This window comes from Olivibacter domesticus (assembly GCF_900109575.1).
Classification (GTDB): Bacteria; Bacteroidota; Bacteroidia; order Sphingobacteriales; family Sphingobacteriaceae; genus Olivibacter; species Olivibacter domesticus.
The window spans coordinates 173014-403699 of the sequence record NZ_FOAF01000002.1; the positions used below are offsets into that span (position 1 = coordinate 173014).

Annotated in this window: 174 protein-coding genes and 2 tRNA genes (2 of these 176 running past the window's edge); 58 read left to right on the forward strand and 118 right to left on the reverse strand. The window is 38.0% G+C overall.

Annotated features, from left to right (window positions below):
* From tpiA to BMY50_RS11490, 10 genes are all read right to left on the reverse strand, one after another.
* Positions 1-492: the 5' portion of a triose-phosphate isomerase gene (gene tpiA / locus BMY50_RS11445; protein WP_093324239.1), read on the reverse strand. Its footprint begins 273 nt before the window's first position; only the first 492 of its 765 coding nucleotides appear in the window; its start codon is at positions 490-492; its stop codon lies beyond the left edge, outside the window.
* A 15-nt stretch (positions 493-507) separates the two neighbouring features.
* Positions 508-1695, reverse strand: a complete 1188-nt coding sequence (locus tag BMY50_RS11450; RefSeq protein WP_093324242.1) for a putative sugar nucleotidyl transferase — start codon at positions 1693-1695, stop codon at positions 508-510.
* Positions 1696-1873: 178 nt separating this feature from the next.
* Positions 1874-2122, reverse strand: a complete 249-nt coding sequence (locus BMY50_RS11455; RefSeq protein WP_093324245.1) for a type B 50S ribosomal protein L31 — start codon at positions 2120-2122, stop codon at positions 1874-1876.
* A 173-nt stretch (positions 2123-2295) separates the two neighbouring features.
* On the reverse strand, positions 2296-3375 hold the full coding sequence (locus BMY50_RS11460; RefSeq protein ID WP_093324248.1) for a DUF3810 domain-containing protein: 1080 nt from the start codon (positions 3373-3375) through the stop codon (positions 2296-2298).
* Between the two features lie 18 nt (positions 3376-3393).
* Entirely contained in the window at positions 3394-4449 is a 1056-nt protein-coding gene (locus tag BMY50_RS11465) for a nucleoid-associated protein (RefSeq protein ID WP_093324251.1), read from the reverse strand.
* A 33-nt stretch (positions 4450-4482) separates the two neighbouring features.
* The gene (locus BMY50_RS11470; protein WP_093324254.1) at positions 4483-5295 is read right to left on the reverse strand and encodes an alpha/beta hydrolase; all 813 of its coding nucleotides are present in this window, start codon (positions 5293-5295) and stop codon (positions 4483-4485) included.
* Between the two features lie 11 nt (positions 5296-5306).
* Positions 5307-6209 carry a histone deacetylase family protein gene (locus tag BMY50_RS11475; protein WP_093324257.1) on the reverse strand — a complete coding sequence of 301 codons (903 nt, stop codon included), beginning with the start codon at positions 6207-6209 and terminating at the stop codon, positions 5307-5309.
* 67 nt (positions 6210-6276) lie between these two features.
* Positions 6277-7089: a hypothetical protein gene (locus BMY50_RS11480; RefSeq protein ID WP_093324260.1), complete on the reverse strand. Its 813-nt coding sequence runs from the start codon at positions 7087-7089 to the stop codon at positions 6277-6279.
* A 50-nt stretch (positions 7090-7139) separates the two neighbouring features.
* Entirely contained in the window at positions 7140-7610 is a 471-nt protein-coding gene (locus tag BMY50_RS11485) for a GAF domain-containing protein (protein WP_093324263.1), read from the reverse strand.
* Between the two features lie 56 nt (positions 7611-7666).
* On the reverse strand, positions 7667-8251 hold the full coding sequence (locus BMY50_RS11490) for a DUF4230 domain-containing protein (RefSeq protein WP_093324266.1): 585 nt from the start codon (positions 8249-8251) through the stop codon (positions 7667-7669).
* 210 nt (positions 8252-8461) lie between these two features.
* On the opposite strand from BMY50_RS11490, the gene BMY50_RS11495 reads away from it, so the two are divergent.
* From BMY50_RS11495 to BMY50_RS11505, 3 genes are all read left to right on the forward strand, one after another.
* A complete protein-coding gene (locus tag BMY50_RS11495) occupies positions 8462-9007 on the forward strand; it encodes a gluconate 2-dehydrogenase subunit 3 family protein (protein WP_093324269.1) in 546 nt (181 codons plus the stop codon).
* 16 nt (positions 9008-9023) lie between these two features.
* Positions 9024-10739, forward strand: coding sequence for a GMC oxidoreductase (locus tag BMY50_RS11500; protein WP_093324272.1), 1716 nt, complete (start codon positions 9024-9026; stop codon positions 10737-10739).
* Positions 10740-10890: 151 nt separating this feature from the next.
* Positions 10891-12135, forward strand: coding sequence for a DUF6600 domain-containing protein (locus BMY50_RS11505; protein WP_093324275.1), 1245 nt, complete (start codon positions 10891-10893; stop codon positions 12133-12135).
* Positions 12136-12188: 53 nt separating this feature from the next.
* On the opposite strand, the gene BMY50_RS11510 is transcribed toward BMY50_RS11505, so the two are convergent.
* From BMY50_RS11510 to BMY50_RS11560, 11 genes are all read right to left on the reverse strand, one after another.
* Positions 12189-12779, reverse strand: a complete 591-nt coding sequence (locus BMY50_RS11510) for a DUF4833 domain-containing protein (protein WP_093324278.1) — start codon at positions 12777-12779, stop codon at positions 12189-12191.
* Between the two features lie 55 nt (positions 12780-12834).
* The gene (locus BMY50_RS11515; protein ID WP_093324280.1) at positions 12835-13251 is read right to left on the reverse strand and encodes a GtrA family protein; all 417 of its coding nucleotides are present in this window, start codon (positions 13249-13251) and stop codon (positions 12835-12837) included.
* Positions 13235-13981, reverse strand: coding sequence for a CDP-alcohol phosphatidyltransferase family protein (locus BMY50_RS11520; RefSeq protein WP_238383735.1), 747 nt, complete (start codon positions 13979-13981; stop codon positions 13235-13237). The genes BMY50_RS11515 and BMY50_RS11520 overlap by 17 nt, the downstream gene beginning before the upstream one ends.
* Positions 13982-14083: 102 nt before the next feature.
* The gene (locus BMY50_RS11525; RefSeq protein WP_093324283.1) at positions 14084-14716 is read right to left on the reverse strand and encodes a sterol desaturase family protein; all 633 of its coding nucleotides are present in this window, start codon (positions 14714-14716) and stop codon (positions 14084-14086) included.
* 88 nt (positions 14717-14804) lie between these two features.
* On the reverse strand, positions 14805-17384 hold the full coding sequence (locus BMY50_RS11530) for a DUF5686 and carboxypeptidase-like regulatory domain-containing protein (protein WP_093324286.1): 2580 nt from the start codon (positions 17382-17384) through the stop codon (positions 14805-14807).
* A 208-nt stretch (positions 17385-17592) separates the two neighbouring features.
* The gene (locus tag BMY50_RS11535) at positions 17593-18711 is read right to left on the reverse strand and encodes a hypothetical protein (protein WP_093324288.1); all 1119 of its coding nucleotides are present in this window, start codon (positions 18709-18711) and stop codon (positions 17593-17595) included.
* Between the two features lie 59 nt (positions 18712-18770).
* Entirely contained in the window at positions 18771-19976 is a 1206-nt protein-coding gene (spt, locus tag BMY50_RS11540) for a serine palmitoyltransferase (protein WP_093324291.1), read from the reverse strand.
* A gap of 45 nt (positions 19977-20021) precedes the next feature.
* Positions 20022-20471: a MarR family winged helix-turn-helix transcriptional regulator gene (locus BMY50_RS11545; RefSeq protein ID WP_093324294.1), complete on the reverse strand. Its 450-nt coding sequence runs from the start codon at positions 20469-20471 to the stop codon at positions 20022-20024.
* A gap of 496 nt (positions 20472-20967) precedes the next feature.
* Positions 20968-21861 (reverse strand): helix-turn-helix domain-containing protein, encoded by an 894-nt coding sequence (locus BMY50_RS11550; RefSeq protein WP_093324297.1) that lies wholly within the window; start codon positions 21859-21861, stop codon positions 20968-20970.
* Positions 21862-21887: 26 nt separating this feature from the next.
* Complete coding sequence (locus tag BMY50_RS11555; protein WP_093324300.1) at positions 21888-22478, reverse strand: hypothetical protein; 591 nt, start codon at positions 22476-22478, stop codon at positions 21888-21890.
* Between the two features lie 193 nt (positions 22479-22671).
* The gene (locus BMY50_RS11560; RefSeq protein WP_093324303.1) at positions 22672-24456 is read right to left on the reverse strand and encodes a chloride channel protein; all 1785 of its coding nucleotides are present in this window, start codon (positions 24454-24456) and stop codon (positions 22672-22674) included.
* Between the two features lie 383 nt (positions 24457-24839).
* On the opposite strand from BMY50_RS11560, the gene BMY50_RS11565 reads away from it, so the two are divergent.
* A complete protein-coding gene (locus BMY50_RS11565) occupies positions 24840-26036 on the forward strand; it encodes a cysteine desulfurase family protein (RefSeq protein WP_202907822.1) in 1197 nt (398 codons plus the stop codon).
* Positions 26037-26052: 16 nt separating this feature from the next.
* Here the strand turns inward: BMY50_RS11565 and BMY50_RS11570 are convergent, their stop codons facing one another.
* Complete coding sequence (locus BMY50_RS11570) at positions 26053-26379, reverse strand: HesB/IscA family protein (RefSeq protein WP_093324307.1); 327 nt, start codon at positions 26377-26379, stop codon at positions 26053-26055.
* A 207-nt stretch (positions 26380-26586) separates the two neighbouring features.
* Here BMY50_RS11570 and BMY50_RS11575 point away from each other — a divergent pair, with 207 nt between their 5' ends.
* The gene (locus tag BMY50_RS11575; protein WP_238383736.1) at positions 26587-29406 is read left to right on the forward strand and encodes an alpha/beta hydrolase family protein; all 2820 of its coding nucleotides are present in this window, start codon (positions 26587-26589) and stop codon (positions 29404-29406) included.
* Between the two features lie 176 nt (positions 29407-29582).
* Here the strand turns inward: BMY50_RS11575 and pckA are convergent, their stop codons facing one another.
* Positions 29583-31205, reverse strand: a complete 1623-nt coding sequence (pckA, locus tag BMY50_RS11580; protein ID WP_093324314.1) for a phosphoenolpyruvate carboxykinase (ATP) — start codon at positions 31203-31205, stop codon at positions 29583-29585.
* A gap of 345 nt (positions 31206-31550) precedes the next feature.
* Between pckA and BMY50_RS11585 the strand changes: the two genes are divergently transcribed.
* Positions 31551-32387, forward strand: coding sequence for an MBL fold metallo-hydrolase (locus tag BMY50_RS11585; RefSeq protein ID WP_093324316.1), 837 nt, complete (start codon positions 31551-31553; stop codon positions 32385-32387).
* A 10-nt stretch (positions 32388-32397) separates the two neighbouring features.
* Here the strand turns inward: BMY50_RS11585 and mnhG are convergent, their stop codons facing one another.
* The 8 genes from mnhG to argS form a co-directional block, all read right to left on the reverse strand.
* Positions 32398-32763 carry a monovalent cation/H(+) antiporter subunit G gene (mnhG, locus tag BMY50_RS11590; protein ID WP_093324320.1) on the reverse strand — a complete coding sequence of 122 codons (366 nt, stop codon included), beginning with the start codon at positions 32761-32763 and terminating at the stop codon, positions 32398-32400.
* Positions 32760-33032, reverse strand: coding sequence for a monovalent cation/H+ antiporter complex subunit F (locus tag BMY50_RS11595; protein ID WP_093324323.1), 273 nt, complete (start codon positions 33030-33032; stop codon positions 32760-32762). Before BMY50_RS11595 ends, mnhG begins: the two co-directional genes overlap by 4 nt.
* Positions 33029-33610, reverse strand: a complete 582-nt coding sequence (locus tag BMY50_RS11600) for a Na+/H+ antiporter subunit E (RefSeq protein WP_093324326.1) — start codon at positions 33608-33610, stop codon at positions 33029-33031. Before BMY50_RS11600 ends, BMY50_RS11595 begins: the two co-directional genes overlap by 4 nt.
* On the reverse strand, positions 33607-35121 hold the full coding sequence (locus BMY50_RS11605; RefSeq protein WP_093324329.1) for a proton-conducting transporter transmembrane domain-containing protein: 1515 nt from the start codon (positions 35119-35121) through the stop codon (positions 33607-33609). The genes BMY50_RS11600 and BMY50_RS11605 overlap by 4 nt, the downstream gene beginning before the upstream one ends.
* A 1-nt stretch (position 35122) precedes the next feature.
* Positions 35123-35476, reverse strand: coding sequence for an NADH-quinone oxidoreductase subunit K (locus BMY50_RS11610; protein ID WP_093324333.1), 354 nt, complete (start codon positions 35474-35476; stop codon positions 35123-35125).
* A gap of 3 nt (positions 35477-35479) precedes the next feature.
* Positions 35480-35947 carry an MnhB domain-containing protein gene (locus BMY50_RS11615; protein ID WP_093324336.1) on the reverse strand — a complete coding sequence of 156 codons (468 nt, stop codon included), beginning with the start codon at positions 35945-35947 and terminating at the stop codon, positions 35480-35482.
* Positions 35884-38184, reverse strand: a complete 2301-nt coding sequence (mbhE, locus tag BMY50_RS11620; RefSeq protein WP_093324339.1) for a hydrogen gas-evolving membrane-bound hydrogenase subunit E — start codon at positions 38182-38184, stop codon at positions 35884-35886. Before mbhE ends, BMY50_RS11615 begins: the two co-directional genes overlap by 64 nt.
* Before the next feature lie 69 nt (positions 38185-38253).
* The gene (gene argS, locus BMY50_RS11625; RefSeq protein ID WP_093324342.1) at positions 38254-40023 is read right to left on the reverse strand and encodes an arginine--tRNA ligase; all 1770 of its coding nucleotides are present in this window, start codon (positions 40021-40023) and stop codon (positions 38254-38256) included.
* A gap of 174 nt (positions 40024-40197) precedes the next feature.
* On the opposite strand from argS, the gene BMY50_RS11630 reads away from it, so the two are divergent.
* The 3 genes from BMY50_RS11630 (at position 40198) to BMY50_RS11640 (ending at position 44046) form a co-directional block, all read left to right on the forward strand.
* Positions 40198-41616 (forward strand): arginine deiminase family protein, encoded by a 1419-nt coding sequence (locus BMY50_RS11630; RefSeq protein ID WP_093324346.1) that lies wholly within the window; start codon positions 40198-40200, stop codon positions 41614-41616.
* A 34-nt stretch (positions 41617-41650) separates the two neighbouring features.
* A complete protein-coding gene (gene ctlX / locus BMY50_RS11635; protein ID WP_317040838.1) occupies positions 41651-42568 on the forward strand; it encodes a citrulline utilization hydrolase CtlX in 918 nt (305 codons plus the stop codon).
* 89 nt (positions 42569-42657) lie between these two features.
* Entirely contained in the window at positions 42658-44046 is a 1389-nt protein-coding gene (locus tag BMY50_RS11640) for an arginine decarboxylase (RefSeq protein ID WP_093324353.1), read from the forward strand.
* A gap of 77 nt (positions 44047-44123) precedes the next feature.
* Here BMY50_RS11640 and BMY50_RS11645 read toward each other — a convergent pair whose 3' ends face one another.
* Positions 44124-44912 (reverse strand): C40 family peptidase, encoded by a 789-nt coding sequence (locus BMY50_RS11645; RefSeq protein ID WP_093324356.1) that lies wholly within the window; start codon positions 44910-44912, stop codon positions 44124-44126.
* Between the two features lie 163 nt (positions 44913-45075).
* On the opposite strand from BMY50_RS11645, the gene BMY50_RS11650 reads away from it, so the two are divergent.
* Positions 45076-45570 carry a universal stress protein gene (locus BMY50_RS11650; RefSeq protein ID WP_093324359.1) on the forward strand — a complete coding sequence of 165 codons (495 nt, stop codon included), beginning with the start codon at positions 45076-45078 and terminating at the stop codon, positions 45568-45570.
* 48 nt (positions 45571-45618) lie between these two features.
* Here BMY50_RS11650 and BMY50_RS11655 read toward each other — a convergent pair whose 3' ends face one another.
* Complete coding sequence (locus BMY50_RS11655) at positions 45619-45969, reverse strand: 4Fe-4S dicluster domain-containing protein (RefSeq protein WP_093324362.1); 351 nt, start codon at positions 45967-45969, stop codon at positions 45619-45621.
* Positions 45970-46100: 131 nt separating this feature from the next.
* Here BMY50_RS11655 and BMY50_RS11660 point away from each other — a divergent pair, with 131 nt between their 5' ends.
* The gene (locus BMY50_RS11660; RefSeq protein WP_238383737.1) at positions 46101-47138 is read left to right on the forward strand and encodes an acyl-CoA reductase; all 1038 of its coding nucleotides are present in this window, start codon (positions 46101-46103) and stop codon (positions 47136-47138) included.
* An 81-nt stretch (positions 47139-47219) separates the two neighbouring features.
* Here BMY50_RS11660 and BMY50_RS11665 read toward each other — a convergent pair whose 3' ends face one another.
* From BMY50_RS11665 to BMY50_RS11675, 3 genes are all read right to left on the reverse strand, one after another.
* On the reverse strand, positions 47220-48578 hold the full coding sequence (locus BMY50_RS11665; protein ID WP_093324365.1) for an acyl-CoA dehydrogenase family protein: 1359 nt from the start codon (positions 48576-48578) through the stop codon (positions 47220-47222).
* A 116-nt stretch (positions 48579-48694) separates the two neighbouring features.
* On the reverse strand, positions 48695-50380 hold the full coding sequence (locus BMY50_RS11670; RefSeq protein WP_093324369.1) for an amino acid permease: 1686 nt from the start codon (positions 50378-50380) through the stop codon (positions 48695-48697).
* A 187-nt stretch (positions 50381-50567) separates the two neighbouring features.
* Positions 50568-51254 carry an ACP phosphodiesterase gene (locus tag BMY50_RS11675; RefSeq protein ID WP_093324372.1) on the reverse strand — a complete coding sequence of 229 codons (687 nt, stop codon included), beginning with the start codon at positions 51252-51254 and terminating at the stop codon, positions 50568-50570.
* 175 nt (positions 51255-51429) lie between these two features.
* Here BMY50_RS11675 and tyrS point away from each other — a divergent pair, with 175 nt between their 5' ends.
* The gene (gene tyrS / locus BMY50_RS11680; protein WP_093324375.1) at positions 51430-52716 is read left to right on the forward strand and encodes a tyrosine--tRNA ligase; all 1287 of its coding nucleotides are present in this window, start codon (positions 51430-51432) and stop codon (positions 52714-52716) included.
* A gap of 79 nt (positions 52717-52795) precedes the next feature.
* Here tyrS and BMY50_RS11685 read toward each other — a convergent pair whose 3' ends face one another.
* Complete coding sequence (locus BMY50_RS11685) at positions 52796-54742, reverse strand: KUP/HAK/KT family potassium transporter (RefSeq protein WP_093324378.1); 1947 nt, start codon at positions 54740-54742, stop codon at positions 52796-52798.
* A 292-nt stretch (positions 54743-55034) separates the two neighbouring features.
* Here BMY50_RS11685 and BMY50_RS11690 point away from each other — a divergent pair, with 292 nt between their 5' ends.
* The 10 genes from BMY50_RS11690 (at position 55035) to BMY50_RS11735 (ending at position 63745) form a co-directional block, all read left to right on the forward strand.
* Positions 55035-55550, forward strand: a complete 516-nt coding sequence (locus BMY50_RS11690) for a T9SS type A sorting domain-containing protein (RefSeq protein ID WP_093324381.1) — start codon at positions 55035-55037, stop codon at positions 55548-55550.
* A 93-nt stretch (positions 55551-55643) separates the two neighbouring features.
* Positions 55644-56255, forward strand: a complete 612-nt coding sequence (locus tag BMY50_RS11695) for a fumarylacetoacetate hydrolase family protein (protein WP_093324384.1) — start codon at positions 55644-55646, stop codon at positions 56253-56255.
* 15 nt (positions 56256-56270) lie between these two features.
* Positions 56271-57995: a M23 family metallopeptidase gene (locus tag BMY50_RS11700; RefSeq protein ID WP_093324386.1), complete on the forward strand. Its 1725-nt coding sequence runs from the start codon at positions 56271-56273 to the stop codon at positions 57993-57995.
* Positions 57996-58053: 58 nt separating this feature from the next.
* The gene (gene bcp, locus BMY50_RS11705) at positions 58054-58515 is read left to right on the forward strand and encodes a thioredoxin-dependent thiol peroxidase (RefSeq protein ID WP_093324389.1); all 462 of its coding nucleotides are present in this window, start codon (positions 58054-58056) and stop codon (positions 58513-58515) included.
* 189 nt (positions 58516-58704) lie between these two features.
* Entirely contained in the window at positions 58705-59550 is an 846-nt protein-coding gene (locus BMY50_RS11710; protein WP_093324391.1) for a transketolase, read from the forward strand.
* A 131-nt stretch (positions 59551-59681) separates the two neighbouring features.
* A complete protein-coding gene (locus BMY50_RS11715; protein ID WP_093324393.1) occupies positions 59682-60635 on the forward strand; it encodes a transketolase family protein in 954 nt (317 codons plus the stop codon).
* Positions 60636-60696: 61 nt separating this feature from the next.
* On the forward strand, positions 60697-61242 hold the full coding sequence (locus BMY50_RS11720; RefSeq protein WP_093324395.1) for an RNA polymerase sigma factor: 546 nt from the start codon (positions 60697-60699) through the stop codon (positions 61240-61242).
* 33 nt (positions 61243-61275) lie between these two features.
* The gene (locus BMY50_RS11725; RefSeq protein WP_093324398.1) at positions 61276-62010 is read left to right on the forward strand and encodes a hypothetical protein; all 735 of its coding nucleotides are present in this window, start codon (positions 61276-61278) and stop codon (positions 62008-62010) included.
* A gap of 8 nt (positions 62011-62018) precedes the next feature.
* Complete coding sequence (locus BMY50_RS11730) at positions 62019-62420, forward strand: hypothetical protein (RefSeq protein WP_093324401.1); 402 nt, start codon at positions 62019-62021, stop codon at positions 62418-62420.
* A gap of 143 nt (positions 62421-62563) precedes the next feature.
* Entirely contained in the window at positions 62564-63745 is a 1182-nt protein-coding gene (locus BMY50_RS11735) for an aspartate aminotransferase family protein (RefSeq protein WP_093324404.1), read from the forward strand.
* A gap of 72 nt (positions 63746-63817) precedes the next feature.
* Here BMY50_RS11735 and trxA read toward each other — a convergent pair whose 3' ends face one another.
* Both trxA and dnaE read right to left on the reverse strand, forming a co-directional pair.
* Positions 63818-64138 (reverse strand): thioredoxin, encoded by a 321-nt coding sequence (trxA, locus tag BMY50_RS11740; protein ID WP_093324407.1) that lies wholly within the window; start codon positions 64136-64138, stop codon positions 63818-63820.
* 110 nt (positions 64139-64248) lie between these two features.
* Positions 64249-68733 (reverse strand): DNA polymerase III subunit alpha, encoded by a 4485-nt coding sequence (gene dnaE / locus BMY50_RS11745; protein WP_093324410.1) that lies wholly within the window; start codon positions 68731-68733, stop codon positions 64249-64251.
* A gap of 379 nt (positions 68734-69112) precedes the next feature.
* On the opposite strand from dnaE, the gene BMY50_RS11750 reads away from it, so the two are divergent.
* The 5 genes from BMY50_RS11750 (at position 69113) to BMY50_RS11770 (ending at position 81824) form a co-directional block, all read left to right on the forward strand.
* Positions 69113-73129 carry a hybrid sensor histidine kinase/response regulator transcription factor gene (locus BMY50_RS11750; RefSeq protein WP_093324413.1) on the forward strand — a complete coding sequence of 1339 codons (4017 nt, stop codon included), beginning with the start codon at positions 69113-69115 and terminating at the stop codon, positions 73127-73129.
* A gap of 204 nt (positions 73130-73333) precedes the next feature.
* On the forward strand, positions 73334-76192 hold the full coding sequence (locus BMY50_RS11755) for a glycoside hydrolase family 31 protein (protein ID WP_093324416.1): 2859 nt from the start codon (positions 73334-73336) through the stop codon (positions 76190-76192).
* A 39-nt stretch (positions 76193-76231) separates the two neighbouring features.
* The gene (locus BMY50_RS11760) at positions 76232-79327 is read left to right on the forward strand and encodes a SusC/RagA family TonB-linked outer membrane protein (protein WP_093325741.1); all 3096 of its coding nucleotides are present in this window, start codon (positions 76232-76234) and stop codon (positions 79325-79327) included.
* Positions 79328-79347: 20 nt separating this feature from the next.
* Positions 79348-80937, forward strand: coding sequence for a RagB/SusD family nutrient uptake outer membrane protein (locus BMY50_RS11765; RefSeq protein WP_093324419.1), 1590 nt, complete (start codon positions 79348-79350; stop codon positions 80935-80937).
* Between the two features lie 17 nt (positions 80938-80954).
* Positions 80955-81824: a hypothetical protein gene (locus BMY50_RS11770; RefSeq protein WP_093324422.1), complete on the forward strand. Its 870-nt coding sequence runs from the start codon at positions 80955-80957 to the stop codon at positions 81822-81824.
* Between the two features lie 44 nt (positions 81825-81868).
* Here the strand turns inward: BMY50_RS11770 and BMY50_RS11775 are convergent, their stop codons facing one another.
* Together BMY50_RS11775 and BMY50_RS11780 are read right to left on the reverse strand one after the other, a co-directional pair.
* Entirely contained in the window at positions 81869-82948 is a 1080-nt protein-coding gene (locus tag BMY50_RS11775; protein ID WP_093324425.1) for a Gfo/Idh/MocA family protein, read from the reverse strand.
* Positions 82949-83017: 69 nt separating this feature from the next.
* Positions 83018-83239: a hypothetical protein gene (locus BMY50_RS11780; RefSeq protein WP_093324427.1), complete on the reverse strand. Its 222-nt coding sequence runs from the start codon at positions 83237-83239 to the stop codon at positions 83018-83020.
* A 329-nt stretch (positions 83240-83568) separates the two neighbouring features.
* On the opposite strand from BMY50_RS11780, the gene BMY50_RS11785 reads away from it, so the two are divergent.
* The 8 genes from BMY50_RS11785 to BMY50_RS11820 all read left to right on the forward strand — a co-directional run bounded on the left by BMY50_RS11785 (position 83569) and on the right by BMY50_RS11820 (position 96860).
* Entirely contained in the window at positions 83569-83772 is a 204-nt protein-coding gene (locus BMY50_RS11785; protein WP_093324430.1) for a hypothetical protein, read from the forward strand.
* Positions 83773-83958: 186 nt separating this feature from the next.
* Complete coding sequence (locus tag BMY50_RS11790; protein ID WP_093324432.1) at positions 83959-89250, forward strand: translocation/assembly module TamB domain-containing protein; 5292 nt, start codon at positions 83959-83961, stop codon at positions 89248-89250.
* Positions 89198-91540 (forward strand): translocation and assembly module lipoprotein TamL, encoded by a 2343-nt coding sequence (tamL, locus tag BMY50_RS11795; protein WP_093324435.1) that lies wholly within the window; start codon positions 89198-89200, stop codon positions 91538-91540. The genes BMY50_RS11790 and tamL overlap by 53 nt, the downstream gene beginning before the upstream one ends.
* A 201-nt stretch (positions 91541-91741) precedes the next feature.
* Complete coding sequence (locus tag BMY50_RS11800) at positions 91742-92680, forward strand: malate dehydrogenase (RefSeq protein ID WP_093324437.1); 939 nt, start codon at positions 91742-91744, stop codon at positions 92678-92680.
* Positions 92681-92688: 8 nt separating this feature from the next.
* On the forward strand, positions 92689-93123 hold the full coding sequence (locus BMY50_RS11805) for a retropepsin-like aspartic protease (protein WP_093324439.1): 435 nt from the start codon (positions 92689-92691) through the stop codon (positions 93121-93123).
* Positions 93124-93376: 253 nt separating this feature from the next.
* Positions 93377-94552, forward strand: coding sequence for a glycosyltransferase family 4 protein (locus BMY50_RS11810; protein ID WP_093324441.1), 1176 nt, complete (start codon positions 93377-93379; stop codon positions 94550-94552).
* Between the two features lie 142 nt (positions 94553-94694).
* Positions 94695-95675: a lysylphosphatidylglycerol synthase domain-containing protein gene (locus tag BMY50_RS11815; protein ID WP_093324444.1), complete on the forward strand. Its 981-nt coding sequence runs from the start codon at positions 94695-94697 to the stop codon at positions 95673-95675.
* A 6-nt stretch (positions 95676-95681) separates the two neighbouring features.
* Complete coding sequence (locus tag BMY50_RS11820; protein WP_093324447.1) at positions 95682-96860, forward strand: glycosyltransferase family 4 protein; 1179 nt, start codon at positions 95682-95684, stop codon at positions 96858-96860.
* Here BMY50_RS11820 and BMY50_RS11825 read toward each other — a convergent pair.
* Positions 96857-97831, reverse strand: a complete 975-nt coding sequence (locus BMY50_RS11825; RefSeq protein ID WP_093324449.1) for an endonuclease/exonuclease/phosphatase family protein — start codon at positions 97829-97831, stop codon at positions 96857-96859. The genes BMY50_RS11820 and BMY50_RS11825 overlap by 4 nt on opposite strands.
* Before the next feature lie 171 nt (positions 97832-98002).
* Here BMY50_RS11825 and BMY50_RS11830 point away from each other — a divergent pair, with 171 nt between their 5' ends.
* The gene (locus BMY50_RS11830; RefSeq protein WP_093324452.1) at positions 98003-98743 is read left to right on the forward strand and encodes an MBL fold metallo-hydrolase; all 741 of its coding nucleotides are present in this window, start codon (positions 98003-98005) and stop codon (positions 98741-98743) included.
* Between the two features lie 195 nt (positions 98744-98938).
* Here BMY50_RS11830 and BMY50_RS11835 read toward each other — a convergent pair whose 3' ends face one another.
* The gene (locus BMY50_RS11835; RefSeq protein WP_093324455.1) at positions 98939-99163 is read right to left on the reverse strand and encodes a hypothetical protein; all 225 of its coding nucleotides are present in this window, start codon (positions 99161-99163) and stop codon (positions 98939-98941) included.
* A 209-nt stretch (positions 99164-99372) separates the two neighbouring features.
* On the opposite strand from BMY50_RS11835, the gene BMY50_RS11840 reads away from it, so the two are divergent.
* Positions 99373-99852 (forward strand): DUF4168 domain-containing protein, encoded by a 480-nt coding sequence (locus BMY50_RS11840; RefSeq protein WP_093324457.1) that lies wholly within the window; start codon positions 99373-99375, stop codon positions 99850-99852.
* 184 nt (positions 99853-100036) lie between these two features.
* Positions 100037-101170 carry an acyltransferase family protein gene (locus tag BMY50_RS11845; protein ID WP_238383738.1) on the forward strand — a complete coding sequence of 378 codons (1134 nt, stop codon included), beginning with the start codon at positions 100037-100039 and terminating at the stop codon, positions 101168-101170.
* Positions 101171-101370: 200 nt separating this feature from the next.
* Here the strand turns inward: BMY50_RS11845 and BMY50_RS11850 are convergent, their stop codons facing one another.
* The 4 genes from BMY50_RS11850 to BMY50_RS11865 all read right to left on the reverse strand — a co-directional run bounded on the left by BMY50_RS11850 (position 101371) and on the right by BMY50_RS11865 (position 105821).
* Positions 101371-102312, reverse strand: coding sequence for a dihydrodipicolinate synthase family protein (locus BMY50_RS11850; RefSeq protein ID WP_093324460.1), 942 nt, complete (start codon positions 102310-102312; stop codon positions 101371-101373).
* Positions 102313-102387: 75 nt separating this feature from the next.
* Positions 102388-103311, reverse strand: a complete 924-nt coding sequence (locus BMY50_RS11855; RefSeq protein WP_238383739.1) for a dihydrodipicolinate synthase family protein — start codon at positions 103309-103311, stop codon at positions 102388-102390.
* A 51-nt stretch (positions 103312-103362) separates the two neighbouring features.
* Positions 103363-104988 (reverse strand): sialidase family protein, encoded by a 1626-nt coding sequence (locus tag BMY50_RS11860; RefSeq protein ID WP_093324462.1) that lies wholly within the window; start codon positions 104986-104988, stop codon positions 103363-103365.
* Positions 104989-105095: 107 nt separating this feature from the next.
* Positions 105096-105821: a FadR/GntR family transcriptional regulator gene (locus tag BMY50_RS11865; RefSeq protein ID WP_093324465.1), complete on the reverse strand. Its 726-nt coding sequence runs from the start codon at positions 105819-105821 to the stop codon at positions 105096-105098.
* 550 nt (positions 105822-106371) lie between these two features.
* On the opposite strand from BMY50_RS11865, the gene BMY50_RS11870 reads away from it, so the two are divergent.
* The gene (locus BMY50_RS11870) at positions 106372-106650 is read left to right on the forward strand and encodes a hypothetical protein (protein ID WP_093324468.1); all 279 of its coding nucleotides are present in this window, start codon (positions 106372-106374) and stop codon (positions 106648-106650) included.
* Positions 106651-106695: 45 nt separating this feature from the next.
* Entirely contained in the window at positions 106696-107088 is a 393-nt protein-coding gene (locus BMY50_RS11875; RefSeq protein WP_093324471.1) for an NUDIX hydrolase, read from the forward strand.
* Between the two features lie 276 nt (positions 107089-107364).
* On the opposite strand, the gene BMY50_RS11880 is transcribed toward BMY50_RS11875, so the two are convergent.
* A complete protein-coding gene (locus BMY50_RS11880; RefSeq protein ID WP_093324474.1) occupies positions 107365-107757 on the reverse strand; it encodes a (deoxy)nucleoside triphosphate pyrophosphohydrolase in 393 nt (130 codons plus the stop codon).
* 572 nt (positions 107758-108329) lie between these two features.
* Here BMY50_RS11880 and BMY50_RS11885 point away from each other — a divergent pair.
* Complete coding sequence (locus BMY50_RS11885; RefSeq protein ID WP_093324477.1) at positions 108330-109010, forward strand: lipid-binding SYLF domain-containing protein; 681 nt, start codon at positions 108330-108332, stop codon at positions 109008-109010.
* Between the two features lie 127 nt (positions 109011-109137).
* On the opposite strand, the gene BMY50_RS11890 is transcribed toward BMY50_RS11885, so the two are convergent.
* The 5 genes from BMY50_RS11890 to BMY50_RS11910 form a co-directional block, all read right to left on the reverse strand.
* On the reverse strand, positions 109138-110436 hold the full coding sequence (locus tag BMY50_RS11890) for a YdcF family protein (RefSeq protein WP_093324480.1): 1299 nt from the start codon (positions 110434-110436) through the stop codon (positions 109138-109140).
* A gap of 8 nt (positions 110437-110444) precedes the next feature.
* Complete coding sequence (locus BMY50_RS11895) at positions 110445-111965, reverse strand: RagB/SusD family nutrient uptake outer membrane protein (RefSeq protein WP_093324484.1); 1521 nt, start codon at positions 111963-111965, stop codon at positions 110445-110447.
* A 13-nt stretch (positions 111966-111978) separates the two neighbouring features.
* Entirely contained in the window at positions 111979-115278 is a 3300-nt protein-coding gene (locus tag BMY50_RS11900; RefSeq protein ID WP_093324487.1) for a SusC/RagA family TonB-linked outer membrane protein, read from the reverse strand.
* Positions 115279-115813: 535 nt separating this feature from the next.
* Positions 115814-116944 (reverse strand): hypothetical protein, encoded by a 1131-nt coding sequence (locus BMY50_RS11905; RefSeq protein WP_093324489.1) that lies wholly within the window; start codon positions 116942-116944, stop codon positions 115814-115816.
* Positions 116945-116993: 49 nt separating this feature from the next.
* Positions 116994-119738, reverse strand: a complete 2745-nt coding sequence (locus BMY50_RS11910) for a TonB-dependent receptor (protein ID WP_093324491.1) — start codon at positions 119736-119738, stop codon at positions 116994-116996.
* 247 nt (positions 119739-119985) lie between these two features.
* On the opposite strand from BMY50_RS11910, the gene BMY50_RS11915 reads away from it, so the two are divergent.
* Both BMY50_RS11915 and BMY50_RS11925 read left to right on the forward strand, forming a co-directional pair.
* The gene (locus BMY50_RS11915; protein WP_093324492.1) at positions 119986-121635 is read left to right on the forward strand and encodes a hypothetical protein; all 1650 of its coding nucleotides are present in this window, start codon (positions 119986-119988) and stop codon (positions 121633-121635) included.
* Between the two features lie 784 nt (positions 121636-122419).
* Positions 122420-122827: a hypothetical protein gene (locus BMY50_RS11925; protein ID WP_093324496.1), complete on the forward strand. Its 408-nt coding sequence runs from the start codon at positions 122420-122422 to the stop codon at positions 122825-122827.
* Positions 122828-122895: 68 nt separating this feature from the next.
* On the opposite strand, the gene BMY50_RS11930 is transcribed toward BMY50_RS11925, so the two are convergent.
* The 12 genes from BMY50_RS11930 to radC all read right to left on the reverse strand — a co-directional run bounded on the left by BMY50_RS11930 (position 122896) and on the right by radC (position 135041).
* The gene (locus tag BMY50_RS11930; protein ID WP_093324499.1) at positions 122896-123144 is read right to left on the reverse strand and encodes a hypothetical protein; all 249 of its coding nucleotides are present in this window, start codon (positions 123142-123144) and stop codon (positions 122896-122898) included.
* A gap of 237 nt (positions 123145-123381) precedes the next feature.
* Positions 123382-124239, reverse strand: coding sequence for a sugar phosphate isomerase/epimerase family protein (locus BMY50_RS11935; RefSeq protein WP_093325750.1), 858 nt, complete (start codon positions 124237-124239; stop codon positions 123382-123384).
* 28 nt (positions 124240-124267) lie between these two features.
* The gene (locus tag BMY50_RS11940; RefSeq protein WP_093324501.1) at positions 124268-125164 is read right to left on the reverse strand and encodes an aldo/keto reductase; all 897 of its coding nucleotides are present in this window, start codon (positions 125162-125164) and stop codon (positions 124268-124270) included.
* Positions 125165-125175: 11 nt separating this feature from the next.
* Positions 125176-125889: an FKBP-type peptidyl-prolyl cis-trans isomerase gene (locus BMY50_RS11945; protein ID WP_238383740.1), complete on the reverse strand. Its 714-nt coding sequence runs from the start codon at positions 125887-125889 to the stop codon at positions 125176-125178.
* 170 nt (positions 125890-126059) lie between these two features.
* Positions 126060-127391: a GH1 family beta-glucosidase gene (locus tag BMY50_RS11950; RefSeq protein ID WP_093324503.1), complete on the reverse strand. Its 1332-nt coding sequence runs from the start codon at positions 127389-127391 to the stop codon at positions 126060-126062.
* Positions 127392-127395: 4 nt separating this feature from the next.
* The gene (locus BMY50_RS11955; RefSeq protein ID WP_093324505.1) at positions 127396-128382 is read right to left on the reverse strand and encodes a glycosyltransferase family protein; all 987 of its coding nucleotides are present in this window, start codon (positions 128380-128382) and stop codon (positions 127396-127398) included.
* A 225-nt stretch (positions 128383-128607) separates the two neighbouring features.
* A complete protein-coding gene (locus BMY50_RS11960) occupies positions 128608-129129 on the reverse strand; it encodes an Mpo1 family 2-hydroxy fatty acid dioxygenase (protein ID WP_093324507.1) in 522 nt (173 codons plus the stop codon).
* Between the two features lie 64 nt (positions 129130-129193).
* Positions 129194-130747, reverse strand: a complete 1554-nt coding sequence (rny, locus tag BMY50_RS11965; protein WP_093324510.1) for a ribonuclease Y — start codon at positions 130745-130747, stop codon at positions 129194-129196.
* A 363-nt stretch (positions 130748-131110) separates the two neighbouring features.
* Positions 131111-131401 carry a cell division protein ZapA gene (locus tag BMY50_RS11970; RefSeq protein ID WP_093324512.1) on the reverse strand — a complete coding sequence of 97 codons (291 nt, stop codon included), beginning with the start codon at positions 131399-131401 and terminating at the stop codon, positions 131111-131113.
* A 36-nt stretch (positions 131402-131437) separates the two neighbouring features.
* A complete protein-coding gene (locus BMY50_RS11975; protein ID WP_093324514.1) occupies positions 131438-131746 on the reverse strand; it encodes a hypothetical protein in 309 nt (102 codons plus the stop codon).
* A 20-nt stretch (positions 131747-131766) separates the two neighbouring features.
* Positions 131767-134172 (reverse strand): phenylalanine--tRNA ligase subunit beta, encoded by a 2406-nt coding sequence (gene pheT / locus BMY50_RS11980; RefSeq protein ID WP_093324517.1) that lies wholly within the window; start codon positions 134170-134172, stop codon positions 131767-131769.
* A 167-nt stretch (positions 134173-134339) separates the two neighbouring features.
* On the reverse strand, positions 134340-135041 hold the full coding sequence (gene radC, locus BMY50_RS11985; RefSeq protein ID WP_093324520.1) for a RadC family protein: 702 nt from the start codon (positions 135039-135041) through the stop codon (positions 134340-134342).
* 418 nt (positions 135042-135459) lie between these two features.
* Here radC and BMY50_RS11990 point away from each other — a divergent pair, with 418 nt between their 5' ends.
* Positions 135460-136326 (forward strand): 3-keto-disaccharide hydrolase, encoded by an 867-nt coding sequence (locus BMY50_RS11990; protein ID WP_093325756.1) that lies wholly within the window; start codon positions 135460-135462, stop codon positions 136324-136326.
* 54 nt (positions 136327-136380) lie between these two features.
* On the opposite strand, the gene rpsT is transcribed toward BMY50_RS11990, so the two are convergent.
* Positions 136381-136635 (reverse strand): 30S ribosomal protein S20, encoded by a 255-nt coding sequence (rpsT, locus tag BMY50_RS11995; protein WP_093324524.1) that lies wholly within the window; start codon positions 136633-136635, stop codon positions 136381-136383.
* Positions 136636-136832: 197 nt separating this feature from the next.
* Between rpsT and BMY50_RS12000 the strand changes: the two genes are divergently transcribed.
* Complete coding sequence (locus BMY50_RS12000) at positions 136833-137786, forward strand: zinc dependent phospholipase C family protein (RefSeq protein ID WP_093324527.1); 954 nt, start codon at positions 136833-136835, stop codon at positions 137784-137786.
* Between the two features lie 78 nt (positions 137787-137864).
* Positions 137865-139748 carry a TonB-dependent receptor plug domain-containing protein gene (locus BMY50_RS12005; protein WP_093324530.1) on the forward strand — a complete coding sequence of 628 codons (1884 nt, stop codon included), beginning with the start codon at positions 137865-137867 and terminating at the stop codon, positions 139746-139748.
* A gap of 53 nt (positions 139749-139801) precedes the next feature.
* Here BMY50_RS12005 and BMY50_RS12010 read toward each other — a convergent pair whose 3' ends face one another.
* The 26 genes from BMY50_RS12010 to BMY50_RS12135 form a co-directional block, all read right to left on the reverse strand.
* The gene (locus BMY50_RS12010; RefSeq protein ID WP_093324532.1) at positions 139802-140854 is read right to left on the reverse strand and encodes a sugar phosphate isomerase/epimerase family protein; all 1053 of its coding nucleotides are present in this window, start codon (positions 140852-140854) and stop codon (positions 139802-139804) included.
* 256 nt (positions 140855-141110) lie between these two features.
* Positions 141111-141869 carry a 3-keto-disaccharide hydrolase gene (locus BMY50_RS12015; protein ID WP_093324535.1) on the reverse strand — a complete coding sequence of 253 codons (759 nt, stop codon included), beginning with the start codon at positions 141867-141869 and terminating at the stop codon, positions 141111-141113.
* Positions 141870-141982: 113 nt separating this feature from the next.
* Complete coding sequence (locus tag BMY50_RS12020) at positions 141983-145375, reverse strand: DUF1080 domain-containing protein (RefSeq protein ID WP_093324538.1); 3393 nt, start codon at positions 145373-145375, stop codon at positions 141983-141985.
* 44 nt (positions 145376-145419) lie between these two features.
* Complete coding sequence (locus tag BMY50_RS12025) at positions 145420-146691, reverse strand: Gfo/Idh/MocA family oxidoreductase (protein ID WP_093324539.1); 1272 nt, start codon at positions 146689-146691, stop codon at positions 145420-145422.
* A gap of 282 nt (positions 146692-146973) precedes the next feature.
* Positions 146974-147915, reverse strand: a complete 942-nt coding sequence (locus BMY50_RS12030; RefSeq protein ID WP_202907824.1) for a sugar phosphate isomerase/epimerase family protein — start codon at positions 147913-147915, stop codon at positions 146974-146976.
* An 81-nt stretch (positions 147916-147996) separates the two neighbouring features.
* Complete coding sequence (locus BMY50_RS12035) at positions 147997-149658, reverse strand: RagB/SusD family nutrient uptake outer membrane protein (protein ID WP_093324540.1); 1662 nt, start codon at positions 149656-149658, stop codon at positions 147997-147999.
* Positions 149659-149677: 19 nt separating this feature from the next.
* Positions 149678-152950 (reverse strand): SusC/RagA family TonB-linked outer membrane protein, encoded by a 3273-nt coding sequence (locus BMY50_RS12040; RefSeq protein ID WP_238383741.1) that lies wholly within the window; start codon positions 152948-152950, stop codon positions 149678-149680.
* Positions 152951-153610: 660 nt separating this feature from the next.
* A complete protein-coding gene (locus BMY50_RS12045; protein ID WP_093324541.1) occupies positions 153611-155269 on the reverse strand; it encodes a RagB/SusD family nutrient uptake outer membrane protein in 1659 nt (552 codons plus the stop codon).
* A 22-nt stretch (positions 155270-155291) separates the two neighbouring features.
* A complete protein-coding gene (locus tag BMY50_RS12050; RefSeq protein WP_238383742.1) occupies positions 155292-158666 on the reverse strand; it encodes a TonB-dependent receptor in 3375 nt (1124 codons plus the stop codon).
* Between the two features lie 154 nt (positions 158667-158820).
* Entirely contained in the window at positions 158821-159954 is a 1134-nt protein-coding gene (locus tag BMY50_RS12055) for a FecR family protein (RefSeq protein WP_093324543.1), read from the reverse strand.
* Positions 159955-160034: 80 nt separating this feature from the next.
* Positions 160035-160631, reverse strand: coding sequence for an RNA polymerase sigma factor (locus BMY50_RS12060; protein ID WP_093324544.1), 597 nt, complete (start codon positions 160629-160631; stop codon positions 160035-160037).
* Between the two features lie 244 nt (positions 160632-160875).
* Entirely contained in the window at positions 160876-161778 is a 903-nt protein-coding gene (locus tag BMY50_RS12065) for a sugar phosphate isomerase/epimerase family protein (protein ID WP_093324545.1), read from the reverse strand.
* A 195-nt stretch (positions 161779-161973) separates the two neighbouring features.
* Positions 161974-162702 carry a (Fe-S)-binding protein gene (locus BMY50_RS12070; protein ID WP_093324546.1) on the reverse strand — a complete coding sequence of 243 codons (729 nt, stop codon included), beginning with the start codon at positions 162700-162702 and terminating at the stop codon, positions 161974-161976.
* 64 nt (positions 162703-162766) lie between these two features.
* Positions 162767-164080: an MFS transporter gene (locus tag BMY50_RS12075; protein WP_093324547.1), complete on the reverse strand. Its 1314-nt coding sequence runs from the start codon at positions 164078-164080 to the stop codon at positions 162767-162769.
* Positions 164077-164544, reverse strand: coding sequence for an RES family NAD+ phosphorylase (locus BMY50_RS12080; protein ID WP_093324548.1), 468 nt, complete (start codon positions 164542-164544; stop codon positions 164077-164079). The genes BMY50_RS12075 and BMY50_RS12080 overlap by 4 nt, the downstream gene beginning before the upstream one ends.
* On the reverse strand, positions 164541-164972 hold the full coding sequence (gene parS, locus BMY50_RS12085) for a type II RES/Xre toxin-antitoxin system antitoxin (protein WP_093324549.1): 432 nt from the start codon (positions 164970-164972) through the stop codon (positions 164541-164543). Before parS ends, BMY50_RS12080 begins: the two co-directional genes overlap by 4 nt.
* 149 nt (positions 164973-165121) lie before the next feature.
* Positions 165122-166840 carry a RagB/SusD family nutrient uptake outer membrane protein gene (locus BMY50_RS12090; RefSeq protein ID WP_093325765.1) on the reverse strand — a complete coding sequence of 573 codons (1719 nt, stop codon included), beginning with the start codon at positions 166838-166840 and terminating at the stop codon, positions 165122-165124.
* A 10-nt stretch (positions 166841-166850) separates the two neighbouring features.
* Positions 166851-170366, reverse strand: coding sequence for a SusC/RagA family TonB-linked outer membrane protein (locus tag BMY50_RS12095; RefSeq protein WP_093324550.1), 3516 nt, complete (start codon positions 170364-170366; stop codon positions 166851-166853).
* 166 nt (positions 170367-170532) lie between these two features.
* Positions 170533-171558 (reverse strand): FecR family protein, encoded by a 1026-nt coding sequence (locus BMY50_RS12100; protein WP_093324551.1) that lies wholly within the window; start codon positions 171556-171558, stop codon positions 170533-170535.
* Positions 171559-171860: 302 nt separating this feature from the next.
* The gene (locus BMY50_RS12105; protein WP_093324552.1) at positions 171861-172442 is read right to left on the reverse strand and encodes an RNA polymerase sigma factor; all 582 of its coding nucleotides are present in this window, start codon (positions 172440-172442) and stop codon (positions 171861-171863) included.
* A 115-nt stretch (positions 172443-172557) separates the two neighbouring features.
* Entirely contained in the window at positions 172558-174465 is a 1908-nt protein-coding gene (locus tag BMY50_RS12110) for a RecQ family ATP-dependent DNA helicase (protein WP_093324553.1), read from the reverse strand.
* Between the two features lie 11 nt (positions 174466-174476).
* Entirely contained in the window at positions 174477-176582 is a 2106-nt protein-coding gene (locus tag BMY50_RS12115) for a ComEC/Rec2 family competence protein (protein WP_093324554.1), read from the reverse strand.
* The gene (locus BMY50_RS12120) at positions 176582-178615 is read right to left on the reverse strand and encodes a ComEA family DNA-binding protein (RefSeq protein ID WP_093324555.1); all 2034 of its coding nucleotides are present in this window, start codon (positions 178613-178615) and stop codon (positions 176582-176584) included. Before BMY50_RS12120 ends, BMY50_RS12115 begins: the two co-directional genes overlap by 1 nt.
* A complete protein-coding gene (locus BMY50_RS12125) occupies positions 178605-179408 on the reverse strand; it encodes a PorV/PorQ family protein (RefSeq protein ID WP_093324556.1) in 804 nt (267 codons plus the stop codon). Before BMY50_RS12125 ends, BMY50_RS12120 begins: the two co-directional genes overlap by 11 nt.
* Positions 179409-179507: 99 nt before the next feature.
* Positions 179508-179981: an NUDIX domain-containing protein gene (locus BMY50_RS12130; RefSeq protein WP_093324557.1), complete on the reverse strand. Its 474-nt coding sequence runs from the start codon at positions 179979-179981 to the stop codon at positions 179508-179510.
* A gap of 7 nt (positions 179982-179988) precedes the next feature.
* The gene (locus tag BMY50_RS12135; protein WP_093324558.1) at positions 179989-180807 is read right to left on the reverse strand and encodes a 3-keto-disaccharide hydrolase; all 819 of its coding nucleotides are present in this window, start codon (positions 180805-180807) and stop codon (positions 179989-179991) included.
* A gap of 358 nt (positions 180808-181165) precedes the next feature.
* On the opposite strand from BMY50_RS12135, the gene BMY50_RS12140 reads away from it, so the two are divergent.
* The 3 genes from BMY50_RS12140 to murA all read left to right on the forward strand — a co-directional run bounded on the left by BMY50_RS12140 (position 181166) and on the right by murA (position 185652).
* Positions 181166-183445, forward strand: coding sequence for an ATP-dependent helicase (locus BMY50_RS12140; protein WP_093324559.1), 2280 nt, complete (start codon positions 181166-181168; stop codon positions 183443-183445).
* A gap of 89 nt (positions 183446-183534) precedes the next feature.
* Positions 183535-184227, forward strand: coding sequence for a DUF4290 domain-containing protein (locus BMY50_RS12145; protein WP_093324560.1), 693 nt, complete (start codon positions 183535-183537; stop codon positions 184225-184227).
* Positions 184228-184329: 102 nt separating this feature from the next.
* Entirely contained in the window at positions 184330-185652 is a 1323-nt protein-coding gene (gene murA, locus BMY50_RS12150; RefSeq protein WP_093324561.1) for a UDP-N-acetylglucosamine 1-carboxyvinyltransferase, read from the forward strand.
* Between the two features lie 97 nt (positions 185653-185749).
* On the opposite strand, the gene BMY50_RS12155 is transcribed toward murA, so the two are convergent.
* The 7 genes from BMY50_RS12155 to BMY50_RS12185 form a co-directional block, all read right to left on the reverse strand.
* Positions 185750-187111, reverse strand: a complete 1362-nt coding sequence (locus BMY50_RS12155) for a pyridoxal-phosphate dependent enzyme (protein WP_093324562.1) — start codon at positions 187109-187111, stop codon at positions 185750-185752.
* Positions 187112-187190: 79 nt separating this feature from the next.
* Positions 187191-188009 carry an AMP nucleosidase gene (locus BMY50_RS12160; RefSeq protein ID WP_093324568.1) on the reverse strand — a complete coding sequence of 273 codons (819 nt, stop codon included), beginning with the start codon at positions 188007-188009 and terminating at the stop codon, positions 187191-187193.
* Between the two features lie 90 nt (positions 188010-188099).
* Entirely contained in the window at positions 188100-189344 is a 1245-nt protein-coding gene (gene clpX / locus BMY50_RS12165; RefSeq protein ID WP_093324572.1) for an ATP-dependent Clp protease ATP-binding subunit ClpX, read from the reverse strand.
* Between the two features lies 1 nt (position 189345).
* Positions 189346-190041, reverse strand: coding sequence for an ATP-dependent Clp endopeptidase proteolytic subunit ClpP (gene clpP, locus BMY50_RS12170; RefSeq protein ID WP_093325768.1), 696 nt, complete (start codon positions 190039-190041; stop codon positions 189346-189348).
* Positions 190042-190275: 234 nt separating this feature from the next.
* Complete coding sequence (gene tig / locus BMY50_RS12175) at positions 190276-191619, reverse strand: trigger factor (RefSeq protein ID WP_093324575.1); 1344 nt, start codon at positions 191617-191619, stop codon at positions 190276-190278.
* A 61-nt stretch (positions 191620-191680) separates the two neighbouring features.
* A tRNA-Leu gene (locus tag BMY50_RS12180) sits at positions 191681-191762 on the reverse strand.
* Between the two features lie 121 nt (positions 191763-191883).
* Positions 191884-192459 (reverse strand): chemotaxis protein CheB, encoded by a 576-nt coding sequence (locus tag BMY50_RS12185; RefSeq protein ID WP_093324578.1) that lies wholly within the window; start codon positions 192457-192459, stop codon positions 191884-191886.
* Positions 192460-193252: 793 nt separating this feature from the next.
* On the opposite strand from BMY50_RS12185, the gene BMY50_RS12190 reads away from it, so the two are divergent.
* From BMY50_RS12190 to BMY50_RS12210, 5 genes are read left to right on the forward strand one after another with little or no spacing between them, the layout of a single operon-like run.
* A complete protein-coding gene (locus BMY50_RS12190; RefSeq protein WP_162276580.1) occupies positions 193253-196342 on the forward strand; it encodes a SusC/RagA family TonB-linked outer membrane protein in 3090 nt (1029 codons plus the stop codon).
* 32 nt (positions 196343-196374) lie between these two features.
* Positions 196375-197973, forward strand: coding sequence for a RagB/SusD family nutrient uptake outer membrane protein (locus tag BMY50_RS12195; protein ID WP_162276581.1), 1599 nt, complete (start codon positions 196375-196377; stop codon positions 197971-197973).
* A 23-nt stretch (positions 197974-197996) separates the two neighbouring features.
* Complete coding sequence (locus BMY50_RS12200) at positions 197997-200036, forward strand: alpha-amylase family protein (RefSeq protein ID WP_238383743.1); 2040 nt, start codon at positions 197997-197999, stop codon at positions 200034-200036.
* Between the two features lie 16 nt (positions 200037-200052).
* The gene (locus BMY50_RS12205) at positions 200053-201090 is read left to right on the forward strand and encodes a GntR family transcriptional regulator (protein WP_093324590.1); all 1038 of its coding nucleotides are present in this window, start codon (positions 200053-200055) and stop codon (positions 201088-201090) included.
* Between the two features lie 2 nt (positions 201091-201092).
* Entirely contained in the window at positions 201093-202688 is a 1596-nt protein-coding gene (locus tag BMY50_RS12210) for a solute:sodium symporter family transporter (protein WP_093324593.1), read from the forward strand.
* Between the two features lie 68 nt (positions 202689-202756).
* Here BMY50_RS12210 and BMY50_RS12215 read toward each other — a convergent pair whose 3' ends face one another.
* From BMY50_RS12215 to BMY50_RS12255, 9 genes are all read right to left on the reverse strand, one after another.
* Positions 202757-203974, reverse strand: coding sequence for an aminotransferase class V-fold PLP-dependent enzyme (locus BMY50_RS12215; RefSeq protein ID WP_093324597.1), 1218 nt, complete (start codon positions 203972-203974; stop codon positions 202757-202759).
* A 12-nt stretch (positions 203975-203986) separates the two neighbouring features.
* The gene (locus tag BMY50_RS12220; RefSeq protein WP_202907825.1) at positions 203987-205105 is read right to left on the reverse strand and encodes a bile acid:sodium symporter family protein; all 1119 of its coding nucleotides are present in this window, start codon (positions 205103-205105) and stop codon (positions 203987-203989) included.
* A gap of 27 nt (positions 205106-205132) precedes the next feature.
* The gene (locus BMY50_RS12225) at positions 205133-206065 is read right to left on the reverse strand and encodes an RraA family protein (RefSeq protein ID WP_093325775.1); all 933 of its coding nucleotides are present in this window, start codon (positions 206063-206065) and stop codon (positions 205133-205135) included.
* Positions 206066-206081: 16 nt separating this feature from the next.
* Positions 206082-206543, reverse strand: a complete 462-nt coding sequence (locus BMY50_RS12230) for a RidA family protein (RefSeq protein WP_093324600.1) — start codon at positions 206541-206543, stop codon at positions 206082-206084.
* A gap of 39 nt (positions 206544-206582) precedes the next feature.
* Positions 206583-207842 carry an amidohydrolase/deacetylase family metallohydrolase gene (locus tag BMY50_RS12235; RefSeq protein WP_093324603.1) on the reverse strand — a complete coding sequence of 420 codons (1260 nt, stop codon included), beginning with the start codon at positions 207840-207842 and terminating at the stop codon, positions 206583-206585.
* 24 nt (positions 207843-207866) lie between these two features.
* Positions 207867-209414, reverse strand: coding sequence for a SusD/RagB family nutrient-binding outer membrane lipoprotein (locus tag BMY50_RS12240; protein WP_093324605.1), 1548 nt, complete (start codon positions 209412-209414; stop codon positions 207867-207869).
* 20 nt (positions 209415-209434) lie between these two features.
* Positions 209435-212824 carry a SusC/RagA family TonB-linked outer membrane protein gene (locus tag BMY50_RS12245; protein WP_093324608.1) on the reverse strand — a complete coding sequence of 1130 codons (3390 nt, stop codon included), beginning with the start codon at positions 212822-212824 and terminating at the stop codon, positions 209435-209437.
* A gap of 192 nt (positions 212825-213016) precedes the next feature.
* Entirely contained in the window at positions 213017-214057 is a 1041-nt protein-coding gene (locus tag BMY50_RS12250) for a FecR family protein (RefSeq protein WP_093324611.1), read from the reverse strand.
* 115 nt (positions 214058-214172) lie between these two features.
* On the reverse strand, positions 214173-214751 hold the full coding sequence (locus tag BMY50_RS12255; protein WP_093324613.1) for an RNA polymerase sigma-70 factor: 579 nt from the start codon (positions 214749-214751) through the stop codon (positions 214173-214175).
* A 779-nt stretch (positions 214752-215530) separates the two neighbouring features.
* Here BMY50_RS12255 and BMY50_RS12260 point away from each other — a divergent pair.
* Together BMY50_RS12260 and BMY50_RS12265 are read left to right on the forward strand one after the other, a co-directional pair.
* Positions 215531-216799 carry a hemolysin family protein gene (locus BMY50_RS12260; RefSeq protein ID WP_093324615.1) on the forward strand — a complete coding sequence of 423 codons (1269 nt, stop codon included), beginning with the start codon at positions 215531-215533 and terminating at the stop codon, positions 216797-216799.
* A 238-nt stretch (positions 216800-217037) separates the two neighbouring features.
* A complete protein-coding gene (locus BMY50_RS12265) occupies positions 217038-217946 on the forward strand; it encodes a hypothetical protein (RefSeq protein WP_093324617.1) in 909 nt (302 codons plus the stop codon).
* A gap of 21 nt (positions 217947-217967) precedes the next feature.
* On the opposite strand, the gene BMY50_RS12270 is transcribed toward BMY50_RS12265, so the two are convergent.
* Positions 217968-219023, reverse strand: coding sequence for an SDR family oxidoreductase (locus tag BMY50_RS12270; RefSeq protein ID WP_093324619.1), 1056 nt, complete (start codon positions 219021-219023; stop codon positions 217968-217970).
* Positions 219024-219103: 80 nt separating this feature from the next.
* Here BMY50_RS12270 and BMY50_RS12275 point away from each other — a divergent pair, with 80 nt between their 5' ends.
* Entirely contained in the window at positions 219104-219913 is an 810-nt protein-coding gene (locus BMY50_RS12275) for an AraC family transcriptional regulator (RefSeq protein WP_093324621.1), read from the forward strand.
* 112 nt (positions 219914-220025) lie between these two features.
* On the opposite strand, the gene BMY50_RS12280 is transcribed toward BMY50_RS12275, so the two are convergent.
* The 5 genes from BMY50_RS12280 to BMY50_RS12300 all read right to left on the reverse strand — a co-directional run bounded on the left by BMY50_RS12280 (position 220026) and on the right by BMY50_RS12300 (position 225444).
* Positions 220026-222641, reverse strand: a complete 2616-nt coding sequence (locus tag BMY50_RS12280) for an alpha-L-arabinofuranosidase C-terminal domain-containing protein (protein ID WP_238383744.1) — start codon at positions 222639-222641, stop codon at positions 220026-220028.
* 382 nt (positions 222642-223023) lie between these two features.
* Positions 223024-223656 carry a hypothetical protein gene (locus tag BMY50_RS12285; protein ID WP_093324623.1) on the reverse strand — a complete coding sequence of 211 codons (633 nt, stop codon included), beginning with the start codon at positions 223654-223656 and terminating at the stop codon, positions 223024-223026.
* 57 nt (positions 223657-223713) lie between these two features.
* Positions 223714-224268, reverse strand: a complete 555-nt coding sequence (locus tag BMY50_RS12290; protein ID WP_093324625.1) for a hypothetical protein — start codon at positions 224266-224268, stop codon at positions 223714-223716.
* 1 nt (position 224269) lies between these two features.
* Positions 224270-224956, reverse strand: coding sequence for a hypothetical protein (locus BMY50_RS12295; RefSeq protein ID WP_093324627.1), 687 nt, complete (start codon positions 224954-224956; stop codon positions 224270-224272).
* Positions 224957-225117: 161 nt separating this feature from the next.
* A complete protein-coding gene (locus BMY50_RS12300; protein WP_093324629.1) occupies positions 225118-225444 on the reverse strand; it encodes an import component protein in 327 nt (108 codons plus the stop codon).
* Between the two features lie 237 nt (positions 225445-225681).
* On the opposite strand from BMY50_RS12300, the gene BMY50_RS12305 reads away from it, so the two are divergent.
* The gene (locus tag BMY50_RS12305) at positions 225682-227484 is read left to right on the forward strand and encodes a helix-turn-helix transcriptional regulator (RefSeq protein WP_093324631.1); all 1803 of its coding nucleotides are present in this window, start codon (positions 225682-225684) and stop codon (positions 227482-227484) included.
* Positions 227485-227810: 326 nt separating this feature from the next.
* On the opposite strand, the gene BMY50_RS12310 is transcribed toward BMY50_RS12305, so the two are convergent.
* From BMY50_RS12310 to BMY50_RS12325, 4 genes are all read right to left on the reverse strand, one after another.
* Positions 227811-227890, reverse strand: a tRNA-Leu gene (locus BMY50_RS12310).
* An 87-nt stretch (positions 227891-227977) separates the two neighbouring features.
* On the reverse strand, positions 227978-229318 hold the full coding sequence (rseP, locus tag BMY50_RS12315; protein WP_093324633.1) for an RIP metalloprotease RseP: 1341 nt from the start codon (positions 229316-229318) through the stop codon (positions 227978-227980).
* Positions 229319-229322: 4 nt separating this feature from the next.
* Positions 229323-230504, reverse strand: a complete 1182-nt coding sequence (locus BMY50_RS12320; protein WP_093325782.1) for a 1-deoxy-D-xylulose-5-phosphate reductoisomerase — start codon at positions 230502-230504, stop codon at positions 229323-229325.
* Positions 230500-230686, reverse strand: partial view of a GH3 auxin-responsive promoter family protein gene (locus tag BMY50_RS12325; protein WP_093324635.1) — the 3' end only. 1316 nt of this gene lie beyond the right edge of the window; 187 of the gene's 1503 nt are visible here — the last part of the coding sequence; its start codon lies beyond the right edge, outside the window — the gene reads right to left on this strand; its stop codon occupies positions 230500-230502. Before BMY50_RS12325 ends, BMY50_RS12320 begins: the two co-directional genes overlap by 5 nt.

The window sequence follows — 230686 nt, forward strand, 5'->3', positions numbered from 1 at the left end:
TTTAGAAAAATCTTCAGAAGACAGATGAAAAACACCCTTTTGCAGTTGGCTTTTGATGATATTAAAATAGTCACCAGCCTCTCGTTCTTCTTTTGTTTCTCCTATACAGAAAATTGGCGTTAAATTGTTCTTTAAAGAAACGTCTACTTTCTTTGCAAGTAATTCATCAGATTCGCCAAAATAAGCTCTTCTTTCAGAATGTCCTAGTATGACATATTTAGCACCGGTTGACAAGATTTGTTTAGCCGATATTTCGCCTGTATAAGCTCCCGATTCTTCTTGATAAATGTTTTGAGCTCCAATAGATACATTGTCAACTTCCTTAGCTAAAGAAGCAATAGCATGTAGATGAATAAATGGGCTACAAATAATAACTTGTTGATTTCCTATTACCTCATCCTTAACCATATTCACTATCTCAGAAAGAAGACTTAACCCTTCCTGATAATCAAGGTTCATTTTCCAATTACCTGCTACAATTTTTTTTCGCATGATTTACTTAATTTATTATGTTCGTTGTTTCCCTACTATTCGAAAGACTTCTTTTAAAATTGATTTCTCGATCTCGTCAAATTTACGATTACGTCTATCAAAAACCAACTCAGTAGTCTCAAACATTTTATTTAACTCATAAATTTCGGCACTTTCACCTACACCCCATGAAAAATCAGGGACAAAGGTCGGGGGCACTATATTTCCGAATATGCTTGCACCAACACCAACTATCGTACCTGTATTAAAGGCGGTGTTAATTGCGCATTTTGCATGATCCCCCATTATCAACCCACAAAACTGTAAGCCTGTATCTCTATACTGTTTTAGCCCATAATGGTACAGTTTTACATTTTTATAATTGTTCTTAAGATTAGAATTATTTGTGTCTGCACCCCAATTACACCATTCACCCATTACGCCACTTCCAAAATAACCATCGTGCCCTTTGGAAGAATTACCCCAAATAACACATGTATTTAACTCTCCTCCAACACGGCTTGAAGGTCCAACGGTAACGTTACTGTATATTTTCGCACCCATTTTAACTTGTGAATTTTCACCTAATGCAAATGCGCCACGAATAAGACATCCCTCCCATATCTCGCTGTTTTTACCTAGGTAAATAGGCCCCTTTAAGGAATTAAAAGTTGAACATTCTGCAGATACACCTTCTTCGGCAAAAATATGATCGCCTATAATCGTGTTAGTGCTACTCAATGCTGCAGACACTCTACCAGCTGTTAGTAAACTAAAGTCTTTTCTTATCTCTTCACCATTTTGCCTGAAGATATCTTCAGGATAATTTATGCAAGCAATGGCGTGATCATAATTTATACGTCTATATCCGTCAAAATTAAATTCTTCCCGTTGCCGTAGTTCCGTTACAGTAGTATGAGCAGCTATAAATCCTTTCCCGTTAGAAAGTTTTTCAGAATATTTTAAAGATATAATCTGATCGCACAACGCTTCGTCAGGACATATATTTGCTTTGATTAAGAGTATGTCTTCCTCCGAGTCTGCTAAGGGATACTTTGGTTGTAAGTATGCAGCGGTCAAATAAGATACAGGCAATTTCAACCATTTTGACCACTTTTCAGCTATGGTTAATATTCCTACGCGCAGATCAGCAACTGGTCTGGTAAGGCTTAGGGGGTAAAAATTTATTCGTAACTCGTTATCATCGAAAAGTACTATTTGCATACTAGCTATTTCTTTATTTATGAGAAGCTATTGATTTGTTCAATCAGTAATGAAAATTTTATAATTCCTTAAGAGCGTTACATCGCAAAACGCGTTAAATATTAACGATGCAATTCCATCCAAAAATAAAAAAGTCTCGATAAAACATCGAGACTTTATATTTAAAAATCGTATAATCCTATTTTTTGTTATAACGGGTACGAAATTTATCAATACGCCCCGCGGTATCTACTAACTTCATTTTACCAGTATAGAACGGGTGTGAAGTATGAGAAATTTCTAACTTAACTAAAGGGTATTCTTGACCGTCTTCCCATTGGATAGTTTCTTTAGTGTCAATGCAAGATTTAGTGATAAAAGCATATTCATTTGACATGTCCTTAAACACCACTAATCTGTAATTTGATGGATGCAAATCTTTCTTCATTATGATAACCAGTTTACTAACACCATATTCATTTGATAATTTTAATAGCTGTAACGAATAATATCAAAGGTCAATGATGTGTATATTTTTTTAATTGTTAATTTCTTTTAAGGCTGCAAAGATAGTGATTAAAACAAATCAATCAAAATATATTAACTAATTTTTCCACATTGTTAACGCTTCAAAGTTGAGCTTTTTTTCCAAGCTATAAGTAATTTGGTCATTCTACTGTAACGCATTAATCCTTCCGGTTGGTTATTAAGTTGTAGATATTCATTATAGAAACGGGAACTAGCATGATTTAAAATACCATCAAACTTTTTCCAGTATGCATTTTCTGTTTCAGCGTCGTTCAGTACATCCCGACTGATAAGTTTTAATACATTAAAATAGGCATTTTTATCTTCCACCGCCAACTGAGCTAAAAGCATAAACAAAGCATTATAATAGGCGGAGTAACGAAAAAGTAAATCATCACTTTCTATACATAAAATAAATCCAACCAGGTTTGCCTCATCTTCAAAGCCAATGCCAGCCTGATGTCCTAATTCATGGCATGCGGTAAATGGTTTTGAGAACACAGGCATAGCTGTGTTAACTTGAGCCTCTTGCGTAAATGGATTAAAATACCCGGCAACCATTGTATAATTAACATGAAGATTAGTGATGGGACTTTTAATCATTGGAAGGTAGCTGAATAAATAGGGACGTAAAGAGGAACTGTTTGCTAATAGATTTTGCGCTTGCAAGAAAATTTGCTGATTGCTCCGCTGAAAATCCTGCTGCCTTAAAAGTCTTCGGAGCTCATTCGCTTTATCAATGCATAAAACGGTAGTTTCCAATAATTCACATGATTGGTTTATATTCATATCCAAGCCCATTCGCTTTTCCAATGGGATTCGAAAATAATTTAAGCCCCAAAAAAGATAGAAACAGATAATAAGAGTCAAGAGAAAAATGAGGGATTGGACGAAATGGGTAATCGCTTTCAAATAATTTTTCTGAAAGAAGCACCTAATGATGTTGACAATAAAAAGTATAAAAACGAATAGGAAGAGACAATACAAATAATCGCCGAGACTAAAAGGTACCCGGCTAACAAGCGTTTGCCCTATGATAGCAAAAACAGGGAAAAGTTTACCGCTATAAAATCTTTCGACCAAAGCAGCATCTTGGCCAAACCACCATATAGCGATTAACAAGAAAAGTAAAAATGCAACTATTTTGAGCTGTTTATATAGCTTTTCCTTCATTTTAACGATCTTGTCAGGTTAACTTTCTTGCTCAAAATATAATTGATAGAAGTTCATTCCTTTCTCCTCATCAAAACCTTTCACTATGAATTCACGTTTACCATGGATATATACATGAAAATTCTTATCTAATTTCAGGATAGATTTAAAGATCTTAGCTCCTTTTTTTACAGCTTGTTCAGAAATTTCAAAAGTATCTCCTATTGCAAGGTCATGCATTTCTTCAAAATTTGTTTTATACTCCTTAAACATGGAGATAGCTTGAGGATTACCTAAAATTTCTTCTGTGAACTCATCTACTTCAAAGACCTCTTTCTCTTTAAAATAAGCTACGGAACGATTTAAAAGATCAATTTTATCTGCTCGCTCCATTTCAAAAGCTCCATCTAATTTTTCATTCACAAAATTTTTACACACCTCCATTAGGTTGCCCGTTTGATGAAAATTATCATTCCTAATTTTTATCTGCATAAAATCGTCTTTCCAATAAATGGCTTCGTTTTGTTTATTCGTTTGGTCTATGGCAAGTACTTTGTACCCTTCTTCCTGCTCGCATTTCAAGATTAAACACCCTTTATCAAGTTTATGAATATTAATCGCTTCTTCTTCATATCCTACTTTGAAAGCGCCATGCTCTGGATAGATTTTTAAATAGGTTTCTTTTGTTTCTGATTTAAAAATCCCTATTGCAGCTAAGGTCTCTCCTTCCAGCTGTACCTGTTCAAAATTCACCACATATACCTCCCCAGCCTTTATTTTAGGGTGGCTTGACGACTCATATAAGTGTTTGGTGATCTGCTGACTCATAGAATGAAAATCAATTTCCTCTTCAAAAAAAAGTCGAACGAAATGGTAAAGTTCGTTTAACTCCAAGTCGCCACTACTATGTGTGAAGCGATAAACATCGTTTATCTTTTCAAATGGAGTTAAAAAATACTGCATTAAAAGCTTAGGCAAAGTTTCGTCTTGAAGATTTAACGGTTTGTCAGACAAAATATAATGTTCATCCAACATTTTATTTCCTACACGATGAATAGAGAGTTGAGCTAAAGAAGCTTCAAAAAATGACAACATATTACTTTTTTAAGAAGGGCTAAATTAATATTATTATTCCGCTACAAAAAAACGGTGCATAAATAATAGCTGATATTGTATGCTATTCGCCCAGTAATCCCAATTGTGAACACCAGCCCGTGTTATATAATCATGCGGAATATTTCGATCTAATAACTTGTGATGCAATTGTTCATTGACGTTATAAAAAAAATCTCCCGTACCACAATCGATTATAATAGATAGTCTATTGGGTATTAGTAGATAAAGCATATTTGTAACGGTATATTTTTCCCACAAATCTGCATGTTCGGCTTGCATACCTAATCGCTTGGCTAAATCCCAATTGGAAGGAAATGGACGAATATCAACACCTCCCGACATACTACCAGCTGCTCCAAATAGGTCTTGATGTCTAAATGACAAATACAAGGCGCCATGCCCCCCCATGCTTAGGCCTGTTATTGCTCTCCCTTCCCTCGATTTTACGGTTTTATACTTTTGGTCAATAAACGGAATCAATTCATCCACTATATATGTCTCGTATTTGAAGTTATCATCAATTGGACTGTCAAAATACCAACTGCTAAATCCGCCATCAGGACATACAATTATAAATTGATATTGATCTGCTAATCGCTTAATGGCAGGAACTTTTTTAATCCAATCAGCATAGTTCCCGCTGTAACCGTGCAACAGATACACAACCGGCATCTCCTTTTTTTCATCATCATTAGTGGGCCTAATAACCACCGCTTTTATAGCTTTGTTCATCGACTTGCTAGTGGTAAGCACAGTATCTACTTCAGCTCCCTGTACGAGGACTGTAGTCAAATAAAAACCTATAAAAAATATAATTTTATGCATAATATATATGATTAAAGTAGTTTGTCTATTGCGGTCTTGAAAGTATTGCAATGAGCATCAACGATATCTCTAATTAAAGAGGAATAACCTCCCCCCATGCTAACCTGTATGGGAAGCCCAAACTGCTTACAGTATTCAAAAACAACTTCATCCCTTAATTTACAACCCATTTTCGTCAGCGATAACCATCCAAGTTTATCTGTGGCTAACACATCCACTCCGGCCAGGTAAAAAACAAAATCGGGTTTTATATGATTTATTATCGAAAACATATGCTCTTGCAAGAGCTCTAAATACTCATCATCTTTCGTGTTATCCGGCAAACCTATATCCAGATCTGACTGCTCTTTCCTGAATGGAAAATTTCGTTGGCTATGCATTGAAAAGGTAAAGACATTATCTTCGTTTTCAAATATTTCTGCAGTGCCATTTCCTTGATGTACATCTAGATCTATCATCAATATTTTTTTCGCTTTTTTTTGTTGAAGAAGATAATGGGCTCCGATAGCCTGGTCATTTAATAAGCAAAAACCCTCTCCCCAATCACTGCCAGCATGGTGCGTACCTCCCGCCACATTAAATGCAACTCCATTTCGCAAAGCGAAATCACAAGCTTCCATCGTTCCCTGTACAATGCTAAGCTCTCTTTTTATCAATTGCTCGGTTAATGAAAATCCTGTTCTTCTAATTTCCTTAGATGACAAGCTCAAGGTTTTCAATTTTAACCAATAAGATGGTTTATGCGCTAAAGTTATATATTGTTCTTCTATTGGTTGTGGTTTAAAAAAATTTTTTGGCTCAACAATTCCTTCGTATATAAGTTGTTCAGGAATTAACTCATATTTCAACATTGGAAAACGGTGCCCTGTAGGTAAAGGATGGACATATACTGGATCGAATGCAATCTTTAACAATTTTTTACTCCTTAGTCAAAACGCTCTAAATTACTAACTATCGATTGAATTTATTATATTTTATCTGTCATTTATTCTTCAAGTACGGTTTTTCCTTTATGTCGGCGTAATTTAATACCGTTTTGATAATGGCTAATAACACTATTATAATACCAAAAGCCCCTAAATAAACAAGTGAATAAAAAAATTCGTTGCCTACCTCAAAACGTTTCATGATAACGCCGTAAATTGCCCAAATAATCACTAGGCCAAAGAAAATATTATGTTTAAAATAAACTACTACCGATCCCACAACGATTGCAGTAGAAAGTAACGCGTAACTTAGGTAAAGATCCATATCACCAGCCAACCAACCTAAACTTACTAGCCATGCTGCAAAATTAGCCAGGGTAGCAATGGTAATCCAACCGAAATAAATACTTAATGACAACTGCGTAATGAAAAGCGAAATTTTACCTTTTTTCGGGTTTAACATCTGCAAACGTCTGTCTATCACATAAAGTGTAAAGAGTTGAATTAGCAATAATGCAAACGAGATACCCGACATATCATTTAGCCAAGTGTATACCCATAAACTAATCGCAAGCTGATTAACAGCAAAAACAACACCTAATAAGGGTATTTCTTTATTGGTAATGTAATTTTCGTTTTTCCTGAAGGCCTGAATCAGATGAAAAACAACCATGATGAACAAACTTAGATAAACGATAGACCATATCGAAAAGGTAAAGCTTGCTGGTGTAATGCCGGATTCATATTTCGCTGAAATTTCGGCCATAGTATAATTGCCAATCGCCCCTGTTTGGCCCAACATTGATATTACGAAAGCAAAAATATAAGTGCTAGCATTTAATATTGCCAATTGTTTAATATACTGCATAATATTCTTTTATGCTTAAACAAATTGGCGCGGGTAAAGTTCAAATTGATTTAGTTGAGATAAGCGAGAAGCTGAGTAAGGTATTCTTTGTCGACACTATCAAAACTATTTAAGGTATCACTATCGATGTCTAGTACACCTACTATAGTTCCATTACGATAAAAGGGTAAGACAATTTCTGACTTTGCATCTAGGCTGCAAGCTATATGACCAGGAAATTTTTCTACGTCTGGTACAATCAGGACTTTACTTTCTGCCCAAGCACTACCGCAAACACCTTTTCCTTTTTTTATTCTTGTGCAAGCTATAGGGCCTTGAAAAGGCCCAAGTATAAGCTCCTCATTTTTTACAACATAAAAACCTACCCAAAAGAAATTGAATTGAGCCTTTAAAGCGGCCGAAATATTAGCCAAATTTGCTATTAAGTCATCTTCTCCCTCTATTAATGCTTTAATTTGAGGTAGTAGCGATTTATATTGACTTTCTTTAGTTCCCGTTTGTATCGTTAAATTTTCGGCCATATTTTTAACACTTAATTTACGAAGACAAAATAAAGAACTTTTCAGAATAGATATTGCTATCTAAAAGCAATATTTACCCTCACTCCGGTGATATTTTCCAACATGGGTTTAAATATCACGCTGGCATTTTCTTTTGTTTTGCCCAAAACATCCATCTCCTGGGCATTTTTCAATAATCTCTGCTCCGCAAATTTATAGATCCCTTCTACAAGATCTTGCGTGTCGCCAGGTAACCATGCGCCAGATATATCATAAACCTTGGATTTTTTATGATCTAAACGAACATAACATATCTCTGGCTGAGGCAGATAAATGGTTACCGAATCTATTCCGTGTTTAACTATATCCTTTTCTGAAACTTGTCTTAAATCAATACACCCGGCAACTTCACCTACCGCTATAAATAAAACACGCTGATCGGGAAAAAAATATCGTAGTTCTTTTCTCTCTATAACATCCTTCATTGAATATTTCACCAACTCAAGCTTTCCAATATCGGTAATCCGCTCTATCATGAGGTCTTCTTTTACCTCAACCTTAGAAGCCCCTAGATCGAATTTATAATATATCAACCAACCAGCAACTAATAGAGTTGCGATAAATACTAATGTACCGATTACGTAAATAAATCTCTTAAACATTTAGCGTTTTCTGTTTGAACAATAGTTTACAAAAAAAGTTTAATCTCTGCTACGAGCTTTTTAAAAAATTTATGGAATTTTATGTTAGACACAAAAAATAAAGAGTTTCGGACTAATTTCTTTCTTAAAATATTTATCATTAATATTGAATCTTATAATAGTATTTTTTAAAGAATTTTAAAAGGCTAAACTAAACATTATAACAATCAGATGAAAAGGCGATCAGCGATCAAAAATCTTTTGATAATAGCGGGGGGCATTGCTATTTTACCTTCATGTTCACAAGAATCCGGAAAAGCATCTATTCAGTTAAACAATTTAGATATTAATCAAAATCAAGAAGACTTATTAGCTGAAATTACGGAAACTATTATTCCTAAAACCGATTCACCAGGTGCAAAAGCATTAAATTTACATTTATTTGTGTTAAAGATGGTAGACGACTGCCACGACAAAGACGATCAAAAAAGTTTTATTAATGGATTAAGCGAGCTAGATAAGTTATCAAAAAAGCAGTTTTCCAAATCATTTAATGAGGCTTCACAAGCGCAACGAACACAGCTGTTACAGCTTTTAGAATCAGACAAAGAAACGAATGACGATATGTACCGTTTCTATGCAATCACCAAGAGAAGAACTATTCAAGGTTTTTTAAATTCAAAATATGTTATGAAGGATTTAAAACGATATGAATTGATTCCGGGTAGATATGACGGTTATGCATCAGCCAATGAAATAACTAAAAGTGCAAGCTAAAAACGAATTAGTATAAATGTCAAACTTAAATATTGATAGCATTAAAGAACGTACTTTCGATGCAATCGTAATTGGATCAGGAATAAGTGGCGGCTGGGCAGCTAAAGAACTTACCGAAAAGGGGTTAAAAACACTTGTATTAGAACGAGGGAGAGACGTTAAACATGTGGTAGACTATCCCACTACCAATATGTATCCTTACGAATTTGAACACCGTGGAGAAGTTCCTTTAGCGACACAGGAAGCAGCTCCAATTGTTAATAGGTGCTACGCTTTTCGGGAAGACGCTATGCATTTTTTTGTAAAAGATAATGAGCATCCCTATATACAGAAAAAGCCATTTGACTGGATAAGAGGATATCAAGTGGGCGGAAAATCTTTATTATGGGCCAGGCAAACACAGCGATGGTCTGATTACGATTTTGAAGGGCCAGCACGCGATGGGTTTGCGGTGGACTGGCCAATACGTTATAAAGATATTGCTCCTTGGTACAGTTATGTCGAGAAATTTGCAGGCATCTCAGGCAATAAGGATCGGTTAAACGAATTACCTGATGGTGATTTTCTACCTGGCTATCCGTTAAATGCTGTAGAAGACTATTTTAAGGGCGTTTTGAAAACAAAATACCCGAATAGGCATGTAATAAGCGCACGCTGCGCCCACCTGTCGAAACCTAATCCCATCCATATAGAACAAGGGCGTGTACAATGCCAAAACCGAGTACTTTGCCAAAGAGGCTGTCCTTTTGGCGGCTATTTCAGCAGCAACTCCTCCACCTTGCCCTGGGCCGAAAAAACAGGAAACCTGACACTACGCCCCTTTTCTGTAGCTCATTCTATTATTTATGATGAACAAAAAGGGAAAGCTATTGGGGTTAAGATTATTGATACAAATACAAAAGAAGAGATTGATTACTTCGCTCGAATAATTTTTGTAAACGCAGCGGCTTTAAATACGAATTTAATTCTATTGAATTCGAAATCAAATCGCTTTCCAAACGGTTTAGGTAATGATGCGGGCGTATTGGGAAAATATGTAGCCTTTCATAACTATAGCGCTCGTATCAGTGCTGAGTATGACGGATTAAAAGAGTTTAAAACAACTGGTCGGAATCCTGCTGGTGGCGGTTATATCCCCCGATTTAGAAATGTTCTAAAACAAGAAACTGATTTTCTTAGAGGTTATGCAGCCGGATTCTCTGCTCATAGAGGTTTTGACAACGATGTTTCAAAAGTAGGTGAAAGTCTTAAAAATGGCCTTTTAAACCCTGTACTAGGGCCATGGCGCGTCGGGTCACACATGATGGCCGAAACGCTTCCCAAAGAAGAAAGCTATGTATCTCTAGCAGACAATGAAAAGGATGCTTGGGGCATTCCCTTATTAAACATATCGATCGATTATGATGATAATGATGCAAAGATGAAAGCTGATTATATAGAGCAGTTAACGGAAATGTTTACGGTGGCAGGTTTTAAGAATATTCAAGCGAATACAGCAGGGCAAGCTCCCGGATTAGACATACATGAAATGGGTGGCGCTCGAATGGGAAATGACCCTAAAACATCGATACTTAACAAGTGGAACCAGCTGCACCACTGCAGTAACGTATTTGTTACCGATGGTGCATGCATGACATCTACTTCTACTCAAAATCCCTCCCTTACTTACATGGCTTTTGCAGCAAGATCGGTAGATTACGCAATTAATGAAATGAAAAAGAACAATCTATAGTTCTTTTTGTTCCTTACCGAGGATCATTAATTGGCTAACAATTTCTATCCTCGGTAATCGATAACTACCCATAAAGGGTTTCTATTAAACCTTCCTTCTAAGTTTCTGTCTTAACTATAAGAAAGCAAATTGTAAAATTAAACTTTGCGCTATGAAAACGTTAAACAACATACATATTTTACTTTTCTCTTTCATATTCCTTTTTTTCTTTGGAATGTCAGAGAAAGTAAATGCACAGCCTGGAATAACAGTGTCATTCCAGCAATTCTATGATGAATTATCCCCATACGGAGAATGGGTAGACGACCCCGAGTATGGCTATATATGGGTTCCAAATGTCGCATCTGATTTTCAACCTTATGCTACGAATGGACGCTGGGTAATGACCGACTATGGTAATACCTGGGTTTCTAATTATGACTGGGGTTGGGCACCTTTTCACTATGGTAGGTGGAATCATCATAGAAGGTTTGGATGGACATGGGTACCTGGTTACGAGTGGGGACCCGCATGGGTAAATTGGAGAAGTGGTGGCGGCTATTACGGATGGGCTCCTTTAGGTCCGGGAATGAGTTTTGGTGTAAGCATCAATATTCCTTCTAGTTACTGGGTGTTCGTGCCGCAACGTTATATACTAAGTCCGAGAATTCACAGCTATTACGCTCCAAGGAGAAATGTAGTTAACGTCTATAACAGAACAACCATCATCAATAATACGTATGTACATAACAACCGTACCTACATTACAGGTCCGCGCAGAAACGAGATACAACGTGTTACTCGTTCGTCAATTCCTGTACATCGTATAACAAACGCGAGCAGGCCTGGTTCTGGAAGAGTAACGGGCAGATCTGTAGAAATATACAGACCGAACGTAACTAGAAGTAATGAGGCAAGGCCCGGCAGAGTTGCATCTACAAATAATATAAGATCAAATAGGCCAAGTAACGGTAGAACAGATAATCGCACTAATACGCAGACATCCCGTCCATCCAGTAGAAATGGATCAATTAGCAGCAGACGGATTGAACGCGAAAGTACACCAAACAATGCTGGCGAAAGAAGAGGTAGAGAACAGCGTAGTGTTGAACCTAAAATCAATGAGACAAGAACAAGGGAAAGCAATAACATCAATAGATCTACTCCAAATAATTCTGGCAGAACACAAAGAGATAATAGTACAGGCAGATCGTCATCCGTAAGGTCAAACAGAAATACTCCTGAAAGAGTTCAGGGTAATCGCTCGTCGAATGGATCTCGACCTAATGTACAACCGAGAGTTCAAAGGAGTGAACAGTCGAGACCAAGTTCTCCAAGACAACCTTCGAGGACGAATGAAAGACAAAATAGAGGAAATGAACGATCCGAAAGGGCCTCAAGAAGTACTAGAGGATAAAGCTATAAGATAGATAGGCTGTAGATTTTACTACAGCCTATCTTAAATGTTTATTAAGGTTTAAATCTCTCGAGAACACGTTTACCCGTTTTTACTTCTACCCCCTTAAGTTCTATATATTTAACATCCGGATTCCAAAAAGTACCGCCATCCCCTATTCTGATAAAGATCCGCTCCAATACAGATTCCCTTTTGTTAATGTCAGCATATACGCGATATACTCCTTTCTCATCTTTTCGTAAATGTAATGGCAATTTATTATAAGCTACAGACCGTACATCATAACTACCATCTGCCAACTTTTTCGAATTGATACCATAAGCAAATTTACGCTGAATAAAATTAAGGTCCTTACGGATTCCCCCTTCTGGATAACGAATCCAAAATGCATGAATAGGTGTTGAAATGTTCAATTTTCCATTCTTATCAATATTCAACGTGTAACAAATGGTATTGGTGTTAGGATCTCGCTGAATGTAAAACAGTAAATTATCAACATTTTTTGGTGTGGGAAAGGAGTCTATATAAGCAATTTTATGGATCTTATTTACTAATATAGGCGTAGCCCCGGACTTAAAAGCTAATGATCCACACCCCAATATCATGCAGAGAGCTATTAACGATCGAATTGTATTTATTTTCATATAAAATTATGATTCTAATCAGTAGACCATCCATTAAATGAGGAGACTATGTTCCTCATTTTAATGGACTCTTTCTAAAAATCCAATATTTCTGCAAGGTGTAATTGAAACCAAGAGATACAAAAACGTCTATTAGCACCCTACTTATTCTATAATCAATGCGGCTGATTTCAGTTACAAGATAAGTTCCAGAAGATTTTAACAAAATGCTCCCACCAACCATCCAAGTAAATTTCACCAATTGTAAGGTTATATTATTTTTATCTTGGCCGCCATTTGCTTCGAAGGTCCAATTACGGTTTATAGTGAAATTCACGAACGCCCCTAATACTCCTCCGATAACAATCGAAATCGTATAATGTATCTGCAACAATTCAGTGCAAGCAACCATTATTATAAAATCAGCTACACCGCCTAAAAATGCAGACAACTGCGCTTTTATAAATATGTATACACTATTTTTCTTCAACATTTGGCAAACCATTCTTCACGGTTCTTTCTGCTATATCTCGAGCATCTCCAAGTTTCAACAACTTTTTAGTATCTACAATGTTGACTACAAACAATGTAATCACTACTAACGCAGAAAATATATTAACTGTTCCAGGAAATAAAATCTCTAATACAAATATAGCGCTTATAATCACTCTAATTTCTGTCGGTCCGACCGATCCAGCATCAATAGTATATTTATCGGTTATTTTGTATCGCAATTGTGAAATAATCATCGCCCATCCATACAATGCAACAAAGAAATAAGATAAAAGCTCATAACCGTTTCCAAGATAGACTATAAAACCAACGCCCATAATCACTGTATTGATCCAATCAATTATAATATCAAGAGAGAAACCATACCACTTTCTCGGAATATTTCTGTAGTAAGCGATCCTCCCATCAAGCGAATCACCAAACCAATTAATTAACAGGCCTAAAACACCTAGTAAAAGGTAGGTACGATGCAAATAACTAGCCATCATAAATCCAACCAGCACTATTATCCCACCCAAAAGACCTATTATAGTAAGTATATTAGGTGTAATAAAGCTAGGTATCTTGGTAACCAAATAAGAAATAGTAGATTGTTCTACGCTTTTAAGTAAATTAGTGCGTTTTCTGTCCGTAAATATACTTTTACTATTCTTTTCGCCTTCTCGCGGCTTCCCTTCAGCCATTTTAAATGCAGAATTATGTTCCTTCATTATTTCTTAAAAACACCGTCAATAAGGCAAATTGAACCATCAACGTATAGTTGCATTGTTTTGTTGACGAGCGACTTCAATTAAGCAACAAGATCTGATCTATTATTTCGCTTTTTTCTTCTTTTCGAAATCAGAGCCAAAAATCAAATCCCAAAAGGGAGAGCTTACACCGTATCCTTTGTCAGCATCTTGGTAATGGTGCAGCATATGATGCTGTTTAATTTTCTTCATGATGCCGCTTTTGAAATTATAATGATGCATAGCATAATGTCCAATATCATAAAATAAATACCCTAAGATAAACCCCGGAAAAAAGGCCGACATCTGTATGTCATTAAAAATTAATTTAAATAAAAAATACAAGGCAGTTGCTAATGGAATGCTTACAGATGGTGGCAATACTAAGCGCAATTTATCCATCGGGTAATCATGATGGACACCATGAAATATAAAATGAAGTCGCTCCATTATCTTTCCATTAGGGGGTAAATGAAAAACAAAGCGATGCATCACATATTCGGTAAAAGACCAAACGAATAAACCTATCAAGAAATATCCCAAGTAAAATAAAAAAGACACTTCAAATGTGACGAAGGCCCGCCAAGTAAAAAAAATAATTACTGGCACAAATAATATCAAAGGTACCGAAAAATGTACTTTTGTTAATGGTTCCAGTAAGTTGCTCTTAAACATCCTTACCGACTCCTGCGAGTTAGAAACATAATTCTTTGCCATAACTATAACTATATCAACTAAAATAAAATCTTATTTGTGCTTCTAATAATTTATACACAAAAATAAACAAAAAGCAGTGGTTAGCCTATTAAAAATCAAATTTAACACGCGCCCGCACACCCCATTTCGAAACATTTGGATTCTCCAGATAAGTAAATCTTCTTATTAAATCCACCCTCACTAATTTAAAGATGTTTGCAATCCCGACACTACCCTCCATATAAGGCTTACTTCCCAGTGTATAAGTTATAGGCAAACCATTTTCGTCAGCAGAGAACTTATATACTGAGCTGTTGTAGTTTGGATTGTTTTCATCTCTTAAACCTCCCCACAAACCTTTGAAACTAATCACCTCCCGCCATTTTAAGCGTTTAAGTAATGGAATTTTATTAAAGATAAAACCGTTTAGATAATATTGTACGTTAACCGCTGCATAATGATCACTTACAAATTCCAAGAAATTCATCAAATTGTATGAGTTTAGTTGGTATGCATATGTTTGGTTGGCTCGGTGAATACTTAATAATGGAAAGGGAATATTCTCTCCCATTATATATCCCCCTTCTAATGTTATATCGGAATAGCCAAATTGCGACAAATAAACCCGCTTGAATATATTTGCTGAAAAATTGTGATAATCATTTGTACTATTGAAGACATTTTTTAAGCCCAAATTGTAACGAAACGTGAATATAGGATATTTATTAAATATAGGGATTCTGTACACTTTTCCTTGATAAAATTGTTCATGCGGAGCATAACGGAGTTCAACGTTCACTTCAGAAGAAGTTAATTCATTTATATTTATGAGGTTTCCATTAAGATCTTCCCTTTGATAAAGTAAGACGCCTGCCGGACGTTGACGCCAATGTGTAAATCCTATTTTATAGGAAAATCGGCTTGGAAGCTCATGCATATATTCAAACTTAGCTATATCATTATATAGCCATCTATTATTATCACCTCTCTTAAAGGACAACAAGAAATTATCTTCCTGAACGAATTGTAACTCTTGTCCAGGTATTTTAGTATCATGCTGATAACTCGCTTTAAAATAATGTAACGGAAAAGAATAAACAGACTTATTATTCAATGAGTAAGTAGCACTTCCAAAATATTTCCATTTTTTATCTTTGAAACCATAAGCGCCATATCCCTCAAAAAACATTCTCTTGCTAAGATCAGTTGTCGTCCTTCCACCTAAACGCAACCTGAAGCCTTCCACTGGGTTAAAGCTATAAAAAGTACTTGCAGGTCCCATTTCAAACTTACCAAACGATTTATAGCCAGCTAAAAGAACTGTTCCCCAGTCCATTATTCTTCTAAACGATTTTATAGTCTGCAAGGTATCTACATTCTTATAAATTCCAACTTCACGAATTTCCAATGGTATGTGACGAACACTTTTCCAATACTCGTCGGAAACAGGTGGCTTTTCGATATTATATGCAATTTCCTCAGCTGGCCCTTTATAGATACTATCTGGGTGCTCCTCACCAATTTTATATTTCTGAAAAGATGCCGTTCGCTCACCTAATATCCCCCCCCCTTTATCTCCTAAGGCAAACTCCATTGTTAACGTACTTTTGCTTAAATGATAACGACCATCAGGATTTTTACTATACTCTAACTTGGCCTGCAAGTCCCGCATAAAATTCAGATTAACGTCCTTATTAACTGTCAGGTAAGCATTTTGGACAGCATAATTACCATCTAACGTAATATATATTTTCCCTTCAAATAAAAGATCTGCCTTATTACGTGGCACAAAACTTAGTTCAACTAGCCAAGGCTTTTCTGTTTTTACCGTATCGCTGATAAAGAATTTGTAAAACGTTGGTGAGTTATTCGCTATAGGACTTAAAAATAAATTGGTAGTAATGGATATATCATTATCATAGATATTGATATCTTCATACAGCCGATGAAGATAGTTACTTACACCGTCATTGTCTATGAAATGTGGGTCAAACTCAGCTTTTTTGTCTGCTAGTATGTATCGCTTTGTTTTATAGGGATTCTTGCGAAAATAAATATTGGATAACTTCTCTTCCATATAGGCAGGTAATACATTTTTACCGCCTATAGCATTAGAATCCTGTTCTGCGAATAGAAATTGATAATTTCTAAATATTCTTTTCTCTTTAAACTTATTAGATAAATTACTTAATGCCATCGATAGTTTACTATATTCCTCGTATTCAACGAAATCATAGTTTTCCATCTGATTTTCTTTCTTATGTGCAATTACTTGCCTAATAAGCTCAACAGCAGGGTTATTTTTATTTCTGTATCTTCCTTTTTTACTCGTAACGACCACCTCATTAAGCATCTTGGCGTCCACATTCATTTTAATATTGACAACCTGATCTTCACCTGGCACCACATCCTTTTCTACGGTCACATATCCAATGTAAGCAAATTTCAATTTAGTATAGTTACCTTCGATTTTAATGCTATAATGGCCTTCATCATCTGCTGACGTTCCAATAGTAGTTCCAGGAATTATTACACTCACATAAGGCAATGTTTCTTTGCTTGCAGCATCTGTTATAACTCCACGAACAATAGTAGTTTGGGCAACAACATGTTGGCCAACTAACATAAAAAAAAGAAATAAATAAGAATAGGTATATTTTTTATAAATCTGTGCGATAATTACTTTCACTTTTTAAACTAATTAGTAAGATGTACAACATCAAAAATTATCCTGCAAATTAAAGGATTTCACTTAAGACTATTGTGGTCAAAAAGTCAAAAATTAAAACCTTGAAGCCAGATTTCTACTCAATTAACTCAAAAACACTTTAGTGTAATCGTTCCGTTAATCCCTTAAAACAGAAGGAATTTAACTTATTACTATCAAATATCTTTATCTAAATGGATTTTTCAAACAAACGATAGCGCTTGTACTGTTTGCCGTTTATTTGCTCTATGGCATGGTTCATTAAATAGTTATCTTCGAGCATCCACGAGCATTCTGCATATTTAATTTTCGAGCCCTCAGCATTCTTGATAAGGTTTCCGTACAAACACGCTTCAATACCTAATTTTCTGTAACCGTCTATAACACCTAATAATAAAACCCTTAGTCCAGTAACATGTTTAATCCCGAATAAAAGCTTCAATATTCCGGTAGGTAAAAGTCTTCCTCTTTTTATCTTAATCAAGATTTGATTTATATCTGGTATTCCCAAAGCAAACCCTACCATCTTTTCTCCTTGTTCTGCAATAATGCAATATTTAGGATCAAGAATCATAGATAAATCCTTTGCCAAAAAATCAAACTCCTCATCTGTCATGGGCACAAAACCTAAGTTTTTGTCCCAAGCACTATTGTAAAGTTCTTTTATCTTAGGTATATCTTTTTTCAAATTTTTCTTATCGATTTTACGCAGTTTAATGTCACTTCGTTTTAATCGATTCTCTAAAGCATCCAAAAGTCTAACAGACCTATTATTTATATTTGATCTATCTACAAGATAAGCTAATAAATCAGTTTGTTTTTTTAATCCGGTATTTAATAACAACCCTTCGTAATACGATTTGTTATAAGGCATCATAGCGACAGGAGGTAGCTCAAAACCTTTCACCAATAAACCACAAGTATCATTAGTGGAAAGGTTTATAGGCCCAACCATTTTATCAGCTCCTTTTCTTTTTAGCCAATCAATCGCTTTTTCCATTAAAGCGTTTACTACATCCTGATCGTCGATTGTATCAAAAAAGCCAAAGAATCCGTCTTTGGCATTTATAAACGCGTTGTGATTTGTATTGTAAATAGCAGCGATACGGCCAACCAGCTTGCTCCCCTCATAAGCTAAAAAGAGTTGAATATAAGAGTGATTATGAAACGGATGTTTACCCGGAGTTAACATGTCTCGTTGTGCTATAAACAGTTCAGGCACATAGTTTTTATCATCCTTGTATAAGTCATGAGGAAAATCTATAAAAGTTTTTAACTGACTTTTGGAGGATACTTCAACTACCTTCATCGTAAAATATATGCTATATGCGTCTTTTATTTACCTTAATTTGATCCCGTTTATGTTAATCAAGCAATCTTCACAAATTCAGTTGCCACTGTTTTACGATAAGCCTTTGTTAATTTGCTTACAGCTTCGTCAATCTGATCGAAAGTATGAGTGGCCATAAGTGAAAAACGAATTAAAGATTCTTGTGAAGCCACTGCTGGCGAAACTACCGGATTAACAAAAACACCTTCTTCTTGCAATTGCTTTGTAATTAGAAAAGTTGCGTCATTATCTCGTATATAAACTGGCAAAATAGGGCTCTCTGTTTTACCTAAATCGAAACCACTATCGAGCAACTGTCTTTTTGCATATTCAGTATTTCTCCATAAGTTTTCAATATGTTCCGGCTCAGATTTTATGATCTCTAAAGCAGCTAACACACTAGCGGCAGAACCCGGCGTCATACTTGCACTAAACATAAGCGAGCGTGCGCGGTGCTTTAAATACTCTATCGTATTGGCATCACTTGCTAAAAAGCCACCCAATGAAGCCAATGATTTACTAAACGTACCCATGATAACGTCTACATCGTCCGTTAAGCCAAAATGAGATGCCGTACCTGCACCTGAGACACCTATAACTCCTAGTCCATGCGCGTCGTCAACCATAACTGCTGCGTCAAATTCTTTGGCTATTTCGATCAATTCGGGAAGTTTTACAAAATCACCTTCCATGCTAAACACACCATCAACTGCTATTAATTTAACAGCATCTTCGGGCAACTGGCTGAGTTTATTTCTAAGATCAGCCATATTATTATGCTTATACTTAACTACTTTTGAAAAAGATAAGCGGCTACCATCAATAATGGAAGCATGATTACAATCATCCAAGATCAAATAGTCATTCCTTCCTGTAAGACAAGAAAGTGCTCCTAAGTTAGCCTGAAATCCAGTACTGAATAAAACGGCACCCTCTTTACCTACATAATCTGCTAACTTGGCTTCTAACTCTTCATGAATGTCTAAGGTTCCGTTTAGGAATCTGGACCCTGCACAACCAGTTCCATATTTTGCTGTAGCGTTTTGAGCAGCTTCAATAATTTTGGGATGATTAGTTAGCCCTAAATATGAGTTTGAACCAAACATAAGGACCTTCTTCCCATTAATGATAACTTCTGTATCTTGTCCAGATTCAATGGGTCTGAAATAAGGATAAAGACCTTTTTCTTTTATCACCGCCGCATCTTTAAAATCTGCTATACGCTTGTCAAAATTTCTACTCATCTAATTAAAATTTAAAACCCGCTGGTTCTTTTCTTTCTAATATGGTTATATTATATGTATATTTTGCAGATTATTACCAATTGATTTGATAACCTGCATAAAACGATCATGCTCTGGGCTTTTTAGGCTATTAAATAAAACCTTTTCAAGATTTACTATTTTATCTTTAATAAGTCTCGCCAGGACTCTCCCTTTTGGGGTAAGCATGACACAGTTTTTCCTTTTATCAGCTATATCTGTAGTTACTCGTACCAAGTCTTCTTTTTCTAAATTAGAAATGGTTCTTAATACCGAAGATTTATCTCTACCAATTTCATCAGCTATTTGTTGTTGCGGAAGCCCTTCTTCTGGAATACTAAATAAAACAGGTAGCTGTTCAATTCTTACATCAATACCCTGAGCCGACAAATATTGGTTTGCTTTATTGCGCAACAGTTTGCTCAGATTATCGAGGTGGAATATTGCTAACTCATCATTATTATTTACCTGATTCATCTATTTTAAAAAATCGTTTGCATATCAACTAATAACGCCACAAATATCACCCCAATATTAAATTTAAAAAAGGTAAATATTTCGCCAAAATTGGTCAGTTTTTCGGTTAAAATTATTTTTATCGCTGCTAAGAAAAAGATAAAAAAATCAAAAAAAAGCCTTATAAATCAATAAAAAGCCTTATTTTACTCTAAATTACACAAAAAAAACACGTCTAAAATTCTGTAATTTCATAATAAATCTAAATAAAATATTTTCAAAAACATTTTATATAAAATTAACAAAAAAGACATAATATATTTGAATATTTTCAGCAATCGTATCTTCAAAGGAGGTTAGTACTTTTAATCGAGTATTATCATCTATCAATCAAATCTATAGAAAGAATTTTACTATTTAATAACTAAGATAAAAAGTAAATTTTCAAGTCAAACTTATCAACCGAAATAATAGTTGCATCTCCAACAAATTTTACATTAAAATGAGTATTCTAATTTTAGGAAATCTGTTTTCGAAAGGTGGTGGGACTTGTTCCTGTATACCTTTTAAAGTATTTGCCGAAGAAGGACATATCACTAAAATTCAGTAGATCAGAGATTTCAATAACGCTTAATGAGGATATATTTAGCAAGCTTTTTGCTTCCATAATCACCATTTCTGCGATAATAGAACTTGCCGTTTTACCCGACACATCCTTGGTTACTTCCGAAAGGTATTTAGGTGTTATAAAGAGCTTTTTAGCATAGTAATCTACACTTCTCTCCTCTTTGAAGTTATTGGCAACTAAATTTATGAAGCGTAACATTAGATCCTCTTTTCTAGAAGTTTTTCGATCACCATCCTTTCTATATTTTCTGTGCAAAAACGTATACGCGTATAAAAATGAAAGGAATCCGTGCTTTACTACTGGATCATTGGAGAAATTTAATTCATTTCCGTGGTTTCTCAACCACATTACTTCTATCAAATTACCTAGAATCTTCGCTTCATTTCCAGCTAAATTAAACAAGGGCATGCCCGAAACCAATGAATCGTAAACATTCTGATGAAACTCTCTTATATTAGCATTAATAAGAAAAGAAGACTTATACAAAATTGCATAGAACTTACAATCATCACTAATAGAAACCAGATGTTTAATCGTATTTGGTGCAAAAGCCAACAGATCATTTTTTTTTAATCGAAAATTTTGGAGGTTTACATTAACTTCTATAGCTCCCTCATGTACCATAATGATGGCAAAAAAATCTGATCTGAATGGATTGAATATATTATATGGTTTGAACTCTTTCGAGTTCAATAAACGCTTATTGATATGGAACACCATAAACTCTCTTGAGTCATCTTCAGAGAGATGGTGAGAATTTACCTGTGCAGATTTTTTCTTCATACCATGGCAAACTAAATAACCTATTGTTATAGCAACATATCTCGAGTTACTTTTCTATTAAAAGTAATCCATCCTGGATAATTTATTGTTTTATTCCCAATGGCGATTGTTGGTTTTAATTTGATAGTCAACAAGCTTTCTTGCTTTGGGTTATTACCAGAGACGAAGTCTACTACCTCCTGCAAAACTGAACCATTTGAAAGTAAACCATAAATATTAGCATCTATCAACACCGGAACTTCAATAGACTCTCCTGGATTAACCTTTACCTCTTGATTTACCAAGCCTGTTGCAAGTTGTCGATCTTTCATTAAAAGCTGATATTGAAACTGATTAATTCCAGCCATATTACTTGTAGGATTTGTAATCTTCAAATGCAGGATACCTTTTAGAGGCACTTCTTTCCTCAGCATTCCCATCGCTACACCACCCATGTTACTTACGTTAACACTTCCAGATCTGACCATATTCATCACATTAGCACCTGCTAAAAATATGCTATCTACTCGTTTGACCTCAAATTTACATTGCTCTAAGGCTTTAATTTGTTTAGCTTGTTGATTAATTCCACATGCAGCTAGCACGGTTAAGAATAGAGCCATCAAAAATTTATTCATTTCGACACGTTTATTTCAAAAACACAAAAGTAACACTATTTGAACCAATACAAAGGTTAATAATTGTTAAAGGACGTAATTTCAAATAATGCTGTATATTTCGTGATAACAAATAAATCTTCAATACATCAAAACAGCCTCCTAAAGCTAACTGTCAATCGAAAACCCATTTCATTAGCACCTGCGAATATTATCAGTCTAAATAAGATCCTTGTCTGACCAGCAGCGCCCTGTACTTGTTAAATATAGCAGATTTAGAAACAAATCCCATGTATCTATCATTAGCATCCAACACTGGTAAGATCCAAATATCTTCCCGATCCATTTTTCTCATAACGTCATACATGTTGGCATCCATACGTACAACATCCAGGGGTGCCTGTGCTAATTCTTTCATAGTTTTGTCGGCAATTTCTTCTCCCATCAAAATACTAAAGAGGCGCTCGCTATATATTAGCCCCAATAATTTGAGTTCTTTGTCTACAACTGGAAAAATATTCCGTTTAGTATGTATGATGTCTGATCTACGGTCATTTGGTTTTTCATCCGGTCCGAGTATAGTAAAATTGGTTTCCAGTACGTACCGCAACTTCATCATTCGTAAAACGGTCTTATCTTTATCCTCATGTGAAAGCCAATCACCATGAGCAGCAAGATTTTTGGTATAGATTGAATATTTAACTGTTGCACGATTTATAAAATAAGAGATCGCTGAAACAATCATAAGCGGTACCATTAATGTGTAACCACCGGTAATTTCTGCAATAAGAAATATGGCTGTTAACGGAGCATGCATAATACCGCTTAGCGCTGCAGCCATTCCTGCTACGATAAAGTTGGCTTCTGCAAGATAGGTTATACCAGTCAAATTAATGCCATGAGCAAACACAAAACCCAATAGCCCACCCATAACTAAGCTAGGACCAAAAGTTCCACCATTCCCCCCACTGTTAAGCGTAATAAGCGTTGCGAAGGACTTCGCAAATATTGTTATAACCCCATAAATAACAACAATAAAGCCTACATGTTTATAGTCGGAGAAAATACTATTTGCCAATAAAGAATTTGACTTGCCCAGCAATAACTGTTGAATGGCAATATAGCCTTCTCCGTATAGTGCTGGAAAAACAAATATAAGAACCCCTAAACTTAAACCGCCTAGCCAGATTTTGTGATAAGGGTTTTTTACTTTTGAAAACCAGCTTTTCACCCAACCATCTACTTTGGTAAAGTAAATGGAAAAAAGTCCCACCAATCCGCCCAGAATTATATAAAAGAATAATGCCGATAAAACCCACTCGTCCGAAACCAAATAAAAAAGTGGTTCACTATACAATACTTTAGATACCACAGAAGCGGTAGCTGCGGCCATCAGCAGGGGTATAAAGGCCGGTATCGAAAACTCAGGCAACAGTATCTCGATAGCGAAAACCATACCTGCCACCGGACTATTGAAGGCTCCAGCAATACCAGCTGCTGCACCACAAGCTAATAACATGGTTACCTCCCTATAGTTAAGCCCAAAAAAACGTGCGATATTCGAACCAATGGCCGAACCACTATAAGCAATTGGTGCCTCGAGTCCCGCTGAACCGCCAAATCCTACAGTAAGAGCAGATGTAATAATCTGCGAATAGACATTATGAGATTCTATTCTGCTTGACTTTCTCGAAATAGCATATAATATAGGTGTAATTCCGTGCTCAAATTTCCCTTTACGAATAAATCGGCGCACATAAATGACGGTTAGTAATATACCTACCAATGGGAAAAAAAAATACAAAAAATATTTGTACTCAGATTGCACATCATTTTGCAAAAAAGCAGCGATTCCGTGCGTTAGTGCCTTTAAACCAGCAGCTGCCAGACCACCTATTAACCCTACCACTACCGCTAGAATCACCAAAAAATTCCTATTCGAAATCTTTTGTATACGCCATTGGTTTATCTTATAGATAATGCCTTTTTTTTTCTCCAAAACTTTCCTATTTTAACGTTATTATTCGAAGGTATGATCTTAAATAAATACTCTAAAAAAACAATTACAAGATACATAAATCCCTCATACCCTTCAAACTAATCTTGGTTAAACAAAGGAAATATCCAACAAAAGCATAAAATTATATTAGCATGAGGAGTTTAAATTTCGTGCAAACCTACCATAAAAATCAATGACAAACAAACGTTTCAAATTGTTTAACTTTGTAATATAACAAGATATATGTACCGGTTAAATGGCCGATTTTTAAAGCATATGGCTGTAGTCAACGTGTCGTTTAATTTACGATCAGTAAATACTTATATACTTTCGAGCGATATTAAATCTCGATTAAGTGCATATACTTTTAGTTATTAAATCTTATGCAAAATACAGATCAAAGCATTATATATCTCGACCATTGCGCTACTACCCCTGTAGACTCGATGGTGTTAGACACTATGTTACCTTATTTTAAAGATTATTATGGCAATGCTTCAAGTATACACCATAAATTGGGCCGTAAGGCGGCAGAAGCCATTGAGATTGCCCGTAATCAAGTAGCTAAACTTTTGCATGCTTCTACAAAAGAAATCATATTCACGTCCGGAGCAACTGAAGCCATTAACCAAGCGTTAAGCGGTATTTTCTTGCACTATCAACAGATTGGCAAACACATTATAACCTGCGAGACAGAACATCCAGCAGTTTTAGATACTTGTAATTATTTAAGTAGAAAAGGAGCAGATATACAAAAATTGCCGGTTGACCAAAAAGGAAATATTTCTTTGAATGATTTGCAACAGGCTATTAGACAGGATACCATTTTGATTTGTTTTATGTTTGCAAACAATGAAACGGGTGTAATACATCCTATAGACCAAATTGGTGAAATAGCGAAAGAACATAATGTATTATTCTTTTGCGACGCCACTCAGGCAGTTGGAAAAATCCCTGTTAATGTAAAAACTCAGCATATTGATGTTTTAGCCCTAAGTGCTCACAAAATATACGGTCCAAAGGGTGTAGGTGCTTTATTTATTAAACGACGAAGTGCTCCTATACAGATTGGAAGCTTACTACAGGGGGGAAAACAGGAAAATAATTTACGGGCAGGGACATTAAATGTTCCTGGTATTGTAGGTTTAGGAGCTGCAGCCTCTCTTGCAATGGAAATGGAAAACCAAGAAATTTCGAGGGTCAGTAAATTGCGAGATTATCTTGAAAATTCTCTACTACAAATACCTGAAACTTTTTTGAATGGAGATGCATTAAATCGCCTACCGCATGTGTCAAATATTTGCTTTCAATATGTAAAAAGTACTGAAATAATGGCAAATCTTCCGCAATTAGCTTTGTCTGCCGGCTCAGCCTGCGCAAGTGGCAGTCTAGAGCCTTCACATGTATTAACCGCTATGGGATTGAATAAAGAAAAAGCTGAAAGTTCCATTAGATTTAGTCTCGGGTATTCAACAACTGAAGACCAAATCAATCAAACAATCGAACTTATTATAAACGCCATTGGAGATATTAGAAATAATTCACCGTTATGGCAATTACATAAGGCAGGGGTACATTAATACCTTATGCTTAATTCTATACAGAAAAACTTTCGCCGCAAGCACAGGTGCGTGAAGCATTGGGATTAATAAAATTAAAACCCTTTCCTGTTAAGCCATCACTATAATCCAACTTAGTACCTGCCAAATAAAGGAAAGATTTGATATCCAACACAACCTTGACACCATTATCTTCAAAAGCCTGATCGCCTGATCTTTCTTGATTATCAAAATCAAGTTTGTAGGTTAAACCAGAGCATCCGCCGCTTTCAACAGCAACACGCACAAAATAAGTAGCATCATATTTTTCCGACTGTAGAATCTCGGTAATTCTGCCTTTTGCTTTTTCAGTAACCGTTATCATAATATACACAAAATTATTTCATCAAATATCGTTAATCCAAACATAAAAAGAAAATATTCGGTTGAAACGGCTCAAGAATATGACAAGGGTTAGACTTATATGGACAACTAGTAAACACTACGAAAGTCTTTATTTTTGTAAAATAATGGTGATTAACCAACAAAGCTTTTATATTTTTCAGATATTTAGCGGCTAAATCAATCCAATATGATGTGTAGAATATCCGTCGTAATAATTTTCAATCTACTCTTGATCGAGGTATTTGCTCAAAAAAAACCATTGGACCATAGTGTCTACGATAATTGGCAAAGTATAAAATTTGCCAAGGTAAGTGATGACGCGCAATTTGTATTGTACAGCGTTACACCGCAAGAGGGTGATGCATTATTTACTATTAATACTGCCAACGGAGAAACAATTTGCAGTATACCACGTGGTGAGAATGGTGTGTTTACGAACAACGCTCAGTATGCCATAGTAACTATTAAACCACCATTTGCAGCTGTGCGGCAGGCCAAAATAAAAAAGAAGAAAGTAGATGAAATGCCTAAGGATTCCCTCGCAATAATTTCTTTAACTACTAAAAATATTCAAAAATTTGCAAATATTAAATCCTTTAAGCTAGCCGATGAGTCATCAGACTATCTTGCCTTTTTAGAAGAAAAACTTCCTTTAAAAACAGATAGCACTGACAAAAACAGTAAAAATAAAGGTGAAAAAATTGAACATCCCGGGACACTGCACTTACGTAATCTAACTACAGGCACTGAGGATGTATTTGAAAATGTAAATGACTATTACTTTGATAACTCGGGTAATCTATTAGCCCTTGTTCGTAATGGCAAAAACCAAAAAGAAAACAAGTTAGAGAATGCAGGCCTTTTTTTATATTCAATTAAAGACAAGCAGCTTAAAAAAATAAGTAATGGTCGCGGAAGTTATAGTAAAGTAGCTTTTGACGTTTTAGGACATCAACTTGCCTTCACTGCAGAAAAAAATGCAGAGAAGGCATTACAAAAGCCTTATAGCCTTTATTATTATACTCCGCAACAGGATAGTGCTAAAATTATAGCCAACGTAAGTAGTGCAGGTATGCCAAACAATTGGAATGTTAGCGGAGATGGAGATTTACGCTTCAGTAGAAATGGCGATAAACTTTTTTTTGGCATAGCGCCAATTCCCCCTGTGCAAGACACTACAATCGTTGATTTTGAAGTAGCTAATGTAGATATATGGAATTGGAAAGATGATTACCTACAACCTCAACAGTTAGTAAATCTTAAAAAGGATCTAGCTAAAAGCTATCTAAGTGTAATCTATCCAAAAAGAAATCATACGATTATCCCATTAGCTTCTCAAGAAGTTCCTGATGTTGAGTTAACTGATGAGGCAGATAATGTATATACGCTAGGTAGCTCTAACGTAGGAAAGAGGATTTCGTCCCAATGGGAGGGCGGAACGCGACAAGATTTCTATTTAATATCCACTGTAGATGGAAGTAAAAAGAAAATAGCTGAAAACGTTTATGCCCGTGCATCAATTTCGCCCTTAGGAAATTTCGTGATATGGTATGATATGGCAACCCAACAATGGAATTGCTATGATGTCAACCTGAGTAGGTCAAAAATATTGAATATCGACTTGCCTGTGAGTTTTGCCGATGAAGATAATGACTCGCCTACATTCCCTTCTGCATACGGTATTGCAGGATGGACAGATGATGACATGGAAGTCCTTATCTATGACAAATATGATATCTGGAGTTTTGACACCAAGAACGATGACAGGCGTCTTTTAACGAATGGGGCTGGTAGAAGCAGTAAAATAACATTCAGATATGAAGATATTATACCAAAAATAGATGCCAAGAAAAACTATAAATCAGTTATCATCAATATAAAGGAATCATTTTTGGTAAGTGCTTTCAATCATATTAATAAAGAAAATGGTTGGTATCAAACGAATCCGCGTAACAAAAAAGATCCGAAGGAAATTGTCATGGGACCTTATACTTATAAAGATGTAAAGGCAAGTGCAAATGATAAACTAAAAATTTATACTAAAGAAAATTACAAGGAATCTCCAGATTTATACATGTCAGACGGATTCGACAAAGAGACAAAATTAAGTGCTATTAATCCACAACAACAACAATATAATTGGGGTACGGCAGAATTGGTCAAATGGACAACCCCTGCTGGTTATGAAGCTACAGGCATTCTCTATAAACCAGAAGATTTTAGCGAATCTAAAAAATATCCAATGATCACTTATTTTTACGAAAAGTTGTCGGATGGCTTAAACACTTACATCCCTCCTGCTCCTACTCCTTCTCGTTTAAACATAAGTTATTTCGTCAGTAATGGTTATTTGGTATTTGCTCCCGACATTAGCTATGAGATTGGTCATCCAGGAAAATCTGCAGAAGAATACATTAACTCGGGAGTAAAAGAACTCGCCAAATTCTCATGGGTAGACGAAAAGCACCTTGGAATACAAGGACAAAGTTGGGGAGGTTATCAAGTGGCCCATTTAATTACGCGTACGGATATGTATGCAGCCGCTTGGGCTGGTGCTCCCGTTGTGAATATGACATCTGCTTACGGGGGAATCCGTTGGGCAACTGGACTTAATAGACAATTTCAATACGAAAAGACGCAAAGTCGTATAGGTAAAGATCTATGGGAGGGATATGATCTTTACATTGAAAACTCACCGCTGTTTCATTTAAAAACGGTTAAAACCCCAGTAGTAATCATGGCTAATGATAATGATGGCGCAGTACCTTGGTACCAAGGGATTGAAATGTTTACAGCTCTACGTAGACTCGGTAAGCCAGCATGGATGCTAAATTATAACGGAGAAGAACATAATCTTGTAAAGAGGCAGAACAGAAAAGACATACAAATCAGGGAACAACAATTCTTTGACCATTTTTTAAAAAATAAACCGGCACCAGTTTGGCTTGAAAAAGGAGTACCAGCCACTTTAAAGGGAATTAACTGGGGATTTGATCTTGTAAATTAAAAAGGGCTGTATCAATAATTAAATCATAATTCGTAAACAGAATTTACCTTCAAACAGCCTCTTGAAATAGTAAAACAGCAACAAAAAACGGCAATTTTCAATTTGAGAATTGCCGTTTTTTATTAGGCTGAATACCGCCATAAAATATTATTTGACGACGTTGAGCTTAGACTGAATTATGATACAACACCTTTTCTATAATCTATTTTCTTCGGAGCTGCTGCCATAACTTCAGCACTCACGCCTTTTTCATATTGTTTGAAATTCGCTACGAAAGCTTCCGCTAACTTGTTCGCTTGGATAAAATACGCGTCTTTATCTTCCCAACTATCCCGTGGACTTAATACTTCGCTTGGAACTCCGGGACAGATAGTAGGATACGACAATCCAAATATTAAATGTTTTTGGTACATTACCTGATCAAGATCGCCTTCGAGTGCTGCTTTAATCAAGTTACGCGTATAATGAAGGCTTATACGTTTTCCCACACCGTATGCACCCCCAATCCACCCTGTATTTACCAGCCAAACCTTTGCAGCGTGGTCCTGTAGCTTTTCTCCCAGTATTGCAGCATACTTGCCTGGACGTAAGGGCAAAAAGGCTTTACCAAAGCAGGCTGAAAATGTAGCTACCGGTTCATTTACACCGGCTTCCGTACCGGCAACTTTAGCCGTATACCCAGATATAAAATGATACATCGCTTGCTCTACTGTCAATTTAGATATAGGTGGCAAAACACCAAATGCATCGGCTGTTAGAAAAAAAATATGCTGCGGATGCAATGCTACTGCTGGCTCTAAAGCGCCTTCGATAAAACTAGCCGGGTAGGCCGCTCGAGTATTTTCGGTCTTACTAATATTATTGTAATCAGGTATACGAGTTCCTTCCAGCAAACAGATATTTTCCAACAATGTTCCGAACTTAATAGCATTGAAAATTTGAGGTTCTTGCTTAGCTTCTAAACCAACACACTTTGCATAACACCCTCCTTCGAAGTTAAAAATTCCATTATGGTCCCATCCATGTTCGTCATCACCAACCAACATTCGTTGTTCGTCCGCTGAAAGCGTTGTTTTGCCTGTGCCCGATAAACCAAAAAACAAGGCCGTATCTCCTCTCTTTTTACCTACATTAGCTGAGCAATGCATAGATAAAACTCCTTTTTCTTTTGGCAAAATATAATTTAACACGGAAAAAATGCTTTTTTTTATCTCACCGGTATATCCTGTTCCACCGATCAAAACCGTTTTTTCTACAAAGTTGATGATTACAAAATTTGGATTGTTAACACCATCAGTAGTTGGATTCGCCTCAAAACTCGGAATTGCTATTATGGTCCAATCAATTGATAAAAACCTTTCATTATTATTTGGTCTTAGAAAGAGGTTATTAGCAAAAATATTCTGATAAGCAGATTCGGTAATTACTTTTAGTGTTAAACGATGTCTTTCATCGGCACAAACGTATCCATCGCGGATATAGAGATTAATCTTCTCCATATACTGACACATCTTATCTAATAGCATCTTATAATATTTTACATCTAATGCTTGATTGATATCTCCCCACCAAATGGTGTTCTTTGTCTCATCATCGTAAACAATATATCGATCACGGGGTGACCTACCCGTAAATTTACCTGTATCAGCCGCTAATGCTCCATTTATTGTCAAAGAGCCTTCTCTATTGATTAAAGCATGTTCTATTAGCTCGGGAACCGACAATTGATAATACACTTTTCCCTTAGGAGAAAATTTTTGATTCCCTAGATCCAGTAGATTAGAAATAGTAGAGTTCATAGATTTTATTTGTTGAATTTGGCTCAAAACTAAGCATTAAAGAAGGGTAAAAGCAAATAAAACTCACTAATAATCAACATGTTGTACAAGATACACCACTTAAAAAACCATTATATCTAGCTAATTCATAAGCACTTATATAATATTCAAAATGGAAATATTTTTTTTATTAATCAACTAAAAAAGAAGGTATAAATCAATATAAAAATGGAAAAATAAAAAAATAAAACATAATTTATTGCTAAAAAAATAACCACAGCACAGAAATCACTTAATATACGCCAGCTATTTTATAGCCTGAAAAGTTTTATTATCTTAAGCCTCGAAGAAATACATTTTTTGCTCATGAAATTATACACGATAGAGGCAGGGTTTTTTAAATTAGACGGAGGAGCCATGTTTGGCGTTGTTCCGAAGAGCATATGGCAACGTACAAATCCTGCAGACGAAAACAATCTTTGCACCTGGGCAACCCGGCTATTGTTAATCGAATCTGGTAGACGATTAATACTAATTGATACCGGGCTTGGAAATAAACAAGACACCAAATTCTTTGATCACTATCACGTCCATGGAGATAATATAGACGATTCTCTTGCAAGACATGGTTTTAGCAAAAATGACATTACTGATGTGCTTTTAACCCACCTCCATTTTGATCATGTTGGCGGAGCAGTTGAAAGAAAAGGAAATCATCTTGTTCCAGCATTCGAAAATGCAATTTTTTGGAGTAATCAAAAACATTGGGAATGGGCCACACACCCAAATGATAGAGAAAAAGCTTCCTTTTTGAAAGAGAATATATTCCCTCTCCAGGAAAGTGAAAAATTAAAATTTATTGAGGAAGGGACTCAAGTAACGTTTGCCGATGGGATAGCTATTCGATATGTTAATGGTCACACTAAAGCAATGATGTTACCTCAAATAACCTATAAAGGTAAAACGATATTATATATGGCTGACTTATTGCCATCTGTTGGCCATATTCCCCTTCCATATGTGATGTCTTATGATATGTTTCCTTTAGAAACGCTAAAAGAAAAAAAGACATATCTGGAAGAGGCGCTGAACAAACAGTACATTTTATTTCTAGAACACGATCCTATTCACGAATGCTGTACGCTCAAACAAACAGAAAAAGGAATTCGACTTGACAAAACATTCAGGCTGCAGGATATTTGATAGCAACTTTTTATTTTCTTGGTTTTATTTCTTCTTCTTCTTCGGTATCTGAGTTATCGAAATCTGTGAGGTCTGTTTTGTTCCAAAACGGTACTTTTATATGGATAGCTGCTTTCGCAATAATATAAGCGGATGTTGGCGACGTTAAAGCAATAAAGAACATAATACCCAGGCCCTTTAACATTACTTCAATATTATTGAAATATAAAACGGCAGCCATTATTATTAGTAACACTCCGAGTGTGGAATTCTTTGTAACCGCAGATAACCTACTATAAAAGTCGGGCAACCTTAATATACCAATTGCTGAAATAAGCATGGTAAAAGATCCCAACAGTACAAGAATCGCAGTTAAAATCAATGTTAGATTGTTCATTTCTTTGGTTGATTTACAAGATAGTATGCAAAGGATATCGCTCCTAGAAAAGCTATTAAAGAAAATACAAGAGCAACATCGAAGAAAATGAGTTTATCAGTAATCATCACATAAATGATCAACAGCCCTATTAAATAGGCTGAAATTAAGTCCAATGCAGACAAGCGATCAGCTAAACTTGGCCCAACAATGAATCTATAAAGTGCCAATACTATTGATAGGCCTAAAAGACAAACTGAAAAGATTAAGATGATTGAAAAAACAGTCATTTTTTATTTGAATTTTTAATTTTCGTAATGGAATCACTATCCCCACCACCCGATGTTTGAATCTCTACCCCACTTAATGAAAGGGATGAAATATTCAGTAAGCGTTTTTCAAGACCATCACGCATATATTTTTTAAATGTTTCTAACGTCCCCCCTTCTAAATAAATGGTATGCACAAAAAGGTGCTTCCTATCATCCGAAATACCAACAACCAACGTACCCGGGGTTAGATTAGAAATATTGGTCAGCACCATAACACCAACATCTGTACGGAGTTGTAATGGTACTTTTACAACTGCTGGATGCAAATTAATTTTAGGGGTTATGATTTCTTTCGTCAATCTGATGTTTGAGCGTATAAATTCCTTAACAAAATACTTACACAAATACATGATCTGAACCACTAGTTTAAAGTAACGTTTACTAAATAGGTAGCATATTAACCACAGCAGTGTAATACTAAAAAAAAATGCGATGATAGCACCTCCGGCAGTTTCCGGTACAAAAGGAACTAACTCCAATATCCAATAACACAAGCAAATGCTTGCTAATAAATGTATGCTAAATAAGATAATCATTTCTTTAAAACTGCATTAATATAATTAGCTGGTTGGAGCACCTGCTCCGCCGCTTTTCTTGTATAGTCGATAAGCCATGTAGGGCTGAAGCTAATCCATAGCGTAATTAGTAGTAAAAAAACGCTTGCAAGATACATATGGTAATGCTTTTTTACATAAACACGTTCCAAGGGCAATTGTTGCTTTTCCTTTGCATATTCTGATAAAAAACATTTTTTCCATATTAACATCATCGAATATAAGGTTAACAAACTGGTAACTAACATAATAGAAATGGGCAGATATTCTTTAACCTTAAGTCCAGCATCTACAAGCATAAATTTGCCCCAAAACCCCGAAAAAGGTGGAATACCAACTAGCGTCAATGAAAGGATCATGAAAAGAAAAGACAAAAGCGAAAAATGATCATACAGACCTTTAATTTTCTTTACCTCATAACTGCCTGCAATTTTTCCAATAATACCAGCAACAAAAAAAAGATTTGTTTTAACCAGTATATGATGTAACATATAAAAAATAGCACCACAAATTGCAATAGGTGTATAAACAGCCAGTCCAAACACCATAAAACCAATTTTACTAATCAGATTAAATGCTAAAATTTTTCTAATATCCTGTTGATTTATAGCCCCTAATACACCGATAATCATGGTAATACAGGACAAAACGAGTATAAGCTGCTGAATCAAATGATGTTGTTGTAAAGGAAACAACAATGTAAAAGTTCGAATAAGTGTATAAACGCCAACTTTTGTTAATAATCCTGCAATAATGGCTGTTATTGCTATTGGAGGTGTGTGATAAGAAGAAGGTAACCAAAAATAAAACGGAAATAGTGCTGACTTTATTCCAAAGCTAACCAATAGTAGCACTGCTGCAAGTTGTGTAATGGCTTTTAACGAAGGATCTCTTAAACTTTCTGACAATGCCGCTAGATTAGTATTGCCAGTGGTACCATAAAGTATGCCAATGGCCAACAGTAAAAATGAAGATGCTACAAAATTAATAACGACATATTTAATTCCTCCCTGTAGTTGATCTTTTTTACTTCCCAGGGTAATTAATACAAATGAAGAAATAAGCATAACCTCGAACCATACATAGAGGTTAAACAAATCACCCGTTAAAAAAGCACCCGAAATTCCGGCTAACATAAACAAGAATGCTGGGTAAAAGCCTATTCTTTTCTTTCTAGAACTCAAAACATCTTCCGCAAAAGAAAATACAGACACTGCTAAAGCCAATAAGGCAGTTATACAGAGCAGCAGAGCCGCCAAGCGATCTACAAAGAGCGTAATACCAAATGGAGCCTCCCAGCCGCCTAATTGCATTACAACGGTATCTAAACGATCTATAACAGACACCAACATCACAGCAAAAACAAATGCTAAAAGGCTTCCAGCAACCGCGATAAATCGCTGTACTTTAACATATTTATTGAACAAAAGACATAACATGCCAGACAACATAAAAATTAGAAGAGGTCCTATCACGTAATAAGTAACTTGCATATTATACCCGATCTGTGCTCGTTAGTTCATCCAAATTATTTGTACGACTTGTTTGGTATATGCGCTTCAATAGCACAATTACAAACGCCTGTACGCCCAATCCGATAACAATCGCTGTTAAGATAAAAGCTTGCGGAACAGGGTCTGCCATACTATCTACAGCAACGGCATCCGCAGACTTTGACACAAAAGCAGGATGGTTTCTAGTAAGCCCACCCGCTATTAATAAAAACATATTGCATGCATTGCCGAACAGAATGACTCCCGCAATAAGCTTCATGAAACTTTTATGTAACAATAGATATAAACCCGTGGCAAACAAAAAGCCTGTTAAAATTGAAATCATTAATTCCATAAATTACTCTTTAAAAACGGCGAAAGCAATTTTTAAAATTGCACCAATAACCGCGAAATAAACGCCTATATCAAACACCAATACAGAACTAATTGTACCTATACCTACTATCTCTACATCTGTCCATAAGGCATGAAAGAAACCATCGCCAACTAACATGGGTACTGTTGCTGCCATAAAGCTCAACAACAATCCTATACTAGCCAGCTTTATAGCGTCAATTTTATATACACGCTGTGTTTCTGAAACACCAAAGGCTATCATATGGAAAATTAAACCGATAGATATTACCAGCGCAGCAATAAATCCTCCACCTGGATGATCGTGTCCACGGAATAAAAGATAAAGGGAATACAATAAGAAAACTGGAATTAGCACTTTAATCGTAACCTGCAATATGGTCGTCCTCATAGCTTGTCCTCCTTCTGTTTTAGATGGATAAGGGCCACCACGCCAATAGCGGTCATACATAATACAACTATCTCTCCAAAGGTATCGAAGGCTCTAAAATCAACTAACATCACATTCACTACATTCTCCCCATGACCATTCGGCGCACTGTTTCGCAGAAAAAAATTCTTTAAAGCAGGGTCGGGGGTATATTGCTGCAAACTAAAAAGCACTAAAGTCATCATGATCCCGAATAACACCGAAACAGCTGCGATCAGCAGTTTCCTTGCCTCAAGAGGGAACGTTGCATTCTTAGGCATCCTGTTTAAAATGATAGTGAAAATTACGAGTGTAATCGTTTCAACTAAAAATTGGGTCATGGAAACATCTGGTGCACTAAAAATAGCGTAGAAAAAAGCAATACCATAACCTACCAAACTCAAACAGACTAGTATCCTCAAACGAGAGGAACTCTTTATAATGAACACAGTCCCTATAAAAATTAAAAGCATCGGAAAAAAGTCATAAACTTCTAATAAAGGAATTTCCTTATCAAACGCAAGGGCATCGGGCAAGAGTGATCCTTCCAAATAAACCCAAAATAAAAGAATGATTAATACGCAGAATATTACTTTTAAGTATCTTGTTAAAAAACCATTTTGAAAAAACAAGGTAACAGACGAGGCTATAGTGCCCACCTTCTGTAAAGTAAACATATATCCTTTTTCAAATGAAAGGAAATTAAATAGATTAGCAACTTTTTTCAACCTATTGCGATATATATAAACTAACACACCAATTAACCAGGTTAAAATACTCATTAAAAACTGTTTATTGAACCCATGCCATAAAGAAAGATCAACTTTAACATTATCTTTAGTACCAATAATAGCATTACATACCTCATAAAAAAATGGTTCAACATACACTCCTAATAGACCAAATAATATTCCGAGCAAGCCTAATATAAGTGGTGGGAACCACATAAAAAAAGCGCTTTCTTTTATTTTACTTAACGATTTTGCCTTGCCAAAAAACACGTCATAGGATAACCTTACAGATAGCATAAAATATATAGCGCTGCAAAAGAGAAAAACTGTCAGGAATAAATAGTCCTTCCAATCACCTTCCAATAATGCCAAGTATAATTTTTCCTTTCCTATAAACCCTAATAAGGGGGGCAATCCGGCCATTGATAGACATGCTAAGATAGCGGCTATACCTGTATAAGGCATAGATCTGAACAATCCAGATAAGCTATTCAAATCCCTTGTTTTCGCTTGACTATCAATGTTGCCAACAACAAGAAACAGTCCTCCTTTGTATAAAGCGTGTACAAATAAATAGATAAGTGCTCCTTGTAAAGCGATTACACTACCCACACCAATTGAAGCCATAAGTAATCCTAAGGTGCTGATGGTAATGGCAGCTAGAATAGCTTTCAGATCATTTTCCTGAAGAGCTTTCCATGCGCCAATTATCATGGTTATCCCGCCTGCCAAAAGCAGGCTATAATGCCATAATCCAACCCCATTTAATAACGGGTTTAATCGCATCGCTAAGAAAATGCCCGCCTTCACCATGGTTGCGGAGTGCAGAAAGGCACTAACAGGTGTTGGCGCTGCCATAGCATTAGGTAGCCAAAAGTGAAATGGGAACTGAGCCGACTTTGCAAAACATCCCAATAGTATTAAAAGTATAATAGGTTCTGTGTAGCTTCCCAAAAAACTGATGTCACTTTGAAGAATAACGGATAAGTTAAAAGATCCTGCAGTGTTTCCCAATAAAAACAATCCCGCAAATAAAGCTAGCCCACCAGCATTTGTAACCAGCAGTGCCTGCATCCCCGCATCTCTAGATTTCTTTTTATTATTATCAAAACTAATTAACAGATAAGAACTTACACTTGTTAACTCCCAAAATACATAAAGTAAAAAGACGTTATCTGATAGCACCACCCCTAACATAGAGGCCGTAAAAAGCAAGAGGTAAAAAAGAAAGCGATTAACCTTTGCCTTCCCATGCATATATACCGTTGAATACAACAATATAAGTGAACCGAAAAGACTAATCAGTAATGCAAAAAAAAGACTTAAACCGTCCAAATGAAACCGAAGATTAATTTTCAGGGAAGGTACCCATTCAGTTTCTTGCACAATATTCTTACCTTCTAGTATTGGATGCATGAAAGCTGTAAAGAAAAGAAAAACGCCAAATAAGATGAGCGCACTAACGAAACCTACAACTTTAGGTTGAAAGTGATAGAAAAATAAAGGAAAAAAACTTAAAAGAAAGGTTATTAATAAAATTATTGTCATAGAATATATTAAGGACTAAACTTACAACAGCTAAAGTACGTTTTTGTTAGTCCTTAATATAAAATAACCCTACATACGTTCGGGTACGTCTATACCTAGTAGCTTCATTCCCCTTGCTATTACCTGAGCTGTCGCAGCAGATAAATTAAGTCTAAAGTTTTTCAGTTGAATATCTTCTACCTTAATAATAGAGACCTCATGGTAAAATTTATTATAAAGCTTTGAGAGCTCATATACGTAATTGGCAATTAACGAAGGACTATAGTTCTCTGCTGCGCTTGCTACCATATCGTCGAACTTAACTATTTCCTTAATAAGATCGCGCTCTGTATTTTCCAAAATAGCTGGTTTCGCTTTAATTATTTCGGCTTTATACCCACCTTTTGTCAGAACTGATTTTATACGGGCGTGTGTATACTGAATAAATGGCCCGGTGTGACCCTGAAAATCAATAGACTCGTTAGGATCAAAAAGCAAACGTTTTTTTGGTTCTACTTTTAAGAGAAAGTATTTTAATGCTCCTAAACCTATCATTTCATATAAAGCCTCTTTTTCAGGACCCGAAAAGCCTTCTACTTTTCCCAGTTCCTCTGTCCGATTTCTGGCTGTATCTATCATATCAGCCATTAAATCATCTGCGTCAACAACAGTACCCTCTCTAGATTTCATTTTTCCTGAAGGTAAATCTACCATCCCATATGATAAGTGATACAATCCTTCAGCCCACGATTTTCCGAGCTTCTTTAAAATTAAAAACAGTACTTTAAAATGGTAATCTTGCTCGTTCCCTACCACATAAATAGAATTATCCATGTGATAATCATTATATTTTAACTGAGCAGTACCTAAATCTTGTGTTATATAAACAGAAGTTCCATCTCCGCGTAACACTAATTTCTCGTCAAGCCCTTCTCCTGTCAAATCAATCCAAACCGAATTATCGTCCTTCTTAAAAAATACCCCTTTCGATATTCCTTCCTCGATAATATCTTTGCCAAGTAAATAGGTATTAGACTCGTAATAGATTTTATCAAAGTTAACACCCATTTTTTTATAGGTCTTCTCAAATCCATCGTACACCCACTCATTCATCATCTCCCAAAGTTTGATAACATCGGTATCTCCCGCTTCCCACTTCCGAAGCATCGTTTGTGCCTCCATCATTAATGGTGCCTCTCTTTTCGCCTCCTCCTCCGACCTACCTTTCTCCATTAAGGATGCTATCTCCTTTTTATATTCCTGATCAAAGCGTACGTAGTAATTGCCTACGAGTTTATCCCCTTTCAGACCACTAGAACTTGGAGTTTCCCCATTGCCAAATTTCTGCCAAGCCAGCATTGATTTGCAAATATGTATTCCCCTGTCATTAACTAAGTTAGTTTTAACAACATCATAACCCGCTGCGTTTAATAGCTCGGCAACTGCATATCCCAAGAGATTATTTCGAACATGTCCTAAATGTAAGGGTTTGTTTGTATTTGGAGATGAATACTCTACCATTACTTTCCGTCCGTTTCTCCGAAGAACGCCAACATCCTTTTTAAGGATTTGCTTATCTAGTTGATCTAGCCAAAAAACATCCGTTAAACTAATATTTAAGAAGCCCTTTATTACATTATAGGCTTCTATATCGACTGAATTTGCAACTAAGTATTCGCCAATGTCGGCACCCGTTTGTTCTGGCGACTTTTTAGAAAATCTAGTAAAAGGAAATGTTACTATAGTGACCTGTCCATCAAACTCTTTTCGTGTTTCTTGTAAGGTTACTGTACTTTCGGGAATTTCTTCTCCATATATTTTTTTTATTGCTTGTAGCGTTAGCGTTACGATAAAATTCATGGGGTCAAACTTAGATAAAATATTGGAATTTTTTTTTCTGAAAATAAAACCTAATTTGCAAGACAACTAGATTATCAGGCCCATTAACGTAAAAAACCACCATAAACTTCTGTTATATGGATCAAAGCAGTCTGGTTAATATTAAAGATAAACCTTATTAGCATAAAATTCACCATGAACGTCAATTCAGAAATTGGAACACTCCGAAAAGTACTGATACATAGTCCAGATAGCGGGCTCGGACAAGTAGTACCATCTAAGGCACAGGATTGGCTCTTTGAAGACATAGTACATCTAAGCACCTTACGAAAAGATGAATATGATTATTATATTAAATTACTAATGTATTTTTTAGATCCGGTAAAAATTAAAGGTAAATTATCTGATATAGAAGCAGAGAAGAACAATCGTTGCTTTTTTAAGCCAGATCACGTCCAATTTCATCACTCAGATAATGTTATTGAAATCCAATCACTTCTAGCTAACATTTTAGAAAATTCCATCATAAAGAACAACCTTGTAGCAGCTGTTTGCGCAATTGAAGGATGCAATTACCGATTACAGCAGCAATTAACTGAAAAGGAACCTATTAAATTAGCAAAGATAATTCTTTCTGGCTCGTTTGACGACGAACACATGATTTTTGCTCCTATTCCGAACCTAATTTTTACACGTGATTTAGGTGTTGTTATAAATAATCATCTCTTGCTGAACAAACCTGCGAAAAAGGCCAGAAGCCGTGAAAGCCTTATTATGCGTTATATTTTCTTTAATCATCCTCTTTTTACAACATATCAACAGAATATATTAGAGATCCCCGATCCCATTCAGCATTTTCTACGCCCAGGTGAAGACGAAGAGCAACGTGCTACACTAGAAGGCGGTGATATCATGATCGTAAATAACAACCACGTATTGATAGGATGTAGCGAACGAACCTCTCCTTATGGTGCAAATGAAGCAATCAAATTACTATTCAAATATAAAGTGGTAGAAAAGGTAAGCGTTATAAAAATACCGAGTAAACGGGATTTCATGCATATAGATACAATCTTTACACAGGTAAAACGGAACGTATGGGTCATTTTATCTTCTGTTGCAAAACAACTACAAACAGATGTGCATGAGCCTGTTAGTTTTTTCACACCACCCGAGCAGCAAACAACAGAAATCATACAATTCTATCGCGACCAACAACGCACGCCAAAACGTTTCTCCTCATTAGAAGAACTCCTCAATGATGTGAGCAAAAATGATTTGCAGAGTAAGGAGGAAACACAGTTTATTTACAGTGGCAACAATGTTTTTCCATATGATTCGCGCGAACAATGGACTGATTCATGCAATCTTTTGGCATTAAAAGAAGGTGTAGTGTTAGGATACGACAGAAACGACAAAACCATTAAAGCATTTTTAGACAAAGGTTTTGAAGTAAAGAAAGTTGCAGAGATCCTGGAGGCAATTGAAACAGATCAGTTGAATGTTCAAGAAATAAAAGATACACTTATATTACTTCCTTCTGCAGAGTTGTCTAGGGCCCGTGGTGGTTTTCACTGTATGAGCTTACCCTTACTGAGGGATAATATCGATTAATACGATCAATGTGATGATTCCTACAAATAATATAATGATGATAAGGCCTGTAGGCTTCAGGTATAATGAGGAAACGGCCGTTAACAATAAATTTCAGCAAATTTCATCGACAACGGAAGTGCAAAACCAAGCGCTTAAACAGTTCAATGATTTTATCGATTTATTAAGAGAAAATGAGGTAGAGGTTAACCTATTTGAGGATACACAACAACCTTCTACCCCAGACGCATTGTTTCCCAACAACTGGATTTCTTTTCATGAAGATGGGACAGTCATACTTTATCCAATGTTTGCAGAAAATAGACGAACAGAAAGACGTTCTGACATTTTAGAAGTATTATCTAGAAAATATCATATACAGCGAACAGTCGATTTAAGTTACTACGAGAAGTCGAACCTCTTTTTGGAAGGTACCGGCAGCATGGTGCTTGATAGAGAAAACAAAATTGCTTATATGTGTTTATCACCGAGAAGCGATAGGGAACCTCTTTACGCATTCTGCAAAGAGATGAATTATTTACCGATAATTTTTGAGGCAGTAGATGCTTCCGATCATGCTATATATCATACAAATGTAATGATGTGCATGGCAGATAAATTTGTTGTAATATGCAGTGAGGCTATAAAAAGCAAAAACGAACGCCTTGAAATCATAAAGTCATTTAAAAAAAACAAGAAAGAGATTGTAGAGATCTCTTTACAGCAAATGCTACATTTTGCTGGTAACATGATAGAAATCACAAACAAATCGAATGAAAATCTGTTAGTTATGTCTGAACAAGCATATTTATCACTCAATAAGGCACAAATATCATGCTTATCAAAACAAGCAAAAATTATTTATACCCCTTTAGATATTATAGAAAAAAATGGAGGCGGAAGCGCTCGTTGCATGATTGCAGAAATTTTTCTTTCTCTCAACAATACCCCAGGAAGTACACATACCCAATAAATTCAATTTCTTTACATCATTTTTATAAAACTCTAGTATCATATATCGATTTAAAATCACATTTTTGCAAAAATTTTTAATTAAGATAAATGCAAAGCTATCAGGAATTTCTTGACTTAAGTGTTGGCTTTCCGCAAGACGGATTTGACATCATAGATGACGAATTATATTTTCATGATTTAAATTTGATGGAGATGATAGAGACTTATGGCACTCCCTTAAGATTTACCTATCTCCCAATTATCAGTAAGAAAATTCAGCAAGCTAAAATATTGTTCCAAACTGCTATTTTAAAAAATAATTATAGAGGTTCATATAAATATTGCTACTGTACAAAGAGCTCCCATTTCAGACATATAGTTGAAGAAGCTTTAAAAAATGACATTCATTTAGAAACTTCATCAGCTTTCGATATGCCTATGATAGATGCGCTAGAGAAAAAAGGAGTAGTTTCAAAAGATATAACGGTAATATGCAATGGATTCAAAACTTTTCAATACAAGCAGTACATCATAGACATGCTACATGATGGGTTTCAGAATATCATTCCCGTTTTAGATAATAAGGAAGAATTTAATTTGTACGATGATGAGGTGGAACTAGATACTCCTTGCAACTTAGGTATCCGCATAGCTGCAGAAGAGCAACCCGACTCACAATTCTATACATCACGACTTGGCGTAAGAATGGAAGATGTGATAGACTTCTATAACACGAAAATTGTACATAATCCTAATTTTAAAGTTAAACTACTTCATTTCTTCATTAATTCTGGTATTTCCGATACACCTTATTACTGGAATGAGCTGGAAAAATATGTGACGCTATATTGCAAGTTCAAGAAGATCAATCCAGATTTAGACACACTTGATATTGGTGGCGGAATGCCGTTCAAAGACTCATTGGTGCACGACTTCGACTATGAGTATATGGTGAATGAAATTGTCAACCGTATTAAACAAATTTGTGCTCAACATGAGGTAATGGAACCCGATATTATTACAGAATTCGGTAAATATACGGTTGCTGAAGCCTCAGGCATCCTTTACAAGGTTTTGGGGAGGAAACAGCAAAACGATCGCGAAAAATGGTTAATGCTAGACGGTTCATTCATAACAAATTTACCCGATGTATGGGCATTGAATCAAAAGTATATACTATTACCAATTAATAATTGGGATTCAGAATATGAAAGGGTGAATCTTGGAGGCATAACATGTGATGGGCAAGATTATTATAATCAAGAAGCACATATGAATAATGTTTTTATGCCGAAAACGAGAAAAGTGCAATACCTTGGTTTTTTTCATACAGGTGCTTATCAAGAAGTATTGAGTGGCTACGGCGGCATACACCATTGCTTATTACCCTCACCGAAACATGTAATCATCAGAAGAAACAGAGATGAGACCTTCAATTTTGAGGTTTTTGGAGAGGAACAGAATTCTAAGCAGGTACTAAAGATATTAGGTTATTAATAATTTTGTATATTCTTACAGGTTATTCAACTGCTATAAATAACCTGTAAGACCCACCATAAGGAGTTTGGATTTCGTTACGTGGTAATAAATCGCTTTATAATGCGTAATTTATGTGTGTATTTTCCCGCCTCCTTCGAGTAAATCCCAGTACTATCAATCTGATCAATCTTTACTCTTCCAGAAGCATGTATGATTTCTTCATGGTTTATTATAATACCTACATGAGTTATGCGCCCTTCTTCATCATCAAAAAAAGCGACATCCCCAGGTTGAGCCTCTTGTAGAAAATCGATAGCTTTACCTTGTTCTGCCTGTTGCCATGCGTCCCGTTTTATAGGGTATCCGAAATGTTTGAAAACAATTTGTACAAGTCCCGAACAATCAATACCAAATACCGATCGGCCACCCCAAAGATAAGGAGCATTTAAATAAAATCGTGTAACTTCTTCTACATCTAACAAAAAACTATCTTTATCAGGCTCCCTAGATAGACCAAGAAAAAGGTAATCGGTAGAATTGATACTAAAGCTGTCATCTTCCAAAAAGGGTAAAGTACTTCCTGGAAGCAAATGTAAACTTTCTTCCTTGCCTAACTTTAACAGCATTGCGTGAGTAGATAAATCGGCAATATGTTGTATTTCTGTTTTAAGTAAATTGAAAGACTCAGCGTCGATCTCTATTTGCTGTCGTGCATCTATCCAGCCTTCATAGTCATCGTAGGCTATCTTTATATATAAATATTCTCCATCTTTTCTTAATACTTCAAAAGTTTCTCCAAAAAGCAATTGAGTTAACATTTCACTTTTATGACCAATACCAGCCCTTACCGGAATAACTGGTAGATTACAAATTCCGTACACCATGATAAACTAAATGTAAACCTTTCACAAAGATAACTTATTTATAGGCTATTTTAATAGTGTCGACTGATTGTATTAATTGAACGACTGAAATATATCTACTTTGTCAGGTATTCAAACTAAATTGTATAACAATTGTTATCATTACAATCTAATTACATTGACCATGACAGATTCAACATTAACTATAAAAACTCAACGAATTCTAATAGCTGTTGAAGACAGTAAATATTCGGAGAAAGCTGTAAGGTATGGCTATCACCTGGCGCAAGCCCTAGGGTGCCAAGTAGCGCTTGTGCATGTCATAGATCCCCCTACTACAAGCGCTTATGGAGCAGTCGATCCAATCATGGGAGTTAATCCTGTTTATATACCAGAAATAAACGAAGTTCAGGAACAAGCTTCTGAAGACCTATTGAATAGACTTTCTTCTATGTGGACTGGGACAGGAGACGGTGTCACAACTATTAGTAAACTGGGACAACCAAGGCAGGAAATAATAAATGCTGCCAGCGAATGGCAAGCAGATTTAATTGTTCTTGGAACACACGGCAGAACCGGTTTTGATCATTTTATTTCGGGAAGTGTATCAGAAGGCGTAGCCCGCCATGCTATTTGCCCTGTAATTATTGTTCCATATAAAGATGAGGAACATCAATAAATTAAAGGGAGTTAAACGTTTGATACCAAACGTTTAACTCCCTTTAATTTACTCAGCATGTAGCCATGCCTTTTTAGCAAGAAGTTCTTCCTGAGTTTCTCTCACATCCTCATCATCCACACAACAGTCTACAGGACATACCGCTGCACATTGAGGTTCATCGTGAAATCCCACGCACTCTGTACATTTATCAGAAACAATATAATATATTTCGTCAGATATAGCTTCTTGAGCTTCATCTGCGTTTAACGTCGCTCCGTCGCCAAAATCAATTACGCCGCTAAGCTCCGTTCCATCAGAAAAACGCCACGCCATACCCGCATCATAAATAGCGTTGTTTGGGCATTCAGGTTCACATGCTCCACAATTAATGCACTCGTCTGTAATTTTAATTGCCATTATCTTCTTAAAAATCCGTTTATACCTTATTTTTGCAAATAATTCTTTCTGTATTATCTACAAATTTAGTAGTTTTTCAGCAAAAATTATAGTAAATCGATGCAAATATAACATTTTAATATCTTTCTGGTTTGAGCAAAAATAATTTGACAAGCGATCAACGCATAATCGCCTTTAGCGCCCTCGGAGCCTATATAAGAAATGATTCTCAAGATATTGAACAACTTATTCAGGTAGCAAGCAACTATAACAGTTGGTTTACTCCCACTTATATTAAGGCAGCCCTTAAAGCAATTGCTCATAATATGACATTCGAAGGACTTTCCAGTTGGATTGAACCCTTTCTCCCGGCAATTAATCCACCGACGGATAAAGTGTTAGGGTTGGTGCTAGCAGGCAATATTCCTTTAGTTGGATTTCATGACATTCTTTCTGCACTTATTTCCGGCTATAAGGTACAAATTAAGTTATCATCGGACGATAAAATTATTATCCCCCATTTATTAACCGAGCTAGTTAAAATTGAACCAGCTTTTGCTGCCTATATAAGTTACACCGAAAGAATAAAAAACTTTGACAGCATTATAGCTACTGGAAGCAATAATACCTCACGTTATTTCGAATATTATTTTAAAAATGTTCCCCATGTTATCAGAAAAAACAGAAACAGCGTGGCGGTCATTCATGGAGATGAAAGTCAACTTGAATTAGCGCAATTAGGACATGACCTCTTTGATTATTTTGGATTAGGTTGTAGGAATGTCTCTAAAATATATTTTCCGAAAGATTATCCGTATAGCAGTTTTTTTGAAGCCATTGAGCCCTTTAAGTACATAATCGATCACCATAAATACAACAATAATTACGACTATAATAAGTCTATATATTTAGTAAATGGCGAAAAACACTTGGATAACGGTTTTCTACTGCTGAAGGAAGATGAGCGCATTGCTTCCCCTCTCGCGGTAGCTTATTACGAAAACTATCAGAATCTGAGTACATTGATAGATCATTTGAACGAACAAGAGGAGCAAATCCAATGCATTGTAAGCAATAAACAAATAGCTACCTCAGCTCCATGCTTCCCCCTGGGTCAAAGTCAACAACCGGCATTAGATGACTATGCTGATCGTGTAAATACCTTGGAATTTTTGGTGAGAAATAAATAGGTACATAAGCGCTAATCATTTAACGATTAAGGGCGAAAGCACAATACTACCTAAGCATGATTCCGCGTTATACAGCAGGCATTACACAAAAGCGCTCATGCCAGTTATTGCTCTACCTACAATTAAGGAGTTGATTTCTTTTGTCCCTTCATATGAATAAATTGCCTCTGCATCTGCAACAAAACGGGCGACATCATGTTCCAGTAATATGCCATTCCCCCCCATTACTTCTCTTGCTTGGCTCACAATATCCCTTGTCCTTAGTGAACAGAAAACTTTCGCTAATGAGGCATGTTCATCCTTAAGCTCACCAGCATCCTGTATTTCAGATAGACGGAAAACTAAGGTTTGCATCGCTGTTAAATTAGAAAGCATTTCCACTAAATGATTTTGAATCAACTGAAATGAAGCAATAGGCTTTCCGAATTGTTTTCTTTTACGTGTATAATCTAATGCACTTTCGTAGGCGCCTCTAGCACAACCAACGGCCATCCAAGCAACACCAGCCCGTGTCATCCGTAAAACATTCGCGGTATCTTTAAATGAATTAGCCAAAGGCATCCGATCTTTTTCGTCAATAACACAATCCTTTAAGGTAATTAACCCATTCTGAACAATCCTTAAGGCCATTTTACCCTTTATCTTTTCCACTTCAAATCCTGGAGTACCTTTTCGCAAAATAAACCCTTTTACTTCACCATCGTCGATATCTCTTGCCCAAATAATAATTAAATCTGCAAAAGTTGCATTACCAATCCATTTCTTTTGTCCGTTGAGCACCCAACCAGTTTCAGTTTTTTTGCATGTAGTGGTTAATCCGCCGGCTGCTCCAGACCCAACTTCAGGTTCAGTTAAGCCAAAGGCTCCAATCTTTTCCATTTTATTCATTTGGGGCAACCACTCTTGCTTCTGCTCCTCAGATCCGCACAGATATATCGACCCCATAGATAGGCCACTTTGTACACCAAAAAAGGTCGCGATCGACGCATCTACCCTAGCCATTTCCATAGCTAATATCCCTTCCATTAAAAAGGATCTATTTGGACATCCGTATCCTTCATAGGTAATTCCTGCTAAACCGAGCTCTCCAAATTTCGGAATTAATTCAAATGGAAATTCATCATGCAGCCAATACCTGTTTACCAAAGGTTTCACCTCTTTCTCCATAAATTCTCTGACCTTCAACTGTAAGGCTCTGTCTTCAGTATTTAAGCGTTCACTTAACTCATAAAAATCTGCGTTTATTGGCGGCAATTCTCGTTTCTTCCCCTTGCCCTCCATCATCTTCATCAGTCCCTTAAGCTGGTTATCATCAAGTTTTGAAAACCCATCCATTATTTTTGCAAGGTCAACCTTTTGAGAAATTTTTGTCAATTGGTCAAAATCAATATGTTTTAACAGCCCTATGACTTGTTTTATTTTTGTGAATGTGTTTGGCATATTTTGTTTATTCTAACGTACTAACAATAAACTGGCAAAAGGGTTTGCCTATATATGTTTTCCTTAATTAACGTAGGTCTTCAAATCACCACTAGGTGTCGAATTAGACTTCTAGTTTATTTCATATTTAATCGCGATTTTTTATATCCATAGAGGAAATAGATAATTAATCCAACGATTAGCCAAATCGCAAAAATAATCCAATTGCTTGCACCTAGCTCGGTCATTAAATATAAATTTACAAGAATACCTGCTATAGGTAGTGTAGAAAAATTAAATTTATAACTGGCAATAGCCAAAACGATCCAAGTAAGCCAAAAAATGATTGTCAGTGATTTATGTTTGACGATATCTGCGAAGGAAAGAGACGTCCATTCATTCAAAACTGCATCGCCATAAACGTATAGACCTAACAAAGTTATTATTAAAGCAATGCCAACAAGAAATTTACCATTTACATATGGTACGCGAAATTTAGATTGCTTGGAAATACCTTTGTGATCTAGGTATAGAACGCCTCCACATACTAATATAAACGCAAAAAATGTTCCTACACTTGTTAAATCCACAAAAAAATCCATTTTAAAAAAAAGAGCGGGAATTGTAACTACTACTCCAGCGATGATAGTAGCAAAAGCAGGTGTTTTATATTTTGGATGTATTTTGGAAAATTTCGGCCATAATAATCCATCTCTACTCATCGTCATCCAAATACGTGGCTGCCCAAGTTGAAAAACTAATAAAGCGCTTGTTATGGCAATAACAGAGCTAACAGATATAACACCTGCCATAAAGTCCAATCCCGTAGATTGGAAAACGAAAGCCAAAGGATCATTTACATTTAGTTCTTTATAGTTAACCATTCCCGTAAGTACGAGTGTGATGGCAACATATAGTATTGTGCATATTAGTAAACAATAAATCATTGCCCGCGGCAAATCTCTTTGCGGGTTCTTACACTCTTCTGCTGTAGTAGATATTGAATCGAAGCCTATAAAAGCAAAAAAAACAGCCGCTACCCCACTTAAAACACCTTTCATACCATTTGGAGCAAAAGGAGTCCAATTGTCTGGCTTTACATAAAAAGCACCGCCTATAATTACTAGTAATACAACGCTTACTTTTAAAATAACCATAATATTACTTGCCGTTCTCGATTCCTTGATACCTATATAAACGAGCCAGGTTACTAAAAAAGTTATTAACCCCGCAGGTAGATTGCAGATTAAGGCAAAATCGCCGATATGAGGAGCATGCTGATAAGTCATAGCAGCAGCTCTTTCCGAGGTACTTAACACCTCCATACCACCTTTATTTAATTTATTAAAGGCTTCATAGGCAGCTTCTGAAGAGGTCGTTAACCATGAGGGAATAGTAATACCAAACCCTTTAAGCATACTGACAAAATACTCCGACCAAGAGATAGCAACCACCATATTAGAAACGGCATATTCAAGGATTAATGCCCAACCAATTACCCACGCAAATATTTCTCCGAAAGCAACATAAGCATAAGTGTAGGCACTTCCCGAAACAGGTACTGTGCTTGCAAATTGTGCATATGACAAGGCCGTAAAAACACATGCAATAGCAGTAAAAACAAATAAAAGGGAAACTGCGGGACCACCATTATAGCTCGCCAAACCGATGGTACTAAAAATACCTGCACCAACAATAGCCGCTATGCCAAGAGAGACCAAATCTTTTACTCCAAGTACTTTTGCTAGGCCTCCGCCACCTACATGAAGAGAATCATGTTGAATCTGTTCAACAGTTTTTTTGCGGAAAAGTTTATTTGACATAAAGTATGGAGTTAATAAATTTCATTCTTTATTAAATTTAGTTATTTATGAAGTTCAAAACCGTTTAACTCGACCAATCTTGAAGAGAGTGCCATTGTATTTACATTAAACAGGTCTAGTGACTAAATAAGGCCCAAACATAAAAAAATTATTTTATTACTTGGAAGAGGATATATGTATTTTGATTTTAAGCGTGTTTTTTAGTGAGGTAATCTGAAATTTCATTAAAAATCGACTTGTAATTGTGCGCTAATTCTATTTCATAATCATTCAATGCTTCGGTTAGTTGTGTTTTTTTATGCTCCCCAAGCCCTTTAGGCCAAAATCTTCTGCATATTTGATCAAGGGCATAAGCCACTTGCGTCATATTTCTGTATGATCCCAAATATTTATCAGTTATAAAGCTGTTAAAAAAGATTATGAATGAAGACGGATCTTCAATACCAGTAAGATTTAAAAAAAGCTTCAGACTCTCCTTGTCAATCTGGCTCAACTGGTTATAAAAATCATCTTCATGTAGCCAGCTGTCTTTAAGCAACTGTCGGTCTAACAAAAGTTCGAGGGCAATATGTGATAAAAAAGAACCACGCACCTGTGTGTTGGCAACAACCGGCATAAGATGTGCTTTTAATTGTTGCGTTTTATCTATAAAAAAAACACTGTTATGAAAAATTCTGTCAGTTTCTATGTGGCGAATCCAGCCCTTATAAATTTTGGCCAGCTTTTCATCTTTTAGGTATTTTTCCGGTTCTTTTTCGGGAAAAACACGAATATCCCGGTCCATATTTCTCAAAAGATCCGGTAGCACCGAACCTAAGGTACGCTGCGCGTCATTGGCTTTTCTTTCAAAATAGAAATGTGAAAGGAAATTCATACCGTTATTTTTTTACAAGCGCTAATATTAAGTCTTTACTTTATATGTAATCGTAGGTGAATATACATTTATTATGCCAATTTTACAACAATTGACTTACCTGGCAACCGCTCATAAATAGAAAAATAATGCTAAGTTTGCACGTTAAAATATATAGTATCGTAAAAATAAGGAAATGAATTTTGTAGAAGAATTAGGTTGGAGAGGCATGCTACAGGACATAATGCCGGGCACAGAAGAACAGTTAAGTAAAGAAATGACTTCCGGATATATAGGCTTCGATCCAACAGGAGATTCACTGCATGTTGGTCACTTAACCCAAATCATGACGCTCATTCACTTTCAAAGAGCGGGTCATAAACCCGTTGCTTTGGTAGGAGGAGCTACAGGGATGATCGGAGACCCCTCTTTCAAGTCGGCAGAACGTAATTTATTAGACGAAGAAACCCTTAGGTATAACGTGTCTTGCCTGGAAAAGCAACTACGGAAGTTTATAGATTTTGACGCTACGGAGAAGAATGGGGCAATTTTAGTTAACAATTATGATTGGTTTAAAGATTTTAAATTTCTAGACTTCATACGAGACGTCGGAAAACTTATTACCGTTAACTATATGATGGCTAAAGATTCCGTAAAAAAACGTCTAGAAGGTGAAAATGGTCTTTCTTTTACTGAATTTTCTTATCAACTTATCCAAGGTTATGATTTTTATTATCTCTGGAAACATAAGGGGTGTAAGATTCAAATGGGCGGATCAGACCAGTGGGGAAATATTGTTACAGGCACAGAATTTATTCGCAGGCAAGAAGGTGGCACCGCCTATGGTATCACAACACAACTTATAAAAAAGACCGATGGAACAAAATTCGGAAAAACTGAAAGTGGCGCCGTCTGGTTGGATCCGAAAAAAACTTCACCCTATAAATATTACCAATTTTGGTTAAACACAAGTGACGAAGACGCTAAAAATTGGATCAAAATTTTCACCTTAAAACCAAAAGAAGAAATTGATACTATAATAACAGAGCATAATCTTGCTCCCCATTTACGTATTGTCCAAAAGTCCTTAGCTCAAGATATTACTATCAGAACGCATTCGGAAAGCGCTTTTCAAACAGCGATCAAGACCTCAGACTTTTTATTTGGAGGTGGTTCTTTAGAATTTCTGAATGATTTAGATGATGCAGAAGTATTAGATGTATTTGATGGTGTGCCCCAATTTGTAGTTAAAAAAGATGCTTTGCGCGAAGGGATCAATGTAGTAGATTTACTATCCATACATGCAGCTGTATTTCCATCAAAAGGAGAATCACGAAAAATGATTCAAGGTGGAGGCGTTTCAATAAATAAGCTTAAAGTAAATAATCTTGAACATATCTTAACTTCGCAAGATCTTGTAAACAATAAGTATATCATTGCACAAAAAGGAAAGAAAAATTATTTTTTACTAATCGCGCAATAAGAAGAAATTTATAACAAATACGCCGATAGTTTTCAATTTACTATCGGCGTATTCATTTTTTATTTAATCGTTTTCTCCTTTATTTTTTCCAATATACTCGTTTAATTTCGATCTCTTTCGTACCAGAGACAACTAAGGGAACTCTTTCTATTGTAACGAAACTTGAGTCTAACCCAAATCCCCGCTCTTCAGATAAGCTTAATCTATGAAGCATATTATAGACATCCATAACCATTCGCTCAAAAAATTTGAGGTTGTTAGATCTTGAAACAACCTTTTCAAGTACCACAAACCTAAAATCACCCACCATATTATATTTTTGCAATGTTTTATATCTGCTCGTGATTTCTACTTCATTATTCTTTACAAGCTCTTCCACCACCTTACGAAAAAGCAAGCTTATTCGCTGTTCAACACGGAATCCCAACCTAAAATCAATTCTTATTAATTTCCCATCAATTAAATGATCTACTTTATATTCGTTGGTATAGGGTTCATCCGTAACATCAACATGTACCAACCAATACACATCAGCTCGTTTAGGCTTTTTCTGAAGAATAGAATAAACAATTTTTGACTCAATTTCTGATCTAAAGTTAGCACTTGTAAGATATACTAATTGAGAAGCAAATCTAGGTACCGACTCATCTTCACTCAACTCACTTAAAACTGGATAGTATCCCTCAATATCCACATACCGAACAAAATTATTCTTGATTTTTCGCGCCCACCACCAGCATAGCATCACCGCAAATATAAAGCTTGCCAATAATAAGGTAAGCCATCCACCATGTGCTATTTTTGCCACGTTTCCCACTAAAAAAGCAAATTCAATAACTAGATAAACTATCGCGAATATAATAATGAGATATTTTGGTGTATGTATTTTATACAAGTATGCTATTATCAAAATGGTTGTCGCTAAAAACGTCGTATTAATTGCTAAACCGTACGCCGCCTCCATATTACGCGATTCTTGAAAGATCAGAATAACGATCATGCAACCGATCCAAAGTAGTAAATTAATTGACGGGACATATAGTTGTCCTTTTTGGTTGCTTGGGTAATTTATTTTCACCTTCGGCCATATATTTAAACGTACTCCCTCAGAAATAAGTGTAAAAGAGCCCGATATCATTGCTTGCGATGCAATAATTGCGGCGATGGTTGCAATGGTTATTCCCGTTGTTAAAAACCATTCAGGCATTAGCAAATAAAATGGGTTCTGATCATTTAAGTAGGCTCCCTGATGTTGAAATAACCAAACCCCCTGACCGAAATAGTTCAAGAGCAAGCAGATTTTTACATATATCCAGCTAATCCGCACATTGGATCGTCCGCAATGCCCTAAATCAGAATATAAGGCCTCAGCTCCGGTAGTACATAAAAATACGGCACCTAGAATAAACCAGGCATTGGGATAGTTTATAAGTATCTGAATGGCATAATAAGGATTGATGGCTTTAACAATTTCTGGTAGTTCCACTAAATAGTTAAATCCGAATACCCCCATCATCGTAAACCATATGAACATGAGCGGTCCAAACACTCTTCCAACAACAGAGGTTCCAAATCGCTGAATAATAAACAATAGCGAAATAATACCTATCACAATAGGCACCGTAGGTAGATCCTTATTATAAATTTTCAAGCCTTCTATGGCCGAGGAAACGGTAATAGGCGGTGTTATCATACCATCGGCCAATAACGCTGCGGCTCCAATCATGGCTGGAAATATAAGCCATTTCGCCCTTCTTTTAACAAGTGAAAAGAGCGATAAAATTCCACCCTCACCTTTGTTATCAGCCTTCAATGTTATAAGAACATACTTTACGGTTGTTTGAAGCGTTAATGTCCAAAAAATGCATGAAAGGCCGCCGTAAATCAAATCAGTTGTTATAATATTATCACCTATAATTGCTTTGAATACATATAAAGGTGATGTACCTATATCGCCAAATATTACTCCTAAACTAATGAGCAGTCCTGCACCACTTAGTTTATGAAAATCTTTAGTTTTTTCCACTATTTAATTTCATTTTTACCGGGCAAATGTAGCTATAATCTTTCTATTTAAAATAGTACATTCTAGTATCTATACTGTATGGTTATATAACCTGATAAGTGTATCGTGACAAAGGCAACGAAAATAGTTGTTAAAAATTGTTAAAATCACACCTTTTTTTGTCTATTATTCAAAATAAAAGTAAATTTATTATATTTTTGTAGTCAAGCTAACAGTTGGGATAGTTCGACGTCCTATTAAATGTGGAACAACTTCTTAGCCTTTTGAAACGGTTATTTTAAATGAAAAGCATATGGTATATAAATACTCTTCTTATATATATTCTTCCATTGTAGGTATTGGCTTGTTACTTTGCTCTATGAGTGATGTACAGGCTACTTATACTTCCAAAATGGATAGTACAACAAATAAGCAACAGCAGTCTCCCCCTAAAAAAAGCCGGATAACGGATAACGGATTTAATAAATTTGATAATCTTCACTTTGGCTTTAAACCATTTTCGCCGGTAGCAGGATCACAGAAAATAGCTGGCAGTGAAAATGAAAAGCTTTTAAGTAATGTGAAGGTTTTTCCAAACCAAATTTCTGATCAAATCAATTTGTCCTTTAAGTTAAATAAAGACAGCAATGTTTCCATTAAAGTTATGGACGCTCTTGGCAATGAGGTAACTACCCTATTAGCTCAAAGGCTCTCTGCCGGAGAACAAACAAATTCTTTCACTATTGGCAATAAATTGAACCAAGGATTTTATTTCATAAGGGTTGTTGCCGGAACGGAAACAATTGTTAAGCGTATTGAAGTTCTTTAATAAAATTTTTAATCTTTTCTGATAAAATCCACCTTTGATAGGGTGGATTTTTTTATTAGGTTTGATGCATAGAGAATAAATTTAATCCAGAAAATGAAGATTATAGCAATTGGCAGAAATTATGCCGCACATGCTCAAGAGCTAAACAATCCAGTTCCAGAAAATCCTGTAATTTTTTTAAAGCCCGACACCGCAATACTTAAAGATAATAAAGATTTCTATTATCCTGACTTTTCTAAAGATGTACATTACGAAATAGAAATAGTATTAAGAATCTGCAAAGAGGGCAGGCATGTAAGCCCTAAGTTTGCATCGTCTTATTATGATGCTGTTGGATTAGGTATAGATTTCACAGCACGCGACATCCAATCTCAACATAAGCTGAAAGGTTTACCTTGGGAACTCGCTAAGGCTTTTGATCACTCCGCCCCCATCAGTAACTTAATTGCTAAAACTGAATTCCCTGATCTTTATAATATCGACTTTAGTTTAAAAAAGAATCAGGTAATCGTTCAAAAAGGAAATACTAAAAACCTACTTTTCTCTTTTGAATCAATTATAACGTTTGCTAGTCAGTATATCACTTTACGTAAAGGAGATTTAATTTTTACAGGTACGCCTGAAGGAGTTGGACCTGTGAAGGTTGGCGATCATTTAGAGGGTTTTATTGAAGATAAAAAGTTATTGGATTTTAAGATCAAATAATAGCTTTATTACAAGATGATAAATTATAGAAAAATTATAACATCCTTCTTGATTTTGCAACAATTTCTGGTAGTCTTTGGTCAAGAAATTAATACACAAAATAGGCAATACCCCTTAAATTACTTTACGCCTCCCTTAGACATTCCTCCTCAAGCCTCTGGTTCATTTGGCGAGTTGCGGACCAATCATTTTCATTCGGGTACAGACTATCGAACAAATCAACGAGAAGGGTATCCAGTTTATGCTTCAGCTGATGGTTATATTTCCAGAGCTCGCGTCCAAATAGGCGGAGGTGGAAATGCTTTATATATTAACCACCCAAACGGATATACCAGTGTTTACATGCATTTACAACGGTTTAATGACAAAATCATTTCTTTTGTGAAAAATAAACAGTATGCTGAAAAACACTTTAGCGTAGATTTTCCACTAACAGCAAATTTAATTCCGATTAAAAAAGGAGAAATAATTGCTTACTCAGGAAATACCGGAGGATCAGCAGGCCCGCATTTGCACTTTGAGCTACGTGATACTAAATCTGAGCATACTATTAATGCACAACTTTTTGGCTTAACCATCCCTGATCGGATCCCTCCATTAATCAGTGGAATTACGGTTTATCGTCTTGGCAATAATAGCTATGATGAAAACACACCAAGAGAGCATTTACAGGTCGTGGGAAATAATGGTCACTACAAGATAAGTCCCGCAAAAACAATAACGATAAATGGCGGCACAGGATTTGGAATTGTTAGTACTGATCAAAATTCCGCATCGTCAAATAGAAATGGTGTTTATTCAATTGAACTACTTTTAGATGGCAAATCAATTTATACTGCTGTTTTTGAAAGCTTCTCGTTCGACAATAGCAGGGCTATTAATTCACATATCGATTATGCTACTTATATACTACACCGACGACGGATTCAAAAAAGTTTTGTCGAACCAGGTAATAAGCTTGAAATTTACCAAAAACTAGTTAACAATGGTATTATCGATCTTAAAGATCAACTTGTGCATGAAATAACCTACAAAGTAAAAGACATAAAAGGTAATACTAGTACGCTTTCATTTAACATTAAAAACGTTTCAAGCAATTCTGTAGAAAAAAAGCCAAGCTTAGAGACAACGCTTTTCCATTATGATCAAGATAATTATTTTGAAAATGATGCGACGAAAGTAAATATTCCAAAAGGAAATCTTTATAGCAATCTTTATTATAGATATAGCCAAAGTCCTCAACCTAAAAACGGCTATTCTTCCATTCAACATATTCATAACAGAATGGTTCCTATACATCAAGGTTATTCACTTGCAATAAAATCCATAAATTTGCCTTCTTACTTACAAAGCAAAGCCTTAATTGTTAATACACAAGGAGAATCGCAAGGTGGTTCCTATAAAAATGGTTATGTGAGCGCGACCATGCGAACGTTTGGAAGTTTTTATATCGTAGTAGATACGATTGCTCCTGTCATCCGCGCTATTAATTTATCTGCTGGTCGTAACATGGCCAATATTAAGCGAATCAATTTTAAAATTTCAGATAATCTATCAGGCATTCAATCTTTTGACGGATATATAGATAATCAATGGGTACTGATGGAATATGACTCCAAAAGTGCATCTTTATGGCATGTATTTGAAGAGCATTTACCAAAAGGGAACCATCGCTTTAAATTAATTGTAAAGGACTGGAAAGATAATGAGAAAATCTTTGAGGCGGAATTTGTTAAATAGATTAGTAATTAGAAACAAGGGTTGTTTGATACCCGGCAACAACATAAATAAATAATAAATGAAAGAACTAAAAGAAGGTGATAAAGCACCTGCTATTAAAGCAAAAAATCAAAACGGCGAGGTTATTCAATTGAAAGACTTTACAGGGAAGAAAGTTATACTATATTTTTATCCCAAAGATAATACCCCTGGATGTACTACAGAAGCTTGCAATTTTAGAGACAATTATCAATCTCTTCTAAAAGACGGGTATGAAATACTGGGGGTGAGTATTGACAATGAACAATCACATCAAAAATTTATCAGCAAATTTGAGTTACCTTTTAATTTATTAGCGGATGAAGACAAAAAAATTGTCGAAGATTATGGTGTTTGGGTAGAAAAAAACATGTACGGCAAAAAATATATGGGAACGGCCCGAACAACCTTTATAATTGACGAAAAAGGCATAATAAAATATATCATTAAAAAGGTGGATAATCAAAATGCGTCACAACAAATCAGAGATCTAGCTAAATAACAGCGCTATTTATTACAAATGAGCTACAATAAATAGATATGCTACCGATTAACATTAACCACTTCTTATTTAAATGTTAAAGTAGCTACCTAATATTGATCATTTTGATATTATCATAAAACGAACAACCAACAAGTAATAACTAATTTTATTATCTTAGCAGCTTTAATTCCATAACAAAAATTCATAATGAGTGCAGATATAGCAAAACTAGAAAGCATTGCAAAACAAGTGCGTAGAGATATTGTACGAATGGTACACAGTTGTCAATCGGGTCATCCAGGAGGCTCTTTGGGATGCGCTGATTTTTTTGTCGCCCTTTACTTTCATCAGTTAAATCACCGTCCGAGTTTCAGTCTCGATGGCATCGGAGAAGACCTCTTTTTTCTATCAAATGGTCATATTTCACCGGTATTTTATAGTACATTAGCACGTTCGGGATATTTTGATGCAAGTGAATTAGCTACATTTAGAAAAATCGAATCCAGATTACAAGGTCATCCAACTACACATGAACATCTACCAGGAATACGTGTTGCCTCTGGTTCTCTTGGTCAAGGTCTTTCAGTAGCTATTGGGGCTGCCCGCGCAAAAAAATTGAATGGAGATGATAAACTCGTTTATGTTCTAATGGGTGATGGTGAACTCCAAGAAGGTCAGGTATGGGAGGCAGCGATGTATGCTCCTCATAATAAAGTTGATAATTTAATTGCGACCATAGACCGTAACGGTCAACAAATAGATGGCGCTACGGATCAGGTTCTTTCTTTAGGAAATTTAAAAGCCAAATGGGAAGCCTTTGGATGGGATGTTTTGGAAACAAATGGTAATAATATGCAAATGTTATCAGACACATTGGCCGAAGCTAAAAGTCGGACAGGTAACGGTAAGCCAATTATGATCTTGATGAAAACAGAAATGGGAAATGGTGTAGATTTCATGATGGGTTCTCATAAATGGCACGGAGTAGCGCCAAATGATGAGCAATTAGCAGCAGCCCTCTCGCAATTGGAAGAAACTTTAGGAGATTATTAATTGCGATTACTAAGTGGAGCAACTATAGCCACCAATTAAAATGAAGCTGATAGTAACGCTTAAATTACCGCTTTCGGCTTGGGTTAAAGGCCTATTAAAAATAAACAATTACCAAGAAACAGATTATTCTGATGAAAAAATATACATATACTGAAAAAAAAGATACGCGTTCGGGTTTTGGGGCTGGTTTACATGAAGTCGGACAAAAGAATGGAAATGTAGTAGCATTATGTGCCGACCTTGTAGGATCATTGAAAATGGATGCCTTTATTAAAGAATTCCCGGAACGTTTCTTTCAAATAGGAATCGCTGAAGCCAATATGATGGGTATTGCAGCTGGTTTAACCATCGGTGGTAAAATTCCTTATACAGGCACCTTTGCAAATTTTTCCACCGGAAGAGTATATGATCAAATCCGCCAGTCGATTGCCTATTCAGGTAAAAATGTAAAAATATGTGCTTCGCATGCTGGTTTAACGCTAGGAGAAGATGGCGCCACTCATCAAATATTAGAAGATATTGGCTTAATGAAAATGTTGCCGGGAATGACCGTCATCAATCCTTGCGATTACAATCAAACAAAAGCAGCTACCATTGCTATCGCTGACTATGAAGGCCCTGTATATCTGCGCTTTGGACGTCCCGTTGTACCAATTTTCACTTCTCCCGATCAGAAATTTGAAATTGGAAAAGCTTGGCTGGTCAACGAAGGTGCCGACGTAAGTATTTTTGCCACCGGGCATTTAGTTTGGGAAGCAATACAGGCAGGCGAAAAACTGGCTGAGCTTGGAATAGATGCGGAGATTATCAATATTCATACCATAAAACCACTGGATGAAGAGGCGATATTAAAATCGGTAGCTAAAACAGGATGTGTTGTAACAGCCGAAGAACATAATCGGATTGGCGGCTTAGGAGACAGCGTTGCACAGGTCTTGGCAAAAAACAATCCTGCTCCGCAGGAATACGTGGCTGTTAATGACAGTTTTGGAGAAAGCGGTACACCTGCTCAATTAATGACAAAATATGGCTTAGACGCCGAACATATCGTCGGTGCTGTACAAAAAGTAATAAAACGTAAATAAAAGGTTTAACATTACAAGGGAACATTAAAGTTCCTTTGTTTTTATAACCGCAATACGCTGAATGGAAGATTCAATTATAATTGAAAAATTCTCAAACGAAAAGACACGTAACGAAGCTTTTAATCTTTTGCTAAAGAAATATCAACAAAGGATTTATTGGCATGTGCGAAGATTAGTGGTTGACCATGATGATGCCGATGATTTAATTCAGGATATATTTGTAAAGGTTTGGAAGAATCTTAGTAATTTTAGAGCTGATGCGCAATTATATACCTGGTTATATCGTATTGCTACCAATGAGTGTATTACCTTTTTGAACAAAAAAAAACAATATCAAAATATTTCTTTAAATGATGATTCATCTTCTTATTTGGCAGAAACATTAACTACCTCTAGCTACTTTAATGGGAATCAAGCACAGTTGAAATTACAACAGGCTTTGCTCACTTTACCAGAAAAACAGCGCTTAGTTTTCAACATGAAATATTTTGATGATTTGAAGTATGAGGAGATTTCGGATATATTGGGTACAAGTGTAGGAGCGCTAAAGGCTTCCTACCATCTTGCCGTTAAAAAAATTGAACAATTTTTTAACGAACATGATTAAACCTTTTTTAGATAATTTCATCTAACAGTTACTATGAACAGAAAGGACAATAAAAGCAATCACAATGACGATTTAAAAGGTATCCATGATGTATCTATAAATCTCATGGATACGCCATTTATTGTACCGGAGAGTTACTTTGATACGCTGCCCGCAAGAATCCAAAGACGAATCAACATAATTGAGGATACCGCATCTTCCTTCGCCTTGCCTGAGGGGTATTTTGATTCCTTATCTGAACGTATACAAACAAGAGTTACGGAAAGTGAGCTTGAAAATGCAGAAGAACAAAACGAGGATCTAGCTGTTAATGACTATAGTTTTATTAAAGAAATTTCGTTTATAAATGAACTAAAAGACAAAGTTCCTACGACTGGCTTCGAAACCCCTTCAAACTATTTTGAAAACTTAACAGAAAAGATAGAAGAATCGGTAAAAGAACAAAGAAATGACAATGAAAGCGCTGTATCGATAAATTTGCATAAAGAAAGAAAATTAAAAAAGCTAACTTGGATGGGATATGCAGCTGCAGCATGTATAGCCATTTCTATTGGCGCTTATGCGTTCTTTCAATTAAACTCGGTTAACAGTTTTCAAAAAAAGTTACACAACATTTCAGAAAATGAAATTGTAAGCTATCTGGAATATTACACCGAGCCTGGAGACGCTACTACTATATTAGAAACAGAATTTGAAGGAGCCGTTCAGACGAATAAAGCAAATTTCTCTGAAGAAGATATAGAAGCTTACTTGGACTATAGTATCTAAATTAAAAAATGAAGAAATTTATATTTACTTGCTTAATCCTTTCTTTCACTATACTTTATCTAGGGGCCCAAGATTTAGTTAATCAAAATCGATTTAAGCAGATAGAAGCAGCAAAAATAGCCTACGTTACTAAGGAGCTTGCTTTGAGTCCAGCAGATGCAGAACGATTTTTTCCTTTATACAATCAATACCAAAAGGAATTGCGTGAGCTCATTCACCAAAGAAAAAACAAGACTGGAAAAAAAAGAGGTGAATTAGAATATGACTCAGAGGTTTTGGCGCTTAAATTAAGATACAGGGATGCCTTTATCCCCATTATAAACGCACAAAGAACTGCTAGGTTTTTTGAAACAGAAAGGGAATTTCGCGAACAGCTATTAAAAGAACTTCGAGATAGAAGAAATGATTAGGTAGAACGCTCTTATCACTTACAGCAATAACCAACAATCGGAAACAACGAAAATAATTTCTTTTTATTGGATTATTGTTACTAAGCTATTATAGTCTCATTTTTATTAGATTCGCACAATCTTTCTTCATTTAAGAGGTAATTATGTTAAGTAATCGTCAGCTTTTTTTATTAAATACAGCACAAACATCTACCACACCACGACTTATTGAAATAGAACGGGCCGAAGGCCTTTATCTGTATGGGCCGAATGGTAAAAAGTATATGGATTTGGTATCGGGATTTGCCGTAAGTAATATAGGGCATAGACATCCCAAAGTGCTTGAAGCAATAAAAGCTCAAACAGAAAAATATTTACACATAACGGTCTATGGGGAGTTTATACAAGCTCCTCAGGTATTATTGGCAACTGAACTTGTTTCATTTCTTCCAAAAAATCTCAATAATGTATACTTTGTAAATTCTGGAACGGAGGCTACTGAAGGCGCAATGAAAATCGCTAAAAAATTTACTGGCCGAACAAACTTTATAGCTGCAAAAAAAGCCTATCATGGAAGCACGCAAGGCGCATTAAGTTTAATGGGTGATGAGAAATTCAAAATACCTTTTGCGCCACTCCTTCCAAATATTCATTATGTAGATTACAATGACGTCAATCAACTAAGCACCGTTGATCAAAACACTGCCGCTATAGTATTAGAATCGGTACAAGGTGAAGCAGGAATACGCGTACCAGATATAAAATATATGCAAGCAGTGAGAAAACGTTGTGATGAAACAGGAACATTATTAATTTTAGATGAAATACAGACAGGCTTGGGACGTACCGGTAAACTTTTCGCTTTCGAGCACTATGGTATCGTACCTGATATATTGTTAACGGCTAAAGCTTTAGGAGGGGGAATGCCTTTGGGTGCATTTATCGCTTCACAGGAAATTATGGCGGTAGTTAAAGAAAATCCAATTCTCGGACATATCACTACTTTTGGTGGTCATCCCGTTAGTTGTGCTGCGGCCTTAGCCTCGCTCCGTGTAATCACTACAGATGGGCTAATGGATACTGTTGAAGAAAAGCATCAATTATTTTTACAACATCTTCAGCATCCTGAAATTAAAGAAGTGCGGGGCATCGGTTTAATGATGGCAATAGAATTGGACTCATTTGAACGGGTTGAACGAGCAAGTAAGTATTGTGCTACCAATGGGGTTATGATCGATTGGTTTTTACATCATGAAACGGCTTTACGTCTAGCGCCACCATTAACCATAACCAATGAAGAAATCATAGCGGCTTGCAATATTATAAAAGCCGGAATCAACAACTAACATAAAGCTTCAAAATGGAAAGAGCCATTGATGTATACATCAATGGCTCTTTCCTCGAAACATCTTATTATATTAAGAAAGTTGTGCTTCTAATTTATTGGCAAGCACCGATTTTGGAACTGCTCCTATTTGTTTATCAACAATTTCTCCATTTTTAAAGAAAAGTAGCGCCGGAATGTTTCGTATTCCATATTTAGTAGAGATGTCAGAATTATGATCCACATTCACTTTACCCACTACAACTTTTCCGTCATATTCTTTTGCTAACTCTTCTACTACTGGCCCTACCATGCGACATGGTCCGCACCATTCTGCCCAAAAATCAACCAATACTGGTTTGTCTGATTTTAATACAACTTCATCGAAGTTGCTATCTGTAATTTCTAATGCCATTATAGTTTATTTTATGATTTACTACTCTGTTGCTTTTAAGCTTTACCTTAATTTATACAAATATAGCTTTTCAAAAGTATTGCCAAAGCATAGGTACTGACAATCTGACATTAATTTAACTTATACCCCCGATCTCCAGTTAACACCTTTAGTTCATTTAAAAATTCGTTACTCAAATGGACCCTAACACCTTTTGCAGGCATCTCTAAGCTCACTTTATCCTCATAGTCGAGCAATACAAGCTTTAGTTGGCAGTTCCTTACTTCCTGCTCTTGTTGATTTTTATTTATTATATGTTGCAAATTATTTACAAATTCATGATTTAATTCATGCAATGGAATCTGTATACTGATCGACTTAGCCATTTTATCCCGAAGTTCAGACAGCAGTTGAATAGATGAAATTTTGAATTCCCAATTATCTTGCTGTCTAAATCTTTCACTTACCATCCCTCTTATTTGCAAGAAATAACTTTCGTTTAAAAAACCCTTGAATTTCACATAATCTTCGCCAAATAAAGCCATTTCATAAGAATCCGAATAGTCTTCAAACGTCATCCGCCCATAAGGCTTACCCGTTTTTGTCATTCCATGATATACAGCGGTCACCATCCCCCCTAACACCATCTCTTTATTTTTTATTTTTGCAAATTCGGCTTTTATGTCTTCCACACCTTCATCGCTTACTACTCCCTCTATCCCGCCATTATCATTTTCTTTATCCTTTGCCGCACCTGCTTTTATTTTATCTATTAAATGGAGCTGACTAACTTTATGCTGGCAAAAGTAATCGAGCTCTAATCTATAGTCATCCATTGGATGACCGGTAATATACATACTTACAACGTTTTTTTCATGTCGAAGCTTTTCCATCAAGCCCCACTCAGCACAGGAAGGCAAATTAGGTTCAGGGATGTCAGCATCGCTTGTCCCCCCAAATAGCGACATAGCAGCATTGTTCTTATTATATTGATAATCATTGGTAAATTTAATAAGACGCTCGATACCATTCTGCGTCATACCCTCTGGAATATAAAAAAACTGTGCCCTCACTAATCCAAAGCAATCAAACGCACCACTGTACACTAAACTCTCATATACTTTTTTGTTAATAGTTCTCGGGTTGCTTCTCTTCGCAAAATCGCTAATTGACAAATACTTCCCCTCATCACGATTGCTTACAATCGTATCAACGGCTCCTGCTCCTACTCCTTTTACAGCACCGATTCCAAATCGAATGGCTCCTCGCTCATTCACTGTAAATTTATAGAACGACTCATTAACATCTGGCCCCAATACAGTTAATCCCATACGTTTACATTCTTCCATAAAGAAAGATATCTGCTTGATGTCATTCATATTATTGGAAAGCACAGCAGCCATATATTCGGCAGGGTAATGTGCCTTTAAATAAGCTGTTTGATAGGCTACCCAAGCATAACAAGTTGAGTGTGATTTATTAAAGGCATAACTCGCAAAAGCTTCCCAATCCTTCCAGATCTTTTCAAGTATTTTGGCATCATGTCCCTTCTCTGCAGCTTGCTGCACAAATTTAGGCTTCATTTTATCCAAAACATCCCGCTGTTTCTTACCCATTGCCTTTCGTAATACGTCAGCCTCACCTTTCGTAAAACCTGCTAACTTTTGCGATAAAAGCATCACTTGTTCCTGATAAACCGTTATACCATAAGTTTCCTTCAAGTACTCTTCACAAGCATCTAAATCATAAGCAATCGGCTCTTCCCCATTTTTTCTCCGAACAAAACTTGGAATATACTCCAATGGACCAGGTCGATATAATGCATTCATCGCTATTAGGTCTCCAAATACCGTCGGTTTAAGCTCTTTCATGTATTTCTGCATCCCTGGCGATTCATACTGAAAAATACCTACTGTTTCCCCACGTTGAAAGAGCTCATAGGTCTTACTATCATCTATAGGAAAGAAATCCGGATCAAGCTCAATACCTTTGGTATGTTTCACTAAACTTACAGTATCTTTAATAAGCGTAAGTGTCTTAAGCCCCAAAAAGTCCATCTTCAAAAGACCAGCACTTTCAACAACCGAGTTGTCAAATTGGGTTACATAAAGCTCAGAATCCTTTGCAGTAGAGACAGGCACGAAATTGGTAATATCATCTGGCGTAATAATAACTCCACAAGCATGGATACCCGTATTTCGTACAGATCCTTCTAAAGCTTTCGCTTGCTTAATTGTCTCTGCGCCTAAATCATTCCCATTAGCTAAATTTATAAGTTCCCGAACACTTTCTAGCTCATCTGTACGTAAGGCGCTTTTAAGCGCTTGCGCATCCATATTAAACAATTTGTTTAATTTCAGGTTCGGAACCAGCTTGGCTATCTTATCCGCTTCAAATAAAGGTAAGTCGAGCACACGGGCGGTATCTCTTATAGATGATTTCGCGGCCATTGTACCATAGGTAATAATCTGTGCAACCTGACTAGCCCCATATTTATTAATTACGTAATCCATCACCCTTCCTCTTCCTTCATCATCGAAATCGATATCTATATCAGGCATGGATACACGATCAGGATTTAAGAAACGCTCGAAAAGTAGATCATACGCAATCGGATCAATATTTGTAATTCCTAGACAATAGGCAACAGCAGATCCCGCAGCAGATCCTCTACCTGGTCCTACCGACACACCTATATCTCGTGCAGCCGCAATAAAATCCTGGACAATTAAAAAATATCCTGGATACCCTGTTTTTTCTATCGTTTGGAGCTCAAAATCGAGTCGTTCGGTGATTTCAGGAGTAATATCATTATAACGCTTAGCAGCTCCTACATACGTTAAGTGCCTTAGATATTTATTCTCTCCCCGTTTACCTCCATCCGCTTCGTCTTGCTCTACCTGGAATTCTCCGGGTATATCAAATTTAGGCAGTAATACGTTTCGATAAAGAGAGTAAACCTCCACCTTATCAATGACCTCCTGAATATTGGCGATAGCCTCAGGAATGTCAGTGAAAAGCTTTTTCATCTCCTCACCCGACTTAAAATAATATTCATCATTCGGCAATCCATACCTAAAACCTCGGCCCCTTCCTTTTGGGGTAGCTATTTTTTCAGCATCGCGCACGCATAATAAGATATCATGCGAATGTGCATCTTCCTTATCAATATAGTATGTATTATTCGTAGCAATAAGTTTAACATCATGCTTTCTGGCCATTTCAATCAAACTAGCATTCACCCGATTCTCATCCTCTTGATTGTGCCGCATTAATTCTACGTAAAAATCATCTCGAAAGGTTTCCTTCCACCATAACAGTGCTTCTTCTGCTTGGTTTTCGCCCATATTAAGCAGCTTATTCGGCACTTCTCCGTATAGATTTCCAGATAGAACAATTATATTTTCTTTATATTTTTCGATTACCTCGCGATCAATGCGGGGCACGTAGTAGAAGCCCTCCGTGTAAGCAAGCGATGACATTTTTGCCAAATTATGATAGCCTGCTTTATTTTTTGCTATCAGCACAACCTGATAACCATTGTCTTTTCGTGTTTTATCTTTATAATTTTCACAAACAAAAAACTCGCAACCAACAATAGGTTTAATAATGACCTCAGTTGGCTCCTCGCCATTTTCAACTGCTGTTTTGTTTTTTGCTTCGGCAACTTTATTATGATTCAGCACATTACTTACAAAATGAAAAGCACCCATCATGTTGGCATGATCGGTAATAGCTACAGCGGGCATTTTGTGTTTTGCCGCAGCCTTAACTAAATCAGAAACAGAAATAGTAGACTGTAAAATCGAGAACTGAGTATGATTATGTAGATGAACAAAGTCAACCTCTTTTAGTTCCTCTTTATTTGCTTCTAGTTCTTTCTGAGATATACTGTCTTCCTGTGCTTTTTGACGTTTTCTAATTTCATCAGAAGCCGCCTTTAAGTTCACATGCTGTAAACCAATAGCCTTTATCGACTCTGGGTTATTCGTTCTAAAGATTTCAAAATAATCCTCTTGAACCTGCAGTTCAGCAGCTGTGAATACATTACGCTTAACAAGCTCTAAAAAACAACGAGTAGTTGCTTCCACATCAGCAGTGGCATTATGTGCTTCTGCAAAAGGTAATCCAAATAGATACTGGTGAAGTTCAGTAAGATTGGGCAACTTAAACTTACCTCCCCTACCACCCGGTAGCTGCAATAAATTTGCCGTAATTTCAGTACAGGTATCCAAAACAGCTTTTTCTCCCATCGTTGTGGCTATGCCTGTACGATGAAATTCACATCCCATAATATTGATATCAAAGCCAATATTTTGTCCGACAACAAATTTGGCCTTACTCAATGCAATATTAAACTTCTCCAGTACCTCGGTCAAGTCAACACCCTGTTCTATCGCCAACTCAGTAGAAATACCATGAATACGCTCAGCATCATACGGAATATTAAAACCGTCAGGCTTAACAAGATAGTCTTGGTTTTCCACCAAGTTCCCCATGTCGTCGTGTAATTGCCAGGCAATCTGAATGCAACGGGGCCAATTATCAGTATCTGTAATCGGTGCATCCCAACGTTTCGGTAACCCTGTTGTTTCGGTATCAAAAATTAAGTACATAGCTATTATTCTGGATTGAGCAATAAGATAGACAAAACTACAGAATTTTGGACGGATCCACTCATCGCCTTACCACAAAAGTATCCACATATGTCAGAAATTATGCTCATATCATGAGCTCCGTTTCGTCTTTTAAGTTTTACCGTTGCAGGTAATAAGTTATACGTATAAACTGGTGCTTTTTTATGCTCACAACTCAACTGACAACTCGTAACTAAAATTGGAAATCATGCCGATTTTACATAAGTTTGATGAAGTAAAAAGCTAACAATAACCAAACAGTTTTGATATATAATCTACTGTCGATTTCACTGAATAAATTGCTTTAACCGTGCTACGAATTGCCCTATATACCTTAGTTCTGACGTTTTGCTACGCAATGACAACGTTGGCACTACCATTGGATAACATACGATTCTATCAACTCAACGAGCAGCATGGTTTGTCTAACAACCATATCAGTGCCATTATCAAAGACTCACTGGGCTTTCTATGGTTCGGTACCTCTGCGGGGTTAAATCGATACGATGGGCAGCAGATTAAGGTATACCGTCATTCCAACACCAACCCTCGCAGCATAAACGACAATAACGTCAACAGCTTATTTATCGGACCTGATCACAAACTATGGGTAAAAACAAAAAAAGGCATTAACATATATGAGGATAGGCAGGAGAATTTCATCCGGAACATTGACAGTGCATTAAATACATATGGACTGCCGGCAGATGATATCCTGCAAATGACGCAAGATAGGCAAGGATTCTTTTGGTTCTTGACTGCTGAAAATGGGCTATTCCGTTACGACACTGTAAAAAAGCAAAGCGTCCGTTTCACTACCAAACAAACTAAGCGTATAACAGGCATGGCGCTTTCTAAAGAAAATAAAGCCCTACATCTGATATATGCCAATGGCTTAATAGAAACGATTGACGGTCGATCTTTAAAATCCCTACGGCATAATACGTCTGTCATAAAAGCAATTAAAAATCAACGGGATGCCACTTTTAAGCTATTTTGTGATCGGGATGATGACTTGTGGGCTTACGCTGCGGATATGCCCCTGGGTATCTATTATATAAAAAAAGGAACGGTAGATGCGCTGCATATACATCATGCAAGCAAACCCGCATCTCTCAACACGGATGTCGTCACCCATATTACCGAAGATGAAAACAATAATATTTGGTTAGCAACCGACCATGGAGGAATCAACCTGCTGCACAAGAAGGATTTTACAATTTCTTACATCCTGCATCACGATGCTAATAGTTCAACCATCGCACAAAATAGCACCATTTCACTCTATAAAGACAATCAACAAATTATATGGATCGGCACATACAAACAGGGGCTTAGCTATTACCACAAGCAGCTGTTTTTGTTTCCCCTGGTAAATAAACAAAGTGGCTTGCCATTCGAAGATGTCAACCGATTTGTAGAGGATCGTCATGGTAATTTGTGGATTGGCACAAACGGCGGAGGGCTTCTGTACTTCGATCGTGCAAAAAATCATTTTGAGTCTTATAAGCAAACTAGTTCACCCCATAGCCTAAGCAGTAACATCATCGTAAGTATGTTACTCGACACAAATCATAATCTTTGGTTGGGCACCTATTATGGGGGCCTAAATGTTTTTGATGGCAAAACCTTTAAGCGATACCCTGTAGGTTTGGCAAAGGGTCAGCGCCCTCAAGACAACAGCATTTGGGAGCTGTACCAAGATAGCAGAAAGCGGATCTGGGTCGGAACACTTTCCGATGGCCTGTATTACTATAATGCTAGCGAAGATCGGTTCGTTGCCCTAAATGACGAGCGCATACCGAAATATATATCTGCCATTACTGAAGACAGAAACGGCAATCTCTGGGTTGGAGGCGCTCAAGGTATTGTTGTGCTAAATCAGTCTAACAAAATAATCCACACCTTTATAGCCGGAACCAAAAAAAATAGTCTCAGCAATAATTATATCTCCGATCTATTAGAAGATAAACAGGGAAGAATGTGGGTGGCTACACAAGATGGACTAAACTTATATAAACCAAGTATAAAGGGTTTTCAAACACTTCGAAGTTCAGATGGCCTACCCGATAATTTCACCTTGAATTTATTAGAAGACAAACAAGGCAAGCTTTGGATAAGTACGTTAAAGGGTCTATCATGCATAAACTACAGCGGTACCGATCACGAGCTGCTGGATATTAAAAACTACCATACACAAGATGGTTTACAAGGTCTTTCTTTTAATGAAAATGCAGCATTTAAAACCAAAGCAAATGAGCTCATTTTTGGTGGCGCCGCCGGCTTTAATATCATTGTGCCCGAAAATATTCCGAGCTTACAGAAAGTCTTTAACCCTGTCATCACAGAATTTTCGCTCTTTAACAAAGCCTTAGAGATTGATAAAGAATATCAGGGCCGCTTCATTCTAACCAATTCTCCTACCTACACCAAAAGTATTTCATTAAATTATGATCAAAATATTTTTACGATCACCTTCTCTCCCCTCGACTATATCGCGAAAGAACATCGACGTTTTATTTATCAGTTAAAAGGATTTAATAACAATTGGTTACCGGATGAAGGGGATCACAAAATAACCTTTACCAACTTAGATCCTGGCGTATATGAATTTAAGGTAAAAGCATCGCTTGACAATGGGCAATGGAGCGCGCCTTATACACTGTTACATATAGAGATAGCGCCACCTTTTTGGAAGACACCACTAGCTTACCTAGCCTATATTTTGCTAATCATTACCGTGCTCCTCTTAATCAGGCATATAGAGAAACAACGTCAAAAAAGTAGATTTAAATTGCAACAAGAGCGTGAAGAATATAAACGAACCATTGAAATGGATCGTTCTAAAACACAGTTTTTCACCAATATAAGTCATGAATTCCGCACCCCATTAAGCTTGGTAATAGCACCGATTGACAAGCTGTTGGAAGAAAACCCGAGTGATAGCCAAAAGGTTCACTTGCAAACCATGAAGCGCAATGCCAAGCGTTTATTAAATCTGATAAATCAACTCCTTGACTTAAAAAAGGTCGATAGCAATAAATTAAAGTTAGACTTAAGTTTAGGTGACATCGTTTCTCTCATCAAAGAGCATGTTGACTCTTTTACGGACTTGGCCGTTACAAAACACATTGAGCTATTATTCCATTCCAATAAAAGTAGTTTATACACCTATTTTGATTATGAAAAATTAGAACGCATCACCTTCAATTTACTGAGTAATGCGCTAAAATTCACCGACAAGAATGGCAAGGTGGAAGTATCATTGGTGGTGAGCGATACCGAACCTCCCCATGAGTTGCAGATAAAAGTAACGGATACCGGAATAGGTATACCGGCTTTTCAGCAAGAAAAGATATTCGAACGCTATTTCCAACATATACCGAGTCACAAGTTGTATAACCAGGGTAATGGTATTGGTTTATCCATAACGCATGATTATGTACAACTATTGGGCGGCACTATAAAGCTCCACAGCGAAGAACATATTGGTAGCACATTTACCATCATCTTACCCTTATCTTCTTCTACAGAGAAAGTCTTTGCTTTACCAATACCCTCATCGGAAGATTCACTGGAGCCTATACCACAAGAGAGTGGCGAGAAAGAAAACAGCAGAAAACTTCCATCTATATTATTAGTTGATAATGATAAGGATTTGATTTTTTATCTGTCTGAAAACTTAAAGTATAAATTTCATTTAGATTATTCCTTCGACGCACAAACAGCTTGGACAAAAGCCTTGGCGCAACATCCAGACCTGATCATTTCAGACATTCAAATGCCTGGAGATTCCGGCATTGAGTTATGCCGAAAGATAAAAGGTGACACCCGCACCCGCCATATCCCAGTGATTTTATTAACAGCCTACAGCGACGCCGACATTCAAATCAGCGCTACAAATGCCGGCGCATCCGATTACATTATCAAGCCATTCCATTTTCAGCTTTTAATTTCAAAAATAGACAATCACTTAAAGCAAAAATCGCTACTAGAAAAGACTTACAAGAAACAACTTGAAGTAATACCTTCTGTAACTGCCATTGAATCTGCCGATGAAAAGTTCTTACGCCATGCGGCGAAGATTACAGAAGATAATGTCTCCAATTCGGCCTTTTCAGTTGAAGATCTGGCGGCGGCTTTGAATATAAGTCGTGTAGGTTTGTATAAGCGTCTATTAGCACTAAATGGTCACACCCCTTCCGAATTTATCCGTAACATCCGATTGCGCAAAGCGGCTCAGCTCCTTACAAAATCTAATTTAAGCGTGGCGGAAATAGCCTACCAAGTAGGCTTTAATAACCCAAAGCAATTCAGTAAGTATTTCAAAGCCATGTATGCTGTATTACCCTCAGTTTACAAGCTCAATCAGTAAAACAAACACCCTACTCCATTGTAAGCCTTTCTCGTTCGTACTTACGGACGAATGGGTTAACTAAAACACCCCCATTTATAAACATTTACATCCCCTCATGTATTGCAGGTACACGTAGTTTTGCCTCATCAGTTTTACTAGACTAACCAAAACTAGCCGACGCTCGTAAAACAGGACAAAAATTTTATAATAAACCATAAAAGCATGCCAAAACTACGTACTCTTTTTGCTCTATTTTGCTGTAGTATACCTTTTGCGGTAAGCGCACAAAAAGCCAGCTACAAAAAAACGGAACAGGGTATTTCCCTTACATTCAAAAATGCCATAGGAACGATTGATCAACACATGGCCATCGACTTTATACGTGATGGTATTGTACATGTACGATCTATCCCTTTGCTTCATTCTGTAAAAGCATCCGAACAACTGGCTATCACAGATACGCTTAGGAGTAAACCGGGTGAACTATTAGTTGAAGAAACCAATGATCATGTTTATGTAAAAAGCAAGGCTATCAACTTAGCCGTTTCACTATATACGGGCCAAATAAATTTTTTAAACCCTAGCGGCGACACCATCTTATGTGAAACACCTCGAAATACACAAACATTTGCTCCCTCGGCTGCGAATGGTGATGCGTTTTACCGTATTAAACAAGCCTTTCAGGTTTCTGAGCAGGAAGGCCTCTATGGGTTAGGGCAGCACCAAAATGGTATCATGAATTATCAGGGCAAGCAGGTCACGCTGTTGCAATACAATACAGATGTAGCCGTTCCGATGTTGTTATCCACAAAAAATTATGGTCTTTTATGGAATAATTATTCGATTACCAAAGCAGGTGATACACGTGCTTTACTGCCGCTGTCGGGACTTACATTATATGCTAAAGACGACCAAGAAGGTTGGCTAAGCGCGAGCTATTTGAATAAAGCGGACGAAAAAGAAGTCTTCGCGATTCGGGCCGAATCGGATATTGCCTACAATGATTTAACAGACATACCTAAGTTTCCACAGGGAGTTGATTTATCCAAAAGTTTAGTTCGCTATGAGGGTCGTTTTAGCTCGCCTTTCTCTGGCCTGCACCGCCTGCATTTTAAATATGCGGGTTATATAAAAGTCTGGATTGATGGCAAATTGCTGCAAGATAGGTGGCGCGAATCGTGGAATGCCGGAAGCTTTGAGCTTGAATTAACCACTGAAGCTAACAAAAAACATGCTATACGCATTGATTGGAAACCTGAAGGGGCGCAATCCTACTTGGAAATAAATTGGCAGCGCCCTATTCTAAAATCAGATCAACGAATTTTTGGTTTCGATTCAGAAGCAGGCGACGGGGTAGACTATTATTTCATACAGGGAAGTAACATGGACCAGGTCATCAGCGGCTATCGTACCCTAACAGGTAAAGCTCCCATCATGCCTAAATGGGTATTTGGTTACTGGCAAAGCCGCGAGCGCTATAAAACACAAGCAGAAATTTTGGATGTAGCTAAGGAATTCCGTAAACGCCGCATCCCGATAGACAACCTAGTACTCGATTGGTCATACTGGCCCGAGAAGGATTGGGGCGGACAAAATTTTGATACCGCACGCTTTCCCCATGCAGCAGAAATGATTTCACAATTGCATCAAGATCATTTTAAGCTCATGATATCTACTTGGCCAAAGGTGAATGAAGAGTCGACCGTATTTAATCAATTCATGAAAAATGGCTGGTTGTATCGCCGGAATATTGCTGATGGCAGAAAAGATTGGATTGGTAAAGGATATACCTCTACTTTTTACGATCCTTTCAATGCCGATGCAAGACGCGGATTCTGGGAGTTACTGAATGAAAAGCTCTATAAAAAAGGTGTCGATGCCTTTTGGATGGATGCCAGCGAGCCTGATATCCATTCCAATATAAGTGTCCAGGAACGAAAAGATGTGTTTCAACCGTCTATCGGATCTTCAACACGCTACTATAATGCCTTTCCATTGCAAAATGCCAAGGGAATTTACGAAGGTCAACGAGCGGAAGACCCTAATAAGCGGATCTTCATGCTTACACGTTCGGGTTTTACCGGTCAACAACGCTATGCAGCAGCAACCTGGAGTGGCGATATCTCGTCAACCTGGAATGACATGAAAGACCAGATTGCTGCAGGAATTAATTTTTCTATGTCGGGTCTACCCTACTGGACCATGGATGTCGGTGGCTTCTTAGTAGAAAAAAGATATTATAATCCCAATACCGCCAATCAGGAGGAATGGCGCGAACTGAATAGCAGATGGTATCAATTTGGAGCATTCGTGCCTATATTTCGGGCACATGGACAATTTCCATTCCGCGAGCCTTTTAATATTGCACCTGAAGGACATCCGGCCTATAATAGCATGGTATACTATATTCAGCTCCGCTATCGTCTTCTCCCCTATTTATATAGCTTAGCGGGTAAGACCTACCACGACGATTATAGCATGCTGAGGGGCTTAGCAATGGACTTTACCAACGACCCAAAAACCTATGAAATAAACGATCAGTTTATGTTGGGTTCTTCCCTGTTAGTAAACCCTGTCACTAAAAAAGGTGCTAGCAGTCGCCCAGTATACTTACCTAGTGGCTTCACCTGGTATGACCTTTATACAGGAGAGTCCTACAAAGGGGGACAGCAAATCGAGGCCGAAGCACCTTTCGAGCGCATCCCCGTATTTGTAAAGAGTGGGTCTATTTTACCTATTGACCCACTAAGGCAATATACCGATGAGAAGATTAAGGGAGCCACCACACTCTATATTTTTGAAGGAAAAAATGCCGATTTAACCCTATATGAAGACGACGGGCTAAGCTATAACTATGAAAAAGGAATCTTTAATCGAATTCAAATCAAATACGATAATCAGACAAAAACGCTCACCCTATCAGAAAGAAAGGGAAAATATGAGGCGGCACCCAAGACACGGAAATTCAACATAATTCTGGTCGATCAACAGCAGCCAAGTGGTATAGACCGTCAGGTTAAACCGGATGCGAGTGTTACCTATACGGGTAAAAACATGAACATAAAACTAACGAACAATTAAATCAATAAACCAACAGCTATAAGACCTAAAAACATGAGTATGCTAACATTAAAAAAAACCGTTCAACAATTTGGGACATGGCTATTGCTACTACTGGTTTCACTACAAGTAGCCGTTGCACAACAAGTAGTTAAAGGGAAAGTAGTATCCGCGGAGGACCAACTTCCCATTCCCGGCGTAAGTGTAAAGGTAAAAGGAACCGCACAAGGCATTTCGACGGATGAAAATGGAAATTTCTCTATTAATGCCAACGTTGGTGAATCACTTGTTTTCTCCTACGTCGGAATGGAAGTAAAAGAGGTAAAATTGACTTCCGCCAACTCCCTTAACGTAACATTAACCCCCACTACCGGGAATTTAGATGAGGTGGTCGTGGTAGGTTATGGCGTGCAACAGAAAAAATTAATTACGGGTGCATCGGTTCAAGTAAAAGGCGATGACATTCAAAAACAAAGTACCACCAATGCCTTACAGGCGTTACAGGGGCAAACACCAGGTGTTCAGATTAGTTCAACATCCGGACAACCGGGAGAAAGCATGCGTGTCATTATTCGTGGTGTCGGAACGATCGCCAATGCCAGTCCACTCTATGTAGTAGACGGCGTTTTAACAAACGATATCAGTTACCTGAATCCAAACGATATAGCGTCTATTGATGTGCTAAAAGATGCCGCTTCTGCAGCTATTTATGGTTCACAAGCAGCTAATGGAGTGATACTCGTTACCACCAAAACCGGTAAATCGGATCAGCCTGCGCAAATTTCCCTGGACACTTATACGGGCGTACAAAAGTTGGCAAGGAAAATTGATATGCTCAATGCCAAAGAATACGCCATTATAATGAACGAAGGGGCTGTCAATGGAGGAAAGACACCTTATTTTACGAATGAACAAATGGCGAATCTCGGAGAAGGCACCATGTGGATGAACGAAATGTTCAAGGATAACGCATTAACACAAAATTATTCCTTGAGTGCACAAGGAGGAAGCACAAAATCTACCTATTCTACTTCCTTCGGTTATACCACACAGGAAGGAATTGTAGGAGGTAAGGATTTGTCTAATTATGAGCGTTTCAATTACCGCATCAATTCAGAACATAACTTGTATAATGACATTATACGTTTAGGAGAACATCTTACATTTACCTACTTGAATAGCAATGGAATTGGGGTAGGCAATCAATACAACAATTCATTAAGAGGAGCCTTCAATACCAGTCCATTTGTACCAATGTACGATGAAGAAGGAAATTTCTACGATAATACAAATTCTTCTTGGAACACCGGTGAGGCAAATCCTTATGCGACCATGTATTATAGCAACCAAAATGATCGTAATAGTCAGCGTCTGTTTGGCGATATTTATTTGGTAGTGGAACCCTTTAAGGGCCTACGATTCCGGACCAGTCTGGGCTTGGATTACAATGTAAATGAAAGTAGATCTTACACTCCCATATATAGACTTTCCGCTTATTCCTTCAATGATTTTTCTAGAATTAACCAAAATATGGGAAAGAATAAATCACTTTTATGGGATAATTTACTTAGCTATACGTTCGATGTAAAAGATGATCACCACTTTGAGGCGATGATTGGATCGTCAGCCTTTCAATACGATGGATCGAGTATATGGGGAGCGAATATAAATGCTGTATTCAATGATTTAGAGCACGCCTGGCTATCCAACGCCACCAATGCTAATGACGCTGCACAGATGACTTTAAGAGGCGCGCCGGATGATGCAGATAAACGCATGTCATATTTTGGACGACTCAACTATAACTATAAGGGCACTTACTTATTAAACGCAACCTTTAGAGCAGATGGTTCATCAAGATTTGCGCGCGGTAATCGTTGGGGTTATTTCCCTTCTATTTCAGCTGGTTGGGTTATCTCCAATGAAACTTTTGCAGAAAACACCAAAAGCTGGTTGGATTTCTTTAAACTAAGGGCGAGCTGGGGGCAGGTCGGAAATCAAAGAATAGACGCTTTTCAATTTATGTCGCCCGTAACATTTCTTAACACAAATTACATCTTTGGAAATCAAGAGGGTGTACTTACCCCAGGAGCCTACCCAAGTCGCCTAAGCAATATTAACCTACAGTGGGAAACTTCACAGCAGACAAACATCGGCTTTGATGCCCGATTGTTACAAAATCGTTTAGATATTGCATTCGATTGGTACGATAAAATCACAAAAGACTGGTTAATCCAAGTACCTGTATTAGCAACGGCTGGCGCAGATGCTCCTTTTATAAATGGTGGTGATGTAAAAAATACGGGAGTAGAACTTGCTTTAAATTACCATGATCGTATTGGAGAATTTAATTATAGCATAGGTCTCAATGGTACTTATAATAAAAATAAAGTAGGAAATATACCCACCGCAGATGGAATTATCCACGGTGCCAATAATTTACTGTTTGCTAACTCAGGCGAATTTTACCGTGCACAAGACGGCTTCCCCATTGGATATTTCTGGGGATATAAAACAAATGGAATTTTCCAGAGTGAAGAAGAGGTCGACAACTACCGAAATACCAATGGCGCGCTTATACAACCCAGTGCACAACCGGGAGATGTTCGTTATGTTGATGTAAATGGCGACGGACAGATTGGCGAAACAGATAAAACCATGATTGGCAATCCAAACCCCGACTTCACCTATGGTTTCAATATAACGGCTAATTATAAGGGCTTTGATTTGGCGATTCAGGCTACGGGTGTGGCGGGGAACCAATTAGTACAATCGTACCGCAATCAAACGGATCCATATTCTAATTACACGACAGCCATATTTGATCGTTGGCATGGTCCGGGCTCGTCGAATACCATGCCTCGTATTACTGAAGACGCACGTAACTGGACTAATTTCTCCGATCTATATATTCATGACGGCAATTTCCTTCGTATTAGCACCATTACATTAGGTTACGATTTTGGAAAAATTATTAAAAAGAATTACTTAAGAAAAGTACGTTTATATGCCTCCATATTAAATGCTTTTACTTTCACAAAATACGATGGCATGGATCCGGAAATAGGCTATGCCGAGGGTTTTGCCAGCGGAGTCGATCTTGGTTATTATCCAAGACCAAGAACCTTCATGATTGGAACCAATATTACTTTTTAAGAACCTAAATAGCACATAAAATGAAAAAGATCATTATATCGATATTTACCTTAGCAAGCATGTGTCTAGGGTCATGCACGAAAGGATTTTTAGATACGGAACCGATTACCGAATTAACGGATGAAAACTTTTATCGTACCACTGATGATGCTTATAAAGCCTTGGTTGGTTGTTACGATGGCTTACAAATAGTTTGGGCGGGCGGTGTTAGCTTACCTGTTGCCGCAGAGGTGCTATCTGACAATTGTTTTGGCGGTACAGGCAACTCGGATGGCTTTGGCTATCAAATGCTGGACGAGTTTGATCGTTTACGTTCACCTGCCGACCAAAATTTATTCGTTGATAACTGGATCGCCTATTACAAGGCAATCTATCGCTGTAATATGCTCTTAGGAAAGTTGGACGGTATAGAATGGGGAAATAAAGCAGATCTACGCCCTGTCTATGAAGCGGAAACCCGCTTTATCAGAGCCTATTTGTATTTTGATATGATAAGGTTATGGGGACATGTTCCTTTATTAACGGAACCGAGTAGTGAAAATATACCGCAAGCAGATCCTAGCGAAGTATATGCCGTTATAGCCAATGACCTTAAGTTTGCCATAGAAAATTTACCGGCGACATCTTATGCCAGCCAGCCAACCGCCACCTATGGACGGGTAAGCAAATGGGCTGCTGAAAGTTTAATGGGTAGAGTGTTCCTTTATTATACAGGTTACTACAAGCAAACTGATTTAGCAGGAGTAGTTGACCGTGCTACCGCACTCAACTACCTGGAAGACGTTATCAGTAATGGAGGTTTTTCATTAGTGGAGAATTTTGCACACCTATGGCCAGCCTCCTTAGAAAACTATGTCGGCGAAGATAATAAAGAAACCGTTTTTGCTATCAAATATACCTTTACAAGCGACTATGACGGAAATACGGATGGTAATCATTGGATGGTTATGTTCGGCATGCGTGAACAATGGAGTTTTCCTTATGGCAATGGTTGGGGTGGTGCAACTGTCAATCCAAAATTATGGAATGCTTATAATAGAAATGATAGTCGCAGAACAGCTTCCATTATCGCCATCGCTGAAGAAAGCATCAACTTCACCAATCAAAGTAAGCAACGAGAGTATACCGGCTATTACAATAAAAAGTACAGCCCATTAGTAGATGAAGACGGGAACAGCATTGCAGTAAACAAGGGAGCTGTAAACTTTCAAATCGGCCAATTTCAAGATTATGTATCCATCCGCTATGCGGATGTATTATTGATGGCAGCAGAATTGGGAAGTGCTAATGCCCAAACGTACTTTGATTTGGTACGTAGACGTGCTTTCGGTACTAGTTTTATCGCTCAAACAGTAAGCCAGCAAGCTATTATGAATGAGCGCAGGTTCGAATTTGCTTTAGAAGGAATCCGCTACTGGGATTTATTACGCCAAGGTGTAGACGTAGCGGCCTCAACAATCGCTGAAAGCACAACAGCTTTAAACGGAGGCCAAGAAGTCCGCAAAACTATCAGTGCCGCTAAAATCAATGAAACAAGCGGATTGCAACAAATTCCGAATAATCAAATAACGCTATCTAATGGCGTGCTCGTTCAAAATACTGGGTGGTAACATAAAAAGCTATTAAAATGAAAGCGAAAAGAATAAATGTAGCACTGATTGTAATCTGTATCGCTATGCTGATAAGCTCCTGTCAGAAAAAAGACTATCAACTGGATGCACCTTTGGATAGATCTCAAATCCAGTTCGAAATTGTTCAAGATTTCAATACTGATGCGGGGGGGAATACCGTTATATTGAAAAACAATACAGCCAGTACGGTATCCATATGGGATTATCAAACCGGGAAATCGACCCGACAGCAAGACACTATACATTATGCTTTTAAAGGTGATTATACGATCAAATTTTCGGCTATGACAGGTGGTGGTATTGTTGAGGTTGATTCTGTAAAGATCTCTGTTACCGAAAATAATCTCGATTATGTTAGCGATCCCATGTGGACCAATATCTCTGGTGGCGCTGGTCATGAAAAAACTTGGGTACTCGACACCGATGGTCTCTTTTTCGAGGGGCCAATGACCTTTGTTGATCCTGCCAATTTTGCCAATGTTTGGTGGGATGCGGGTCAAGGTATTTATCCGGACAACATGGCTCGAGGAGATTATGGCGAAATGACCTTCTCGCTTATTGCAGGTCCAGACTTCCGCAACATCAAGAGAATGGAAAACAATGTGCAGGAAAAGGGTACGTATATGCTAAATTTAATTGATAAAACCTTAACAGTGAATGGTGGCACTATACTTCGTGGTTACAAACCAGCTAAAAATGGTATAACCGGTATATCTAATTGGACAACCTACGAAATTTTAGCATTGGATGAAAACACGCTGCGACTAGGTGTCTACCGAGACAAGGATGTAGATGGTGAAGGCTCAGCACTATTGGTATACAACTTTATATCCAAGAGTTTCGCAGAAAGTCAGCCTGCAGAATAAAGAACAATATTTGCAATTTTTTTAAAGAAGGAAAACAGGTTATCTTACAAGACAATCCGTTTTCCTTCTTTAGCCGATTTCTTTGCCGCTTCTAAGATTTCAACTACTATTATATTGTTGCTCAGCGATGATAAATCGTGATCAGGTTGAATCTTTTTGGCCAAAACATCCGTTAAATATTCCAGTTGATCTTCATAGTAGGGATTGGTTAATGGTATTTGTTTCGAATCCGTTGGCGACTGATATTTTAACAAAGTTTTGCCATTGACGGCATGTAACTGATCCTTTTTCCCAAATACCTGTAAATCTTTTACACTGTAAGGCCAACACCACGAAGCTTGGATAATTCCTATCGCTCCATCTTCATATTCTAATGTGATGGTGGCATCATCATCAACTTTAGGATAAATTTCCGGTTTTCGATTTTTAGTGATTGCCGTAACAGCTATAGGTTTTTTTCCATCTTTCAACCACGTCATAAGATTTGCACCGTAACAACCGAAATCCATTAATGCCCCTCCCCCATTTTTTACGGGATCTGTTAGCCAGTTAAGAAAATCATCGCTGCAGCCAATTTCTTTTGGACCTTCATGGCCATCTTTTACCATCATCTTGGTAATAGGCCCTATTTCATTTTTTTTCACCAATGATTTTACATATTGATTACTCTTATACCAGGTCGTCTCATAATTTGTTAAAAATAAGGTTCCATTTTCCTTAGCCAACTGATTAATTCGTTTTGCTTGTTGCATATTAATTGCCAATGGTTTCTCAACCATCACCGGTATTTTTAAGGGCATGCATATTTCGGCCACATTTATATGTTCTGCCGTAGAGTTATAGGCAAGGACAGCCATAGGCTTTACCTGTTTCAGTAATTCGGGTAAACTCTTGTAAAATAAATTATCAGGCAAGTTGTACCGATCTTTCATTCGTTTAATCAGCTTTTCATTAGGCTCTGCGATGCCTAATATTTCAACCTTCTTCTGCTTGTATAGATTAAAAAGCAAATGGACATGATCATGATTTAGCCCCGCTACCGCCACTTTTAATGTTTCCTGGCCGAATACACCATTAATTGCGAAAAAAAATACTACTAAAAACAACCTTAATTTTACGTTCATAAATAATAATTGCAATGATTATCATCGAAGTTAATCATTCCCCTACACACCTTATCAATTGTATCGGTATTATTGCAATTGTTCTGGCCGCACAATATTTCGGACAACCCATTCATTTTCTTCCGCTATGCCCGAAAATTCCATAAAAACGGTGTAAGGATGTTTTTCGCCCTCCTCATCCGGTATTTCTATAACCGCGCTGAATTCTTTCTTTTCGCCTTGCACATATTCATGTATTAGCTCATCAATATGTCGGCAAACCCAATTTTTTATTTCCTGGTCAGTATGCATCTTCTATATATTTACAAGTATAAATACAAATGAAGGCCAACTTTGTTGTCGAGCTATTTGTCAGGTGTAAAACTTATTCCAGTATATGACACGAACCTGCCAGATTGATTTTATTCACGTATCATGTACCCTTCACCTACCTTTCACCTAGATGTTATCTACCTTTTTTAGTACATCTTCCATAGCTAAAAGATACATATTGGCTATATGCCCTGTACTGATTAAAGCATTTTAGGAGCTATTAGATACTTGTTGTGATGATGGATTTTTGTTCTTTGGGTAATTTTTATATAGTCATTAAAATTATCTAAACTTTTTTCGCGTAAAAAATGTTAATCACGAAAGAAATGATTGAAAACGACAAGAATAGCAGCAAAACAAAAGTGGAGGAAGATTACTCCGCCCACAAGGAAAATCCTGGACCCTCACCGCAAGCATTAGATGAAAAAAGTGATAAAGGTTCCGGGAAGCTTCTGTTCTGGACTTTATTTGTTATCGTAATAATTCTCACGGTTGCTTGGTTGTTCTTTTGATATGTGCCATTATCTTATCTGCACCTGTTCCTTTTCCATTATAAAATTGTACGTGTTAAAATGCTATAAAAGCAAGCTTTTTATTAAAGTTTAATAACTTTGCCTGTCTATTTTTTATAGATTTCCAAAAACATTGAATGCACGTTTTTAGTTAAAGATGTATAACAATTTAAATAGCATACCATTTTGAATAAAGTCGGGAGAATTGCTTTTAAGACTATTTTGTGGATCATCGGCACTATTATAGGTTTAATATTGCTGATTTTTATTTTAATCCGTATTCCAGCAGTCCAAAATTTTGCAGTACAGCAAGTGGTATCTTTTCTCGAAAAAAAGATTAAAACCCCTGTTAAAATAGAAAAAGTATCGCTCGATCTACCTAAATTACTCGTATTGGAGGGCGTTTATTTTGAAGATCAAAAACAAGACACCTTATTGGCGGGAGATCAATTAAAAGTTGATATCAGTCTACTCAAACTACTAAAAAACAAAGTAGAAATAAATGAAATAGATCTCAAGGGAATAACCACCAAAATTGATCGCACACTCCCAGATAGCAGTTTCAATTTTGACTATATAATACGTGCCTTTGTTAGTGAAGAAAAAGAAGAACCCAAACCGGAAGATACTACTTCAACAATGGAATTCTCGATCGATAAGATCAATCTAGATCGCATTCGTTTTGTATATAAAGATGATGTTATAGGAACAAGCGCTGATTTCAATTTAGGGCATTTAGATACTAGAATAAAAACTTTTGACTTGAACAATATGCGTTTTGAGATTCCAAAAGTAAATGTAAAAGGAATTAATACCACGATTAAACAGTGGGCGGTGGTCGACACTTCCGACCTTCCATCTACAAAGGATATTGGTATCGAAGAGGCTACGGGTGCTGAGTCAGCTATGCCAGATTTGCAACTGGGCGGCTTACATATAGAAGATGTTAAAGCTCAATATATAGATGAAATAAGCGCGCTTAATGCAAGCATTCTATTCAAAAGACTCCTTGTTGATTTTAACAACATCAATCTAAAAGGAGAAACAATAGATATTAAACGTATCCTTTTGGATGAAAATGACACAGAAGTTGCCTTCGGAAAAGTAAAACAACCTAGCATTACCAAAGAGCCAAAATCCGTAGATAGCGCGGACTCACAACCAATCAATTGGAAAGTAAATATTGGCGATGTACAGCTCAATAAAAGTCAGGTCTCTTATTTTGACGCCAATCAGCCACGCATTGCAAAGGGTATGGATTATGGAAATCTCGATATGACCACCGTAGACGCCAAAATGTCTGATTTCTTTTTCTCAATCGATTCCATCAGCGGTACATTGAAACAATTAAATTTTAAGGATAGAAGTGGCTTTATTATCAATAAAGCGGAAGCAGATTTTGTTTACACGGAAAAAGGAGCCAGCGCTCAGAATCTGTATATCGAAACGCCAAATACATTGATTCGAAATTATGCAAAAGTAAGTTACCCTTCACTTGAACAAATTACCGAACGTATCGGAGAGATTCAGGTGGACGCCAATATTGAAAAGAGTAAGTTGGGAATGAAGGATGTACTCCTATTGGTTCCGGACCTCGATACAATGGAAGTGATGAAACCTTTAATTACGCATACTTTCTTTATCGACGGTCAGGTAAAAGGCCGCGTGGATGATCTCCGAATATCCAACATAGTGTTTAGCACGTTAGACCGAACCCGCCTACAAGCTAGCGCTCATCTAAAGGGACTTCCCGATGTTGATAAGTTTTACATGGATCTACAATTGAAAAATTTAGAAACAGGAAAGCGCGATCTCGATCGTTTAATAGCAAAGAGTATGCTTCCCGATAGCATCGAATTACCTCAGCAGCTGAAGTTAAACGGGCTATTTAAAGGAGGCCTTAATCAATTTACCACCAATATGCATCTACGGTCCTCCATAGGTAGCGCCGATCTTCGGGCAAATTACGCTGCAGGACGAGATACCACCTATGATGCCGATATGGCGATACGAGATATAAATGTAGGGCATCTCATGAAAATGGATTCAACCCTTGGGAAGATATCCTTTGCCGCGCAAATCAAAGGAAAGGGGCTGGACCCTTCTAAATTAGTAGCTGATGCAAAAGCTAAACTAATCAGTGCTGAAGCGATGGGTTATACCTATACCAACATCAATTTAGCAGCGAAAGCCAATAGTGGTGATGTAGAAGCCTCGCTAACCAGCGAGGATCCAAACATAAGTCTAAACGGGCAAATTGCCGCCAAACTCAGCGAACGACACCCAAAATTTACGCTTAATTTATTAGTTGATAGTATTAACACGAAGAATCTCAAACTTACCAATGATAATATACGTTTCCACGGCAATTTCGTTGCAGATTTTGATTCCGCCGATCCTGATTACCTAAATGGAAAACTTGATCTAACCAAAGCTATTATTGCGTACAATAATGATCGTTATGTTTTAGACACCATTAGTGTCATCGCCCAAGCTGACACTAATCAGAATCTCATACAATTACGCTCTGAGTTTCTCACGGCCCATATGATAGGTAACTATAAATTAAGTACACTCTCTTATGCCTTTCAGGATGTGTTGAACACCTATTATAACCCCAATCCTACAATCGATAAAAAAACAGGGCTACCAGACACTATTCCAGCCTATAGTCCGACCCAAATCGAGTTTGGAGCAACATTTCGACGATCACCACTGATTATCCGTGTAATGCCGGAATTAACGGAAATGCAACCGATAACTTTAGACGGTAATTTTAATAGCGAAACGAAATCGATTAATGTCAAAGGTGTGGCTCCAAAAGCAGTATATGCAGGAACTGATATACAAAATGTAAGTTTTGATATCAATACGTTGGATAGTACCCTCTACTACGCTGCACTCGTGAACAGCATCAAGGTATCGAGCATAGAAATTATAAATACACTTTTAAGCGGTACCGTAAAGAACAGTTCAATTGATGCCGGTTTGTGGATTAAAGATAAAAAGGGTAAGGAGCAATATCATTTAGGTGCTAACTTACTGGCCCGTGCTGAAGATTTCCGCTTCTCCTTAAAAGAAGACGGGCTCATGTTAAATTATGACAAATGGTCGGTAAATCCACAAAATGTTATCAGCTTTGGCTCAAAAGGGTTGTTGGCTTCTCATTTCGACTTAAACCAAAGTGGGCAGGAAATGAGCATTGCCTCGCAAGACTCTGTACCTAATTCACCTTTAGCCGTTGATTTTAAGAATTTCCGCATTGAAACTTTTGCCAATATGGTAGAAAGCGCCAGTTTAGACGTCGGTGGTGGGATTAATGGTAACGCCTTGGTTGATCGTCTCGATGGATATCCGGTTTTTACTTCCGATATAACTATCAACGACTTTTACTTTGGTCAAGACACCATTGGAAATATTGGTCTTCAGGTCAATAACGCAAAAGAAAACACATACAATGCCAATATTACCGTACAAGGGCAAGGAAATGATATTCAGCTAAGTGGCGATTATATTACACCCTTGGACGCAGAATCAACAATGGATTTTGATCTGCTCGTCAATAATCTTAATATGAGTACCCTAGAAACCTTTAGTTTCGGAAACCTAAGGCGTACTTCGGGGGGTATTTCCGGAAAGCTTGACTTAACCGGAAGTTTGGATGCACCGGTAATCAATGGTGATTTAATCTTCAATCAGGCCAAAATGAATATCTCTATGCTGAATGCGACATTTACCATGGATCAGCAGCGCATTAATTTTAATAACCGCGGTATTGGTTTTAAACAGTTTACCTTAACTGATAGTATTGGTAATAAGGCAATTATTAATGGCAATATTCGAACCAAGACCTATACTGAATTTGTTTTAGGTATGGATGTAAAAGCCAATGATTTCCAAGTGCTGAATTCAACGGAGGTTGATAACAATTTGTTCTATGGAAAACTGAACATCGACACTGATCTTCGCATCCGTGGTGCTGCTATGAGTCCATCACTAAATGGTACATTAAGAGTGAATGAGAATACGGATATGACCTTAACGATGCCGGAAACGGATCCAGGTTTAGTAGAACGCGAGGGCATTGTGGAATTCACCAGCTTAAGTCCGAGAGACAGTGCCGAAATCCTTGCAGTATACGATACAACGGAAACAAAAGCTAATACCATTATGGGGATGAATATCTCCCTGAATATCGATGTAGATAAAGATGCCGCTTTTACAGTGATTGTTGACCCCGGAACGGGTGATAAGTTATTTGTCAAGGGGCAGGCCTTGTTGAATTTTGGCATCAATCCCGGAGGTGATATGACGCTTGCCGGAACTTATGAAGTGGAAGAAGGCAACTATTCGCTTTCCTTTAATATGATCAAAAGGAGATTTGACTTCAAGAAAGGCAGTACGATTACTTGGGGTGGCGATGTGATGGATGCTGATCTCAACATGACGGCCATTTATACTTTGCAGGCACAACCGATTGATTTGGTGCAGGTTTCGGGCACCGAGGCAAATTACTATCGACAGCGTCTCCCCTTCAATGTCAATCTGCATATTGGTGGAAAAATGTTGAAACCGGAGATTTCGTTCGGTATTGATCTGGGAACCGGTGGCAATGCGAATACTGTTTCACAGACTGTTACTCAAACAGTAGAAGCAAAACTGGCACAATTACGAGACAATCCATCAGAGATGAACAAGCAAACTTTCGCCTTGATTGTTTTAGGCAGGTTTATTGCGGAAAATCCTTTTTCAAGTGCCGGCGGATCTAGTACCGAAACCATGGTCCGTTCCAGTGTAAGTAGCTTATTGACCAGCCAGTTGAACAAATTAGCGGGCGACTTGATTGCGGGCGTGGAACTGAACTTCGATTTACAGTCTACGGCCGATGATTACAGTACCGGTCAAGCGCAAACACGGACTGATCTGAATGTTGGCGTATCTAAACGGATGCTAGATGATCGATTAAAGGTAACCGTTGGTTCCAACTTTGAACTGGAAGGCGGTGGACAGCCCGGGCAAAAGGCCACGAATATTGCCGGCGATATTTCGATCGAATACCAATTATCCAGAGATGGGCGATACATTGCACGCGTTTACCGCAAAAACCAATATCAGGTAACCTTACAAGGACAGTTTATCGAAACAGGTTTAGGTTTTATTATCAATATGAATTACGATGAATTCAAGGAGTTATTCATGAACGCTAAACGGCGTCAAGAGCTCAATGATAAAAGAGCTGAAGAGATGAAAGAGCATTTGGAACAAAATGGTGAGGAAGAAGAGGACGAGGAGGGGCTAGATAGTTTAGAACGTCGTAAAGATCAACAGAATAGAGGTAACAGGCAGTTTAAAGAAACACCCGGGGAGAAAAAGCAAAACCCATCCCCTGCAGAGCGGTCGGAAAATGTAAACAAAGCCTACCGAAATGAAGATGAAGTCACCGAGCAAAAACCAGAAAAGAGCAACGATGAGGGTTAGGATTTACATATATATAGCAATTTTAATATTTTTCACTTCCTGCAGTAATATCAAATACCTAAAGGAAGGAGAAAACCTATACGTCAAGGGTGAGGTTGAACTAAATAACGATTCGATTCCCGATCGATATCGGGCACCCCTAACCGAACGGCTGGAAGAAGTGCTGCGGCCTCGACCGAATAAGAAGTTCTTAGGTTTACGTACAAAATTATATTTCTACAATATTGCCGGTCAGCCAAAGAAAAACAAGGGCTTTAAACATTGGTTAAAAAACAAAGCTGGCGAAGCACCCGTGTTATTGCAAGATGTGAATGTACCCTATAATGAAAATTTGGTCCGAAATAGGCTAGAAAATATCGGTTTCTTTAATGCCTATGTTACCACGGACACAACCATTAAAAAACAAAAAGCGATGCTTAATTATATCGCTACCACAAACAAGATATACCGTATCAATAAAGTCACCTACGAATTGGATACGACTACTCAAATCGGAAAGGAGATCAAGTTAGCACAGCCAGGCTCCCTACTAATACCCGGCAGACCCTATAATTTGGACCGGATCATTGCAGAACGTGAACGAATCGAAAATCTCCTCAAAGACAAGGGCTACTATTTTTTCAGTCCAGATCATATTTTGGTACAGGTGGATAGTATGATTGGTAAGCACATGGTTGACATGAATGTCAAACTAAAGGACGAAACACCTAAAAATGCAAAGCAACCTTACACCATCAATAATATTTTCATTTACCCAGAATACTCTTTAGTTCAAGGAAATTACGAAATAGCAACACCCGCCGACGCGGAGGAATACAAAGGTTTCTATTTCATAGACCCGCACCGTACCTTCCGAAAATTTGCACTTGCACGTACTATGTTTTTTCATAAGGGGGATCTTTACAATCGCGATCGACAAAATCAAACCATCAGTCAGCTTGTTGGTATGGGTACGTTCCGTTTTGTGAAAAATAATTTCATGTTGGTCGACCGAGGAAAGACCAATAAACTGGATGTTCATTATTATCTTACGCCACAGCAGAAAAAGGCCGTCCGTGTTGAATTGCTCGGTAAAACGGCTGCCGTTTATAATGGATCCGAAGTGAATGTTAGCTGGAGCCATCGAAATGCCTTTAAGGGTGCTGAACTTTTACGTTTAACAGCCTATGGTGGTTACGAAGTACAATCTGGCGGCGGTGTCAATATCAATTCCAATTTTTATCGTTATGGCTTGGAGGCGTCTTTAACCTGGCCACGCATTATTGCGCCTTTCGGGTGGGAACCTACGCGTCGTTTTGTGCCGCATACCACCACTTTAGTGGGTTATGAATTTTTAAACAGAAGACAGGCCTATCGCTTAAACTCATTGCGTTTTGCTTGGGGCTATAATTGGCAGGAATCCGCAAAAAAGACGCATCAACTCAATCTATTGGACATTGCCTATGTACAGCCAGTAAATGTCACGCCGTTTTATGATAGTCTGGCTACCGAATTCCCTTATTTACAAAGGGCTATCGACCGGCAATTCACCTTTGGCCCAACTTACAAATTCACCTATACCAATACCATGGAAACCGACAAGAAGCATACTTTCTATTTTTCCGGAGGCTTAGATCTGTCAGCAAATACAACGGGGTTAATACTAGGATCTAATGTAAAAAAGGGGAAGCAAGACAGTATTTTCAAAGCCGCCTTTTCACAGTATATAAAAACGGAGATTGAATATCGTCATTATATGAAGTTGGGTACAAATAGGCAGTTGGCAGCGCGAGCGCTATTCGGTTATGGCTATTCTTATGGAAACTCTACTCGTCTCCCCTATGTGAAACAATTCTTTGCCGGCGGTCCGAATAGCTTGCGTGCTTTTAGAGCCAGAGCAATTGGTCCGGGTTCCTATAATCCGGAACGTTTTGGCAATGACAATTTTGTACCGGATATGACCGGTGATATCCGTATGGAATTCAATCTGGAATATCGATCAAAGATCGTTAGTATATTAGATTGGGCCGCCTTCGTTGACGTTGGAAACATTTGGTTACAAAATGCAGATACAGTATTTCAAGGAGGTAAATTCTCCAAAGATTTCTTTAAAGAACTGGCCGTGGGGGGTGGTTTAGGTTTACGTTTTGATTTAACATTCCTCATCTTAAGAACAGATCTTGCTATTCCATTCCGGATCCCATATTTACCTGATGGTCAACGTTGGGTATTCAATAAGATTAACTTCAGGGATCCAGATTGGCGACGCGATAACCTAGTCTTTAACTTAGCAATAGGTTATCCTTTTTAGTTATACGTTATAAGTTTTACGTTTTTTGATTTGTTATTGGCAACGGTAACACGATTTACCCCATACAAGTGATAGCTTAAAATTTATGACTTATAACTTACGACTTGTTTTGTCATTCCCATTCCTTTTTACTATTTTACCATCGTGCGGGATTGAGGTAAAAAACAATAATTTTAAAGAATCATTTAATCCTATAAATTTATGAAAATAACCGTTATTGGCGCCGGTGCCGTCGGCGCAACTGCAGCAGACAATATTACAAGGCGAGAACTCGCGGAAGAGGTCATTCTTCTTGACATTAAAGAAGGTGTTGCCGAAGGAAAGGCTCAAGATATTGCTCAAACAGCCGCATTATTAGGTTTCGACACAAAAATCACAGGAGTAACAAACGATTATGAGAAAACAGCTGGATCAAGTGTGGCTGTTATAACTTCTGGCATACCTCGTAAACCTGGTATGACACGTGAGGAACTCATCGGCACCAATGCAAATATAGTTAAATCAGTAGCTAAGAATTTACTAAGCTATTCACCTGACATAATTATTCTAGTTGTTTCCAACCCCATGGATACCATGACCTATTTAACCTTAAAGGCAACTGGTTTACCAAAAAATCGTGTTATAGGCATGGGAGGAGCATTAGATTCTTCACGTTTCAAATACCAAATTAGTCAACATACCGGCGCTTCTCCTGCTGATCTAAATGCCATTGTCATTGGTGGGCATGGAGATACTACGATGATTCCATTGATAAAACATGCTACTTGGAATAGTTTGCCTGTTAGTCAGTTTTTGTCGGCATCACAACAAGAAAAGGTTATTGCCGACACAATGGTTGGCGGCGCCACGCTAACTAAATTAATAGGTACTTCCGCGTGGTATGCACCTGGAGCAGCCATAGCGGCTATGGTAGAAAGTATTGTCCGCAATCAGCAAAAACTATTTACTGCATCTGTTTATCTGGACGGCGAATATGAGCAAAACGACATTACCTTAGGAGTACCTATCATCATCGGAAAAAATGGTGTTGAAAAGATTTTGACACTCAAGTTGGATGAAGAAGACAAGGCCAAATTTTCTCAAAGTGCGGAAGCGGTTCGAAGTATGAACAACGTACTTACCGAAAGCAATATCATATAACAATATTCATGATTAAAATACCTCTTGCCTTATTAAATTTACAAGACGATGGCTTCCACTTATTGGTGGAAGTTGTTGTTTTTGACAAAACCTTTAAAGCTGTACTCGATACAGGTGCATCTAAAACAGTCTTCGATAAAACAACCATCGAAAAACACATCGGTAACGATGAACTTAGAACAAGCGACAGAGTTTCTACCGGCTTAGGGACTACTAATATGGAAAGTTTCACATGGCTTTTGCCCGACTTTCAAGTAGGCGACTTTCACCTTAAAAATTTTGAAGTAGCTGTTCTAGACCTTTCATCAATAAATTTCGCATATGAAAACCTATCAGTGGATCCCGTAATAGGTGTTATTGGTGGCGATATACTTACGCAATATGACGGTATAATAGATTACGGAAAAAAGACACTTACACTTAAAAAGAGTAAAAAGAAATAAGAAAGCAAAAAGGCACGCTTCCCAGCGGGCCTTTCCCAATTTTAACCAAACCTAATTTACATGAATCAATTACTATTTAACTCTGATACAAATATAGTGCTGCCACATTAAGCCTATTTTAATCTAGCATTATGTGTTCATGAAAAATGACCAGTATTTTTTTTAGTTTTCAATAATTTATGATAAAATCATAACAATTGGTTAACGATACAGTTAAACATTCCGTCTAGTTTTATGATCAAACCATATAGCTATGCGGAAAGTTAAAGTAGCGTTCTTTGCCGAAATATTATTTGAAGACAAAGATGGTGCCTCTAGGACCATGTTTCAATTGATTAAAAGAATATCTTCCGATCGATTCGAGTTCATGTTTATATATGGTGAAGGTCCGGATCAATTACTAAATTTCCGTTCTCTAAAGATACCCACCCTCACTATTCCATCCAACAAAAACTACACACTTTGCTTACCAAGCTTGGTACAACAAAAACTTATTAGGCAACTAACGCAGTTTAATCCAGATATTATCCATATAGCAACCCCTTCACTGTTAGGTCATTTTGCGGCCAAATTTGCGCAAAAACATCATATACCTATTATTACTATTTATCATACTCATTTTATATCCTATATTGCTTATTATTTTAAGAAGCTTCCTTTTCTTATTGAACCCATAAAGAAACTCATATCCGTCAAGAAAAAATCTTTTTACAATCGCTGCGATTATATATATGTGCCATCAAACACTATTAGAAAAGAGCTTATTAATTATGGCATACAAGCCTCCAAAATGCAACTATGGGAAAGAGGGATCGATAGCAAGATCTTTAATCCAAAGAAAAACGATCCGGAACTACTTAAACAGATTACAGGCAACAGCTTACCCACCTTATTGTTTGCAAGTAGACTTGTTTGGGAAAAAAATCTACAAACACTCTTTAGAATATATCACCGTATTCAAAGTAGGAATATTGCCTGTAACTTCATTGTAGCCGGTGACGGTCAAGCACGGGCAGAATGTGAGAAGGAGATGAAAGGAGCTATATTTATGGGGCAATTGAGCCATGAAACATTAGCGATCATTTATGCTTCTTCTTCCCTCTTTATATTTCCTTCTATTAGCGAAACATACGGTAATGTAGTTTTGGAAGCGATGGCTTCTGGATTGCCTTGCGTTATCGCAAGTGGTGGTGGTTCTCAGGACCTCATACAAAACGGAGTAAATGGATATTCCTGCGAGCCAGATAATGAAGAAGAATACGCTGATCGGATAGAAACGCTCTTAACTAATAAAACGCTGTATCAACAATTTAGAGAGGCGGGCTTGCATAAAAGTGAAAAGCTCAACTGGGATCATTTAGCGGCTATCTATTTCGATGATCTCGAACATCTTGGAAAACTTCCATATATCTATAAATTAACTTCTTAAATTGTCTGAATTTGATGAAACCATCATAAGCAAACGCTCTTAAACAGCAATGAACAAGCGAACGAACTCTTGAACATAAAAATCAAACCGCGAAGCATTCATTAATACCGAAGAAAGCAGACAAATATTAATAATTATTTGAATGAAAATCATCAAGATTATCTTTGTTTTATCTATCATTATTTCATTAATATTCTACATCGTAAATACAGATCTTCATTTAGTTAAACTGTCTTTAAAACATGTTGGATGGAATTTCTGCTGGCTACTGTTGGTTACTATTATAGCTTATCTCTTTGGTACCCTGGCATGGAGATATTGTTTGGGACCTAATAAAAATTCAGTCAATATCATAAAGTTATTTTGGATAAGATCTATTGGTGAAACTGTAAGTTTATTTAACCCAAGCAGTATTATTGGAGGCGATATGTTAAAGGTAGAACTGTTGAAATCTTCCATTGAAAGGAAAACAGTTATCAATTCAGTCGTCATTTCTCGCTTTTTAATGATTATTTCGCAGGTATCTATGTTTTTACTTGCCTCATTCATTCTTTTTTCTCAGATAGGTGACGCTTTCAAAAACATCATTTGGACAACATTAACAATACTTATTTTATTCTTTGTGCTCTTATATCTAGCATTTTGTATTTATAAGATGAAAAGCATAAGCCGTTTGCAATTGTTTGCTAATCGAAACGATTCATCATTAGGCAAGATTATTAGCGGAATTAAAAATACCTTTAAACAAACTGTCCATTTTTATCATACCGAAAAAACAGCATTACTACTCTCCTTCTTTTTCTTCTGTCTTCACTGGCTAATAGGTTCGATGGAATTTTTTTTAATATTAAAGTTCCTAAATGTAAATGCAAATATCATTCATGGCTTATTAATTGATATGGGAGTGATTTTTTTTAAATCTGCCGGAGCTTTTATCCCTGCACAAATAGGAATTGAGGAATATGGCAATCAATTTATGTTAAATCTCGTTGGCATGAGTGGAGCGAGCTTATGGTTAAGTGCATCGATTCTTCGTAGAATGCGTCAACTCCTGTGGTTTGCTTTAAGCGGCCTAAGTTATTTTATACTGTACAGAAAAACTCTTCAGGTACAAACAGCTTAGTAGTTCATGGAAATTTTATTTGTTAGTCATAAGCATCCACCTACAACCGGTGGTATGGAAAAACAAAGTTTCGAATTGGTAAATGGAATGAAGCAGCTATGTCAGGTACGTGAATTGATATATAAAGGTGTTGGCACTAAAATAAAGTTTTTCTTAACACTCAACAGCCAAATTAAGGATATGCTAACTAACCACCCGCAAATAACTATTATGCATTTTAACGATGCATTAATAGCTTCTTTTTATCTGTTATTTTGCCATAAACATGTTGTTAAGCATGCTGTCACACTTCATGGTTTAGATGTAGTATTTCCGAGTTGGGTATTCAGGAAATTCATTATTAAGAGGTTAAATAACTTCGATCTTATTTTTGCCGTTAGCCAGGCTACTGCCCAGGCCGCCGTAAATTTAGGTTTGAATCACGCTAAAATGCATGTGATCCCTAATGGAGTTGATGAAAATATAAATCAATTCAAATTTTCGCCTAACTTTTACGATGATTTCCAACAAAAATACCATCTGGATATTCGAGACAAGCAGTTATTAGTTGCCATGGGCAGGCCAGTTAAACGAAAAGGATTCTCTTGGTTTGTTGAACAGGTAATGCCCAAGCTTCAACATGATTTTCTTATCTTATTTATTGGCCCCTTTCATTGGAAAAAAACAAAAATCGAAAATATTTTGAGGTTTTTTCCTTCTCCTTTAAGGAATAAAATGGAATTATTTCTAGGAGCGCCAAGCGATGAACCAAAACTAAGATTATTATTAAATCAGCCTACAATCAGAAAAAGAGCGAAACATCTCGGGCGACTACCGTTTGACGATGTATTAAACATATTGCATCATGCAAAGGCCTTTATTATGCCTAATATCGAAGTTCCAGGAGATATGGAAGGCTTTGGACTAGTTTGCCTAGAAGCATCTTTATGTGGTACACTTGTTTATGCGTCTGACGTGGGAGGTATTCCAGATGCTGTAAAAAATGAGTCAAATGGTTATTTAATCACATCACAAAATGCTAATGAATGGGCAGAAAAATTAAATAACCTAATGCAAATGCAAAATAGCGATATTAAAGACATAACCATAAATTTCAGCGAATACACCATTCAGCATTACAGTTGGAAAAAGATGGTGAAGAGGTACTATGATAAACTTAATTCATTAGTTACTAAACATAGTTAGTAAACGATTTGCCAGTTAAAAGATAGGCTTACGGGGCAGTGATCGGATAAAGGCAAACCCAATCTATTATTAAATTTTACATTTTCGAATCTGTAGTTTTTTGGACGTAATAAGACTCTATCGCTATTACGGTACAAAATTTTATCTATGGACTCACAATCATCATTTAAGGCGAGGATATCTTCTTTAAGATAATCACTAATCGACGGCATAATATTATTCCCTTTTAACGTTACCCAAGCATCCTTCAAGCCATTTTCAACTAATAGTTTTTGTACATTATCATGGCTATAACGATAATGTGCGTTCAAATCTCCCATGATAATGACCGACTGATTTTTAGAATGTTGACCTATATAATCCGACAACTGTTCCATATTTTTCCTTCTCGCAGCGGCTGCATCATAATCATCCTCAGCATTTGCGTGCACATTATAAAAATCAATGTAAACACCCTTTGCTATTTCTATTTTACTGTAACTAAACCCTTTAGGAGTTAAACAATCCGCTCCTGTACAATGATTCCAGGGAATTCGTTGCATTTCTATAATAGGAAATCTAGAAAGCGTATTTAAACCATCACCAAAAGGAACACCTCCTTTTGACTTCGTTTTATAAGGATGTTCGTTTTCTTTATACAAATAACTATTGTAATTAAAATCCTCTTGTACATGCACTATATCAAAGGGATTAACTCTCCTACCAATCTCCTTAATACTACTTGATCTTTCGGTTATGGCACTAGATATAACTTCAGGTAAACCGGCTATGTTATAAGTTATCACAGAAAATTCACCTTCATTAAGCAAAGGCAAATCATTGTTATTAGGAGGCGAAAAATTAATAAATGTTGTCGCTTTCGTGGGTACTCGACATGATTGAAAATAACGATTAAAAAGAAAAGCTACACTACATATAAGAAAGAAAAGGTTTATCCATTTCCTGTTTTGTTTCTGAAGTACAAGTTGCATACAGATCTCTTTTTAATGGCAAAGTTAGGTGCTTGATATAAGCTTAACTTCGCTAAATTGTTAACCTATCGTTATCATTAAAAGTCTAATTACTCCTGTATTAAACTTTTGTCTGTTTTTATCGATTTATCGGTTAGGTTTCTTAACTTTAAAAATAACTTCGCTACAAAAATGAAAAAATCTATCTTCACCTTTATTGTTTGTTTATTATTCACAGTAGCTCAGGGCCAGTCTGTAGACAAGATTGACGAGATAGCCGTTCAAGTGATTGAACACGCAACCTTTGCTATCACTTGGAATGGAAAAACTATTCTATTTGACCCCAGTGTTGAAAAAGGCAAACTACATAACGTTCAATCCCCCGATCTAATATTAATTACAGATATTCATGGGGATCATTTTAATATTGCTACATTAGAAAATTTAGATCTTTCCAAAGCAACATTAATTGTTCCGCAAGCAGTTGCTGATCAACTACCTGAAAAATTCCGTCGAAATATCCACGTTTTAAAGAACGGAGAAGAAACTGATCTTACAGGAATAAAAATAGAGGCCGTTCCCATGTATAATTTACCGGCGGCGGAAGAATCTTTTCATACGAAAGGCAGAGGTAACGGTTACGTACTTACTTTAGGAACAAAACGTGTTTACATTAGCGGCGATACTGAAGATATACCCGAAATGCGTACACTTAAAGATATTTATCTTGCCTTTGTTTGTATGAATTTACCGTACACAATGACTATTAATCAAGCTGCTGATGCTGTACTATCTTTCAAGCCTAAAATTGTTTATCCATATCATTATCGCGGGCAAAATGGAAAAAGTGATATCTCCACATTTAAACAATTGGTAAATAGTAAGGATAAATCCATCCGAGTACTTATCAGAGATTGGTATCTTTCAAAATAATATCGAACTCATAATAAAAATAATTGCGTTTAAACTCAAACCAAAGAACAAAAAAACAACAATTAAAAAAGCCTTCAACCGGGGAGATTGAAGGCTTTAACTAACCAATTATAAACCTAAATTATGATGACACAAAGATAAGTCTTAAAAAACAGACCAAAAAATCCTTAACATTTTTTAACGTTCACTTAGGCCTTACTTGTCAACTTGTTTTCTAAGTGCTTCAATAACAGCTTCTGCTACTTCTATATTGATCACATTGTTATCTGTCACGGTCCACTTATTATGTTGCTTTACCATCAAAAATGGTTCAAGCCCTGGATATTGTATACGCCATGCTGTTGATCGGTTATGATCCTCTGGATACGCGTTAATATTCATAAAAGTTTTGGTACCCGGTTCTCGAACTGTAATAATCATAATTTCCCTCCTTAACAATTAAGTTTAACCTTATAGAATATAACAATTATTATCCAAAATTGATTTTGCCCATACGAAAAGTATTTGCCTCGTAAGCATTTTCAAATCAACCATTCCGATTTATTAAACAGCGGAAACCCATATCAAAACACAATATTTCACTATAAAAACGTTTTATTTGTATAGATAATACAAAGATAACCCTTGATATGAATACGTTAAAAAGCAGAGCTATCTTAATATTTGTGGCATTTTCACTCTCGATCTTTAATAATGTTGCGTTTACACAAGTAAATTCTTCACAAATACCCATCAAAGAAAATTTTAAACCAGAAGAAATACAATGTTTTGTAAAAGCCAATCAGAAAATAATATATTTGGAAAAAACCAGTGAGGACGAAATGATCAAAGTAGTAAAAGAAGAAGGTTTTACTTTAGCGCGTTTTAATGAAATTGCAGCATCACAACAAAATCCAGAAAAGGAGATCAGCATTGAACAGGAAGAGTTACAATCGTTCAATGATGCAGCACAAAAAGTAGCTGGAATTAGTAAAACTACTGAAAATAAAATGAATGCCAGCATAGAAGAAGAAGGTTTAGACATTATCACTTATCAGCAGATTGTGTTAGCCTATCAAAATAGCTCAAAAGTAAAACATGAGGTAGATTCTTTACTGCCTAAAAAGTAGCTATCTCACCATCCCTAATTCGAGATAGCTGCAGCACTAATGATTACACGAACATGGCAGTACTTGTTTTTGCCTACAGCTCCCCTGCTGAGAGCTTATGATTTTATCAAAATACTGCTATATTTGGTAACACGTAAGTCTATTAATACCAGAAAAAATATATAAAATTTAACTAAACCTTCTAATGATAAAAGAAAACAAAATCAGGTACACGGCATTAGACGTATTCCGCGGAATGACTATCTGTTTTATGATCATCGTAAATAGTCCGGGTTCAGGAGCAGTCCCTTACTGGCCACTAAACCATGCAGTATGGCATGGGTTTACACCTACTGATTTAGTTTTTCCGTCTTTTCTGTTTGCTGTAGGTAATGCATTAAGTTTTTCGGAAAAAAAATTTCATCAATTATCGTCAGGACAAGTACTATTCAGTATCTTCAAGCGCTTTGCTATCATTTTTTTACTGGGGTTCCTAATGTACTGGTTTCCCTTTTTTAAAATAAATGCAGAAGGAAGTATAACCTCCTTTCCAATCAGTGAAACACGTATTTTTGGAGTTTTACAGCGTATAGCGCTCTGTTATTTATTTGCAGCGCTAGCGGTACGCTATATGAAACAACAGTACTTATTATGGTTAGGCGTCCTCCTACTATTAATCTATTGGGCTATACTTGTATTCTTTGGTTCGGGTGATCCTTTTTCTTTAGAAGGAAACGCCATTTTTAAGGTAGATTTATGGCTGCTCGGTGAATCACATCTATATCACAGCCACGGCGTTATTTTCGACCCAGAGGGCCTGTTAAGCACCTTGCCAGCTATTGTAAATGTCCTGGCCGGATACCTTACAGGAAAGTACCTACAAGAGAAAGGCTCCTCCTTTAATGTGCTGAGTCGACTACTATTTATTGGTATGATAGGCATTTTGATAGCTGTCTGTTGGGACAAGATGTTTCCTATTAACAAAAAGATCTGGTCAAGCTCCTTTGCACTGTTAACCATCAGTATAGATCTCCTTATCCTGCCTCTGCTAGTATTAATTACTGAAGATAAACGTCAGCAACCTCAAAAGTGGACAACTTTTTTTACTATTTTCGGAAAAAACCCGCTGTTTATTTATCTATTATCTGAAATTGTATTGATCACGTTATTTACCATACCCATAGGATCAGTTTCCCTATTTGAAAAAATAAATGACGCTATCTTTCAACCACTGCTTCCAGGACCAGCTGGCTCTTTATTGTTTGCCGTACTCTACATGCTCTTCTGCTGGAGTATAGGCTGGTTATTGGATAAAAAGAGGATATATATTAAAGTTTAGTCTTAAGAACAAATATGAATAGATATAAAAAGAGAAGGTCCGACATTTTGGGAATGCCGGGCCTTCATTTTTAATCAACCTAAACCTATACAGTAGTCAACAAGATCTGTGCCAAAAAATTATTGGTTTATTAAAATAGATCAGGTGTTATAACTATGTCTATTTATAAAAAACAGCTAGCAAAAAACCTGATATTCTATTTAAATAGCTAATAAAAATTTAGGCAAAATGCGCTCAGCGATTTTTCTAGCTTCATTTACTTCGGACATTTCGATACTGCTGTATGGCCCGCGCAGACGAGTCTCCACAGATGCCCATCCTCCTATAGCCGCCAAAAATTTATCTAATGCGGGGTTACTAAAGCCCTTTTTCTGAAAAGGAACAACCACTGTCGTCATAAATTCGACAATTAATCGCTCGATGTGTAAAGCCCCTTCTAGATCATCCTTCATCATTTCCCACCATTTCTGTGCTCCTCGGGGATTTAAGCAAGCCACATTCGAATAAGCACCTGCTGCTACCTTCATTTTTACACCCGTAGCAAGATGATGGCCCGGCACAAATACAGCCAATTTCGCTGCCACCGGGATCATAGATTGATACCAAGTGGCATCGCCGTCGGCCACTTTTATACCTATAAGAGTTTCTACAAGGGTTTCTAATCTCAAAAAATCGCTAACATCTAATTTACTCTTAGCATGTGGTGGGTTATAAAGTATTAATGGTGTATCTTTTGCTAATGATTGCACATGCAACATAAATTCGTCCTGCTCTTGTCTATTGAGCGGTATCCAGTCAGGTAAAATGAGCTGAAAAGCATTCGCTTTCAATGTCACACTTCGCTGTAGTCTTCCCGCAGTTATAATAGGACTCATATGAGATACACCTAACTGAAAGAGCCTATTTTCTTGCCGGCATTTTATGGCCACTAACTCACTTATTTTATCATATTCATCTTCTGTGATGTTATAAAACTCACCAGCAGTGCCATTCGTATAAATCCCGTCGGTACCCGCCGCTATTAAGTAATCGATTTCGTCGTTTAGCTTGCTGAAATCGATTGATCCGTCTTTATTGATCGGAAGCAATATGGTTCCCCAATTTCCGCCTAAACTTTTGGATGTTAATTTAGTTGCTGTCATTTACGATATTTTTAATAACCCATTTACAGAAAAGCGCTTTAGTCTGATTCGAAAAAGATGAATGCCCTACTTTCTTTATTCGATATAACGATTGAGAAGATGAAAAAAGTTTTCTTCTTTTAATTCATGCTCCAACATATCTCGCTGATTTTCAGAAAGCACTTCAAGGGGTAAACGGCAAGGTCCTAGGTCTATACCAAGCATCTGCATAATAGCCTTTTGCGCGGGTATTGGAGGATATTTAACAAAAGTGCGTACCATTTTCACCAAATGATATTGGAGTGCCCGCGCTTCCTCTTGTTTATTATTCGCATAAAAATCCATCACTTTTAAGTAGAGCGGACCTGCAAAGTTGTAAGTACTTCCAACAGCTCCTTTTGCACCTAAAGCCAGGGCCGATAAGAGCATCTCGTCATAACCGAACAGAATATCATATTTTCCACTTTTATAGTTCAGGCAGGCTTGGTATTCGTGCAAAGTAGAAGCGGTGTATTTTATGCCAGCTAAATTTGGGATTTGCTCTTCTGCTAGCTCAAGAAATTTCACCATGTCCATCCCCACCCCTGTAAGCGCAGGAATATGATAATAATAAAACGGTAAATCAGGTGCTGCTGCCGCGATCTTTGCTATACTGCTTACTAAATTTTCTGTATGTAGCGGTTTAAAATAAAAGGCCGCTACCGCAGAAATGGCATCCGCTCCAATTTGGGCGGCATGAATAGCTAAAGTCTGCGCGTCTACAATACTGCTATGCCCAACATGTACAAAAACCTTTAGCTTACCCTTCGCTGCCAAAACATAGGCTTCTGCTACTTGCATACGCTCATTAAGTGTTAAATTGGGCCCTTCTCCGTTGGTACCACAAACAAAAACACCTTTTAATCCATCCTTATATAACTTATCAACCAAGTAAGGAATATGCTTAAGATCCAAATTCCCCTCCTTGTCAAACGTTGAAAAAGTAGCTGCAATTAGGCCCTCAATTTTTTGTATGTTCATCTTTATTTTAATGTTTCTTTTTTTGTCTATTAGTAAACAAGTGCTATTTGTTTACTGGCGATCCATTAGGTCGGCAAGGGCGATCCGTTGAAAAACCAAGTCGGCTTGACTGCTTTCATATAGCACGCCTATATGACCGTCATCAATTTCAGTAATACATGAATAACCTCGACCATTCCATTCGTCCAACAACACCCAATATTTTTCGGGCCAGGTAAGTCCTTCGTCCAGACTAACCTTTAAGGTTATTTGTTCACGTTTTGTTTTATTGTTCGGATTGGTGAAAAATAATTTACCTTGCTGTGCATGTAAGCTTGCCATACAAGTTGGTTCGGGCAAGGCCTGATGACTCGAGGGATGCTCTTGCCATGTATCGCCCATATCGCTAGTGATAGCAACGGCTCTTCCATTGCTGCTAGAAGTGTCATTTCGATTGCTGTTAGCACGCATATTCAGCATTAATGAGCCATCTTTTAATTCTACCACTGCACATTCCGTCGTACTTTCCTGTAATGCGGGTTTGGAGCTCAGCCAAGTCTTTCCGCCATCTTTGCTATAGGTAATATTAGAGAAAGCAAGCCCTTCCTTATTTCTTCCTTGTGTAGGTATTACCAAGGTACCATTTCGCATAGTAATCCCTTTGCCCGGCGCAGGCGCCCACAACCACCACTCCTTTTTTTTACACATAGTGGTAAGATTGACGGGTTCGCTCCATGTCTTCCCGTCATCAGTACTTTTAACCAGTAAAAATTGTGCCGTTTGCTTTATATTGAAGCCAGGCTGCGAACCTCGATCACGCCATTGATGATTCCACACGGTACTCGTGTCTGTTAATCCCTCTATCCACTTACCTTGCTTGTCCAGTACGCCATACATCCAAGTTCCCGCCAAATAAATTGTACCTGATTGCTTATCTACTAAAATGCAGGCGTCCGAAATACCGTTGAATTTTTCTGGTAAGCCCTCCCATTCTCCCCTATCCATGGCTATACTAGTTGGTTCCCATGTTTTACCACCATCCGTGCTTCGTCTTAAACCAATATCAAGATTACCCTGTAAATCACGCGCTAAATCATGCCTGACATCAAAGACCGCCAATAAAGTCCCTTTATTGCTGGTCGTTAAACCTGGTATGCGATAGGCAGCTGCCCGATCTGTTTCATCCTTCATGAGCACACCTACCCGGTGTTGCTTTATATTATTGGTATTTTCAACTTTTATATTTTCATCTGCAATCAACGCTTTTGAACAAACGACCGAAAGTGAGGTGGAGAGCGAAAGCTCACTATTCAACTCTACCGCCAGCCAACAAATGATACTATCAGTTACTACAGGAAATTTACCTTCCAAGACAAATGTATCAGTAGGTTCCTTCGATTCACTTATCAATACTAATTGGTTACTATCTGATAGATTATTGCGAAGAGATTTATTTTTATCAATAAACAAACGTGCTGCCTTTATTCCTTTTACAGCATCTCCGTCGTTTTTCCGAATCGTTAAACGAAAGCTCGTCCCTTCCTTTGAATTACCGGTGAATTTCAAACGTAGTATTGGGTTGTTCTTTTTATACAAGAGAATCGGTACTTCAAAATGCGTTTGACTAAGTGTAAGCTCTTTCGCAACTACGGTTCCAAAAAGTAAAGCACTGAATAGCAAGGAGCAGATAAACTTCATTGGCAATTATTTCCGTTTAGTAAGTAATTTATTGTATTTATGTTCTACATAATAAAGGTAGAGACAATTTTTGGAAATCCAAGTAATTCAACATCTTTTTGAGAAAATTATGCTTCTTTATTTTTAATATGTTCTAACCAGGCAAAATGAGGTTCCAGATGTATACGCATGCCATTCCTAAATTCTTCTATCGATCCTGTTTTTAAAATTTGCACGAGATCGCTATGTGATATACCCCCTGGTTTATAATGATCTTTTTCAAAAGCTACTACATAATCGAACAAAGGTAAAAGCATATTTTGAAATCTTTTAAGTGTGTCATTGTTCGTCATGGAGTAGAGTTTACCATGAAAAGCTATTTCATTTTTTATTCTGAATTTCTCGCTATCTGGCTTTTCTTTGGCTACTATTTTCTCAAGCTCTCGAAGATCTTTCTCCGTTTTATACATAAACAAAACATCAGCTAAACCCATTTCCAATACAAGGCGTAGCCCAAAAATATCGTAAAGAATGCTATCTGGCATAATTAGCGGGTCGAGCACTTTTTCAAATGACCCCAAAATATCCGGTTCGGCTAGCACCATTCCCCTTTTCTTCTTGGTTTCGATCAATCCGAGTGCTTTCAATCTACTGAGTGCCTCTCTTACAATATTGCGACTGACACCTAAAGAGGCGGCTATTTCCAATTCCTTAGGTAATAGATCTCCTGGCTTAAATGCTTTTTTCTTAAAATATTCCCGCAGCTTGAGTTCCACCTGATCGGCCATAGTAAGACTGTTAAGCTTCGGCAAGTCAAACTCAAGGTGTTTTACAGTTGTTTTTGAATCATCCATTGCGCAAGATGCAAATTTTAATCAAAAATATGTAGTACAAAAAAAACAATACCAACAAAAATACTAAGTGTTTTATTAAAATCCATGTATAATACATTCTATCATTGCTATTGCTTTCTTCATTACGATTAAATCCTTATATTTAAAAGATGATAACCGAAAATAATAATCGAATTCAGGTTAATAACAAAAGAAGCAACAGCGTATATTAACTGCATCTCCCTAAAATCACTATCGTCATGACTATCAAGCAAATTTTCCGAAACATTTTTTTATTATTGCTAGTGTTGGCAAATGTAAGTTGTGATCAGATTTCTAAACACATCGCCCGAACAAATCTTTCTTACTATGAAGAGGTTAAAGTAATAAGCAATCAAGACGGGGATATTTAATATGGCCGACGTTTCTATTATGATAGGGATGGGACTTATCTTAATAAATCTTATATCCAAGAAAAACAAAGACTTGACGCCAGATTCTTTAGCTGAATAAACCTTACAGGTAAACTTGAGTCTTAACTATATAAGTAAAAACAAATATAGATTAGCATATGACTCAAGCGACTCCAACGAATAGACTAAAACAGGTAATTATACTGGTAACGTTTATATTGCTGCTCTCAGCATGTGAAGTAAACAATTACAACCCTGAAAACTATTGGCCACAAACAGGTGATAGAATCGATATGGTAGAAAATTTCTGGGGACTTCCAGATGATAGCGAATCATTTTATGAAGGAAACTTATACATTGTCACTTACTACTACTATGATCAAGGAGTATATATTGATTTTATTGGAGATGAAGTAGATCTCGTCGGCAATTTATAAAGCGGACTAAATTTTTTATACTAAATTCTTCAATTAGCACTATTTATGATTGACAAATTAGCTTTTATCGAAATTCAAAATAATAAAATTTTATCTACACGAAGCAGAGGAAAAGATGTTTACTATATACCTGGAGGGAAAAGAGAAAAAGGAGAAACAGATCTGCAAGCTTTAATGCGAGAGATTGAAGAAGAACTAACGATCATATTAGATCCTTCATCGCTTTCCTTCTATGGAGAATTTATGGCTCAAGCACATAGTCATCCAGCGGGTGTTATGGTAAACATGCGGTGTTATACTGCTTCTTACGAGGGAACAATTCACCCCGCTGCAGAAATTGAAGAAGTGGCCTGGTTAACTTATAATGATAGAGATCGTGTATCTGAAGTGGATACGCTGATTTTTGATGATTTAAAATCAAGGGGCTTATTATTTTAATCCACTATGGGATAAATTAGCCGAAGAAGTCATGGCAAATGATGTTTATGGTCGAAGGAAAAACTGATCTTTCGCTTGAAATTGGCCTAAAAATATTCTGGTAGCACTATCTAAGTAATGGCAGGACTTTTGTCAGAAGATTTTAAGCCAGAGTTTTTGGATACTTTTTGCGGAAAAAAGTATCACAGAATGAATAAAGAGATTGTAGTCATAATAACCGATATACTCATTATTTTAATCCATATACTTAATAAATTATTCAAAGTCAGAAAGATATTATAGGTGTTGTAAACGCTCTACGATTGGCTGGTCTGCTCCTACCCAATTGAGTGTTTTAAGATGTTCTTTCGGTAACCAGTTAGCATTAATATGTTCTGTAAGCTTAAGTTCACGGGTGGAGGTTAAGCATAAAAAGGCTGTTAATGTAACCATAAAATCCGGATACTGGTGATTTACAACGGCAATTTTATGCGTCACTGTTATTTGAAGATCAAGCTCCTCCTCAATTTCTCTTAAAAGCGCATCCTGCTCCAGTTCACCCGGCTCTATCTTGCCGCCCGGAAATTCATATTTATAACGCAGATAATCAAATTTACTTTCTCCTTTTTGCACACATAGCACTTCTCCATTGTGCTCTATAACCGCAGCGACTACTTTATAATGATTCATTTACGACTCTTTTGCTTTCAAAATAACAAACAAATTTCATATAAAATATTGTTACGGCAAAAAAGGTTTTTCGATACAAACACTTTCATCATGACCATAATTCGCTAGTTGGAGGGATTCTACGGGTAGGCTTAGGGGTACAGCGGAGGCAAGGCGGCCTTGGAGGATACGGCAGCAGCGAGCAGCAAAGCATTGGCAGCACAGTTGGATCTGCATCTATCAAGCGGATTGAGGAAGCGCAGCGACTGCAATCCGCGCCATGGGAGCTTCGCAATCAGGTGCGACGTAGCGTTCACAAGCCTTGATTCTTTGCTCCTTTCTTATCAAGAAGAAAGGAGATGAAAAGAAGAATAAAATAAAAATTCTTTGTTAAAAACGATTACCGTGTATAGGAACCATTTATTATAAGTTCTTTAAGAGAAAATCGTTTTATGGGAACTGTCAGGTATTTTTAAGTTCGGGAAAATTTAACATTTTTTTATGTTTAATATACCGAAATTTACCTGCTAGATCTAATATACTATTTCAATAAAAAAACGTTATTAGGTTATTACATATAAAAAACACAGAACATGAAATTAGTAGGGAAATTATTATTTGTACCCATTCTCTTAGGAGCCTTTTTTGTCTTAACCTCAGCAAATTCAGACAACAAAGAAACAGAAAGAATTAAGAAGTCCATCGCCGTGGTAAAGGATTTCAGTGAGATGAAGGAAAGCATACCGTCTACATTATTAGAACAAGCCCAGGGCATTGTAATCATTCCGAAGATGATAAACGCGGGGTTGGGCATAGGTGGAAAAAGAGGAAGAGGAATCGCTATGGTTAAATTATCATCAGGCGAATGGAGTAATCCGGTTTTTATGACCATCACAGGTGGCAGCATTGGTTTTCAAGCTGGTGTGCAAGCAGTTGATTTAGTGTTACTGTTCAAACACAAGGAATCGCTTACCGATGCTAAAAAAAGTGAATTCACAATTGGGGGGGATTTATCTGTGGCAGCGGGACCTGTAGGCAGGAACACCAGCGCAAATACCGATTATAAATTGGAAGCAGAAGTTTATTCGTATTCACGTAGCAAGGGCCTATTTGCTGGTGTAAGTGTTAACGGCTCTAATTTAGCTTTTGATAAAACGGCTATTGCAAATTTTTATGGAAGCGATGTAAGCACTTCTTATTTATTTAAAAGTGCCAGCGAAACTTCTACAGATATTAAATCACTTCGTTCCATTCTAGCCGAAATGGAAAAATAACAATCTGTAAAAAGATTATTAATGCTATTTATACGGCTTGTAAAACCGAGCAAAAACAGCAACTCATTTTAAAAGTAAAAAGGCCCGGACTTAAGTAAACAGATTAAGCCGGGCAATTTTTGAATTTTTAAGGATCAAGCGGTTCAGTAGCGTCGATCTGCAAGGCTTGTGGTAAAGGCCAAAACTCCTGTTCAGTGTCTGATAGTCTTTTACCAAGACGGTAAGGCACATAACCTAATTCTTTTTGGCATCTTGCGTCCATATTGGTAATAAAGTAGCTCTGATACTTATCCGTGGAAGTTATGGCAGGTTTATCGCTTGGAATGCCGTAACGATAGATGATCCGGGCACAATTGCGCATATTTGTTGTCGTATGCCGTGCGTGGGGCTCAATCAAAATCGCTTCCTCAGGAACCTGCATGACTTCGATCAGGTATTTTTTCATTTCAACGGCTTCGATATATTTAGTCTTGTATGGGTGCACTGCACCGCCAGAAACCATAATAAACGGCGCTAACCCAGCTTTATAACGATTCGCCGCCACCCTGCAACGTAACATACCCGCAGCACTCAATGCCACGTTCGGATCTTCAGGTCCTGCACCAGGCACCAAAATCAAACTGTAAGGATATCGTTCCCATTGCATTATCTTAATCCGGTCGAATGCGGCTTTATTTTCAGTTAGGGTCATCGGTTCATTATTTGCTGCATCAAAACGTTCATTGATCTCCAGTAAACGCAGAGCGGCCTCTAAACTACTTCCAAAAAATAAATCCAGCTTGGAAGGATTATCAGCGATGGCTGCTACAACGTCACATAAGAGATTGAAATAGGAACGTGCGTGTACATCAAAGGCAATTGAATCAATTTTTGGGTAATGGGGAGCTTTTCCTCCTCCATATACGGAAATGGCATAGTTTACACCATCGATGTCCTTTTTCCATGCAGCTATGAACTCTTCTTCCGGAGGTAACCGGTTAAATTGATAGTAAGTACCGGATGGCTTCAATTGCTCTTTCACCAAATTGGATAATATAGGCGAGGTGCGGAACAACTGCCGTAACGCCGCATTAGCTGTTTCGATATCCTGTTTGGGATAAGCAAGTGCATCCAACAAACAACCCGTATCCTCGCAATCTTTAAGTGCTTGCTGCAATTGTTTTTGATGTTTTTTAGCTAAAGCATTTAGTGAAGGATCAGCCAACAGTATTTTTTTTAGCTCCTTTTGCTGCATGAACGACAATAAGTAATAGTTTTTCACTTTCACCGTTTCCTCGGGAGAAAGTTGTTCAAGAGGTATCCGAAAATGGACATCTACGCCATTCAGATCTTGGGCTTTAGCAGCAAAAAAACAAATCAATATAAACGCAGAAAACAGGCTGGGGAGATACTCCCTTAGCCTGTTTATATTTACTATTTTTCTCATTGAATATATTAATATCCTGGATTTTGGTACATTTTCTCGGGATCTAACTGATATTCATCATACGGAATCGGGAAATACCGATCTTTCGTACTAATGTTATTCAAATTAGCCAAACCATAGTTGCTTTGGCTCTTTGCCTTAAAATAGGCAACCAATTCTGCGGCGGTATAATTTCGGACCAGGTCGAACCAGCGATGGTTTTCAAAAGCCAGCTCTACACGTCGTTCGTGAAGAATAGCTTCCTTTAATGTGGGGTACTTTGTAGCATAAGTGGCATTTTGCATAGTTTCCTGGTAAGCAGGCATGCCAGCGCGAGCCCTTACCTGATTCAATAAAGCAATTGCTTCATTATCTTTACCTAATTTCATCTTGGTCTCGGCTAATAACAACATGATGTCTGCATAACGAATCACAATCCAATCGTTTCCACCCCACCCCTGCTCACCAGCTGCCGGACTGGTGTCTCTAAATTTAGTGATAAACCAATCACTCACTTGCGGATCCGCAGCAAACTTCACCGAAAAATCCTTTCGGAGATCCCCCTGTTCATAGTCGTTCACTAAATCACGTTTGGCCATACCTCCTGATCCTGTGGACGGTTTTAGGGAATTGATCGTTTCTCCCTTTGCTTGATTATTACGCGCGATAGCAGAGGAATAATTCTGATCGCCTTGCAGGTATTGGATCTGGAAAACCAACTCTTTACATGTGTTTTTCTTGTTTACATCAAATACATCAGTGTAAGGAATTTCTTTTAATTCGCCAAAACTCCGCATATCATAGGCAGCAGAAAGATAGGTCTCTGCTTGTTGAAGATTGGTTTGGGTATCTTCACTTAAAGTGGAGCTCATGGTCAGATATACCTGTCCAAGTAAGGCATTGATGGCTGCCTTGGAAACTCTTCCAACAGCATAATCCCATTGTTCATTGGGTAAATTGCTGTCTAGGGCCTCCGTTAGATCCTTTACAATCTGAGCATATACCACAGGTTCATCTTGTCGATAGGCTATCGCCGATATCTCATCTGTCGTTGTGGGCGGAACTGTTGTTAAAGGAATCGCGCCCCATTTTCGCACCATATGAAAATACAGAAGTGCCCGGATGAATTTAGTCTCCGCCATATACCTTTTTTTAGTGTCTTCATTCGAAAAGGCCACTTCATCAACATGGGCCAATAAGGTATTACATCGGGCTATCCCGTCATACATGTTTACCCAATGCGTTTTCAGGTAAGAATTACTGGGAAGTAAAGAGAAATCATTAAACTGAAAGGGTTCTCCCGAGTTTGATTGATTATCGTTCGTGCCGGTATTATCCGATCGTTGTTCGCTATACAGGCTACTCGTTTCACCAAGGGTGTTTCCATTGCGAAGTGCTTGATATAAACCGTTGACAGCTAATAAGACGTCATTCTCTGTTTTAAAATAGTCGTCTATTTGGGTTGCATTCGGATCCGTTTGATCCAAAAAATCTTTACTACAGGAGCCTAATGTCATGATAGCAAGAGGCAAAATATATTTCCATTTCATCTTATATACTATTTTAGAAAGTTACTTTTAAACCTAAGTTATAGGAGCGAACCAATGGATATAGTCCGTAATCTACACCCGGCGTGAGGTTTTCGGCATTGTTTCCGTTATTATAATCCGGTTCGGGGTTATGGCCTTTATAGTTGCTAATCGTAAAGGGATTATCCACACTAGCAAAAATGCGGGCTCCCGATATTTTTAAGGAGGAGATCCATCTCTCCGGGAAGGTAAAGCCCACCATAATGTTGGTCATCCTCAAATAAGAACCATCTTGCAAATAGAAATCAGATAAACGCGTGCTATTACTCTGAGTACCTGCTCTGGATGCTCTATATACCTTACCATTGCCGGGACTTGCCGCCGAACGCCAGCGTTGATCGACGTCAGCGTACTGATTACCAGACCCTTCCATATTATAGAGATAGTAGTCATAACCGTCAAGAATCTTATTTCCTTGTGAGCCATTAAAGGAAGTACGAATATCAAAATTTTTATAACGTGCACTGATGGCAAAGCCATAGGTAAAGTCAGGATAAGGACTTCCGATGATCTGTTTATCACTATCATTAACAATACCATCGCCATTTATGTCTTCAAAATAAAGATCACCGGGATGCATCGGATTTGATTGGGCCGCAGAAGGGGCTACCGTTTGGTAATTTTCTTCTGTTGCTACGCCTAATACTTTAAATCCCCAAAACATACCAACAGGCTGCCCCTCTTGGGTAACGTGGGTAATATACGAGCGTTCGGCCCCGTTTACATAGATGGTAGACGCCCCGCCCAGATCCAGCACTTTGTTCCGGTTCACATTGATATTTCCGCTGAAGGAAAGATTAAAATCCTGCTTTTGAATAAGCGCTGCATCGATTTGAAGATCAAAACCTTTGTTTTGCACTTTGCTATCTTTCAAATTGGTCAGGATTGAAGAAGTCCCGGAGATGGCCGAAATCGGTTGATTAAATAACAGGTTATACGAACGGCTCAGGTAAAGGTTTACCATGAAATTCACGCGGCCGTTCCAGATGCCTACATCCAAACCGGTATTGTATTGAGAAGTCGATTCCCAACTCAAGTTAGGATCCTTTAAATCGTCGGGCCAATAAGCGGTAGCAACCTGACCGCCGATAATCGTTCCCCCGGGTGCATTATAGGTGGTCAAGGCTTTGTAATCGCCAATGTTATTGTTCCCACTCAATCCCCAGCTTGCCCGTACTTTTACCGAAGAACCTGTACCTAACCAATCGTTATAGAAATCTTCGTTCGAGAGGGTCCAACCTCCTGATACGGAGGGGAAATAACCCCATTTATTGTTCGGGCCGAAGCGGGAGGAAGCATCTGCACGGAAGGTCGCCTGTAAGAAGTATTTCGATTTGTAGTTATAACTAACCCGGCTGAAATAAGACTGTAAAGTAGTCCGTCGTTTATAAGCATCGTCTAACCAGAAGTTGGTCGCATCTGCCCCCTTGTCGGTGATTTCACCAATAGCATCACTTTGAAAGCCATTGGCTCTAACAGAAATAAAATCTATATCTGTTTGCTGTGCAGAATATCCAATCAAAGCGTCCAGATTATGGTCACCGAATGATCTTTTATAGTTTAAAGTAACCTCTCCGAGTATATCCAAGTCTCCTCGGTTATCGGCTTGTGCATAGGCTGCATTTATAGCCTGTGGGGAGTAAGGGGCGTAATTACCATCGCTTAGGCTGGTCGGTTTATAGAAGTCATACTTTTCATTATAGGTTGTTACCCCGCCGTTTACTCTTAACCTTAAGCCCTCGATAATGTCAAAATTAGCGTATGCATTATACAGGGCGCGACGCTCCTTACGATTATCTTTCACCATAGAAACATAGGCTAGCGGATTTTCTGGATTTTGTATACCATAATTTTGTGCAGAAAGCTCAGCCATTTGGTATTGGATCGCATTGCCACTTTGATCTCGCGCAGGAAGATAAGGCAGGTAGAGCAGGGCTGCCATCGATGGACTTCCGTTATAACGACCTGTCCCCACTTCGTTATTGTCATTGTATGTAAAGGCAATATTAGCGCCGACTTGTAATCTTTTGCTGATTTGTGCATCGATATTACTACGGAAGTTGAAAAGCGTCTGGTCGGTACCGAGCATAATACCATCCTGATTTTGATAAGATCCGCTGATATAATAATGAACTTTTTCGCTGCCGCCATAAAATGACAAGTTATGGCGTTGGAAAGGTGCGTTGCGATACAATTCATCCTGCCAATCGGTTTCATACTGAGGGGCTTTCGCTCGTCCGGTTGAGAAATCATAAACATCGGTTGGGATTTGCACAGACCCGGCATTTCCGACAAGCTTAACACGTGTTTCATTGTCGTCCATGAACATATTATCCGACCAAGTTTTTCCCGAATTAACTACCAAATCTTTGTATGCATTGTTTCGCCCATCAATGAATAAGTCAATGAACTGCGAGGCATTGAGAAGATCGACTTTCTTTGAAAGTTGACCAAAGCCCGCTTGTACATCGTAGTCAACATGACTCGTACCTTCTTTCCCTCTTTTCGTTGTGATCAATATAACCCCACCTGCACCACGAGAACCGTAAATAGCAGCAGATGCGGCATCTTTAAGCACGTCGATGGATTCGATGTCATTCGAATTAATATTGACATTGTTTCCAGCGGGATAACCATCAATCACGTACAAGGGCTCGGAGCTTGCATTGATAGATCCAATCCCCCTTACTCTAATCTTTGTGCTGTTATAGGGAGCACCGCTGGTTTGGGAAACCTGTACACCGGCCAACTTTCCAACGAGCGCTTGCCCTAGCTTAGGGGCACTTAGGTTTAGTTCATCACTTTTTACACTCGAGATAGCGCCCGTTACATCCGATTTTCTTACCCGTTGATAACCGATTGAAACCGTCACCTCCTCTAGTTCATTGGCACTGGCATTCAAGCTTACTATCAGCGGTGTATTCCCTTCTTCTACAAGAACCTCTTTCGATTCGTAGCCAATATAGGTGAATACCAATGTTGTACCTGCCGAAGCATTTAGCGAAAAATTACCGCTACCATCAGTGGTTGTACCATTCGAAGGCCTGTTCTTTTCCCTCACGCTTACACCTGGAATAGCCACTTGCTGGGCATCCGTTACGGTACCTTTTACAGTCTGCTGTAAGGCCACAATCTGGTGTTTTACCTTCGATGGCCTTTTAATAGCTGCCATAGAGGGAGCTGCAGCGAGACTGCATAGTAGTAAAAGACCCACCTTCGACAATAAGGGCGACTCCTTTTCTAACTGGTTCTTAAATTTTTGTTGTAAATACATATCTAATCGCTTTGCACATTAAGTTAAGTATAGTGTATTCTTTACACTCACTATTCGGCAAAACTGAAGAATAGATGTTACATCAATGTTACGGGGAGATGAAGTTAAGGTTGATCGTTGTAAATTTTTTCTATTCTTACTTAAGGAGATATTATATGTAAAAATCAATGAGCATTTTGGGAGTTTAATAAAACGGGGTCGAACTGTTGCAGAACCTTAGCCCTTCTTTAGTACTAGGAAAAAATGCAGGCTTCATTGGTCCATTTTTCGGTTTTTCGTGAGCACTCAAATGCTTTTGTTCTGTGCGTTTTGGCTCAGGCAATTGACATTTCAGAACAGATATCTATAAGGGTGAATGCCATCAGTAGCACGCTCAAGCTTTCCAATAACAGTCGATACCATTGACCTCTAATCAATTGATTGGAGTAAAAGGAAACAGCATCGAATCTAGCTAAAAGATAAATTAGCCCTAAAATGAAAGCGAGCACCTTTTTCAAGGCACTCGCTTGGTATAAAATTCTAATGTGTCTTTTAATTAATCAAGGAAGCTATCTGCCCAAGTTGACCAATCCGGACGTTCAGCACCATTACCAGCACCTGTCGCAGCATCGTCCTCTGTAAATGTTCCAGCAACTTTAGCTTGGGTTGGAACGTTGTCGAAACGAACACCCTGTACAGGATTAGCTGTAAAATGAGCAATAGATTCAGCATCAGCTACTTCAACACCTGGACCAGCAATAAAATCTTTTAGATATACATTACTAAGTTTTCCAAGGGTGCCACGACGTAACATAATGCCCGCCTCTTTCGTTACTGAAGCACTATTTCTTCCAACAAGTGTTATATTTGATAAAGTAGGATTAGAAATTGGTGCCAAAGTAAAACCATCTTCATTGTTATCCGCTTCTATACCACGACTATCACTCGAAAAAGCAGCAGCAACCGATTGATCAGCGTACAAAAAGCTTCCGGTTCCATTCCATCCTTCCGCCCAGTCAAAAGAATCGTCCTGCGATCCCAAAACAGTGATATGATCAACATTAACCGAACCACCAAAAAATTCTACACCATCATCAGAAACTTGGTTAATAAAAATATTATTGACTGTTGTTCCAGAACCCACACCATAGAAGGTTAAGGCATTGAATTCGGATGTTTCAGTAATTAAATTGCCTGAATATTCAATAATAATATATGATAGCGTACCTGAGTTATCAGTAGCTTCATTTCCACCATAAGTTAAACCACCAACTTCAGCTTGCGCATTAGCACCTTTGTTTGTAGCGGCCTTTCCGCAAATTACTAATCCGCCCCAATCCGCTGGTTCTGGAGTTGCTCTGTTGGAGGTGAAAATAATAGGATTATCAGACGTTCCAGTTGCATTTATCTTTGCGCCTCTCTCAACAGCCAAAAATGCAACATCCGATGTTTCTGAGTACTCTGCTTCAATACGAGTTCCTGCGGGGATGGTTAAAGTAGCTCCCTCTTTAACGTAGGTAGCTCCGCTAAGAGTGTATATTGTATCTGCAGATAACGTACGATTTCCTGTAATATCCCCCGACAATACACCCTCACCGGTTGGATTCTGAGGAGTAGGATTATCGCTATCACTACAGCTTGCTAAAAGCAAACCCACTACCGTCATACTTAGAAATAACTTTTTCATAATTTTAATTTTGAATGAATAAAATTGTTGTTTTGTTTTATGTGAATTTTTATTTGAAGAAATTATATTTAAGACCTACGCTAAAATCAAGACCGCTTTTATAGGAATAAACTTCCACATGCGCATCATCATTTTCCTGTTCCATACGAATACGGTTGTTTAATATGTTATTTACTTTCAGTCCTAGATCCCATCTAGCACCGATATTGACACTAGAAACAAAATTGATAGTTGGGTATCCTCTTTCTATGATATTTCCTTTTCCATAAGCTCCTAGTGAAAAAATACGATCATAAAAATAATTTCCGATCAAGGAAAAAGTAGGTCTCAAATTTCCCTTGGTTGCCTTATAAGTCAAATCCGCATTGACCAATAATGGTGATGCACCTTGTAAAGCATCGTGATTGGTATTGAAGTTTACAGAATGATTCCCACCTGTCTCTACTTCGACCTTATTCATATCAAGTTCCTGCCTTGAATACATATAAGTAAGATTTACACCTCCTGAAAGATAATCAGTTATTTTTTTCCTTGCCTCAAACTCTGCACCTATTACGTATGCATAATCTCCAGCATTATAAAAAGAAAAAAGGCTTGGCTCGGCAGCAGCCGTTCGTGATAAACTAATCGGGTCTTTGATATATTTACCAAAGATTCCAAAAGAGAAAAGTTCATCACTACTTGGAAATTTTTCCCATTTTATATCTAAATTGTAATTATCTGCTGGCTTTAAATAAGGATTTCCAATAGTAGCATAAGTAATATCATCGTAGCGAAACGGAGCCTTTTCTAAAAACTGGGGTAGTGTATAAGACTTACTTGCAGCTACTCGCAGATTCTCATCTTCCTTTAAAGCATATTTTAATGTTGCTTCGGGTAGGATAAACAATTTGTCTATCTTCGCATCATCAAAGTCAAGAGAAGGAAGTCGGATATTAGTATCCCACGTCATTTTTTGAAGCACCTTGTCTACTCTTACTCCTAAAGTATAAGTGATTCTATCATTCGGAGTATGTTCATAATTAACATACCCACCATGATTCTGCAAGTCAACATTATAAGTAAAAGGCGTTAAATTGCTAGATCTTGCAGTTCTCAAAGTAAAAGTGTTCGGGTCGGCTGAGCTTGAAAGATTTCCTGCATTTAAAAAGGCATCAATATCATTTGGGTCGCCTTTGATACCAGTATTCCCTCCATTCATTCTTAAACTAAACTGAGTTGCTTCAAAATCACGTTTTTTCTGACGCCCATTATAGCCTACACTTATTTTTCCATTATAGGTATTATCGGCATTTTTAAACAATTTGTAATTTAAAGCAGCTCTTGCGGCCCATTCCTTTTCAGTGATATATTGAAAATAACGATTATTTGCATTAACATCTCCTGTGCTAAAAATATAGCCAGATGCATTATCTTCCGAAAGAGTATTTGTAATACGATCAGGCATGTCAGCATTCACAATCCCATATGAACCCGCCCAATCTAAATTTAGTCGCTCATTTAGCTGATGTTCACCCAATAATTGATTTAGAAACAATTTATTTTGTTCCGTAAGAGTTTGTCGTTTAAATTGCACTGGTTCATTTTGTTTTACTAAATTGTATTCACCTACCGTACTAGATGATCCATTTATGAAAATACTATTGAGTTTTATCAAGTTTTTTGAGTCAATTCGATACGCTAGATTCAACATTCCCGTGGTATTCGTTTTATAACCAAATTTTTGGATATTAAAGAAGTCGGTATTAACTATATCTTGCCTATTACCCACTATTTTTTCCGAACCACTTCTATAAGTGTAATCCGTAGTGTGTGAGGCAGTGGCAAAGAGGTTAATTCTCCCCTCTTCTCCAACGTTAAAACTTTTTCCACCAGAAATTGCAAAATTATAATTGAAAGGGTTATTTACTGTTTTTGGCGACCAGCGACTCCCAAAGGTATACTGTTGTAGGGTCGTAGGCGTCTTGATATTATAGAATCCAAAACGGTTCCAATTATCAGCTTTTTTAAAATCCGAACGAAAAGCATTGGTGTTCAAGCCACCACCTATTTCAATACTTAAGTCTGGACTACCAACATGTTCTTTAGATACAATATTTACAGTAGCTCCGCCCACATCTCCGTAACCATCGGCTGTATAGATTTTACTAATACCAATTGACTGGATAACATCCGTACCGAAAAGATCCAGCGAGATATTCTTGCTTGTAGGTTCATTAGACGGTAATGGTAAGCCATTTAATAATGTATTATTGTAACGATCGCCTAAACCACGTACAAATACACCGCTGGTGCCTTCTTGCTTGGCAATACCGGTGACTTTCGTGATAGCAACGGCTGCATTACTGATTCCTTTCCGGCCCATTTCCTGTGCGCCGATACTCTGGGTAATAACAGCAGATTTCATCTGTTGTCTCAATAAAGAAGATTCAGTGTCTTTCCGCACTTCTCCAGTAATAACCACGTCATTCAACATCTGCGCATCAGAAGCCATGGCGACATTTAAATTAATAGTGTTTCCTGCCTTTACGCTGATGGTATCTCTTAAAGTTTGGTAACCTACATAGCTAAATACTAAGATATGAGCACCGGGGTTGAGTTCTAATTTAAATTTTCCATTAATATCTGTATTAGCACCCTGTTTGGTTCCTTGTACTGAAACAGAAACCGCGGGCATGGTTTCATTATTCAAAGAGGCGTCAGTTACTACGCCTTCAACAGTTCCCTTTTGCTGGCCATATGCCATAAAGCTGCCTAATAAAAGAGTTAAAAAGATTAGGGGTTTGAGTTTCATGTAATTCTAAATATTCCGCTACAAAGGACGCAAGAATAGGTAAACATAGTGTTAACTCTACATTATGCTTATGTTGAAATAATGTTATAATAATGTTAAGTACCGAATAAGAGAGATCATATTAAGATTGTTTGCAGGAAGATATTGCAAAGCGCAATATCGCTTTAATTAATGACCAATATGTTTGTTTCATATTAATATTAAGTTAATAGTAGAAACTTAGTATTGTAAGAAATATAAATTAGTTATGATAAAACTTATACCTGTATTAAGTTTAATAGTGCCCCTCTTCTTTTCATGTAAGAAAGAACATAACGTTCAAGAACATTCTGAGCCAACAGTTCCTATAGAAACAAAATCAGCTATCTACGATCCAAATGATATCAACCTAAATATCGACTGGAAATGGTATGATCCAAATGAAAAGGAGGTTAATGTATATTTTAGAAATATAATAAATGGACAACCCTCCGAACCAGAGAGAGTTTATTTACCTTGGTATTTTACAGATAATCCTATAAATCAAACCAATAGAGATTACCTGCCAGAATTAGGATGGACATTATACATGAAAGATTTTGGCACTCCAGATCGCCCTGCACAGACGCCTTTTTTTGCACTTTATAATAAGTATTCGGGTATTTTGCGCTTCTTCGTTTATAATTACAGAGTAATTCATAACAAAAATGAGGGATCAAAAGTCTATTACGTAGGAGAATTAGGTTTTAACAACACTCCAAATTATAACGAACTATTGTCATTCTTAGCACCACCAGCATTGTCTAATGTTCAAACTATTGATCCTAATTTACAACAGTATTGTATCACGCATAGAGGCCTTTCTGAAATATGGATAAATCTAGATTTTATTTTAAACATCAGCCCTCACAATTATTTCAAACAGGATGAAATCGAATCCCAACAGAAATCATTACTTTTCAATTTATATGGAATTAGACAGATGGATATACCTTTTCTCAATGATGCAAAAGCAAAAAAAGCTAATTCCGCCATCGGGATTCTAGTAAACGGAAACAAAAGGGTTTCCAATCGGAAAAAGAACGAAATCTTTGATTACCAGAAATCATTCTTTATTAAGAATTTGAATAGCAGCACTAAACATCTTAATTATTCTACCATTAATGCTTTTTCAGGAACTACCAATTCCTCCGCTACTACAACAGAAGTGATTCAAAGCTTACACGTCTCAGACGCTAGTACTCCAACTTATACCTATGCTAACTTATATAGTATTCAATTCAATCCAAATTATACTGCGGCCTTATCGCCTTCTTACTATGTGCCAATATACAAACATCCTATAGGAGTTTTTATGTTTCCTAGGAATAATTTTATGGAAATTGAACAACAAATGTATTTAGGTTGTAATAGCCAAAAATACACATCGTATGGAGGTGCCTTCACAACGGTTCGTTTTACAATGGCCGATGACTTATATGATGATTTACGAACTAGTTTAAATGGAAAGGAAATCAGGTTAGATAGTGTTAAAGCAGTGCTTATGAACAATTGGAATGTTGATAGCTCAGCTAACTCCTTTGCAAATCTGCCTCAAAATTTTGCAACTTTTAATCATAATACGGATAGTGAGAGCGACTATTTTAATAAATTTGAAACAATCTATCCAGTACAAACAGGTGAAAATCTGGGTTTGGGATATTTATACTTTCCAGCTTTGACAAGACCATATACTGACAAAGCGGATCCCAAATTACCTCAATATGTTGGCATAGAAATGAAATATTCAATAATTGCGCCTAATTATCCAGATAATTCTTCTCGACAACGAATGATCTATAAAGTATTCAAAGTTCCCAAAACATTCTGGTCGTATGACAAAATTGGCGGTTGTCCATTACCTCCTTCAGGTATTTAAAACAAACAGAAAGGAATTGTTCAAAAGGATGGTTGCTTTTTAGTTTCAGACTCGGGGCTTTGACTGTTTTTACACTGATGGATACAAATATAGCGACCCTATTTCATAACCTTACAGCCATAATACGGCTGTCCAGCAGAACTTTTCTTTTGTTGGATAAGTATCTGCTAAGTATCCTGCTGTATTTTCGAGATGGCTTCGCCACTTGGTGCATACAGGTAATCAGCTCAAAGCAGGCTCGATCAGTATCCAGGCGTTCGAGGTCCATTCGAGATAGCATCGAGTTCCGAGGTCGACTAGAAGCCGTCCCGAAGCTGGTTACTTCCCTGGGTAGTAACAGCGGCAACGCTCTATGTCTCTCTTACAAAATTGGCGTTTGCGGCATAGTTATCTATTGGCAGACTCCCTTGCGCCGTAAGACATGAGCATCATTACGAAAGAAGGTTTGGAAATGTATTTTCTCGCTAAGTATATTTCACAAAAAAAATCTTAATTATTGCCGTTACTGGCAAAATAAACATAAAACAAGGCTTAATTTGCTGTATTTTGCCGATAATGGCAGGTAATGGAGAATCATGCCAGATTTCATGCTAGTGATTACGATAACAATCAATTTAAACCCATGTTGGTCGGCATGATCGTAATGCTGTACTACTTTACTCCATTATCAATCAACTCCATTCTAAAGACAGTCGACTTCAAATCAATTTTAATCGGAATAAATGTAAAGCTTGTTGACTTTATCGTTAAACTATACTAGTTTGTTGCAAAGTCGTTTGTACTTATGTTAAAGTCATATGGGTTTACAACCAAGTCAGTCGACTTTATTATAAAGACCGTTGACTTCAAGCTAACGCTGATTAAAAGTAATGCAAAGCTGTTTGGCTTTATAGTTAAGCTATACAAGTTTGTAGTAAAGTCGTTTGTGCCTATGTTAAAGTCGTCTGAGTTTATCACTAAGTCGGTGTACTTTATTATAAAAACAACTAGCTTCAACTCAAGTATGATCGGAACCAACTTAATGCCGTATTCCTTTGAAGTAAAGTCGATCAACATTGTCCTTATTTCGACCGACATAAAACCAATGACATTCTACTTGGTGTTAAATGCAGTCGCTCTTGTTACCACGTTGTTTGGCTCTATACTCATGTCAATGAGAAATGCCTTTAATCTGATCGTCTTTAGCGTATGATGGGATATAAAAATGTTATTTGTAGGCTAATGTGCTCTATAAACTATAAGGATATAACAACTATTTATCTATTTTCCAATATCCTCCTGTTTTAGAACCCTCGTGAATTCGATCTTACCCTCGCACTGCAATTGATTTAACCATCTTTGCAGGCTTCTTTGAGAGGCTTTTGTTTTTTCTTCAAAAAAGGGTCTTCTTTGTCCTGGATATTGCGTTATTAGTTCAAGCAACTCATTTGCTGTGCCACTTGTCTTGGTTGCATACACCAATACCCTAAATTCTAATGTCTCGGTAGTATCTTCTGTAGACAGTTTCATCGGGAATATGATGGGCCACCGGGCTTCGGGTAAAACGGTATAACTAGCTGTTGTCTTCTCCGCTCCATTGCAACCAGCTATATATAGATTTGGAATAAATCTATTCTATTCCTTCAATTTTTCTCTTTGCAGATCTTTTCTACAATGATTTACAATCAGTCTGTAAAGAAACCACAAGAATAAAAAAGAGCCTGATCATCGTCTTTATGATGCAGGCTCTTCATCTTAGATTTTTTTCTACTTCAACTCCTTCACGTAAGTTCTAAAGTTTTCTACGCTCGCAGCTATATCAGCAGAGTTTGCTAGCCAATTATATTCATATTCGGCAGACATCATGCCTTTAAATTTCTGATTTTTAAGCTCTTGCATTACCCCTTTGATGTTACCTACACCTGTTCCCCAATGTACATCATGTGCATCACGTGATTTTTCGCTTAAGTCTTTAAAGTGCAAATGGTTAATATGTCCTTTATATTTCTGTAAACAAGCTATTGGATCTAAACCTGAACGAACCCAATGGCCGATATCAGCACATGCACCTACATATTCACTGTTTGCCAATTGTATTGCATTTAATACAATTTCTGGGCTCCAATAATGAGTAGGGTTAGGATGGTTATGTATAGAAACTTTGATTTTAAACTCACTCGCTAACTTACCAATTAATGGTAAATCTTCTTGCTTGGGTTCTGTATTAATATTTTTTATTCCCATTGCTTTAGCGAACTCGAAAAGCTGACGCCATCCCTCAGGTGAATCTGCATTGACTACACCAAAGGCTACTAAGGTAATACCTTTATCTTTCAATAGCTTAAGCACCTGTGCTCTTTTTTCAGCTGGCATGGTGAAATCCATTTTTCCTTCTACCCCGCCTCCAATCGTTTGCCCAGGGTAGGCTTCGATAAACTTCAATTTGCAGCTATCAGTTTTTGCTACTGCCTCTGCAAAGGTAAAACGATTAAAGCTATAAGCTTGCGTTCCAAGTTTCCAACCTAATTTTTCCTCAGGCCTGTCTTGTGCCTTTGAAATACTTGGAGCCAACATTACGGCTAATAAAACCAAAAGGCTTCCAATTATACGTCTGCTATAATTCATATTATGTTTGTTTATATAGTGATAGTAATTATCTGTGTGCATCGTAGGTAAATGTTCTTACCTGCTGCCGCAATTCCACCAACTGATCTTCCGTTAATTGTGGCCATTCTTTTAGTGCTTTTGTCGCCTCATCCAATTGCTCAGCCGTCCTTATTCCGGTAACGGCAGAAGCTACTGCGGGCTGACTTAGCACATAGGCTAAAGCTACATCTATTTTTTGTTTATTCAAATCATCCGCTAACTTACCGATGTTTTTTGCTGCTTTTGTAACCTCACTTGAGGTAAATTGCAAATAAGCGCCTTCTTTTTTACCCAGTAAGCGCCCTTGTGCCACAGCTCCTCTTGTAATTACACTGATTTGATGTTCATTTAAAAGGGCCAATATTTCCTCTTCCGGCCTATTATCTAACAAACTATATTGCATCATTACCGAAACAATATTAGAATTCTTAACATATTCTCTAATAACATTCGGCCTAATAGAAGAAATACCATACCATCTAATTTTTCCTTGCTCCTTCAGCTGTTCGAAGGCCGCTATTGTTTCCTCTATAGGGTCGTCTATTGTTCCGCCGTGTAATTGATAAAGGTCTATATAATCGGTCTGTAAACGACGGAGGCTCTGTTCAACCGATTTCAGTATATATTCTTTGCTAGGGTTCCAATCCCAACCACTTCCATCTGGTCGCCATTGATTGCCTACCTTTGTGGCGATAACGACTTTTTGACGCATCGATTTCAGCGCCGTTCCGACGTGAAGCTCGTTCATCCCCTTATCATAAAGGTCGGCTGTATCAAAAAAATTTATTCCTCGATCGTACGCTTTATGCAGCAAGGCATCTGCTTGGGCTTGATTTTCGCTCAATGACATGCAGCCAAAGCTTATTTCACTAACGTTTAGATCCGACTTACCTAATGTGTTCATTCTTTTGGAAATTAACCCCCGATTTTCAATAGCTCTACATCAAAAATCAATACGCTGAAAGGAGGAATATCATTACCCGCACCTCTCTCTCCATACCCTAACTGATAAGGAATATAGAATCGATAGTGGGAGCCTACGGGCATCAACAACAGCCCCTCTTGCCAACCTTGGATCACTCTATTTAATTGAAATGAGATAGGTTCTCCACGGTCGTAAGAGCTATCAAACACTTTACCGTCTAACAAAGCACCTTTGTAATTGACCGTTACCGAATCAGTTGCAGCGGGTTTTGGACCAGTTGCCTCGCGTATCACTTCATATTGCAAACCACTTGCAGTAGTATGTATGCCTTGTTTTACTTTATTTTCGGCCAGAAATTTATCCCCTGCAGCACTTTGCTCCTTTTTCTGTTCTTCAGCCGCTGCTGTTAATACGTCACTAATGGCCTTATACTCATCTTCTTCTTTAATCGGACTAGGTTTTCCTGCAAAAAAATCCTCAATGGCGCTCGCCACAAGCTTAGCATTTAGCTCTTTCAGTCCTCTTTTTTTAAGATCTCTCGCCATACTTAAGCCAAATGCATAAGAAGCAGAATCAATTTTACTTTCAAACATGGGGGTTACTTTAATTTGTTTTTGTATTGTTTTTGGTTTGCTCTTCTGTTGAGCTAATGAAGGAAATGTACTTAAAGCCAACAGGCCAATAATAGTTATCGGTTTGATCATGATAGGCAAACATAAAAAAATTAGTCGAGTAGGAAAATAGTTAGGTAGGGAATTTTTAGTCGTGAGTTGTGAGTCTCCCTATTCAACAACTCAACTACTTAACAATTCAACTACTCAAAACTACTTAACGATTTAACTACTCTTCTATTTAACTACTCTACTACTCATCATTAACTTAGCCATTCACCATACCACCTGCCACTATCTTTTATAATGCGTTCCTGTGTATCAAAATCTACATGTATTAATCCAAAACGTGGATTATACCCTTCCGCCCATTCAAAATTATCCATAAGGGTCCATACAAAATAACCTCTTATGTCCATTCCATCTTTTTTTGCCCGTAATACCTGCTCAATATGCGCTTCAAGATAACGAACCCGCTCTTCATCATTGACCCGATCATCTGCCACATGATCTTCAAATGCTGCCCCATTCTCAGTGATATAGATAGGAGGCATATTTGTGTAGTTGTGAAATCTCTTAAGCGTGGCATGCATCGATGGTGGATGAACTTCCCAATCCATCGTAGTTGTCTTCTTCACTCCCCTCCGCTTTGGTTCTACTATATTCGCCCATACATAAGGCATTAAAAGCGAAAACTGAATAAATTCCCGGGTATAGGTCTGGACACCAATAAAATCGAAATCAAATGCCAAGGCCTCCTCATCCCCTGGTAGCATATATTTTTTCAGTCCTTCAAGGGCTTTAACAGCTTCTGTTGGGTACCCCAGTCCTAAGATAGGCTCAATAAATAGGCGGTTCATAATAGCATCCGCCCTTCGCAAGGCATTTATATGTCTTCGCTTAAGCGATATCGGCTCCATAGGAGAATGTGAAAAGGTTGAACCTACTTTTGCTTCCGGAAGCAGTTCTTTGATCAGCCTTCCGATTCTTCCCATACTAAGTGTTGCATGGTGTACTGCGGGAAGAAAATACCTTAGTCCCCACTTTCCGGGTGCATGTTTCCCAAAAAAATAACCTGCTCCTGTAAAAGCTACCGGTTCATTTAGTACCATCCAATGTTTTACCCGATCACCAAAGTTATTGATACACACGCTTGCGAATTCTTCAAACCAATCTAAAATGGCACGATTTGTCCACCCGCCAGCGTTTTCTAATACCTGCGGTAAATCCCAATGATAAAGGGTTATCCATGGAGTGATTCCCTGCTCTAGGCATTCGTTGATGACATTGTTATAAAACGCTATTCCCGCTTCATTAATAGCGCCTATGCCATTTGGTAAGACCCGAGGCCATGATATTGAAAAACGGTAATTTTTGATATGCATGCTTTTCATTAACTGGATATCTTCTTTATATCTGTAATAAAAATTGCATGCTATATCGGCATGGTGATCATTTCTTATTTTCCCTTTCTTCTTAGTGAATTCATCCCAAATGGATTTACCTTTCCCATCTATATCACTGGCGCCCTCAATTTGATAGGCAGCCGTTGCCACCCCCCAAACAAAATCATCACCAAAATCCAATCTATTCATGCTATCAACTATGAGCCGCTAAGATCTTATCTACGATCTCTTGTGTACAATCCGGATAATTAACTTTTACCACTTCATCTGAACTAATCCACGTATTGATTGCCTCGTCATTTTTTGATTTTAAATTTTTAATAACAGGAATACCCATCTGCTTAAGTGCAGCAGCGTTGAGATGCTGCTCATATTGATTTTTCATTGGGATCACCATCAGCTTCTTGTTGAGGTATAAGGCTTCTGCTGGCGTCTCAAATCCTGCACCACATAGAATGCCATGGCAAGTGGCCATACTCCGCACAAACTTTTCGTTGTTTATGGGTTGTACGTTCACATTTTTGAGCGAAAAGGGTACCTTATTATGCTTTGAAAAAACATCCCATTGTACATGTTCAAAACGCAGCAGGCTTTTAAATAAACGTGCGTCATCATAGGCCGGCAAATAAACCGTATAATGTCCATTATCAATCACTTCTTGCTGCCTGATTTGCTGTCTTATCACGGGGGTAAAGATGGATTTACTGTAGGGCTGAAAATGAAATCCATAACTAACATTGGTAGGGGCGTAATGCTTCAGAATAAATTTCCCCATCATATCCACTTCATCAGGTTTAGGGGAATTTGTATCTAATACGGCAGCTTGATGACTCATCCCTATGCAGGGGTGCTCTCGCAGGTAACAAGCCCAGGCGCTAACTGGTTCGAAGTCATTGATCACCAGATCATATTGTTCAATGGGAACTTCATTCACTTCTTTTACAATCTCCCGCACTTTATTGCTCATGAAAGTCTTCCAAAGATCTACACCACCAGCCTTTCCAAATATAAAACTAAGTCCATGTTTTCGGTATTTTACTTCGAAAGGTAAATGCAGATCAGCTTGGATACCGCTCACCAGAATATCAACCTCTGCACGCTGTTTCAAACATGGGATGACATCCATCGCCCGACTTAAATGGCCATTACCTGTTCCTTGAACTGCATATAGTATCTTCATTCAATAATGATAAGTACGCAATTTTATTTTATAGTTATGGTAAAGTTAATTATTTATGAAGAAAAATCTATTTTAATTAGACAACGTGACAATTAGCCAATATGATAATGGGACAGCAGAAAGCGTAGAGCAAAAAGTGTGGAGCAGAAAGCTTAAAGCATTCCTTCTACTAACAACTAGCAACTAATAACCAATAACTAGCAACTAATAACTGGCAACTAACAACTAATAGGGTATCCCTACTTTTTTAAAGATAAAATGCCATAACCAGATGGGCCCTATCAACAGAAACTTAATATCAGTTAAAAAAGATGGTTTTTTCCCTTCAATCTTATGTCCAATAAATTGCCCAATCCATCCTAACGCAAACAGTATAATGCAAATTATCCAAGGTGCCGGCCCGCCAGCTTTTTCCCAATACTCCAACTGAACAATGATAAAACTGAAAACACCAAAAGAAAAGAGCATGGCGTAGGACAAGGTAGGTGCTAAACGCAGATAATAATATACTACAACTGCCATAATAATGGTGAACCAATTGATAAAACCATTGTACTGCCCCAAGAAGTTCAGATAAGGAAACGGTATGAACCAGATTAATCCCGAAATGCTAAAGGTTATGAGTGGAACGCAAATCCAATGAAACAGCTTGTTAGTGGGATTTTGATGATGCTCAGCGTACTGTTCAAAGTAAATATCTATTGGACGTTTATTTACTTGCTTTGTCGATTGATTCTTCTTAGCCATAAGAGAACACATTAGGAGATAAAAAAACGCACGTATGGCCTAAAACACCATACGTGCGCAAATATTATTTAGCGAAAGAAACCGATCTAGTTTCCCTGATAACCGTCACTTTAATCTGACCAGGATAGGTCATTTCCGTTTGAATACGATTGGAAATATCTGCTGCCAGTATTTCCGCCTGAGAATCCGTAACTTTTTCACTTTCTACCACAACCCTCAGTTCTCTACCTGCTTGTATGGCAAATGTCTTTTCTACCCCTGGGTAAGAAAGAGCTAGCTCCTCCAATTCTTTCAGGCGTTTAATATAGCTTTCCACCACTTCACGACGCGCTCCCGGTCTTGCACCAGAAATAGCATCACAGGCCTGAACTACAGGAGATATAAGAGAAGTCATTTCGATTTCATCGTGATGGGCTCCAATAGCATTACAAACTTCAGGATGTTCCTTATATTTCTCGGCAAGCTGCATACCCAAAATAGCGTGTGGCAATTCGGGGTTATCGTCTGGCACTTTACCTATATCATGTAATAAGCCTGCTCGTTTAGCTAGTTTAACATTCAAGCCTAACTCAGCTGCCATCGTTGCACAGAAATTGGCTACTTCGCGTGAGTGTTGTAATAAATTCTGACCATATGACGAACGATAGCGCATACGACCAACCATACGGATCAATTCTGGATGCAGGCCATGAATTCCTAAATCAATCACAGTACGCTCACCAATCTCTACAATTTCATCATCGATCTGCTTTTTCGTTTTAGCCACAACCTCTTCTATACGAGCAGGGTGTATACGGCCATCCGTTACTAAGCGGTGAAGTGCTAAACGAGCGATTTCCCTCCTCACTGGGTCGAATCCTGAAAGAATAATTGCTTCCGGTGTGTCATCTACAATTATCTCAACACCCGTAGCGGCTTCCAACGCTCTAATATTGCGTCCTTCCCTACCAATTACACGACCTTTGATCTCATCGTTTTCAATATTAAAGATGGACACGGTGTTTTCAATAGCGCTTTCAGTTGCCGTACGCTGAATTGTCTGTATAACAACTTTTTTCGCCTCTTTACTTGCTGTGAGTTTTGCCTCGTCAACGATATCTTTAATCTGTATCATCGCTTTTGAACGGGCTTCCTCGCGTAAATTGTTCACTAATTGTTCTTTGGCTTCATCCGCAGAAAGGCCCGCAATTGTTTCCAATTGCTTGATGTGCTGTATTTTCAGATGATCTACTTCTTCTTGCTTTTTGCTGTTAATCTCTACCTGACGTTCTAAATTTTTACGCGAATTATCAAGTTCCTGTTTTTCTCGGTTAACCTGTTCTAGCTTTGTGTTTAATGATTGCTCTTTTTGGCGAATACCGTTTTCCCGTTGATTAAGCGTATTGTTCTTTTGATTTACCTCACGTTCATGCTCTGCTTTCAAATGAAGGAATTTCTCCTTGGCTTCCAACAATCGATTTTTCTTAAGCATTTCGGCTTCCTGCTCTGCCTCCTTTAATATTCGTTTTGCTTTATTCTGTGCTGCAATTTCCTGCTTCTTAAGTAAGCTACGTAATAGAAAGCGTCCTATCACTACGCCAATAGCTATACCTAATAACACATAAATTATTATTTCCATGTTGTTTATTTATATTTAGTTATTGTTTAGAAACGGAAGATGTCAACATCTCCACTTCTATAACCTATCATCTCTTTATCCTTCAATTGCTTCACAATACCTGTTATGAAGCTCACTATGCTATTTACAAGGATTAAAAAATAATCCACCAACAGTACACAAAAAAACCGCAGCTAAAAATAGGTTCCAATTATTTTAAACTTCATATATACAGGATTAGCGTACTAACTATCTTCAGGTGGCAAATGCAAAATGAAGTATGTCTATTTACGCTTCGTTATATTGAAGTGTTAAGTTTAAAAATAGTGAAACCCGAATTAACTGCGGTTAAATCTTTATTAGCTCTATATATTAAAAGAACGATTAATCTTTAAAAAACTCAGTTAGCAGCTGATCTAGTTTATAGACCTTCTCTGACACACTCGTATCTTCCTCACGTACCTGCTTCTCTGCCTTCAATGTTGCTGTTGCATAATGCAAAACAGCCATTGAAAGCAAGTCCTGTTTATCTCTAACCGCATAATTTTCTTGCAAATCTTTTATACGGTCATTAATCAATTTCGCTGCATGACGAATGATTTCTTCCTCCTCCATTTCAATCCGTAGAGGATACAATCTGTCTGCAATATTTATTTTTATGGAAATATCTCCCATACTATGAGCTTATTCACTATATAATTATGAGCCGTTTTATTTCAACAACTCAATACATTTATCTATTTCTCTCACAAAATCGTTAATTTTTTGCTTGATGTCAAGAGTTTTTTCATTTAAGCCTTCACTCTTCACTTCAGCACCTTCTAACGAACGGGCAACAGTCAGCGCCTTTAACTTTTCTTCTAAATCCTTATTTTTACCTTTACATGCCTCAAAAGCAACCTTAATAGATTGATTTTCTAATTTAAGCATGTCATTTTCTTCTTGTAAAGATAAACATAATTCAATCAGTTTTGCTGTTTTCTCTACTATATTATCTAATTGAGCTGAAACTGTTGACATAGACTTTTAACCATAATACCTTATCCTTTTCTTACTTCCGCACCAACTTCTTTTTCAAAGTTAAGTATTAATTTTTGCATCACCGAATCAATTTGTTTATCCGTTAAAGTTTTTTCCTCGTCCTGCAACTCGAAACTTAGTGCATATGACTTCTTACCTGCCGGTAATTTATCGCCCACATACACATCAAACACATTTACTGACTTCAAAAGTTTTCGATCTGTTTTCTCTGCAATATTTTTCAGTTTCTCGAAAGCCACATCGGTATTGATTAATAATGATAGGTCTCGGCGAACGACAGGGAATTTGGATACTTCTTTATACGTAATTTTATTTTTACGGATCGTTTTTAACAGCAGCTCCCAATCAATAACGGCATAAAAAACATCTCCATTAACATCCGTTTGTTTCAGTGCATGCGCTGCTACCGCGCCAAAGCTTACCAAAGGCTTCTGTCCTTTTAAATATTGCAAGCCATAAGCTAAATGATTATGCTGTAAATCATTTACCTGAAGGTCTCTCATATTAAAGCGTGTTACAAGTGCGTCAACCGCGGCTTTTATATGATAAAAAGACACCGGTTTCGATTGTTGGTTCCACTGCTGCCCTTGCTGTGCACCTGTTATTGCCAAACTTAAATATTGCTTCTCCTCATATCCACTCTCTAGTAAATGATAGGTCTTTCCGAATTCAAACAGTTTTAGATCTCCATTACGACGTTTTTGGTTATATGTCACTGCTTCCAATGCGGAGAAGAGTAGATTTTGACGCATCGTATCTAAATCACTACTCAAAGGATTTAAAATTTTCACCGCAGTATCTTCATTATCTGCGTAAGAAAGCTTTGTTAAGGAATTAGAAAGTATTTCAAAATATCCATTGCCAATTAATAAATCCGAAACAATATTTTGAATGAGTTCTTTATCCGGTTTGGGTACCGTATTCAATGAAGCTTTAATTTGTTGCTTCATCTCAATGTTATTATATCCGTATATTCTTAAAACTTCCTCTATAATATCTACTTCACGCGTCACATCTACTCTATATGGAGGGACTTTTACATGCAATACCTCAGCGGTGGACTGATCCGTTATCTCAATCTCCAAAGCTTTGATAATAGAAATAATCTGTTCGTTATCGATATCCTTACCAATTAAACGTCGTACCTTGTCGAAACTTACTTCAAAGGCAAAAGGAGTTGCTACTGTAGGATAAAAATCGGAGATATCAGAACTTATCTCACCTCCCGCAAGCTCTTGTATAAGCAGTGCCGCTCTTTTTAACGCATAAACGGTTATATTAGGGTCGGTACCCCGCTCAAATCGAAATGACGCATCTGTTTTTAGTCCGTGTCTTTTAGAAGACTTTCTGATACTTACAGATTGAAAATAGGCACTTTCTAAAAATACATTAGTGGTTTGCGCTACAACGCCTGATTTGATTCCTCCAAATACACCCGCAATACATAAGGGCTTTTCCTGATCGCATATCATAAGATCTTCTGCCGAAAGTTTCCGTTCTACCTCGTCTAAGGTGACGAACCGTTCTCCCTCCTGAGCATTTCTCACAATGATTTCCTTGCCAGCAATCTGATCGGCATCAAAAGCATGTAGTGGCTGCCCTAAATCATGCAGCACATAATTGGTTACGTCTACCACATTGTTTATAGGGCGTATACCGATTACTTTCAATTGCTCGATTAACCAGGCTGGTGATTCACCAACCTTTACCCCACTGATACTGACTCCCGTATATCGCTTACAAGCTTCTTGATTAAGTACCTGTACTTTTATTGGATTATTGGTACGCGATATCTTAAACGATGTAACATCAGGAAGCGTATAACCGCCTCTTAAATAAGCTGCAATGTCTCGCGCTACTCCGAGATGAGAAGCAGCATCCGCTCTGTTAGGCGTTAATCCTATTTCAAAGCAATAATCATCTTGAATATCAAAGTAATCTTTCGCTAATGTTCCAATAGGTGCTGTTTCATCCAGTACCATGATCCCATCATGCGATTTACCGAGACCTATTTCATCTTCCGCACAGATCATACCTTCCGATACTTCCCCTCTGATCTTAGATTTGTTGATTTTAAAAGGTTCACCTTCCAATGGGTATACCGTCGTTCCGACCGTTGCAACAACTACTTTCTGGTCTTTAGCTACATTTGGTGCTCCACACACGATTTGCAATACTGATTCAGCACCTACATCCACTGTTGTAATACGTAATCTATCGGCATTTGGATGTTGTACGCAAGTAAGCACCCGGCCTATCACCAGCCCCTCTAAACCGCCAGGGAGACTTTGAACAACATCAAGGCTCTCTACTTCTAAACCTATGTCGGTTAAGATCAATGAAAGCTCTTGCGGAGTTTTATCTGTAGATATAAATTGTTTAAGCCAGTTGTATGATATTTTCATTAATTTTTATTTTTTGGTATGGAAGCTAAAATACTCATATAAGTGACCGCCATTTCAGTATGCAATAAAAAATTTGATGCAAACTTAGCATAATTTTTATTTATTAATCGAAGGGCTACACTAAATTTTATCTGATAAATCTTTAATAATATCAGTTTAAACTACTTTTAAGGCATCTGCCCGTTATCTATAAAACTATAATATCCCTCATCCGACACAATCACATGATCCAGCACCCTTATATCCAAACATTTAGCCCCCGATACTATTTTATCAGTCAGGCTCTTATCTGCTAAACTGGGAGTTAGCGCCCCGGATGGATGATTATGACTTAATATAATACCTGTTGCTTTAGCCTGCAAAACAGCTTGAAAAACTGTTTTGGCGTCTACCGCAACGACGCCCATACCTCCTTTACTGATCAACTCTTTACCAATTACTCTATTCCTGGTATTGAGCAGTAGAATCCAAAATTCTTCATGCGACAAATCGGCAAAAACAGATTTCAAAATGCGATAAACATCTTCGCTGCTTGTTATTTGTGGCTTTTCTTCTGCCGTATATTCCTTTCTTCTCCTGCCCAATTCAAGCGCTGCAATAATAGCAATTCCTTTAGCTTCTCCTATACCTTTATAGGCGCATAAATCAGCGAGAGAAAGCCGTGCGAGATCTCCCAAATTATTACCTACATCTCTTAATATACGTTTGCTAAGTTCAACTGCAGTTTCATCTTTTGAACCGCTTCCAATTAAAATAGCCATCAATTCAGCATCACTTAAGGATCTACGACCGTTCAACAGGAGCTTCTCCCTTGGCCTGTCTTGCTCCGCCCATTGTTTTAACTTCATTCTGGTAAAATCATTCTCCATTGACCTGTAATTTATATTATATAGACATGGGGTATGCTATCATATGATGAACCAACACCTCCTATGCATATCTATAATTTTTATCAAAAGATGATAGATTTTTTGCGATGAATGGGTTTAGTATTGGTTAGAAATATGAGTATTTCCCTATTCTTCAAATATAAAGAAATAAGTTTTCATCTGTAAATATTTTTTTATCCATCGGTCAGATGGAGCTTACCATGTTGAAAATTTACATTTCTCTGTGTGATGAATCCGCCAGCTGGCGGATAAACATGGACGGTTCATATGCAATTCGCCTCAGCTGTATATAAAGATATTTTATAGAGATACGACATATTTTAGTATTTTTAGCTCCCATATACGATTATAAACAATGAAACCACAGCATTTAATGATAAAAATAATTAACAAAAGAATGAACAAACTATTACAATTGGGGATGTTTGCAATGATTAGCGGAGCACTGATATCATGCCAGAACATCCAATCTAAAGAAGAAAGGGAACAAAAGCCAGAGTGGGTTGATTTATTTAACGGAAAAGATTTGAAAGATTGGACGGTGAAAATAGCCAAACACGAGGTTGGTGAGAATTACGCAAACACATTTAGAGTTGAAAACGGTGTGATTAAAGTAGGTTACGAAGGTTACAAAGAGTTTGATCAACAATATGGTCATATTTTTTACAATAAGCCTTTTTCACATTACCTCTTAAGAGTAGAATATCGATTTGTAGGAGAGCAAGCAAAAGGAGGTGAAGGATGGGCATGGAGAAATAGTGGTATTATGCTTCATGGGCAGGCGCCTAAGACCATGTTAAAGGATCAGGATTTTCCTATTTCTCTGGAAGCCCAGCTTTTGGGAGGAAATGGAAAAGAAGAAAGGAGCACCGGAAATTTATGTACTCCCGGAACGGAAGTAGTTTATAAAAATGAGCTCTTCACCCCTCATTGTCTTAATTCGAATTCACAAACATACGCAGGAGATCAATGGGTAACAGCCGATGTGCTAGTTTTGGGCGATTCTATTATCAGACATATTATCAATCAAGATACCGTAATGGTATATACGAAACCAACCATTAATGGGGGCGGCGTTTCTAATTATGATCCAAAAGTTAAAAAGGATGGTCAAGCATTAAGTAGCGGATATTTTTCTCTCCAAAGCGAAAGTCACCCTATAGAGTTCAGAAAGGTAGCCATTATTGATCTGCAACCTTATGCCGATGACAGCGAAAAGCTAAACAGTGTGCTAGCAGAACTACGTAAAAATGAAGGAAAATAGAAAAAGGGTTGTGGCAATGCCGCAACCCCAACATATTTTTTTATAATATTACAATTAAGCTAAACCGTTAACAAATTTCGTCAACTTAGACTTATTGTTTGAAGCTTTTTTCTTGTGGATAACGTTTTTCTTAGCTAATCTATCTAACATTGAAATTACACGAGGTAATAAAGTAGACGCTTCTTCTTTCGAAGTTGTAGTACGTAATTTTTTAATAGCGTTACGAGTTGTCTTAGCTTGGTAACGGTTTCTTAAACGCTTCGTAGCGTTAGCTCTAATTCTTTTAATTGAAGATTTATGATTTGCCATTTTTTAGCCTTTTATCCTTAATATTTTTCGGACTGCAAATATAGGATTAAGAATTGTATAATACAAAAAAATTAAAAAAGAATTAACCAACGAACCATTTAGTCGTTTTTTTTAAAGCTAAACACACCTAATCAAACACCTACAGAGGTACTAAACAATGCAAAAAAATTTTAATAAACACTAATAATCAGACATATATGAAATATTTTTTACGAAACTTCGTCTTGATCTTTTTTGCCTGCATATTGTCTTCTTGGGGATTCTTTGCGCATAAACAAATAAATAAAATGGCTGTCTTTACCCTACCCCCACCCCTCGCTCCACTTTACAAAAAACACATCGAACATCTGTCAGAACATGCGGTGGATCCAGACAAAAGAAGATATGCCAATGAATATGAAGCTGCCAGACATTATATGGATGTTGATGCCTATGGTATAGTACCCTTCGACAGCATTCCTAAACATTGGAGAGATGCTGTAAGTAAATACTCAGAAGACACATTGAATAGTAGAGGTATTGTTCCTTGGCAGATTGAGCGTAGTTATAAACAGTTAATTAAGGCTTTTGAATTATTAGATATTCAAAAAATATTGAGATATTCGGCAGATCTTGGGCATTATATTGCTGATGCAAATGTACCGCTACATACTACCCACAACTATAACGGGCAACTTACAAATCAGGTAGGGATACATGCCTTTTGGGAAAGCAGACTACCGGAACTTTTTTCTATTAATTATGACTTTATAGTCGGAAGAGCCACTTACATTTCCGATCCCTTAGAGGAGGCTTGGAATATGGTAAAAAACAGTTTCAGTCAAGTCGATACGCTGTTAAAAATTGAGGCCGCTCTTAGTAATCAATATCCTAAAGAAAAAAAATACACCTACGAGTATCGTTTACAGACTATTGACAGGGTCTATTCAAAAAATTACTCAGCAGTATATCACCAACAATTAAATGGTATGGTAGAGCAGCAAATGAAAAAATCCATAAAAGATGTAGGCAATTTTTGGTACTCCGCTTGGGTAGATGCCGGGCAGCCTGACGTCACTAAGCTCCTGGGTAATAAAAGTTTTATTCAAGAAACCTTACCCGATAGCATACCGATAAAAAGCAGGGCTTTAGGAAGAGAAGAATGGCAGTAAATACCGGACTACCTGAAATATCAAAACCGGAACCTACCCGGTACCCTAGTAACGCTTATTTTTGCGAAAATTTAATTCATGATAAAAATTTTTACCATTAGTGCATGTATACTCTATACCGGCTTTCAGAGTGTCGGACAAACAATATCTGCTGATCAGTCAACAGCTATTGACACCACGTATAAACCTTTAAATGAGGTAATTATTAACGAAAACAGACTGCAAACGCCTTTTACCGAGCAAAACAGAAATATCAATATTATTTCCCGTGAGCAGATCAATGCGCTACCTGCTCGTTCAGTAAACGAACTGCTCACCTACGTTGCTGGTGTTGACGTACGTCAACGTGGCCCTTGGGGAGCCCAGGCAGACATTAGCATTGATGGGGGTACTTTCGAGCAAACAACTATCTTGGTGAATGGTATCAAAGTAAATGATCCTCAAACTGCTCATCATTCTATGAATATTCCTGTGCCGCTGGGTGCAATTGAGCGTATTGAAATAATCAAGGGTCCTGCTGCCCGTATTTATGGTGTGAATAGCTTAACAGGCGCTATTAACATTATTACGCGCACACCTGCCAATGATAATTTTCAGGTATCTGTGAATGCGGCGTCTAGCCTCAAATCAAAGGAAAATGGAAAAGGTATCTACAATGCGCGCGGCATTCAAATTGGAAAGGGCTTTGCCAATGCCCATTCCAACCATCTACTATATGGTGGCCATGAATCTGGCAATGGTTACAGATATAACACCCCTTTTAACAACAACAAACTATTCTACCAAGGCAATATAGTAACAGATAAAACAGGCTTATGGAGTTTTATGGCCGGTTATACGTTCAATGATTTTGGAGCAAATGGATATTATGCAGCGCCGAACGATAAGGAGTCTAAAGAAATTGTCCAAACGGGTATCTTTTCCGTTGGGTACAAAAAGCAGTTATCGAAATGGAGCATCAGTCCACGTATCAGTTACCGCTACAACCATGACGATTATCGCTACAACCAATATGATTTAAGCTTATTTCGTAATCTTCATCATTCGCATGTTATCAATACCGAAGTTAACTCAACCTATAAAAGCGCCTACGGATCGATTGGCCTTGGGCTGGAAATGCGCAATGAATTTCTCCTAAGTACTAATATGGGGGATAGGGATAGAAGTAATTATGGCTTCTATGCAGAATATAAAACAGATCTTATCAAAAGGTTGTCACTTAATATGGGTGCTTATTTAAACTATAATAGCCGTTTTGGTTGGCAGGTTTATCCAGGTTTAGATATAGGTTATAACGTATTGGGTAACTGGAAAATATATGTAAACACAGGGTCTGGGCAACGCATACCTTCTTTTACTGATCTGTATACTACGGGTGGAGGAAATGTTGGCAATCCCAATTTAAAAGCCGAGAACGCCTGGTATGCCGAAGGCGGAATAAAATATAACGACGAAAAATGGTTTTTGAACGCCAGTTATTTCTATCGGAGAATAAATGATTTTATTGATTGGACAAGGCCGTCCACCAATGAAAGCTGGCAGGCAAATAATTTCATGCGCAATCAAGTTCAAGGGCTTAGTCTCACAACACAGTATAAAATAAATACAGAACAGGAATACCATTGGTTGGCTGGCGTTTCGTATACTTATTTAAATCCAAAAGTAACGAATGCTTCGTCGGAAAGTATGTTGTCTAAATATGCCATCGAGAGCTTAAAACATCAACTTATAGGACATCTAATATTCCGTACTGATAACTTCTCGATCAGTGCAGCTCAACGCTTCGTAGAGCGAATAAGCTACAAAAATTATTTTTTAACGGATTTAAAGTTCGGCTATAAATGGAAAAATTATGGTGTGAATTTAGATGCAAACAATCTTTTTGATGTTACATACATTGAAGCAGCTGCTATACCCCTACCTGGAAGGTGGTTTAATGTAGGCATTAACTGTTCCATATAAATAAAAACGGCAGCAATTGATTGATTTAATTGCTGCCGTTTTTATTATTAAGTTTACAACCCTAATATTGCTTTATTTAATTGCTCATCAACACCCGATGAAGCAAAATCATCAAAGGTCTTATCCGTTACCCGTATGATATGATCTTTAATAAAAATTGCTCCTTCTTTCGCACCATCCTCCGGATGTTTTAAGGCACATTCCCATTCCATTACGGCCCATCCTTTAAAATCATAAGCAGTTAACTTACTGAATACAGATTTAAAATCTACCTGTCCATCACCTAAAGATCGAAACCTACCAGCTCGCTCTACCCAACCTTGATAACCTCCATATACTCCTTGCTTTCCTGATGGGTTAAATTCAGCATCCTTCACATGAAACATTCTTATTCGCTCATGATAATGGTCAATATATGCTAGGTAATCCAAGCATTGTAACACAAAATGAGAGGGATCATAAAGCAAACAAGCTCTTTGATGATTATTTACCTTTTCAAGGAACATTTCATAGCTAATACCATCATGTAAATCCTCACCTGGATGAATCTCATAACATACATCTACCCCTACTTCATCGAAAGCATCTAAAATTGGGAGCCACCTGTTTGCCAGTTCTTTAAAACCATCGTCAACCAGTCCTGCGGGGCGTTGTGGCCACGGGTATACGGTGTGCCAAAGTAAGGAGCCGCTGAAAGTAGCATGCGCATCTAAGCCCAAATGCTGGGACGCCCTAGCAGCATATTTTAATTGTTGTACAGCCCATTCCGTTCTTGCCTTTGGATTGTTATGATAGGCTTCTGGTGCAAAACCATCAAACAATTTATCATAGGCAGGGTTAACAGCAATTAACTGGCCTTGTAAATGTGTAGAAAGTTCCGTTATTTCCAGTCCGTGACTATTCACGATGCCTTTTATTTCGTCGGCATACGTTTTACTTTCAGCTGCTTTTTGCAAATCAAAATAAGATGTCGCCCATGTAGGTATCTGTACCCCTTTAAAGCCTAATCCTTTAGCCCATCCACAGATGGCATCCAAGCTGTTAAAGGGTGCCGTATCACCCAAGAATTGTGCAAGAAATATTCCTGGTCCTTTTAGTGTTCTCATTTGTATAATAATTTATTTAAGTTTTAACATCTTATCTCTTCTAGCCGTTTAAGATATCATTTATTTTAAAAAACTCAAAACACAATGTTAATGGACCTAAAAAAATAAACCCGGCATTTGGGGATGCCGGGGAAAAACTTATGTTTTTTTAATCAACCTAAACCTGACACTATAACAAGTGTTTTAGTACATTGTTTTAAGTTTTTTATTTTTTTTCAAATTTTTAGAAAATGTTTCTACCCATTTATAAATGGTGTTACAATGCCTTGACCCGTATATTTCTAAACCAAACACCATCGCCATGATCTTGAAGGGCAATTTTACCACTATTGTTTTTTTTGTAATCTGGATAGTCTTTCCATTTACCTTCCGACTTTTCCTTCTTCCACTCCTCCGTACCTTCCTGGAAATCTACCACCTTTTTACCATTTAGCCAATGTTCAACATGTCCATTGTTGTAAACAATTCTACTTGTATTCCATTCACCAACTGGTTTTAACTCTTTCTGACTATCATCGGCAGGAGTCATGGCATAATTGGCACCAGTTTTCTGCCAATCTTCAATTTTCCCAGGAAAACCTATGTCGTCCAGCATTTGATATTCAGGCCCTGTTTCATAGGGTGCTTTGTATTTAGCATCTTCTACCACATGATACATCAACCCCGAATTTCCGGCCTTGGCAATTTTCCATTCCCACTCCAATTCAAAATTGCCAAATTCTTTATCACTTACTAAATCACCGCCAAAATCTTCTTTATTTCCTTTGCCTGTACAGGCCAGCGCTCCGTCCTGCACCTCCCAATTCTTAACCGGCTCTTTTTTATTGTATCCATGCCAGCCCGCTAATGACTTTCCATCAAATAATTCTACCCATTCTCCTGCAGTAGTATCAGTAGCCATTGCTGTGGTTTCAGTACTATCACTAGCGCCCTCACTTTTACTAGAATTTGAATTACAAGCGGTTAAGCTCACGGCTAATGCTGCCGCGGCAGCTACTTTTAGTGTGTTTTTCATTTTAATAATTGGTTGTTTGTTATTGGTTATTAGTATCAAGACATAAGTAGCAAGTACTAAGACTTTACATACTGCCTAATATACTATACATACATCTTGATACTTATAGTTAATTACAACCTCTTCACCCTTATATTTTTAAAATGCACCTCAGAGCCGTGTCCCAAAAAGGCTAGATAGCCACTTTTACGTTTAATGCCTGGATGTTCTTTGCCATCCAGTGTTCCATTTTTTGAAGCTTCGGCAAGATCTCCATCTAAAATGACGGTTCCATTTAGGGTAACTTTTATTTTATTTCCCTTTACAAATATTTCTTCTTCATTCCATTCACCCAATGGTTTAAGGTACCCTCGTTTTGCGGGTATTGTACCATAGACAGATCCATGATATTGATATTTTTTTAAATCTTTATATACAGCTGCATCATTGTCCAGCACTTGAATTTCCATGCCTGAATAAGCAACATCCCCAGCCATTGGTGCCCGTATTCCGATACCGTTATTAGCGCCTGGTGTTAAGCGGAAGCTGAAACGATAAATAAAATCACCATATTCTTCTTTAGAATATAAGTTACCACCTGACCCTTTATCTGGATAGATTGCCAAAGTGCCTTCATCGCTAACGGTGTATGCTGTCGTATTTCCTGTCCACGAATCGAGATTAGTGCCATCAAATAATACTTGGAATCCTTCATTTTTCTCCTGCGTACTTAACTGAAAAACCTCTTTTCTTGGTAGCTCTTTGATATAAATATCTCGATAGGCTACTTCCGTACCATGCGCCTGTAATTCAATCTGCTCGACAGGAAATATGGACTGATTTTTATCCCAATAATTTTCAAGCGTTACATTATCGGTAACCAATTGTCCATTGAGATATACCGTCACTTTATCGCCCTTCATAAGAATTCTAAAAGTATTCCATTCTCCAAGCGCATTATCAGCAACTTTTATAGGTTTGCTTTCATTCTTCTGATTGTTATATAGACCGCCAGATCCCACCTGAGCACCTACATTCACACGGGAAGTATCCCAAATTTGTACTTGCGGTGTTCCACGTAAATAAATCCCTGCATCACCTTCTTTACTAATAGGACTCAACTTCCAATCAACAAGCATTTCAAAATCACCATATTGCTTTGTAGTAGCAATATTATCCCCTTTACCGTTGAAATACAATACACCGTCCTTTACATACCAACCGGCCCGCATCTGCTCATCAGCTTTTGCTTGTGCCGTAGTTAGCTCCTTTGCGCTCATTTTAGATCGTTTGATCGGATTTTCTACCAAGCCCTTCCACCCAGCTAAATCTTTGCCATTAAAAAGGGAAACGAAGCCTTGTCCGGTAGGAAGCTCTGCTATATGTTTTAAAAGCGCTTGTTTTAAATAATCGCTGTCCTGACCACTTAAAGCCTCCACTGTTTTATCCAATATAGCCCTTACATCCGGACCATATAAAGTGGGGTTAGAAAGTGCAATGTTCAATACCGCCATCGCAGCAGCCGATTTAAGTGCAGGATTATCAAGAAACTGGCCTGCAAAAATCAGCGCATTATATGTTTTATTTGCCTCAAGTGCTCCGAGTATACCCTTCTGTTGGGGAACTGTTTTAGCAACGGTCATGACATCTCTTAACAGCAATACTTTCTGTTCAGCAGGAAACTCCGATTGAGCTGTTAATCGAACAATACCTTTAATTACAGCGTCTAACTCATCAGCATCTGTAGTTGTCCGACTCAACTTAATCAGTTCAGGTAACGCTTCGGTATCATTCCAATTTGCTAGCGCCAATACGGCGGCTCCCTTCAAGGGCTGATCTGTCCCTGAAAGTGCCTTAACTACTGGCTGAAGTACCTCTTGCCCTCCTATACCTGAAAAAACATTTAGGTATAATGCCTTTTGCTCGGGAGATACGGTTTCATATTTACTTAGCAGCGATGCAATTACCTGCTCCTTTTGCGTACTACCGCTAACAGCGGTTACAATAGCTTGTTGAGTGGCTTCCCTTTCGTCCGCATTTTTTGCTTCTGCTAATATAGTGGTCAATGCCATTAAATTTTCTTCCTTCGCAATAGCGGGCAACGTCTGGTATGCAGCATTACTAACATCAGCATTTTCACTCTTTAGCAAAGAACTTACTGCAGCAAAACTCTCATTAGCTCCCCTATTCGCTAAAATCTCCATAATGGTAATTTGATCAGCAGCCGAAGCTTTTGGAAGTACCCCCACTAGCTGACTCAAGAATCCTTCACCGTGCATAGTGAAAAAAGCTTCTTTAATGGCTTTCCTTTCGGTCTGATTGGATGGCGCTAATAAAGCTAATAATTCAGGGGTAGCTTTTACACCATTTAATTTTGAATAGGCTTTAATAGCCGTGGCTTTAACCAAGGTATCGTTGCTTTCTAACGCTTTTTCAACGTAGACTGTAGCCGATGGATCTTTGGTATTAGCAAGGGCATTTAAAATGGCTGCTTGTGTTGCTGGCTCAGCCTTCTTTAAACCTTTTCCCCAATTACTAATGCCTTGCCCTTTCAGATAGGGAATGCCTAATTTTACTGCAGCAATACTGTAGGCTGGATTCTCATCTCTTGCAGCTTTCACTAATTTAGGCACATATTCTTCACCATAGATATGGGATAAAATGTTTAATCCGGCTATACGTGTAGGGGTATGTTCGTCGCCTACTTTAAGTAACGATTTGGCTATTTTCTCTGCCAAATCCTTTTCTCCTTTTAGCACGAGCTTATTTGCATAATTGATATAAGAAGCGGTAGCATTTGATTCATCATATCCAAAGGATACCTCTTCAGCAGCCTTTTTTAACACTTCTTCAGACGAAGGAACCGCCAATCTTGCTAATGTATAATAAGCAGTTTTCCTTACCGGCAACTCACTGGAAGTAGCGAACGGAATCACCGCTTTCTCTCCCTCCGCATAGTCTGCATCTCCAATGGCTTCCAAGATGTAAACGATATTACGTCCTTTGGCATTCGGTAAAGCATCGGCTAAGGCTTTTCCGGCTGGTTGGCTCTTTATCCTGGCTAATGTACGTGCTGCCCTATCACCTAAATAATCGTCTTGTAAATAACCCGCTAATGCCGGTACGGCCTCATCTTTTCCAGCGTTTATTAAAAGATTCAACACATAGCCCTTATTATCTTTATCCGTAAGCTTGGTCAACGCCTGTAAAGCACCTTGAACAAATTTGGCTCTCTGAGTCTCTTTTCCAGGCTGCATTACATAGTAAGCATAGCTATTTGTCGCATATTCTATTTTCGCGTTGTCGCCACCCTGAGGCTTTAATTGCTGTAAAAGATTACTGATATCTTCAGCAGTAAAACCTTCCAGTTGCATCATTGCAGCAGACAACTTATCCGCATTTTGGGCAGGTTGTGTAGCAAGTAAATCAGCAATTTTAGTAGTAGTGGTACGCTTGTCATCCTGCTGGGCCATCATTGGGTTTGACAGCATAAACGCCAGGACAGAAGCATATATATAATTCTTCATATTGGTTTTATAGTTCGTGATGGTTTAATTTATAGCGTTAATAATTAAATGGTCCAAGGTCCTCTCATTGGCTGATCTATTAACCTATTTGCAGCTTCGTCATTCATAAAAAACTGCTTATCTGGATCAAATTTCAACGATCGCCCTAGACGTACAGCTGCTAAGCCCATATTCACCAACGTGCAGGAGCGGTAACCGTTTTCCTCATTTAACGCAAATTTCTGCCTCTTTTTTACCGCTTCTACAAAATCCGTCACCTGCTCATCTGGTTCAGGGAATGCCGCAAGCTTACGTTCCATGTCTGGTATGTCCGACTTAAATCCAGGATATAATTTTCCTTTTGGCCCATCAATATACGGTACATCTTTATCTCTTCCTTCGCCATCCAGAATAATCTTACAGCCATCAGCATAAGTGTATTCTATTCGACGCCATGTACCTACCGCATCACTATGCTGTTGTGGGGCATCCACCTCAACCGAAACCGGGCTTTCGTTATCTTTCCCTAAAAAGTATTGAATAGGATCTAAATAATGCTGTCCCATATCACCTAAACCACCGCCATCATAATCCCAATACCCTCTAAAAGTTTGATGTACGCGATGTGCATTATAAGGTTTGTATTGCGCAGGCCCCAACCACATATCATAATCTAATTCGGCAGGTGCTTGCTCTGGAACGAGATTTTCTTTACCAACCCAATAAAACTTCCAGTCAAAGCCTGTATGACGACTCACGGTTACCTTTAAAGGCCAGCCCAACATACCCGTATCCACCAGTTTCTTGATCTTTTTCACGGGCACTGCCATGCCATAAAAGTTATCTTTAAACCTAAACCAGGTGTTCAATCTAAAAATACGACCGTGTTGTTGAACAGCCTCTTTTACACGTTTTCCCTCTCCGATGGTTCTTGTCATTGGTTTTTCACACCAAATATCTTTCCCCGCACGCGCCGCTTCTGCCGCCATAATACCATGCCAGTGGGGAGGTGTGGCAATATGCACAATATCTACCTCAGGTAACTGTATCAAATCTCGGTAATCAGACAATTGTTTAACGCCTGTATCACCCAAGGTTTTTATCGCAACGGCAAGATGGCGTTTATCTACATCACAGATCGCCACCGTTTTAGTACCGGCATATTCAAAGTGTCCACGCCCCATTGCTCCTACACCAATAATGCCCTTGGTAAGATGATCACTTGGTGCGAGGTATCCTTGGCCACCCAAAACAAATCGGGGTACAATGCTAAATGCAGCTGCTGCAAACGCTGATTTTTTGATAAAATCACGTCTGGAGGTTGTTTTTTCTTTCATTAGTAACTGTTTGTTTTTATTTGAGTATATTTTTCCTTCTGCTCAACCTTTCGCTTAAACGAATATAGAAGAGTTAAATCAAATCGCTCCTTTGCATCCCTTTCACTATCTCTCTTCTATGGGACGATTTGATCTAGGAATAATTGTTTTAGTATTGACTAGTTTACAAAAATTGGAGATAATGCTATTGTATGTGAACGTTTATCTCCAAAAAGTGGAGGTCAATTTAATAATAATTTAATGGTATTACCAAATTTACCTCTACGCAAACGGTTGCGTTAATTAGAAAGCTTCTTTTAAAACCTGGAAGCTTTTTGGAACGGCCGTTAGTGGGTCTTCTTTACCCTCCATCTCCAATGAAACGTAACCCTTAAAGTTTGCCTTTTTCAATATATTGGCGATTCTTACATAATCAAGATCCAATGTATACCATTCGCCACCTCCATAATAAGTTTTTGCCTGCACAATTGTAGCAAATGGCGCAAGTTGTTCAAATTGGTCATAAGGGTCTCCCGCGAAATTTCCAGTATCTAAATTCAATCCCATAGCGGGCGAACTTTTCAGTGCATTATAGATGCGTAGTAGTCCTTCCACTTGAGTGGTTAAACCCCAGTGATTTTCTATTGCCAAGATAACCCCTGCCTGCTCCGCTTTTACCAAACATTCTCCCGTTGCATCAATCACCCAATTGAAGGCATCGTCGTCGGTATAACCTTTTATCGGCTCCTCTTTACCTTTTACTGCCATCAGTTCATCAAAGGTACCTGCAGTATTCCACCTTCCAGAATTAAGCCGAACACAGGGAATTCCCATCTGAACAGCCAGATCTATGCAGTGTTTAGTATGCTCAATATTTTTCTTCCTATCTGCTTTATCTGGCGACACAAAGTCTTGGTGAATAGACAACATTGGTAATGCTAAGCCATTTTCAAAGGCCAGCCTTTTTAGCTTATTCATATATGGAATCGTCTCATTGTCCATCTGCCTATGTAGGATTTCTACCCCATCAAAACCGATACTAGCTGCGTGTAAGATTACTTTTTCTATCGGAAATTTTAACTTCTTAAAATGCCAGTAAGAATAGGTTGAAACGCTGATTGGCGTTTTTTTTCCTTGGCCTTCTTCTATCTTATTGACCTTTGCCTCTAAACTTGGAGCAATTAATGCCCCCATTCCTGCTAAGGAGGCTTTTTTCAAAAAAGTTCTTCTATTGTTATCCATCATAATTAAGATCTATTAATGTTTAAATTGTATTTTCTAATAAATAAAGGGGCCGTTCCTACGAGCGGCTCCCTTTGGATATTACTAATTTTGTTTTAACACATCTGCTCCCATGATATCAATTTGAGCCTGTGGAATTGGGAAATATTCATTTTTCCCTTTTGTGAAAGTGGCTCCTTGTAAATATGTCCTTTTTACTTGTTCCTTCGTAAGATAGGTATTTAAGGTTTCCGCAGCCACATCCCAGCGCACGAGGTCAAAAAAGCGATGCCCTTCAAGCGCAAGTTCTAATCTCCTTTCAAAGCGAACGGCTCTTCGGGCATAATCTTGACTAGGAAATGACGCATATTCCTTTACAACATATGTTGCAGCGGGGGTGCCATCCTCTTTCGTTACCACCTCATTTGCAGCTCTCCTTCTTATCTGATTTACAATATCCAAAGCCATCGCCAAATCACCCTCTTCCACCGCAACTTCCGCACGCATAAGTAAAACGTCAGCATAACGAAGTGCCCGGTAATTATTGGAATTAGCTCTTGGAGATTCTGCTCCTGCATTGTCACCATCAGCGGCAAAAAACTTCTTAAATGTATAAGGGCCAGCAAAACTTTGATCTCTTATCCAGTTCCTTCCTGGATGATCACCCCAATTAAGAAAAGGAATACCGCGTCTACCTACAGTCCAATCTAAACGGGGATCAAGATTTCCGGTATAGGGCTCAAAGGGGTCGGAGGATGCTAAACCTTCATCATTTTTAACATCTTCATCATTGAAATTATCTAACAATGGTAAGCCATCGGCGTCGGTTTTAAAAGCATTCACTAAATTTTGCGAAGGTTGAAAAAAACCGCAGCAACCGCCCGGGCCAGAACCATAAGGAAAGTTTAAATTATCTCCCCAAAAACCGTTCTGGCCACTGCCGCCATCGCCTACCGACATTTGAACCTCTAGAATGGATTCAATATTATTTTCTGTAGCTACTTTGAAGTTATCGTGGAAATTGTCGACTAAAGCAAAGGGCCCATTATTAATAATATCGTCTAGCAACGGTTTGGCTGACTGGTAATCACGCTGAAACATATGTACTTTTGCAAGTACTGCTTTGGCCGTCCATTGGCTTGCTCTACCCACATCGGCTTTTGTTGGCGAAAGGTTATCTACAGCAAACTGCAGATCTGCTTCAATCATAGGCCAGATATCTTGATCATTAGGCAAGTTAAGGAAATCTGTTACATTATCGTCTACATAAGGTACCATATTCCATATTTTCTTTGCCTCAAAATGGTACCATGCACGTAAAAACCGTGCTTCTGCTGTTGCTTGTGCAACCTCGGCTTCCGACATGTCTGTGGTCTTTTTAATTAATTTCAGCACATCATTTGCGCGCGATACACCGTCATAAACAGTGACCCATTTTTCATTGAACACGGCGATATCAGGCTGATTCACATAGCGCTCAATAGTTGTTATTTGCGCTTGATCTCCCACATCGCTTCCTTTGTAGGCATCGTCGGAAGCAACGGATCCATAAATCCAATTGCTGGCCGATGAAGAAAATGTAAAACCAGATCCTACACCGTCTAACAAACTATATGCACCAATTAGTACAGCATCTACGCCAGATTTTGTAGCTAGCAACTCTTCGTTACCCAGTCCTAATGGTTTCTTTTCCAAAAAGCTTTTACCACAACCTTGTAGTGTTAATAGCACTATTATTATATATTGAATTAGATTTAACCGCTTCATAATAAATATCTTTAAATTTTTACAGCCCTATGTTTATTCCTAATTGATAGGTTTTTGCCAATGGATAATTTCCCTGATCAACGCCTAAAGTGGTAGTTCCCGGCGTAGAACCTACTGATGTAATTTCTGGGTCAATACCACTGTAATCCGTTACAGTGAATAGATTTTGTCCCTGAATATATATCCTGGCGCTCTGCAAACCAATCTTTTCTAACAAATTAGCTGGCAAGGTATAACCGATCGTCAAATTCTTAAGTCTGAAATAAGATCCGTTCTCAATAAAATAAGAAGAGGGTTGCTGACTGCGGCTATCATTTGCATCCAATATAGGTAACACGGCATCAGGATTGTCTGGTGTCCAAGAATCATTCAGCATAGTTAAACTTCTATTCCCTGCTTGATTATTAAAATCTGTCCAACGTTTTACCATATTTAAGATTTCATTTCCTTGTACACCCTGGAAGAATGCGGAGAGATCAAAATTCTTATAACCTAAATTAATATTAAGACCGTAGGTAAAATCTGGATGAGGGTTTCCAATAAATGTACGATCGTTATCGGTTATTACGCCGTCATTATCTAAGTCCTTATATTTATATTTACCAACCGCGGCATAACCCGGATATTGGGGTCCGTCCGCAAGATCTGCTTCATTCTGGTAGATACCATCGATTACATGTCCATAAAAGGAATACAAGGGCATACCTACTGTAGAACGGGTCCAGGTATAACTTCTAATATTAGGTCCTAATAAAATAGTTGTTTCTTCGCCACTCAACTTTACTACCTTGTTTTTGTAAGCAGATATATTTGCGCTGATTCCATAAGTAAAATCTTTGCCTTTGTTATTTTGAAAATTCACAGCAAAGTCAATCCCCTTGTTGTTCATTTCACCAACATTTACAAAAGGTACAGTCGCTGTTCCCTGAGTAGCTGGTAATGTTAGTTGATAAAGCATATCCGAAGTAGTACGGTTATAGACATCGAGATTAAACCCTAACATTCCCTTCAGTATGGTCATATCTAAACCTATGTTCGTTTGCGTAGTAGTTTCCCATTTAGCATCAGGGTTACCAAAGGCATCTGTATCAAATCCTGGTTTAACCGCATTGTTCGAACCATCTATGGCATATGACGACTGATTAAGTGTAGAACGATAGGTATTGAACCCATTGTAATTTCCAATCTCCTGATTTCCGGTTTGCCCCCATCCGGCACGGATCATCAGGTTGTCCAACCATTTCAAGTTAGACATAAAGCTTTCTTGCGATATTCTCCAGCCACCGCTGAAAGCAGGAAATGTGCCATAGCGATTATTGCTACCAAATCTACTTGAGCCATCCCTTCTTACTGTTGCTTCTAATAGATATTTGTCTTTTAGGCTGTAATTAACTTTTCCAAAAATGGAGAATAAGGCCCATTCATATCGACTACCGGTATTGTTAATGCCTGCAGTTCCAGAGTTAAGGTCCATAAAATCCGGGTCTTCAGAGAAATAAGTGGTGCGGACGGCAGAGAAATCTTCTCCAAAACCTTTAATAGCTTCAGTACCGGCTAACACACTAATACTATGTATTTCATTGAACACCTTTTTATAGTTCAAGGTATTCGTCCACGTGAGATTGATATCATTAACATTTGCTTTGGTCATGGAGTTAGCAGCTTCAATTTCTGCTTCTTCTCTATCCATCAACACATAGTTAACGCGATTTGTATTTGTATAGTCAAAACCAACACTCGAACGCCCGGTAAGCCCTTCAATGATATCTACTTCCGCAAAGACGTTACCGAAGGCTCTTAACGTTTTTGCCTGATTATCTTTGGTACGATATAGCTGGGCAACTGGATTAGTTGCGGGCCCAAGTCCGGCAGCGCGTGTTGCGGCAAAGTTACCCATGATATCATATACTGGAATAATAGAAGGTATCCGATACCCATTACCTATTGGATTTCCATCCTGGTTATTGGTGCTACTTACTGTTCCATTATTGTAGTAATAGCCCTTATTCTGTGTATAACTCAATTCCATATTCTCGCCCAGTCGTATTCGTTTTTTTATATTAAATTCTGTATTCGACCTTATTGAATAACGATCAAAAGAGGTGTGTTCTAAGACACCTTCCTGATTTAAATAGTTTAAAGACAATGCATATCTACCTTTATCAGAGCCTCCTGTTGCACCCAAATTATATTCTTGAACTAATCCAGGTCTCAATATCTCATCGTACCAATCGGTTCCTTCTTTGTTTGCACGAACAATCTGGTAAAAGGCATTAGGATCTCTATTGTATAGCGAAGGATCCACTCTTGGATCTCCTTCAAAAAGCCCATAACTAGAACCCGCCAAAATATAATCAGGCACCACCGGATTAGGACCATTTCCAAATTGTTGATGAGAAGGATTTCCGTTTGTTAAAATACCAGCATTACGACGTTGTGTCCAAAGAAGTTGGCCAAATTGAAGTGGATCTTTAATTAAACCCAAATTCACATGCCCCGTTTGAACACCTACCCTTGTATCGAAAGTAATACGCGAATCGCCTGCGCTTCCTTTCTTTGTTGTTATAATGATAACACCATTCGCGGCACGCGACCCATAGATAGAAGTCGACGAGGCATCTTTTAGCACTTGCATTGATTCTATATTGTTGGGGTTTATACTATTTAAACCGCCCTTTGTAGGCACACCGTCAATAATGTATAGCGGGTCATTATTATTAATGGTGCTGAAGCCTCTCACGCGCACGGTGGCTTCTCCCCCGGGTGTGTTATTTGAGGTTACCGTTACCCCTGCAGCTCTACCCTGTAATTGTTGTGCAACGTTAGGCGCCTGTACTTTGGTAAGTTCTTTTACATCAACTACCGATACTGCTCCCGTAATATCTTTCTTTACCTGTGTGGAATAACCTGTTAACACCACTTCTTCCAAGGTATTGAGATCTTGATTGAGTGTTACATTGAGCGTTGTTTGCGCGGCTATTACCACCTCTCTTGCAACATATCCTATCGAGGTAAACACGAGCACATCACCTTTTTTAACGGGCAGGCTAAAGAGGCCATTCGCATCCGTTGAAGTAGCCTTGCTACTTCCTTTAATTCGGATGCTAACACCCGGTATCGGGTTTGGCGTTTCTGCATTATCTTTAACAGTTCCTTTAATTGTAACATCTTGAATTGTCTTTATAGGAGTACCTTTTGCATAACTTAAACTAAAATTTAATAGGCAGCAAAAGAAGAAAGCTCTCGTTATTCCAAGCAAGAGCTTATGTAAGCATAATGGAATTTTGTTCATGAAGTTTTAGCTTATAAGTGATAAAATGTTTGATTATCTTGTTTTGGTGTACGTATATTGCTTATGGATTAATTAAAGCAGACCTCCTTTCTTTTTGTTATATTATTGTTAATAAAAATTAATCTATTACGATTATTGTTAACATTTTTACACAAAACACGCGAACAAGTTTTTCCCACTTCGAAGCTTAGGGCTTCAAGAAATAATACACATGGCGATTATTTCAAACTTGCAATTCTCACAAAATTCTTGTTAACCGCTACATTAAAGTCCCTTGGATTCAACACAGCACATTCCCGAAGTTTATTAAGGAGATAATTGGTTATATCAGTTAGAATCTGACGACGGAGGCAAACTTAGATAAATTTCCTTTTTTTCACAAGTGTTTATTTTTGGTGTTCAAGCTTCCGCCATTTTATGGCGGAGGTATATGCAATATAATAGCGTCGCATATAAAAGGAAATTTGTCGGTCTCTCCTCTGCCATTTGGAGCTTATTTTATAAAGGAAATATAATAATTTTATCAATTTGGCCAAGAACTAAAACATTTTAACCTAGCTAACCTTTCTATTCGTTTATTAGGCAATGATTTCAAATGTTGTTTTATAATGATTGGTTTTATTAAGCCTGAACCGTAATCCAGGCCTAATAAACCAAGGTTTACCATCCAGGATTTTGCCCTAGATTTGGATTTCTATCTATCTGAGGTTGCGGAACCGGCCATAGATAATTCTTTGGATCTTCAAAACGCCGATTCCATTGTGCCTGTAAATATCCTTCAGGACTAATCCTAAACGAGGAGCCCTCCAACTCTGGAAACCAAGACGCTTTTACACCTTCTATCGGTTTGCCCAAACGTTCCCCCTCCTTCCAACGCCTTACATCAAAATACCGCTGCCCTTCTAAAACCAGTTCAACCCTGCGTTCGCGTCTTATTTCGGCACGCACATCCATATGATGTAGGGCTAAAAAATTCAGATCCATGCGCACCATACCCACTCTGTCACGCAGTAAATTGATGGAGATATCCAAGTCTTGCTGCGTGAGTTTACCCTGTTCCAAACGCGCCTCCGCATATGTTAAAAGCACTTCCGCATAACGAATCAGGTGAATATCATTATCGTCTCTGTTATACGTTGGAACAGCACCAGGATCGACATATTTTTTATAATAATAGCCAGTCGTCGTAACACTGCCTCTTCCATCCTGACTAAATTTAGGTTTTATAAAAACCGTTGGATCTGGGTTTTGACTCACAGGTCTACCATCATACCTTCCTCCCCAGGTATCTCCGGGTACCACTACCGTTTGTGTTAATCTCGGATCTCGATTCTCAAAAATAGCTTCGTAAGTAGCTTCACTATAGAGCGGCGATTTTTCCACAGGTAAACCATCGGCACATAGATAAGAATCCATAAGGGATTTCGTTGGGACAAAACGTGCAAATTGATCTGGTACCTGAATTTCCCTACTAAGGTTATGCATGATGATGTCTAACTTGTGCATACGGGCTAAAATAGTTTCCTGATTTCTACCGGTAGCAAGCTTACCGGCATCAGTAAACAATTCCCAATAGCTGGTTTTAGGGTTTCCACTCGAATATAATTTATAAACACCTAAGTCCATTACAGCCTTTGCCGCCTCTTCCGCTAGCTCGTAACGCCCTTCTGCCAAAGCTATCCTAGCTTTTAATGCCAAGGCAGCTCCTTTACTGATCCTACCAAGGTTCTCTCCAGTAGGTATTGCTTCGGGAAGACTACTTGCAGCCTGGTCCAGTTCCGCCAGCATAAAATCAACGATCTCGCTTCTTGGCGTACGTGGCCCATAAATTTGTTCATCATCCGTTTCTAGCGGCTCTGTTATTAAGGGTACATCTCCGTAAAAAGATACCAGAAAACTGTAAGCTAAGGCACGGAGCGTTCGCACTTCTGCTGCTAGCCGTTCTTTAGCACCTGGCTCATTCTCCGTAGCATTATGATAGTTTTTTAAGAAAGTATTCGCCTCTCTCACGTCACGGTACATATTACGCCACTCGTCATCTACTGTAGGTTGCGTAACCGGAAACACACCCGATCCAATATCTTTATATTGATTCGATGTCGGCCACATCGTATTTTCCGCTAAATTTTCCATATCTACGGTATTTTTAGCTTTTACGCGCGAATAGATAGCCGTTGCAGCCATTTCCAGTTGTTCTTGATTCTTCCAAAAGGTTTCATCTGCAATAGCATCTATAGGCACCCTATCCAGATAGTCCTTACACCTGTTGAAAGTAAGCGATATAATCAGTGCCGTAATAAAAAGCAGTCTCTGTTTCATTATCGATATTTCTTATTGTTGATTATTTAAAAGTTACTTGTACCCCAACTGAAAAAGTTTTCATTTGTGGATAATAATTGGCCGTCTGTCCTACAGGCGCTTCTGGATCATATCCATAAAAGAAATCGGTCAATGTAAATAAATTTTCTGCTGACGCGTATATCCGAAGATTACTTGCTCTGAATTTTTCTATTATTCGGCTCGGAAAGGTATATCCCAATTGGACGTTTTTAAGACGGAGATACGCCGCATTTTCTATCCAAAAGGAAGAAAGGCGCGTATTATGGGTACGTAAATAAACAAATCTAGGATAAGTCGCATCGGTATTTTCCGGCGTCCATCGATCGAGATGCACCTCCTGTGGCATAGCGCTATTATCAATAAATGGATGCCGTGCGGAACCTTTTAACCAACCATCAGCCTTTCCTACTCCTTGTAAAAAGAAGTTAAAATCTATTCCCTTCCAAGCGATATCTCCCCGGAAGCCAAAGGTGTAACGTGGTATATCGCTTCCTAAAATATGCCTATCTTTACCTACTGTAATTGCTTCATCATCTGGATTTGCAGGCTGATAAATTAAATCACCAGGGCCTACTAAATCTCCTGCCTGATAAGGAAACTTCGGAATATATTCACCGTCTACTAAATCAAAATCACTATATTGAGCAATGCCGGTGGCAATAAACCCATATAATGCATCGATCGGATAGCCCTCTAAGCGAACTCTATCACTCAAATTAGTGGCAAAATTCTCCAATTTCGTTATCTTATTCCTAACGTCTGATACGTTTACATTTATTCCATATTTCACTTCCCCTATTTTATCCTGCCAAGCCAGATTAAGCTCCCATCCCTTATTCTGTACCGAACCTGAATTCTGAGGAGGGTAACCTGTACCCACTCCGATTACGTCGGGAAGTGGAGGAGTTAAGAGGATATCGTTGGTATTATTTATATAATAGTCCGCCGTAACGCCCAAACGATTATTTAATAGACTAAGATCTACCCCCACATTAAATTTTTCTGCCGTTTCCCAGGTCAATCCTTTATTGGGTATAAGTGTTTGACGAAAACCGACCTGCGGCATATCTCCAATAGGGTTATTGCTTCCTATTTGAACTGGATTTAAGATCGCCTGATAAGCATAATATATTGGGATAGGATTGTTAGGATCGGATGTGTTCACAATTCTGTCGTTTCCTTGTGTACCATACGATACCCTTAATTTTGCAGAGGGTATCACGTCTCTCAGTCCTGCGAAGAAATCCTCTTCTGAAAACACCCAGCCTAAAGAAGCCGATCCAAACCAATTCCAACGTACATCTGGTGCAAAACGGGAAGATCCATCGTACCTAAAATTTGCTTCGGCCAAATATTTATTTTTAAAACCGTAATTAACTCTACCAAAAAATGATTGTAAAGCAAATTGACGGCCACCGCTATTATTTAGCGGATTCTCGGTTCCTAAGTTTAGGGAGGGTACGTCCTCAGTTGGCAAATTTTGACGGGTTGCACTGAAGTCAGATGCCACATCTTCTTCTTGTGAAACACCTAGTAAGGCTGTCAACTCATGCTTCTCCTGAAAGGTCTTGTGGTAATTAACGGTCCCGATGAATGTTTGATATAGTCCAGTATAGTCCGTTACACCTATCCTGTTAGGGAAATTTGTCTGATAAATTAATTGGTTGTCATCAGGACTGTAATAATTGATAGTTTTATCTAATACGGTACGTTTAGAGTTATAACGAACCAACCCATATTGCCCTTTGATATCTAAACCGTCAATGATATTTAAGGTTGCACCAATATTAGCCGTTACTTCCTGCGAGCCAAAGTCATTGAAACCACCATCATTTGCAATCGCTACTGGATTACTTTGTCCACCATGGTATCCCCAACTACCATTCGTGAAACGAATAGGCACTAACGGTCTAATACTAGTTGCAGATGATAAAAGATCCCTTCCACCATTCCCTCCCGAATTACTGTTCACATCTCGATCTACGTATCCTACAATTGCGTCGAGCTTTAAACGGTCAATCAGCGTAGTATTTAAGCGCATTCTTACATTATGCCGACCAGCTTTAAAATTATCGCCTACCACTAAACCACCTTCACCCAAATAACCATATGAGAGATAATAATTCATATTGTCGCCACCTCCATTTATACTCAGATTATGGCCATGTTGTGGAGCAAAATCTTTATACACTTCTTTCACCCAATTGGTGTTTGCAAAATAATTGGGATCTGAACCATTACGCGCTATTTCTATCTGTTCGGGTGTGTATACCGGTGTCTGACCAGCATTGATGGAAGCCTCATTCTGCAAGGCCATAAAGTCTGTTGAACCAAGAAATTTAGGTAAGGCAGTGGGTGTTTGCCTTCCATAATAACTATTCAAGGTTATCGTGGGCTGGGTTCCTTTTTTTCCTTGTTTCGTAGTTACCAAAATAACACCATTCGCACCGCGCACACCATAAATAGAAGAAGAAGCCGCATCTTTTAACACCGATATACTCTCCACATCATCTGGGTTCAAGATGTTTAAATCCCCCCCGGGAATACCATCTATCACAATGAGCGGATTGGCATCACCCCATGTTCCGACTCCACGTATCCTTATCGAGGGAGCGTTACCACCCGGAACATTGTTATTATTTTTTACCGTTACGCCTGGCATTAACCCTTGAAGCCCCCTTCCCAGATTAGTGATGGGTCTTGAAGCAAGATCTTTTTGCGTGATCACACTAACGGCGCCGGTTAGATTGATTTTTTTCTGTGCACCATAGCCCACAACCACTACTTCATCCAAAGAGGCAACATCCTCCTCTAAAAAAACGTTAAAGCTTTCATTAAGACTATTGACTCTCCGTTCTACAGGAATATATCCGACAGATGAAAACATTAATAAATCACCCTTTTTTACGCGAAGGGAAAAGCTACCATCTTCCTTTGTTGAAGTGCCCGACGATGCCGCTTTTACACGAACATAAGCTCCCGGCAATGGCTTGGCAGGTTCGTGTGTATCATAAACGATGCCTCTTATTGTGATCAAAGAATCTTGTTTCGCTACCAATAAATCCTGCTGTTTCCTAGACCTAGTCTTTTTTATGGTAATCTGATTACCCGAAATACTATAGTCGAGGAAATTATTAGGCAACACTTCATCTAATATTAAGGAGAAATCTTTATCCTTAGCGGTAATCGTTACTTGTTTACCAGCCACCAGTTTGTCACTATAAAAAACAGAAAACTTAGTTTGTTGCTGAATCTCTTGAAAAAGATCTTTTAATTCTCTATTTTTTAGTTGAATACTGATTTTACTTTGGGAGTAAGTATTAGCGTACACACCAACCATGTTGATGCACACTATAAATACTGTTAACTTCAACATCCGAAAAATTTTTGAGATGAAACCTGCGCATATAACAGGGCATTGGCAGGTGTAAAAAAAATTCATACTTTAGTACATAATTAATTAATTATTCCAGTTAATTAGTTTCATTGAGGAAGGTGTTGCAGCACCTTTCCTCTTTTATTTTACTGTTTTAGTTGGTTTGTTTTCTTTGTATATACAGCCTCCTTTCTGCCTGTTTTATGGAATATGTTGATGTATCATAGATATTTCTTAATACTTGCGGTAGGGTTTGTGTCAAATCTAAGCTACCTGAAAAAGTTTCGCTTGATAATAATCCGGAAGCGTCCTCAATTTTTGTATTATAAAACCGCTCTAACTTCTTAATTATTTCGTTTAAATGCGTTTCATCTAATAACAATCGGCGTTTGGTCCAGGAAATAGAGCCATCTCCTAAGGTTCGGTTCACCGTTAATGTTTTTCGTTTTTTATCAATTTTTGCTTCCATCCCCTCTTTCAATACCTTTCTTTCAAAATTCGCGTCTCCATTGGCTTGAACAGCAATGCTTCCCGTTAAAAGTATGGCTGAGACATAATCATCATCCGAATAAGTGCTTATATTGAAACTTGTACCCAAAACCTCAATATTTAGATATTCCGATACAACCGAAAAAGGACTATTTGCATTAGGTGCTACTTCAAAGTATCCTTCTCCTTCTAAATAAACTGTACGGTGATCCTCATCAAACTTTTCGGGGAATGTTAATATGGATCCTGCATTTAGCCAAACTTTAGTGCCATCTTCTAATACAATTTCGCTCCGTTTGCCATAAGGCACACCTATCGAACTATAATGCATCCCCTGTAACCCCGAGCCCAACATTATGCCTTTTTTCTGTCTTAAATCTTGATAGTTGAATGCCGTATCTGTCGGAAGACTGAATGATTGTTTAGCAGCATTTAAAAGCTGTACTTCTTTTGATTTTGCCAGGTATGTTTTATTGATTTTTGCCGCCTGCTCAAGAGGTATTTCCCGATGCCAAGCGTTAAAAATAAGTATAAGAGAGCTAATGAATAAGATACATATCCCAGCTGCTAATGAGCGCCACCAAGCAGTGTTAGATTTATTGGCTTTGCTGACAGAAGAGGTTCGATCAATAATAGCCGCCCACAAAGCTTCTCTTTCGGCTACCGTTAACGAACTTTTTTTACTTTCTAAGAGTGTTTGTTTAATAGCTATTGCTAATTTTTCCTGATCATTTAATTGATCATACGGCTTATTAATAGCTATTTCATCACATAGAATATCTTCTACCTTCTTTTTCATTAAAAAGTAATTAGTGCTTTTATAGGTAAGAGTACATTACACTATTTTTATAGACTCGTTTTCACTTTTTTTTAAAAAAATTAGAGCGAGGGTCTCTTAAAGACCAGGTACAGGAGATGGGCTAGCGGAACATGCTCAATATTTTCTCTTAATTGTTTAATGGCGCGGTATATTAATGTACGACAGGTAGGTATAGAAATATTCAATATTTCAGCAATCTCCTCATAACGCAGCTCTTCATTAAATTTCAGGTAAATAATCTCTTGCTGGCGTGCGGGTAGACGTCTAATTAACTGTTGAAGTTTGTTAATAAGCAGTTTATCTTCTTCTTTTTTAATCCATGTGGTTTCGGAGCTCCACTCTAGCATAAATAAGGGATCAATCTCATATGCCAATCCTTGTTCCCTGTTTTCCTTTCGTACTTTAGCCAAGATGTTATTTCTTAATGCAGCAAACAGGTAAAAAAGTGGATTGGCGTCCGGATTTAAGTTAGTCCGGTAGGAATAAACATTAACGAAAACATCCTGTAAACAATCTTGTATGAGATCTCTATTGGTATTATATTTTAAACCAAAAGAAAAAAGTCGGTCTATATAAAGGCGATAAATCTCTTCAAAAGCAGCATCGTTGCCATTGACGAATGCTCTCCAACATGTACGTCCCTGTAGATTATCCATTAATAAATTACCTAAAGTTATTGGCACGAATTTTTACATAAGCACGTGCGAAAATAGCTAACAAATGTCCTCAGAATATTACGTTAAGGTTATGTTTATATTAATTGGTTTATTAAACCATAGTCTATTCCCAAATAAAACCCCTAGCTGTACAACTAGGGGTTTTATCCAAAACTATAGATACTTACTGGATTTATCAAGAAAAAGATAATGCACAGTAAAATTTTAACACATCCGAGGGCAATTAACCTAATGCTGCGCCTACTTTTTCTAATAAAAGTTTCGTCTTTTTTATTCCTTCTTCTTCGCTCAATTTCTCTCCTTCATATTCTATCCCTACATAACCTTTATAACCCGCATCTTTCACAATCGTCATCATTTTTAAATAATCTACTTGGGTTTCATTTCCACTCCCATCAAAATCATGGGTTTTTGCACTTACTCCTTTTGCATAGGGCATTAAGTCAGTTACTCCTTGATAACGGTCATATTCATAAAAGTTACCAAAATCTGGTAAGCTACCGCAATTTTTCATGCCTACTTGCTTCAATACACTGCTTAACCATTGACCGTCTGACGAAATACCGCCATGATTTTCAACTATTACACCAATTTTATGCTTAGCAGCAAACTCACTCAGCTTACCTAATCCTTGAACGGCAGCATTCTTTACTTCTTCTTTCGTGCCCTCACCCCTTGCATTTACCCTAATAGAATGACAACCTAAAAATTTGGCTGCCTCCACCCATTTATAATGGTTTTCAACTGCTTTATTTCGTACTGTATCATTCAAATCACCTAAATCCCCTTCTCCATCAATCATAACCAATACATTTTTAACGCCATTGTCTTTTGCACGTTTATTCATTTCCTGAAGATAGGTCTTATCATTTGCTTTGTCTTTAAAGAACTGATTAACATATTCCACTGCGTAAATTCCATACTTTTTGGCGGCTGTTTCAGCGAAATCGAGGTTATCTAATTGTTTCGCAAACAGCGTCTTGTGTAGCGACCATTGTGCTAAAGATATGTCAAAGAAAAATTTTTTGTTGGTGGATGCAAATGCATCTAAAGGCAAATTTGGTAATGCGGAAAGACCCACAGCTCCCACCCCCAATTGCTTTAAGAATTCTCTTCTATTGTTCATGATTTTATGGTTTGTATTAGCTTGCAATTTAGAAAAAAAATTGGGAATGAAAATAGCAAGAAACAAGATTTAGGTAACAAGATCAGCGCAAAAAGAAGAACAAATGACGAAGAATTTATTTACAAAGTTTTATATTGTTATCTTGCTTTGCACGAATAGCTAATAACGAATAACTAACAACAAATAACCAAAGATTTACACGTTCCCCCATCCATGAGCCAAAACGTCTGCTAAGTGCATCGTTTTTATGGGGAGATTTTGCTTATCGATATATGCCTGTAAATGGAGTAAACAGGACGCATCAGTAGAGATAATATATTCTGCACCTACAGCAAGCGCATTATTAACTTTTTGCTCGGCCATTGCACTCGATATGCCACTGAATTTAACGGCAAATGTACCTCCAAAACCACAGCAGACATCGGTATCACGCATCTCCAATAATTCCAAACCATCTACATTTGCCAACAACTGCCTTGGTTCATCCTTTATCCGGCACTCCCTAAGCGCAGAACAAGAATCATGGTAAACAGCTTTACCTTCTAACTCTGCACCGAAGTAGTCTTTCTTAAGGATATTTACCAAAAACTCAGAAAGTTCATGAATATTAGATTGTATCGTACGACATTGGTTGTGCACCATTGAGTTGGTAAACAAATCATTGTAAGCATTTTTCACCATGCCGGTACAAGAAGCAGAAGGAGAAACAATATATTTAGCTTGAGAAAAATCATCCAAAAATTTACTGCCAATGATTTTTGCTTCATCCCAAAACCCCGCATTATAGGCGGGTTGACCGCAACAGGTTTGTTCAGGATTATAACTTACCTTACACCCTGCTTTCTCCAATACTTTTATCGTATTAAAAGCTGTACTAGGATATAGTTGATCAATGAAACAAGGTATGAATAAGTCTACTTGCATTAAATTTCCTCTCTATTTCTTCTTTACAAAATTGGATACTTTATTCCAGGAAGTACAACATAAATTATACCACATGTTTTAACGAATCTTTTTCTTTATTATGCTGCATCCATATCCGTCCCAAGAAAAATAAACCTAAAATAAAAAACAAAGCTAAACATAAAGCTGAATATCTAATATTTCCTGTAAGTTCTTCTATAAAAGCAAATGAAAACAATCCTATTACAATGGCTAACTTTTCGGTAACGTCATAAAAACTAAAAAAGGCAGTCGTATCTTTTTCATGAGTTGGAATGAGCTTAGAATACGTAGAACGGGATAAGGATTGTATACCTCCCATAACAAGTCCAACTACAGCGGCCAAGACATAAAACTGACTTGCTGTGCTGATATAATAGGCACTTACGCAGACACCAATCCAAACAATAACCACCATAAATAACACCTGAATATTCCCCATGCGCTTTGCCAATGACGACATCAGGAAGGCTCCTAATATAGCAACCAATTGAATAATCAATATGGTAATAATTAGTTTTGGAGCACCTAAATGCAAAATTTTCTCACCAAAGGCCGCTGCTACCAACATAGTGGTTTGCACCCCCATGGCATAAAAAAAATAAGCTCCTAAAAATCTTTTTAAGTTTCTCAACTGCTTAATTTTCTCCCAAACAGACTTTAGCTCGTTGAAACCACTTCTTAATATTTGTTTATCTATTTTTTTGCCATTTGCTTTTCCGGCAGGAAGTTTAGAAAAAGGAATTTGCGAAAAACCGATCCACCACAAGCCTACTAGCAGGAAGGATAAACGTGGAGCAAAGGAAGGATCAATAATACCAAACCATTCTGGTTTCAACACAAAAACGAAGCAAATAATCTGGAGTAGCACACTACCAATGTATCCATAAGCGAAGCCTTGGGCACTTACACGATCTTGCTCTTCAATGGTGGCAATTTCCGGCAAATAAGAATTATTAAACAACACTCCTCCGATATATCCCATTGCGGCTAGCGTACTGCAGATGATACCCCATTCTAATGTACTTAATTTAAAAAAGAACAAACCCATACAGGCGATGGCCCCTAGATAAGTAAAAGCCTTCATGAAGGCTTTTTTATTACCTCTGTTATCAGCTATTGCTGAAAGTACGGGTAATATAAGTGCCATTATCAAATAAGCAACGGCCAGCGAATAATTTGCCAAAGCCGTATTGATAAACTGGAGCCCAAAAAAACTTACTTGGTCACCTCCTTGATCACTTGTTGTAATCGCTGTATAATAAGCGGGAAATATGGTGGAAGTAATAACAAGGTTATAAGCCGAATTAGACCAATCGAACATGGCCCAGGCGCGTATGGTTGATTTATCGTTTTTCATGACGAATGTTGAAATAAGCGTTTATCAAAAATAAAAGGGTTGCTTTCTAATATTTTGATATCATGAAAAGCAGTATGATTAGGATTAATAAGTACTATAAAATCTTCGCGGACTACCGCAGAAGGTACTTGCAGTACTAAGTATGCTGCTTCTTTGATAAATTCATCACCTATTCGTTGTGTAGTACTCATAGGAGGGTAGTGATACCATGCGGATGGTAATTTCGAAGGCGGAATTACCTTCATTCCTGCTTCATCTGGCACATATAGTGTTAATAAAACATAATCATCAGGTAAAATACCTAAAGGAATATGTACAGCAACTTCCGTCATTGCTAAAGCCCTGGATTGACAGGCATACAACATCGGTGTTCCAATACTATTCCAACGACCGCCACAAAGCTCAGCTCCTTTGCCCGAGATGTCATGGCTATAACGCGCCTTTACTAAGCGATATACAATCATGCAGGGATACCATTTTCGATCCGCATTAGGGTATTTCGCAACATGGTAATGCCAAAAGTACTATCTAAAAGGGTTTTAGGTATTACTCCACCAAGACCTACATTTGGGGTTTCCAGCCAAAGATTAAAATTCGTTGCGTTACCTAATGTATCTATACCTTTATCATAGAGTAAAGCAATCTCTAGAATTTTTTCAGTATGAATGGGATCAAACGGTTTATTTTCCTTTTTATAACGTTGTATTGTTCTTTCTGAAAGGTGAAGAAATGACGACCAATCATCAATTGAGAAAGGTGTTTGCGCCGCTATCTTCATAAACTCTACGTACAGCAAGCCCTTTCTGGCTGTATTAACCAGGTATACCATATCCCGTTCTTTGGCAATACCAGGGATAATGCTCCCTCCTGTTTGGTAAGTCTTTGTTTTCATTTTATGAGTTATTGCTTTACACAAATGTAATATTTCTTTTTTAAAACGACAAATGTCTTAAATTGATTTTAGTATTAAACCAAACAGGCTGGAGTAAATTACTCCAGCCTGTTTGGTTTAATGATTCCTACGATGTATTAAGCTAAAATTTAGTAGCCTGAATTTTGCTTCAATGCACCTCCGCTCCTATCAATTTCATCTTGAGGAATCGGATAATATTCATTCTGTGGCTGGAAGACAACATTCCTCGATATACTTAAGTACGTTCCTTCGAAACCGGAATAACTTTCCAATACTTGTTTAGCAGTCCCCCATCTAACCAAATCATAAAAGCGGTGTCCTTCTAAGGCTAATTCCAATCGCCGTTCAAAACGAACAGCATTCCTGGCATATTCCGCATTCGGAAATGCTGCATAAGGTTTTACATTGTAGGCCGCGACGGCTTCACCGCTCACTTGTTTAGGTGCTAATAATGCTGCCCGTTCTCTAATAGCGTTTACTAACTCAAGTGCAGCACCTAAATTACCCGTTTCAACCTGACATTCCGCCGCCATTAAATAAACATCTGCTAAGCGAATGATATTCACATTTAACCCCGTAATCTGCTGAGCACCTGCAACTGTATTAGAAGCAAATTGAGATTGTTCGATCGTATGTTTCATACCCACGAAAGGACCTGCAAAACCAGGATCACGTATCCACGCATCTCCCTGCATGTTGCCCCAATCACGGAAAGGCACTCCTCGTCGTCCAACGGTATAATCTAAGCGAGGATCGATAGCCAAAGTTTTATCGACCGCATAATTCGTCTTGGCCGTACCGGTTAAACCGAAATCCGATAAATAAGGGTCATCGCGATAAGAACCGTCCAGCATTGGCAATCCATCAGCCGTCACTCTAAAAGAATTTACTAAGTCAAAGGAAGGTTGAAAAAATCCGCAACATGATATCGGCGCACTACCATAGAAAAAGTTAAGCATATCACCAACGTTTCCGTTATCACCTGTGCCATCTGGACTGATAGCGTGCTGCGCCGCAAAAATACTTTCCGGACCGTTCTCTTCTGCTATATCAAAGTTATCTGTAAAAGGTAGAGACGTGATATTAGGCTTACTATCTATCACAGCTTGAAGCAAAGGCAATGCTTCGGCATAACGATCTTGATACAAGAGAAATTTCCCTAAATAAGCTTGCGCGGCAGCTTTATCCGCCCTTCCTTCTTCACCATTGTATTTATCACTTAAATTCTCTACCGCAAATTTCAAGTCCTCCTCAATTTTTGGATTAACATCGGCATCATTCGGAAGTGTTGTTGCATCTGCTGGTGCAATAGTTTCATCCACATAGGGAACATTTACAAAAGCTCGCTTCAGTAAAAAATAATAGTGTGCGCGTAAAAAGCGAGCTTCTCCTTGAATTTGAACCGCCCTTGCATCGTCAAATTTATCTCCACTTCCTGCTTGCAACTGCGCCAGTACCCTCAAGGTATTATTACATCTGATGATACCATCGTAAGAGCGGTCCCATAGCACTTGCAAATTATCATTTGTACTGGTTGGCTTATGCTGCTCAATTAAGTTCATGTTCGGCTGGTCACCATTATTACTTCCTTTATGCGCATTGTCAGCCGCTACTTCTCCCAACAACCATTGACTGGGAGCTGATGCATAATTACCCCAAGTACCGTCTACATTTCCATTGAGCAAAGCGTATGCTCCTACCAGTAGACCATCTACACCTTCTTTACTCTCAATTTGTGGGTAAGTAAGCTCGGCCTGTGGATTACGTTCCAAAAAGCTTTTACTACAAGAGATCACCGAAAGTACGAGCACCCCATATACTATATATATTAATCTTCTTTTCTTCATGATCATAAAATTAAAAGCCAACATTTAAACCAATAATAAATTGTCTTGACACCGGATAAATTCCTCGATCTACTCCTAGCACTGGAAAGGTACTATCCTCTTGACTTATTTCTGGATCCAACCCCGTATAGTCGGTTATGGTAAATAGATTTGTAGCGCCTAAATAAACACGCATCTTGGATATTGCTTTGCCAAATAACTGTTCTGTAGGAAAACTATAACCAATCTGAAGATTTTTCATTCTGAAGAAACTACCATCCTGTACATAATAACTGGAAGAAGCATATTCAAAATCAGATGCACCACGGTAAAGGGAAGGAATCATACTACCGGTATTGGTTGGACTCCAAGCATCCAACAATCTCGTGCTTAATGCACCATCAAAAGTGGTAAAATCAGTAAAATAACGAGTAGCTTCATATAGGTCGTTTCCTTGCGAACCATTAAAGAACATCGCTATATCAAAATTCTTGTACGAAGCATTTAGGCTTAGTGAATAAATGAAGTCTGGATGTGGATTTCCGATGACCGTTCTGTCTTCGGGTCCGATTGATCCGTTACCATCTATATCAGCATATTTAAGTCCACCAACACGTGCATTGGTATAAGTTGGCGAATTGGCTAGATCTTCTTCGCTTTGATAAATACCAGCTACCTGATAACCATAGAACGAACCAAACGGTTCACCGGCTTTCAGTACCGTAGTGCTTATACTTCTGAAATTACCATAAATTTGCTGTGCAACTCCTGGAGCTAGGCGGACTACTTTATTCACATTTCGCGAAATGTTTACACCGACGTCAAACTTAAATGGCTTGTTGTCTTCTCTTCCATAATGATAACCAAGCGTTAGCTCGATACCTTTATTCTGCATATCACCAATATTCACAAAAGGCGAGGCGCCTCTCCCTACAGAAACCGACGGCAAAGGCACCGGATAAAGCATATCGCTTGTTTTCTTGTTATACCAATCAAAAGTACCATCGAATTTACCATTTAACAAGGTAAAATCCAGACCAATGTTTAGTGAATTTACCTCTTCCCATTTTACCGCTTCGTTCTTGAATGCATTCTGCCGAACACCTGTTACCAATCCGCTTCCATCAACTATTGGATAGGATGACGACGCTAAAGATGACTGTAAACGATCTAGGTATTGAAAAGCAGGAATTCGCTGGTTACCGGTGATACCATATCCTGCTCTAATTTTTAAGTCGGTTAGCCACTCAGTGCCTTGCATGAACTCTTCTTGGGATAACCGCCAAGCTACACTTCCAGCGGGGAACACACCATATTGATTTTCTGATCCAAAATTGGAAGAACCATCACGGCGAACGGTTGCGCTTAATAGGTAACGATCTTTAAAGGAATAGTCAGCTTTTCCAAAGATGGAAAATAAAGATCCTACAACTCCCGTACTAGCATTTGTGATATTGCTCGTTCCTGGATTCAAATAATAATAATCTAGATTACCAAGGATAAAATAACCGTTTCTTCCACCATCTAATTGCCTCTCCCTACTACGTATGGCTTCAGTACCCACTAATACATTTAAATTATGTTCTTCATTAAAGTTTTTCTTGTAATTCAAGGTATTGGTCCATGTCCACTCTGTTCTATAACCCTGATTTTCTCTTATTCCATTCGCATTACTTCCTTCTGAGAATTCTAGGTTAGGATAGATAATTTCGATGCCATTATAATTTTCATAGCGTATACCGAAGCTGGTACGCGCAGTCAAACCTTCAATCACATCCACTTCTCCGAAGATATTACCAAGGAAAAAGTTGCTTTTATTCTTATTGTCCTTCGCACGATAGAGCATTGCTAACGGGTTCTGAGCATTTCCTAAAGCGCCTCCTTTTGATCCTGCAAAATTGCCCATGATATCATATACCGGGATGATAGTGGGTATACGGTAAGCAAATCCCAAAGCACTACCCTCATCCTGATAGGTTCCGGGTGTATTTACGTTACTTCCAAAACCATAATTTTCGGAATAGCTGTATTGCGCATTCTCGCCAAAACGAAACTTGTTATTGAAAGCTGAAATCTGTGTGTTTGACCGGAAGTTGAACCGATCAAAACCAGTATGCTTAATAGTACCTTTTTGACCGAAATAACCTGCAGACATGGCGTAGGTAGCATTTTCACCTCCACCAGTTGCTCCTAATTGATACGATTGCAGGGGTGCGTTTTCGGTGATCTCATCAAACCAATTGGTTCCTGCTTGATTGGCCTTTGTAATTTGATAAAAGGTGCTATTATCCCGTGTATAGTTATAAAGACTAGGATCTGCATCCGCAGCGGTTACATCCAATCCAACTTTCGATCCCGCCAACAAGTATTCAGGTAACACAGGAGTTGCCCCGCTTCCATATAACCTGGTAAAGGAAGAACCCGGATCAGCGCCCGCATTTTGAAAAGACCGCAATAAATTCTCCGCATATTGCGCCGGATTCATCATTTCTGGAAAAGCTCCGTTTCGCGGACGTTGTGAACCATAGTATGCATCCAATGTTATATTCGGTTTTCCAACGGTTCCTTTTTTAGTTGTCACAATAACAACACCATTATTTGCCCGCGATCCATATATAGACGCTGCAGAAGCATCTTTTAGGACTTGCATACTCTCAATATCAGCCTGATTCAGCCAACTTAATTTTCCTTCATAAGGCACTCCGTCAATCACATATAGAGGGTCATTATTATTAATCGTACTATAACCTCTGATACGGATCTGAGGGGTTGAAGCAGGAGCACCATCGCTGATGATCTGCACACCAGTTGCCTTTCCCTGCAAGGCCTCAACAGCACTAGCAGCTGGCTGGCTTTTTAACTGTCCAATATCGACTACCGCCACAGCTCCTGTTAAATCCTTTTTCCGTTGAGAGGAATAGCCTGTTACTACTACTTCTTCCAAATCACTCGTGGTTGCATTCAGACTTACGTTGTAAGTTGTTTGCCCACTTGATACCCGTACCTCCTGAGTTGTATAGCCAATATAGGAAATTACCAAAATGTCGTTTGTCTTTACATTTAGGGTAAACTGACCTTGGTTATCTGTTAAAATACCATTGCTACTTCCTTTCACTAATACGCTTACGCCTGGCAAGGGTGAATTATCTGTAGCATCCGTAATTTTACCAACTATCTTCAATTCCTGACGGTTCTGGATAAGTAAAATTTTATCATTTTCAACCTTATAGCTAATATCAATAGGCGCTAACACTTCATCTAAAACATTTTCTAGATTACTTTCTAAAACCCCTACTTCTACCATCCTATGGGTTTTTAATAAAGAAGGACTATAAACAAACTTCGCCTGAGCTTGCGTTTCTAGACTCTCAAGGAAATTTCTTAAGGTCATTTTCTTCTTTGTGATGCTTATCGTTTTTTTCAGTGCTCCCTGCGCCTCTGCAGTATGTGCGTACGTAGTTAAGGTACCTACTGAGATGAGTAAAGCATGAATAAAAGTTATTCTCATCGCTGTTTTTGTTAGAGCAATAATTCGTTCTTTTTTCATAAATTCGAAAAATTTTGGTTGGTGAAAGGTCAGCTAATCGGCTGACCTCTAATCATGATTTAATCTCCGACCGGCAATACCCCCATATTGTCGGTCTTTTTGTTGGTGAGTTTAAGTTGTATTCATAAGCATGTAAATTAAATTTGGTTAAATAATTGGTTAAAATTTATTGGATAATAATACCTTTTCCTTCTATTTTATATTTAGTATCTGTTACATTACAGATCATTCCTAATTGATTAAACAGTTCCAGATTACTGAGATCACCGGTGAAGGTGGTGTGTTTAACTTTAGGATCAACTTTGATAGGAATTCCATAGATTTCACTTAGTTTTTCTGCTAGCTGAGGCAAACTGATTTCATTAAAACTTACATCATTTAGCAAGGTGCGTTTCGTTTCAATGGGTATAGGTTTTTCTGCTAATGTTTCGCTAAACGTATTTTGACGTTCATCTAAGACGACACGTTGATTAACGGTAAGATTTACCATCGCTGGATTTTCAACAATACGCTCCACAAGATTTTTCTTTTTGCCTGAACGGATTACCTGCACTTTCCCAGAATATACTGTCACCTGATCAGTACCTGAACTACTCCCTGCAGTGATCTTAAAACAGGTCCCCAATACTTTCGTAATCATCTCATCATGAAATACCATAAATGGATTTTCCGGATTCGCTCTTACGTTAAACAATGCATCGCCACGTAAAGCAACCTCTCTTTTATTAAACCTTGTCGCATAGCTTACTTCTGCACCTTTAAATAATTTCACGTTAGACGAATCCGGTAAGGTAATTTCTAATGGTTCATCAGAAGAATTGCTTACAATTGTTATTTTTTGGGCACTGGCTCTGGTAAACTCAGGGTCAATAAGATAGGCGTCTAACCGCCATTTTACCCATATTGTGCCAATTAATAGAAAGATGATTGCCGCAGCGATGGATAGGTATCTGCTTCTCCTGGTGTTAATGCGATTTGCCAGGTCTTTTTTTTTGCCATCCTCATAATTGGTTTCTTCATTGATTTTATCCCATAAACGGACTTCTAGCTCTTCAAAATCCGCATCCTTTAATGCAAGATCTTGTTCGCTATCAAGCAGATCATACCATCGACGCACTATTTCTTGTTCTTCTGGAGAACATTTACCTTTTAAATATCGCTCTAATAGATTGTGAAATGCCTTGCGACTCATAAAAATGGTTTTACAATTAGTGAAAGGTCTTTCGAATGCCTTTCATAATTAATAGTAAAACAACTAGCCCCAATCCCTAAGATTTTTTTTATTTTTTTTTGAAAGTAATTAAAGGAAAGCGCTGTTTAGTAATGAGTGATGATCTATGAGTAATGAATTTTAGCGCAGAGCGAAGTAGAAACCTTCATTCTGATTGTCATCGACCTCAATGAAATGGAGAGATCTCAAGCTTTGCTGAACGAATAACTAACAACGAATAACTAACAACGAATAACTAGCAACTAACAACAAATAACTAGCAACTAGTAACCAATCGCCAATAACATCACAACAACAATCATATAATCTTTTAAGGCTATTCGCATAGCTTTTAATGATTGTGTAATATGGTATTCAACTGCTTTTTCGGATATTTTAAGAACTTGCGAAATTTCTTTAACAGAACGGTATTCCATCCGGCTTAAAACAAATACTTCCCGTGTTTTACGTGGCAGCATTTCAATACCTTTTTCTATAGAAATCGATAAATCTCGTGCTGCTAATTGTTCTTCTAGGTTATTACAACCAATATCAATACGTTGCTGTTGGTAATCGATATAATGATCAAATTGCAGCAAGGTTTTAAGGTGGTTAATGAAAGAATATCGAACAGCGGAAAGTAGATAAGAAGATAAATGAGTAATCTGTACAACAGCTCTTCTCTCCCATAATGATACAAATACGCGCTGGGTCAGCTCCTCTGCTAACTCTTTACTTCCTGACTTACGGAATAATTGTAAATAACACACTTTCCAATACCTTTTATAAATCTCTTTGAAAGCTTCGTGGTTATTTTCTTTTATTTTAATTAATAATTCAGCATCAGTAAAGTCACAATAGGCCATAGTGTTTATACGTGGTTATCGCAAATATAAACACTACATTCAATTAAGCAAATAGTGCACTATATATTGTAGCTTTTTGCACGTTTTTCACGCTTTATTTGTAACAAAAAAATTGCTAAACCCCATACTTCTCATTAATAAATTTTATTTTCCCAGTGTCTACAAGGTTTCGGATAAGTGTTATCCGCTCTTTTTCATTACCATTCTGTAATCTTTCTACCAATTCGTCCAGTCTGAGTGGTTCAATGGCTAAAAGATTATTAATCTCTATAATTAACTTATCTTCAAGCTCCTCTTGTTTTGTCTTTTTATTGCTCCGTAAACAATAATCACATATTTCACAGTGTTTACTATTCTTTTCTCCAAAATAATAAAGCAGCTTTTGCGATCGACAGCCATCTCCCTTTAAATAGTTCAAAACAGCCTTTAACTGTTCTTCACCAATTGCTTTTCTACTTTCGATATGCTGTCTATTGATGTTCAAGTGCTGGGAGTCACTCCGAGCTTGCAAAAATTGCAATTGTGGTTTATCCGTTTGGGGCAAATAGGTGATTATTTGATAACGTTGCAATTCTTCCAAACGCTTAGTCACTTCACTGATTGGAAGGTTGGCTTTTTTTGCTAGATCTGATTCTCTAAAAGGCACAAAATAGTCAAATGCACCACCATACGCTCTCAAAATAGTCTTAATAAATCCGTCAAGATTTGCATGTGCTACTTGAAAACTATATAAATCCTGTGAGTTAACGTCAAATCTAAGTCGGGAAGGAATGTATACATTCTCGCTAACGACCAGCCATTCATCTCTTTCCAAAAACTTTAAGGCACTTATCGTTTTCAAAGGCTCTAATTGATAACGATTGCAAAAATCACCTAGATCAAAATCAAAGCTGAGGTATTGACCTGCACCGTACGCTAATTGAAAATAGTTTCCCAGATGATAATAAATCTGCACAATCTCTTTTACTGTTGGGAAACTCAACTCAAAGTTCTTTTGCAAGCGAGATTTATCTGCCTCATTATAAAGTAAAACAGCGTAAGATTTCTTTTCGTCGCGTCCCGCTCTACCGGCTTCCTGATAGTAGGCTTCCAACGTATCTGGTATATCTAAATGAACCACAAATCGCACATCTGCTTTATCGATTCCCATACCAAAAGCATTCGTGGCAACCATCACTTGCAATTCATTTTTCTTCCAGGCCTCTTGTTTTTTTGCTCTTTCGGGTGTTGAAAGTCCAGCATGATAAAAATTTGCACTTATACCTGCTGCTATTAAAAACCTTGCAATCTCCTGCGTTTCCTTCCTATTCCTCACGTACACAATACCACTTCCACCGGTATTACGTATGATGTTGACTAACCGTCTCGTTTTATGCTCCTCTTCCAAGGCCATATAAGCTAGATTATCTCTTACAAAGCTCTTTACAAAGACAGCCCTGCTTCCATCAGGTTTAGCTTTAAAGAGTAGTTTTTCCTGGATATCTAAGATAACTTTTTCAGTCGCCGTAGCAGTAAGCGCTAAAAAGGGTACCTCTGCGTGAAGGTCGCGTAGCTCAGCCAAATGTAGGTATGGAGGTCTAAAATCATAACCCCACTGCGAAATACAATGCGCCTCGTCGACCGCAAAAAGATTAACCTTCATATAGCGAATACGCTCCCGCACCAGCTCGCTCATTAGTCTTTCCGGTGAAAGATAAAGGAATTTTATCTTGCCATAAACACAATTGTCTAAACAGATATCAACCTCTCGCTTGCTCATCCCTGCAAATATCGCTACTGCTTCAATGCCTTTTGAACGCAAATTTTCTACCTGATCTTTCATCAATGCGATCAATGGTGTAACCACAATACAGATGCCTTCTTTTGCAAGTGCCGGAACTTGAAAACAAATGGACTTTCCTCCACCCGTTGGCATTAAAGCGAGCGTATCATTTCCTTCGAGCACGTGATTGATCACCTCCTCTTGTAAAGGCCTGAAATGTGGATAACGCCAATATTGTTGGAGTATTTCGTGAATAGACATTAGATTAACCCTTAATAAGCATTCCAAACATAAGCAAAATTATCTTTTAGGATGTAAACTTGTATTCCTATTCGCTGAGCTTCTTCACAAAACCTTTCGATGGTTTTTTCATGATTAGAGCCATCTAAAATCAATAACATCTCTTTCTTTATATTTCCGATCATTTCGGTTATCCTTCCTTGCGGATTATTTCTTATTAGAAGCCATTGAGGTGCATTGAATCGGTACGGATTCGCTTTCTTTCCATCTGCTATTAGGAGATTGTGTTTTTTAAATTCAATAGTGCTCTCATGAATATGAATATCTTTATAACGGAAGATTTTATCGCTTTTTATCTCCTTCAGTTTGCTGATATCTGTATTCGCCTCAACGCTTGGAATCACCGAATATTGAATGGACTTATCCGAAATATCCAAATCACTATAAATAAACGCTTTGTACTGATGAATAAGCCCTATAGCCAGGTTCTTTCGCATATTGAAAATAATTAGTTGATCTGTTCTTTGTTTTGTAAAGAAACGGCAGTTATAAAGAACGCATAATATAAAGAACGAAATTATTGACAGGTAGAGGACCTTTTTATGAGCGTATCGGCAGGCTATTATAAAAAAGAACATGAATAGGTAAATCAACAAACACTGGTAAAGAGTGATCCAAACACGGTTTATGGTCGATCCGGGCAAACGCTCAACGGCAAGCAGTCCCTTATTTACCAACAGGATAAACTGTTCCAGGTAATGGGCTATCTTTTCGCTTATCGGATGAATTGGAAGCATCAGCAAAAAAAAACCCACATATATGATAATACTAACGGGAATCATAATAAACAGATTAGCAGGGAGGAAATAAACGGGAAAAAGATGAAAATAATACAGCACCAGCGGGAACGTCGTTAATTGTGCAGAACAGGACAATATGATACTATTATATATTTTGTTTAACATCGAATTAGAAAACTTCCATAATTTATTCAACATGGGCATGATCCATATAATGCCTATCACGGCTAAATAGGATAATTGAAAACCGATTTCAGCTAGGTATTTTGGATTGTATAAAAGCAAAAAAAATGCCGATGCAGCGATGTTGTTGGCTGTATTACGCTGTCTACTGAAGGTGTTGGCAATCATCACAAAGCTTATCATAATTGCTGCTCGTAAAACAGAGGCAGAAAAACCCGTAAGTAACGCAAAAATCCATATCGAAACGAAGAGAATCATGAAACGTAACATGCGTAGGTTCTTTGTATTCATCCAGCTTAAACCAATAGAAAGAAAGAGAAACACGATGCCTACATGCATTCCGGATACGGCTAGCACATGAATAGTGCCTGTTGTTGAAAATGCCTTTATAAGGGTTTGATCAAGATCAGCCCTGTAGCCTAATACAAGCGCAGAAACAATCGCTTTTGCATCTTTATTCTTAAAATATCTATTAAATTTATTGACCATCCGCTCTCTTGCAAGAAACGCATAGCGTACGAGGTAATTTCCCCTAGTTCTCCCTGTTTTTTTCCACTCATGGTTATGCAAATACTGCTGATGCCATATATTTTTATTCGCTAAGTAAGCCTGGTAGTCAAATTCATGTGGATTGTAGGGAGCTGAAATCTTTTCAACGGCACTTTTCAACACCAACTCGTCTCCATAGCTTATATGCAAATTCGTCGTATTTTTTATCCTTAATAGTAATTTCCCATTTGCCGCTATTACCTTCCCACTGTTTTCTTTGGCGCCGGTAACGCGAAATTCAGCCAACAAAAAGGAAGAAGTAACTTTTGGCTGATTTGCAATGAAACCATATAAGTAGGTTGTTGAATACCGACTAAAATGTCTATTGTTTACGGATGGATGACTTTCCCAGGTTAATACCCAAGCAACAAGCGACAGCATATAAATAAACAGCAAACCAAAAATTGGAAATATACGATGATTTTTCTGCCTGCTGATTACGGATAAACCTATGAAGAAAAATACGCCGAGAAAGAGCAAAATAGAGAGAACACGATAGAGAAGAAGTGATATAGGAATAACATAGGCAAGTGTTATTCCTATAAGTAAAGCAATAACAAAATAAACAAATGGAATTCTTCCAAAATGCAAAGGGGAATCATTCATTAGAACTGGCACCTCATTTGTAATTTCAGTTCAGATTTATACTTTCCGTCAATTCGCTCCAGTCCGGTGCCGATCTGATTAAGGTCTGGATAGATGAAGGATGCATATCGACACCATAAATCTACCCCGCGTTTAAGCTTGTAACGTATATTGGCATAATAGCGAGCCCCTTTATTGCTATAAAAGGGAAAGGATGAAGCATATAACACATCGTTTTCATAAGCATAAATTCTGGTATTGAATCCTGAGGTATTAAATAAAGCTAAACGGAAGTTTCCCGAAACTTTTCCCTTTAAAGGTTTATATATTATATCTTGGTATAACATTACCCCTCTTTCTTTTTTATCGTGCTTGGCATAATGCGTAAATTCAGCACGATGGCGTAGCGCCAATGACGCATGAATTTTATGCTGCAGTTCTATCCTAATTTGCTGGCGCTTCACTTCTTGCAATACATGAGAAGTTATTATACTATCATCATTTTCAGATTTTTTACGATAACGGTATCGAGCCAGGACCTTGGTATGGCGATTAGGTGAAAAAGTGAACTGAGAGAATAAGTCTAAACCATCTGATGGTGCATCTACACGATATTTTAGCCAGGGGAACTTAAAATAGTCACCATAGGTCACAATCTGTAGCTTTCTATTTGGCTGAAAGATTAAGCCGCTATAAAAACCATGTTCATTTTCAACATTACTACCTTCGGCCAGGGCCTGGTTAAAAAAGGAATGATAATCTTTTTGATAATTTCGCTGGTGAAGAACCAATGATAACTCATGAGATAGGGTAGCGATCATTCCATTTGTATAGGCAATACCACTTCCAATGCTATGTGCCAATTCACCGAATAAGTACATATTTGCCAGATTATAATTATAATAAACGGTCGTATTCTGTAAATAATCACCACTAAATTTATACTTGTTGTATAGCAAAGGTCTTGGCAATAACAAACCATCAAATTGAGTTTGATAGTAAGATCCGCCAAGTGTTAAACCATTTCTTTGGGATTGTATATTGGCTCCCCATACAAGCTGACCTAAGCTATGTCTGTTAGCAATTTCAGTAGGTGTTCTATGCAAGCCGCTTTCGAGTAACGAACCATATATATGTTTGCCTTCTTCGTCACCCTGAAGAGAAGCACTTAGTTTACGATAAGAAAAAAAAGGAGTGACAGCAATATTTTTTATCATATAGGTGGCAGCTACCCCCCTAAAAAATAAAAACTCATTTGTGGAAGTATAAGGCCTTAAACCTATCCCCTGCCGAGCTACATGTTGAACCAATGCACCTTTTCCGAAACTTAGGCCAGTCCATAAGGCCAAACCCTGACCAAACTGAAGGGAATAATCGCCGATTACCAATTGTTTCAAACGCTTTTGGTCTTTTACGTAAAGACTTCCGGAATAGAAGTCAAATCCGTAGCGTTGAGCACCGGAAAAGAAGGGTTCACCGGCGTCTTTTTCCATATTGAAAGAAAACTGTACATGCTGTTTTAACTGATAGCGATAACGTACGAACAAACGATCAGGGCCGCCCAAGTACCTCGACCTTGTTGTGTCTGTAATACGATAGCCTTGCTGACGTTGAAGGATGCGAGCGTGCCGCAAGAGTAAATCATGTTTGCCTTCATTTAAGCTTAAGCCCTTCAAGGAAGATTTTTCATCAACTTTCACAAAGTGCAACAACAAGCGAGCAATCTCCAAATCCAAGCCTTCAACAGCTTGTAGCTCATTAACCGCCAAATAATCGCCACTTGTTTTTCGATGCTGAATGATACTGGCAATCTGAAGGGGTGAAAGAAATTGCAATTCACGTAGGTCTCTTCCGTCAGTTTTATTCAGATTGATTGGATGCTGCTGATAGAAGCTGAGTTTTTCCATTAGTTCCGTGTAATCCGTATCCTCCGCTAATTCGTCAATCATCGATTCCACCAATTGCTCAATAAGTTGATCATTCACTTCCTGTGCGGAAATGCAGAATCTTAGTAATAGAAAAAAGACAACTAATAAAATAAATCTAAAAGGCATAGGCGAGAAACATTTGTGGCGACAATCCTAATCTTGGATGTATAACAGTGGCCATATCGAGTAGCAGGTTATTATAGAAAACGCCGAAACCACAAAACCTTTTTAAATCACGTATAGACAAACCTCCCCGAAAACTGAGCCAAGTGATCGGCCTGTATTCTAGCCCTGATCTTGCATCTACTCCCTTTGTGTTCCAGATTTGTTCGAAATCTGCTGTTACAAGCAAGTTTGTATGAACATTGTAACTCGTTCCAACCCTCAAATGCGTGGGGATGATCGCATTAACGGTACGATCATAGGCGGTACGACCTAGATTAGCCCAGTGTGCCCCTATAAGCCAATAGGTTGTTATCAAATACTGTATACCTATATCTACAGAATAAGCTTCGCTTCCGCCATACTTATCAATACGCAATTGATGATAATTAAGGGTTAAGGAGGTAGAAAAACACCTTCCAAATGGGCGGGCATAGGTCGCCCCCAATTTAAGGTCTCCGTAAGTTCCCGTAATGCCGTAACTTGATAAGTGCATGCCAAAAACGCCATATCTAGTAGGCAACGCAAAGAGGCCACCCTGCGTACTAATGTCTGTATTTAATAGATGTTCTTGATAATAAAGGCCCGCTTGCGGCTTTTCTAAAGTTGTTATTCCCGCAGGATTACTGCTAAGTGCCGCTGCCCCCCGTAGCGCTGTTCCTGTATTACCCATACCACTAAATCGGGCAACTGGGTTTACCTGAGCGAATAAGGATGAGGAAAAAAATAATAATAAGGTTATAAGTTTAAGTAGCATTTCACCTTAAAATTACTTTTTATAGGTGTGGGATACTACTTGTTCAGCACAATGAACAAAATGAACAGAACTACCTGTATTTAAATACGTTATGTAATTCTATTTTTTAGTCGATGCTAAATCGTTTTGTTTCAAAAATTCTTCAAGGGCGATTCGATCCGTTTTAAATGTTAGATCGTCTAGTTGTAGGTCGCTTAATTTAACCAGTCTAAATGATTGAAATATTTCTCCTTCCATTTCATCAAAATCAAACGCAATTGTTTTGAAGGGTAGATTTAAAGGCGTGATATTTCTTACTCTGTAATATACGGAAATGATCTGGCTGTTGTTAAAATAAGAATGCTCGTAAAAATCAGTTGTATAAATATGTTCTAATACGTCAACCTCTACAGAACATTCCTCCATATATTCTCGTTTTAAACCATCCCGTAAACCCTCACCATGTTCCAATCCTCCCCCCGGGAATTTACTGAATTGTTTACCATATTCCTGTTCATCACTGATCAGTATTTCGTTCTGCTCATTAACAAGTAAACCGTATACACGTACGTTAAAAGGATATAATATCTGCATATAATATTTATTGTGAGTCTATCGACGAGAGATCTTTAATTTTAATATTGCGAAAATCTACAGGTTGCCCCTCACTTTGTAAGGCAATATATCCGTTTTTTAACAATTTACCGTCGATTTTGATCTTAGGGTCATAACCGTTTGCTACATCTCCGCCAATCTGTGGTTTGGCATACTGTAAAACGGTATCACCTTCAATGATATGTGTAACGAGGGAATCACCTAACACAATTAGTTCAGCACTGACCCAACGGTCTCCATCATAAGTTTTTGAAGTGGAATTAAGACAGTGGGAATCAGCAATTTTCCCTTTATATACTACATTTGTTCCAGGCGAACACATATTTCCCGTTGGGCGAGGTTTCCCATCTCCTAAACCTCCCAGAAACTGCATTTCTACAGAAATAGGCCAATCTTGTTCTTTTGGCATTGTACGTGGGTCTTGTGAATGGAACATTACACCACTGTTACGTAAAGTATAGGACGGAGCACCTTTTTGTAGCTCGCCGACAAAGCGATATTCTAGTTTAAGATGATAATAGGAATAAGGAACTTTATAGTATAAATGCCCGAATTGATCATTAAAATCGTCGTATTGGTCGTACCTCACTTGTATGGCGCTGTCTTTTACGCGAAAAGTATTCCCATAATTATCTCCAAATTCATGATGATGAATTTTCACCATCCAATCGTTCATATCTTTTCCGTTAAAAAGAGATACCCATTCTTTTTCCGAATTACTTCGGGACTTAGTATTCGAATTCCATGTACATCCCACCATCAGGAAAAGACCTAAAAATAGCAAGGGGAATATGATTTTTCTCATAGTTCAGCAAAATTGATGGGCTGAAAATACAAAATCTAAATATATTAGTGGTTATTATCATCGCAATTTCACCATTTTAAGCAGCCTAAATTATTTTCATATAAAATCCCTCACGGCCTCATAAACCTCTCGCATCTATTTCGTATCTTTGCCTTTTATACTTCATGGGGATTTCAAGATCTTTTTTTGAAAGACTTCTTCATGAATGGGTTTGTCATCAAGAACTTTTCCGCATGGAGCTTAACCAATGCCTGTGGTTGCAGATGACGCTAGTAATATGTTTTTTATAAACAAAAAGCATTTTAAAGCAAAAAAATTGAAGTAGCACATTATCCAATAAAAAAATAGCGAGGAAATTTTGGATTATTTACAAGGACTTAACCTATCACAAAGGGCAGCAGTAGAACAAACAGAGGGACCTGTAATGATTGTTGCAGGTGCTGGATCAGGAAAAACAAGGGTAATTACTTACAGGGTAGCCCATCTCATACAAAAGGGGATTGACCCTTTCAATATATTAGTGTTAACATTTACCAACAAAGCCGCCAAAGAGATGCGCGAACGTATCACGAAAGTTGTTGGAAATGAAGCTAAAAATATTTGGATGGGAACTTTTCACTCCGTTTTCGCCAAAATTCTACGGGTAGAAGCACATCATATTGGTTATCCTAGTAATTTCACTATTTATGATACCGATGATAGCAAGAGTTTGATTCGCTCCATTCTGAAAGAAATGCAGCTGGATGATAAACTTTATAATGCAAACTTTGTTTACAATCGCATCTCTTCTGCCAAAAATAATCTTATTTCTCCAGCTGAATATCAGAAAAATGCACAAATACAAGCGGAAGATCAATCTGGAGGTCGTGGTAATATGGCACAAATTTATCAAACCTATGCCCAACGATGCTATAAAGCAGGAGCAATGGATTTTGATGACCTCCTTTTTAAAACAAATGTTTTGTTAAAAGACCATCCGGAGGTACTTTATAAATATCAGACCAAATTTAAATACCTGATGGTGGATGAGTATCAGGACACTAACTTTTCTCAATACCTGATTGTGAAGAGATTAGCCGCCGTAAACGAAAACATCTGTGTGGTAGGAGATGATGCACAAAGTATCTATGCCTTTAGAGGAGCTAATATTCAGAACATTCTAAATTTCGAAAAAGATTACCCGGATTTGAATGTCTTTAAGTTAGAGCAGAACTATCGGTCTACCCAAAACATCGTTAATGCGGCTAACAGCATCATTTCGAACAATAAAAATCAGCTCAAGAAGGAGGTTTTTTCAGAGAACGAAATAGGCGACAAAATAAATGTTGTACGCGCATTTAGTGACAATGAAGAAGGTAAGATGGTGGCTGAAAGCATCCTGCAGGATCGCTCACTTCATGCACTGAATTTTAAAGACTTTGCAATTCTCTATCGTACCAACGCGCAATCTAGAGCGATGGAAGAAGCACTCAGAAAGTTAAACGTCCCTTATAAAATTTACGGTGGCACCTCTTTTTATCAAAGAAAGGAAATAAAAGATCTAATCGCTTATTTTAGATTAACTTTTAACCCCAACGATGAAGAGGCCCTGAAGCGGGTAATCAATTATCCCAGACGTGGTATTGGGGATACCTCCGTTGAGCGTATCTTTATTGCCGCCGACCAACAGCAAACAAGCACTTGGAATGTCATTATCAATCCACAAAGCTTTTTAGATGGCCGGACAGCGGCTGTTGTTTATCCTTTTGGATCACTTATTCAGAGCTTTCAGGTTTTAGCCAAAAACAACAATGCTTATGATGTGGCGCTACACATTGCACAGCATTCAGGCCTTTTAAAGGATCTATATGAAGATAAGTCTGTAGAAGGGTTGAACAGGTATGAAAACATTCAAGAACTATTAAACGGTATCAAAGAATTTAGTGAAAGGGAAGATATAGAAGAAAAAGGATTAGATGTTTTTATGCAAGACATCGCTCTTTTAACCAATGATGATAATGATAAAAACCCCAACGCGGATACGGTGTCACTAATGACAATCCACTCATCAAAAGGATTAGAGTTTTCGCAAGTTTATATTGTTGGTCTTGAAGAAAATTTATTCCCTTCTCAACTGTCGTTAAATTCGCGTACCGACTTGGAAGAAGAAAGAAGATTGTTTTATGTAGCAACTACCAGAGCAGAAAAAAAACTGACTTTATCCTATGCAACATCTAGATATCGTTGGGGCACACTCAATAATTGCGAACCCAGCAGGTTCATTGATGAAATAGATCCACGATACTTAGCCCTTGATTTTAAAGCACCATCGGTAAAAACAAGTGCAAATGATCCATTTGCAAAAGAACGTAGCAATTGGTCGCAATCACAAGATGTGTTCACAAAGCCCAAACCAAAAGTAATACCGAAAACTACTTCTATCCTTCCCAAAGCACACCAGCCAAGTCCTGGCTTTGCTCCCTCCGACACTAGCAACTTACAAGTTGGCATGGAAGTGGAACATGAAAGGTTCGGTTTTGGCAAGGTAATTAACTTAGAAGGAACAAAACCAGAAATAAAAGCAACTATTTTCTTCAAAGAATTAGGACAGAAGCAATTGTTGCTTAAATTTGCAAAACTTAGAATTGTTAACAATTAAGTTGTGAGTTATGCGTTACGAGTTATCAGTGATATCTAATTCGATACCTTTTCACTTCTCGCAACTAACAACTAGTAAAAAAGAAAAATATGGAATTCGACTATAATAGTACCCGAAAAAAACTGATCCTAGCAGAGTACGGTCGTAATGTACAAAATATGGTTGCATATATTTGTACCCTCCCTACGCGTGAGGAACGTAACCGACATGCACAGGTTGTGATAGACCTAATGGGATTTTTAAATCCGCATTTAAGAGATGTGACCGACTTCAAACATAAGTTATGGGATCATCTTCACATTATTTCAGACTTTCAGATTGATGTGGATTCTCCTTATCCTAAACCAACCCCCGGAGCAATACATGCTAAGCCGGAAACATTAAATTATCCTCAGCATCGCATAAAGTATAAACATTATGGATACATTATCGAGTTGATGATTGAAAGAGCCAAGAAAATAGAAGATACCGACCGTAAAAAAACCATGGTACAATCGATGGCTAATTTTATGAAGATGGCTTACGTTACTTGGAATAAGGATTCAGTGACCGACGATCATATTATTGATGATTTGAAAGAACTGTCTCACGGACATCTTGAGTTGGATGAGGATATAAATCTAACTAAACTTGATTTCAAAACACCTCCTCCGGGAAATCGACCAAAGAGTAACACAAATACTGGCCAACAACATAACAATGGTGGTGGTCAAAAACGTCAATACAAAAGCAATAATAATAACAACAATAAAGGCGGTCAAAAACGTCAAAAACGTTATTAAGTCCCTCAAGAAATAATATTATCAGCCGGCCCTTATCATTTAATGTTCCTTTAGAACGTTACACGATAAAGGCCGGTTTAATTTTTAAGCAAATAGATTTAAATGAACGCATTTGAAATTTACGGTGGTAAAAAATTAAAGGGAGAGATTGTTCCACAAGGAGCAAAAAATGAGGCCTTACAAATACTTTCTGCAGTTTTATTGACCTCAGAAAAAATGACTATCAGTAATATTCCTGATATTAAAGATGTTAATAAATTAATTGAACTGTTAGTCGAACTTGGTGTAAACGTAGCGCGTTTGAATAAGGATACCTATACTTTTCAAGCGAAAGATATTAATATCGACTATTTTCAATCGGCCGAATTCAAAACGAAAGGGGGCGGTCTACGCGGTTCAATTATGATTGTTGGTCCGCTACTTGCTCGATTCGGTAAAGCAGCTATTCCAAAACCAGGAGGTGATAAAATTGGTCGAAGGCGTTTAGATACGCACTTTATAGGCTTTGAGAAATTAGGTGCTAAATTTAATTATGATGCAGACAACCATTTTTTCCAAGTAGATGCTACCAACTTAAAGGGAAGCTATATTTTATTGGATGAAGCGTCTGTCACCGGAACCGCTAATATTGTAATGGCAGCCGTTTTAGCGAAGGGAACAACAACTATCTATAATGCTGCTTGCGAACCTTATTTACAACAGTTGTGTAAGATGCTTAACCGAATGGGCGCCAATATTTCAGGTATCGGCTCTAACCTACTAACAATAGAGGGAGTTGACAGCTTAAGTGGTACAACACATCGTATGCTTCCAGACATGATTGAGATCGGCTCCTTTATAGGACTTGCGGCTATGACGGGCTCTGAAATTACGATAAAGGATGTTCATTTTGAAGAGTTAGGTATTATCCCAACAGTTTTTTCCAGGTTAGGTATCAAGCTGGAACGTAGAGGGGATGATATTTATATCCCAGCCCAAGATTCTTACGAGATTGAAACCTTTATCGATGGCTCTATTTTAACGATATCTGATGCGCCTTGGCCAGGCTTTACACCCGATTTGCTTAGCATAGTATTAGTAGTAGCTACACAAGCCAAAGGAAATGTATTAATTCATCAAAAAATGTTCGAAAGCAGACTCTTTTTTGTCGATAAATTGATAGATATGGGAGCGCAAATAATCTTATGTGACCCGCACCGTGCGACAGTGATAGGCCTCAACAATGCCTTTAAATTAAAAGGTATAGAGATGACCTCTCCAGACATACGCGCGGGCGTCTCCTTATTAATTGCTGCATTATCAGCCCAGGGAAGATCCGTTATTTATAATATCGAACAAATAGAACGAGGATATCAACATATTGACGAACGTTTATTAGCTTTAGGAGCACAGATAAGAAGAATTGAGGGTAAGCCTTTGCATTAGTTAATTTGAAAGACAAGTCCGATTTCAATAAAGTTTAGCTTTTTACGCCATCATTAGGTAAAAGTTTTTTTTATTACCTTTTACCTAATGATGGCTTTTAACCTGATATAGCATTGATAATATCATATTGGGTTATTATTTCTAATTTCCCTCCTTCATCTTCTACCAATACGGCATTATTATCTTTGTTAATTAGTGATGAGAGCCGATCAATTGATGTATTAAGATCAACAAAAGGAAAGGGCGCCGTCATGATATTTAATACTTTACCAGACTTCACACTTGGGCTTTCTAGCAATGCGTTCAATATATCCGCTTCGGTGACCTTGCCTACCACTTTACCTTGTTGTGTAATCGGGATCTGTGAAATATTAAGCGTCTTCATTGTATTGAACGTTTCTATAACAGATTGCTCACAATCTACCGTCACAATATCTTGCCGACCTCGTAAACTTAAGATGCGTTCTGCATTTAACTTGTTATCTTTTAAGAAACCGCGCTCACGTAACCAATCTTCATTAAACATTTTACCCATATAACGAGAACCATGGTCATGAAAAATGATGACTACAAGGTCTTCTCGCCTTAATTTATCTTTCAACTGCAACAGCCCAGCTACAGCCGCACCGGCAGAATTACCGACAAATATTCCCTCTTTTCTTGCAATTTCGCGCGTCATGAGCGCAGCATCTTTGTCGGTTACTTTTTCAAAGTGATCAATTACATCAAAATCTACATTCTTTGGTAAAAAGTCTTCCCCTATTCCTTCCGTTATATAAGGATAGATTTCATTTTTATCAAATTCACCGGTCTCTTTATATTTTTTAAAAACCGATCCATAAGAGTCTATACCCCATACTTTAATAGCCGGATTTTTTTCCTTCAAATATTTACCCGCACCACTTATCGTACCTCCCGTGCCCACTCCTACTAGTAAATGCGTAATCTTACCCTCCGTCTGCTCCCAGATTTCGGGTCCTGTTTGCTCATAATGTGCCTGGCTATTTGATAAATTATCATATTGATTGGGCTTCCAAGCATTGGGAACTTCTCTCTCCAAGCGGCTTGACACTGAATAATAAGATCTCGGATCCTCAGGTTCTACATTTGTGGGGCAAACGATTACTTCTGCTCCAAAGGCTCTTAATGCATCAATTTTTTCTTTTGATTGTTTGTCGGTGGTAGTAAAAATACATTTATAACCTTTTATTACAGCTGCCATGGCTAAGCCCATACCGGTATTACCGGATGTTCCTTCTATAATCGTTCCACCTGGCTTTAATAAACCCGATTGCTCAGCATCCTCAATCATTTTTATTGCCATCCTATCTTTGATGGAATTACCCGGATTGGTCGTTTCTATTTTCGCGAGTACAGTAGCCTCAATACCCTTAGTCAGATTATTTAATTTAACCAAAGGGGTGTTTCCAATCGTCTCTAATATATTGTTATACCACATTCTCGACAAATTTTATAGATTAAATACAAACATATGTAAATTGCTTTTATAATGCAATTCTTCCATTTGATATCAACTTTTAAAATTTCAGGTGCTTAACAGTCAAACCATTATTAATCAGCTGTTTCAATGAATCGATACCAATTTTTAAATGTGTTTCCACAAAATTGGTTGTTACGGAAGAGTCGCTCTCCTGTGTTTTCACACCTTCTGGGATCATGGGTTGATCAGATATAAGCAACAGTGCTCCAGTCGGAATTTTGTTTGCAAAGCCCACTGTAAAAATGGTGGCTGTTTCCATATCAATAGCCATTGCACGTAAAGACTTAATATATTTTTTAAATTCTTTATCATGTTCCCAAACCCTTCTGTTAGTAGTATAAACAGTACCCGTCCAATAGTCCAAACTATAGTCTCTTATAGTGGTTGAAATTGCCTTTTGAAGGGCAAAGGCCGGTAAAGCTGGAACCTCCGGATGAAGGTAATCGTTAGAAGTCCCTTCCCCTCTGATAGCAGCAATTGGCAATACTAAATCACCAATATTATTCTTCTTTTTTAATCCTCCTGCCTTCCCTAAGAACAAAGCTGCCTTCGGTTGGATTGCTGACAAGAGGTCCATAATTGTTGCCGCAACAGGACTTCCCATACCAAAATTAATAATAGTTATACCTGCGGCAGTAACACTTTGCATCGGTTTATCTAAACCATATATCGGCGCATTATCATGCCATTCAGAGAATAACTTTAAATAGTGTGAAAAATTTGTTAGTAATATGTAGTCACCAAATTCTTCCAAAGGCCTACCGGTATATCTGGGCAACCAATTTTTAACGATATCTTCTTTATTTTTAAGTCCCGCCTTAACAGGCGATTCAACTTCTTTTATTCTTTTTGTCATAGTTCTATTTTTAGGTGATATAGTTGAGTAGATGATTTAACAACTCAACAATATACAAAAAATCCCCCGTTTTTTGCGGGGGATTTTTCTTTAAGCTGCATGAAGCTTTTTGAGATCTGACTTTTCGAATTTTTGTTTCGCATAATCTAAATTGATGTATAACTCTCCTCCATCGTCTTTTTCATGCGATGGGATCTCAAACATCGCGTCTAGCATTATTGCCTCGCAAATCGCTCTTAAACCCCTTGCCCCCAATTTAAACTCAGTAGCCTTGTCAACAATGAATTCAAAAACTTCTGGATGAAACTGAAGTTTAATATGTTCATAATCAAATAATTTCTGATACTGTTTAACAAGTGCATTCTTTGGCTCCGTCAAAATATTCAATAGCGCTTGTCTATCTAACGGATTTAAATAAGTAATAACAGGCAAACGACCAATTAATTCCGGAATTAGCCCGAAAGCTTTTAGATCTTGCGGAGTAATATACTTATATAAATTATTTAAATCGATATCTGCATGATCTTGCTTCATTTTATATCCAACCGTTTGCGCCCGCATCCGATTAGCTATCTTTTTCTGTATTCCGTCAAAAGCACCGCCACAAATAAACAAGATATTACTCGTATTTACTGCTATCATTTTTTGGTCAGGATGTTTACGACCACCTTGTGGTGGAACGTTTACTACCGTTCCTTCTAAAATTTTCAACAATGCCTGTTGCACACCCTCTCCTGAAACATCTCTTGTGATAGATGGATTATCACTTTTACGTGCAATTTTGTCAATCTCATCAATGTAAATAATCCCTCTTTCAGCAGAAGTTACATCGTAGTCGGCAGCTTGCAACAGCCTGGTAAGGATACTTTCAACATCCTCCCCCACATAACCAGCTTCTGTTAATACAGTAGCATCACAAATACAAAAAGGTACATTAAGTACTTTCGCAATAGTCTTTGCCAGCAAGGTCTTTCCTGTTCCTGTTTCTCCAACCATTATAATATTAGACTTCTCTATTTCTATCTCGTCTTTCTCAACTTTCTGGTTAAGTCTTTTATAATGATTATAAACGGCTACGGACAATACTTTTTTAGCATCATCCTGACCAATTACATATTGATCAAGATGTGTTTTTATCTCTGCCGGTTTTAATAATTTGAGGGCTGCCTGTACACTTTTATTTTTACGAAGTGTTAACTCTTCCGCTAAGATCTCATTTGCTTGAGCCACACATCGATCGCAAATATGCGCATCATTTCCAGCAATGAGCATAAGTGTTTCCGATTTTCGTAAACCACAGAACGAGCAAGTTACTTCTCTTGGGTTCTTTGCCATTTTATTTATCTTTCTTTCCTGTTAGCACTTCATCGATCATGCCATTTTCTTTGGCTTCTGATGAAGACATCCAAAAATCGCGATCCGATGCTTTCTCAACCCACTCGTACGACTGACCTGAGTGATCAGCGATTATTTGGTATAATTCTTTCTTTAATTTCAGCATTTCCCGAAGGTTGATCTCCATGTCAGCTGCTACCCCTTGTGCACCTCCTGAAGGCTGATGAATCATGACACGCGAATGTTTTAATGCTGCGCGCTTACCTTTTGCTCCTGCAACCAAAAGCACAGCGCCCATCGATGCTGCCATTCCGGTACAGATCGTAGCAACATCTGGTGTTATATATTGCATCGTGTCATAAATGCCTAAACCTGCATAAACACTTCCACCTGGCGAATTGATGTAGATCTGAATATCGCGATGAGCATCAGCAGATTGCAAAAACAACAACTGTGCTTGAATAATGTTTGCTACCTGATCTGTCACGGCATCACCTAAAAAGATAATCCGATCCATCATTAGACGGGAGAACACGTCCATTTGTGCAACATTCAACTGACGTTCTTCAATAATATAAGGCGTAAGCGATACGGGGGTTTGATTTTCAACCCTATTAATAAAGCTATCTACATGTTGGCTTCCAATACCGTGATGTTTAACAGCGTATTTTCTAAATTCATTTTTATCTATATTCATATTCATTCCTTTTTTTCATAGCTAATATATAAGATTAATTCTAGAATCTATAATGATAGCTTTTGCCGACAAAATTTTATATAGACTTCTCAAAGAATACGCCAAGGTATAATTTCACCCCATTATAGATAATTAACTGACAGAATGCCTCAATTTCACAAAAATAGCTGACATCTTTTACAAACAAAAAGGCCATGCTCAGAAAGCACGGCCTTTGTATTGTTAAAGCTTAGACTATTTAAGCTCAAGAAATTTATTATAATCGATCTCCTTTTTTGTCAGTTTCACAATACCTTTCAGGTAGTCAAAAACTTTTAGCGCCTTTACTTCCTCAAAAAGTCTATTTGCCTGTTCCTTATCTTGTAAAAATTGAACGGTGTATTGAGCTAACTGCTCCTCTCCTATCGGCTCCGGGCTGTACATCTTAAATTGGGCAGCAATGCGTTCTTTTGCTAACTTGAAAACTTCCTCGTATTTAATCTCAAGTTTATTCGCTGTAATAATCTTGTTTTCAATAAGCGTCCACTTTAGATTTTTCACAAAATCCTCATACCCTTCTACAAGTTCCTCATCTGTTAGTTTTTCATTGGTTGCTTTTAACCAACGCTTCAGGAATTCATCTGGAAATGCAACATTTACTTTCTCCATTCCTAAATTGTAAAGATCATTTTGCAAACGTTGATCCGAATTTTGCACAAGCATCGCTTCTACTTCAGAACTAACACGTGCTCTAAATTCTTCTTCCGTTTTAACTTCTCCCTCACCAAATAACTTATTGAATAATTCTTCATTTAAATCGGCTTCCTCCAAACGATTCACGTTTTTCACAACCAGCTTAAAATTAGGCTCTGCTAGTGCATCCACTTCTTCCTGGGTAATATTTAATATTCTGGCGGCAGCCTCATTATCAAAAGCCTTTTTAAGATCAAACTTTACTTCGTCTTCTTTTTTAAGCCCTATCAGTGATTTCTTAATTTTCTTATCATTCACTAGATCGGTGCGTACAGAAGCAGTATTTTCAATTCCTCCCGCTAGCACATTTCCATCTTTATCTAATTGTGTAAGTGTACTGTATAATACATCCCCATCTTCAGATACATCAGGATTAGTCATTTTACCATAACTCTTGCGAAGATTTTTGATTCTCGAAGCTAAGGTTTCTTCATCCACTTTAATATCGTATTGAGTCACTTTATCTTTCTCAGTGAAGGGCACTTCAAAAGCCGGTGCTAAACCAACTTCATATTGAAATTTAAATTCGTCACTAAAATCCCACTTGTAATCGTCAGCCGTTCCTTCTTTTGGTAAAGGCTGCCCTAGTACCTCAATTTTATTCTCTGTTAGATAGGTATTTAAACTATCGCTAACCAAGCGGTTTACTTCATCAAAAAGGATAGCTTTACCATAGGTCTTCTTAATATGCGAAGTTGGCACCATTCCAGGACGGAAACCAGGAAGCTTTGCTTTTTTTGCTTGTTCCTTTATTGCTTTATTTACACTTTCTGTGTAGTCTGCAGGGGTAATATCTACATTGATAACTGCGTTCAGGTCGTTTACTTTCTCCTGTGAAATGTTCATTCGTTGCGTTTTAATATGCTTAATACAAAAATTCCCCCCGATGTTGTCGGGAGGAATCAAGTGCGGAAGAAGGGACTCGAACCCCCACGCCTCTCGGCGCCAGATCCTAAGTCTGGTGCGGCTACCAATTACGCCACTTCCGCAGTACTTAGTGTTATTTTGGACTGCAAAACTAATACATTATGCTATTCCATCCAAATATTTTTTAAACAAATTAACCAAAAAATCATAATCTGCTGATTATAGGAAGATTAATTTTTAATTTCATGACAATCGCGAGCAATATGCTTTTAATTCATCATTGGAAAGTATTGAAACCACTGCGTCGGTAGCTATTGCCGCGCGTGGCATAATATCAACTTCTGCGTAGGATGGGTGTTGTACCAAAGTAATACCCCCGGATTTATATACAGCCCTTACACCTTCCGCTCCGTCTTTATTGGCTCCCGATAGTAATATGGCCACCAGATGATGTTGGTATATTTCAGCTGCACTCTGCATGGTTACATCGATTGATGGACGACAGTAATTAACAGGTTCCGAAACATCTAAAGAAATAGTTTTGTCTTTTTCTATCAGTACATGATATCCTCCAGGCGCAAAGTATACCGTTCCCTGCTTGATACACTCCTTTTCTTCAGCCTGTTTTACATGCAATTTGCATCTTTGCTGGGCCATTTCTTCCAATGAACTGTGAAACCTGTCATTTCTATGTACTACTACTAGTACGGCAAATGTGGCATCCTCTTTTAACGACGCTAACAAATCTATTAAGACGACCATCCCTCCTGCCGAACAAGCTATAATCAATAAATCAACGCTTACCTCATTCTTGCTCATTATTTATTAGTTAAAGGTATCATATTAACCTTAAAGTTATGATTATTATTTTTTAGAACCCATTAAGCTTCGTTTCAAATGCACTGACGAATTGCCAACGTTTCAATCAAAAAGAGACCAACGCGCCATAGCAATAACAAGACACGATGAAATAAAGAATTTTATGAAAGAGAAAAAAGCAGGAAGACAGCGCCTGAGAAGCACCGATTTCAATCATTCGAAATAAAATTACGGTATAAACACTTAACTATAATTTAACTAAAACCAACCTAATTTCCCTCAAAAACATAGTTTTGTGTAAGAAAAACACCATTCGGTGTAAATTTCTCTTTTATTTTATTTAAAAGCCTTTAATTCGTATTAAGTTTTTATATCCATTAGGCATTTAGCACATTAGGTTAGGTTGATTAAAAAAACAGTAGTTTTACCTCACTTCCCCAAAGTGAGGTTTTTTTTTGCCTTTTCTGAAGCAAATGCTGATTTAACATACAATTTCTCATCTATCTAAATCCCACACCCTTAACCGCTGTATGGATAGTATCCATTTCTGCAATCTCTTAAATTTACAGTTCATCCAACTAATCAACAGAAGTCTTAAAAATTTCTTTTTATCATTTTTATTTATTTATTTTGCTAAACTAGCATAGACTAGTACAGAATAGAATACCCTAACCAATGATTATTTAAACATTAAAAACATTTTATATGTATAGTTCATCTTGACTTGGCTTTCACCTAACCGTGAATGCTTACTGATTATAACATATTCATCAAATTATTAAACCTGTTAAACATGATTTTTATTAAAAAAAGAGTGTATTGGCTTCCAAACATTCATTTTCTAAAATTGAAGACAGTTATTGCCTTCTTATTAATGTTTTATTCCACTTCTTCCATCGCGCAAGAGACAATGGTTACCGGAATAATAAGTGATAGTCTGACAAATGAAAACTTGCCAGGTGTATCAATAAAAGTGAAAAACACAAACATAGGAACCGTGTCAGATGCCAATGGAAAATATGCTATCGCTGTTTCCAATGAAGGTACTTTAGTCATTTCTTATCTAGGCTACAAAACAATTGAATTACCTGTAAATGGCAGCACATTGAATGTCCGTCTCCAATCGCAAGGTTTTGAATTGGAAGATGTAGTTGTAGTAGGCACACGTATAAAGAAGAGCGATCTAACTGGTGCCATTGGCAACATTTCATCTAAACAACTACAAGAGGTCCCCACTACCGACCTCACTACAGCTATGCAAGGAAAGGTTCCTGGCTTATATATTGCACGGTCTAATGCTAGTCCCGGCGAAGATGTAACGATCAAAGTACGTGGAACCAATTCGATTTCTTATGGCACCAATCCTGTTTATGTAATTGATGGTATTGTAGCCGAAGAAGGTATTCGGATGATTAACCCAGATGATATCGCTTCTATTGACGTCTTGAAAGATGCCTCTTCAACGGCACTGTATGGTTCGAAAGCTTCTAACGGCGTCATTGTGATTACTACTAAAAAGGGACAACAGGGAGAAGGAAAAATAAGTTACAGTGGTTTTACAACCTTCAGCAATTATCAAAATCGTTTAAAAATGCTCGATGCCCGCCAATTGTATGATTTGAGGATCGATGCTTATGCAAACGCTTATTTAGATGAAAACCCCGGTGCAGATCGGCAGTCTTATATAGATAACTTCTTAACAAAAACGGATATATCTGGAGCGATATTTTCTCCAGAGGAGTTATATAATGGCCAACATAATATTACTAATAACTGGTTGGACGAAATCACCCGGGCGGGGTTGGAACAAAACCATTCCTTAAATTTTTCGGGGGCAGATGATAAGTCTAACTATTTCCTGGGATTTTCTTACTCCAGCAATAAAGGGGTATTGGATATCTCGAAGTACGATCGAATTAGTGGCCGATTTAATTATGAACGACAAATAAAACCTTGGTTAAAAGTGGGAACCAATACCAGCGTATCCCGTGGAAATAAAAATCGCTTGGATGGGAATGCCTATTCCACCGCTTTAACAGCGAATCCTTTACAAAACATTGATACAGATAGATTGTACATGGAGTTTCAAGGAGTTCCGCAAATGGGTAATTACAATCCTATTCTAACCAAGCAGCTTCGTAGCCAAGAAATTCACAATAGAGTATTAACCACTAATTATGTGGAAGCAAAACCTATTGAGAATTTAAATATCCGAACGTCAATTTCCGCAGACATTTATAACAAACAAGATAATAGTTATATCCCAAGCAGTATTGGGCAGTCCATGCGTGACAGCTATAATGGAAAGGGCTGGTCATGGCGTGGGATAACCGAATATTGGCAATGGGATAATTCGATCAGTTATGAAAAAAACTTCGGGAAGAATCGCCTCTTCGGTTTATTGAGTACCAGCATGTCCAAAACCAGAAGTAATTCAATAGATATGAATGGATACAACTTTCCTACTGACATACTAGGATATAAAGGAATGGGATTGGCAAGTAATCGGGATATGAATACTATTAATTCAGATTATGTTACCAATACGTTAGCTTCTGTCATTGCTCGTATCAATTACTCTTACGATGGCAGATATCTTTTAACTGCTACTGTCCGCCGTGACGGGAGTTCTAAATTCGGCAATGATAACAAATGGGGAACTTTTCCTTCTTTCTCGGCTGCATGGAACATGAACCAGGAATCTTTCTTAAAGGATGTAAACTGGTTAGATCAATTAAAATTAAGAGCTGGATTTGGCTTATTAGGCAATCAGAATATTCCAAATTATGCCTATATGACTATCTACCAACCAGCGTATTCCAATGGAATCGTGGGCTTTACACCAGAGGACAGTCGTTACGGAAATCCCGATTTAAGATGGGAAAAACAAAAACAATATAATATTGGCTTTGATGCGAGTCTCTTAAACAACCGCCTTTCCTTTACGGGTGATGTGTTTTATATGCGTAACACAGATCTTTTGATGAGAATGGCTTTATGGCCTTCTTTTGGATATAATTATCAGATAGCGAACGTAGGTGAGCTGGAAAATAAGGGCATTGAATTTAGTTTGAATGCATTGGTAGTTGACACCAGAGATTTCAAGTGGCGTATATCGGGCAATATCGCCCATGATAAAAACACCATCAAAAAATTAGCAAACGGTGTAGATGTGCTATGGAATGGTGGTAACATTATGTCGCGTGATGGCAATTTGTTTGTTGGGCAGTCACTTAACTCATTCTACACATTCCAAGCAGAGAAAATTGCACAAGAATCGGATATGAACCGTATCAATGGCATGACATTCTATAATGGTTACATCGTAAAACCTGGTGATATTTTACCTCGGGATCTTGATGGTGATGGAAAAATTACGCCTGAAAATGATATGGCTATTGTTGGCAAATCCGATCCAAAATTTTACGGCGGATTTACCACTAATTTCGCCTACAAAAATTTTTCGCTCAACGCCGTATTTACCTATTCATATGGAGCCAAGAAATTCAATGGGCAATATGACATGTTAATGGATGGCACAGGATCTTTTGGGCCAGCGAGCATTGATCAATTGGATCGCTGGACGCCAGAAAATACCAATACGGATGTACCGCGTGCATATCGCGGAAACAAATTTAACAGGTTTGGTTATGGCGCAACAGATTGGGCGATGCTGGATGCTTCATTTATTCGCTTATCAGCGTTAAATTTAACCTACAACTTTCCGAGTAAAAAAATCAATCCGATTTTAAGCAATCTAAGTATTTACGCATCCGGCAATAACCTCTTTTTAATCACGCCATATAAGGGCTACGATCCTGAAGCAGGTGAGGGTTATCCGTTAACCAAAAGCTTCACGCTCGGCGTAAACCTATCTTTCTAATCAGTGATATGCACCCTTTAAATACAAAAGTGATGAACAAAAATAAAATATTCGTAGGCATTTTAATAGCAGGATTGAGCTTGTTTAATGCTTCCTGCAATAAATTTTTAGAAGTGGATCCAGAATCAAAGATTCAAGATGATGCCATTTTTGACAATGAGGAGAATTTAAATGCCTACATGCTGGGTTTATATAAAGATTGGCGTGACGCACATAAAAACCGCATAGAAATGTATATAGGTACGGATGAAGCGAATGTTGGTGGTATTCAATGGCGCGATAATAACAACCGTAAAGGTTTGGATACCTACCTTGATGGAATGAATAGCACAAATGGTGGTATACTTGACGTCTGGAAAAACCGTTTTCAAGTCGTTTCGCGTGCTTCTACCGCCATTTCGGCCATAGAACCGAATGAAAGCACGAATGATGCGCTATTTAATTTACGACTAGGTGAAGCTTGTTTCTTGCGTGCTGTTAATAATTTTGAATTGGTACAAATGTTTGGTCCAATTCCGCTTACCGGCGCAAATCTTGGAGGCAAAAGACAGCCCTTAGACGTCGTTTATGGATTCATCGAGCGTGACTTATTGAAAGCTATTCAATATTTACCTGATCCTGCAGATCCAAACTATACCGATCTGCGAAGAGCCACTCGAGCGATAGCGCAAGCCATGCTAGGTAAACTATACCTCTACGCACCTGAATCTTCGGGTTTTCGTGATTATACCAAAGCAGCAGTCCAATTTAAAACGGTATATAAAAATCCTTTCTTTGGGGGTACCGGGGCTTCTAATTACAGCACCATATATGATGCCCATCAGCAAAATTCAGCGGATTATAAAAAGGAAATGATTTATGCTTTCCAATTTAGTAACGTAAGCGGTGATCAAAGTAGTATTGAGTGGGATATGGGCTCTAGACCAGTAGCCAGCATGACGCCGATAGAAGCAACAGCTTTATTTGCAGGATTTGATGGCTTATTGCCCAGCGAATATTGTTATAAGACGCAAGAGGAAGGGGGCCTATGGGAAGACGGCGATGTGCGTAAAAACGAAAGTATCCGCTATGATTTTACCTGGGAAGGAAAGCAACCCTCCATGACGGGTTTCGTATGGGGAGATGAGGTTGATCCTCACGTTAAAAAATATGAAGATGTCAGAACAGTTGAACAAGGATTGAGTTCTTATTATAGTGGAAAAAACCTACCCTTTATCCGTTTCAGTGACGTAATACTTTGTTATGCTGAATGTCTGTATAAAACTGGCAGACAACCTGAGGCGATTGACATGATTAATAACACAGTTCGTACACGCGCCTTCGGCGGATTTTTACCTAGCGATAAAAGATGGTCTGCCGGAATGGGCGAGCAGGAATTTATGAAGAACCTAATGGATGAACGCATGCGTGAACTATGTTTTGAGGGCTGGCGTAAATTAGATCTTCTAAGAACTGGCTTCTTAAAGGAATACGTACAAGACAGAAACCGTTGGGTTTCGGGTTTGTATAAAAACGATCGGATTAATGCGCCTGTAACCATTGAAGATTTTCGCTTAACTTGGCCCATCCCATTAGATGAGCTTAGGCAAAATCCGGATTTATCGGATGCCGACCAAAACCCTGGATATTAAAGAATTTAATGAAATCAAAGAATATGAAGTACTTAAAAATCGTTTCTCTTGCATCTTTGTTTATGTGTTGCACACTCAATTTGATAGCAAAAGAACCCAACCAACAAGTCATTAAATTCGGCAGGCAAAATGAGCTTGTGATTAACCTTGATAATGGGTTATTTACGATAAAAAACAAAGGCACTGAAGTAGTGGTCGACGCATCGGCCTCCTATTCATCTAATGGAAGAAAGTATGGCAGCAAAGATTATCACAGCCGTAAATTAATAACAAATAAAAAGCAAGATAATCTTGGCCTCAGCACCCTGTATACACTCATTTCTGACGGCAAAGATATGCCAACAATGCACCAGCACTTTATTTGCTATCCTGATCAGGAATTTATTTTAATTCAGCTGGAAATAGTAGGTCATGATTTATCATCAAATTATATGGCTCCTTTAATTTCAAACAAAGCGGCCTTAGGTGAAGGCCACGATGTACGTACCCTATTCGTGCCTTTTGATAATGACACCTTTATTAAATACAATGCAAAACCCTTAAGTACGCAACTAAATAAGAGTGCTGAAGTAGGAGCAATTTATGATAATGATTCTAGAAACGGGCTTCTATTAGGTTCGATCGATCACATGGATTGGAAAACAGGTATAGAAAGTGCAGGCGTTGGCAAAAGCATTCAACAACTAGCAATATTCGGTGGCTTCTCGGATGTTTCCATCACCAGAGATTCGATGGCGCATGGTTCACTTAAAGGCGATAAAATTGCTTCACCGCGGATGTTTATCGGTTATTTTTCTGATTGGCGGGATGGAATGGAGCAATATGCTAAAATAACGCGAAAATTATCACCTCCATATCATAGCGCGTGGAAGGGCGCTACTCCTGTTGGCTGGAATAGCTGGGGTGTGATAAAGGAACATCTCACTTATGATAAAGCAATAAGTGTTGTAGATTTTTTCGACAAACAGCTTCCAGCATTCCGCAATGACGATGGAACGGCTTACATAGATCTGGATTCTTTTTGGGACAACATGGTTCCTGGTGGTTTTTCAGGCGATTTTTCGAAACTTAAAGATTTTGTTAACTATTGTAAAGAAAGAAACTTGGAGCCCGGAGTTTATTGGGCCCCCTTCACAGATTGGGGATTCAAAGACACGAACGAACGGAAAGCAGAGGGAAGCGACTACAAATTCTCTGAAATGTGGACACGAACGAAAAATGGATACCACGATTTAGATGGTGGTAGAGCATTAGATCCCACTCACCCCGGAACACAGAAAAGAATCGCCTACATTATTGAAAAGCTTAAAAACTGCGGCTTTAAAATGATTAAAATTGATTTTCTAAGTCATGCAGCTATTGAATCTACACGTTTTTATGATAGTACTATTACCACCGGCATGCAAGCCTACAAGCTTGGCATGGAGTGTTTAAGCGATCATTTGGCAAATACGATGTTGGTATATGCTGCTATATCACCTTCAATGGCCACAGCACCGTATGCACATATGAGGCGAATTGCTTGCGATGCTTGGAAATCTATTGAAGACACCGAATATACGCTCAATAGCGTTAACTATGGCTGGTGGCAGACCTATTTATATGATTATATAGATGCTGATCACCTCGTTTTTGAAAACGAGAACCAAGGAACCAATCGTGCCCGATTGATATCGGGATTGATCACCGGCCCAGTTGTTTTGGGAGATGACTATTCAATACAGGCATCATGGCAAGAAGAAGTGAAGAAGTGGCTGCAACTTGATGCTGTTAAAGCACTTATCAAATCGGGTAAAGCATTCCAACCTATTGAAGGTAATACAGGTGAAAAAACCACGCAGATTTTTGTCCGCCAAGATGAAGATTGTACTTACTTAGCCGTTTTTAATTATCAAAAGGGGGCTGCTAAAATAACCCTTGATGCCAATAGAATTGGCCTATCTGTTAAGAAAAAACATTTACTTACAGAATTATTAAGCAATGAACAGTTAACATTACAGCACAAGTTAACAGTAGCATTTAAACAAGAAGGTGCTTATATTTACCGCATCAGTAATAAGTAATCAATTATAGGTTCCAATGAATAACAAACCACACGATCAGTCTCTCATTTTTGAAAAAATCCGTTCACTGGAACATGTCCAATCACTTTCTAAACATGAACAGCTTGTGCAAGGAGTTTTGGATGCAATTGATGCAGGAAATCTTAATGCGAACGATGTTTTACCCTCTGTAAATAACATGGTAAAAGAACTCGGATATGCAAGGGAAACCATCGTAAAAGCTTATAAGGAACTTATAGAGCGTGGTGTGATCGCATCAAAAAATCGAAAAGCCTATTTTGTAATCAGTGAAAACACCAAGCAACAACAGAAAGTGGCTTTGCTTATGTATGCCTTCGACACCTTTCAGGAAACACTGTATCAACATTTAAAGGAAAACCTGGGTAGCGATACACAGGTTGACCTTTACTTTCATCATAATAATCCTGAAGTATTCGAAGCGATATTTAACCGAATAGTGGGGCACTATGGGTTATATATTGTTGCACCAATTCCTTCCGAAAGAATAAAAGAACTATTAATAAGTATCCCGCCATTTAAATTGTTGATTATAGATCGATATATTAATTTGGGTACGGATTATTCTTACATCGTTCAGGAATTTGAGGATTCCTCTTATCAGATTTTTAACGAATTAAAAAACAAGCTTTCTAACTATAAAGAGATTATTTTTTTCTTTAGAAAGAATACGGCAGAACCACAGGAAATTGTCAAATCATTCAGAAAGTTCTTAAAGAAAACTGGTTTAAATGGAAAAATCGAAACAAATTACAAACCCGGCACCATCAAAAAACATATTGTGTACTTTACCATACATAACCCTGAACTATATGCGATACTTAAAGACGTAATGGACAAAAATTGGGAACTGGGAAAAGATCTAGCTGTTTTGGCCCATAATGATGATGTGATTAAGGAAATTTTGGCAGGCGGTATTACCACCTTTTCAACCGATTTTAAAAGAATGGGTCAGCTCGCAGCTACTTTTATAAAGAAAAGAGAAAAAGTACAAGTTATAATACCCACTGTATTATATCCACGCAAATCATTGTAAAAGTGGTTACCTTTTTAAGCTTCGTTGTTTGCACACTTTTAGTTGCTGTAATTTCCTGGTATAAAACAAAGTCCACTAATTTAAAGACTATTAAGGGTCTCTTTTTTGCAGGAAAAAACAATAATTACCTAATCGTTGCAAGCTCTCTTCTACTCACTAATCTGAGTGCCAATCAATTTATTGGGGAGAATGAATCTGTCTATATCAACAACATGTCTGTAATGGCTTGGGGTGTTACCTCTGTTTTTGCCATGCTAATTGTTTCGGAGTATTTTTTACCTGTTTACTTAAGAGGGGGAATGATTACCACCGCAGATTTCCTCTCTCTCCGATACGATTCGGGAACCAAACAGATGGTTTCCATTATTTTTTTACTCAGTTACGCTGTTAATCTCCTTCCTCCCGTACTTTATGGAGGTGCTGTCGCCCTCACAGGAATGTTTAACTTTCAGGAAATATGGGGACTTTCCTACTGGCAATGCATTTGGGTCATGGTCTGGATATTAGGGCTCATTGGAGGAGGTTATACTATTTTAGGTGGATTGAGGGCCATCAGTATATCTGATACCTTGCTAAGTCTTGGTTTACTTCTACTAGCGATCCTACTTCCGGTATTTTCGCTACATCACCTGGGGCATGGCAACATATTAAGTGGCATTAAACAACTATTAAGCACTCACACCGACCATTTAAATGCAATAGGTTCCGCTAATGATGCCATTCCATTTGGCACTATCTTCACAGGGATGCTCCTCGTTAATCTCTATTATTGGGGCGTTGAACAATATATAATTCAGCAAACACTGGCTGCCAAGAGTTTAAAAGAGGCACAAAAGGGGATGGCTTTAGCAGCCCTTGCTAAATTATTCACGCCTCTTCTAATTAATCTGCCGGGACTGATTGCTGTTCACTTGTACACCAATGTAGACAATACTGCGGCTATTTTTCCTTTACTTGCCTCGGATGTATTGCCTAATATATTACAGGGAGTAACGGTAGCGCTCTTGTTTGGTGCAGCCATTACTACTTATAATGCCGGATTACATAGTAGCAGCACTTTATTTGTAATGAATATATACCTACCATTCTCTAAAAGAAAAGGTGTCAATCTGAGCGATCTAAAGCTTATACGCATTAGTAGGCGATTTGAAATGCTATTATCTTTGATTGCCATGTTCTCTGCTCCTTTTATTTTGTTTGTAGACAGTGGCTTTTATACCTATTTACAACGCGTTGCCGGTTTATTTAGCTTACCTATTTTTACCATCATCGTAGTGGGTTTTTTCACCAAAAAGGTACCACCAATAGCTGCTAAAATTGGATTATTATTTTTTATGCTCGTGTATTTTCTTTGTGAATATGTCATACAATTACAGCTCCACTACCTACATGTTTTGGCGATACTTTTCACCCTTACTGTCTTACTAATGCTACTGATAGGAAAAATCTATCCTCTTAAACAAGAACGCAAAAAATATCAATTTGAAAACACCGCTAACCTGGTTGCTTGGCAAAACAGGCATTGGGCCTCCCTTATCTTACTTTTAATGATGGTGGGAATTTATTTGCTTTTCTCTCCTTGGGGTATAGCTAAATGAATTCTATTTAAAAGGAAAATAGCACGAATAGGCTATTTTCCTTTTAAATAGATGGCACCAATACATTGCTAAACAGCCGCACTTAAAACTTCTCTCACTTTTTTAGCAACAATCTCCTCTTGCCCTGGCTTCAACATCCAGGCAGTTAAAACAATCTTATTTTCCTCACTGCCACCAATCTCAATGGAGGGTTGTCCTCCTCTTAATTTTTGTTGCAATTCCTTGCCACTTGTCTTAACAAGATTTTTATCCCATGAGATATGTAAAGTAGGTGTAACATTTCCTAGCGGGGGAACTTTAATTTCAGTCGACACACCTTTAACGGTTTTAGCTGCAGTGGCAATTAAGTCTACCTGAGCCCTTTGCATAGCAAATTCCTTATCATGATCAAGGCTCATAAATTTCTCCAATGCTACATACATCCCCACAATCTCTTCCTTATTAATCTTCATCCCTCTACCAATATTGAATCCGCGAGGAGGCATATGCACTCTTGCAGCTTGTATATAAGCTTTCTTACCCATTAAAAGTCCGGCACTTTGCGGGCCACGAATGGCTTTTCCACCAGAAACACATACTAAATCAAAGCCCATATCATTAAACTTCCATAAATTCGAAACAGGAGGAACATCTGCCGCTATATCAATTAGGGTCGGGATACCGTGCTTCTTAGCGATGTCCACCCACTCTTGGTGCATTATTTTTCCTTGATCAGATTGCACGTTTAAAAAGAACATCAGTGCAGTCTTGTCGTTAATAGCGTCTTCTAGTTCCTTGACAGTTTCTACCATTATAATCTTACACCCCGTATTTCTAAGTGCATGGCTATACACGATATTATGCCCTTTTTGGCAGATCACTTCCGATTTTAATCCTGTGCCTTCCAAATGAGGTAAAAGTGTAGCCTTTTCTTCACTAACACCGGTCAAGACGCCTGCTAAACCTAATGTCATAGCAGAAAAACAACCTGCAGTTACCACCGCAGATTCAGCATGAACTAGTTTTGCTATCTTCTCTCCTACCTTATCCTGTAGCTCATCGAGCATACAAAACTCAAGGGAGCTGCTATTAATGGCATCCATAACCTCGGCACGCATCAATGAACCTGTCATTGCTGTATACGTTCCCGCAGCATTAATAAATGTGCGTACTCCCAATTCCTCAAATAGATTTCGATTTATTCCAGGAACGGGTGCAAACACATGCTTATCAACTTCTACATACCTGCTTAGCATACTACTAGCAGGCATAACTGATAAATATTTAAGTAGTTCTCGTCTTCTCATTTTTATTGTTAATTAATTTTTAACATCAACGTTTAAGGCTGTCACTTTTTCTTCCGGCAAAGGTTTTTGCTGCCAGTAAGAAGCTAATAGCGAGCCTGTAATATTCATAAGCGGACCAAAAATTGCTGGTGCTAAACCTACAGTGGCCAATTTTCCCATTTCTTTAGCAATACCCGAAGCTAAACCACCATTTTGCATACCAACTTCAATGGCCATCGTTCTGCAATCTTTTTCGGTCATTTTAAATAGTCTACCACAACCATATCCAAATAAATACCCGCATAAATTGTGAATCAAAACCAATAAGATCAGCTGAGGACCGATACTTAATAAACTGTCTCTCCCGGCAGCTGTAATAATGGCAATGATCAAGGCGATGCCACCCATAGACATTTTCGGCATAAAATGATCTAACCACGCTATTTTTCCATGCAACAACTTATTAAAGAGTAAACCGAACCCGATCGGCAGAATCACCATTTTTAAAATATCCCACATCATATCGAGTAGGTTAATTTCTACAAATGCTCCTGCTAGGGCTTTCATAAGTAAAGGTGTTACCAAAGGTGATAATAGGGTGGATACTGCCGTAATGGTAATAGACAGCGGGAGATTTGCCTTTGCCATATAAGACATTACATTGGAAGCCATACCGTTTGGAGAACATCCAATTAAGATAATCCCCGCAGCGATCTCCGGCGGAAATCCACTTAAATTAGCTAAGGTATACCCTATTAAAGGCATGATAAGGAAATGACTGAATACGCCAATAAAGACCCCTTTAGGATGTTTAATTATCCCTACAAAATCTTGCACGCTCATAGCGGTTCCCATACCGAACATGATGAGTTGGATTAAAGGGGTTATTAAATTGGCTAGCGTAAAGCCGTTTATCGTCAAAAAATATTGAGGATAAAATAGCGCAAGACTTACCATCGCGAAGATGAGCAGCGAATAGGCATAACCTTTTAATAAGTTAATTCCCCTAAAAGCTAATGAGGTGGATAAGAAAAACAGCACTACTAAAATGCCAATTGCATGCTGGATGTTAAACAGGTAACATAAGATGCTTAAACAGACACAGCATAGCGCGACAACCAAAGCACCTTTATAAAAAACACTTATTTTCACGTTATTTTCAATTAAAAGGTTTAATTATTACCAGGTCCTCTTTTTCATCAGCTCATCAAGCTGCGTTTTACTCATCTTCACTTGATCCTCATGCTGTTTCAACCACGACAAAAAATCACTTTTAATTTGATCGTCCCATTGATTATCAATTTGCCCGACGCTATAAGTACCCGATTTAATCCGTTCATTCCCAAAGGCATCCCTTAACTGAATAAATTCCGCCGTAACAATCACTTTTTCAGCCAAGTGGGCAGGAATAAACAAAGCTCCCTCTTTATTGGAAAGTACCAGATCACCTGGAAGAACAACCGCTTTCCCTATTCTTATGGGCGTATTAATCCCTATCAGCATAGATTCTTCGAGAAATGAAGGATGAAAGCCTCTTACAAAGGCATTAAAACCCTTTATTTCTTTTAAACCATTAAAATCCCGCACCGCTGCGTCAAAAACAACTCCATTTCCAGTACGATTAAAAATGGCATTTCCAAGCGTTTGACCAATCAATGTACCCCCTGCAATCTTACCAAATCCGTCGGCTACATATACGTCGCCTTTCTGTAATAAATCAATTGGCCATGAATTGGTATTACCCTTTTTACCTTGGTTGTGTCCGCGCGTTAAAATAGATTTCTCAACGTCGGGTCTGCTGGGAATATACATGGCTGTAAGTGCCCGCCCAGCAATCAGGGCATCCTCATGTAGCATTTGCCATCCTTGCTCAAATTGGTTATTATATCCCTCATTTCTTAAAATGGTCCATGCGTCATCAAAACCAATGGCACGTGCACGCGTAATGAGCTCATCAGGTATTTTTGGGCGGCCATCGTCAAATCGTGCCCCACTCCATTCGGCTGTTAAGAATAATAACTCCTCCTTCGGAATATGCTGCGCAAAAACAATTGACTTTCCAGCAAAAAAGCATAAGCAAAAGCACCACCACAGTTTGCTAATCAGGTTCATAAAAGGTTTGCTTTTCTTAAACATAGGCTATACAGTCCATCTCTACTAATGAATCCCCCGGTACACCTCCATAAGTTGCCACGGTGGTGCGAACAGGAGGTTTGTTGCCGAAACGCCCCTTGTATACTTCATTCATGCTTTTATAGTCGCCTAAGTCTGCTAGATACACATTTACTTTCAGCACTTTTTCCATAGACGAGCCAGCTTTCTTAAGCTCAGTTTCAAGTTCTTTCAATACATGGTCTGTATGTGCTTTTATGTCTCCATCGAAATGTGCACCCTTACCTGCAACGAAGATTAACCCATTGTATTTCGTGGATCCTGAGAACAAGGGTACATCTTGGTGTTTGGTAACATTGAAGGCCTCCTTTTCAGTTGTCGAGGTACTAACGGCCGCTTTTGCAATGGTACTAGCCCCTGCAATTCCAATTAACGAAGTGAATAATCGTTTTAGAACCGATCTTCTTTCTGTTTTCATAATAAATTTGTTTAATTGTTTAAAATTGAATTATTGTATTTAATGATGATTTCCTTTTTTTTGGAATACTACAGGGTTTGCTATTCCATTCAAATCATATACGATCTCCCCTGCTCTAATGGTCATTTCACAACCTAGCTTCTCCTTGCCTGCAATCTTAAATCCGGTATAATCAAAAAAACCAAAGTCTCCCTTTTGTAAGCCCAAAACCGCCACATCGGCCTCCGAGCCTACACTTAAACTTCCTAATGCTGGGCGTTTAATAATCTGGGCTGGTTGCCAAGTACTTGCAGCGATAACTTGCTGAAGGCTCATGCCCATTACCAGACATTTGGACATAACGCTTAGCATATCTTTCATGGCATTGTTCATACTACCGGTATGTATATCGGTACTAATAGCGTCTGGATAAAAGCCTTCGCGAATAGCTGGTATAGCTTGCGAAAAAGAAAAACTGATACCCCCATAACCAATATCAAAATAGCGCCCCTGTTTTCTGGCTTCCCAAGCAAATGGCTTGACTTTGTTTGCTGTAACATCTACAATAGATTCGCGACCGTTTATTTGCGCAAAGCAGTGTGTTAAAATATCGCCTTTACGCAGGTGTTTAAGTAATAATTGGTCTAAAGGAAGCGGCGGATTGCTCCCTCCAAAGTCTACCATAACAGGTATTCCGCCCGCACGTTCGCCCGCTTCTACCGCATGGTCTACTATCGTCCAATCATGTCCTTCAAAATGCGCAACTTTAAATCCTACCACGTAATCACGGTTCTGCTTGGCAACAAGTGCCGCCATCTTGGGGTCTGTATCGTTCAAATCTTGTTCATAAGCGCCGCCACGCATACCTTCTCCAATGATATTTAAGAAAGCCAGCACCCTTGTTTTAGAATGATCAATGGTTTGATCTTTGTAAGTTTGAAAACTTTTCCAACCAGGACTGCCTGCATCTACTACTGTGGTTACACCAACGCGAAAGGTAAAACCATCTGGAGGTAAGGCGGTAAAGCTATTTCTAAGGTAGTTATATGGCTCCGTCCCAAAAAAATGATGCGTATGGATATCTATTAATCCTGGGGTTACATATAAACCTTTTGCATCAACGGTCTGTAAAGCCGTTCCTTCTATCTGCTTGCCTACCTTTACTATCTTGCCGTCATTAATAGCAACATCCATTATTTCATCGATATTATTCTTAGGGTCGATCACGTGCCCACCTTTTATTAATATGGCATATTCCTGGGTATAGCCGCTAAACCAGCATAAACATAGGAAACTTATAAAAGCAATATAGGATTTCATTTTATAGTTTTTTAATTATTTAAATCAATTTGCAACATCCCACCATACCCGGCTCGTCAACGCATTGGTTCCTCCTTGCCTTTGCATGGCTTCCATGTAGTTCTCCCGATTATAACTTTCTTCTGTAAGTGGTACCACAAAACGTCTGGGAATTGTTCCCCCAGTTAAATTACCTGGGTAATTTGTTGGCGTTAAGCGTGGATAGCCCGTTCTTCTCCAATTCGCAAAAATTTCATATTCATCCTGCAAAAACAGTGAAACCCATAACTGAGTATATATCAACTCTAATTGTTCTTCCATACTTCCGGCAGCATTATAAGGGTGTTGTTTTAGATAATAGTCGACTCTATCACGACTGATTTCACCATCTTGACCAAACAAAGCCCACTGGCTCATTCCCGCGCGCACAGCGATTTCATAAGTCTGCGCCGGATCACCATCATACCAGCCTCTTATTGCAGCCTCCGTTAATAGGAGGTTCATTTCAGCATTCGTTAATACCAAATGCGGGGCATCAAATCGCAGAATAGTGTTCGGGTGGGGTTCAGAATAAGTAGCAAAGTCAGCAGGGAATGAATTAAACGCCGCATTTGGCATACCCTTTTGGATAGAACTGGTGGTATCTGCCACATAAGTTCCTGTTGCATTCCGTACCCATACAACTGCGATGGCATTGAGTCTCGGATCATGCGTATTTTGCAGATGATCAATAAATGTTTTAGCTAATTTTCCTCCTTCAATATTGTCTACTGCTTGTGGATTTAAGTAATCAGTATTCAATAATGCCGTAGCAATAAAGTTCCGCTGCGCCACTTGTGAACCGTCCACATATTGAATGCGAGCCAATTCATTATCATTCGTAATAACGCCTCCGGCAATAGCTTTTCTCACCCACTCTTCCGCCAGGTCAGGAGCAACTTTTGTTAGGCGCATACCTAAGCGCAGCATCAATGAATACGCAAATTTTTTCCATCTCGTAATATTTCCACCGTATATTAAATCACCATTCCCAAACGATGGAAAACTGGCATCTAAAGCTAAGGCCGACTCTTCTAGTTCTTTCAAAAGGTCATTATAAATATCTGCCTGTACATCATAACTCGGTGTGTAACTTTGGCTATCTGAGGCTAAACCGGCTGCCGTATAGGGAATATCTCCATACAGGTCAGTCAATCTGTGAAAAATCAACACTTGCCATATACGCGCAATAGAAAGCTTATTGATATCATTAGGATTAGAAGAAACGCCTTCAATAACTTTCTTGATCTCAATAACGGCGGTAGCATATGCATCCCAACTACCATATGATTGCGTTTCATTAAAATATTTATCGCCCGCAGCTGGTACTTCTTTATAGGTAGCCGTTTGTTGCATCGCCCCACCAATTGTAAGATAGGCACTGCCTGCATAATTTACGCTTACAGCATCTAAAAGCGCCTTTGTAAACATATATTCGGGCACCACCGTGGTAGAGGCATTAGGATTTACGTTCATCTCTTCAAACCCCTTATCACATGCTGATAGGATCAAAAGCGAAGAGAAAATAAATGCATGTTTAAAGAATCTTTTCATATTATCTAAGGTCTTAATGATTAAAATTTTACGATAAGATTTACACCAAAACTTCTGGTACGAGGAACACCAAATGCTTCCAAGCCCTGCGCATTACTATTGGTATAGCTTGATTCTGGGTCAAAGTATTTATTGCGTTTATCTTTGTAGAGTGTAAGAAGATTCCGCCCCACTAGCGATATCGTTGCTCCTTGCAATTTTGCCCAATGAAATTTCTCTATCGGCAGGTTGTAAGACAATATCACTTGCCGTAGTTTGACAAAATCATTGTCAAACATGAACATGGATGTATAAAATTTGTCATTATCATAATAAGTATCAATATCTTTTGGCTCCCATGTTTTACTGAAAGCGGCACCACTTTGATCTACTCCTGTAACTGTTAAACCGGCTTCTCTACCGGGCAGTGTTTCTGTCGGCAAACCGAACCGATAAGCATACTGATAAAGATTAGAATACATCATCCCCCCAAATTTTCCATCTATGAGCACATTCAGCGAGAAGTCTTTATAGCTAAACGTATTATTAAGTCCCATTATCAACGGAGGCACCCCTTGTCCTATTTCTTCAAGTGGACCACGAACGGCATAGCCGCTCTCCGCGTTATATACCGTCTGACCATTCTGATCTGTTAATTTTCTATATCCCCATAAAGCACCGTAGGGCCTGCCCACTACGTTACGTATGCTACCTCCACCAACACCGTCACCCACCACAATAGCGTCTAATCCATCTGCAAGTTGCTGAATCTCACTTTTGTTATACGAAACATTATAGCTTACATCCCAATTGAAATTTTCCGTCTTAATAGGCTTACCACTTAATAAAACTTCTATTCCTCTATTGTTTAATTCACCTACATTAAGTAGTGCCCTATTATAGCCCGAAGCTTGCGAAATATTGGATTCTACAATATCATCGGTAGTTTTACGATTATAGAAAGTTAAGTCAGCACCGAAACGACCATCAAAAAATTGGGCATCCACACCAAATTCGTACGTAGTAGAAGTTAATGGTCTTAAGCCCGGATTATTTACTAAATCTGAAGTAAGCTCTTGAACGGGACGCCCATTATGGCCACCTTGCACCATAGAATATGTTTCATTCAAAATATAAGCCGTTGGTGTCGCTCCGCCAACTTGCGCCCACGAACCACGGAGCTTCAAACCACTGACGGCCTTAGGCATATGCAACGCTTCTGATAACACCAACGTTCCTCCAACAGAAGGATAAAATATACTGTTATTCTGTGAGCTCAATGTTGAGAACCAGTCCTGACGGCCCGTGAAGGTCAGGTAGGCCAGTCCCTTATAGCCTATATCGGCAGAACCAAAAAGGGAGTTGATACCTGTTTTTTGATAAAGAGGGGTTGTTGTTAAAATATTTAAATTCGTATAGCTATAGAAATACGGAACGGTAAATTCACTTCCCGCAATAGTGGTTAAATCATATTCATTTCGTTGAATATTACCACCCCCCATAGCAGATAGGCTAAAATCATTGAAAGTAGTATTGTAATTCAGGGTTAACATGTAGTTAGTTTCTGATGAAGTTGCCTTAAGGCTCTCGTAAGAACCTAAAGGTCGGAAGGCGGTGCCCGTAGGCTGGATCGCCTCACTTTCAGAACTGTAGAAATCACGACTTGCACTCCCCTTAATAAATAGATTATCTAAAATATCATATTGCAAATTACCTTGCATGATGAAACGATCTTTTTTGTCGCTATTCTCATAACGATTAACCACAAACCATGAGTTTGGAGCTTCAGCAACAGGGTTCCACCTTACTTCATTACCATTTGCATCATAACCGGGCGCTAGTGACATAATGTCTACCGTATTGGCAAGCATATAAACTGCCCAAGCAGCATTATCGTTTGCATAACCTACCTTTGGCCTATTTTTACCATGATCGTAATTGTATTGTGACACCGCTTCTAGATGTAATTTCTTTCCTATGTTAGCATTTACAGACATATTGGTCGTCAATCTTTTGTAGGTAGAGTTTGGCACAATGGCTTGCGCATCGGTGTTTGACACACTCGCTCGATACCTGACCGCTTCATTTCCGCCATTTAGCGCTAAAGAATTAATATAGGTCTGCCCAGTTTCATAAAATTGTTTAGGATTATTAGTAACTGGTGAGTATGGTCTTTCAACGCCATCAAACTGGACATAAGGTGAACCATCCATTTTTGCTCCATAAGACAGTCTTCCAGTAGCAATCGCTTCCTCCTGAGTCGTCGGCTTTTTCCCATCAACACCCTGCCCATATTCATATTGCCACTCCGGGTAAGTAGACGGGCGTTCAAATGTAGACGAACTATTAAATTCTATACCTATACCCTTCTGTGCAATACCTTTTTTGGTGGTAATAAGAATCACTCCATTAGCCGCACGTGAACCATATAAGGCGGAGGCAGGACCTCCTTTTAGTACACTGATACTTTCAATATCATCCGGGTTTATGCCCGCAATACCGTCACCACGGTCAATATTCCACCCCATTCCTCCTGAGCTTGTACTTCCGCCAGGGGTAGAATTATCCATTGGCATTCCATTAATCACATATAAAGGTTGGTTATTTCCACTTAATGAGCCGTTTCCACGTATGATCACTCTACTTGATCCGCCCGGTCCCGTAGCCATTCCTGAGACGTCTACACCAGCCACTTTACCAACCAAAGCATTCGCCACATTCACCTCTTTTGCCTGTGTAAGCTGTTCACCGCCCACTTCTGCTACTGAATACGCAAGTGCTTTCTTCGATCTAGAAATCCCCAAAGCAGTCACAACAACCTCATTAAGCGCCTGATTATCTTCAGATAATTGTACATTAACAATGTTTTTACCATTGATAGTGATGGATTGTGTTACATATCCCATATAACTAAATTCAAGTTCCCCGGTATTGGTAACTTTCAATACATAATTGCCTTCCGCATTCGTAACGGTTCCCTTTGTTGAGTTTTTTAGGCGTACACTTACACCAGGTATCGCTTGCCCTTTTCCATCGGTAACGGTTCCTTTTATATCTATGTCTTGAGGAATGGCATTTTTTTCGTTTTGAGCCAATACGATACGATTTTCAATTACGTTATAGGTGATATTATGAGCACTTAGTAATTCATCGAATATCTTTTGTAAAGGCTGTTGATTCGCTTCTATTGAAACTACCTGATTTAGATCTACAACTTGCTTGGAATAAATAAATTTTATATCAGCCTTACTTTCAATTAGTTTCAGAGCATTTATTAAGGTCTCACCCTTAATCGACAGAGATATGCGCTTGGTAAGACTTAGTTTAATTTCGGGTTGCTTGGAATAAGCCATAAAAATGCTCCCCACGAAAAGGGATAAACCTAGAGCAAAGATTCTTATATAATCAGCTTTTTTCAGGTTGACACTCATAATTCATTAATTAGATGGTTAAAATTTGGACAATAAGCTTCCACTCCAATTGCCTTAAAAGATATTTTATATATATAAAATATTACAATTGAACTATATAATACTAAATATTAAATATTAGTTAATTAACAATGCGTAGTTTAAGTTTTCATAGACTGCATTTTTTAATATTCTGGTGAAAATGGATGTTTTTTATTTCTTTTTAAGCAGTATTCTGTCTCCGGAAACCTCATACTGCAGATTAAGCGATTGACTCATTATTTCCATAATGGAAAGCAAATTAAGTTGTTTAAAGTCGGCCGTTAAGGTGTAGTTGTTTAATCTTGTATCATTCAATTCTATTTGGACCTTAAACGCGTTATTTAATGTATCAACAATTACTTTTAACGGCGTGTCTTCAAAAGAAATATTCTTTCGCCTCCACATTCCTACAGAAGAATCCTCTGTTTCTTTTGCTTTAACTAATTTCGTTTTCTGTTTACTAAAAGAAACTTTCTGATCGGCTACTAATAATACTTCCTGTGTTTGGCTCTCTTTCTGTACCAATGCTTTTTCAAGCAAATTTTGACTTTGCGATTGACTAACGGAAACCATTCCAGTAATAACAGAAACTTCTTCTCCTGCCTGCTCATCAGTTTTAATACGAAAACTGGTACCCAGCACCTTCGTTGTTAAGGCACCGCTACTGATAATAAAGGGTCTATTTTTATCTTTAGCTATTTCAAAGAAAATTTCACCTGCCATGGATAATTCCCTTCCATCTTGTTGAAAATTGGCTGAATATTCCACAGTAGATTTAGGATTTAACCAAATGATACTGCCGTCGGGTAGTTTATGCTTCATGATGGTTTTCGTCTTATTTTCTACCAAAACTACCTTTGTAGAAATTCCAAGCACATTCATTAACTGCCCTTGAAAGAGTACGATTGCTACCACCAATAGGAATAATGCAGCCACCCCCATAAATAACCTAATGGAATACCTATTAGATCGTATCTTATGAATTTCAGTAGCGGTCGACTTCGCTACAGAAGTAGAAATGCCCGACTTATGTTTTATATTCTGCAACATACGCAAGCGTATATCATCACGTTTTCTTAAGGCACTCATTTCCGAATTTGACCAGTTATCACCGATCGACTTATACCAATCCTCAACGATACTCGCCTCTTCAGGACTGCACGTTTTATCTAAATATCTTTTTAATAACGCTTCGGAAATTTCTTCTTTCATCTTCGGTCTCTTAAAGCCTTCGTTAATATATGTCTTGCAACATGGGCGTATCCCCTACTCTATCTTTAAAAAAAACATCTTTTTTTAAAATATTTATCTAAAATGACTATGCGAATTAATAAAAGAGTAGAAAAACATATATAATTAGCGCTTTGACGGCAATTTTTAATCTACCAAGCGCTTTCGTGAGTTGGTTTTCAACAGTTTTTTCAGAGATTCCAAGCAAATCAGCAATCTCTTTGTTTGTCTTAAATTCCTTCCTGCTCAATTCATAAATGTATCTACACTTTTCGGGCAGCAATCGAACATGTGATTCTATCTGCTCTTGAAGTTCATTAAATGAGATGATCATCTCAGTAGAATTATCAACATCTTTAAAACTACCTTTGACATAAGATTTATAATTATTTCTCACAAGTTCCTTCTGAAGATAACTTAAAACCAAGTATCTTACCGAAGTAAACAGGTAACCACTTATAGAGCTATGTATGGTAATTTTTTGACGGTTTAACCAAATACTTGTAAATAAATCTTGTATTATTTCTTCTGCTATTTCCGCCTTTCTAAGGCGTTTAAAAGCCTCTGCATAGAGCTTATACCAATATCGATTGTATAGTTCTTCAAATGAAGCTTCATTACCATCAATGCAGGCCCTGAAAAGATTTTCATCAGAAAACTTAGTTAAATCTTGCATAATTAAGCTTTAGACAATTCATGTAAGTTAAGCGATTCTTTACCCATCTGTTGCAACAGGTATTATATTGTATTTAAAACAATTTTCTTAAAACCCAAAAACCCTACGATGTTTAAAAAATTTATAATTTGGTCAGCGTATACTGTAAATGATATTCTTTGAAGAATTTAGTTCTTACCTTCTCGCAAATATTGAAAAAAAAACATTATTATCAAATTTTATCAATGCGAGTTAATACGATCATGTCTATCTTTTGCTAACTACCCCTTAAGCAGCTTACTATTCAAAAACCCGATCTTAGGTAAATTAAAATTGCGCTTTCTTAGTCTCATAAGAATAAGTATCGCCAGAATCCGAATAGTATGTAAGTTTAACAAGAGTAGGGATGATTTTTTTTCAGTGAGAAAATCTAAAAAAAAAGCTGCTTACCTAACACTAGATAAGCAGCATTCTACTTTCATTGTAGTATCCAACCGTAATTACCTGTAGAAATTATTTGAAGATGTCTAGATTTAATCAAACATCGTTAAAATCACAAGATTATGAAACAAAGTTAACTATCAAAACACGTATTTATTGCATACTTTTATAAATGAGATAAAATTGTGCATTAATAAGAAAATACGTGAATTATTATACAAAAATTCACCACTTCGACACTGTCAAGCAAATAGCAAATCCTAATAGATTTTAATCTGTTTATCTGCCAGCTATCGTTTTTTTTGTTAAATTGCCTAAAGGCATTTTGCATCTAGGCCGACAATAATATTTATTGAAAAATGGAAATTTTAATAATTTTATTTCTGATACTTCTCAATGGCATATTTTCTATGAGCGAAATTGCTTTGGTTTCTTCTCGTAAATTCAAGCTGGAAAGTGAAGCAAATAAAGGAAACAAAAATGCAGAGAGGGCTTTAGGCTTAGCGAACAGTCCAAATACCTTTCTTTCCACGGTACAGATTGGAATTACACTTATAGGCATCCTTACAGGTATTTTCAGTGGAAAAACGCTGACTTATGATCTTACCGGAATCATAAGTCGGGTACCAATATTATCACCCTATGCCGATTCTATAGCAGTGACCCTTGTTGTTGTCATAATCACTTATGTTACTATTGTATTTGGCGAACTGATACCAAAAAGGATAGGATTGAATTTCCCTGAGAAAATATCGGCCGCTGTTGCACAACCTATGACGATCTTATCAGCTATAGCAAAACCCTTAATCTGGCTGCTGGCAAAGACGAACGATCTTTTCCTGAGATTGTTCGGCATTAACGAAAAACAAGATGGCACCGCTACTGAAGACGAGATAAATGCGATCATTCGGCAAAGTACTGAAAGCGGAGAAATTCAAGAAATAGAACAGGATATCGTCAGGAGAGTTTTCTCATTGGGAGATCGAAAGGCCAGTGAATTAATGACTCATCGAAGTGACCTGATATGGTTGGATAAAAAGGACGATTCTTTAAAGATTAAAGAGAAAGTGAATAGTAATCCCCATTCGGCCTACCCTGTTTGTGATAAATCTCTTGATCAATTACTAGGATTTATTTCGCTAAAACAGTTATTTAGTAGGTCTACGGAAGAAGATTTTAATATCGAACAACATCTTAATAAACCTCTTTATGTTCCTGAAAATATGGCGGCCTATCGTGTATTGGAGCACTTTAAACAAAGTAAAATTCACAGTGCCATTGTAGTAGATGAATATGGCAGCATACAGGGTATCATTACGATGGATGATGTGACGGATGAATTGATTGGTGACACAATAGAAATTGATGAAGACGAATATCAGATTACTGTAAGAGATGAAAATTCCTGGCTGGTAGATGGCCAGTTTCCTTATTTTGAACTACTCGAACATTTACAGATAGAGGGAGAAAAAGAATCCGAAGGATTTACAACAGTAGGCGGTTTAGTCATTCATCAAACCAATCACATCCCTAAAACGGGAGAAAAAGTTAGATGGAAAGATTATGAACTCGAGGTAGTTGACATGGACGGTCAGAGGATCGACAAGGTACTTATTACCAAGATATAGTAGATCAAGGCTACTGAGCACCATTAGTCTATATTTGCATTTAATTATAAATATATTCTGATCAATGTATATATGAGTCCGTGGTGAGTCCATAGTAAGTCCGTTATGAATCCATATATTTTAGTTAAATATTGGATTTATAACACATAAAAATTGGGTTATATACCTAAAAATATATAACTTAGTATACTGTTGCTCTCCAATTAGCAAGAACAGGCTTTACCAGATTATAAACATTATGGCAATAAACGATAAGAAAGGGCATGTACATGGAAAAATTGGCCCTTTAGTCTACCGCTCGAGTGGCGGCACACAAATAGTTCAAAGTCGGCCACGAAAATTCGAGCAAACGGAAGCAACAAAATTAACCGGACACGAATTTGGCTTAGCGAGCACACAAGCAGCATTTATACGAAAAATAATCAATACACTGATAGATGCATCTGATGGACGGATGTTAAATCGATTTACCGGTGCAATCCGAAATTGTTTGCACCTTGCAGAAAAGGTGATCGGCAATAGAGACTTACATGACGTCAGCTTAGATAAGCTACGCGGGTTTCAATTTAATTTGGACGCACCTTTTGAACGGGTGATGAAAAAACAACCCCTCTCGCATGTAGACGATCAGGGCAATCTTTTCTTTCAACTAGCGATCGATGATCCTTATAAAGATTTCGCCTTTTTAAATTCAAAAAGAAACGCCACTGCAGGCATTAGAATATCCACTATTGCTTTTAACTTCAAGGATGAGTATTTTCAGGTTGTAGATTCAAAAGAATTTGAAGTTAAAACAACCTCTATTCAGTGGGAATCTAAGAAGAATCTTCCTTCCGGCGCCGTTATCTTCGTGATACTTTCCTTGCATTATTATCAAGCTGGCTGGTTAACAGATTTAAAACCGGTTATCGACCAGAAATACAATGCTTCTGGTATTCTACATGCCTTTCATACAACAGAAGCTATGTCTAATAAAGGAACTGGAGAAGAGTGGCACCCCATCGCACAAGCGATTGCTGCCCCAACAGCTACTAAAAACAAGTTGAAAGACATCGAAAATGTTATTATCAAAGAGCAGAAAAAGAAGAGTAAAAAAAGCAAACAAAAAACAAAAGAAGAACCACGATTGATTTATACAAAGAGCTGAGCCCGTCTTTTGAATTTTAATCTAAGGAATTATTTTCTTATCCTTTAATTCATCGAATAGATCAAAGAACATTTTTTCTGTATCCATAAATTCGTAAAAACCCATACGCCTTGCCTTGGTTCCATCCGAAAAAAAATCGTAGTCCCAAGAAAAAACAAAATCACCAAAACCCCATGCCGATACTTCCTGAAAGCTATGTTTTTCTAAGTTATATTTATCTTGTATCTGCTCCCACACCGTTGCTTTATCAGCCATAACGGTATGTAAAGGCATGTGTAATGGCGGTGCTACATCCATATGAAAATAAGCGGCTATTTTTGGCCAGAATTCGTTCCAACGAATAAGATCACCGTTAGTGATGTTGAATGCTTGGTTGGCACACTTAGGGTCTGTAGCCGCCCAAACCGTCGCTTTGGCCAATAAACCGGCGTCTGTTAGGTCCATTAATTTATCATAAGCGCCAGGTTTACCGGGAAATCGAAGGGGCAGTCCCAATTCTTTAGATATCGTTGCATAAACGGCAATGACCAAAACGAGGTTCATCGGATTTCCTAATGCGGTTCCAGCAACAACTGATGGCCTTAGCGCCGACCAACTCCATTTCTTTCCTTCTTGCTGCTTTTCCAAATACTGTTGCTGATCAACATTAAATTCTGGTGGCATATGTCCTGCATCACTTTCTTTGGCTGGGGTTTTAAAGGGCCCGTAATGTGCACCGTAAACCTTGTAGCCTTGCATTAAACTGATATGTTGCAAACCCGTTGCGACACGTTCGATTTCGGTTACGACATTCACCAGCATAGCAAGATTTGGCGGCACCAATTCTGCCCAGGAAGGTTTATCTTGATAGGCAGCATAAAAAATATGCGTGACGGTAGTTAACGATTGCAATTTTATTTTGCAATCTTCTTTATCAAGCAGGTCAACCGATAAATATTGGGTTTTTTGCGTGTTCACACCACCACGTCGTGAAAGTCCGATAATTTCCCAATCGCCCAGTTCTTCGAGATGCTTAATCAGATTACTCCCGATCACACCGTTGGCGCCTACTACCAGTGCTGTATTTTTAGCTATCATATTCTTAACTTTAAATTTGATTTATCTTCTATTTTAAACAAAGGTACAGCGAAAGAAACAGTTGTTTATTGTATAAAACTATGATAGATTTGTATCTATCTATGATGAAACGTTATAAGCAATTTGCCCCCATCCTTATTTCAGACTTTGAAGTATTGAAATGGCAACACCCTGTCCATAATCACAATCATTATGAATTGATCTATATCAGGCATGGTTCGGGTATACACTTTATTAATTCCGTGCCTATGAAGTATCAACAGGGTAATGTATTCTTGCTTGGGCCGGAAGAAGAACACTATTTTGAGGTTATTGAAAAGACACGGTTTATTTATCTTAAGTTTACCGATGTCTATATACATCAGCACAATATCATAAATAGCACGGTAAAACACTTGGAGTATCTCATCAAAAGCAGGGAAACACATCATTCAGGATTTAACCTTTCTCCAGTAGATCAGACTACTGTAGACCTTTTGTTCGAAGTAATTATTTCACTTAAAAATGATTTGATGAGAAATGAGCAGGTGATCTGGATGCAGGTACTTGCGTTATCTGAGATCCTGCAGCGAAACCTGCCGGAGATAAAAACCAGTATGAACCGAAGTCGTGATATGCAGGCTATCTTTTGCTATATCCACAAACATATCTACAATCCCGAAAATCTAAAGGCAGCCGTGATGGCAAGGCATTTCCATATCACGAGCGACTATATGGGGCCTTATTTTAAAAGGAATACGGGCACCACACTTAGAAAATATATCGGCGAATATCGGAATAGTTTGATCAGGAAAAGGTTGCACAGCGGACGGTTCACCCTTAAACAACTTGCCGCTGAATTTGGGTTGACGGATGAAAGTCACATAAGTAAACTGCTTAAAAATAATTGAAGAAAAACAATTTTTTAAGCTGGAAAAATTTAATTTTTCCAGCCTTCAGAAGAATGTTTTCTACCTTCTTTTGAGATATTTGATTGGTTACGATCGGATCCAACTAGGACATTTAGCTACCAACGCCCATTTTCGTTTTTATTCTATAGACCGTAAAAGAGTAGGGCGAAATCGCTACTTTAAACTTATTAGAGACCTGCTCCCCTATTTCAACTGGCTGACATTTAAGATCGGTAGGATCGCCTTTCAGCGTAATTTTGGTTGCCTCTTCGTCTAATACGATATTGTCTCCAAAATCTATATTGGTTTGCACTTCCGTAGGTAACAGGTTTACAATTTTCAAAATCAAATCTCCTGATTTTTCTTCTTTTACAGCAGACACGCCAAAACGTTTGCTAACGGCTGGTTTGGATTCAGAAAGTACAATGTCCGAAGAGAAATAGGTATCACCACTATGTTGTCCATACAGTTGTTGCACGTAATATCCAACAGTAGGCTTAACTTCCTCATTATTAAAGTAAATCAAATCTGGATTCCACTGGGTATGCCCCTCCTTCGCTAATAAAGGAGCATAAGAAGCCATATGTACGACATCTCCATTCCGTTCCAAAGACGTTAAATATAATGCTTCGGCTAGGGCAGTTTCCAGATTATTAGGCCTTCCGGGTAAATGAGCTGCATACTCCCCTAAATAAACCTTTGATTTTGACCGGTCATAGCGATCATAATAATCTTGATTATGGATAAACCAACCTGGCGACTGATAATAATGTTCATCTACCATCGGAATTTCCAGCGCATCGGCAAGCTCCCAACCTTCGCGGTAATCTGTTCCATCTGCACTAGGCCCCACGGTACCGATAACAGTAATCGCTGGATATCGCTTCTTCATAGCCGCAAAAATCAAGCGAAAGCGTTCCTCAAATACATCTGTAATGAGATCTTCATTTCCTATACCGATATATTTTAGGTTAAAAGGTTCAGGATGTCCCGCGGCAGCACGCTTTTTACCCCAAATACTGTTCTTGTCGCCGTTGGCATACTCTATCAAATCAAAAATCTCTTGTATATATTCATCCATATCTTCCATAGGAATTCCTCCCTGCTGTCCAGCCCCTCCCGTTCCCGAATTTTGACAAGGTACCGCTGCAGGCACAACTGGTAGCGGCTCTGCGCCTATATCCTCGCAAAATTGGAAATATTCAAAATAACCAAGACCGGCAGACTGATGGTAACCCCACAAGTTCCTCTGAGGTACACGCTCCTCTAAGGGGCCAATCGTATTCTTCCAGCGATACATATTTTCCAAGCCATCGCCATGGGCCACACATCCGCCCGGGAAACGGACGAACCGTGGTCGCATATCGGCAATAGCTTGAGCTAAATCAGCCCGCAATCCATTCTTTCTATTCTTAAAGGTACTCTCCGGAAAGAGCGATATCAAATCAAAAGCATAAGTGCCAGCTTTTAGCGGTTTTACTTCTAACGTAGCGGATACCGCCGATGTATTTGCCACAATCTTATCCTGGTATTGCTTCCAATTACCGGCAATGCCCTTTATAATAGTACTTCCATAAACAGTGCCATCGTCGCCAACCAGACGAATCTCTACACCAGTTTTTATACCATTCAATGCGCGAGCAAAAAACGAGCAGAGGTAAGTTGCTCCCTGCTTAATTGAAATACCATCGAAACCTTTGTTTTGCAAACCGGCACCAACTGACGGAAGATCAAGTACAGCGTAGAACTTGTTATTTGGATGAATAGGACTCACGCTATCAATATGGAGCGAACCTTTACCTTGTACCTTCCAAGCTGTTTGATGATTCCATGTTTCGTCCTTCCCCTCCTTATCAGACGGGCGATATTCAAAGCCTCTATTTTGCACCAGTTCAGCATAAAGTCCGCCATCAGCTGCGTAGTTAATATCCTCAAAAAAAACACCCATTAAAAGATCACTTATTTTACGTGGGTCGCCCGTTTGAACATGTATGTCCGCCTTTAAAGAATCCAACGAAGCAAAACGTTGATGATCGTCTTTCGTTTGTTCGGACCATAGTGTGTACTTGTACGCAGCCAACGCTTGCGCATTCAGCAAAGCATCTATCTCTCCCCAAGCAACTTTATTAATGGATCCGATTTCCCGCTTATTGCCTATATATATCTCCTCCCTATGGGTGGGTAAGGTATCAATGACAGCAGCCTTACTATAGGTTTTAAAATCGGAAGTTGCAGTTTTGTAATACTGTATTTTCCCTTCCTTTTCAGTGCGCCAGCCGATTGTAGTATTTCCCGAAGCATCCTTATATACAATAGGGTCTAAGCAGTTCCCATCTTGTATCATTTCGGTATAAGATTGTCGCTGCCATTTCACCAGATCTTCCGATTGCGCATGCGCTAACACATTGTCTTCTTCGTTCACCGACCAAACGCAATGCCACATACCGTTGGCGTCTCTATAAACAAACGGTCTAAGCATCCGTTTCTGTGCTCCCCAACGGCCATAGTCGCACCGTAAAAAACCGTGGTCTGGTCCAATCGCATGCCATATTTGTTTATCCGTGCTCCAAGCAAAGTGCAAACCGGCTCTACCGCCGTCGTTTAAACTTGCATAAGCAAACAGGTAAGCAGAATCAGGTTTCAACGAAGTACCACTATGAAAACTCCAAGTAGTAAGTGGAAGAAACAGTGAACAAAACATCAAAAAAAACAATCGATTTATCATCATTCAAGAAATTGGTTTGCAAAAATAAATCTGACCCAGTGAGGTCTTTAACAATAGTGCTATTTAACCGCTTATGTTATAAGTGTTATTAACACATTTATTTTCAAACTTAAACAAATTTACTTTCAATCGCAATTATATTTCCGTTACATGTACAGTTAAGGCATCAATCTGTTCATTGCTCTTGAAACCTATCAATGTTTGTAAGCTAAGACGATCATTACCGAAATATCAGATGTTTTGTATAATGTACTATAAACTTATTTCATACATCAAGATGAACTTTAATCAATATGTGGATCATGAAATGAAAAGGCATTACCAACAACATGTAAAAGGATCGCTTCCGATAAATTTTATATTTTTCCGTTATCCTCTCTGTGGCTTAGAAAGACTCAGAAATTAGAAAAGAATTAAAGAAACATAAATCTAATTGGCTGTTCTTGGACAGATAATCAATTTTTGGTTGACTTTCCTGCCATCGTTTCCAGTACGGCAACATACTCCGTCGATGTTCAAGATACTCGTCCGGAATGTTTTCAAAAGGTTCCATTACAAAAGTAACTGACTTGTGCGCTGTCCAGATCCAAGTATCATCCTTCAAGATGGAATCAGACGAACGCATATTCCACTCGGGGATATTTATCATGCTAAATTCATCTGTTTCAGTATCAAAATAAATCCCGGCTTCAGCAAGTACTTTCGGATCAGTGTAACTACCTTTTAAAGCAGCATTCAACTGTTGGTTATGCTTGTTTAAAATTATCTTTTCTACAGTCAGACCATTAAAGTTTTTCTGTTTAACATTCGTGCAGAATTCTGCTATTTTTCGTAATTCATTTGCTACCATTAAGCTATCATCCGTTAATATAATAATCGAAAAAAGGTCTTCCTGAAGAATTTCAAAGGTTTTGTCAACAGGATTAATTGTAATGCTCACTTTTCGGCTAACAATACTAGCATCTTCCATTCCGATAATGGAAGCAATTGCAAAAAACAAAATGTTTATCGGATTCATACGTGTGAAATGTTTTAGAATGCTATAATTTTTTTACTCTTTTCAACTTTTACTCTTTTACCAGAAATTAGCTGTAGGCAAAGCATAAAAGGTCGTATCCTGTACATCCTGCCATGGTGCCTGATTAAACTGCCAACATTTTTCGATCTTGTCAAAGCTTTTTCCGATATCCATTGTTCCCCATTGGTAACCTGTTTTGTATGTGTTCCCATTGACTGTTATCGTTCCGAATATGGTGGGATAGGACGATCCGGATACGCCATTGGTATATTGAATGGCATTTTCCAGTTTCAAGGTTGTACACGCCGGAAATTTAACAATCTCTTCAATATCTCCGATATTTTTCTGCTCTTGTGCATACTGCCATTTCGGATGCAGGCTGTCCAACAAAGTGTAGGGGTATTGACTATTTTCGTTCGATCTAAGTTTTTCCTCGAATAAAACCGTTTCCCTAGTAAGCAGAACGGTCTGTCCGATCCATTCTTTGAATGGCTCATACTTATTGAGATTGGTGGATTTGGTCTTTACTGTTGCATAAATGATAAAGATAAGAAAACCAATCCCCCCAACGATGACCAATGCAATAATGCCCATAATTTTCTTTGTTGTCATCTTACTTTTTGTCTGTAATGTATATTTCCGTCAGGTCATCGTCTGATATGAAACGTATGTTATAGCCCGTCTGCTCCTTTAATTTCACCAAAGGCATACTTTCTGTTTCAAAATCCGTACTGTTGAGCTTTTCTTTTGATTTATGGCCTCTGTTCATCTCGGTCGACTTCGCGATATGATAAAGATCACCATCCACCTTGAGTACTTTAAACCATCCAAAACGGATTTCTGCACCCATCGGATTTCCTTTTTCTTTATAGATTTCATAATTGCCGAAATAGATATCACCTTCCGCCGGAGCTTGATCCATGGCCACGTATTCGGCAGGTTTGGGTAAAGGAGGTTTGACACTTTCATAGGTCAGATAGCCAAAGAATGCGATGATCAGCAATATAAATATCCAACCTACGATAGTCAATTTGAATATAAAGGGTGGTTTGGGTGCTTCGGCTACTTTATGCGTAGCGAAGGTCTTCATCTCCGATGTCCAGTAGCGTCGGGAAATTTTCTTCCGCGCTACATCGTCCCAAAATTCACCATACGCTTTTTTGGAATAGACCGAACAAATGGCTGTTCTCATCAATGTCCGATAAACACCCAATACCATAGGGTTGTTTGGGGTCTTTGGATTTTGAAGCCCATCGGCATGATGGGCACCTTGTTCTATTTTATTAATTAAAAAAAACATACTAATTTGTATTTATTTCGTTTAACGATTTGTTTGAATGCCTGTTAATCATTTCCCAATTGAATGGATCATCCTCTAGCTTATTATCCTCTTTATTACAAGACGCAAGCACCAAAACCATGCTTGACACGAATAAAAAATTACTTCTCATAATAATTATCTTATTTGTCAATAAAATCAAATTTGTCTTCGAACAGTTTTCCGATAACCGGTAGAGGCTTTTTTACTTCATTGGCAGCGGTGATGATACCCAATACCATTAAAATCAAGAAAATGATACTGACAGCACTGAGTATAGTGCCCAAAGAAGGAATTATCATCAACACAACACCTACTATCGTATTAAAAATCAATGCAATGATCAGCAATCCCAATCCTTGTTTCAGATGATATTTACTCAAATCGTTTCGTTGCTCTTTTCCGGCAAAAAAAGCTACCAGCCATAAAATGCCAAGATAACTTAAAATAGATTGTACTTTCGGGTTCATAATTTTTTAAAAATTTATTAATTCAAAAATCAGCATAACCAGGAAGACAAGACCTATTCAATCCTTCACATAGCATCTACACGATTTATAGATGTATATACAAAGTATCTACATGAAATTAAAACATTTGAATATCAATACATTACACCTATATCACTAAGCTATTTTAACAGGGAATAATTCGGATATGGTCTGCTTTTTTCATTATTTTGTTTCTGACTGTAGATAGAAAGAAGCATGAAAATAAGATTTGCCCTATATCACATTATAATATTGTTGCTCTGTTCGTCCGTTAAAGCACAACATATACAATCTTCCACAAAGAAGATATTGGATGAGTTCGATGAGTATCAATTACAAAACCGATCATTGGAGGCGAGTAAATTACTGGATTCCAGCATAAATATTACCGCATTACCTGTTGATCTTGCATATCTGTATGCTTATCAGAGCGGCATATACGTTTCTATGGACAGCTTGCTTTTAGCCAAGAAGCTTGCTGACCTGAGTATGAAAAATGCTCAAAAAGCAAAAAGCAAGACAGCAATGGCGGTTGCTTATCGTGCCAAAGCGTTTCTCAATAACAGGATGGATATGCCGGATGCAGTGGTGAAAGATGCTCTGGAAGGGTTAAAGCAGGTAGAAAACACCGATGAGGACCTTGCTACCAAATATCATCTGAATTATTTGTTGTACGGAGCTTATAGTAAATGGGATGACAGTGATAAAATGGAGCATTATATCCACAAGGCCCGTTATTGTGCCATAAAAGCAAATAATGTCAACCTTCAGGTCAACATCAGCAACGGAATTTCCAGTATGTTCCTGACACGTTATCGAAAGGACAAACAGCATGCCCTGCTCGACAGCAGTTTTCATTACTTGAAGACTTCATACGAGTTATTGAAGCAGTATCCCGAAAAGATAAGCGGTAATACCTTCGTGATTACCTGCATCAATCTGGCTAATCATTACCTGGATTTTTCGGACGAGTCTCTTTCTACACGACAACAAAGAGCGTTTGACTACCTCGATCTGGCGGAAGAAAAAATGATCCGTAAAAAGGCTACCTCCGAAAAATGGGGCAACATTTTTGGCATCAGGAGCAGTTTTGCCAAAAAGCAGGGAGATCTACAGCTTTCCGAGCAATATCTATTGCGCGGGCTGAGCCAGTTAATGAATTCCAGCGGTAATTATTTTAGGCTGGAGTATGCGATCAATAAGGAGCTCGCAGACCTTTCGCTGAAGAGGAACGATCCTAGGACTGCATTTTCTTATCAGCAAAGAGCGGAGGAACTGCTCAAAAGGTCATTTAACGAACAGCAGCTCTTCAACGCACAGAAACTGGAGATACAATATGAAACCGCAAAGAAAGACCAAGAACTGAAGCTATCAAAACAACGGGAAGATTTCCGCCGCAGGCAAAACTACCTTTATGGTGGTATCGCCTTTACATTACTTATTGGGCTGATATTCATGTTTATATCCTACCACTTCAAGCTTCGGTATTCCATTGAACGGGAGAAAAAATTGGCACAGGAAAAAGATGATGCCGAACTGCACGCACAAATGCTATTGAAATTAGAACACGAAGAACAGGCACGCTTAAAAGCTGAGCAGGAATTATTGGACATCCGAAAGCAGCAATTGGAAAAAGAAGCACTGGCAAATTCGTTGATCATTGACCGTAAAAACAATACGCTCAAACAGATACAGGAAAAGATACAGACAGGAGAAGCCAGTCATATTCAAAAGCTGATCAAAGAAGAAATGTTACTCCAATCTGATTTTGAAGAAATCAAGATGCAAGTGCAGGAGTTGCATCCCGATTTCTTCAACAGGTTAAGTGAAAAAGCCGTACAGAAACTAACCCCACTGGATCTGAGATACTGTACCTATATTTATCTCAAAATGACCACTAAGCAGATAGCACAAGTGCTACATATAGAACCACAGAGCGTTCGGATGTCCAAGTACCGGTTGAAGCAGAAATTCGGATTGGGAAAAGAAGATGATCTGGAAGTTTTTTTAGGTGAGTAGTATTCGCTGACCTGAGGTTGTGAGGCAATAAGATCGAAACTGCTGCCCTTTATGCCCCACTTGACCCAGTTGGTCCTTTGGTAGCAGGCCAGGTAGATGGTTTTATGGCGAAGGCATTGATGCGTGACGAACACCGATCGGTACAAAAAATGGAATAGCATCTCATGATTTGTACATTGATATGGAAGGTCTTTTAGTTTCAGGAGAAAAAGTTCATTTACGTTCAGTCATGTCAGGCTTAAAAGGAGGCTCTCATCTTATTAACAATAGCTTAAAAACTAAAAAACCCGGATTAAAAACTTTTTCAAGCTCTCAATCCGGGTTTGTACCCAGAGCCGGGATCGAACCGGCACGGTTTCCCACTAGTGTTTGAGACTAGCGCGTCTACCAATTCCGCCATCTGGGCATCATTATTCCGCTAAGGGGACGCAAATATATCTGTTAAATAAACAACCACCAAATAAATTTTAAAATTTATTTGGTGGTTGTTTATTTAAGGAAGTTTGTCGCTAAAAGCCTTTATAAGGTCATTACCTAATGCAAAAATCATCAAGGCAACGATTATAACAAAACCTACTACCTGTGCCCTTTCCATAAATTTATCACTTAAGGGTTTACCTTTAATCATCTCAACAATGAGAAAGATTGCATGCCCGCCATCCAGTGCCGGTATTGGCAATACATTCATAAGTGCCAACGCCATTGATAAAAGACCTACTAAGCTCCAAAACTTCACCCAATCCACTTCTCCTCCAAACATCCTTGCTATTCCAACAGGCCCGGATAATGCTTTATTTGCCTTTACCTGTCCTGTTACCACCTTCCCTAAAGCTTTTGCATTATCGGTTAGAGAACCCCATGCTTTAGAAGCACCTATCGGCAAGGCTTCTAGAAAGGAATATTTGATCTGCTCTTGCGGAATGCGGCTAATATCTCTTCCCGTGTATATTCCCAACTCACCTTCTGCACCCAGCTTCACCTGCAGTGTATCTAATTTGCCATTCCTTGAAAAGGTAATGGATGCTTCTTTGTTCTTACTGGCCAATAGCTCATCCGACATCTGATCCCAGAAAACAATAGGCTGTTGGTTTATAGATACTAAGCTGTCTCCTGCTTTTAAACCAGCCTTTTCTGCAATGCCGCCCTTTTTTATCTGTTCAATATGGGTAATTCTGAAACGTGGAATAACAAATTCATCGATACCTAAATCCGACACCTCATTTAATATATCACCAGGAACCGTTAAATCAACCAGTTCTCCGTTACGTGAAACGGTTAATTTTGTATTACCAAGTAACACTTTGGGACTTCTGACATCTTCAAAACGCACCACTCGCTCCCCATCAATAGCTGTAATTAAATCCCCACTTTTGAGCCCTATCGCCTTACCGATAACGCCTGGCGCCAAACCATCTGCTAAGCGATCGTTTGGAATAAACGTCTCACCATAACGAAGGGTTAGCATCCAAAAAATAAAAATACCTAAAATAATATTGACAATAATACCTGCTAACATGACAATTAGTCGCTGCCACGCTGGCTTTGATCTAAATTCCCAAGGTTGTGGTTCTCCTTTTAATTGTTCGGTATCCATTGATTCGTCAATCATTCCCGCAATCTTCACGTAGCCACCGAGCGGTAACCATCCAATACCATATTCACATCCCTTATACGTAAACTTAAAGAGTTTTACTCCCCAGGCATCAAAAAAAAGATAAAACTTCTCCACTTTTATCCCAAATGCACGAGCAGCTAAAAAGTGTCCTAACTCATGCAAAACAATCAAAATTGACAAGCCAAGTAATAATTGGCCCGCCATAACTAATCCACTCATTCTTTTATTTTTCTATTTGATATATTTTTTTCTTCTTTGTTACTAATTCTTTGGCACAAACCCTTCCAGCTTCGTCAATCGCTAGGTAGTCGTCAAGAGTAGGGCTGTCAATGAAAGGTATTTTTTCCAATGTTTCACCAATTACCACACTCATCTCCACAAAGCCTATTTGATCGTTCAAAAATGCTGCCACTGCTACTTCATTGGCAGCGTTAAGTATGCATGGCATATTTCCCCCTTTTTTTATAGATGCAAAAGCCAGTGCAAGATTTGCAAAAGTGTCCATATCAGGTCTTTCAAAAGAGAGGTTCGGATATTGTAGAAAATCAAAGCGCTCAAAATTGCTCGGCAACCGTTCCGGATAGCTCAATGCATATTGAATAGGTAATTTCATATCAGGAAGACCCATTTGCGCTTTTAAAGAACCATCTTCGAACTGTACCAATGAATGGACGATTGATTGAGGATGTACGACTACGTCTATTTGTTCAACCTGAAGATTAAAAAGCCATTTCGCCTCAATTACTTCCAGCCCCTTATTCATTAGAGAAGCAGAATCAATGGTGATTTTCTGGCCCATTATCCAATTGGGGTGCTTGAGCGCTTCCTTTTTGGTAATGGTAGATAAGTATGCGATGTCCTTTCCTCTAAAAGGCCCCCCTGAGGCTGTAAGATAGATTTTCTCTATAGGATTGTTGCTTTCTCCTACTAAGCACTGAAAAATCGCTGAATGCTCCGAGTCAACTGGCAAAATTTTAACATCATGTTTCTTAGCCAGGTCCATTATCAGTTCGCCCGCTACCACCAAGGTTTCTTTATTTGCTAAGGCGACATCCTTTCCGGCCTTTATGGCCGACATGGTGGGCTTTAACCCTACAAACCCTACCAAAGCAGTTAATACAACATCTACGTGCTCTCTTTGAACAACTTCACTCAAGGCTTCTTGACCGCCATATACAGCTATTTCTAGCGATTTTAGAGACGCTTTGACAAGTTCGTACTTTCGTTCATCGGTAATGACAACTGCCTTCGGCGAAAACTCTTTGGCTTGCGCAATTAACAATTCGGCATTGCTACCCGCTGTAAGCACCTCTATCTCAAAAAGCGCTGCGTGTTCTCTTACTACGGCTAGGGTTTGTGTACCTATACTCCCTGTAGAGCCTAATATGGCTATTCTTTTTTTAATCACTTATGTAATGTTGTATATGGTCAGCAATAGACCTATCATTTGCTAAACGAGGCAACTTATTCTGACCCCCTAATTTACCCAAAGATCGCATATAATTTATAAAAGCGTCCTTTTTCATCGATCGAATAATCAACGGTTGCAATACTTTGCCTTCTATCAGATCAAAATAATAAGTATTT

Excerpts from the sequence above, each read along its gene's own strand:
- BMY50_RS11775 (WP_093324425.1), bottom strand. The coding sequence starts at position 82,948 with ATGAACGTAAAATTAAGGTTGTTTTTAGTAGTATTTTTTTTCGCAATT.
- BMY50_RS11815 (WP_093324444.1), top strand. The coding sequence starts at position 94,695 with ATGAAAATCATCAAGATTATCTTTGTTTTATCTATCATTATTTCATTA.
- BMY50_RS12070 (WP_093324546.1), bottom strand. The coding sequence starts at position 162,702 with ATGCAAGTAGACTTATTCATACCTTGTTTCATTGATCAACTATATCCT.
- BMY50_RS12120 (WP_093324555.1), bottom strand. The coding sequence starts at position 178,615 with ATGCCTTTTAGATTTATTTTATTAGTTGTCTTTTTTCTATTACTAAGA.
- BMY50_RS12130 (WP_093324557.1), bottom strand. The coding sequence starts at position 179,981 with ATGCAGATATTATATCCTTTTAACGTACGTGTATACGGTTTACTTGTT.
- BMY50_RS11725 (WP_093324398.1), top strand. The coding sequence starts at position 61,276 with ATGAACAGAAAGGACAATAAAAGCAATCACAATGACGATTTAAAAGGT.
- BMY50_RS12205 (WP_093324590.1), top strand. The coding sequence starts at position 200,053 with ATGAATAACAAACCACACGATCAGTCTCTCATTTTTGAAAAAATCCGT.
- BMY50_RS11885 (WP_093324477.1), top strand. The coding sequence starts at position 108,330 with ATGAAATTAGTAGGGAAATTATTATTTGTACCCATTCTCTTAGGAGCC.
- BMY50_RS11905 (WP_093324489.1), bottom strand. The coding sequence starts at position 116,944 with ATGAAAAAGTTATTTCTAAGTATGACGGTAGTGGGTTTGCTTTTAGCA.
- BMY50_RS11890 (WP_093324480.1), bottom strand. The coding sequence starts at position 110,436 with ATGAGAAAAATAGTAAATATAAACAGGCTAAGGGAGTATCTCCCCAGC.
- BMY50_RS11550 (WP_093324297.1), bottom strand. The coding sequence starts at position 21,861 with ATGAAGAAAAAATCTGCACAGGTAAATTCTCACCATCTCTCTGAAGAT.
- BMY50_RS11780 (WP_093324427.1), bottom strand. The coding sequence starts at position 83,239 with ATGCATACTGACCAGGAAATAAAAAATTGGGTTTGCCGACATATTGAT.
- BMY50_RS11735 (WP_093324404.1), top strand. The coding sequence starts at position 62,564 with ATGTTAAGTAATCGTCAGCTTTTTTTATTAAATACAGCACAAACATCT.
- BMY50_RS11760 (WP_093325741.1), top strand. The coding sequence starts at position 76,232 with ATGCTAACATTAAAAAAAACCGTTCAACAATTTGGGACATGGCTATTG.
- BMY50_RS11555 (WP_093324300.1), bottom strand. The coding sequence starts at position 22,478 with ATGAATAAATTTTTGATGGCTCTATTCTTAACCGTGCTAGCTGCATGT.
- BMY50_RS11665 (WP_093324365.1), bottom strand. The coding sequence starts at position 48,578 with ATGCCAAACACATTCACAAAAATAAAACAAGTCATAGGGCTGTTAAAA.
- BMY50_RS12040 (WP_238383741.1), bottom strand. The coding sequence starts at position 152,950 with ATGAACAAAATTCCATTATGCTTACATAAGCTCTTGCTTGGAATAACG.
- BMY50_RS11810 (WP_093324441.1), top strand. The coding sequence starts at position 93,377 with ATGCGGAAAGTTAAAGTAGCGTTCTTTGCCGAAATATTATTTGAAGAC.
- BMY50_RS11605 (WP_093324329.1), bottom strand. The coding sequence starts at position 35,121 with ATGCAAGTTACTTATTACGTGATAGGACCTCTTCTAATTTTTATGTTG.
- BMY50_RS11515 (WP_093324280.1), bottom strand. The coding sequence starts at position 13,251 with ATGTTGAAGAAAAATAGTGTATACATATTTATAAAAGCGCAGTTGTCT.
- BMY50_RS11830 (WP_093324452.1), top strand. The coding sequence starts at position 98,003 with ATGAAAAAATCTATCTTCACCTTTATTGTTTGTTTATTATTCACAGTA.
- BMY50_RS11910 (WP_093324491.1), bottom strand. The coding sequence starts at position 119,738 with ATGAAACTCAAACCCCTAATCTTTTTAACTCTTTTATTAGGCAGCTTT.
- BMY50_RS11465 (WP_093324251.1), bottom strand. The coding sequence starts at position 4,449 with ATGTTGTCATTTTTTGAAGCTTCTTTAGCTCAACTCTCTATTCATCGT.
- BMY50_RS12235 (WP_093324603.1), bottom strand. The coding sequence starts at position 207,842 with ATGAAATCCTATATTGCTTTTATAAGTTTCCTATGTTTATGCTGGTTT.
- BMY50_RS11570 (WP_093324307.1), bottom strand. The coding sequence starts at position 26,379 with ATGATAACGGTTACTGAAAAAGCAAAAGGCAGAATTACCGAGATTCTA.
- BMY50_RS12300 (WP_093324629.1), bottom strand. The coding sequence starts at position 225,444 with ATGAACCCGAAAGTACAATCTATTTTAAGTTATCTTGGCATTTTATGG.
- BMY50_RS11940 (WP_093324501.1), bottom strand. The coding sequence starts at position 125,164 with ATGAACACATTAGGTAAGTCGGATCTAAACGTTAGTGAAATAAGCTTT.
- clpX (WP_093324572.1), bottom strand. The coding sequence starts at position 189,344 with ATGGCAAAGAACCCAAGAGAAGTAACTTGCTCGTTCTGTGGTTTACGA.
- BMY50_RS12155 (WP_093324562.1), bottom strand. The coding sequence starts at position 187,111 with ATGTGGTATAACAATATATTAGAGACGATTGGAAACACCCCTTTGGTT.
- BMY50_RS12110 (WP_093324553.1), bottom strand. The coding sequence starts at position 174,465 with ATGTCTATTCACGAAATACTCCAACAATATTGGCGTTATCCACATTTC.
- BMY50_RS11650 (WP_093324359.1), top strand. The coding sequence starts at position 45,076 with ATGACAGATTCAACATTAACTATAAAAACTCAACGAATTCTAATAGCT.
- BMY50_RS11700 (WP_093324386.1), top strand. The coding sequence starts at position 56,271 with ATGATAAATTATAGAAAAATTATAACATCCTTCTTGATTTTGCAACAA.
- BMY50_RS12225 (WP_093325775.1), bottom strand. The coding sequence starts at position 206,065 with ATGAACCTGATTAGCAAACTGTGGTGGTGCTTTTGCTTATGCTTTTTT.
- BMY50_RS12105 (WP_093324552.1), bottom strand. The coding sequence starts at position 172,442 with ATGGCCTATTGTGACTTTACTGATGCTGAATTATTAATTAAAATAAAA.
- BMY50_RS11850 (WP_093324460.1), bottom strand. The coding sequence starts at position 102,312 with ATGACAGCAACTAAATTAACATCCAAAAGTTTAGGCGGAAATTGGGGA.
- BMY50_RS12255 (WP_093324613.1), bottom strand. The coding sequence starts at position 214,751 with ATGCAAGATTTAACTAAGTTTTCTGATGAAAATCTTTTCAGGGCCTGC.
- BMY50_RS12090 (WP_093325765.1), bottom strand. The coding sequence starts at position 166,840 with ATGAAGAAAAGAAGATTAATATATATAGTATATGGGGTGCTCGTACTT.
- BMY50_RS11670 (WP_093324369.1), bottom strand. The coding sequence starts at position 50,380 with ATGTCAAATAAACTTTTCCGCAAAAAAACTGTTGAACAGATTCAACAT.
- BMY50_RS11870 (WP_093324468.1), top strand. The coding sequence starts at position 106,372 with ATGACTCAAGCGACTCCAACGAATAGACTAAAACAGGTAATTATACTG.
- trxA (WP_093324407.1), bottom strand. The coding sequence starts at position 64,138 with ATGGCATTAGAAATTACAGATAGCAACTTCGATGAAGTTGTATTAAAA.
- BMY50_RS12000 (WP_093324527.1), top strand. The coding sequence starts at position 136,833 with ATGAAATATTTTTTACGAAACTTCGTCTTGATCTTTTTTGCCTGCATA.
- BMY50_RS11450 (WP_093324242.1), bottom strand. The coding sequence starts at position 1,695 with ATGCAAATAGTACTTTTCGATGATAACGAGTTACGAATAAATTTTTAC.
- BMY50_RS11950 (WP_093324503.1), bottom strand. The coding sequence starts at position 127,391 with ATGAATAGATTGGATTTTGGTGATGATTTTGTTTGGGGGGTGGCAACG.
- BMY50_RS11805 (WP_093324439.1), top strand. The coding sequence starts at position 92,689 with ATGATTAAAATACCTCTTGCCTTATTAAATTTACAAGACGATGGCTTC.
- BMY50_RS11500 (WP_093324272.1), top strand. The coding sequence starts at position 9,024 with ATGTCAAACTTAAATATTGATAGCATTAAAGAACGTACTTTCGATGCA.
- BMY50_RS11925 (WP_093324496.1), top strand. The coding sequence starts at position 122,420 with ATGTTAAAGTCATATGGGTTTACAACCAAGTCAGTCGACTTTATTATA.
- BMY50_RS11990 (WP_093325756.1), top strand. The coding sequence starts at position 135,460 with ATGAACAAACTATTACAATTGGGGATGTTTGCAATGATTAGCGGAGCA.
- BMY50_RS12095 (WP_093324550.1), bottom strand. The coding sequence starts at position 170,366 with ATGAAAAAAGAACGAATTATTGCTCTAACAAAAACAGCGATGAGAATA.
- bcp (WP_093324389.1), top strand. The coding sequence starts at position 58,054 with ATGAAAGAACTAAAAGAAGGTGATAAAGCACCTGCTATTAAAGCAAAA.
- BMY50_RS12080 (WP_093324548.1), bottom strand. The coding sequence starts at position 164,544 with ATGATTGTATATCGCTTAGTAAAGGCGCGTTATAGCCATGACATCTCG.
- BMY50_RS12065 (WP_093324545.1), bottom strand. The coding sequence starts at position 161,778 with ATGAACAATAGAAGAGAATTCTTAAAGCAATTGGGGGTGGGAGCTGTG.
- BMY50_RS11960 (WP_093324507.1), bottom strand. The coding sequence starts at position 129,129 with ATGGCTAAGAAGAATCAATCGACAAAGCAAGTAAATAAACGTCCAATA.
- BMY50_RS11455 (WP_093324245.1), bottom strand. The coding sequence starts at position 2,122 with ATGAAGAAAGATTTGCATCCATCAAATTACAGATTAGTGGTGTTTAAG.
- rseP (WP_093324633.1), bottom strand. The coding sequence starts at position 229,318 with ATGAGTGGATTAGTTATGGCGGGCCAATTATTACTTGGCTTGTCAATT.
- BMY50_RS11845 (WP_238383738.1), top strand. The coding sequence starts at position 100,037 with ATGATAAAAGAAAACAAAATCAGGTACACGGCATTAGACGTATTCCGC.
- BMY50_RS11710 (WP_093324391.1), top strand. The coding sequence starts at position 58,705 with ATGAGTGCAGATATAGCAAAACTAGAAAGCATTGCAAAACAAGTGCGT.
- BMY50_RS11525 (WP_093324283.1), bottom strand. The coding sequence starts at position 14,716 with ATGGCAAAGAATTATGTTTCTAACTCGCAGGAGTCGGTAAGGATGTTT.
- BMY50_RS11655 (WP_093324362.1), bottom strand. The coding sequence starts at position 45,969 with ATGGCAATTAAAATTACAGACGAGTGCATTAATTGTGGAGCATGTGAA.
- BMY50_RS11695 (WP_093324384.1), top strand. The coding sequence starts at position 55,644 with ATGAAGATTATAGCAATTGGCAGAAATTATGCCGCACATGCTCAAGAG.
- BMY50_RS11690 (WP_093324381.1), top strand. The coding sequence starts at position 55,035 with ATGGTATATAAATACTCTTCTTATATATATTCTTCCATTGTAGGTATT.
- BMY50_RS12125 (WP_093324556.1), bottom strand. The coding sequence starts at position 179,408 with ATGCTACTTAAACTTATAACCTTATTATTATTTTTTTCCTCATCCTTA.
- BMY50_RS11615 (WP_093324336.1), bottom strand. The coding sequence starts at position 35,947 with ATGTATGACCGCTATTGGCGTGGTGGCCCTTATCCATCTAAAACAGAA.
- BMY50_RS11640 (WP_093324353.1), top strand. The coding sequence starts at position 42,658 with ATGCAAAGCTATCAGGAATTTCTTGACTTAAGTGTTGGCTTTCCGCAA.
- BMY50_RS11715 (WP_093324393.1), top strand. The coding sequence starts at position 59,682 with ATGAAAAAATATACATATACTGAAAAAAAAGATACGCGTTCGGGTTTT.
- BMY50_RS11595 (WP_093324323.1), bottom strand. The coding sequence starts at position 33,032 with ATGACTGTTTTTTCAATCATCTTAATCTTTTCAGTTTGTCTTTTAGGC.
- BMY50_RS11765 (WP_093324419.1), top strand. The coding sequence starts at position 79,348 with ATGAAAAAGATCATTATATCGATATTTACCTTAGCAAGCATGTGTCTA.
- BMY50_RS11860 (WP_093324462.1), bottom strand. The coding sequence starts at position 104,988 with ATGAAGTTTATCTGCTCCTTGCTATTCAGTGCTTTACTTTTTGGAACC.
- BMY50_RS11770 (WP_093324422.1), top strand. The coding sequence starts at position 80,955 with ATGAAAGCGAAAAGAATAAATGTAGCACTGATTGTAATCTGTATCGCT.
- BMY50_RS12145 (WP_093324560.1), top strand. The coding sequence starts at position 183,535 with ATGGAATTCGACTATAATAGTACCCGAAAAAAACTGATCCTAGCAGAG.
- BMY50_RS11600 (WP_093324326.1), bottom strand. The coding sequence starts at position 33,610 with ATGATTATCTTATTTAGCATACATTTATTAGCAAGCATTTGCTTGTGT.
- BMY50_RS12045 (WP_093324541.1), bottom strand. The coding sequence starts at position 155,269 with ATGAAACAGAGACTGCTTTTTATTACGGCACTGATTATATCGCTTACT.
- pheT (WP_093324517.1), bottom strand. The coding sequence starts at position 134,172 with ATGAAAATATCATACAACTGGCTTAAACAATTTATATCTACAGATAAA.
- BMY50_RS11675 (WP_093324372.1), bottom strand. The coding sequence starts at position 51,254 with ATGAATTTCCTTTCACATTTCTATTTTGAAAGAAAAGCCAATGACGCG.
- BMY50_RS11945 (WP_238383740.1), bottom strand. The coding sequence starts at position 125,889 with ATGATCAAACCGATAACTATTATTGGCCTGTTGGCTTTAAGTACATTT.
- BMY50_RS11575 (WP_238383736.1), top strand. The coding sequence starts at position 26,587 with ATGATGTGTAGAATATCCGTCGTAATAATTTTCAATCTACTCTTGATC.
- BMY50_RS11785 (WP_093324430.1), top strand. The coding sequence starts at position 83,569 with ATGTTAATCACGAAAGAAATGATTGAAAACGACAAGAATAGCAGCAAA.
- BMY50_RS11840 (WP_093324457.1), top strand. The coding sequence starts at position 99,373 with ATGAATACGTTAAAAAGCAGAGCTATCTTAATATTTGTGGCATTTTCA.
- BMY50_RS12135 (WP_093324558.1), bottom strand. The coding sequence starts at position 180,807 with ATGAGAAAAATCATATTCCCCTTGCTATTTTTAGGTCTTTTCCTGATG.
- BMY50_RS12270 (WP_093324619.1), bottom strand. The coding sequence starts at position 219,023 with ATGATAGCTAAAAATACAGCACTGGTAGTAGGCGCCAACGGTGTGATC.
- BMY50_RS11485 (WP_093324263.1), bottom strand. The coding sequence starts at position 7,610 with ATGGCCGAAAATTTAACGATACAAACGGGAACTAAAGAAAGTCAATAT.
- BMY50_RS11955 (WP_093324505.1), bottom strand. The coding sequence starts at position 128,382 with ATGAAGATACTATATGCAGTTCAAGGAACAGGTAATGGCCATTTAAGT.
- BMY50_RS12060 (WP_093324544.1), bottom strand. The coding sequence starts at position 160,631 with ATGGATAATCTACAGGGACGTACATGTTGGAGAGCATTCGTCAATGGC.
- murA (WP_093324561.1), top strand. The coding sequence starts at position 184,330 with ATGAACGCATTTGAAATTTACGGTGGTAAAAAATTAAAGGGAGAGATT.
- BMY50_RS12185 (WP_093324578.1), bottom strand. The coding sequence starts at position 192,459 with ATGAGCAAGAATGAGGTAAGCGTTGATTTATTGATTATAGCTTGTTCG.
- BMY50_RS12035 (WP_093324540.1), bottom strand. The coding sequence starts at position 149,658 with ATGAAGCGGTTAAATCTAATTCAATATATAATAATAGTGCTATTAACA.
- BMY50_RS12245 (WP_093324608.1), bottom strand. The coding sequence starts at position 212,824 with ATGAGTGTCAACCTGAAAAAAGCTGATTATATAAGAATCTTTGCTCTA.
- parS (WP_093324549.1), bottom strand. The coding sequence starts at position 164,972 with ATGAAAACAAAGACTTACCAAACAGGAGGGAGCATTATCCCTGGTATT.
- spt (WP_093324291.1), bottom strand. The coding sequence starts at position 19,976 with ATGAGTAGAAATTTTGACAAGCGTATAGCAGATTTTAAAGATGCGGCG.
- BMY50_RS11490 (WP_093324266.1), bottom strand. The coding sequence starts at position 8,251 with ATGTTTAAGAGATTTATTTACGTAATCGGTACATTAGTATTTATCGCA.
- BMY50_RS11975 (WP_093324514.1), bottom strand. The coding sequence starts at position 131,746 with ATGTCAACAGTTTCAGCTCAATTAGATAATATAGTAGAGAAAACAGCA.
- tyrS (WP_093324375.1), top strand. The coding sequence starts at position 51,430 with ATGAATTTTGTAGAAGAATTAGGTTGGAGAGGCATGCTACAGGACATA.
- BMY50_RS11900 (WP_093324487.1), bottom strand. The coding sequence starts at position 115,278 with ATGTATTTACAACAAAAATTTAAGAACCAGTTAGAAAAGGAGTCGCCC.
- BMY50_RS11970 (WP_093324512.1), bottom strand. The coding sequence starts at position 131,401 with ATGGGAGATATTTCCATAAAAATAAATATTGCAGACAGATTGTATCCT.
- BMY50_RS11755 (WP_093324416.1), top strand. The coding sequence starts at position 73,334 with ATGCCAAAACTACGTACTCTTTTTGCTCTATTTTGCTGTAGTATACCT.
- BMY50_RS11480 (WP_093324260.1), bottom strand. The coding sequence starts at position 7,089 with ATGCAGTATATTAAACAATTGGCAATATTAAATGCTAGCACTTATATT.
- BMY50_RS12240 (WP_093324605.1), bottom strand. The coding sequence starts at position 209,414 with ATGAAAAGATTCTTTAAACATGCATTTATTTTCTCTTCGCTTTTGATC.
- BMY50_RS12015 (WP_093324535.1), bottom strand. The coding sequence starts at position 141,869 with ATGAAAAACACACTAAAAGTAGCTGCCGCGGCAGCATTAGCCGTGAGC.
- ctlX (WP_317040838.1), top strand. The coding sequence starts at position 41,651 with ATGATGATAAGGCCTGTAGGCTTCAGGTATAATGAGGAAACGGCCGTT.
- tamL (WP_093324435.1), top strand. The coding sequence starts at position 89,198 with ATGAAGATGAAGTCACCGAGCAAAAACCAGAAAAGAGCAACGATGAGG.
- BMY50_RS12010 (WP_093324532.1), bottom strand. The coding sequence starts at position 140,854 with ATGAGAACACTAAAAGGACCAGGAATATTTCTTGCACAATTCTTGGGT.
- BMY50_RS11825 (WP_093324449.1), bottom strand. The coding sequence starts at position 97,831 with ATGCAACTTGTACTTCAGAAACAAAACAGGAAATGGATAAACCTTTTC.
- BMY50_RS11835 (WP_093324455.1), bottom strand. The coding sequence starts at position 99,163 with ATGATTATTACAGTTCGAGAACCGGGTACCAAAACTTTTATGAATATT.
- BMY50_RS12265 (WP_093324617.1), top strand. The coding sequence starts at position 217,038 with ATGGCAATAAACGATAAGAAAGGGCATGTACATGGAAAAATTGGCCCT.
- BMY50_RS11505 (WP_093324275.1), top strand. The coding sequence starts at position 10,891 with ATGAAAACGTTAAACAACATACATATTTTACTTTTCTCTTTCATATTC.
- BMY50_RS11565 (WP_202907822.1), top strand. The coding sequence starts at position 24,840 with ATGCAAAATACAGATCAAAGCATTATATATCTCGACCATTGCGCTACT.
- BMY50_RS11460 (WP_093324248.1), bottom strand. The coding sequence starts at position 3,375 with ATGAAGGAAAAGCTATATAAACAGCTCAAAATAGTTGCATTTTTACTT.
- BMY50_RS12275 (WP_093324621.1), top strand. The coding sequence starts at position 219,104 with ATGATAGATTTGTATCTATCTATGATGAAACGTTATAAGCAATTTGCC.
- BMY50_RS11495 (WP_093324269.1), top strand. The coding sequence starts at position 8,462 with ATGAAAAGGCGATCAGCGATCAAAAATCTTTTGATAATAGCGGGGGGC.
- BMY50_RS12250 (WP_093324611.1), bottom strand. The coding sequence starts at position 214,057 with ATGAAAGAAGAAATTTCCGAAGCGTTATTAAAAAGATATTTAGATAAA.
- BMY50_RS12285 (WP_093324623.1), bottom strand. The coding sequence starts at position 223,656 with ATGAATCCGATAAACATTTTGTTTTTTGCAATTGCTTCCATTATCGGA.
- BMY50_RS11895 (WP_093324484.1), bottom strand. The coding sequence starts at position 111,965 with ATGAAATGGAAATATATTTTGCCTCTTGCTATCATGACATTAGGCTCC.
- BMY50_RS12025 (WP_093324539.1), bottom strand. The coding sequence starts at position 146,691 with ATGAAAGAAAAAACAACCTCCAGACGTGATTTTATCAAAAAATCAGCG.
- BMY50_RS12020 (WP_093324538.1), bottom strand. The coding sequence starts at position 145,375 with ATGAAGAATTATATATATGCTTCTGTCCTGGCGTTTATGCTGTCAAAC.
- BMY50_RS12055 (WP_093324543.1), bottom strand. The coding sequence starts at position 159,954 with ATGAAAAAGAAGGTAGAAGATATTCTATGTGATGAAATAGCTATTAAT.
- BMY50_RS11935 (WP_093325750.1), bottom strand. The coding sequence starts at position 124,239 with ATGAATTATAGCAGACGTATAATTGGAAGCCTTTTGGTTTTATTAGCC.
- pckA (WP_093324314.1), bottom strand. The coding sequence starts at position 31,205 with ATGAACTCTACTATTTCTAATCTACTGGATCTAGGGAATCAAAAATTT.
- radC (WP_093324520.1), bottom strand. The coding sequence starts at position 135,041 with ATGGAGAATGATTTTACCAGAATGAAGTTAAAACAATGGGCGGAGCAA.
- BMY50_RS11470 (WP_093324254.1), bottom strand. The coding sequence starts at position 5,295 with ATGCATAAAATTATATTTTTTATAGGTTTTTATTTGACTACAGTCCTC.
- BMY50_RS11730 (WP_093324401.1), top strand. The coding sequence starts at position 62,019 with ATGAAGAAATTTATATTTACTTGCTTAATCCTTTCTTTCACTATACTT.
- BMY50_RS12295 (WP_093324627.1), bottom strand. The coding sequence starts at position 224,956 with ATGTTTTTTTTAATTAATAAAATAGAACAAGGTGCCCATCATGCCGAT.
- BMY50_RS12075 (WP_093324547.1), bottom strand. The coding sequence starts at position 164,080 with ATGAAAAACGATAAATCAACCATACGCGCCTGGGCCATGTTCGATTGG.
- BMY50_RS12305 (WP_093324631.1), top strand. The coding sequence starts at position 225,682 with ATGAAAATAAGATTTGCCCTATATCACATTATAATATTGTTGCTCTGT.
- BMY50_RS12290 (WP_093324625.1), bottom strand. The coding sequence starts at position 224,268 with ATGACAACAAAGAAAATTATGGGCATTATTGCATTGGTCATCGTTGGG.
- BMY50_RS11545 (WP_093324294.1), bottom strand. The coding sequence starts at position 20,471 with ATGAATCAGGTAAATAATAATGATGAGTTAGCAATATTCCACCTCGAT.
- BMY50_RS11855 (WP_238383739.1), bottom strand. The coding sequence starts at position 103,311 with ATGAACATACAAAAAATTGAGGGCCTAATTGCAGCTACTTTTTCAACG.
- BMY50_RS12005 (WP_093324530.1), top strand. The coding sequence starts at position 137,865 with ATGATAAAAATTTTTACCATTAGTGCATGTATACTCTATACCGGCTTT.
- mbhE (WP_093324339.1), bottom strand. The coding sequence starts at position 38,184 with ATGACAATAATTTTATTAATAACCTTTCTTTTAAGTTTTTTTCCTTTA.
- BMY50_RS12190 (WP_162276580.1), top strand. The coding sequence starts at position 193,253 with ATGATTTTTATTAAAAAAAGAGTGTATTGGCTTCCAAACATTCATTTT.
- BMY50_RS11750 (WP_093324413.1), top strand. The coding sequence starts at position 69,113 with ATGACAACGTTGGCACTACCATTGGATAACATACGATTCTATCAACTC.
- BMY50_RS12050 (WP_238383742.1), bottom strand. The coding sequence starts at position 158,666 with ATGTTGAAGTTAACAGTATTTATAGTGTGCATCAACATGGTTGGTGTG.
- rny (WP_093324510.1), bottom strand. The coding sequence starts at position 130,747 with ATGGAAATAATAATTTATGTGTTATTAGGTATAGCTATTGGCGTAGTG.
- BMY50_RS11865 (WP_093324465.1), bottom strand. The coding sequence starts at position 105,821 with ATGGATGATTCAAAAACAACTGTAAAACACCTTGAGTTTGACTTGCCG.
- BMY50_RS11585 (WP_093324316.1), top strand. The coding sequence starts at position 31,551 with ATGAAATTATACACGATAGAGGCAGGGTTTTTTAAATTAGACGGAGGA.
- BMY50_RS11520 (WP_238383735.1), bottom strand. The coding sequence starts at position 13,981 with ATGAAGGAACATAATTCTGCATTTAAAATGGCTGAAGGGAAGCCGCGA.
- rpsT (WP_093324524.1), bottom strand. The coding sequence starts at position 136,635 with ATGGCAAATCATAAATCTTCAATTAAAAGAATTAGAGCTAACGCTACG.
- BMY50_RS11880 (WP_093324474.1), bottom strand. The coding sequence starts at position 107,757 with ATGAATCATTATAAAGTAGTCGCTGCGGTTATAGAGCACAATGGAGAA.
- BMY50_RS11630 (WP_093324346.1), top strand. The coding sequence starts at position 40,198 with ATGAACGTCAATTCAGAAATTGGAACACTCCGAAAAGTACTGATACAT.
- tig (WP_093324575.1), bottom strand. The coding sequence starts at position 191,619 with ATGAACATTTCACAGGAGAAAGTAAACGACCTGAACGCAGTTATCAAT.
- BMY50_RS12200 (WP_238383743.1), top strand. The coding sequence starts at position 197,997 with ATGAAGTACTTAAAAATCGTTTCTCTTGCATCTTTGTTTATGTGTTGC.
- BMY50_RS11610 (WP_093324333.1), bottom strand. The coding sequence starts at position 35,476 with ATGGAATTAATGATTTCAATTTTAACAGGCTTTTTGTTTGCCACGGGT.
- BMY50_RS11820 (WP_093324447.1), top strand. The coding sequence starts at position 95,682 with ATGGAAATTTTATTTGTTAGTCATAAGCATCCACCTACAACCGGTGGT.
- BMY50_RS11915 (WP_093324492.1), top strand. The coding sequence starts at position 119,986 with ATGATAAAACTTATACCTGTATTAAGTTTAATAGTGCCCCTCTTCTTT.
- dnaE (WP_093324410.1), bottom strand. The coding sequence starts at position 68,733 with ATGTACTTAATTTTTGATACCGAAACAACAGGGTTACCGAAACGTTGG.
- BMY50_RS12160 (WP_093324568.1), bottom strand. The coding sequence starts at position 188,009 with ATGACAAAAAGAATAAAAGAAGTTGAATCGCCTGTTAAGGCGGGACTT.
- BMY50_RS11800 (WP_093324437.1), top strand. The coding sequence starts at position 91,742 with ATGAAAATAACCGTTATTGGCGCCGGTGCCGTCGGCGCAACTGCAGCA.
- BMY50_RS12115 (WP_093324554.1), bottom strand. The coding sequence starts at position 176,582 with ATGAATGATTCCCCTTTGCATTTTGGAAGAATTCCATTTGTTTATTTT.
- BMY50_RS11510 (WP_093324278.1), bottom strand. The coding sequence starts at position 12,779 with ATGAAAATAAATACAATTCGATCGTTAATAGCTCTCTGCATGATATTG.
- BMY50_RS12100 (WP_093324551.1), bottom strand. The coding sequence starts at position 171,558 with ATGAGTCGCAAGGCATTTCACAATCTATTAGAGCGATATTTAAAAGGT.
- mnhG (WP_093324320.1), bottom strand. The coding sequence starts at position 32,763 with ATGAACAATCTAACATTGATTTTAACTGCGATTCTTGTACTGTTGGGA.
- BMY50_RS12215 (WP_093324597.1), bottom strand. The coding sequence starts at position 203,974 with ATGAGAAGACGAGAACTACTTAAATATTTATCAGTTATGCCTGCTAGT.
- BMY50_RS12230 (WP_093324600.1), bottom strand. The coding sequence starts at position 206,543 with ATGAAAACAGAAAGAAGATCGGTTCTAAAACGATTATTCACTTCGTTA.
- BMY50_RS12280 (WP_238383744.1), bottom strand. The coding sequence starts at position 222,641 with ATGATGATAAATCGATTGTTTTTTTTGATGTTTTGTTCACTGTTTCTT.
- BMY50_RS12260 (WP_093324615.1), top strand. The coding sequence starts at position 215,531 with ATGGAAATTTTAATAATTTTATTTCTGATACTTCTCAATGGCATATTT.
- BMY50_RS12195 (WP_162276581.1), top strand. The coding sequence starts at position 196,375 with ATGAACAAAAATAAAATATTCGTAGGCATTTTAATAGCAGGATTGAGC.
- BMY50_RS11720 (WP_093324395.1), top strand. The coding sequence starts at position 60,697 with ATGGAAGATTCAATTATAATTGAAAAATTCTCAAACGAAAAGACACGT.
- BMY50_RS11535 (WP_093324288.1), bottom strand. The coding sequence starts at position 18,711 with ATGAAGGTAGTTGAAGTATCCTCCAAAAGTCAGTTAAAAACTTTTATA.
- BMY50_RS11930 (WP_093324499.1), bottom strand. The coding sequence starts at position 123,144 with ATGAAACTGTCTACAGAAGATACTACCGAGACATTAGAATTTAGGGTA.
- BMY50_RS12030 (WP_202907824.1), bottom strand. The coding sequence starts at position 147,915 with ATGATGGATAACAATAGAAGAACTTTTTTGAAAAAAGCCTCCTTAGCA.
- argS (WP_093324342.1), bottom strand. The coding sequence starts at position 40,023 with ATGAATTTTATCGTAACGCTAACGCTACAAGCAATAAAAAAAATATAT.
- BMY50_RS11645 (WP_093324356.1), bottom strand. The coding sequence starts at position 44,912 with ATGGTGTACGGAATTTGTAATCTACCAGTTATTCCGGTAAGGGCTGGT.
- clpP (WP_093325768.1), bottom strand. The coding sequence starts at position 190,041 with ATGAATATAGATAAAAATGAATTTAGAAAATACGCTGTTAAACATCAC.
- BMY50_RS11875 (WP_093324471.1), top strand. The coding sequence starts at position 106,696 with ATGATTGACAAATTAGCTTTTATCGAAATTCAAAATAATAAAATTTTA.